Raw genomic sequence first — 224,761 nt, 5'->3', positions numbered from 1 at the left:
CGGCATGCGATGACAGGTAAAGCGACTTGCGGCGATGCACGGGATGGGTCCGCACCAGCCGCTGCAGCACCGGCTTGAACATCTCCTTCTCGTCATCCGTGTATTCGGTGAAGCCGAGCGATCCCCGCGAATACATCAGCGAGTGCTCGCAGACGAGATCCTCGATCTCCGCCTTGGTCTCATCGTCCAGCGCGTCATAGGCCGCGCGCATGTCGGCGAACTCGGTGTTGCCGCCCTTCGGATTCACCACTCGCGCCGACAGCAGCGAGAATTTTGCCGGGATCGGGCGGAACGAGCTGTCGGAATGCCACAGGCAATTGCCGAGATTGAACAGATGCGCGCGGCTGTCCTTGGCGAGCGGCTTGCCGTCCTTGCCGAGATTGGAGACGTCGTTGAGGCCGGACTGCAGCCGGTAATCCTTCTCCTTGGTCACCGTGCCGCCGCGCGCGTCCTCGCGCTGCCCGAAGTTCAGCGCAAACGCCATCTGCTGCTCGTCGCTGATGTCCTGGTCATGAAAGACGAGCACCGCGTATTTGTCCATGGCGGCCTCGACCTCGCGCGCTTCCTCCGGTGTGAGAGGCTTGCGCAGGTCGAGGCCCGAAACCTCGCCGACGAAATGTTTCTGAAGCTGACGGATGGCGATCGTCATGGCGTTCTCTCCCGGTGCCGCGAGCGGTTGGTCCCGCTCTGCTGGCCTAAAAGGCTACTCTCGCATCCGTGGTTGTCAACGCTGGGTGCGCATGGCTGCCTTTGAACATTCACAAGCGGTCCGTCATGCCCGGGCTTGTCCCGGGCATCCACGTTCTTCATGCCGCGCGGCAAGGCGTGAATGGCCGGGACAAGCCCGGGCATGACGTCGTGGATATTGTCGGTGTCCCCGGTGGACACCTCTTGCGCGATGCCATGCGTTCGCCGGGCCTACGCGTTCCTTGCCATCAACCCGCCGTCGACCGGAATCACCGCGCCGGTGAGGAACGAGGCCGCCGGCAGGCACAGGCTCAGCGTCATGTGCGCGACCTCTTCGGGATCACCGTAGCGGCCGAGGGCGGTGCGGCGCTTGGCGTAGATGGTCTTGTGCTCTTCCGAGATGCGGTCGGTGATGGCGGTGCGGATCGGGCCCGGGCAGATGCAGTTGACGGTGATGCCTTCGCGGCCGAGCTCCACCGCCAGCGAACGGGTGAGGCTCGCGACGCCGCCCTTCGCCGCCGAATAGGGGCTGTGCAGCGCGGTCGCGCCCAGCGCCTCGGTCGAGGCGATGTTGACGATGCGCGGGCTCTTCGACTTGCGCAGATGCGGCAGCGCGGCGCGGACGATGCGCGGATGCGCGGTCAGCATCACGGCGATGCCTTTGGCCCAGGCGTCTTCGTAAGCCTCGTCGTCGATTGCGACGCGCACGGAGATGCCCGCATTGTTGACGACGATATCGAGCCCGCCGAAATGCGCGGCGACATCGCCGACCACGCGCTTGATCTCGCCGCCGTCGGCGACATCGAGCTTCCAGGCCTTCGCCACGCCACCACTCGTCGCGATCTCCGTCGCGACCGCATGCGCGCCCTGCTCGTCATAGTCGGTGACGGCAACGTTGGCGCCCTCGCGTGCGAAGACGCGCGCGGTCGCGCGCCCCATGCCGCTCGCCGCCCCCGTCACGAGAACGGTCAGGCCCTTCACCGACCGGCTGAGCTCCCTGAACTCCGTCATGCTGTTTCCTCGCGGCGTCTTGCTTGTTGTTGTGATTGACAAGGCTGGCATCGATCCGCAGACAGGTCAAACAAGCAAAACAAAAGGGAGGTGCGCGATGGCGAACGAGCTGGATTTTTCGGGCAAGCAGGTGCTGGTCGTCGGCGGTTCCAGCGGCATCGGCAACGGCATCGCGCAAGCTTTTCGCGCGAGGGGCGCGGCAGTTGCGGTTTGCGGCACGCGTGCTCGCGCAGCGGAATATTCCGCGGAAGAAGGTTCAGATCTCGCAGGGCTCGCTTACGCGCAGCTCGATGTCGGCAACCCCGGTGCGATCGAGGCGTTCGATCCGTCCTTTGATCGACTCGACATCCTGGTGCTTGCGCAAGGCGCGGTGCTCTATCGCCGAGGCGAGTTCGAGATGGCCGGCTTCCGCAAGGTCGTGGAGGTCAATCTCATGAGCCTGATGGCCTGCGCGACGAGATTTCATTCCATGCTGCGGGACACGCGGGGATCGCTGATCATGGTGTCCTCCACCGCGGCCTATCATTCCACGATGGGCAATCCCGCCTACAACGCTTCGAAGACCGGCGCGGTCGGATTGACGCGGACGCTGGGCGAGGCCTGGGCCGAGGACGGCATCCGCGTTAACGGCATCGCGCCCGGCCTCGTCGACACCAAGATGACGAAGGTGACGACCGACAATCCCAAGCGGCTCGAAGGCGCGCTCGCGCGCATCCCGCTGCGACGGCTGGGCACGCCGGCCGACATGGCGGGCGCGGCCTTGTTCCTGGCCTCGCCGCTGTCGTCCTACATCATCGGCCAGACGCTGGTCGTCGATGGCGGGCTGATTTTGTAGCGATCCGGTAGCCCGGGTGAGCGCAGCGACATCCGGGGCTTTGCTCGCACCGTTCCCGGGTGTCGCTGTGCTCACCCGGGCTCCGAATTCCGTGCTCCCTCCGCGCTACACTTTCGTCGCGGCTTGGAACTGCGCTGCTCCTGATCGGTTACTTGGGCTGACCCCCGAGGAGGAGCATCATGGACACGGATCGGATTGTCGGATCGGCCAAGGAATATGCGGGACGCGCGGAAGGCGCGATCGGAGACATGGCAGGCGATGCCAAGACGCAGGCATCGGGCAAGGCGCGCGAAGCCGCAGGCACGGTGCAGAATCTCTACGGCCAGGCCAAGGATGCCGTGCGTGATGCCGCGGATACCGCCGCCGGCTATGCCAAGGACGCCTATGACAACAGCGGCGATACCTTCCGCGACGGCACGCAGGCGCTTTCCAAGAAGGTGAAGGACAACCCGCTCGGCTCGCTGCTGGTCGCCGGCGGCATCGGCTTCGCGCTCGCGCTGCTGATGTCACGCCCCGCCCGCCGCCCGCCGCCGCGCTGGCGCTATTACGGCTAGTCGATCAACACGCATTTTGTGCCCCGGACGCGCTGCAGCGCTAAAGCGCTGCTGCGCAGAGCCGGGGCCCATTCTTTTTCGGGGATGCCGAGTCCCGGCTCTGCGTCGCGTCACCAAGAGGTGCTGCGCCGCGTCCGGGACATGCGATCAACTACCTGATTTCCGCCGATCGCCCGACGTTACCCGGCGGGCGCGGAATCCCAGGGGTGGGATTCGGATTGCGCGGTCCCGGTGCCGGCGTCATTTGCCGCGGCGCAGGCTGCGGCGAGCCGAAGCCGAAGAAATCCCGGAATGACGGCGTGGCCTGCGCCGGCTGCTGCTGCACCACCGGCGGCTTCTTCGGTGCAAGCTTTGGCGGTGCGATCGCAGCGGCTGCGCCCGGCGTGCCCTGAGCGGCGCCGCCATCAGGCGTCGTCGCCGCCATCGGCGTATCGCCCTTGGCCTGTTCGCGGCCGACTTCGCGGCGCGGCCAGGCATAATCGTCGGCGCGGCCGGCGGGCGCCGCCAGCGGCTCACCCTTCACCATCGTTTTTGCGGCGAGCGCATCGACGGCGGCGGGACGCGAGCCCGGGCCGCCCAGCAATTGATCGGCCGAGATCGAGGCCGCGACCAGCGGCACGATCGGTCCGGCGAGCGGGCGCGGCGCGGGCTTGCCGGGCTCGGCACTGGTGTCGGGCGTCGCAGGCTCGCTCGGCAGCGCGATCGGGCCGGAGCGCCCGGCGAGCAGGCGCGTGATCTCGCGCTCGACATAATGGGCGAGCTTGCGCGCGCCGGGCTTTGTGAAGAAGACGCCATCGGAGCTGCGGAGCTGGCGGATCTGGCCTTCGAAGTCCGGGCCCTTCTGCAGGAAGCGGCCGGCCTCGTCGACAAAGCCGTCCCAGACATCGACATAGGTGATGCCGGCCTTGGCCGCGCCTTCGCGATAGAGCGAATCCAGGAACAGCATGTCCGCCGTTCCCTTCTGTCCGCGGATCGCGGGCAGGCCGACCCAGAGCACCGGTACGCCCTTGGCCTTCAGGACGCCTGCGAGCTCCTCGACCTTCTTGGTGTAGAGCTCGACCCAGCGCTCGTCGCGGAATTCGTAGAGGCCATTCGGATTGCGCGCCGTCTTTTCCGGCGCCGCCGCGGGCGTGTCGGCGTTGTCGGCATCATCCTGCGGCAGGTCGGCATCGGCAGGCTTGTCGTCCGGCTTGGCGGCGGCGTCGGGCTTGGCATCGCCGGGCTTAGCCGGCTGCTTGGCGCGCGCACCCTTGTCGTTCTTCTTATCTTTGTCTTTGTCCTTGTCCGACTTGTCGGCGACAGGCTCGCGGATCGCGATGCGATCGTTGAGGCCGAGCATGACCACGATCACGTCGGGCTTCTCGGTCTCGAGAATGCCTCTCGCGGCCGCGGTCCAATCCGATGGCTCGCCCTTCGGCTGATACTTGATCAGGCCGGACGTGGTCTTGTGCTTGCGGATGACGCCCATGTCGGGCTGCTCGGTGTAGGCGTCCTCGAGGCCATAGGCGAGCCAGTCGGCCATGGCATCGCCGATCACCAGCACGTTCTTGTCGGGAATGGTGTCGCGCTTGGCAGGCGATGGCGCGCGCGAAAAATCCTGGCGCGGCGCCTGCGGCTGTTGCTGCTGGAACGGCGCGAAGAAGTCGCCGCCGAACCAGCCGCCGCCTCCACCTCCGCCTTGGCGCGGCGCTGGGGCCTGGCGCTGCGGCGGACCGCCGAAGCCGGGGAAGTTGAAGAACTGCGCGGAAGCCGGACCCGCGATCGAGACCAATATCGCAAGCGCCGTCCCCAGCGCGATCAGTGGGCCGGTCTCGGTCAGCGCCTTGAACAGGGACTTCTTCGACATGCGATCTCGGGCACGCGCAACGGGGATCGGAAGTGGTTCGATATAATAACGGAATCAGGCGTCAAACGGGCATATTCCGTTGCAGATTTCCTGCAGATTCTTGGGTCCATAGACCGGGGAACAGCCGTCCCCGTCAAGGCAATCGGCCAAAATCCCTGTTCAGGGTTACTTTCGGCGCGATTTTACCGTCCGCGCAGCCGATCCAGCACGTCGGAGGAGGCAAAACCGTCGGCGGGGATCCCGATCGAGGCCTGGAAATTACGCAGGGCTTCCCTGGTCTGGCCGCCGAACTGGCCGTCCGGGGTGCCCTTGTAGAAGCCGCGCTGGGCCAGAAGCTGCTGCAGTTCCAGCCGCTCGGTGCGGGACAATTCGCGCTCCTGGCGCGGCCAGGGCTGCACGAAGGGCTGCCCGCCGCGCAGGCGGTCGGCGAAATGGCCGATTGCCAGCGCATAGGCCTCGGCCGGGTTGTACTTCATGATGACCCGGTAGTTCTGCAGCATCAGGAAGCCCGGTCCCTGCGCGCCCGCCGGTGCCAGCAGATAGGCTTTCTCGGCCGGATGCGGGAAGGGCTGTCCGATCGCACGCTTCAGTCCGAGCTTCTCCCACTGCGCAATCGTCATCGCCTTGGCGCGGTCGGCCAGCATGTAGTTGAAATCCTTGGGCACCACGACCTCGAAGCCCCAGGTCTGGCCAGCCTGCCAGCCGTCCTTCTTCAGGTTGTTGGCGGTGGAGGCGATCAGGTCGGTCGGATTGTCGACGACGTCGCGCCGGCCGTCGCCGTCGCCGTCCACGGCAAAGCGCTTGAACGCGGTCGGCATGAACTGGGTCGGGCCGAAGGCGCCGGCCCAGGAGCCGCGCATCTGCTCCGGTCGCAAATCGCCGCGGTTGAGGATCTCCAATGCGGAGAGGAATTCGTCCTTGAAATAAGCCTGGCGGCGGCCGATGCAGGCGAGCGTCGCGGTCGATTGCAGCACGCTGCGGTCGCCCATCTGCGTCGAATAATTGGACTCGATGCCCCAGATCGAGGCGATGATGTAGCGGTCGACGCCGGTCGCCTTCTCGGTGGCATCGAACTGCGCCTTGTATTTCGCGAGCACCTCACGCCCCTTGGCGAGACGGTTGTCGTTCACGAGGATGTCGAGATAGTCCCAGATCGATTTCGTGAACTCCGGCTGCGAGTCCATCAGGTCCATGATGCGCAGGTCGGGCGAGAGGCCGGCGGTGAAGCGTTGGAAATTGTCCTGGGTGATGCCGCGCCGTGCGGCATCGGGCCACATGCCGGCGACGCAATTGTTGAAATTGCCGGCGGCCTCGCGGATCGCGGAGGCCGTCATCAGCGGATGGCCGGAGGCACCGTCCTCGCCGCTCCAGGGTTGTGCGCCGCCGGGGCCGGGTGCCGGTTGCGATGGGGCAGGGTTTTGCCCTGAGAAGATGCCGCCGAACAGATTGGAAAGGCCGTTCTGCGCCTGGGCATGCGCGTGAACCGGCAGCAACAAGGCGACCGCAAGCATCGTTCCGCCGGTCACAAATCCAGCACGTTTTGCCAGCCCTGCCACTGATTGCATCATGTCCTATCCGCCCGGCCAAAATCCGCCATCAGGAGGCCCGGTACCGGTTGCCAATAGCTTAACAAAGGTGAAATTTTAGTGGCTGCATTTTTCTTAACCCCGGCACGCACGAGGCCCCACATCCGCCTTTGTTAGCGGCTGCAAACAAGCTAGCAAGATGCCATTGCTCACCTCACCTATCTCCTCAGGTATCCGATCGCTCCCATGAAAATTCGCAAAGCCGTATTTCCCGTCGCCGGCCTCGGCACTCGCGTCCTGCCCGCCACCAAGGCGATGCCGAAGGAGATGCTGACCATCGTCGACAAGCCGCTGATCCAGTACGTCTATGACGAGGCGCGGGAAGCCGGCATCGAGCATTTCATCTTCGTCACCGGCCGCAACAAAAACGTCATCGAAGATCATTTCGACAAGATGTTCGAGCTCGACGCCACGCTGGCTGCGCGCGGCAAGAAGGCCGAGCAGGAGATCCTGGCACAGAACCAGCCGGACGCCGGCGCCGTCAGCTTCACCCGCCAGCAGGCGCCGCTCGGCCTCGGCCACGCGGTCTGGTGCGCGCGCGACATCGTCGGCAACGAGCCGTTCGCGGTGGTGCTGCCGGACGAGCTCGTGCTCAACACGCCCGGCTGCCTCAAGCAGATGATCGAGACCGCGAGCAAGCTCGGCGAGAAATCCAATGTCATCGCGGTCGAGGCGGTGCCCGACCATCTCACCCATCAATACGGCATCTGCGGCGTCGGCAAACGCACCGGCAAGATGTTCGAGGTTGACGGCATGGTCGAGAAGCCGGCCAAGGGCACTGCGCCCTCCAACCTCTCGATCACCGGCCGCTACATCCTGCAGCCCGAGATCTTCAAGATCCTGGAGACCCAGGAGCGCGGCGCCGGCGGCGAGATCCAGCTCACCGACGCCATGATCGGCCTCGCCAAATCGCAGAAATTCTACGGCGTCGAGTTCGAGGGCGAGCGCCACGATTGCGGCTCCAAGCCCGGCTTCCTCCGCGCCAACATCGCCTACGGCCTGCGCCGCCCCGAGCTGCGCGAGGGCCTGATCGCGGAGATGAAGAAGTATCTGGGGCAGTAGGTCTCGGTGTCGTCCCGGCCTGGCGCGCAATTCCGCGCGGGGGGCCGGGACCCATACCGCGTGATCTATCGCTTCCGTTCGGTAGCAATACCGGACTGCGAGTCTTCGCCAAACTCTTCCCTGTGGTTATGGGTCCCGGCCTTCGCCGGGACGACACTGAAGATGTGGCGGCTTGCACGCGTCCGGCGACGACAGCCACCCCTCACGCCACCAGCGACAGCTGCGGCAGGTTCGCGACCATCGACTGGTTGCGGCCACCGGCCTTGGCCGCGTAGAGCGCCTTGTCGGCCGCGGCGACCAGCACGGCCCAGTCGAGGCCGGCGCTGGGGACGAGGCTGGCAACGCCGCAGGACACCGTCGACGTCGCCTGATCGTCGGACCAGCCCTGCACCTTGAGGCGGATCGTCTCGGCGATCTTGAAGGCCTCGGTGACCGTGGTGCCAGGCAGCAGCACCGCGAATTCCTCGCCGCCATAGCGCGCGGCGCAGTCGCCGGCGCGCCGCACCGAGTCGGAAATGCAGATGGCGATGCCGACCAGAACCTGGTCGCCGGCCTGGTGGCCGAACGTGTCGTTATAGGCCTTGAAGTGATCGGCATCGATCATCAGGAGTGCGACCGGCGTCTTCTGGCGCATCGCGCGCCGCCATTCGAGCTCGATGACGCTATCGAACTTGCGGCGGTTCTTCAGGCCGGTGAGCGCGTCGGTCGTCGCGAGCTCCTCGAGCTTGCGCTCGGCCTCGGCGCGCCGTCCGATCTCGCGCGCGAGCACCAGCGTCGATGCCAGCATGAACACGATGAGCGCCAGCACCACGGCGCCGATGCGATAGGCCTCCTTCCGCCACAGCTCGAACACCGCGGCGAGCGGCTTGCCCGCCACCACGAACAGCGGTCCGCCGTCGCCGCTGCGCGCGTAGAGCCGCGGCGTCGGATCGACCGGGCCCTGGCCGGAATAGGAGCTGCCGATGCGGAGATTGTCGGCCTTCCAGCTCTGGCGATCGTTCAGGTTCTTGCCGATCACGTCGAGGTCGAACGGCCGCCGCATCATGATGGTGCGGTCGCGCCGGAGCACGGTGATGGTGTCTTCTGGGTCGAGATTGAGCCGCTCGAACAATTCGTGGAAATAGCTGAAGCGGATCGAGCCGGTGACGACGCCCATGAAGCCGCCGTCGGTGTCGCTGATGCGCCGGCTCAGCACGATCGAATAGGCGCCGCGGAACAGCATCGGGCGGCTGATGAAAAGCCCGGCGCCGGGATTGTCGCGATGGACCGTGAAGTAATCCTCGTCGGCACGGTTCTCCGGCACGGGATCGAGCGTGGAGGCGTCGATGGTCAGTCGGCCCTCGGCGTCGAACACCTGGATGGCGCCGAAATGCTTGGCCGTCGTCGCATGGTCGAACAGGATCAGGTGGCGGACCGGCTTGGAAACCGTGGCGAGCTCCGGCAGCAGCATGTTGCTGGCGACCGCCTTCAGCGACAGGTCGTAGATCTCGATGTTGCGGCTGATGTCGGACTCGATGGTGGTGGCGAGGTTCTCCAGCGTCTGGCGGGCCAATGCCTCCTCGCCGCGACGCATGTCCAGCATGACGTTGACGCAAATGGCGGAAAAGCCGATCACCGTCACCACCGACGAGATGATCAGCAATTTCGCCGAAATCCGCCACGGCCGCCGGGCCATGACTTCGCGCCATCCAGACAACATCGTTTGCTCCCGACATTAGTGGATGCGCCCGAAAGCTTGAGTAGTGTTTAAGGCAGGACGGCGCTGCCGCAATGAGTTAAGAATCGGTGTATGTGACTAACGATTTTCGGCAGGCTGACGTGACGAGACCCGGGCTCCGGGCGAGAGGACGAGTGTGAACGACTACGACGCGCTGCGCGACTATCTGTTGCGGCAGAAGCAGATGGAACTGGTGCTGACCTTCGAGCAGATCGAGGAGATCATCGGGGCAGCGCTGCCGCGCGCGGCCAATCGTGCCTCGTGGTGGGACAGCCTGCGCAGCCCCGACATCCAGATGCCGCAGCGCGAGGCCTGCCTCGCCGCGGGCTTCGTGGCGACGCGCATGCCCGACGGTACGAGCGTTCGGTTCAGGAAGCAGAAATCCCAGCGCCGGTAGGCCTCGCATGATCCTGCGCTGGCTGAGGGGGATTCTTGCCGCGGCGCTGATCGGGATCGGTGTTCTGTTCGCGCTCGCCTTCGAGGCCCGCTACTGGCGCTGGCGCGACTGCTTCAACGAGCTCGGCCGCTGCTACGATCCGGTCTCGCAAGATGTGTATCTCGAACAGGCCGGACTGGTCTGGGGCAGCCTCGCGGCGATCGCGCTGCTGGCGGGGATTGGGCTGGCGATGGGTCTGCGGCGAAGGCCGGGGTAGGGCAGCCGGACGCGGTAAACCGCACGCGCGAGAAGTGGCGGTCGGCCTTCATTGGCGGTTATGGGGCCAGCGGTCGTCGGCGACATGGGCCCGTATCAGGCATCTGGTCGTCTGCCGGTCGCAGGCGCGCACGCATGTGTTCTGGCGCCCCCGAACGTCACCGGCCCCGCCGGTGTAGTCGGCACAGAAGCCGAGGCAATTTGCGCCGCGATCCTCGCATCGTGCGGCTGTCGCGACTTCGGCCGCTCCGGCCGATGCGGCAAGGAACAGTCCGGTGCCGATGAGGGTGATCGCGAAGAGCAGGTGCCGGGTCATCCGTAGCTCCCCTGAGAGACGCGCGTGGTTCGCCCGTTCCGGGAACGACAGCGGCGAGCCCAGTGATCTCGATCACCGCGCCGTTCCGGATCGATGCTGCGTGCCATCTTTCGCGGCGGTCGAGGAGGGACTGTTGATCTGGATCAAGCCTCGTAGGGTGGGCAAAGCGAAGCGTGCCCACCACCTCTGAATGGTGGGCACGGCGCAAGTGCGCCTTTGCCCACCCTACGGGGACTGCCTCTTCCCTTCTCCCGCAAGGGGAGAAGGAAGATGAGAGCGCTCAGCTCGCCGCTTCCAGCCGCACTTCCGTCAGCAGGCGCATCGCGGCGTCCGCGTCCATCGGCTCGCCGAAGGCAAAGCCCTGCGCGTATTCGCAGCCCATCTGGTAGAGCTCGACCGCGTCGGAATCGGTCTCGGCGCCCTCGGCCACCACGTCCATGCCGAGATCGTGCGCGAGCGCGATGATCGACTTCAGGATCACCGGCCGCGTGCCGCGGTTGGTGGTGCGGACGAAGGACTGGTCGATCTTGATGGTGTCGAACGGGAAGCGCTGCAGATAGGCCAGCGACGAGTGGCCGGTGCCGAAATCGTCGAGCGAGAGCCCGGTGCCGAGCTCGCGGATGCGCGTCAGCATCTGCGCGGCGTGCTCCGGATTCTCCATCACCAGCGATTCCGTCAGCTCCAGCTTCAACGTGCCGCGCGCCACCGAGGAGCGCGACAGCACGGTGCGGATGTCGTGGATCAAATCGTGGCGCAGCAGCTGCCGCGAGGAGACGTTGACGCTTGCGAAGATCGGCTCGCGCGAGCGCATCGCGCGCTGCCACACCGAAAGCTGCTTGGCGGTCTGGTCGAGCACGAACATGCCGAGGTCGACGATCAGCCCGGTCTCTTCGGCGATGCTGATGAATTCCGACGGCGCCATGCGGCCGAGCTTCGGATGATCCCAGCGCGCGAGAGCCTCGAAGCCCGCGACGGAGCGATCCTCCAGCCGCACGATCGGCTGGTACAGGATCGTGATCTCCTGCCGCTCGATGGCGCGGCGCAGTTCGCTCTCCAGCGTCAGGCGGTCGGTCTTTCGCGCACGCATCGCCGGCTTGTAGACGTCGATGCGGTCGCCGCCGATGCGCTTGGAATGATACATCGCAAGCTCGGCGTCCTTGATGATCTCGTCCGTGAGCTGAACCTGCGGATCGGACAGGGCAAGGCCGATCGATGCGGTGAGGAAGATCTCGCGGTCGTTGAACGCGATCGGCGCGCGGATGGTCTTGCGGATGGTCTCGGCGAAGGCGGTGATGCGGGCCGGGTCCTGCTCCGACAGCAGGATCAGGCCGAACTGGTCGCCGGCAAGCCGCGCCAGCGTGTCCTGCGGCTTCAGGATGCGGGTGAGGCGGCGGGCGAGCGTCAGCAGGATGGAGTCGCCGACCGCAATGCCGACGGAATCGTTGACCTGCTTGAAGCGGTCGAGATCGATCACCATCAGCGTCGGCCGCAGCGTCGGCATGGTCTTGGCGAAATGCGCGACGGCGCCGAGCCGGTCCATGAACAGCTTGCGGTTGGGCAGGCCGGTCAGGTTGTCGTGCACGGAATCGTGCAGCAGGCGTTCCTCGGCGTTGCGCAGCTCGGTGACGTCGGTCAGCGTGCCGACCACGCGCGAGACCTCGCCGTCCGAGCCGACCACCGGACGCGCCTTCAGCGCGAACCACATGAAATGGCCGTCGGGCGTACGCAGGCGGAAATCCTGCACGAGGCGGCCGCGGCGCTGGTCCAGCACGCTGTCGAGCGCGGCGCGGAAGCGGTCCTGGTCGAGCGGATGCAGTACTTCCAGCCACGAGGCCGCCGGGCCTTCCAGCGTCCCGCGCTTCAATCCGAGCAGGGCCTCGGTCTCGGGGCTGGTGAAAACCTTGTCCGCGGAGACGTCCCAGTCCCAGATCAGATCGCCGGAACCTGCCAGCGCCAGCGCGCGCCGCTCGATGTCGGAGACGACGCCGGTGGTGGCACCGCCGCCGGCAAAGGCATGCTGCATCACCGTGAAGCCGATCAGCATCACGATCAGCACGAGACCGCCGAGCAGGGCCGGGCCGACGATGTCGTTGGTAACGGAGCCGGCGACCGTCATGCCCGCCGCGACCACCCAGACCACCAGAAGGAACCAGGTGGGGATCAGCAGCACCGCGCGGTCGAAGCCGTGGGTGGAGAGATAGACGATCAGCGCGAAGCCGGCGAAGGCGATCAGCACCAGCGAGATGCGCGCGATGCCGGAGGCGACGGCGGGATCGAACAGCGCGAGGGCGACGAGAGATCCCAGGAACGCCAGCCAGCCCACCGTGATGTGCGAATAGCGCACATGCCATCGGCTGAGGTTCAGATACGCGAACAGGAACACCAGCAGCGTCGCCGCCAATATCGCCTCACCCGCCGCGCGCCAGATGCGCTCGGCGTTGTTCGACATGTCGAGCACCTTGCCCCAGAAGCCGAAATCGACGCCGATATAAACCAGCACCGCCCAGGCCAGCGCCGCGGCGGCCGGGAACATGATGCTGCCCTTCACCACGAACAGGATGGTCAGCACCAGCGCAAGCAGGCCGGAGATGCCGATCACGATGCCCTGGTACAGTGTGAACGAGTTGACCTTGTCCTTGTAGGCTTCCGGCTCCCACAGATAGAGCTGCGGCAGCTTGTCGGTGCGCAGCTCCGCGACGAAGGTGACGACGGCGCCGAGGTCGAGCGTGATGCGGAACACGTCGGCGGTTGCGCTTTCCTGGCGCTCGGGCCGGTCGCCGATCGACGGCGTGATGGTGGCGATGCGCGACAGGCCGAGGTCGGGCCACAGCAATCCCGAGGACACGATGCGGTAATGCGGCGCGACGATCAGGCGGTCGAGCTGGTCGTCGGTGTTGTTGGCGAGCGCGAACACCACCCAGTTCTGGCCGCCCTCGCGGGCGCGCACCTCGATGCGGCGAACGATGCCGTCGGTGCCGGGCGCGGTGGAGACTTGGATGCGGTCGGCATCGCTGCGCTGATGCTCGAGCACACCGGTGAGGTCGATCGCGGGCGCGTCACTGCGGACGCTGACGGCATCGAGCGCGCGCGCGGGGTACGCGGCGACGAGAATCATGAGGCCCAGCGCGATGGGCGCGAGGCACCTGATCAGACGCAAGGCCAGTTCTCCGCGTTCGACGCAAACTCTTCAGAAGAAGACGATTTCACACCGGACAGAATTGGTTCGGCGCGTCGCGATAGATGCCACGAAAGCGAGGAAAATCAAAGGGTTTCCGGCATCTCCGGTGGGCCGCTGGCCTAGACCTCCAACACAATTTTGCCAATATGTGCGCTCGTTTCCATGCGCCGGTGGGCGTCGGCGGCCTTTTCCAGCGGGAAAGAGCTGTCCATCAGTGGTTTGACGCGGCCGTCGCGCAAAAGCGGCATCACATTGGCCTCGATTGCGGCCACCATGGCCGCCTTGTCCGCATTACTACGGGGGCGCAGCGTCGAGCCGGTATGGGTCAGGCGCTTGACCATCACCTTGGCGATGTTGGCGGTAATCTTGGGGCCGTTGAGGGTCGCGATCTGGACAATGCGGCCGTCGACCGCGGCGGCGTCATAGTTGCGATCGACATAGTCGCCGGCGACCATGTCGAGGATCAGGTTCACGCCGGCCTTGTTGGTCTCTTCCTTGACCACGGCGACGAAGTCTTCGGTCTTGTAGTTGATGGCGCGGTCGGCACCGAGCTTGAGGCAGGCATCGACCTTGTCCTGCGATCCCACGGTGACGAACACCTTGGCGCCGAACGCCTTGGCGAGCTGGATCGCCATGGTGCCGATGCCGGAGGAGCCGCCATGGATCAGCAGCGTCTCGCCGGCCTTGAGGCCGCCGCGCTCGAACACGTTGTGCCAGACCGTCATCAGGGTTTCCGGCAGCGCACCGGCTTCCTTGATCGACAGTGACGGCGGTACGCTCATGGCCTGGCCGTCCTGGGCGATGCAGTACTGCGCATAGCCGCCACCGGCGACCAGCGACATCACCTTGGCGCCGACCTTGTGCCGCTTGGCGTTGCTGCCGACGGCGACCACCTCACCGGCGATCTCGAGGCCAGGCAGGTCGCTGGCGCCGGGCGGCGGCGGATAGGCGCCGGAGCGCTGCGCCACGTCGGGCCGGTTGACGCCGGCGGCCTCGACCTTGACCAGGATCTCGTCGGGACCCGGCTGCGGCACTGCCCGTTGTTCCGGCACCAGCACCTCCGGTCCGCCGGGCTTCGAGATGGCGACCACGGTCATTTGCGCGGGCAGCTTGTCCATGATGTGTCCTTGAGCGAATGGGATCGGCGGATGGCATATCGCCTTTTTCCGCCGAAGTGAAACGACATTAAGACCCGAACCGCGCCGCCAGATGGCCTGCTCGCTCCGGTGAGATCTTCTCGACCAGCGGACCGATCGGCGCGATCACCTTTCCGGCACCGCCATCGAGCAAGTCCGCAAGCGAGCCATTGGGCCAGTCCGGAACGGAGTCGTTGCGACCGAAGGCGCGCAGCACGCTTTCCGAGAGTCCGGGCACGATACTCCACGCCAGCACGGCGCAGATGCCGACGAGATTGAGGCCTGTCCGCGTCACGATCGCCGCGCGGTCCGGATCCGACTTGAGGGCCGTCCACGGCGCGGCGTGCTGCAAATAGGCGTTCGCCACATCCCAGATCGCGCGCGTTGCGGCCGCCGCGGCACGAAACTCGAGCGCCTCGTGATGCCGTCGCAGCGTCGCGATACGGTGCTCCAGCTCGCGTGCGAGCAGGTGCTCGGCTTCGCCAGGCGCGCCGCCCTCCGGAATCCGGCCGTCGAAGGCGCGATGGGCGAAGCTGACGATGCGATTGACGAGGTTGCCGAAGATGTCGGCGAGATCCTTGTTCACGTCGGCGACGAACTTCGTGACAACGAAATCGGTGTCCGCGCTTTCGGGCGCGTTGGCGATCAGCCACCAGCGCCAGAGATCGGCGGGCAATTCCTCCAGCGCACGGTCGGTGAAGACACCGCGGTTGCGGCTGGTCGAGAACTTGCCGCCCTCGTAATTGAGCCAGTGGAATCCCTTGATGATATCGACGGTCTTCCAAGGCTCGTGCGAGCCGATCAGCGTCGCCGGGAAGCTCACGGTGTGGAACGGGATGTTGTCCTTGCCGAGGAACTGGATGTAGCTGACGTCATCGGCCTGCCACCACCATGTTCGCCAGTCACGGCCCGGCGCGGCGGCGGCCCATTCCTGGGTTGCGGCGATGTAGCCGATCGGCGCGTCGAACCAGACATAGAATACCTTGTCCTCGAAGCCGTCGCGCGGAACGGGAACGCCCCAGGCGAGATCCCGCGTGATGCAGCGGTCGCGCAGATCGGCCGTGAGCCAGCTTTTCGCGGTCGAGACGACAAAGGCCGGCCAGCCGGAGCGGTCGTCGATCCAGGCGCTCAACGCGCCGACGAGCTGCGACTGGCGCAGGAACAGATGGCGGCTGTCCCGGATTTCCAGCGCGCGGTCGCCCGACAGCGCAGATCGCGGGTCGATCAACTCCGGCGGATCGAGCAGCGTGCCGCAATGGTCGCATTGATCGCCGCGCGCGGACGTGTCGCCGCAATGCGGGCAGGTGCCGAGCACGTAGCGGTCCGGCAGGAAGCGGCCGTCAATGGGCGACCAGACCTGTTGCAACGCGCGTTCCTCGATCAGTCCGGCATCGTCGAGCCTGCGATAGAAGTGCTGCGTCAGCGCGCGGTTCTGCGGCGAGCTGGTCCGCCCGAAATGGTCGAAGGAGAGGCCGAAGCGGCGGTAGATGTCCGCCTGGACGGCGTGCTGCGTGTCGCAGAAGTTCCGGATGTCCTGTCCGGCTTGCACAGCCCCGAGCTCGGCCGGCGTGCCGTGCTCGTCGGTGGCGCAGATGAAGAGCACGTCGTCGCCGATCTGCCGCCTGAAGCGGGCATGAACGTCGGCAGGCAACAGCGAGCCCACGAGATTGCCGAGATGCTTGACGCCGTTCACGTAGGGAAGGGCGCTGGTGATGAGAATTTTGGTCATGACTGCGGTCTTTCGCGTTTGGGTGATGCCGACCGGAAAAATCAAAAGCCCTCCCGCATGATCGGAAGGGCTTGGGGTCGGCTCATGCCTCACGCGCGTGGACGCGCACTTATCCCGTCCGGTCATCCTCCTTGCGGTCGGGCCGGGGCATTCGCGTCAGGTGTTGCGCGCTCGCGAAAGTCACTGCAAATTCTCCTTGCGTAGCAGCGATACCATTTTGGCTCGGACAGCGCCACATCGGCGTGGTGCGGGGCAGGACCGCCCGGGAGGATCCATGGCAACCGAAGACGACGACCGCCCGCGCAAGAAGATCAGCCATGAAATCGGACAGGATCTCTCACTCTTGTCGGTGGAGGAGCTGACCGAGCGCGTCGCCCTCCTGAAGACCGAGATCGCAAGACTGGAAGAAGCCGCCAGCAAGAAGCGCGCCTCGCGCGATGCGGCGAACAGTTTTTTCAAGTCGTAGGGCCTTCTCTCGTGTCCCGGGCGCGCTGCGGCGCGCAAGCGCTGCTGCGCAGAACCGGGACCCAAGCCCCACACAAGACTATCGCGCGTCGTCGCCTTCCACGTCGTCATGGCCGGGCTCGTCCCGGCCATCCACGAGCTTCGTCCCAATTGCCGCCAGCAAGAACGTGGATGCCCGGGCCAAGCCCGGGCATGACGGACAGTTCGTTCCGCACCGCACTCGGTCACTGGCCGACATGGCTAACGAACTCTCAAAATAATCGCTCGTTTACCGTCGATTAAGCTTTCGGGTTTATGACTGGAACCGTCCTCGTTTGGACACCGAGTGGCTCCTGTCCACTCTGTTTGACGCCTCCCTGTTATCAACTTTCAAAGCCGCCGGTCTCCGGCGGCTCTTTTTTTGGTCCAGGGCGTTTTCGAGCCGGGAAAACCCGCCGAAACGAGCGTCTCTCACAGGTTGAATTCCGAGGAATGACCCGCGGAAACCATATCCGCGCTTGTCGCTGGACTCGGCGCCTCGCCCGCGCAATGATTTGTTCATCATAATCCGGCGCCAAAGCCGGACGGGTAAACAGTTGCGTAAGGGGCGTTAACCATGGAACGTTTGCAGGCCGAAGGCGCTCTCGTTCAACTCAGTGAGCGGTTCACCAATTCTGCGGCGTTCGGCGCGCTGTTCCGCGAGGGCATGGACCTCGTCGAAGAGACCGCTGCCTATCTCGACGGTGCCGGCCGCGCCGAAGCCAAGGCGCTCGACCGTGCCGTCAGCCTCACCTACGCAACCGAGAGCATGCGTCTCACCACCCGCCTGATGCAGCTCGCATCGTGGCTGCTGCTGCATCGCGCGGTGAAGGAAGGCGAGATGACGCTGGTGCAGGCCAACCGCGAGAAGACCAAGGTCAAGCTGACCGCCGCCGATCCCGGTCCCTCCGACACCATCGAGAAGCTGCCCTCGCAGCTCCAGGAATTGATCCATCGCTCGATGAGCCTGCAGACCCGCGTCCGCCGCCTCGACACCTCGATCCACACCGGGCCGACCGAGCACGTCGCGATCGGCAACCCGCTGGTGCCGCACCTCAACGCGCTGAAGGCCGCGTTCGAGCGGTAAGCTCTAGCCCCCGTCATTGCGAGCGAAGCGAAGCAATCCAGAAGGCCTCCGCTGAGGCAGTCTGGATTGCTTCGTCGCAAGTGCTCCTCGCAATGACGGTGCCCCCAAAACAAAAACGCCCCCGGCTCTCCGGGGGCGTTTTTCGTCTCCAGCCTTGCGGGCCGGATCAATCCTTTTTGAGAAAGCCCGAAAACTTCTTCTGGAAGCGCGAGACGCGGCCGCCGCGGTCCAGCATCTGGGCGTTGCCGCCGGTCCAGGCCGGGTGCGACTTCGGGTCGATGTCGAGGTGCAGCTTGTCGCCTTCCTTGCCCCAGGTGGAGCGGGTCTGGTACTCGGTTCCGTCCGTCATGACGACCGTAATCGTATGATAATTCGGATGAATTTCGGCTTTCATGGCAATTCCTCGGCGCCCGGCGCCCGGCTTGAGTGACTATCGAATGACGGATTTGGCCGGGTCTATACCCCACGAAGCCCCCTAAAACAAGCCATTGCGGGCACTTGAGAACCGGGCCGTCCCCTAAGGGACATCCCGGATTTGCCACTCCTCCTGCACCGGCCTATGTGGGGGTAATTGTCTCCTTGGGTCCGATCATGAGCGCTGTGGAACGGCTTGACGACCAGTACCGCGACGGCCGCGACACCGCGCCTGCGGATGCCCCCTCGATCGAGGCCGAGCTGATCGAGCAGCCGGCCAAGGGCCGCGCCAAGCTGCGGCCGCTGGTGGCGCTCGCGCCCTATGTCAGCCGCTATCGCGGCCGGGCCGCGCTCGCCTTCGTCGCGCTCACGATCGCGGCGCTGACCACGCTGCTGGTGCCTGTGGCGGTGCGCCGGATGATCGATTTCGGCCTGACGCCCGAGGGCATCGAGCTGATCAACAGCTACTTCTCGGTGATGATCGCGGTCGTCGCCGTGCTCGCGCTGGCGAGCGCCGCGCGCTACTACCTCGTGATGACGATCGGCGAGCGCATCGTCGCTGATCTCAGGCGTGACGTCTTCGCGCATCTGTTGTCGCTCTCGCCCTCCTTCTTCGATTCCGCGCGCAGCGGCGAGCTGATCTCGCGCCTCACCGCCGACACCACCCAGATCAAGTCCGCCGTCGGCGCCTCGGTGTCGATCGCGCTGCGCAACCTGATGATGTTCTTCGGTGCCGCCGCGATGATGGTGATCACCAGCCCGAAGCTGTCGGGCTTCGTGCTGCTGGCGATACCCTTGATCGTGCTGCCGCTGGTCGCCTTCGGGCGCTGGGTGCGGCGGCTGTCGCGCAACGCGCAGGACACGCTTGCCGACGCCTCCGCCTATGCGGGCGAGCTGGTCGGCGCCATCCGCACCGTGCAGGCCTATACCAGCGAGAATTTCGCCGAGAAGCGTTTCGGCGGCGAGGTCGAGCAGGCCTATGAAGCCGCGCGCACCTCGACCCAGGCCCGCGCCGTGCTCACCGCGATCATCATCTTCATCGTGTTCGCGAGCGTGGTCGCGATCCTCTGGATCGGCTCGCACGACGTCCTGACCGGCGCCATCACGCCGGGCCGGCTCGGCCAGTTCGTGCTCTATGCCGCGTTCGCGGCCGCCGGCCTCGGCCAGCTCAGCGAGGTCTGGGGCGAGGTCTCGGCGGCCTCCGGCGCTGCCGAGCGCCTGTTCGAGATTTTGCATGTGAAGCCCGAGATCGCTGCGCCTGTGTCTCCGCGCGCGCTGCCGGTGCCGGCGCGCGGCGAGGTCGGTTTCGACCGCGTCAGTTTCTCCTATCCGGCGCGGCCCGACGTCAACGTGCTCGATGCCGTGTCGTTCACCGTGCGCCCCGGCGAGAAGGTCGCCATCGTCGGTCCCTCCGGCGCCGGCAAGAGCACGATCTTCCATCTGCTGCTGCGCTTCTACGATCCGCGCAGCGGCGCGATATCGCTCGACGGCGTGCCGGTGAAGTCCGCCGATCCGCGCGACTTCCGCTCCCGCATCGCGCTAGTGCCGCAGGAGTCCAACGTGTTCGCCGCGAGCGCCCGCGAGAACATCCGCTTTGGCCGGCCGGATGCGACCGATGCCGAGGTCGAGCGCGCCGCCGAGCTCGCGCATGCCGCCGAATTCATCCGCCGCCTGCCCGAAGGTTTCGACACCCCGCTCGGCGAGCGCGGCGTGACCCTGTCGGGCGGCCAGCGCCAGCGCATCGCGATCGCCCGCGCGATCCTGCGCGATGCGCCGCTGCTGCTGCTCGATGAAGCCACCTCCGCGCTCGACGCCGAAAGCGAGACGCTGGTGCAGACCGCGCTGGAAGAGCTGATGCGCCACCGCACCACGCTCGTGATCGCCCACCGCCTCGCCACCGTGCTGTCCTGCGACCGCATCCTGGTGATGGAGCACGGCAAGATCGTCGAGCAGGGCACGCATGCCGAGCTCGTCGCCGCGAACGGGCTTTATGCGCGGCTTGCGAGGCTGCAGTTCGAGGGGGCGTAGCGCTCTTCGAGGGGCGTGTGGTTCGGTGGTCGCCACCACAACAACGGTGTCATTCCCCGCGGAGGCGGGGAATCCAGTACGCCGCGGCTCCTCGGCTTAGACCTCACTGTCTCGGAGTACTGGATCACCCGCCCCAGTGCGCAACCGCGCACAAGGCGGGTGATGACAGCGAGAACGCGGCGAGCTCGTCCCACAATCTCGTCATTGCGAGCGCAGCGAAGCAATCCAGAATCGTGCTGCGGAAAGACTCTGGATTGCTTCGTCGCAAGAGCTCCTCGCAATGACGTGCGGGGAGAGCTTCCCGTCACACCCTAGCGTGCTCGCGGGGTCTATTTGCGCGGGTCTATTTGCACTTGGGCGACAGCGCCGGCACGTTCGGCCACGGCCAGTTCTTCCAGCTGCCATCGTCTCCGACACAGGCCGATGGTTCGGGGCCGTTCGATGGGACACCAGCCGTCTTGACCGGCCTAGCAAAACGCTGGTCGACATAGGTCGTAGACAGGTATCCGGCGACGATGACGCCGAGAAGGACGGAAGACCCCTTGGTCAGCTCGCTCAGCTTCATTGATCCTCTCCATCCGCGTGCCATCGCTGACACAACGAATAACGGGCGCTGCGGGATCCCTAAGTGACAGGCGTCACGCCCGCCAGATCATCTTCAGCACCGGCCGGCCCGAGGTCGGATTCACATCGTCGCCGGCATGGGCGAAGCCGTTGCGCTCGTAGAAGCGGATGGCGCGGGAATTGTCCTTGTTGACGAGCAGCGTGACGCCTGATGGCGACAGCCGCTTGGCCTCGTCCACCAGCAGCCTGGCCGCGTCCGAGCCCCAATGCGCGGGATCGACCACGAGCTGGTCGAGATAGCCCTCGCCGTCGATGGTGACGAAGCCGGTCAGCGCGCCGTCCTGCTCGGACACCACGATCTGGGCCTTCGGCACCAGATCCTTGCGCCAGCGCTCGCGCCACCAATCCAGCCGCGCGGCAAAGTCGATCTGCGGATAGGCCTGCTGCCAGGTGCGATGCCAGAGGTCGATGGAGGCGGCTTCGTCCTCGACGCGGTAGGGGCGGAGGTGGATCGCGCTCACTACCGCTCCGTCAGCTTCAGCTCGATGCGGCGGTTGCGCCTGAAGGCCTCTTCCGTGTTGCCGGTGTCGAGCGGCTGGAATTCGCCGAAGCCGGCGGCGACCAGGCGCTGGGCGGGCACGCCGAGCGAGATCAGATATTGCACCACCGAGATCGAGCGTGCCGCGGACAGGTCCCAGTTCGACTTGAAGTTCGCGCCGCTCACCGGCCGCACGTCGGTGTGGCCGTCGACGCGCAGCACCCAGGGAATGTCGCTCGGGATTTTCTTGTCGAGCTCGATCAGCGCGGTCGCCAGCGTGTCAAGCTCGGCGCGGCCCTCGGGCAGCAGCACCGCCTGGCCGGTATCGAAGAACACCTCGGACTGGAACACGAAGCGGTCGCCGACGATGCGGATGTCGGGGCGGTTGCCGAGGATGGCGCGCAGGCGGCCGAAGAATTCGGAGCGGTAGCGCGACAATTCCTGCACGCGCTGCGCCAGTGCCACGTTCAGGCGCGAGCCCAGATCGGCGATCCGGTTCTGCGATTCCTTGTCGCGCTTCTCGGATGCGTCCAGCGCCTCCTCCAGCGCCGCCAGTTGCCGGCGCAGCGCGCTGATCTGCTGGTTCAGCACTTCGATCTGCGCCAGTGCCCGCGCCGACACCGCCTTCTCCGAATCCAGCGCCTTGCCGAGCTCGGTGGTCTTGCCTTGCGCGTCGTTGCCGGCGGCCGCGAGGCCGTCATAGAGGCCCTTGATGCGGTCGCGCTCGGTCTCGGCCGAGGCAAGGCCCGCCTTCAATTGCGAGACCTGGTCGTCGAGTGAGAGCTTGCCGAGCTTCTCCAGCGACAACAGCTCGTTGAGCTGCGCGATCTTGGCGTTGAGCAGCTCCAGCGCCTTGTCCTTGCCGGTCACCTCCTGCGACAGGAAGAACTGCACCACCAGGAACACCGACAGCAGGAACACGATCGACAGCACCAGCGTCGACAGCGCGTCGACGAAGCCGGGCCAGTAGTTGAAGGCGCCTTCGCTGCGGCGGCCGCGCGCTAGAGCCATTTACATCTCCGTTCTCTCCGCGTCCCGGACGCGCTGCAGCGTGCTAACGCTGCTGCGCAGAGCCGGGACCCATTATCGCTCGGAAGGTACTAGGCCCCGGCTCAGCAACGCATCACTTCGTGCTGCGCTGCGTCCGGGGCACGAGACACCTTCGTCCAGTCTTCATCCCTTCTCGGGCTGGCGCGCGATCCGTTCCAGCAGGCGGCGGATCTCGCGGTTCTGCTCGCCCTGGCCGTCGGCCCATTCGCGGATCATCTGCTGCTCGGTGCGCATGTGCGAGACCAGCGCCTGGATCGCTTCGGCAAGGCTTGCCATCGCGGCCGTGGTGCCCCGGCCGGTGCTGCCTTCCTCGAGCACCGAGCGCAGGCGCTCGACAGCGGCCTGAAGCTCGCCGCTGGCCACCCCACCGCCGCCGCCGACGGCCGCGGCAACGGGCACGTCGCCGTGGCCATATTCGCGCACGGTGGTGGCGAGCCAGTCTTCGAGGTCGGTGTAGAAGCGGTTCTGCGCCTGGCTCGATTGCAGATCGAGGAAGCCGAGGATCAGCGATCCCGCGAGGCCGAACAGCGAGCTCGAGAACGAGATGCCCATGCCGCCGAGCGGGGCGGCGAGGCCTTCCTTCAGCGTGTCGAACAGCGCGCCGGAATCGCCCCCGACCTTGAGCCCGTCGATCACCTTGCCGACCGAGCCGACCGTCTCGATCAGGCCCCAGAAGGTGCCGAGCAGGCCGAGGAAGACCAGAAGACCGGTCATGTAGCGGGAGATGTCGCGGGCTTCATCGAGGCGCGTCGCGATCGAATCGAGCAGGTGCCGCATCGTGGTCTGGGTGATCGACATCCGCCCGGTGCGCTCGCCGCCCAGGATCATCGCCATCGGCGCCAGCAGCTTCGGGTGGCGGGCCGGGGCGAGGCCGGGATCGGCGATGCGGAAATTGTTGACCCAGGAGACCTCGGGGTAGAGCCGGATGACCTGGCGGAAGGCCAGCACGATGCCGATGAACAGCACTGCCCCGATCAGGGCGTTGAGGCCCGGATTGGCGAAAAAGGCCTGGATGATCTGCTTGTAGAGCACCACGCCCACCAGCGTGCACAGCACCAGGAAGACCAGCATCCGGACCAGGAAAACGCTGGGCGAGGACAGCTTGGTATAGTCGATGTCGATGGAGGAGCGGGGCGAGGCGCCAGACGGCATGGCCGGTATCATCCGTTACGAACGTGATTGCGGGGCGCACTATGGCACAGGCCCGGCCCAAAAAAAGCGCCGGATGCGCCGATTTCGTGGAGAGCGCCCGGAACCCGAAGCGGAAATTGCGCTTTGATAAGTCGTCATTTGCAAGTCTTCGGCATCCCGCAGGCCGTCGCCGCCCTGTGGCTGCCCCGGCCTGTCGCCGGCGCTTCCCCGTTCTTCTGCCCGTGTACTTCCCTCCACCGTCCACGAAACCTCACCAGGGAGTGGTCGCATGAGTGTCGTGTCCGCGATCATCGGGACTGCCGAACGTGTGCCCCTGCCGGACGTGGTGGTCCGGGCCGCAATCCAGCGCCTCTGCTCCCGCACCGCAACCGGCCTGGCGGCGCATGACGTGCCCGACGATGCCACCGTCGCCGGGCGGATGATGCTGCGGCCGATCGCAGGGGAGGCGGATGCCGGGCATGACGCGGTGCCCGCTTCCTTCTTTGCACAGGTGCTCGGTCCCAACCGCAAATACTCGTCCTGCTTCTACAAGACCGACGCAACCACCCTGCAGGAGGCGGAGGAGGAGGCGCTGCGCCAGACCGTCGAGCATGCGGGTCTTGCCGACCGCCAGACCATCCTCGATCTCGGCTGCGGCTGGGGTTCGCTGTCGCTGTGGATGGCGCGGCAGTTTCCGCATGCGACGGTGACCGCGGTGTCGATGTCGCAGACCCAGCGCGCTTACGTCGAGGAGGAGGCGCGGCTGCGCGGGCTGTCGAACCTGCGCGCGGTCGCCGCGGACATGAACGTGTTCGCGCCCGAGGCGCAGTTCGACCGCATCGTCTCGGTCGAGACGTTCGAGCACATGATGAACTGGCGCAAGCTGATGACGCGCCTGCAGTCGTGGCTTGCGCCCGAGGGGCGCTTCTTCATGCAGATCGGCACGCATCGCACCGGCTCTCATCTGTTCGACCGGACCGATCGCGAGGACGGGATCGCGCAGCACGTCTTCACTGGCGGGCTGATGCCGAGCCATCACCTCGTCAGGCAGTTCGACGACATCTTCGCGGTCGAGAAGGAATGGTGCTGGAGCGGAACGCATTATCAGCGCACCGCCAACGATTGGCTCGCCAATTTCGACGCGCGCCGCGAGGACATCGAGGCCGCCTTGCGCGAGGTCCATGGTGACGAGACCGCAATGTGGATGCGGCGCTGGCGCTGGCTGCTCCTGGTGACATCGGGCCTGTTCGGCTATGCCGACGGAACCGAATGGGGCGTCAGCCAGTACCGGATGAAGGCCGCCGAGTGATTGCGATATTCCGTCGCAGCACGCCGCGATGGAACCCGACTCACAATCCGGTGAGTCCCGAAAAGCCTCTAAAAGTCAGCACGATAGGTCGTGTGACATTGAGCCGCCCGCACCATGCGTTGCGTCGCAGCAGGTCCCCTCTATTTTGACGGCATCAGCCGCGCGCAAATCGCCCAGAACGGGCCGGCGCAGCGTGACCAGTTTCAACAACATCGGGGCACTTAACCAACATGTCAGGACTTCGTGCGCGATCGGCATGCGTTGCAATGATGCTCGCGGCCTTTGCGCCGCTGCTCGCCGCTTGCGAGGAATCGAACTCGGCCATCTCTGCCGCCCCGCCGGCCGACCCTGACGTCAGCGTCGTCGTCGTCAAGCCGCAGCCGCGCGCCGTGGTGCGCGAGCTGCCGGGCCGCATCGCGCCGACGCGCGTCTCCGACGTGCGGCCGCGCGTGTCGGGCATCGTGGTCGAGCGCCTGTTCCGCCAGGGCAGCGAGGTGAAGGCCGGCGATCCGCTCTATCGTATCGATCCGCGTCCGTTCGAGGTCGAGGTGATGGCCAACGAGGCCGCGCTCGCCAAGTCGGAGGCCGCGCTGATGCAGGCCAGGCAGCAGGCGCACCGCATCGCCACGCTGACCAGCCAGCGCGCCGCGCCCGAGGCCGAGAACGAGAAGGCCGTGGCTGGCGAGCGCCAGGCCCATGCCGAGGTCGAGGGCCGCAAGGCCGAGCTCGCGCGTGCCAAGCTCAACCTCGATTACGCCACCGTGCGCGCGCCGATCGACGGCACCGTCGGTGCGGCGATCGTCAGCGAGGGCGCACTTGTGGTCCAGAACGAGACCAATCTCGCCACCATCCAGCAGCTCGATCCGATCTATGCCGACTTCACCCAGTCGGTGACCGAGCTCAACCAGCTTCGCCGCGCCTTCGAGAGCGGCGACCTCGAGCGCATCGCGGCCGATGCCGCCAAGGTGCGCCTCGTGCTCGACGACAACACGCTCTATTCGCTCGACGGCAAGCTGCTGTTCTCCGACGCCAAGGTCGACGCCCATACCGGGCAGGTGACGCTGCGCGGCGAGTTCCGCAATCCCAAGCGCGAGCTGCTGCCGGGCATGTATGTGCGCGTCCGCATCGATCAGGGGCTCGATTCCGACGCGATCGCGGTGCCGCAGCAGGCGATCCAGCGCAATGGCGGCGGCGGCAGCGAGGTGTTCGTCGTCAAGGACGACAACCACATCGCCGTGCAGCCGGTGCGCACGGGCTCGGTGCAGGACGGACTCTGGTTCGTCACCGAAGGCCTGAAGGCCGGCGACAAGGTCGTGGTCGAAGGCTTCCAGAAGTTCGCGGCCGGCGACAGGGTCAAGCCGCAATCCTGGTCGGAAGCGGATGCGACCGCGGACAACCGGCACGCCCAGAAGCTGACGCGGTAACGCGCCATGGCCAGCTTTTTCATCGACAGGCCGATCTTCGCCTGGGTGGTCGCGCTGTTCATCTGTCTGATCGGCGCGATCTCCGTGCCGCTGTTGCCGATCGCGCAGTATCCGATCATCGCGCCGCCCTCGATCTCGATCTCGACCAGCTATCCCGGCGCCTCGCCGGAAAACCTCTACAACAGCGTCACGCGGCTGATCGAGGAGGAGCTCAACGGCGCCTCCGGCATCCTCAATTTCGAATCGACCAGCGACTCGCTCGGCCAGGTCGAGATCATCGCCAATTTCCAGCCGGGCACCGACACCAGCGCGGCCTCGGTCGAGGTGCAGAACCGCATCAAGCGCGTCGAGGCACGACTGCCGCGCGCGGTGATCCAGCAGGGCATTCTGATTGAGGAAGCCTCCAGCGCGGTGCTGCAGATCATTACGCTGAACTCGACCGACGGCAGCCTCGACGAGGTCGGCCTCGGCGATTTCATGATCCGCAACGTGCTCGGTGAAATCCGCCGCATTCCCGGCGTCGGCCGCGCCACGCTCTATTCCACCGAGCGCTCGCTTCGCGTCTGGGTCGATCCGGCGAAGCTGGTCGGCTATGGGCTCACCGCCGACGACGTCAACAAGGCGATCGCCGCACAGAACGCGCAGGTCGCCTCGGGCAGCATCGGTGCCGAGCCCTCGACCTCGAGCCAGCGCACCTCGGCGCTGGTGCTGGTCAAGGGCCAGCTCTCCTCGCCCGACGAGTTCGGCGCCATCATCCTGCGCGCCAATGCCGACGGTTCGACCGTGCGGCTGCGCGACGTCGCACGCGTCGAGGTCGGCGGCCTCAGCTACCAGTTCAACACCCGCCTCGACGGCAAGCCGACCGCCGGTCTCTCGGTGCTGATGTCGCCGACCGGCAACGCGCTGGCGACCGCGAGCGCGGTCGAGGAGAAGATGAAGGAGCTGTCGCGCTTCTTCCCGGCCAACATCGCCTACGAGATCCCCTACAACATCACGCCCGTGGTCGAGGCCTCGATCAAGAAGGTGCTGATGACGCTGGTCGAGGCCGTGGTGCTGGTGTTCGTGGTGATGTTCCTGTTCCTGCAGAACATCCGCTACACCATCATTCCCACCATCGTGGTGCCGGTGGCGCTGCTGGGCGCCTGTACCACGCTGCTGCTCGCCGGCTACTCCATCAACATGCTCTCGATGTTTGGCATGGTGCTCGCGGTCGGCATCCTCGTCGACGACGCCATCGTGGTGGTCGAGAACGTCGAGCGCATCATGAGCGAGGAGGGCCTGCCGCCCAAGGAGGCGACGCGCAAGGCGATGTCGCAGATCTCGAGCGCCATTATCGGCATCACGCTGGTGCTGATGGCGGTGTTCGTGCCAATGGCGTTCTTCCCCGGCTCGGTCGGCATCATCTACCGCCAGTTCTCGGTGACCATGGTGGCCGCGATCGGCTTCTCCGCCTTCCTCGCGCTGTCGCTGACGCCGGCGCTGTGCGCGACCTTGCTCAAGCCCGTCACAGCCGGTCACGGCCATGCCAAGCGCGGCGTGTTCGGCTGGTTCAACCGCATGCTGGAAGGCGGCAAGGAAGGTTATTCCCGCACCGTCGGCTTCTCGCTGAAGCGCACCGGCCGCCTGATGATGGTCTATGTCGCGCTGCTGGTGGGCCTGTCCTGGGCCTTCGTCAGCCTGCCCGGCGGCTTCCTGCCGATCGACGACCAGGGCTTCGTCACCACCGACGTGCAGACGCCGTCGGATTCGTCCTATGCCCGCACCGAGGCCGTGATCGAGAAGGTCGAGAAGTATCTCGCGCAGCGGCCCGGCGTCGACAACGTCACCTTCCTCACCGGTTTCAGCTTCTCCGGCCAGGGCATGAACACCGCGCAGGCCTTCATCACCTTGAAGGACTGGTCGGAGCGCGGACCGAAGGATTCAGCCGCGGCGATCGTCAACGACATCAACCGCGATCTGGGCTCGTCGATCCGCGACGCCAAGATCTCGGCGCTGCAGCCGCCGCCGATCGACAATCTCGGCAATTCCTCCGGCTTCTCGTTCCGCCTGCAGGACCGCGGCCAGAAGGGCTATCCGGCCCTGATGCGCGCCGCCGACCAGTTGATCGCGGAAGCCAATGCGAGCCCGGTGCTGCAGAAGGTCTATATCGAAGGCCTGCCTGAAGCCGGCGTGGTCAATCTCGTGATTGACCGCGAGAAGGCCGGCGCCTTCGGCGTCACCTTCGAGGACATCAACAACACGATCTCGACCAATCTCGGCTCGAACTACATCAACGACTTCCCGAACCGCGGCCGCATGCAGCGCGTCGTGGTGCAGGCGGATGCGCGCGACCGCATGCGGACCGAGGACATCCTCAACTACAACGTCAAGAACAGCCGCGGCCAGCTCGTGCCGTTCTCCTCCTTCGCCACGGTGGAATGGGCGCGTGGCCCGACGCAGATCGCCGGCTTCAACTATTATCCGGCGGTGCGCATCTCCGGCGAAGCAAGGACCGGCTTCACCTCGGGCGATGCCATCGCCGAGATGGAACGGCTCGCGGGCAAGCTGCCGCGCGGCTTCGGCTACGAATGGACCGGCCAGTCGCTGCAGGAAAAGCTGTCGGGCTCGCAGGCGCCGTTCCTGCTCGCGCTCTCGGTGTTCGTGGTGTTCCTGTGCCTTGCCGCGCTCTACGAGAGCTGGACCATCCCGCTCGCGGTGCTGCTCACCGTGCCGCTCGGCATCGTCGGCGCGGTTGCCGCGGCGATGCTGCGCGGCCTGCCCAACGACGTCTATTTCACCGTCGGCCTGATCACGATCATTGGCCTCGCGGCGAAAGACGCGATCCTGATCATCGAGTTCGCGAAGGATCTGCGGAAAGAGGGCAAGCCGCTGGTGGAAGCCACCATGGAAGCTTGCCGCCTGCGCTTCCGCCCGATCCTGATGACGGGCCTTGCCTTCATCTGCGGCGTGCTGCCGATGGCCATCGCCCACGGCGCCGGCGGCGCCAGCCAGCAGGCGCTCGGCAGCATCGTGATGGGCGGCATGATCGCGGTGGTGATCCTGGCGCTCTTGATGGTGCCGGTGTTCTTCGTTTCCGTGCAGCGCGTGCTGGCGGGAGATCGCGAGAAGGCGGAGAACAAGGTCGAGGCGTATGGGCCGCCGGCGCCGGCAAGGGCCGGCCACTGAACGGCGGATCGGTCCTGATTGATTCAGGACCGATGCCGTGCCACGCGACGTCGGACGGGCGTTCGCTTGCTTTATCGGAAGTGCCGATCCAGACTGCATCCCTGGATTGAAGCGATGTGCATTTCGCTCCGCACCGCGAATGCGCACGGCCTGCCGATTTGAGAGCATGTGATGCGTCTGACCGAAATTGCGATCTCGAACTATCGCTCTATTCGTCGGCTCACCATACCAATCCACCCTCTGTCCGTGTTTGTGGGCGAGAATGGTGTCGGCAAGTCCAATCTCTACAAATCCTTGTCGCTGTTGCGCGACGCGGCAACCGGACGGATCACGCGCACGATCGCCGACGAAGGCGGATTGAATTCGGTCTGCTGGTCCGGCATGCGCAAGCGCGGCGAAGATGGGCGACTGCGGTTGTCGGCCAGGTTCGACCGTATCAGATATTCCATCGAAATCGGATTTCCCGGCCCGCTCGAGGCGGCGTTTGCCGGCGAGCCGATGATCAAGTCCGAAAGCATCGAGGCGACCCAGGGCAGGCGAACGGTCCAGCTGATGGAGCGGAAGAACTCGCTCGTCAGCGTGCGCGGCGAGAGCGGCGCATGGAGCAGTCACAAGGATGCGGTGCTGCCGTCCGAGACGGCGCTCGCGGGCTTTTCCGATAGCAATGAATGTCCGGAAATCGATTTGGTCAGAAACGCAATGCTGGGTTGGCGTTTCTATCACGACTTCCGCACTGACCCGGTGTCATCGCTACGAAAGCCCTGTCTGGCGATAACGACGCCTTCACTCAGTGCCGACGGGACGGATTTGGCCGCGGCTCTGGCGACACTCTACACCATTCGGGAAGATGCCAACGACTTGCAGGACGCAATCGAGGATGCGTTTCCGGGCGCGGAGCTCCGCGCATGGGAACAAGGTGGTTTGTGTGAATTTGATCTGCAACTGACCGATATGCCGCGGCCGTTCAGGGCTCACGAATTATCCGACGGGACGCTGAAATACATTTGCCTGCTCGTGGTGTTCATGGGCTACCGGCTTCCGCCGTTCATCGCGCTGAACGAACCCGAGACCAGCTTGCATCCGTCGCTGCTGGCGCCACTGGCCCGGCTGATCGCCAAGGCATCGCGCCGCGCCGACATCTGGATCGTCACCCATTCGGAACTGTTGATGGAGGCGTTGCGAAGCGAGAGTTCGGTCCCGCTTCGCCGGGTCGTCAAGTCGAAAGGCGCCACGGCGATCGAGGGCCTGACCACCGGCGGGGAGTACCGCGACGAGGATGACGAAGACGACTCTTAGCCGCGGCCGATCAAGCCGCCGTATTGCTACGCCGGCTGCTTCAAGATCTTGATCAGCTCGCCGTGCACGAACTCGTTGCCGCACACCACGTGCCCGGTCAGCAATGGATCGTCATTGCCGAGAACGCCCGACACCGTGCCGCCCGCTTCGCGCACCATCAGCATGCCGGCGGCGATGTCCCAGGATTGCAGGTTGCGCTCCCAGTAGCCGTCGAGACGGCCGGCAGCGACGAAGGCGAGGTCGAGCGAGGCGGCGCCGAAGCGGCGCAGGCCCGCGACGCGGTCCTGGATCGCGATCATCTCGCGGCGGAATTCCTCGTGGTCGCCGCGGCCGATATGGGGCAGGCCGCAGGCCACCACGCATTCGTTGAGCTGGCGGCGGCCGGCAACGCGCAGGCGCTGGTCGTTGAGGAAGACGCCCTTGCCGCGCTCGGCAATGTAGAGCTCGTCATTGGCAGGGTTGTAGATCACGCCCGCGATCACCGTGCCCTCGCGGGCTAGGCCGATCGAGATCGCGAATTGCGGGATGCCGTGCAGGAAGTTGGTGGTGCCGTCCAGGGGGTCGACGATCCAGGTGTGGCTCTTGTCGGTGCCCTCGCGCATGCCGCCTTCCTCGCCGATGAAGCCGTAGCCGGGACGGGCCTTGGCGAGGTCCTGGTAGAGGATCTCCTCGGCGCGCTTGTCCGCGAGCGAGACGAAATTGGCCGGCCCCTTCAGCGAGACCTGGAGGTGCTCGATCTCGCCGAGATCGCGCTTGAGGCTGCGGCCGGCGCGGCGCGCGGCCTTGACCATGACGTTGATAGTTGCGGAATACAGCATGGGCTTCTGCGTCTTGATCGGGGGAATTGGCGCGAAATCGCGCCTGTTTGGGAGATTGGGTGCCCTGCGGGGGCCGCAAGGTCAAGTCATTTGGTCCCGAGCCATTTCCGGGCGGCGGCCTCGACCTTGGCCCGGTCCTCGGCCGGCAGATCGGACAATTGCTTGTCGAGGTCCGGATCGCCCTTGCCGGCGGTTTTGGCCACAAGGTGCCATTTGAAGCCCTCGATCTTGTCCGCGGGCACGCCCATGCCGTTGATCAGCACCCAGGCGAGGCGGTTCTGCGCGATCGCGCTGCCCTGGCGGGATGCCTTGCGGAGCAACGCGACAGCGGCCGGCTGGTTCTTCGGCGTGCCGGTGCCGTTGAACATGGCGATGGCATATTCGACCTCGGCATCGACATTGTCGGCGAGCGAGGCGGCCTGGAGCAGGCGCACCGCGCGTTCGGGGTCCTTCGGGACCCCGGTGCCTTCCTTGTAGAAGGTCGCGAGCGCGTATTGCGCCTCGGGCAGGCCGGCATCGGCAGCCTGGCGCAGCAGCTCGGCGGCGCGCTTGACGTCCTGCGGCAGGGTCTGGCCGTCGAGATAGAGCAGCGCGAGGTTATAGGCCGCCTTGGGCTCGCCGAGCTTTGCGGCGGACGCCATCAGCTTAACCGCCTCGCCCTTGTCCACGGGGCCGCCGCGGCCCGAGATGCGGAGCATGGCAAGCGCGAACATCGCCTCGCGGTCGCCGGCGTCGGCGGCACGCTTGTACCATTCGAGCGCCTTGGCGTAGTCGCGGCGGATGCCCATCGCGTTGGAGTAGAGCTCGCCCAGCATGGTCATCGCCTTGGGGTCGCCGGCTTGCGCGCGGGCGGTGGCGAGGTCGAACGCCGTCTTGTACTGGCCGCGCTGATAGGCGCCGAACACCAGGTCGACACCGGGCGTGTCGGCCGGCGGGGCAGGGATGACGGTTGCGGGCAGTTGAGGTTTTGGAGACGCGGCCGGCTTGGGCGAGGCCGAAGGTTTCGGCGCCGGCGCCGCCTCCTTCTTCTTGGCGGGCGGAGGCGCCTTGGGCTTCTGCTTCTCGGCCGGAGGGCTCGGCGTCGTGGCCGGCGGCGTGATCTGGAGCTGCGCCGCCGCGGGCCCAGTGAGCAGCAGCGTGGCCAGAATGGTGATGCGCGGAAGGTTCATGTCGGGTGCTAGCCGTGCCCCTGACCGGCAGGATCCTGGCCAGCAAGCGCCGTCGCAAAGCCCTTCTTGATCGCAGCATCGGCTTCGATCAGCGCAGCCTTGGGCCCGCGCGGATCGGCCCAGATGAACTCGCCGACCAGCACGAAATCGGCGCCGCTGGCGGCGAAGTCGTGGGCCTCTTCCAGCGAGGTCGCATAGCCGACGCAGGGCGGCTCGAACAGCTCGGCCCACCAGTCCAGCCGCTCGGCAATCGCCTGCGCCGACGGCCGCTGCCCCTTCGCATCGGGCTCGCCGAACAGCACATAGTCTGCGCCCATCTCGCCCGCATCCATGGAATGGTGCCGCGTCGTCAGCCCGCCGACGCCGGCGATGCGATCGGGCTTGAGCGATGGCAGCGCCTCTTTCAGCGCGGCGATGCCCGGCAGGTGCGCGCCGTCGGCGCCGCCGCGCGCGACCAGCTCGGCATGCCCTTCGACGAGCAGCGCGGCGCCCGCCTTCTGCACCGGCGGCGCGAAGGCCTTGATGCGCGACGTCATGGTGCGCTGGTCGGTCTCCTTCAGCCGCAGCAGCACGGCCGCGACATCGGCGGAGGCGAGCAGGCCCGGCAGCTCGGTGACGAGCGCAGCGGGATCATCGACGACGGGCGTCGCGAGGTAGAGGCGCGGCGCCGGGCGTGGCGGAAGCGGTTTGTTCGACAAGATCTAGGCTGCCTTCTGTTCCAGGCTGCTTTGCCATTCGCCCTTGGAGGCGAGGCCGTTCATGCGTGCGCGATGGCTGAAGGCGCGCTGTCCGGCCGCGACGTTCTCGGCCTTGCCGGACCAGGCCTTCTGTGGGGCTGCCTGCAGCGCGCGGCCGTAGGAGAAAGTCAGGCCCCAGGGTAGCGGCCCCAGCTTGTGCATGGCGTTGAGATGCGCGGTCGCTTCTTCATCCGACTGTCCGCCGGAGAGGAAGGCGATGCCGGGTACGGCCGCGGGCACGCAGGTCCTGAGCAGCCGGATCGTCTTCTCAGCGACTTCCTCGACCGAGGCCTGCTTCGCACACTTCTTGCCTGAGATCGCCATGTTCGGCTTCAGCACCATGCCTTCGAGCGCGACGCGCTGGACGCGCAATTCCTGGAACGTCTTGTTGAGCACGCGCTGGGTGACCTCATAGCAGCGGTCGATGTCGTGGTCGCCGTCCATCAGCACCTCCGGCTCGACGATCGGCACGATCTGCGCGGCCTGGCACAGCGCGGCATAGCGCGCCAGCGCATGGGCGTTGACGCTGATCGCGGTCATCGAGGGAATGCCGCCGGCGATATCGATCACCGCGCGCCATTTGGCGAAGCGCGCGCCGCGCTCGTAATATTTCTTCAGCCGCTCGGCGAGCTTGTCGAGGCCGACGGTGACCAACTCACCAGGGCACATCGGCAGGGCCTGCGTGCCCTCGTCGACCTTGATGCCGGGAATGGCGCCGCTCTGCTCGATCAGCTTCACCAGCGGCGTGCCGTCCTTGGCATCCTGCCAGATCGTCTCGTCATAGAGGATCACGCCGGAGATGTGCTGGCTCATGGCCTCCTTCGATCGGAACAGCATCTCGCGATAGTCGCGGCGGTTGGCTTCGGTCGATTCCACGCCGATCGCGTCGAAGCGCTTCTTGATGGTGCCGGAGGATTCGTCGGCGGCAAGGATGCCCTTGCCCGGCGCGACCATGGCGGTCGCGACCTTGTTGAGCTCAGTCAGATTCATCGAGAGGTCCTCCCAAAACGATTCTGCCCTTGCCTGTGAAAATAGACCGTTCTCGGGCAAATTCCGAGTTAACGTTGGTCGCAGGGTGTGGGGGGAGGTCAGTTGGGTAAAATGGCTGGCCGGGCTGGACGCCCCTTCACCTCGCCCCGCTTGCGGGGAGAGGTCGGATCACATCGCAGATGTGATCCGGGTGAGGGGGTACAGGTCTATCGATAGAGCGCAATTCGCGGAGAGAGCCCCTCACCCCGACCCTCTCCCCGCAAGCGGGGCGAGGGAGAGGATAGGGCGTATCCGGCCTTACGCCACCTTTGGATCGAGCTCGCCCTTGGCGTAGCGCTTGGCCATGTCGGCCGGGGTCAGGATCTTCTTGAACTTGGAGGCCTGACCTGCGGTGTTGAACTCCTGCAGGCGCTGCTTGCACAGCTTGGTCATCGCTTCCATCGCGGGCTTCAGGTACTTGCGCGGATCGAACTCTTCCGGATTGTCCTTCAGCACCTTCCGGATCTGGCCGGTCATGGCCATGCGGTTGTCGGTGTCGATGTTGATCTTGCGCACGCCGTTCTTGATGCCGCGCTGGATCTCGGCCACCGGCACGCCCCAGGTCGGCTTCATCTTGCCGCCATAGGCGTTGATGATGTCCTGCAGGTCCTGCGGCACCGAGGAGGAGCCGTGCATCACCAGATGCGTGTTCGGCAGCTTGCGGTGGATCTCCTCGATCACGTTCATGGCGAGGATGTCGCCGTCGGGCTTGCGGGTGAACTTGTAGGCGCCATGCGAGGTGCCCATCGCGATCGCGAGCGCGTCGACCTTGGTCTCCTGCACGAACTTCACGGCCTCGTCCGGATTGGTCAGGAGCTGGTCGTGGCTGAGCTTGCCCTCGGCGCCGTGGCCGTCTTCCTTGTCGCCCATGCCGGTCTCGAGCGAGCCGAGCACGCCGAGCTCGCCCTCGACCGAGATGCCGCCGAGATGGGCCATGTCGGTCACGGTCTTGGTGACACCGACATTGTAGTTCCAGTCGCCGGGGGTCTTGCCGTCGGCCTTGAGCGAGCCGTCCATCATGACGGAGGTGAAGCCGGCCTGGATCGCGGTCATGCAGGTGGCAGCTTCGTTGCCGTGGTCGAGATGCACGCAGACCGGGATGTGCGGATAGATTTCGGTCACCGCGTCCATCATGTGCTTGAGCATGACGTCGTTGGCGTAGGAGCGCGCACCGCGCGAGGCCTGGATGATGACGGGCGCGTCGACCTGGTTGGCCGCGTCCATGATCGCCAGCGCCTGCTCCATGTTGTTGATATTGAAGGCCGGTACGCCGTAATCGTTCTCAGCCGCATGGTCGAGCAATTGACGCAACGTTATCCGAGCCATGTGTCTTTCTCTCCGTTTGGGCCGATTAGGCCGTGTCTTTCTCGCCGACGATTACTTGGTGCGCAGCACTTCGACGCCGGGCAGGGGCTTGCCTTCCATCCATTCAAGGAACGCGCCACCGGCGGTCGAGACATAGCTGAAGTCACCGGCCACATGGGCCTGGTTGAGCGCCGCGACGGTGTCGCCGCCGCCCGCGATCGAGATCAGCTTCTTCGCCTTGGTGCGCTCGGCGGCGTGCTTGGCCGCCGAGACGGTGCCGCGGTCGAACGGCTGCATCTCGAAGGCGCCGAGCGGGCCGTTCCAGACCAGCGTCGCGGCATCGTCGATCGCGGCATGAACGCGCGCGATCGATTGCGGGCCGACGTCGAGGATCATGCCGTCAGCCGGGATCGCGTCGAGGCCGTAGGCATGCGAGGGCGCGTTGGCCGCGAAGTGATAGGCGACGGTGGCGTCCACGGGCAGGATGATCGCGCAATTGGCGGCTTCCGCCTTCTCCATGATGCGCAGCGCGGTCGGCGCCAGATCCTTCTCCGCCAGCGACTTGCCGACGCCGACGCCCTGGGCGTGCAGGAAGGTGTTGGCCATGCCGCCGCCGATCACGAGCGCGTCGACCTTGGTCACGAGGTTTTCGAGCAGGTCGATCTTGGTCGAGACCTTGGCGCCGCCGATGATGGCGATGACCGGCTTGGTTGGCGAGCCCAGCGCCTTCTCCAGCGCATCGAGCTCGGCCTGCATGGTGCGGCCGGCATAGGCGGGCAGCTTGTGGCCGAGGCCTTCGGTCGAGGCATGGGCGCGGTGCGCGGCCGAGAACGCGTCACTCACCCAGATGTCGCCGAGCTTTGCCAGCTCCGCGACGAAGGCGGGATCGTTCTTTTCCTCTTCCTTGTGGAAGCGGGTGTTTTCCAGGCACAGGATGTCGCCATCGCTGAGAGCGGCGACGGCCTTGGCCGCGGGCTCGCCGATGCAGTCGTCGGCGAACGCGACCGGCTTCTTCACGACCTTGGACAGCGCCTCGGCCACCGGCTTCAGCGAGTCCTTGGCGTCGCGCCCCTTCGGCCGGCCGAAATGCGCGAGCAGGATGACCTTGCCGCCCTTGTCCGAGATTTCGGTGATGGTCGGCGCGACGCGCTCGAGCCGCGTGGCGTCGGTGACGCGCCCGTTCTCCATGGGCACGTTCAGGTCGACGCGCAGCAGCACGCGCTTGCCCTTCACGTCGACGTCGTCGAGGGTGCGGAATTTGTTGGTCATCGGACGCTTCCTTGTCCCGGGCGCATTGCGGCGCAAGGCGCCGCTGTGCAGAACCGGGACCCACGTTGCAGCGAGTCCCGCGGTGAAATGGGTCCCGGATCTGCGACGCAGCGTTGCACGCTGCATCGCGTCCGGGACACGGGAGCGGAGTTAGATCATCTTCGCCAGGGCGACGGCGGTGTCCGCCATGCGGTTCGAGAAGCCCCACTCGTTGTCGTACCAGGACATCACGCGCACCAGCGTGCCGTTCTGCACCTTGGTCTGGTCCTCGTGGAAGGTCGAGGAGTGCGGGTCGTGGTTGAAGTCGATCGAGACGTTCGGCGCGCTGGTGTAGCCGAGGATGCCCTTGAGCTGCTGCTCGCTGGCACGCTTCATCGCCGCGTTGATTTCCTTGGCGTCGGTGGCGCGCTTGGCGACGATCTTGAGGTCGACGACCGAGACGTTCGGGGTCGGCACGCGGATCGCGACGCCGTCGAGCTTGCCCTTCAGCTCGGGCAGCACGAGACCGATGGCCTTGGCGGCGCCGGTCGAAGTCGGGATCATCGACATTGCGGCCGCGCGGCCGCGGTAGAGATCCTTGTGCAGCGTGTCCAGCGTCGGCTGGTCGCCGGTATAGGCGTGGATCGTGGTCATGAAGCCGGTCTCGATGCCGACGAGGTCGTTCAGCACCTTGGCGACCGGCGCGAGGCAGTTCGTCGTGCAGCTTCCGTTGGAGACGACGAGGTGATCCTTGGTCAGCGTGTCGTGGTTGACGCCGTAGACGATGGTGGCGTCGGCGCCGTCGGCGGGCGCGGAGACCAGCACGCGCTTGGCGCCGGCGGTCAGATGTGCGCTGGCCTTGTCCTTCGAGGTGAAGATGCCGGTGCACTCGAGCGCAATGTCGACGCCGAGATCCTTCCAGGGCAGCTTCGAAGGATCGCGCTCAGCGCTCACCTTGATCTTGCCGCCGCCGAGGTTGATCGAGTCGCCGTCGACGGTGACGGTGCCGGGGAAGCGGCCATGGACGGAGTCGAAGCGGAGCAGATGGGCGTTGGTCTCGACCGGGCCGAGATCGTTGATGCCGACGACCTCGATGTCCTTGCGGCCGGACTCTGCGATCGCCCGCAGCACGTTGCGACCGATGCGGCCAAAACCGTTAATTGCCACGCGGACTGCCATGTTTCGTCTCCTTCAATGACCGTTGTCATCCCGCACAACGCGCTTTGCGCGCCTGCGAGGGTTTTTTAGGGGCGGACGCCCGGTTCGGCCGGGCGGTGCTTGATCATATGAGACGTTACGTAGTCCTTTTTTTTGACAAGCTCAACTCTCAGCTAACGCGCTTCAGCACAGCGTTAACTGCAGCCTCGGCGGTGATGCCGAAATGCTTGTAGAGATCCTTGGCCGGCGCGCTGGCCCCGAACGAATGCATGCCCACGAATTCGCCATCTTGTCCGATCACGGCGTCCCAGCCCCAGCGCACCGCGGCCTCGATCGCGACCTTCACCGGCGCGTTGCCGATGATCGCGTCACGGCGTTCCTTTGGTTGCGCTAACAAGAGCTCGAGCGACGGCACCGAGACCACCCGTGTCGGAATGCCGCGCTCGGCGAGCTGCTTCTGGGCGGCAACGGCGATCTCGACTTCGGAACCCGACGCGAACAGCGTCGCCTTGGCTTCGCCCTGCGCTGCGACCAGCTCGTAGCCGCCGTGCTGGCAGGGACTGTCGTTCGGCGCGGTGGTGCGCAGCTGCGGCAGGTTCTGCCGCGTCAGCGCCAGCACGGTCGGGCCGTCCACGCGGTTGAGCGCGAGCTCCCAGCACTCGGCGACCTCCATCGCATCGCACGGACGGAACACGCGCATGTTCGGAATGGCGCGAAGCGCGGCGAGGTGCTCGACCGGCTGGTGGGTCGGGCCGTCTTCGCCGAGGCCGATCGAATCGTGCGTCATCACGTAGACCACGCCGGTGCCCATCAGCGCGGCGAGGCGCATCGCGGGCCGCGCGTAATCGGTGAACACCAGGAAGGTCGCGCCGTTCGGCGCGAAACCGCCGTGCAGGAAGATGCCGTTCATCGCAGCCGCCATGCCGTGCTCGCGGATGCCGTAATGGATGAAGCGGCCCTTCGGCGTCTTCGCGGAGAAGGCGGTCGCCGACTTCGCCTTGTTGTTGTTGGAGCCGGTGAGGTCGGCCGAGCCCGCGAGGAATTCCATCGGCATCGCGCCTGCGATCACTTCGATCACCGCTTCCGACGACTTGCGGGTCGCAGCCGTCATCGGCTTTTCAAGCAGCTCCTTCTTGTAGGCGCGCACCGCCTTGGCGAGCGAGGCCGGGCGCTCGTGGCGCAGGCGGCGCTCGAACTCGGCGCGCTTGCGGCTGCCGAGCTCGCCGAGCCGTGCTTCCCATTCCTGCCGCGCGGCGGCGCCGCGGCTGCCGGCCGCGCGCCACGCCTTCAGCACGTCGTCAGGCACCGAGAACGGCTCGAGCGAGATGCCGAGATTTTCCTTGGCGGCCTTCAGCTCCTCGGCGCCGAGCGCCTCGCCGTGCACCTTCGACGTGCCGGCCTTGTGGGGCGCACCGAAACCGATGGTGGTGCGGCAGGCGATCAGCGTCGGCTTGTTCGACTTCTTCGCGCGGGTGATGGCGGCGGCGATCGCGGCTTGGTCATGGCCGTCGATCTTCTCGGCGGCCCAGCCTGCGGACTTGAAGCGTTTCACCTGGTCGACGGAATCGGCGATCGAGGTCGGGCCGTCGATCGAGATGCCGTTGTCGTCGTACAGCACGATCAGCTTGTTGAGCTTCCAGTGCCCGGCCATCGCGATCGCTTCCTGCGACACGCCTTCCATCAGGTCGCCGTCGGAGGCGAGCACGTAGGTGTGGTGGTCGACGATCTTCTTGCCGAACTCGGCGGCCAGCATCTTCTCGGCGAGCGCCATGCCGACCGCGGTCGAGATGCCCTGGCCGAGCGGGCCGGTGGTGGTCTCGATGCCCTTGGTGTGGAAATTCTCGGGGTGACCCGGGGTCAGCGAGCCGAGCTGGCGGAAGTTCTTGAGCTGGTCCAGCGTCATCGCGGCGTTGCCGGTCAGGAACAGCAGCGAATAGAGCAGCATCGAGCCGTGGCCGGCCGAGAGCACGAAGCGGTCGCGGTCGGGCCAGTCGATGGCGGCGGCGTCGAATTTCAGGAACTGGGTGAACAGCACCGTGGCGATGTCGGCGGCGCCCATCGGCAGGCCGGGATGGCCCGATTTCGCCTTCTCGACGGCGTCCATCGAAAGGCCGCGGATGGCGTTGGCCATGCGGTTGTGGTCGACCTGCGTCATGTCTGAAATCCGTCTGAAATGAGGCGCTTGGCGTGCACGCCCGCGCGGGAAGGAGCCTTGCGGCCGCTGAAGGTCGGGGCTGGGATAGCACCTCAGTTCCGGGAGTCCAAGGCAATCAAACGCCGGTTTGGCCGTAAAAGTTGCCTCTGTGGAGAGCGGTTTTGAGCCGGGATTGCGCCGGGAGGAATTGAGGGCTCCGGACGAGGTCCTCCGATTGATCGGTGCATAGTTTCGAGGCGGCGTTGCGCTCCGCTAGCTTGCCACGTAAATTTCTGCTTCTAAGCGCTTGCCGAACCGAGTCTTTTGCCGGACGGCAAGCTCTGGGGTAACTGGCACCGGATAGGCCCATAGGTTCCGCCGCTGACTGCATGAACGATCGCGTGTCCAACAGCTCTGCCATGACGGAGTCCTCCGCCGTCGAGATCGAGATCGCGACCCGCAGGCTCATGGCGGCGCTCGACTCGCTCGAAAGCGCGGTGGAGCGGCGGCGCGATGCCGATCGCGACGAGAACGAGCTCGCGGCGCGAATCCAGGCGCTTGGCGCGGATCGTTCTCGGCTCGCCGACGAGCTCGACGGTGCGCTGGTGAAGGCGCGCAAGCTTGAGCGCACCAATCGCGAGATCTCCGATCGGCTGGATTCCGCGATCGTCACGATACGCTCGGTGCTCGATACCGGAGAGGACGGATGAGCCACATCAACGTCACCATCAATGGCCGACAGTACCGCATGGCCTGCGAGGAGGGCCAGGAGGTGCGGCTGCTCAAGCTCGCCGAGACCCTGGAGACACGCATCCAGTCGCTGCGCGGAAAATTCGGCGAGATCGGCGATGCACGGCTGACCGTGATGGCCGCGCTGACCGTCTGCGACGAGCTGGTCGACACCACCAACCGCGTCCGCACCCTCGAGCAGGAGCTGACCGAGCTGCGGGATTTCCGCAACGCCGCCGTCGAGCGCGCCCGCATGACCCAGACCGCAGTGGTGAACGCCCTGAACGCCGCCGCCGAACGCATCGAGAAGTCGACCCAGGTCCTGAACCGGACCGTCGGCAACGGCATTGCGATCGGCTGACGGTCGCCACCCTCCCCTGGAGGGTGGCACCGTGGCCGCTGCGCGAAAGCGACACGACAGCCGGGCTGGCGATTCGTCAGTATCGTTGTTACATTGGCCCGGCGAGGCTGCGACGTGCGTCAGGAGCCATATATCCCCGGGGCCTTATCGATCCTTTAGGGAACTGTCCCTGGCCGGGCCCGTGGGCCCGGACATATGGTGCCCACCTACTTTCGTAGGGAACTCCGGGATCGAGTGCTTCAACGGCGTACGCGGCTTCGCACTTTTGTCTGCTTGGTTTGTGCCTGTCGAAATGACTGCGGCCAATTCAACAGGTGTCATGCCCCGCCGAGTGCGCCATTGCGCACGGAGGGCCGGGGCATCCAGTACGCCGCGGCCCTTGTGTGAATCACGACCGCCTCTGGAATACTGGATCACCCGCCGCAGTGCGCGAGGGCGCACAGGGGGTGATGACGTGGGGACCAAAGCGCATGTCCAACTCCAAAGCCGAACTCCGTGCCAAGGCCCTCGCCAAGCGCGATGCGCTGAGCGAGAAGAAGCGCACGGCGGCCGCTGCAAAGCTCGCCAAGCGCGGGCTGCCGTTCGAGCTGCTGCCCGGCAGCATCGTCTCCGGCTATTCGCCGATCCGCAGCGAAATCGATCCGATGCCGCTTCTGAAGAAGCTCGCCGAGCAGGGCGCCAGGCTGGCGCTGCCTTGCGTCACCACGCGCGGCAAGGCGCTGATCTTCCGCCTCTTCCATCCGAACGACCGCCTGATGCTTGGCCCGCTCGGCATTCCCGAGCCGTCGCCGGCCGCGGCCGAGGTCATCCCCGACGTCATGCTGACGCCGCTCGCGGCCTTCGACCGCCTCGGCCATCGCATCGGCTATGGCGCGGGCCATTACGATTTCACCTTCGCGCATTTGCGGAAAGCCAAGCAGATCGTCGGCATCGGGCTTGCGTTTGCAGCGCAGGAGATCGAGGCGGTTCCGGCACTATCCCACGACGTGGCGCTGGATTATGTGCTAACGGAATCCGACGTGTTTGATTTCCGGAGTTCTGAAGTTGCGCATTCTCTTCGTGGGTGATGTCGTCGGCCGTAGCGGGCGCGAGGCCATCGCAGAATATCTCCCCGGCATGGTCAAGGATTGGTCGCTCGATTTCGTCGTGGTCAACGGCGAGAATTCGGCAGGCGGCTTCGGCATCACGGAAGCGATCTACCAGGAGTTCATCGAGGCCGGCGCCGACGCGGTGACGCTCGGCAACCACTCCTGGGACCAGCGCGAGGCGCTTGTCTTCATCGAGCGCGCCGACCGCCTGGTGCGTCCGGCCAACTATCCGCGCGGCACGCCCGGCCGCGGCGCCGCTTTGGTCGAGACCAAGAACGGCAAGCACGCCCTCGTCGTCAACGCACTCGGTCGCGTCTTCATGACCCCGTTCGACGATCCCTTCGCAGCGCTCGAGCGCGAGTTGGGGGCCTGTCCGCTCGGCGTTGCCGCGGACGCCATCGTCGTCGATTTCCATTGTGAAGCGAGCAGCGAGAAGCAGGGCATCGGCTTCTTCTGCGACGGCCGCGCCAGCCTCGTCGTCGGTACGCACACCCATGTGCCGACCGCCGACCATCAGATCCTCAGTGGCGGCACCGCCTACATGACCGACGCCGGCATGACCGGCGACTACGATTCCATCATCGGCATGCAGAAGGAAGAACCGCTGCGCCGCTTCACGTCGGGAATTCCCTCAGGCCGCTTCGAGCCGGCCGCAGGCGCAGCCACGCTCAGCGGCGTCGCGGTGGAGACGGACGACGCAACGGGCCTGGCGCTGCGGATTGCGCCGGTGCGTGTGGGTGGACGACTGGAGCCGGCGACGCCGAGGTTCTGGTTGAGCTGAGCGGCGTTGCGGCGCCCTCGGTCTCGTAGGGTGGGCAAAGGCGCACTTGCGCCGTGCCCACGATCTTTCTCGATCGTGAAAGGTGGTGGGCACGCTCCGCTTTGCCCACCCTACGAGACTGCCTGATTGCGCTGAGCGGCCGCGCCTCACCCTCAGTGTCGTCCCGGCGAAGGCCGGGACCCATACGCCGCAGCAGCAATTGTCGCGCGAGATGGCCATTACTCATCTTCGCAAAACTATTGCTGCGGCGTATGGGTCCCGGATCTGCGCTCCGCTTCGCTATGCTTGTCCGGGACGACGGCGGAGATTGACGCGCGCGCTCGCGCATCAATCTCGTCTTACACTCACTCCGCCGTCTGCTCCCGCAGCTCCGCGACGTCCTTCGCCGTCAGCTTCGAGCCCTTGGTCCCGAACCGCGCCGTGACGTAGTTCGCGACGGCCGCGATCTCATCGTCGGTATAGGCGTTGCCGAACGCGGGCATCGACAGCGCGCCGTCGGGCGTGTGGCGCTTGGTGCCGGAGATCACGATCTGCGCGACGTTGGTGGCGGCGGGGTCGTTGACGGCCCAGGTGCCGGTCAGTGTCGCCATCGGCGAGACCGGGCTCTCGCCGCTCCAGCCGTGGCAGCTGGCGCAGGCGCTGGCGAACACCTTTTTGCCGCGCGCGTCGGCGGTGAAGCCTTCCTTGTGCGAGGCGGGCGCGACCGGCGCCGTGGTGGCCGGCAGGTCGGGCGAGGGCTGCGGCGGCACACTGCGCAGGTACGCAACGATGCTGCTGATGTCCTCTGGCGCGAACTGGCTGAAACTGTGGTCGACCGCTTCGCCCATCGGGCCCGAGGCCGAGCCGTGGCCCGGCGCGTGGCCGAGCGACAGATACGAGATCAGATCCGCATCGCTCCAGTTGCCGAGACCTGTCGCCTTGTCGGACGAGATGTTGAAGGCGCGCCAGCCCGCGGTGATCGCGCCGGCGAACTTCCTGCGGTTATCCAGCGCGAAGCCGAGATTGCGTGGCGTATGGCACTCGCCGCAATGCGCCAGCGCCTCCGCGAGATACGCTCCCCTGTTCCATTCCGGGCTCTTCGAGGTGTCAGGCATATATCGCGTGTCCGGATTGAACACGGCCGACCAGGCAATCATGGCCCAGCGCTGGTTGAACGGGAACGACAGCGTGTTGTCGGGCGCCCTGGCGCGCACCGCCGGCAGGCTGAACAGATAGGCCTTCACCGCCAGCACGTCGTCGTCGGTCATGAACGTGTAGGACGTGTACGGCATCGCCGGATAGAGCCGCGCGCCGTCGCGGCGCTTGCCGTGCTGGACCGCGTTCAGGAAGTCCTGGTCGGTGTAGTTGCCGATGCCGGTGTCCTTATCCGCAGTGATGTTGGTCGAATAGAGCGTGCCGAACGGCAGCTTGAAGGCGAGCCCGCCGGAATAGTCCTTCTCGCCCGGCTTGGTGTGGCAGACCATGCAGTCGGCCGCCTTGGCGAGATATTCGCCGCGCTCGACCAGGCTCGCTTTCTCAAGCTTGGCAGGCACGCCGGTCGGCTTGCCGGCGCGGTAATCCGCCAGCGCGACCTTGGGGCCGCCGGCGAAATCGAGCGGGCCGGGCCCGCGGATGATGACGACGCCGAGCCCTGCTGCGAGGATGGCGATCGCAGCGACGCTTGTGAGGATACGCATCTTGCCGCTCATGCCTTCTTCCCCGCAGCCAGCAGTTTCCGATCGATCGGCAGGCGCCGCAGCGCCACGCCGGTTGCGGCGTAGATCGCATTGCGCAGTGCGGGCGGTCCGGCATTGACGCCGGCCTCGCCGATGCCGCCCGGTGCCTCGCCGCTCTTGACCACGGTGACCTCGATCTTCGGTGTCTCGTTGATGCGCATCATGCGGTAGTCGTGGAAGTTCGACTGCTGCACGCGGCCCTTGTCGATGGTGATCTCGCCATAGAGCGCAGCGGTAAGGCCGAAGATCAGGCCGCCCTCGATCTGCGCCTTCACCGTGTCGGGGTTGACCGCGATGCCGGTGTCCACCACCGAGGTGATGCGGCGCAGCGCGATCTCGCCGTAATCGTCGATCTCCGCCTCCACCACGGTCGCGATGAAGCTTGCGAAGGACGGCTGCACGCAGACGCCGCGGCCGACGCGCGCGGGCAGGGGCTGGCCCCAGCCCGATTTCTCCGCGACCTGGTTGAGCACCGCGAGCATGCGCGGGTTCTTCGTCAGCATCGACTTGCGGAACTCGATCGGGTCCTTGCCGGCCTTGCGCGCAAGCTCGTCCATCGCGCATTCGACCGCGAACACGTTGTTGTTCGGGCCGACGCCGCGCCAGAAGCCTGTCGGCACCGACAGCGGCTCGGCGCGGACATATTCGACGTGGAAGTTGGCGAAGTCGTAGGGCGCGTCGACCGCGGCATCGATCGCGTCGATGTCGATGCCCTTCTGGAACGCCGGCGGCAGCCAGCGCGCCAGCACGGCGGAGCCGGCGACCTTGTATTTCCAGCCCGCGACCTTGCCGTCCACCAGCGAGGCCGTGATCTGGTCGCGATAGACCGGGCGGTAGACGTCGTGCTGGATGTCCTCCTCGCGGGTCCAGATCACCTTGACGGGATAGTCGACCTGCTTAGCGATCTTCACCGCCGCGACCACCATGTCCGGCTCGAGCTTGCGGCCGAAGCCGCCGCCGAGCAAATGCTGGTTGACGATGACCTTGTCCACGGGAACGCCGGCCGCCTTCGCCGCCTCGGACTGCACGCGGGTCATGATCTGCGTGCCGGTCCAGATCTCGCAGGCATCCGGCCTGACATGGACGGTGGCGTTGATCGGCTCCATCGAGGCATGCGCGAGGAACGGCAGCTCGTAGGCGGCTTCGAACTTGTCGCCGCTCGCGAGCGCCTTCGCGATGTCGCCGTCGGATTTTGCGACCGCGCCGTCCTTCTGGCTGGTCTTGCGCAGATCGTCCCAGACGTCCTTGGTGGATATCTTGGCGTTCGGCCCCTCGTTCCACTCGATCTTGAGCGCTTCGAGACCTTTCTTGGCCGCCCACATGTGATCGCCGATCACCGCGACCGCGTCGTCGAGCACGACAACCTTGCGCACGCCGGCAACCTTCGTCGCCGCGCTGTCGTCGACCTTGCCGACCTTGCCGCCGAACACCGGGCAATTGGCGATCACGGCGATCTTCATGCCGGGCAGGATCGCGTCGATGCCGTAGAGCGCCTTGCCGTTGACCTTGTCAGGCGTATCGAGCCGCTTCAGCGGCTGGCCGATCAGGACGAAATCCCGGGGGTCCTTGATGGCGACGTCCTTCGGCGGCGTCTGGCCCTGTGCGGCAAGCGCCAGCTCGCCGTAAGTGAGCTTGCGGCCGCTGGCGGCATGCGCGACCACGCCCTTCGAGGCCGTGCAGCTTGCGGGCTCGACGCCCCATTGGCTGGCCGCGGCCTGCACCAGCATCGCGCGCGCGGTGGCGCCGGCCTTGCGCAGCGGCAGCCACCAGGCCCGGATCGAGTTGGAGTTGCCGGTGACCTGCAGGCCGAAGGTCGGATTGCCATAGAGCTTGTCGTTGGGCGGGGCGTGCTGGACCTCGACCTTGCTCCAGTCGGCATCCAGCTCCTCGGCGATCACGGCCGAGATCGAGGTGTAGGTGCCCTGGCCCATCTCGACCTGCGGCATCATCAGCACGGTACGGCCGGTCTCGTCGATGCGGATGAAGGCGTTGGGCGCGAACTTGCCCTCGGTCACGTCGCGTTGCACCGGCTCGTTACCGGCGGCGCGCAGCGGCAGATGGAAGGCAAGCAGGAAGCCGGTGGCGAGGCTGCCGGTCAGCAGCGTGCGGCGGGAGAAACTGTTGGGTGCGTTCATGGCGGATCTCACGACTGGCCGTTGGCGGCGTGCTTGATGGCCTCGCGGATGCGGACATAGGTGCCGCAGCGGCAGATGTTGCCGGCCATCGCGGCGTCGATGTCGGAATCGTCGGGGTTGGGCGTCGATGCCAGCAGCGCCGCGGCCGCCATGATCTGGCCGGACTGGCAATAGCCGCACTGGATCACCTCGGCCTCGAGCCAGGCCTTCTGCACCTTGGCGCCCGCGGGCGTGCTGCCGACATGCTCGATGGTGGTCACGGTGCGGTTCGCGACCGCACTCACCGGCAGCACGCAGGAGCGCACGGCCTTGCCGTCGACATGCACCGTGCAGGCGCCGCACTGCGCGATGCCGCAGCCGAACTTGGTCCCGGTCATGCCGAGGATGTCGCGCAGCACCCACAGCAGCGGCATCTCCGGTGGCGCGTCGAACGATTTCGTTTCGCCGTTGATGGTGAGTGTTGTTGCCATGTGCATCCCCTTGCTCGACGAGCGCTTACGGCGTCGGCGATTTGCGCGCGACCATAATCATATCGCCGCGAAGCGATGAAGCATCGAAAATTCCGGCAATGCATATTTGCGCGAACGAAGCCTCAGGCCATGACGTTCACGAATTTGTGCGGCGATTGCTGCAAGCATTTCGGGCTAATTGATATGATAACCGTCATGTTTTGACGGATTTTCGCCGCGTGCACCGCCGAACGCCGCAGATGACCGTGCGAATGCGCAAACGCGTGCGATGTCGAAATTCGTGCAATTGGGAAAGGCGGGGGCTGCGGACGCGGCAGTCCGACGGATCGATCGCATATCAAGACGCGTGGCTGACAGCTCGCCCGCTGCCATCCTTCGAGACGCCCGCCTGCGGCGGGCCCTCAGGATGAGGGCGGAGTGTGCGGGAGCGATTTCACCCGGCGCTGACGCCGCTGAGCCTCATCCTGAGGAGACCGCGCAGCGGTCGTCTCGAAGGACGAGGCGCTTGCTCAGGCGGCCGCCAAATGACCTCTCCGAGACTCGCACAGGCCGTTCCCCGACGTCATGGCCGGGACAAGCCCGGGCATGACGAGTTTGTGGTCTAAGAAAAAATTCGGAATAATAGCATTATGCCCCTGTTTTGCCCGGCAAGTCAAAGCCTGCCGCGGCCTGCCGGCATAAGCCATTGATTTCGGACACCCCGGCTACTGTGCATGGGGTTGTTTTCGAACTTTTTGTTTCGGGAGCTCTGAAGCGCCGCCGCGCCGGTCGTCAGCTCTGACGGAAACCCATCCGGAAGGCGCCCCAGTGCTTGCCGCGCACCGTGATCGGGGAGGACAGGTCCTTCATCAGCACGAACTGCCCGCCGCCCATGTCGCGCCGATAGGTCTGGAGCAGGAAAGGTTTTGTGTTGGCTGCGACCTTCTTCACCGCGCGGTCGGTGAACAGGCGGCGGTTGCGGCAGTTAGCGTTGTTCCAGACGGGGTCCTTGCCCTGCGGCAGGCGGTAGTTCGGATTGTGGGTCGGAAGGTAGCCGCCCTTGGCCCAGGCCACGCAGAACACGATGCGGGGATCGGACTTCTGGATCGGGTCCTGGATCGCAGGCAGCACGCGATCGGTGAACTCGACATAGCCGGTGTTGTACTGCTTCGGATCGGTGCCGGGGATTTCGCGATAGTTCTCGTCCATGAGCTGGTCGAGCGTGATCTCGCCGCGGTCGATCGCCGCCTCGAACTCCGCCGAGATCCGCTTGGCGGTCTCGACGACGACGCGGATCAGCGGCGCGTCGGATGTCTCGACGCCGCTGTCCGCGATCAGCGCGATCAGCGCTTCGGAGGTGTCGAGCAGTTTTGTCACGCGCTGGTCGGCGTTCTTGAGATCGCGCGAGGACAGGTCGACGCCCTTGGCGAGTTCGTTCAGCTCGCTGATCACGGTGTCGCAATGGCCGAGATTGGAGGTCGCCGCGCGCGTGACGCTGTCGATCTCGGCCTCGACCGAAGCAAAACCCTGCTGGACGCGCGAGATGATGCCGGAGATCTGCTGGGCGCCTTCGCCCGCGGTCTTGGCGCGCTGCGAGGCGTCGCTGCTCTCGCCGATCAGGCCCTCGATCTGGCCGTCGAGATCGCGCACGGTGTCGGAGATCTGGTGCGTGGCCTGGCGGGTGGCTTCCGCGAGGTTCTTCACTTCGCTCGCGACCACCGCGAAGCCGCGACCGGCATTGCCGGCGCGCGCGGCTTCGATGGTTGCGTTCAGCGCGAGCAGATTGGTCTGCTTGGCGATCGCCTCGATCGAGCCGGACACCTTTGCCACCTGCGCCAGCGCGGAGCCGACGGCGCTCAGGCGCGCTTCGATCCGCTCCACGGCCGCGACCAGCTCGGAGATGTGGTTGACGGCGGTATCGACCGCGCTGCGTGACTGCGCGATCTCGCCGACCGCTGCGGATGTCGTCGTCTGCACCGCCTGCGAGGCGTTGGCGATGTCGTGGTTGGCCGAGACCATCGTCTCCGCCGTCTCCTGAAGATGATGGAACCGTTCGGACTGATTGGCGACGCGGTTGGCGACCTCCTGGACGTTGCCGGCGATGTCGGCGAGCTCGACGCCGAGACCGCCGATGCGGTCGGCAAGCTGGTCGATCAGGCGTTCAGCCAGCGTCCGGTTGGAGCCAGTGTCCATAACTGCAAGTTGTGCCAGAGACATGTACGGGCTTTCTCCAGTCAGAGCCGTTGATCGGCTCTCGGCGGCATTCCCATTCCAGTTTCGACCTTAGAGGATGATTCGCGCCCGGCGTCTTGCCCAGGAGTGCACGAGAGCGGGCATTACAGCTTGTATGCGGTGCGAAATCCACCCCAGTGCCGGCCCTGCACGCGGATCGGGACGTCGATCTCGCGCATCATCACCGTGTTTCCGTTGCCCATGTCGCGCGCATAGCTCTGGACCAGGTACGATCGCAAGTTGTGCGCGGCCGCCAACCCCGCCGGATCGTTGAAGATGCGGCGGTTGCGGCTGTTGGCCATGTTCCAGGCGGCGTCGCCTGGCCGCTGCGGATGCGAATAGATCTTGTTGTGCACCGGCAGGAAGCCGTTGCGGTCGACCATGGCGCAGAACGCCATGCGCGGTTCCTTGGCGAGGAAGGCCTCCTGGAACGGCGGCAGCGCGCGATCGGCCCAGTCGAGATAGCGGGTGCGGTATTGCTGCGGATTGGTTCCCGCGATCTCCGCATAATCAGTGTCGAAGAGATCGTCGATTTTGACCTCGCCGCGCGCGACCGCCTTTTCGAAGATCGCAGTCAGCGCGTTGCCCGCCTCCATGGCGCGGGTAACGAACTCGGTGTTCTCCTCGTGGATCGACCACAGTCGGTCCTCGATCTTCTCGCAGAGCTCCGCATTGGGGCTGACGAATTGCGCGCGGGCGCCGGCCTTGGACTGCTCGATCACGCGCAGGCGGCAGCTGCCGACGCCTTCGAGCGAGCCTTCGATGATCGCCTGCGGCGCAAGCCGGCTTGCGTCCACGCCGCCGATCAGCACGCCGTCCATCGCAATCTCATAGACCGGCATCACGCCGCGTGCGGTTTCGAATTTGAGATGGCAGGGCAGCCGCTCGGTCTTGCGGCGGTCGTCGTGCTCGCTCTGGCGCAGCAGCACCGCGCAGCGCGACTTCAGCTTCTGGGCGAAGGTGGTGACGGCCTTGCCGGCGCTGGCGACGCTCTCGCCATGGGTTTCGGCCGCCTTGGTCGCCGCATCGATCTCGGCCGCGCTCTCGCCGACCGAGATGATGAAGTCCGAGGCGCTCGCGGCATTGCCCGAGACCTCGCTCGTGGTGGCGTTCTGCTCGGCCACCGCGCCGTTGACGGTGTCGAACACCGGACGGATCGCCTCGATCGCCTGCGAGATGCGATGCACGGCATCGGCAGAGCCGGCGGCATCGCGCTGCAGCGCGTCGATCTTTCGGGTGATTTCCTCGGTCGCGCCTTGCGTCTGCACCGCGAGCGCCTTGACCTCGGTGGCGACGACCGCAAAGCCCTTGCCGGCGGCGCCGGCGCGGGCGGCCTCGATGGTCGAGTTGAGCGCGAGCAGCGTGGTCTGCCGCGCGATTTGCGCGATCAGGTTGACGACGTTGCCGATGGCGGCGGAGGACTCGCGCAGGCGGTCGACATTGGCGCGCGCCTCCTGCGCGGCGGCGCTGGCCGCGTCGGCGAGCTTGCCGGCCTCGCGCACCTGCGCGCCGATACCTTGCGCGGACTGGGTGAACTTGTCGGCGGCATGGGCGAAAGTGGAGGCGGTCGACTGGGCGGCGTTGGTGCGGCCGGTCAGGGCGTCGGTGCGGTCGCGGATGGCGGCCAGCGTCGTGGCGGTCGCCTCGGCGCCGCCGGCGACCGAATTGGCTGCGCGCTCGAGCTGGCGAATCATCGCCCCGAGCTCGAGTTCCAGCAGTTCCAGGATCTCCCGGGCCGAATCGCCCTCGCCGGCCAGGGCGGGCTCGGAATGGCTCGCCGGCTGGGCAGCCTGAGGGGCGGCCGCGGGCGCAGCCGTGACCGGCAGAGGCTTCCGAAATAGTCCGAACGCCATCGGGTTTCTCTTGTCGGGGAATGGTCGGTCGCTATTTTCGCAGTCCGGAATGAAATCAGGGTTAACGATGCCTGACCTCTAGGTACGGGCCAGTACGGTGTTACCTTAAAGTCGTAGAGCCTCTTTCATTCATGGGGGTGGACGGCCTATAAGGCCGCGCTTCCCTAAGCTCACCTCAGGCGCACGATTCCTTTACGAGACCACGCATGGCTGGACATTCCCAATTCAAGAACATCATGCACCGCAAGGGGCGGCAGGATGCGCAGAAGTCGAAGCTGTTCGGCAAGCTGGCGCGGGAAATCACCGTCGCCGCCAAGCTCGGCACACCCGACCCCAACATGAACCCGCGCCTGCGCGCGGCCATCATCGCGGCGCGCCAGGAGAACATGCCGAAGGACAATATCGAGCGCGCCGTCAAGAAGGCGCTCGGCAATGAGGGCGAGAACTATGACGAGATCCGCTACGAGGGCTATGGCCCGGGCGGCGTCGCCGTCATCGTCGAGGCGCTGACCGACAACCGCAACCGCGCCGCGTCCGACATCCGCTCCTTCTTCACCAAGTCGGGCGGCAATCTCGGCGAAACCGGCTCGGTCTCCTTCATGTTCGATCGCACCGGCGTTATCGAATATGACCGCAGCGTTGCCGATGACGATTCGGTGCTCGATGCCGCGATCGAGGCCGGCGCCGACGACGTCGTCTCCGGCGAAGGCGGTCACGAGATCTACGCCTCGACCGAAGGCTATCGCGACGTCGCCAAGGCGCTCGAAGCCAAGTTCGGCGAGCCGCGTAAGGCCGCGCTGATCTGGAAGCCGCAGAACACGGTCGCCGTCGACGACGAGACCGGCGAGAAGCTGCTCAAGCTGATGGATCTGCTCAACGAGCACGACGACGTCCAGCACGTCTACGCCAATTTCGAGGTGTCGGACGCGCTGATGGCGAAGATGGGCGGCTGAACCGCTCTCGTGTCCCGGACGCGCTGCGGCGTGAAACGCTGCTGCGCGGAGCCGGGGCCCATCGTTCTCGACGCATCAGCGGCAAAATGGGCCCCGGTTCAGCGACGCACCGCGTCGCGCCCGGGGCACGAGACCTTCTTTCCCCTGTTACTTCCGTTCTGTTTCTGTTTCCCCCATCGCAGCCAGCCGCTATCACTGGCCCATGACTGCGCTCCCGATTCGTGGCCCCGTTCGCATCATCGGCATCGACCCCGGCCTGCGCCGCACCGGCTGGGGCGTGATCGAGGCCGAGGGCAATCGCCTGATCTACGTCGCCTGCGGCTCGGTGGAACCGCCTAACGACCTGCCGCTCGCTAGTCGGCTGCTGGCCATCCACGAAGGCCTTGCGGCCGTGCTGTCGAACCATCAGCCGGTCGAGGCCGCGGTCGAGCAGACCTTCGTCAACAAGGACGGCGTGGCGACCCTCAAGCTCGGCCAGGCGCGCGGCGTCGCCATGCTCGCGCCTGCGATGTTCGGTATCTCGGTCGCCGAATACGCGCCCAATCAGGTCAAGAAGACCGTTGTCGGCGCCGGCCATGCCGAGAAGGCCCAGATCGCGATGATGCTGAAGATTCTTCTGCCGAAAGCCGATCCGCCGTCAGCGGACGCCGCCGACGCGCTGGCGATCGCCATCACCCACGCCCATCACCGCCAGAGCACGGCGCTCAGGCTGAAGGTGGCGGGGCTATGATCGGCAAGCTCAAGGGCCTGATCGATTCCTACGGCGAGGATTTTGTCATCCTCGACGTCGGCGGTGTCGGTTATCAGGTGCATTGCTCGACGCGCACCTTGCAGCATCTGCCGTCACCTGGTGAAGCGGCCGTGCTGTCGATCGAGACCTATGTCCGCGAGGACGCGATAAAGCTGTTCGGCTTCCGCACCGACCAGGAGCGCGAATGGTTTCGCCTGTTGCAGACCGTGCAGGGCGTCGGCGCCAAGGTCGCGCTCGCCGTGCTCGGCACGCTGGCGCCGGCCGATCTCGCCAACGCGATCGCGTTGCGCGACAAGGCCGCGGTGTCGCGCACGCCCGGCGTCGGCCCCAAGGTCGCCGAGCGCATCGTCACCGAATTGAAGGACAAGGCGCCGGCCTTCGCCAATGTCGATCCCGCCGTGGTGCATCTCGCCGGCGCCGTCGATGACCAGCGTGCGCCGCGGCCCGTCGCGGATGCGATCTCCGCGCTGGTCAATCTCGGCTACGGCCAGCCGCAGGCGGCTGCGGCCATCGCATCGGCCTCGCGCAGCGCCGGTGAGGGCGCCGAGACCGCGCAGCTCATTCGCCTCGGCCTGAAGGAGCTGGCGAAGTGAGCGATCCCAAGGCCAACCGTATGGTGTCGCCGGAGCGCCGCAGCGACGATGTCGGCGACACCGCGCTGCGCCCGCAATCGCTATCCGATTTCGTCGGCCAGCAGCAGGCGCGCAAGAACCTGTCGATCTTCATCGAGGCGGCGCGCAAGCGCGGCGAGGCGCTGGATCACGTGCTGTTCGTCGGTCCCCCCGGCCTCGGCAAGACCACGCTGGCGCAGATCGTCGCGAAGGAGCTCGGCGTCGGCTTTCGTGCCACGTCGGGTCCTGTCATCGCCAAGGCCGGCGATCTCGCCGCGCTGCTGACCAATCTCGAAGAGCGCGACGTGCTCTTCATCGACGAGATTCATCGCCTCAGCCCGGCCGTGGAAGAGGTGCTCTATCCCGCGATGGAGGACTTCCAGCTCGACCTGATCATCGGCGAGGGGCCGGCGGCGCGCTCGGTCAAGATCGAGCTGTCGAAATTCACCCTCGTCGGCGCCACCACGCGCGCCGGCCTGCTCACCAATCCCCTGCGCGACCGCTTCGGCATTCCGGTGCGGCTGAACTTCTACACCATCGAGGAGCTCGAAAGCATCGTCAGCCGTGGCGCGCGCGTCCTCAATGTCGGCATGAGCACCGATGGCGCCAACGAGATCGCGCGCCGCGCCCGCGGCACGCCGCGCATCGCCGGGCGCCTGCTGCGGCGCGTGCGCGATTTTGCCTCGGCGGCAAATGCCGACACGATCGATCGCAAGATCGCTGACCATGCGCTCAGCGCGCTCGAGGTCGACGCCGCGGGACTGGATGCCATGGACCGCCGCTATCTCTCGACTATCGCGCTCAACTATGGCGGCGGCCCCGTCGGTGTCGAGACGATGGCCGCGGCGCTCTCCGAGCCGCGCGATGCGATCGAGGATATCATCGAGCCCTATCTGATCCAGTGCGGCTATCTCCAGCGCACCCCGCGCGGCCGCCTGCTGACCTCGCATGCCTTCCGCCATCTCGGCCTCGCCGAGCCTTCGCGCGATGTCGCATCGCAATTCGGCCTGTTCGGCACCGACGAAAGCGACGACTGATCGCCGCCGCGGATGAACCCGACGGTTTCCTTCCATCACTAATCCGAACGCGCGGCGGGATCGCCGCTCATCGATCGGAGTGGGAAGGAATGGCGCCAGCGGACAATACCGGATTGCTCGAGGCCGTCGCGGCGGCACCGCAACTCCGTACGCCTGACGAGACCGAGGCATTCCTGGATTCCCTGCCGCTTGGCGAGCTGGCATCAATGTGGTGCGCGCTTCAGCGTGTCAGCCGGCGCGACCAGGTCGGCAGCATCTGGGCCATCAAGCTCTATTTCGACCATCTGCCGCATCGCCTGCCGCAAGGCGCACTCGATCTCGTGCTGGAGGTGCTGAAGACGGAAGGCGACAAGCCGACAATGATGCAGCTCAACGACAAGTTCCTGCTCTCGCTGCTCTATGCGCACGGCGCGGAGGTGATCGCTCGGATCGAGCGCGAAGCCGCGCACAATGACCGGCTGCGCTGGCTGCTCGGCGGCGTGCATACGGCACCCGACGACCCCCTGACGGCGCGCATCGCGCTCATCGCCGACAGCGAGAGGTGGGAGGCCGATCACCTGGCGCAGCGCACGCCGCGCGAGCCACTCGATTGCGCCAGCATGTCCGTTGCCGCGCTGGCGCGCGCCTGGGTCGAGCAATATTCCAGGTCCGAGCGCGACCAGGACGACAATCTGTTCGCGATCATGGATTTCGAGCGCGACCTGCGCGAGGACGACCCCGACCGGATGATCGACCTGATCCTGGAGATCCTAAAGATCGAGTCCAATCCGGTGCTGCTGGCGCTGCTGGCCGCGGGACCCCTCGAGGACGTGATCAGTGCGGGCACGATCGACCGCATCGAGCGCGAGGCGCGCGGCAACCAACGGTTTCGTGATCTGCTCGGCGGCGTCTGGTACTATCGGGCGTCCGACGAGCTGAAAACGCGGCTGGACGCGCTGGTCGGTGCAGGCCGCTGGTAAGGTTTGTGCAGGGCTCTGCACGCAGATGCAGACGGCCTGCACGGGCGTACCCCAATTCCGCTCCAATCGGACCGCATCAAGAAGCTGCATGACCACCGGGCTTCCATGATCACACGGCGACTTTTCATCCGTTCCGTCGGCGGCCTGTCCGCCCTCGGCGTCTCGACCGCGGCCTACGGCGTCGGGATCGAGCCGGTGCTGCGGCTCCGCGTCACCCGCTATCATCCGACGCCGCGGCAATGGCCGGCGGATTTTCCGCTGAAGATTGCCGCGATCGCCGACGTCCATGCCTGCGATCCCTGGATGTCGCTGGAGCGGATCGAAGACATCGTCGATCGCACCAACGCGCTCAAGCCCGACCTCATCGTGCTGCTCGGCGACTATGTCGCCGGTCTTCACCAGGTCACGCGCTTCATTCCGTCGAGCGAATGGGCGAGGGTGCTGGCGGGGCTGAAGGCGCCGCTCGGTGTTCACGCCGTCATGGGCAATCACGACTACTGGGTCGACAAAGCCGTGCAGCAGGCGGGGCATGGACCGACGGTCGCGCACCGCGCGCTGGAGACGGCCGGCATTCCCGTCTACGAGAACGATGCCGTGCGCCTTACCAAGGATGGCCGCGCCTTCTGGCTCGCAGGTCTCGGCGATCAGCTCGCTTTCCTGCCGGCGCGCCGCTTCCGCAGCACGGGGCGCTTCGGAGCCGACGATCTCACCGCGACGCTCGCCAAGGTCACCGACGATGCGCCCGTGATCCTGCTTGCGCATGAACCCAACATCGCACCGCGCGTGCCCGCGCGCGTCGCGCTGCAATTGTCCGGCCACACCCATGGCGGCCAGGTTCGCCTGCTCGGCTGGTCGCCGGCCGTTTCGCGGCAGCATGGCCTCCGGCTCGCCTATGGTCACTTCCGGCTGAAATGCGACCTCATCGTCTCCGGCGGCCTCGGCTGCAGCCTCATGCCGATCCGCGTCGGCGTGCCGCCCGAGATCGTCGAGGTGACGCTGGGGCGGGCACCGGTTGTGTCCTAACACGCTTGCGCGGGCCGCGGTTTTTGCGCAAAACGGGCCGACAGCGACAAGCGAAGAGGCCCACGACGTGACTGCCCATCTGGACGGCGAGATCCGCGACGGCCGCCACCATATGCAGGTCCGCGTCTATTACGAGGACACGGATTTTTCCGGCATCGTCTATCACGCCAACTATCTGCGCTACATGGAACGCGGGCGCACCAATCATCTCCGGCTGATGGGCGCCGAGCAGCAGGCGCTGTTCGACCAGGCCGAGACGGAAGGGTCCGGCTTTGCCTTCGTCGTGCGCTCGATGCATCTGGATTTTCTGAAGCCGGCGCGGATGGACGACGTGCTCGACGTCGTGACCTGGCCGGTCGCGGTGAAGGGCGCGTCCATCATGCTGGCGCAGGAGGTGCGGCGCGGTGAGGACGTGCTGGTGAAGGCCGAGGTGCGCGTCGCCTTCATCAGCGGCGGCCGTGCCCAGCCGATCCCGAAATCAATTCGTACGCTGATGAAAGCCGATTTGATTTCCTGATCGCCCGATAAGTGATCGGCCGATGGGCCCTGGCCTATCGACTCCATCGCGTGCGGCGATAGATTTGCGGCCCTGATCAACCGATGAGGCCATCATGTCGCGCCCGCCGCTTCCGCCCTTCACCCGTGAGACCGCCGCGCAGAAGGCCCGCATGGCCGAGGACGCCTGGAATTCACGTGACCCCGTGAAAGTCTCGCTCGCCTATACCGAGGACAGCCGCTGGCGCAACCGCTCCGAAGTGTTCCAGGGCCGCGAAGCCATCGTCGCCTTCCTCACCCGCAAATGGGAGAAGGAGCACGATTACCGTCTGATCAAGGACCTCTGGGCCTTCGACGGCAACCACATCGCCGTGCGCTTCCAGTACGAATGGCACGACGGCAAAGGCCAATGGTATCGCTCCTACGGTAACGAGCAGTGGGAGTTCGACGAGCACGGCCTGATGCGGAGACGTGAGGCGTCGATCAACGACATCATGGTCGCGGAGAAGGACCGCAGGTTTCACTGGCCGGCGCCGGGACCGCGTCCGGCCGATGTGCCGGGGCTGGGAACGGATCCGTTCTAGAATTTACAACAAGCGGCGCTGCTTCACCCTCTCCCCTTGTGGGAGAGGGTGGCTCGCCGCAGAGCGGCGAGACGGGTGAGGGGTATCTCTCCGCGGGTTGCTCTTCGCGCATTTGAGTTCGCGGAGAGATACCCCTCATCCGGCGCTTCGCGCCACCTTCTCCCACAGGGGGAGAAGGGAAGAGGGCTCGCAGATGGTGCGTGCGAACTAAGTCGCCGTGCGCCTTGCCAGAAATCTCGTAATCGCCCCACCGAGCTTCGCGGTGTCCATCGGCTCCGCCAGCGACGCGCGCGCGGTTGCCACGACATCGTCCGGCGCCTTGCCGTCCCGCAGTTCGCAGCACACTTCCGCGAACCCTACGTCGAATTCCGGATGCGGCTGCACGGTCAGCGTCGCGCCGTTGGCGTAGAGCAGGCCGGCATGCGGAGTGAATTCCGACGAGAGGATCGTGAGCGCGTCGCTTGGCGGCTCGATCACCTGGTCCTGATGCGAGGCGGCGATCGCGACCGCTTCGCCGTCGACGACGCCGTTCTCCGGCAGCACCTGGTAGACGTGGCGGCCGATGCCCCAGCCCTTCTCGGATTTGCGCACGGTACCGCCGAGCGCCTGCGCGATCAGTTGATGACCGAAGCAGACGCCGACCATCGGGGTCTTGTTGGTGTAGGCCTTGCGGACAAAGTCCTCGAGCGGCGCGATCCAGTCGAGCCCGTCATAGACGCCGGCGGCCGCACCGGTGATCAGCACCGCCTCGAGCTTGCCGGGATCGGGAAGCGCGTCGCCGTTGGGAATGCTGACGACCTCGACCGTTGCGGTCGGATCCTCAGCGCGGACCATGCGCGCGAACATGTCCGGGAACGAGCCGTGCTGCTCGCGATACTTTTGCGGGACCTGCCCTGTCTCGATGATGGTGATGCGTGCCATGTGCCCCCCGGTCAAAAGGTTGCGAAGCCTAGCTGTTTTCTGCCCCATGTTGCTGGTGTGGCGCTGTGCGCTCCAGCTGCGCGCTTTCCTTGCGAACCTCGTTGAGGAACGCCTTGGCGAGGCGCGACAGCGGCTCGGCTTCCGACCAGAGCATGTAGGCCACTGCATGCGTCGTCGGCGTGAACGGCCGCACGATAAGGCCGTTGCCGCCGTTCTGTCGCGGTGAGAACGGATCGACCACCGCAGCGCCGACACCGGCAGCGGCAAGTACGCAGGCCGTGTTGCAGTAGCGGACCTCGACGGTGGGGCGGAACGGCGCGCCGGCCCGGGCAAAGCTGTCGCGCACGGCTTCGCCAAGCCGCGTGCCGCGCTCGAGCCCGATGAAGGGCAGGCCGGACAGATCCGCGGCCGAGATCACGGGCCTATCCGCAAGCGGGTGCTGCGGCGGCAGCACGCACACCATCTCGCCGGTGTGCACCACCTCGTGCGCGATGCCGGGATGATGCGTCAGGCCGAGGGCGAAGCCGAGTTCGGCGACGCGGCTGAGCACGCCCTCGATGATGCCCTCATAGCGCCGCACGTCGAAGAAGACGCGTGTCTCCGGGCGGCGGCGCAGGAAGCCTGAGAGTGCCGAGGGAATGATGCTGTAGGCGAGCGGCGGCGTCGCGACGATGGCGAGATGCCCCGAGCGGTTCTCGCGCAGATCGCGCACGCGGCTCTCGAGCTTGGCGTGCAGCGCGAAGATGGCCTCGCTCTCCTTGTAGAGCGCCATCGCTTCGGCAGTCGGAAACAGCCGGTTGTTGACGCGCTCGAACAGCGCAAAGCCCGCCTGCGCCTCCATCGTCTTCAGCGCGTTGCTGACCGCGGGCTGCGACAGTGCCAGCTCGTCCGCCGCCGCCACCGTGGTGCGGTGGCGGATGACGGCGCGGAGGATCTCGAGCTGACGCAGGTTCATATCACTGCCGTTTATACTCTGGGCCAAAACATCATAGCAGAACGAATTGATTTTGCAGCCCCGCTTGCGCGTAATGGCAGCGGATTTGCACGTCGCATCAAAGGGTTCATTCGCCCATTGAGGCAGCACTGCGCACAGATTGGAGGCAATCTTGGTTCGTGTCCTTCGCGCCGCCGCCGCCCAGATGGGGCCGACGCAAAAAGCCGATAGCCGCGAGCATACGCTGAAGCGGATGCTCGACATGCTGGAGGAGGCCGCTAGCCGCGGCGCCAGTCTCGTGGTATTTCCCGAGCTCGCCTTCACCACCTTCTTCCCGCGCTGGCTGCTGGAAGGCGAGGCGCTCGACCAGTATTTCGAGCGCGGCATGCCGAACCCCGCGGTGGCAAAGCTGTTCGACCGCGCGCGCGCGCTCCGCGTCGGCTTCTATGTCGGCTATGCCGAGCTGACGCCGGACGGCCGCCGCTACAATTGCGCCGTCCTGGTCGATCGCGACGGCGAAATCCTCGGCCGCTATCGCAAGGTGCATCTGCCGGGTTCGGTCGAGCCGCGCGAGGGCGCGCGCTACCAGCAGCTCGAGAAGCGCTATTTCGAATATGGCGACCTTGGCTTTCCCGCTTTCCGCGCAGGCTCCGCCTGGGCCCACGCAATCATGGGCATGATGATCTGCAATGACCGCCGCTGGCCGGAATCCTGGCGGGTGCTGGGCCTGCAGGGCGTCGAGCTTGTCTGCATCGGCTACAACTCTGCGGCCTACGATCCCAACGGCGGCACGACGGAAGACGGAGCCTTGCGCACCTTCCACTCGACGCTGGTGACTCAGGCCAATGCCTACATGAACGCGACCTGGGCGATCTCGGTGGCGAAGGCGGGCGAGGAGGACGGCTCCGGGCTGATCGGAGGCTCCTGCATCGTCGATCCCAACGGCCGCATCGTCGCACAAGCGCAGACGCTGGCCGATGAGGTGATCGTCGCCGACATCGATCTCGATATGTGCCGCCAGGGCAAGGACAAGATGTTCAACTTCGCCGCCCACCGGCGGCCCGAGCAATACAGGGTGATCACCGAACGCGCCGGCGTCGTCGAGCCGGCCGTCCTCGACGCAGATTGATTTCAAACAGCCGGTCGCGGCGTTGGCAATGGAGCTGACATGACACGCCTCTCGCATTTCCTTGGGTTGACAGCCTTGGCCGCCGTGACATCGGCGCAGGCAGCCGAGCTTCCGGCGGAGATCAAGCAGGCGGGCACGCTGAAGCTCACCGTCAATTCGACCTACGCGCCGATGGAATATCGCGATCCCGCGACCAATGAGCTGGTCGGGCTCGACATCGATCTCGCCAACGAGCTCGCCAAGCGGCTCGGCGGCCTCAAGATCGTCTGGAGCGAGACGCCATTCGCCGAGCTGATTCCCTCGCTCCAGACCAAACGCGCCGATTTCATCATTTCCGGCATCTCGGACCGCGCCTCCCGGCGCGAGACCGCCGATTTCGTCGATTACCTCGCCACCGGCCCGCAGTTCTTCGTGATGGCCGAGAACTCAGCCAAGGACGCCACCGATCTTTGCGGCAAGAAGGTCGGCACCACCCGCAGCACCAGCTTCCCGGTCGAGATCGAGAAGTGGAGCAAGCAGAATTGCGAGGCGGCCGGCAAGCCGGCGATCCAGTACGTGCCGGGCGAGAACTCGATCGACGTCCGCAACCAGCTCAAGCAGGGCCGCATCGACGCCGCCGTGCAGGGCAGCGAGACGCTGCCTTACGCGCAATCGCAGGAGCCGGGCAAATACCGCATCGTCGGCGAAGCCTTTGCGAAGGGTTATCAGGGCATCATGTTCCGCAAGGACGACGCGGCCCTGCGCGAGGTGGTGACCGACAAGCTCGCTGCCATGATCGCCGACGGCGCCTACAAGGCCGTCCTCGACAAATGGGGCTTGGGGGCCAATGCGGTCGAAAAGCCCATGCTGAACGCGGCGCCGCAATGAGGCCGGCCCCGGCACTCGCGGAGGGTTTCCCCGATCTGTCGGGGATGCGGATCGCGCGCGAGCCGCACTGGTTTCGCTGGATCAGCGCCGCCCTGATCGTCCTCGTGCTGGCGGCGATCGCCCGCGCCTTCGCGAACGGTCAGATCGAATGGTCCTATGTCAGCCGGTTCCTGACGGCCAAGGTCATTCTCGAAGGCATCGTCAACACCATGGTGATGGCGGTGCTGGCGATGACGCTCGGCATCGTGCTCGGCATCGTCGTTGCGATCATGCGGCTGTCGCCCAATCCGGTGCTGAAGACGGTCGCCGCCGGCTACACCTGGCTGTTCCGCGGCACGCCGCTGATCCTTCAGCTCTTGCTGTGGTTCAACCTCGCGCTGGTGTTTCCGACCATCGGCATTCCCGGCCTGTGGAGCGCGCGGGCCGTCGACGTCATGACGCCGTTCCTCGCCGCATTGCTCGGGCTCGGCATCAACCAGGGCGCCTATACATCGGAAGTGATGCGCGCCGGCATGTTGTCGGTCGATATCGGACAGTATGAAGCGGCGCAGGCGATCGGCATGGGGCGGCTGCGCGCGCTGCGGCGGATCGTGCTGCCGCAGGCGATGCGCGTTGTCATCCCGCCGCTCGGCAACGAGTTCATCGGCATGGTGAAGGCGACGTCGCTGGCGAGCGTCATCCAATACCCGGAACTGCTGCACAACGCCGAGAACATCTATTACGCCAACTCGCGCGTCATCGAGCTCCTGATCGTCGCCGGGCTCTGGTACCTGCTCGTCGTCTCGATCCTGACGCCGCTGCAGATGCTGCTCGAACGCCGCTTTGCCCGCGGCACATTGCGGCTGGCGCGATGACAAAGCCCCTCGTCGCGATCCGCTCCGTCAGCAAGAGCTTTGGCGAGTTCCAGGCTCTCAAAAGCGTCTCGCTCGACGTTTGGCCCGGCGAGGTGATGTGCCTGATCGGCGCCTCCGGCTCCGGCAAGACCACGCTGCTCCGCTGCATCAACCAGCTCGCGATGATCGACAGTGGCGGCATCTGGCTCGACGGCGAGCTGCTCGGCGTGCGCGAGCAGGGCGGCAAGCTCCATCGTCTCTCCGAGCGTGAGATCGGGCGGCAGCGGCTGAAGACCGGCATGGTGTTCCAGCGCTTCAACCTGTTTCCGCACAAGACCGCGCTGGAGAATATCACCGAAGGTCCGACCCAGGTGCAGGGGCGTAAAGCCGACGAGGTGCGCAGCGAAGCGCTCGATCTGCTCCGCCGCGTCGGGCTGGCGGCCAAGGCGGACTCCTATCCCGCGCAGCTCTCCGGCGGCCAGCAGCAGCGCGTCGCGATTGCGCGGGCGCTCGCCATGAAGCCGATGCTGATGCTGTTCGACGAGCCGACCAGTGCGCTCGATCCCGAGCTCGTCGGCGAGGTGCTTGCGGTCATGAAGGAGCTGGCGAAGAGCGGCATGACCATGATGGTGGTGACGCATGAGCTGGGCTTCGCGCGCGAGGTTGCCGACCGCGTCGTCTACATGGACCAGGGCGCGATCGTCGAGCAGGGCCGCGCCTCGGACGTGCTGGGCACGCCGCGCGAGGAACGGACCAAGGCATTTCTTTCGGCTGTGATCTGACATGGGGGCGTGGTGATGAAGAGATTTTTGCTTGCGGCGGCGTTGCTGGGCGCCATCGGCACATCGGCGGTAGCGATCGAGCTGCCGCCCGATATCGCCAAGCGCGGCAGCCTCAAGGTGGCGCTGGTGCCGAACTATCCGCCGATGGAGTTCCGCGATCCCGCCACCAATGCGCTGTCCGGCTTCGACATCGATCTCGGCGAGGCGATCGGCCGCAAGCTCGGCGTCAAGATCGAATGGACCGAGACCAGCTTTGCCGAGTTCATGCCGTCGATCTCGACCGGCCGGGTGGATGCCATCCTGTCCGGCTTCACCGACTATGCCAGCCGGCACGAGATCGCGACCTTCGTCGATTATTTGCGCAGCGGTCCGCAGTTCTTCGTGCAGCAGTCGCGCAAGGCTGAATTCAAGGACGCGGCGGCGCTGTGCGGCAAGAAGGTCGGCGCCAGCCGCCGCACCATGTTCCCGGCACAGATCGCGGCGTGGAGCGAGAAGAACTGCGGCAGCAGTCCGATCCAGTTCGTCGGCACCGACGGCTCGGCCGACGCGCGCACCCAGCTCCGGCAGGGCCGCATCGACGCCGCCGCGCAAGGCAACGAGACGCTGCCCTACATCATGGACCTCGAGCCCAACACCTATGCGGTCGTGGGCGAGCCCATCGCACAGCAATTCACCGGCATCGCGCTGCCGGTCAAGGAAAAGGCGCTGCAGCAGTCCATGCTCGAGGCGGTCGACGCGCTGATCGCGGACGGCACCTACAAGACCCTGCTTGCCAAGTGGAAACTGACTGACAACGCACTCGAAAAGGCGACCATCAATGCTGGACAGTAAGGCACTCCAGAGCATCCCGCTCACCCCAGCCAACACCGCGGATCCCGCGCCGGACTATCCCTGGCCGAAGCCGTACAATTCGGCGATGTTCCTGTCGTTCGACGTCGACGCAGAAAGCGCGTGGACCAGCAAGGACGCCGTGCACGCGCAGCGGCTCATCACCATGAGCTATGGCGGCTTTGAGGCGCGCGTCGGCACGCCGAAACTTCTGGAGCTGCTCGACCAGCTCGATCTCAAGGCGACGTTCTTCGTCACGGGATGGTCGGTGGACGCGCATCCGGCGATGGCCGAATCGATCCTGAAGGCGGGACACGAGATCGGCCATCACGGCTATCATCATCTCTTGCCCGATCCCGGCGATCCCTGGATCGAGGAAGAGCTGGAGCGCGGCTTCGAGGCGCTGAAGCGCCGGCTCGGCGTCAAGCCGACCGGCTATCGCGCGCCCTATGGCGAGTTCACCGAGGAGCTGCGCGTCGCGCTGGTGCGCCACGGCATCGTCTACACGTCCTCGTTCCGCGACGACGTCAGGCCCTATCGCCATCGGCTTGCCGACGGCAAGCCCGGCACGATCGAGCTGCCGGTCACCGCGAGCTATGACGACTGGATGCACGGCCTGTCCGCACGTTTCAGCCCGCGCTCGATCTTCCCCAAGGAGCACGTGCTCTCGATGTGGAAGGACGAGCTGGATGAGGTCCGCGACTGGGGCGCGATGGTGACGACGGTGCTGCATCCGCAATGCAGCGGCCGTCCGATGCGGCTGCGGCTGCTCCGCGAATTTCTAACCTACGCGAAGTCGTGTCCCGATGTCTGGATCACGACCGGCGAGAAGATCGCGGAAAACTTCCTGCGCCACGAAGCCGGCAACCGCTGAGCAGTGCCATGACCCGCCCCCGCATCCTCGTCATCAACCCCAACTCCTCGGCGTCGGTGACGGCGGCGATCGACGATGCGGTCGCGCCGCTGCGCATCGCCGGCGGGCCTGACATCGAGGTCGTCGGTCTCGCCGAGGGGCCGCCGGGCATCAGCTCGCAGCGCGATGCCGACAGCGTCGTCATGCCGCTGGTCAATCGTGTGTCGCGGGACGGTGCCGATGCCTTCGTGCTGGCTTGCTTCAGCGATCCCGGTCTGCATGCGGTGCGCGAAGCCGCCGGCGGACGTCCCGTGATGGGGATCGCCGAATGCGGCATCTTTCGCGCGATGATGTTGGGCGAACGCTTCGGCATCATCGCGCTGTCGCCGTCGAGCATTCGCCGCCAGCAGCGCATGACGAGGGTGATGGGCGTCGACAGCCGCTATGCCGGAAGCTGGTCAGTCGGCGCGAGCGCGGCGGAGACGGCCGGCGCCGATATCCGTGGCCGCCTGATCGACGCCGGCCGCGCGCTGGTCACGCAATGCCGGGCCGACGTGGTGGTGATGGGCTGCGCCGGCATGGCCTCGCACCGCGCAGCAATCGCGGATGCGATCGGTGTGCCCGTGGTCGAGCCTGCGCAGCAGGCGGTGGCGGCCGCGATCGGCGCGGTCTTATTGAACACGTAATCCTTCAGGAGCTCGTACTGATGCCTATCTCCCGCCGTTCGCTCCTCAAGGCCGCCGCCGCAGTACCGGCGCTGTCGCTGCCGGGCATCGTGCGTGCTGAATCCCAGTCCACGCTGCGCTTCATCCCCGTCATCGACCTCGCCTTCGTCGATCCCATCTATTCCACGGCCCAAGTGTCGCGAAACCATGGCTTCATGGTCTACGACACGCTCTACGGCATGAGCTCATCGCTTCAGGTCTCGCCGCAGATGCTCTCGGGTCACACGATCTCCCCTGACGGGCTGCAATGGGACCTCAGCTTGCGCGACGGCCTGTTCTGGCATGACGGCGAGCGCGTGCTGGCCCGCGACTGCGTCGCCAGCATTCGCCGCTGGGCGGCACGCGACGGCTTTGGCGGCGAGCTGATCGAGGCAACTGCTGAGCTGTCGGCCGCCGACGACCGCACCATTCGCTTCCGTCTCAAGCGTCCGTTCCCGCTGCTGCCGCAGGCGCTCGGCAAGGCCGCGATTAATGCCTGCTTCATGATGCCGGAGCGGCTCGCCAGCCAGGACCCGTTCAAGCCGCTGACCGAGGTGATCGGCAGCGGTCCGTTCCGCTATCTCGCCGACGAGCGCGTGCAGGGCGCCCGCAACGCCTACGCAAAATTCGAGCGCTACCAGCCGCGCACCGACGGCAAGCCGGATTGGACGGCCGGGCCGAAGATCGTGCATTACGACCGCGTGGTCTGGACCACCACGCCCGATGCCGGCACCGGCGTCGCCGCGCTCCAGACCGGCGAGCAGGACTGGCAGGAGACCACGCCGCACGATCTCTTGCCGGTGATCAAGGCGGCCGGCGACATCGAGACGCGCGTCCTCGACCCCAGAGGCTATGCCTGCATGCTGCGCCTCAATCATCTGCAGCCGCCGTTCGACAATCCCGCCATCCGCCGCGCGCTCCTGGGTGCGATCGATCAGTCCTCGTTCATGACGGCCGTCGCCGGTGTCGATCCGGCTTTCCAGGTCTCGCCGATCGGCTATTTCGCGCCGGGGACGCCGATGGCGAGCGACGTCGGCCTCGACGTGTTCCGCGGCCCGCGCAACTACGACAAGGTCAAGGCTGACCTGAAGGCCGCCGGCTACAACGGCGAGAAGATCGTGCTGCTCGTCCCCACCAACTCGCTGGCGCAGAAGCCGCTCGGCGAGATCGCGGTCGACAGCCTCCGCAAGGCCGGCATGAACGTCGAATATGCCGGGCTCGATTTCGCGGTGGTGCTGCAGCGCCAGCTCAAGAAGGACCCGATCGGGCAGGGGGGCTGGAGCGCGGCGGTCGGCAACTGGCAGGGCATCGACTGGCTCAACCCGGCCGGCAACACCAATATCCGCGGCGAGGGCAAGGTCGCCGGCTGGTACGCGAGCACGAAGATGGGCGAGTTGCGCAGCCAGTGGCTGGCGGCCTCCGAGCTTGCCGAGCAGCAGCGCATCTGCCGCGAGATCCAGGCGGTCGCGTTCGAGGAAATCCCGTATATTCCGATCGGCCTGTACAAGCAGCCGACCGCCTATCGCAAAGCCATCACCGGCATTCTCGACGGCACCGCCGTGTTCTGGAACGTACGCCCCGCATGAGCACCACAGCAATCTTCGGCAGCTATGTGCTGTCACGCAAAGACGGCGCGCAGGACGTACTGCGCGACCATTGGGTCCTGGTCGAAGGCAAGCGGATCGCGGCCGTCACGCGCGACAAGCCGCGCGCCGACGCGGTCTATGATCGTCCCGGCCGCTTCGTGCTGCCGGGCCTTCTGAACCTGCACAATCACTGCTTCTCGGAGGCGGTGGCGCGCAGCCACACCGAGGACGGCAACGGCCGCAAGAACAACCAGAGCATCGTCTACACGGTGCTGCTGCCGCTGACCAAGCGTGGCGCCGACATCCTGTCGGCGGAGGAGCGCATGGCCGTCGCGCGGCTCGGCATCCTCCAGCTCCTCAAGGGCGGTGCCACCACGGTGATGGAGCCGTTCCGCAATTCGATCCCCGAAATGTTCGACGCGGCGGAAGAGATGGGCATCCGCTTCTACGGCGCGCCCTATCTGTTCTCGACCTCCGATGCCAAGGCTGGTCCGGACGGCGTGGTGCGCTATTCCGGCGACGACGGCGCCGCCGACATGGCGACGTGGGATGCGCTCTATCAGCGCTGGAATAATCGCGGCGACGGCCGCATCAGCCTCGCCATGAGCCCGCATGCCACCGACACCTGCGGCCCTGATCTGCTCAAAGCCTGCGCCACGCGGGCGCGCGAGCTCGGCGTGCCCATCACGACGCACATGGCGCAGAGCCGCGCCGAGGTCGAGACCATCGGCAAGCGCTATGGCGGCCGCACGCCGGCAGAGTATCTGGATTGGCTCGGCCTGCTCGCGCCGGATCTCATGGCGGCGCATTGCATGTTCAGCAGTGATGACGATCTCAAGCTGATGGCCGCGCGCGGCATGACCGTGCTCAATTGCCCGCGCGTGTTCGCGCGCGCCGGCGTCACCGCGGCGTTCAGCCGGTTCGCCGAGCACGGCGTCCGCACCGTCGTCGGCACCGATGGCTACAACATGGATCTGCTCGGCGAGCTCAACGCGGCCTCGCTGATCTCCAAGGTTACTTCGGCGCGCCCCGACGTCGCGAACTCACCCGAATTGATCGAGGCGAACACGGCCATTGCGGCCGATGTCATCAAGCGTCCGGATCTCGGCCGTATCGAGCCGGGTGCGACCGCCGATCTCACCGTGGTCGATCTCACCCATCCGCATCTCCAGCCGCTGTTCGACCCGCGCCGCGCCCTGATCGCGCTCGCCAACCGCGCCAACATCGACCAGGTCGTGGTCGACGGACGCGTGCTGGTCGATGAGGGGCGCTATCTCGGTGCGGACGAAGCGGCGATCACCGCAGCCGGCAGCGCCGCGATCGGCAAGATCTGGGACCTGCCGGAGGCGCAGGCGGCGTTCAACGGCTGAGCGTCGGCTCCTCGTCGAATGCGGCGAGCGATTTGCGCATGGTCTCGACGAGATCCAGCGCCACCGGCGAAGGACTGCGCTGCGCCGGAAAGACGGCGGAGAATTCGAAGTCGATGCGCGGCAGGAATCGGCGCACGACGACGCCGCGGGTCGAGAATTCCTGCGCGGTGAAGGGATCGCAGATCGCGACGCCGAGCCCTGACGACACCATTCCGCACATGATCTCGGATAGCGCGGTCTCCACCCGCAGCACGCGGCGGACATCGTGGCGATGGAAGATCTGGTCAACGAGGTGCCGGCTCGACGACCCCGCCGACAGCGAGATGAACGTCTCGCCCTCGAAATCGCGTGGCTCCAGCACCTCCTTCTCAGTGAGGCGATGACCTGTCGGCAGCACCGCGACACGGGCGGGTGCGGGCAATTTCATGCTCGGCAGGCCGGAATGTGCGATCGGCACCTCGGCGAAGCCGACGTCGCACTGATTGTTCAACACCCAGTCGACCACGATCGGCGAGATCACGCCGAAGAAGGCCAGGTTGAGGTTCGGTCGCTCCTTCAGGAAGTGACCCGTGAGGCGCGGCAAATAGCCGTTCGACAGTGCAGGCAGCGCCGCAATTCGCAGCGAGCCGGTGCGGCGGCCGCGGATTTCCTCTGCTGCGGCGGTGATGCGTTCGAGGCCGACAAAGGAACGCTCCACTTCGGTATAGAGCGCCATCGCCGCCGCGGTCGGCACCAGGCCGGTGCCACGCCGCTCGAACAGCTCGGTCTTCAACAGCGCCTGGAAGTCACGCAGCAACCGGCTGACCGCCGGCTGCGTCACCGCCATGAGCTTGGCCGCTTCGGTGACGCTGCCGGTCAGCATCATCGCCCGGAAGGCCTCGACCTGCCGCGAATTGATCCGCGCCATACCCTTTTCATCCATAACATTTTGGCATGCAGAGGGTGCCATTATTCATTGGACGATGGAAGTATACGTTGCGATCTTTTTCATCAGGACTGGAGACAGCCCGCTTTTTCGGCAGATTGGAGGGGTTCAAACCTCCAGATCGCGCCAAAATCCGCCGAATGGGGGCCGGAGCCCTGATCGGACGCGGATTGGCGCGGAAGGGAATGCGGCAGGCGCTTCAGCCTGCGAGACTCGTCGGCACGTCACCTCATTCCGGTATTGGAGATCGGTCCACATGAAGACTTTTCGCCTTCTGACCGCGGTCAGCATTGCAGCGCTCATCGCCGTCCCCTCGGTCGCCTCGGCCCAGCAAAAGACGCTCTATGTCGCCGGCTACGGCGGCTCGTTCGAGAAGACGATCCGTGACGAGGTGATCCCGGCCTTCGAGAAGGAGAACGGCGTCAAGGTCGAGTACGTCGCCGGCAACTCCACCGACACGTTGGCGAAGCTTCAGGCGCAGAAGGGCAACCAGCAGATCGACGTCGCCATCGTCGACGACGGCCCGATGTATCAGGCGATCCAGCTTGGCTTCTGCGGCAAGCTCGAGGGACTGCCGGAGGCCGATCTCTACACTACCGCGCGCTTCAAGGACGATCGCGCCGTTGCGATCGGCATTGTCGCCACGGGCCTGATGTACAACACCAAGGTGTTCAAGGAGAAAGGCTGGGCGCCGCCGACCTCGTGGAACGACCTGAAGGACACGAAATACGCCAAGCAGCTCGTGATCCCGCCGATCAACAATACGTACGGCCTCGAAGCGCTGGTGATGCTGTCGAAGATGAACGGCGGCGGCGAGACCAACGTCGATTCCGGCTTCAAGATCTTCAAGGAACAGATCAATCCGAACGTGCTCGCCTATGAGCCGTCGCCGGGCAAGATGACCGAGCTGTTCCAGTCCGGCCAGGCGGTGATCGCGGTGTGGGGCACCGGCCGCGTGCAGAGCTTTGCCAATACCGGTTTCCCGGTCGACTTCGTCTATCCGAAGGAAGGCGCGGCGACGCTGCTGACGACGGCCTGTCCGATCACCAAGCCGAACGCTTCGCCGCTGGCCTCGAGCTTCGTGAAGATGCTGCTCGACCCGAAGATCCAGCTCGTCATGCTGAAGGACTATGGTTACGGCCCGGTGCTGAAATCGCTGGTGATCCCGCCGGAGCTCGGCAAGATGGCGCCGATCGGCGAGCGCGCGGCGAAGCTCTACAATCCGGACTGGACCGTCATCAACGAGAAGCGCGAGGAGTGGACCAAGCGCTGGAATCGCGAGGTCGAACGCTGATCGGTCGCAGCGGAGACAGCGTCATGGCCTATCTCGAGCTCGACCGGGTCGCAAAACAGTTCGGCGCGCAGACTGTGGTCGACGACTTCAGCCTGTCGGTGGGGAAGGGGGAGTTCATCTCCTTCCTTGGCCCGTCCGGCTGCGGCAAGACCACGACGCTGCAGATGATCGCGGGCTTCCTCGATCCCACCCGCGGCGCGATCCGCCTCGAGGGCAAGGACCTGACCGCGATTCATCCGGCCAAGCGCGGGCTTGGGATCGTGTTCCAGAGCTATGCGCTGTTTCCGCACATGACGGCGGCGGAGAACGTCGCCTTCGGCCTGGAAATGCGCAACGTGGCGCGCGGCGAACGTGCCGAGCGCGTCCGTGCCGCGCTCGCGATGGTGGGTCTCGCCGGCTACGAGGACCGCCATCCGCGCCGCATGTCCGGCGGCCAGCAGCAGCGCGTGGCGCTGGCGCGGGCGCTGGTGATCAAGCCGAGCGTGCTCCTGCTCGACGAGCCGCTGTCGAACCTCGACGCCAAGCTGCGCGAGGAGATGCAGATCGAGCTGCGCCAGATCCAGCGCACCATCGGCACCACCACGATCCTCGTCACCCACGACCAGAGCGAGGCGATGTCGCTGTCGGACCGCATCGTGGTGATGAGCCAGGGCAAGATCGAACAGATCGGCACGCCGCAGGAGACGTATGAACGGCCGGCCTCGGCCTTCGTCTCGCAATTCCTCGGCAAGACCAACGACTTTGCCGGCGCGATCGATCGGACCGCGACGCCGGCACGGCTGGTGGCCGGCTCCTGGAGTGCGCCGGCGCCGGCTGGCCTGAACGGCGCCGTGACCGTCAGCATTCGCCCTGAGCGCATTGGCTTCGGCGACGCCGGCCTCAGCGCAAAAATCGTCACCCGCATCTTCCAGGGCAATCACTGGCTGTTCCAGTGCGACAGCGAATGCGGCCCGGCGATCGTGATCCGCCAGAACGACGGACAGGCGCAGCCGGCCGAAGGTGATGCGGTTCGTCTCGCCTGGCGGCCCGAGGACATGAGCGTGCGCGCGAGGGCCGTCGCATGAGCATGGCCGCCGAGGAGCGCAGCGCGCGTGCGCCGTGGGCGCTGACGGCGCCCGCCTTGATGCTGTTCGTCGGCGTGCTGCTGATTCCGCTGGCGATGACGGTGATGCTGTCGTTCCACGATTGGGGCCAGTACAAGGGCATCGAGCCCGTCTTCATCCTCAAGAACTGGCACGAGATCGCGACCGATCCCTATTACGCCGAGATGTTCTGGCGGACGTTTCGGATCGCGATCCTGACCACGCTGCTCACCGCGTTGCTGGGCGCGCCCGAAGCCTACATCCTCAACCGCATGAGCGGCCGCTGGAAGAGTTTTTTCCTTCTGGTGATCCTCGGCCCGCTCTTGATCTCGGTCGTCGCGCGCACGCTCGGCTGGGCGCTGCTGTTCGGCGGCAACAACGGCCTCGTCAACAAGCTGCTGATGTCGCTCGGCGTGATGCGCTACCCCATCCCCTTCATGTTCACCGAAACCGGCATGGTCGTCGCGCTCGCGCACGTCATGATGCCGTTCATGGTGTTGTCGGTGTGGGCGGCGCTGCAGCGGCTCGATCCGCAGATCGAGAATGCCGCGATGTCGCTCGGCGCGGGGCCCGCAACCATCATCCGCCGCATCATCGTGCCGCAGATCATGCCGGGCGTGCTGTCGGGCGCGATCATCGTGTTCTCGCTCTCGGCCAGCGCCTTTGCGACGCCTGCGATCATCGGCGGCCGCCGGCTCAAGGTCGCGGCGACGCTCGCCTATGACGAGTTCCTCAACACGCTGAACTGGCCGCTGGGCGCCGCCGTCGCGACGCTGCTGCTGGTCGCCCTTGTCCTGATCGTCGTCGGCAGCAACGCGCTGATCGAGCGGCGCTACGCGGAGGTGTTCCGATGAGCCGGAACGGCCCGCTTGCGCTGATCTTCCACACCATCTTCGTCATCGTCATGGTGGCGCCGATCCTGGTGGTCTGTCTCGTCGCCTTCACGCCCGAGGGCTTCCTGTCGCTGCCGACCAACGGCTTCTCGCTGCGCTGGTTCAGGACCATCGCGAACTATCCCGAATTCATCCACGCCTTCTGGGTCAGTCTCGGCCTCGGCGCGCTGTCTTCGTTCGTTGCGCTCCTGTTCGCGGTGCCGGCCGCGCTCGCCATCGCGCGCTATCGCTTCCGCGGTCGCGATGCGCTGGCGGCGCTGTTCCTGTCGCCGCTGATGATCCCGCATGTCGTGCTCGGCATCGCTTTCCTGCGCTTCTTCACCTCGGCCGGGCTCGGTGGCAGCTTTGCCGCGCTGATCATCGCGCATGTCATCATCGTGTTTCCGTTCGCGCTGCGCCTGACGCTGGCGGCGGCAACCGGCATGGACCGCACCGTCGAGATGGCCGCGGTCTCGCTTGGCGCCGGCGGCTGGACGCTGTTCCGCCGCGTGACGCTGCCGCTGATCCTGCCCGGCGTCATCAGCGGCTGGGCGCTCGCCTTCATCCAGTCCTTCGACGATCTCACCATGACCGTCTTCCTTGCGGCCCCCGGCACCGAGACGTTGCCGGTACGCATGTTCCTTTATATCCAGGACAACATCGATCCGCTGGTGACGTCGGTCTCGGCCTGCGTGATCGCGATCACCATGACCGCCCTCATTCTGCTCGACCGCTTCTACGGGCTCGACCGCGTGCTCGCCGGCAAGGGCGACGCGGGGCGATAGGAGAACCTATGTCAGGAGATTATGACGTCGCCGTCGTCGGCGGCGGACTGCTCGGCTCCGCGATTGCCTGGGGCCTCGGCCGCCTCGGCAAGAAGGTCGCCGTGCTCGACGAAGGCGACATCACCAAGCGCGCTTCGCGCGCGAATTTCGCGCTGGTCTGGGTGCAGAGCAAGGGGCTCGGCATGCCCGCCTACACGGTGTGGACCGTGCAGGCCTCGCAGGCGTGGGGCCGGCTTGCCTCCGAGCTGAAGCAGCAGACCGGCCTCGACGTCGCCCTGCAGCAGAACGGCGGCTTTCACCTCACCCTCGGCGAGGGCGAATTCGGCCAGCGCACCGAGCTCGTCAAGCGCATGCACAATCAGGCCGGTGCGGCCGACTACAAGATGGAGATGCTGCGGCCGTCGGAAGTGAAGAAGGCGCTGCCGCTGATCGGGCCCGAAGTATCCGGCGGCAGCTATTGCCCGCTCGACGGCCACGTCAATTCACTGCGCACGTTCCGCGCCTTCCACACCGGCTTCAAGGCATTCGGCATCGACTATTTTCCGGAGCGTCCGGTCTCGGCGATCAGCAAGAGCGGCGGCGAATTCCGCCTGACCACGCCGAAGGGCGAGCTTCGTGCCGCCAAGATCGTGCTGGCCGCCGGCAATGCCAACCAGACGCTGGCGCCGATGGTCGGCCTCTACGCGCCGATGGGCCCGACCCGCGGCCAGGTCGTGGTGACCGAGCGCACCATGCCGTTCCTGCCGCATCCGCTGACCACGATCCGCCAGACCGACGAGGGCACGGTCATGATCGGCGACAGCAAGGAAGACGAGCTCGACGATCGCACCCTGAAGCCCTCGATCAGCGGCGTCATGGCCGATCGCGCGCAGCGCATGTTTCCGCATCTGGCGCGGCTCAACGTGGTCAGGAGCTGGTCCGGTATCCGCGTCATGCCGCAGGACGGCTTTCCAATCTACGACCAGTCGGAGACGCATCCCGGCGCCTTCGTCGCCTGCTGCCATTCCGGCGTGACGCTGGCCTCGAACCACGCGTTCGAAATCGCGCGCATGGTGGCGCAGGGCGCGCTCGAGCCCGAGCTGGTCGGCGCGTTCTCGGCCAGCCGTTTTGGCGCCGCCGGTGCTGCGAACAACAGCGGCTACTAGAGATTCAAGGAGCCAAGGGGCATCCCATGTTTAGACGATCCGAACAGGACAAACGTCCGCAGGTGCAGATCTTCGTCGACGGCGTTGCCGTCGCGGCGCGCCAGGGCGACACCGTTTCCGCCGCGCTGCTGGCGTCCGGCGTTGACGCGCGGCGCTCCACCGCAGTGAGCGGCGCGCCGCGTCTGCCCTATTGCATGATGGGCGTGTGCTTCGACTGTCTCGTCACCATTGACGGCGTCGGCAATCGCCAGGGCTGCCTCGTGCCGGTCGCCGAGGGCATGCAGGTCGAGATCCAGAAGGGCAAGCGGGAGATCGGAAGATGACTGTGGCTCCCAAACGCGAAGACTATGACGTCGTGGTGATCGGTGCCGGCCCGGCCGGCCTTGCTGCTGCCGCGACCTCAGCCGAAGCCGGTCTCTCCACGCTGCTGCTCGACGAGAACATCGGTCCCGGCGGCCAGGTCTTCCGCGCCATCTCTTCTACACCCGTGACCGATCGCAATCAGCTCGGCGCGGACTATTGGGTCGGCGCCGATCTCGTGCAGGCGCTGCGCGCGAGCAATGCCGAGGTCATTCACCGTGCGACGGTCTGGAGCCTCGACCGCAATCTCGACATCGCCGTGTCCATCGGCGGCGCCTCGGCCTTCGTCAAGGCGAAGCGTGTGATCCTCGCGACCGGCGCGCTGGAGCGACCGTTCCCGATTCCCGGCTGGACGCTGCCGGGCGTGATGACCGCGGGTGCGGCGCAGACCATGCTGAAGTCATCGGCGCTGGTGCCTGATGGCCGCACTGTCATCGCGGGGCAGGGGCCGCTACTCTGGCTGCTGGCCGCGCAGATACTCCGCCTCGGCGGCCGTATCGACCGCATCCTCGACACCACCGAACGCGGCAATTACTTCGCGGCGCTGCCGCATGCCTTCGCCTTCCTGACCTCGCCCTATTTTGCCAAGGGCCTGTCGATGATGCGCGAGGTGAAGGCGAAGGTGCAGGTCGTTTCGGGCGTTACCGAGCTTGCGGCCTCCGGTGATGGCCAGCTCGCCGGCGTCAGTTATGTCGCCGGCGGCAAGCGCGACACCATTCCTGCGGATCTCCTGTTGCTGCATCAGGGCGTCGTGCCCAACGTCAACCTCGCAATGTCCGCGGGCATCGAGCATCGCTGGGACGATCTGCAATTGTGCTGGTCGCCAGTGCTGGATGCGAGCTGTGGCTCATCGGTCGCGGGCATCGCAATCGCCGGCGATGGCGCGGGTATCGGCGGCGCCAACGCTGCCGTGGTCCGCGGTCGCATTGCCGCGCGCGCCGCGGTGGAAGCGCTGGCGCCCGCGGCTGCGGCGAAGCTCGCGCCGATGGCGACGCTCCGCTCCGATCTTGCCAAGGCCGAGCGCGGACGCCTGTTCCTCGACACGCTGTTCCGTCCCGCGCCGCAGTTCCGCATTCCCTCGGGCGACACGATCGTCTGCCGCTGCGAGGAGGTCACCGCAAAGGACGTGCTCGATTCCGTCGCGATCGGCGCCACCGGGCCGAACCAGCTCAAGGCCTATCGTCGCACCGGCATGGGTCCGTGCCAGGGCCGGCTCTGCGGCCTCACCGTCACCGAGCTGATGGCGCAGGCGCGCGGCAAGACTCCGCAGGAAATCGGTTACTACCGGCTGCGCGCGCCGGTGAAGCCGATCACGCTGGCCGAGCTCGCCGCCGTTCCCAAGAGCGAGGCCGACGTGAAGGCCGTGGTGCGCGGATGAGCCAAAACGTGGATGCGATCGTCGTCGGCGGCGGCATCCACGGATGCTCGACCACGCTGCATCTGTGTCTCGCCGGCCTGAAGCCGGTGCTGATCGAGAAGGACTATGCCGGCCGCCACGCCTCCGGCGTCAATGCCGGCGGCGTGCGCCAGCTCGCACGGCACATTCCGGAGATCCCGCTCTCGATCCGCTCGATGGGCATCTGGGAGAAGATCAACGATCTCCTCGACGACGATTGCAGCTTTGAGAGCTACGGCCAGGTCCTCGTCGCGGAAAACGAAGAGGAGCTTGCGGTCTGCCGCGCTCGCGTCGCCGAGCTCAATGCGCTCGGTTTCACCCATGAGGAGCTGATCGACGCTGCTGAGTTGCGACGGCTGGTGCCCGCGGTGGCCGAGACGTGCCCCGGCGGCGTGGTGTCACGGCGCGACGGCGCAGCCAATCCGGCGCAGACGACGACGGCGTTCCGCCGCAAGGCCCAGCAGCTCGGTGCGACCGTGCGCGAAGGCGTGGCGGCCACCAACATCCGCTACAGCGGCGGCCTCTGGCATGTCGATGTCGGGTCGGAGAGCTTTGCCGCGCCGGTGCTGGTTAATGCGGCCGGCGCGTGGGCCGGCAAAATCGCCTCTGATCTCGGCGAGCCGGTGCCGGTCGAGACCGTGGCGCCGATGCTGATGATCACCTCGCGCGTGCCGCACTTCATCGACCCCGTCGTGATCCTGCGCGGGCGAAAGCTGTCCTTCAAGCAGTTCAAGAACGGCACCGTGCTGATCGGCGGCGGCCATCTGGCGACGCCCTACCAGGACCGCAACGAGACGGTGCTGGACTGGAAGAGCCTTGCGACCAGCGCGCAGACCGTGTTCGAGCTGTTCCCGGTGATGCGCAGCGCGACCATCGTCCGTGCCTGGGCCGGCATTGAGGCGAAGATGAAGGACGACATCCCCGTGTTCGGCCCGAGCAGCCGTCACAAGGGGCTCTATCACCAGTTCGGCTTCTCGCTGCACGGCTTCCAGCTCGGTCCCGGCGCCGGCGCCGTCATGGCGGAGCTGATCGTCAATGGCGGCACCCAGACCCGCGTCAGCGATCTCGGCATCGACCGCTTCCATCCCTCCACGCTCTAAGAAGAGGACATCATGAGCATCACCCGCAGCATCCGCACGCCCATCATGCACCGCGCCGTCGAAGCCAACGGCTTCGTCTTCGTCGGCGGCACCATCGCCGACGACACCAGCGTTGCCATGGGCGACCAGACCCGCAACATCCTCGGCAAGATCGCGGGCTACCTGAAGGAAGCGGGCACCGACAAGAGCCGCGTCGTCAGCGCCTCGATCTTCGTCACGGATCTCTCGAAGAAGAAGGAGATGGACGCGGCCTGGACCGAGTTCTTCGGCGACAATCTGCCGACCCGCGCCACCGTCGGCGTCGCCGATCTCGGCGGCGGCGCGCTGATCGAGGTCGTTGTCACCGCGCTCAAGGGCTGATTACGCATGGGGACGCCGGCACCTCTCGTGCTGGCGTCCCTTCGCGCCGCCTTGATCTCGCCCTTTGAAGGGACTAGTTAGAGGCTCCCTCAATCAGGATATTCGAAAGCCATGGATTTCATCCCGACCGCAAAGCCCACCTGCCTTGCTCACGGGGAATTCCATGCCTGCTTCAATCATCCTGTCGAACCTGTCGCTGTCCACGCCTGACGGCCGGTCTCTCCTCTCCAACATCGATCTGACATTTCCGGCCGAGCGGACCGGTCTCGTCGGCCGCAACGGCGTCGGCAAGACGACGCTGCTTGCCTCGATCTCGGGGGAGCATGTTCCCCAGTCCGGGCGCGTTCTGGTCAACGGAACCATCGGCCTGCTGCGCCAGGACGTGCAGTCGCCCCCGGGCACGACCGTGGCCGATCTGTTCGGTGTGCGGCAGGCGCTGGAGCTGCTGCGTCGCGCCGAGCGAGGCGATGCCTCCGCCGACGACATCGCCACGATCGACTGGACGCTCGAAGCGCGGCTCGAGGCCGCGCTGGCGCGCCTCGGGTTCGGGCCGTCTGCCGAGACGGAGCTGTGCCGCCTGTCCGGCGGTCAGATCACGCGGGTTCGTCTCGCGGCGCTGGTCTTTTCCGAACCGGATTTCCTGCTGCTCGACGAGCCCACCAACAATCTCGACCGGGACGGACGCAAGGCCGTCACCGATCTGCTCGCCGCCTGGCGCGGCGGCGCGATCGTCGTCAGCCACGACCGCGGCCTGCTCGACACCATGGACGCGATCGTCGAGCTGACCTCGCTCGGCGCCACGCGCTACGGCGGCAATTGGACGAGCTACCGTGCGCAAAAGGCCGTCGAGCTCGCAGCCGTCAGGCACGATCTCGCGCATGCCGAGAAGCGCCTGTCCGAGATCGACGGCAAGGCGCAGGAGGCCGTGGAGAGGAAAGCGCAGAAGGACAGCGGCGGCCGGAAGAAGCGCGCGAAGGGCGACATGCCGCGCATCCTCGCCGGTGCCCGCAGGGATCGCAGCGAGGATTCCGGCGGCAAGACCGCGCAAATCGCCGAGCGGCGGCGCGCCGAAGCGCTCGACGCCGTCGACACCGCGCGCCGGCGCATCGAGATCTTGCAGCCGCTGTCGGTGAAGCTGCCGGCGACACATCTGCCGGCGGGCAGGGAGGTGCTCTGGCTCGATGGCGTCAGCGCCGGCTATCAGCCGGGGCAGCCGATCCTGCGCGATCTCTCGCTCGCGATCGTCGGCCCCGAGCGCGTCGCGCTGGTCGGGCCCAACGGCTCCGGCAAGACGACGCTGCTGAAGTTGATCGCCGGCGAGCTGCGACCGTTCTCGGGCGTCGTGCGGGTCAGGCCGGACTTCGCGCTGTTCGACCAGGCGGTCAGCCTGCTCGATCCTGAGGTCTCGATCCTGGAGAACTTCCGGCGTCTCAACCCGAAGGCCGGGGCGAATGAATGCCATGCGGCGCTGGCGCGCTTCATGTTTCGCGCCGATGCGGCCTTGCAAGAAGCCGGAAGCCTGAGCGGCGGCCAGATGTTTCGCGCAGGCCTTGCCTGCGTGCTGGGCGGTTCAGCGCCGCCGTCGCTGCTGATCCTGGACGAGCCGACCAATCATCTCGACATCGACTCCATCGAGGCCGTCGAAGCAGGCTTGCGGGCCTATGACGGCGCGCTGCTCGTCGTCAGCCACGACGAGGCGTTCCTGCAGGCGATCGGCGTCACGCGTCGGTTCGATCTTGCCGCCAAGGTGCAAGGCGAGCATGACGGGATCATCTGATCCCGCCTCGCGGTCTGGATATGAAAATGGGTCTTTAAAGTGGGTCTTCGCAGTGACTATCAAATACCCGACGCCCTGCCCCCAGCGCGTCGGGTGGAAAGAATAACTATCAATAAGTGATCCCAACGCAGCTGTTGTGACTCGAACCGCATCAACTTACCACTCCGGTAAACTACCGCGTGGAACCGGGCGCGCTGAACGTGCGGGCGGGAGATTGAAACGCCGTGCGCGGCCTACGACGCCGCGCTGCCGCCCGGCTCCAGCGCTTCGCCCATCTCCAGCGGATGCGCCATGGTCTCGTGCAGCGCCTCGCGATCGAGCTCGCCTTCGGAGATGCTGATGACGACGCATGCGACGCCATTGCCGATCAGATTGGTCAGCGCGCGGCATTCGCTCATGAACTTGTCGATGCCGACCAGGATCGCGATCGACTGGATCGGAATGTCGGGCACGATCGACAGCGTCGCGGCGAGCGTGATGAAGCCGGCGCCGGTCACGCCCGAAGCGCCCTTCGAGGTGATCATGGCAATGCCGAGGATGCCGAGCTCCTGCCAGATGGTCAGATGCGTGTTGGTCGCCTGCGCCAGGAACAGCGTCGCCAGCGTCATGTAGATGTTGGTGCCGTCGAGATTGAAGCTGTAGCCGGTCGGGATCACGAGGCCGACCACCGAGCGCGAGGCGCCGAGATGCTCCATCTTCTGGATCATCTGCGGCAGCACCGTCTCCGACGACGAGGTGCCGAGCACGATCAGGAGCTCGTCCTTGATGTAGGCGATGAAGCGCAGGATCGAGAACCCGGCGAGGCGGGCGATCGCACCGAGCACGATCAGCACGAACAGCATGCTGGTGAGATAGAACGTGCCGATCAGGGCGGCGAGGTTGAGCAGCGAGCCGAGGCCGTAGGCGCCGACGGTGAACGCCATCGCGCCGAAGGCGCCGATCGGCGCCACGCGCACGATGATGCGGATGATGCCGAAGAACATCTTCGCCGCCTTGTCGATCGCCTCCGCGATGGGCTCGCCGGCCTTGCCGAGGAAGGCGATGGCGAAGCCGGAGAGAATCGAGATCAGCAGCACCTGCAGCAGGTCGCCGCGCGCGATCGCGCCGACATAGCTGTCGGGGATGATCGCCATGAGATGGGCGACGATGCCCTCTTCCTTGGCCTTGGTGACATAGGTCGCCACCGACTTCGGATCGATCGTGGCCGGGTCGATGTTGAAGCCGTGCCCGGGCTGCAGGATCTCGCCGACCAGCAGGCCGACCGCGAGGGCCACAGTCGAGACCGTCTCGAAATAGATCAGCGACTTCAGTCCGACCCGGCCGACGCGCTTGAGGTCGCCCATCGAGGAGATGCCGTGCACCACAGTGCAGAAGATGACGGGCGCGATCATCATCTTGATCAGCGCGATGAAGCCGTCGCCGAGCGGCTTCAGGGCCTTGCCGAGGTCGGGATAGAAATAGCCGACGAGCACGCCGAGCGCGATTGCGATCAGAACCTGCACATAGAGGATCTTGTACCAGGGCTGATGCCGGCGGTGAGCGGCTGGCTGGATCGCAATCTGTGTCATATGATGAGCCCCGGAACGCATTGATTCCGCAAGATTTGAATCTTGCATGACTCGCATCATGTGATGGACGCCGCAGAAGCGACAATCACATTTTTGTCGGATCGCACGAACATCAATCGCTGGACCGCAACGGGGGGAACATGACGATCGCAACGGGCTCGGACGAGCAGGCACAAGGCTATTTCCCGCGCTGGAAACTCAAGACCTCGGGCGTGATCATGCCGGAGGAGCGGCTGCCATGGGGCCAGACCATCGTCTCCGGTCTGCAGCATTGCGTTGCGATGTCCGGCTCGACGATCATCGCGCCGCTGCTGATGGGGTTCGATCCCAACGTTGCGGTCCTGTTCTCGGGCATCGGCACGCTGATCTTCTTCGTCATCGTCGCCGGGCGCGTGCCGAGCTATCTCGGCTCCAGCTTCGCCTTCATCGCCGTCGTCATCGCTGCCACCGGCTATGCCGGGCAGGGGCCGAACCCGAACATCTCGGTTGCGCTCGGCGGCATCGTCGGCGCGGGCGTGCTCTATGGCGTGATCGCGCTGATCGTGATGTGGTTAGGCACGGGCTGGGTCGAGCGCCTGATGCCGCCGGCCGTCACCGGCGCCGTCGTCGCCGCCATCGGCCTCAATCTCGCGCCGGTCGCGGTCAAGGCGGTGAGCGCGAATGGGTTCGACACCGGGATCGGGCTTGCCACCGTGCTGATGATCGGCGTGGTGGCCGTTGCAGCGCCCGGCCTGTGGCGCCGCCTGCCGATCATCCTTGGCGCGATCGGCGGGTATCTTTTGTACATGCTGTTCGCGAACGGCCTTGGCTTCGGCAAGCCGATCGACTTCACCCAGCTTTCGGCCGCGCCGTGGCTCGGTTTGCCGAGCTTCACCACGCCGACCTTCCAGGCCGATGCGATCTTCCTGATCGCGCCGGTCGCGGTCATCCTCGTCGCCGAGAATCTCGGGCACATCAAGGCCGTCGGCGCCATGACGGGCCGGAGTCTGGATGCCTATCTCGGGCGCGCCTTGTTCGCCGACAGCCTCGCGACCATCGTTGCGGCCTGTGGCGGCGGCACCGGCGTCACCACCTATGCCGAGAATATCGGCGTCATGGCAGCGACGAAGGTCTACTCGACCCTGTTGTTTGCCTTCGCGGCCACGGTGTCGATCCTGCTCGGCTTCTCGCCGAAATTCGGCGCGCTGATTCTCTCGATCCCGGGTCCGGTCATCGGCGGCCTCTCGATCGTGCTGTTCGGCCTGATCGCCGCGATGGCGGGCCGGATCTGGGTCGAGAACAAGGTCGACTTCGCAAACCCGGCGAACCTCATCACCGTCGCCGTAGCGCTGACCGCGGGCGCCGGCGACCTCACGCTCAAGTTTGGCGCGTTCACGATCGGCGGGATCGGTACCGCGACCTTCGGCGCAATCATCCTCTATCAGATCCTGACCTTGCCGCTGGCGCGTCGCATCGAGTGAATCCCAGGGATGCATTGGAGGGATGGAACAAAACGCCGGTTCCCTCCATGATGACGCATCTGGAGAAAACACATGCCGCACACCGAACGCTCAACTTCCTTTCCCTCGCGCCTCGTTGGCCAGTACGCGCTGGTGACTGGCGCCTCGCAAGGCATCGGCCGGGCCGTCGCCATCCGGCTCGCGCAGGAAGGCGCGACCGTCGCCATCAACTATTTCGAACACGCCGGAAGAGCCGAGGAGACGCTGGCGCTGGCGCGGACGGCATCGAGCGACCGTGGCCACGGCAGGCTCGATCACATCATCGTCAAGGCCAACGTCGGCAACGAGCAGGACATCGCCGCGATGTTCGAGACGGTGCTGGCGCGCTTCAAGCGCCTCGACTGTCTCGTCAACAATGCCGGCTTCCAGCAGGAATCGCCGAGCGATGCGCTCGACGTCGAAACCTATCGCCGCATCATCGACGTCAACCTCAACGGCGCCGTGCTCTGCGCGCAGAAGGCGCTTGCGCACTTCGTCGCGCGCGGCGGAGGCGGCAGCATCATCAACTGCTCCAGCGTCCACCAGATCATTCCGAAACCCGGCTACCTCGCTTATTCCATCAGCAAGGGCGGCATGGCCAACCTGACGCGCACACTGGCGCTGGAGTTCGCCAGCCGCGGCATTCGCGTCAATGCGGTCGGCCCCGGCGCCATCGACACGCCGATCAACGAAGCCTGGACCGGCGACCCCGAAAAGCGCGGCGTCGTCACCAGCCACATTCCGCTCGGCCGTGTCGGCACGCCGGAGGAGATCGCGGCCGTGTTCGCTTTCCTCGCCTCCGACGATGCGAGCTACATCACCGGGCAGACCATCTATGCCTGCGGAGGCCTGACGCTGTTTCCGGAGTTTCGCGAGAACTGGGCGAGCTAGCTCGGTTCGCCGAAAGCGGGGTTCGTGCGGCATCTGGCAGAATCCGCCGGCGCAGACTACATCTGCGCCATGGCAAACCCTCCGGTGGCAAACTCCACGCTCCAGGACTTCGTCGGCCGGCACGAACGACTGTTCGTTCTGACCGGCGCCGGCTGCAGCACCAATTCGGGCATTCCCGACTACCGCGACAGCCATGGCAATTGGAAACGGACCCAGCCGGTCAATTTCCAGGCCTTCATGAATGAAGAGTCCACGCGCCAGCGCTATTGGGCCCGCAGCCTGATCGGCTGGCGGCGGTTCGGCCAGGCGAGGCCGAATGATGCGCATCATGCCCTGGCCCGCCTCGAGGCGGGCGGGCGCTGCGAGATGCTGCTGACCCAGAATGTCGACCGGCTGCATCAATCCGCCGGCCACCGGCAGGTGATCGATCTGCACGGCCGGCTCGATCTCGTCCGCTGCATGGGCTGCGGAGCGAAGACGCCGCGCAGCGAATTCCAGGACACGCTGGGGCGCATGAACGCGGAATGGCTGGCGCTCGACGCCGCGGATGCGCCCGACGGCGACGCCGATCTGGAGCATGCAAATTTTTCCTCGTTCAACGTGCCTGCTTGCGAAGCCTGCGGCGGCATTCTCAAGCCCGACGTCGTGTTCTTCGGCGAGAACGTGCCGCGCGACATCGTCGCGACCGCGCAGGACCATCTGTCGCAGGCCGACGCCATGCTGATCGTCGGCTCGTCGCTGATGGTCTATTCCGGCTTCCGCTTCGTGCAGGCCGCCGCGAACCGCAAAATCCCGATCGCTGCGGTCAATCTCGGGCGCACCCGGGCCGACGATCTCCTGACGCTCAAGGTCGAGGAGCGCTGCGAAGCGGCGCTTGCATTCCTGCTCTGATCGCGCGGGCGGCGAACACGCCTTGCCTATTGCATAGGTGCCAAGCAGAATGGCCGGGCGCGGCGTTGTCCTCGTCGTCCATGGCATGGAAATTGCTGCGTTTTCGCCCTGAGTTTTGACGATCAGCCGGAGAATTTGGAATGCTTGAGGGAGCCGAGGTGCGGCTTGCCGTCGATATCGGTGGCACGTTCACCGACATCGTGCTGGACGTGGGTGAGGTGCGCAAAACCCGCAAGGTGCTGACGACGCCACAGCGCCCCGAACAGGCGGTGCTGGACGGCATGCGTCTCATCCTCGCGGATGCGCGTGCCCATATCAGCGACATCGACGTCTTCATTCACGGCACGACGCTCGCGACCAACGCGATCATCGAGCGCCGCGGCGCAAAAACGGCGCTGATCGCGACCGATGGCTTCCGCGACGTGCTCGATATCGGCACCGAGAGCCGCTACGACCAGTATGATCTCGGCATCGACAAGCCGAAGCCGCTGGCGCCGCGTTCCCTACGCTTCACCGTGCCCGAGCGCATCGATGCCCACGGCGCCATTCGCCTCCCGCTGGACGAGACGGCCGTGCGTGCACTCGCGCCGAAATTGCGCGAGCTGAAGGTCGAGAGCGTCGCCATCGCCTTCCTGCACTCCTACGCCAATCCCGAGCACGAGCGCCGCGCTGCGGCGGTCATCGCCGAGGAGATGCCCGGCATCTCCGTGACGGTGTCTTCTGCCGTTTGCCCGGAAATCCGCGAATATGAGCGCACATCGACGGCGGTCGCCAATGCCTATGTGCAGCCGCTGATCGACGGTTATCTCGCCCGCATGGCCGACGCCCTGCAGGTCGAGCAGTTCCGCGGCGCGATCTATCTCGTGACCTCGGGCGGCGGCGTCACCTCGATCGAGACGGCGCGGCGCTTTCCCGTGCGTCTCGTCGAATCCGGTCCCGCCGGCGGGGCGATCTTCTCGGCGCAGATCGCCGCACGCCTCGGCGAGAGCAAGGTGCTCTCCTTCGACATGGGCGGCACCACCGCGAAGATCTGCCTGATTGAAAAGTACCAGCCCGAGACCTCGCGCGTGTTCGAGGTCGACCGCGCGGCGCGCTTCCTCAAGGGCTCCGGCCTGCCGGTGCGCATTCCCGTGATCGAGATGGTCGAGATCGGCGCCGGCGGCGGCTCGATCGCCCATGTCGATGCCATGAAGCGCGTCACCGTCGGCCCCGAGAGCGCCTCGTCGGAGCCGGGACCCGCCTGCTACGGCCGCGGTGGCCAGCGTCCGGCCGTGACGGATGCGGACGTTGCCCTCGGCATGATCGATCCCGATGCCTTTGCCGGCGGCACGATCAAGCTCGACCCGGAGCTGTCGAAGAAAGCCCTGCTGAGCAGTGTCGGCGAGCCGCTCGGCCTGTCGGCGGAGACGGCCGCCTATGCCGTGCACGAGGTGGTCTGCGAGAACATGGCGAGCGCAGCGCGCGTCCATGCGGTCGAACGCGGCGAGATCGTCGGCCAGCACACGCTGATCGCTTTCGGTGGTGCTGCGCCGCTGCATGCGGCCCGTGTCGCCGAGAAGATCGGCGTGTCCAAGGTGATCGTGCCGTCGAATGCCGGCGTCGGCTCGGCGGTCGGATTCCTCGCGGCTCCCATCGCCTACGAGCTGGTGCGCAGCCGCCATGTGCGGCTCGACGATTTCGACACCAAGGCCGTCTCCGACCTGCTGCAGGAGATGGTGACCGAAGCCCGCGCGCTGGTCGAGCCGGGTGCGGCCGGTGCACCGGTGCGGGAGCGCCGTGCGGCCTTCATGCGCTATGTCGGCCAGGGCCACGAGATCACCGTCGAGCTGCCGAACCGGCCGCTCACCTCGGCCGATCTCGCCGGCCTGCGCCAGAAGTTCGAGGCGGACTATTCGGCGATGTTCGAGCGCCCGATCCCGGGCGCTGCGATCGAGGTCTTGAGCTGGTCGGTGCTCGCGACCACCGAGGCGCGCAATCCGTCGACCGTCGCGGCCGTCACGCGCAAGCCTGCGGCCAAGGCCTCCGGCAGCCGAAAGTTCTTCGACGGAAGGGCAGGCGAGGTGATCGAGATCCCGCTCTATCGCCGCGAGGACATGGCGCCGGGCGCGACCATCGCGGGCCCCGCCGTGATCGCGGAAGACGAAACGTCTACCTTCGTCTCCACCAGTTTTGACGCGCATATCGATGGTGCCGGCAGCATCGTCATGGAACGAAAGGCGGCCTGATCATGAGCAAGGCAAATGGCGCGAGCCTGATCGACCTTCAGATCATGTGGCACCGGCTGATCGCCGTGGTCGAGGAGCAGGCGCAGGTGCTGCTCCGCACCGCCTTCAGCCCGATCGTGCGCGAATGCGGCGACCTCTCCGCCGGCGTGTTCGACCTCAGGGGGCGCATGCTGGCGCAGGCGGTGACCGGCACGCCCGGCCACGTCAACTCGATGGCGGAATCGGTCAAGCACTTCATCAACCATTTTCCGCTCGAGACGATGAAGGAAGGCGACGCCTACATCACCAACGATCCCTGGATGGGTACCGGCCACCTCAACGACTTCGTCGTCACCACGCCCTGCTTCAAGGACGGCAAGGTCGTCGCGCTGTTCTCCTGCACCAGCCACCTTATGGACATCGGCGGCATCGGCTTCGGGCCTGACGCCACCGACGTGTTCATGGAGGGGCTCTACATCCCCATGCTGAAGCTGATCGACCAAGGCGTCGTCAACGAAACGCTGATGGCGATGATCCGCACCAACACGCGGCTGCCGATCGACACCGAGGGCGACACCTATTCGCTCGCCGGCTGCAACGATGTCGGCTGCGAGCGGCTGGTCGAGATGATGACCGAGTTCGGCATCGACACGCTCGACGTGCTCGGCGACTATATCTGCGACCGCTCGCGCGAGGCGGTTCTCGCCGAGATCGCAAAGCTGCCGAAGGGCAGCTGGCGCAACACCATGGTGGTGGACGGCTATGATGCGCCGGTGACGCTGGCGGCGACGCTGACGATCTCGGATGACGGCATCCACGTCGATTTCGACGGCACCTCCGCCGCCTCGAAGTTCGGCATCAACGTGCCCTTGTCCTACACCACGGCCTATACCGTGTTCGGCCTCGGCTGCGTCGTCGCCTCGCAGATCCCGAACAATGCCGGCTCGCTCTCGCCGCTGACGGTGTCGGCGCCTGCTGGCGCGATCCTCAATGCGCCCAAGCCCGCGCCGGTGGCCTCGCGCCACATCATCGGTCAGATGTTGCCCGACGTGGTGTTCGGCTGCCTGCGCCAGATCATTCCCGAGCGCGTGCCGGCCGAGGGCACGTCCTGCCTGTGGAATCTCAACGTCCGCGGCCAGACCCGCTCGGGCGTCGGCGGCAATTACGGGTTCTCGATGGCGGTGACCTCCAACGGCGGTACCGGCGCGCGCTTCGGCAAGGACGGGCTGTCGGCGACTGCCTATCCAAGCGGCGTGCGCGGCACGCCGGTCGAGATCGCGGAGACGCAGACGCCGCTGATCTTCTGGCGCAAGGAGCTGCGTCCGGATTCCGGCGGAGCAGGGCGCACCCGCGGCGGCCTCGGCCAGATCATCGAGGTCGGCAGCGGCGTCGATGCGCCGTTCGACATCCTCGCCGCATTCGACCGCATCGATCATCCGCCGCGCGGGCGCGATGGCGGCAAGAACGGCGAGGCAGGCTATGTCGGTTTGAAATCCGGCAAGAAGTTGCGTGGAAAAGGCTTTCAGCAGGTGCCGCCGGATGACAGGCTAGTGGTGCATACGCCCGGCGGCGCCGGCATCGGCGCACCCACCGAGCGCGACCGCGCTGCGGTCAAGGACGACATCGACAGCGGGCTCGTGTCCGCCGACAATGCGGCTGCAGTCTATGGGTACGCGCGCTGATGCGTCAGCGCGTGCGGTAACAAACGGAGGGGCTCGATGATCACGCGACGGAATTTCACCGCGGGCGCAGCGACGCTGCTCGCCGCCGGACACATCTCCACCCGTGCGCGGGCGGCGACGACAAGCTGGGACATGTCGACGGTCTGGCCGGACGGCAATTTCCACACCCAGAATGCGATGGCGTTCGCGGAGGAAGTGAAGAAGCAGAGCAACGGCTCGGTCGCGATCACCGTGAAGGCGGGCGGCCAGCTCGGCTTCAAGGGCCCCGAGCATCTGCGCGCCGTGCGCGACGGCCTCGTGCCGCTCGCCGACGTCCTCAACATCCAGCAGGTCGGTGACGAGCCCTTCATGGGCGTCGAGAGCATCCCCTTCCTGTGCGGCTCGATGGACGAGCTCAAGGTGCTGCACAAATATGTGCGGCCCGAATACGAGAAGGTCGCCGCGCGCAACAACCAGAAGATCCTCTACATCGTGCCGTGGCCGACGCAGTACCTGCATCTCAAGGTCAAGGTCGCCGACGTCGAGGGCCTGAAGAACATCAAGATCCGCGTGCCCGACAAGAACGCGGTCGACATGCTGGCCGTGGTCGGCATGGCCCCGGTGATGATCCCGTGGGGCGAGACGATTCCTGCTCTGGCATCGGGCGCCGTCTCGGGCGTCTCCACCTCGTCGGTGTCGGGCGTCGACGGCAAGTTCTGGGAATTCCTCAAATACGTCTACCCGACCAATCATGTCTGGTCGTCACAGATGCTCACCGTAAATCTCGATTCCTGGAAGGCGCTCAGCGCCGATCAGCAGAAGCTCGTCGCGGATGTCGCGGCGAAGATGGAGCCGGGCTTCTGGGCGAACTCGCTCAAGGCCGACGCCGACAGCCTCGCCCGCCTGAAAGAGGGCGGCATGGAGGTGGTGCCGGTGTCGGACGCGATGATGAAGGACATCCGGGCCAAGACCGCGCCGCAGCTCGATGCCTTCGTCAAGCGCGTGCCGGCGGCCGAAAAGCCGGTGCGGTCCTATCTCGCCGAAATGAAGCGCGGCTGAGGGCGGAGCCGTGGTGAGCGTCTCGCCTGAAGCACCGCAAAGCCTCAATGCAGCGGCGCCCGCGCCGCTGCGCATCCTCCTCGACGGCATCGACCGTCTCGGCCGGCTCGACGGCTGGATCGGCGGCGGCTGCCTGCTGACGCTGACGCTGTTGATGCTGTGCGAGGTCGCAACCCGCTTCCTCTCGAACTTCCTGCCGTTCTTCCCGCCGAGCATCTCGATCGCGTGGGAATATTCCTCCTACCTCATGGCGGCCTCGTTCACCTTCGGCGCCGCCATGACCCTGCGCGTCGGCGGCCACATTCGCGTGGTGCTGCTGCTGAAGAATGCGCCGGCGCCGGTGCAGCGCGCGCTCGAGATCCTCTCGGCGGCGGCCGGCTTCGCCTTCATGGCGTTCCTGACCTCGGCCATGGCCAAGTTCGCCTTCAGCGCCTATGTGCGCGGCCAGGTCTCGACCTCGAGCGACACGCCGCTGTGGTTTCCGGAAGCCGTCGTCACCTTCGGCATGCTGCTGCTCACGCTGCAGTTCCTGGCGCGCGCAATCCAGGCGGTGCTCGGCCTGCCGCTGGAGGATCACCGCATGAAGGCCTCGCCCGTCGAATGACCGTCTTGCCCGCACCCGGATTCAGGATCGCATGACCATCGAAGTCCTCGCTCTGTTCGCGATCCTGTTTGCGCTGCTGGCCTGCGGCGTGTGGATCGGCCTCACGCTTGCGCTCACCGCGACGCTGTTGCTGGCGATGTTTCGCTCGATCCCGCTCGACAAGTTGCTGCCGCAATACGCCTGGAACATCCTGACGACGCAGGAGCTGCTGGCGCTGCCGCTGTTCATCCTGATGGGCGAGCTGCTGTTCCGCACCCGGCTGTCGCGCTCGCTGTTTCAGGGCCTCGCGCCCTGGGCCGGACTGCTGCCGGGCCGCCTGCTGCATGTGAACGTGATCGGCTGCACCATCTTCGCGGCGATCTCGGGCTCGTCGGCCGCAACCACGCAGGTGATCGGCCGCATGTCGCTCAACGAGCTGCTGCGCCGTGGCTATTCGCGCGACATCGCGATCGGCTCGCTCGCCGGCGCCGGCACGCTCGGCTTTCTGATCCCGCCGTCCAACATCATGATCATCTACGGCGTGCTCGGCGACGTCTCGATCCTGAAGCTGTTTACGGCGGGCGTGCTGCCCGGCCTGCTGCTCGCCGCCACCTTCATGGGCTGGGTGATGCTGCACACCACGCTCAAGCCATCGATGGTGCCGGAGACCGAAGCAAAGCTCTCGCTGGTGCCGTGGGGCGAACGCTTCGCCGCGCTCAAGGACCTCGCGCCGGCGCTGTTCCTGATCGCCTGCGTGCTCGGCTCGATGTATGGCGGTCTCGCGACGCCCTCGGAAGCCGCGGCCGTCGGCGTGCTCGGCGCCGGGCTGGTCGCCTGGGCGCAGGGCTCGATGTCGCAACAGGTGATGCGCGACGTGCTGATCGGCTCGGTCGTGACCTGCTCGATGATCGCGCTGATCGTGCTGGGCGCATCGATCCTCGGCAATGCCGCAGCGTTCCTCGGCATTCCTCAGGCGGTGGCCGCCTTCGTCAAGGGACTCGGCCTGTCGCCCTTCATGCTGATCGTCGTGCTGGTCATCTTCTATTTGATCCTCGGCTGCTTCCTCGACGGCTTCTCGATGATCGTGATGACGCTGCCGATCGTGCTGCCGATCGTGAAGGGTGCCGGCTTCGACGAGATCTGGTTCGGCATCTTCCTCGTGCTCGCGGTCGAGATGGCGCAGATCACCCCGCCGGTCGGCTTCAACCTGTTCGTGATCCAAGGCCTCACCGAGGACGGACTCGGCTACATCGCGCGCGTCACGATGCCGTATCTGGTGATCATGATCGGCTTCGTGCTGCTGCTGACGCTGTGGCCGGGCATCGTCACGATCCTGCCGCGTGTGCTGTACGGGTAAAGCGTTCCGGCGGTTTGATTCGACACCGTCATGCCCGGGACAAGCCCGGGCATGACGGTCTCCGCCTTACGCCGCCGCCTTCTTCCGCGCGAGCTCGGCCTTGTACAGCTCGAACTCCTCCGCAATGGCCTTTGCGACTGACGGCCGCTGGCGCAGGCGCTCGAAGTAGGCCTTCACGTTCGGCCATTTCGCGAGCTCGATCGGCGGCGTCGCCATGGTCCAGTTGATGACCGTGACGAGATAGGCGTCGGCCACGCTGAAATGGTCGAGCAGGAAGTCGCGGCCCTTCAGGTAGTTGTCGAGATAGTCGAGCCGCGACAGGTTCTTCTCCAGCACATAGGCTTTGGCTTCCTGCGGCGCCTTGCGGTCGAGCACGGGGATGAAGAGGCCCTTGTGCAGCTCGGTGCCGATGAAGCAGAGCCATTGATGCAGCCTTGTGCGCTCGATGCCCTCCGTGGCGCCGAGGCCGGATTGCGGAAAACGGTCCGCGACATATTGCAGGATCGCGGCGTTCTCGGTCAGCACCACGCCCTCGTCGGTACGCAGCGTCGGCACGAGGCCGATCGGGTTCACGGTGCGGAAGTCGGTGCCGTCGTTCAGCACCTTCTTGGTCGGCGGATCGACTTCGAGATAGGTCGCATCGGCGCCGGCTTCATACAAAGCGACGCGCGTCGCCATCGAGCAGGCGAGCGGCGAGAAATAGAGATCCATCTGTAGCCTCCTTGGGCAATTCCTTTTCGGGTGTCGCTCAACCTGGCCAGATTGATTTTTGTACCATCTTGCATAATATATCGATGGTCAAGGATTATTTTGCGAAATGGTACAAAAATCAAAACCGCCAGCTGCTGCCAATCCGCCCGAGCGCCGTAGCGAACCCAAACGCCGCGGCCGCCCACGCGCCTACGAACCCGATGTCGCGCTCGGCAAGGCGCTCGATCTGTTTCGCAAGCAAGGCTTCGCGGCGACTTCGCTCGATGATTTGAGCGAAGCGACAGGCATGAACCGGCCGAGCCTTTACGGCGCGTTCGGCGACAAGCGCGAGCTCTACATCAAGAGCTACCAGCGCTATCGCGAAGAGGCGGCCGCCTCCATGGTCGAGATCTTCCGCCAGGAGATGCCGCTTCGCCAGCGGCTCGAGCGCATCTACGCGGCCGCGCTGGACATCTACCTTTCCGGCGACACCGGTCCGCGCGGCTGCTTCACGGTCGTCACCGCCGCCTCCGAAGCCGTCGGCGATCCTGACATCCGCGCCATGGTGCTCGACGGCCTCACCGGGCTCGACAAGGCGTTCGCAAGCTGTTTCCGCCGCGCGAAAGAGAAAGGCGAGTTGCCGGAGAGCGCCGATCCGTTCGCGCTTGCGCAGATCGCCTCCGCCACCGTTCACACCATCGCCATTCGCTCGCGCGCCCGCGTCCCGCGCAAGGAGCTCGAAGCGATCGTGAAGGGCGCGATCGACGTGATGCTGGGGACGAAGGGGTAGGCCGTCGTCCCGGGGCGCGCCGGAACGACAGTGAATATGTGGCGCGAGCCCTCTCTGCATCGTCGTCCTGGCGAAAGCCAGGACCCATAGCCACTGAATGCAGTTTGGCGATGACTCGGAGTTGCCGCCGCCGCGCTAAAACCTTGGCCTGGGGTAATGGGTCCTGGCCAGGACGACGCCCCCAGGGGCCAGTCGTGGCCTACCTACGCCGCGCGGATATTCGCGAGGAAACGGTCAACCTCATCGCGCAGCCGCTGCGATTGTTTGGCCAGCTCGATCGCCGAGCCCAGCACCTCCTCGGCGGCGGTGCCCGTGGCTGCGATGCCGTCGGTGACGCCGGCGATGTTCTGCGAGACCTCACCGGTGCGGGCGGCGGCCTGCTGGACGTTTTGCGCGATTTCCTGCGTGGCGGTGCCCTGCTGGCCGACGGCGGCGGCAATCGCCGCCGAGATCTCGTCGACCTGCTGGATCGTCGCACAGATCGACTGGATGCCGTCCACCGCACCGCTGGTTTCGCCCTGAACGGCCGTCACCTGCGCGCCGATCTCTTCCGTCGCCTTTGCCGTCTGCGTCGCCAGCGCCTTCACTTCGGAGGCGACCACGGCGAAGCCGCGGCCGGCTTCGCCCGCGCGCGCCGCCTCGATCGTCGCATTGAGCGCGAGCAGGTTGGTCTGTCCCGCAATGCCGTTGATGAAGGAGACGACGTCGCCGATCTTCTGCGCGGCGTCGGCGAGGCTCTGCACGCGCGCATTCGACTGCCGGCCGTCGCTGGCAGCCTTGCCGACGACCTCGGTCGCATGCGCCAGCCGCCGGCTGATCTCGGTCATCGACGACGACAGCTCTTCCGCGGCGGCCGCGACGGTCTGCACGTTCTCCGACGCGAGCGCGGAGGCCGACGACACCGTACGGGTCTGCTCGCGCGACTGCGCGACGATGGCCGACATCGAGCGTGCGGTGTGCTCCATCTCGACGGCGGCCGCCGACACCGTCGTGACCACGTCGCGAATGCTGGCTTCGAAATTGTCAGCCAGCGCGGCGAAGGCGCGCCGCTTCTCCGCTTCCGACTGCGCCTTGGCCTCGAGCTGCTCGGCCTGGAGGTTTGCAAAATTCACCGCGTTGTCGCGGAACACCGCGACCGCCTTCACCATCGCGCCGACCTCGTCGTTCGCCCGGCTTTCGGGAACTGCGACGTCGAGACGTCCGTCCGCGAGATCGCGCATCACGTTCGTGATCGACAGGATCGGCCGCGAGATGCTGCGGGCGATGAGATAGCCGACGATGCCCGCCAGCACGAGCCCGAGCGCGGCAATGCCGATCGCGAGCATCCAGGCGCGGTCGGCCGAAGCCTCGTAATCGGCATTGTCCATCACGAGCTCGACGGCGCCGATCGGCTTGCCGGAAAAATCCCGGATCGGTCCGAGCAGCGCGGCAACCGGCGCCGTGTCCAGTTTCGCTTGCCGCACCGTGAAATCGCCGCCGGCGGCGCGGCCGTACTCGGCCGCATCGAAGAAGCTCCTGCCCTTCAGCGTGCCGCCGAACAGCTTGAAGTTCGTGCCGTCGGCGAGGTGGAAGGCCACGTCGACATGGCGGTTGGCCTTGAAGTCGTCGAGGAAGGACTGGCCGAAGGTCAGGCCGAACTCGACCGAACCGAGATGCTTGCCCCCTTGCGCGATCGGCACCACGCCGCGGATGCCGAGCCCGGCGACGCCGCCTTCGAGGCCGACCACGACCTTGCGATCCTGGTTGGCAAGGACGACGGTCTTGCGGAAGCCGGAGAGATCGTCGCCGAACTTGGCGGGCTGGTGCACGCGCAGGAACGAGGTCGCCGGTGGGACGTGGAACTGGAACTGCTCGACGCCGTACTCCGATTTGGTCGCGGCAAACACCGGTCCGAACAGGCCGACGAGCGCGTTGCGATCCTGCTTCGCCATCGCGTCCTGCGTCGCCGGCATCGCGGCCACCACCGTGCTCATCGCGGCGGCGCGGCGGGACTCCTCGGCGATCCGGGACAACAGCGCGTCGTAATGGCTGCGCAGCTCGCGCTGGTCGGCGCGGTCGATGATCCCGGCGATGATCCACATCGCGCCGAGCACCGCGATCAGCGCCGTCGCCGCCGCCGTCACCGCCAGCGCAACCGTGATCCGCATCCTGAGGCCGAGGCTCGTCCGCATGTCCGACTCGTTGTTTGAGCGTTCGTTAACAACGCCTATCAACTTCTCGCTAAGAGAGGGTGAACGGGACAGGGCGCGGGGTGGTTGTGGGGTTATTGCCTCAGCTGCCTGCTCCGACACAGGTATCGTCCCGGCCCCCGTGCGCAATTGCGCACTAGGCCGGGACGACACTAAGCACGAGGCGCTGGCGTTCGCGAAAACAGCGAGCCTCTAATACCCCCTGACCCGATCCACCACGTTCTCCAGCGCGCCGCCCGCCTCGAACCGCGCGATCTGCTCGGCAACATAGGCCGAGATGGCTTCGGCGTCGGTGTCGGCGGCGTTGTGCGGGGTCAGCACCACCTTGGGATGGGTCCAGAACCGGCTGTCGTTCGGCTGCGGCTCCTGCACGAAGACGTCGAGCGAGACGGCGCCGAGGGTGCCGTCGTCGAGACAGGCCAGGATGTCGGCCTCGTTCTGTAGGCCGCCGCGGCCGGCATTGATCAGCACGGGCGCGCCGAGCGGGCTGGTGCGGTTGAGCTTTGCAAAGACGTCGCGGTTGAGGATGCCGTGCGTGTCGGGCGTCAGCGGGAGCAGCGAGACCAGGATGTCAGTCTTGCGCAGAAACGCATCGATTCCGTCCGTGCCGTGGAAGCATTCGACGCCGTCGATCACGCGCGGGCTGCGGCTCCAGCCGGCGACGCGGAAGCCGAGCCGCCGCAGCACGTCGGCCGCATCCGCGCCGAGGGTGCCGAGCCCCATCATGCCCACTGTGACGGCGCTCGCCGGCCACTGATAGAGCGGCGCCCAGCGCTTTGCGCGCTGCGAGTCCCGCAAGTAAAGCTCCTGGCGGTGGTGCATCAGCACGTGCAGCACGACATATTCGGTCATGCGGTTGGTCAGGTCCGGCACGGCGACGCGCACCAGCGGCACGCCGGGCAGGCTCGTGTCGGCCATCAGCGCATCGACGCCGGCGCCCAGATTGAAGATCGCCCGCAGATTGGGGAAGGAGCCGAGATCGCCCGGCACCGGCTTCCACACCGCGGCATAGTGCACCTCGGCCGGATCGAGCGTGCCATCGGGCAGCAGCACCACCCGGCGGCCGCCGCAGACCGCATCGAACCGGACCTTCCAGCGTTCCGGCAGCCAGTTCTGCTGCGTGCTGTTGATCAGGACGGCGAGTGTGCCCTTGGTCATTCGAAGTGCCTCATGAGGTTCCGCTTTTGCAGGCCCTCCTTGACACGATCTGCCGGATTTTTCTTGCAAATTTTTTCCGCATCCCTGTCGGGGCGGGGCATATTGGACCGTCTTCAGAACAAGAGGTCGGGGAAGGTGGCTGCCCATGCTTTATGCGATACTTTGCTATCACGATGAGGACTTCGTCGGCTCCTGGAGCAAGGAGCAGGACGAGGCCGTGATGAAGAAGCTCGCCGTGGTGCAGGAGAAGCTCACCCAGCAGGGCCGGCTCGGGCCGGTGGCGCGGCTGCTGCCGACCACCGCGGCGGCGACGCTGCGCAAGGAGGATCCGCCGCTGGTGCTCGACGGTCCCTATGCCGAGACCAAGGAGCAGCTGCTCGGCTTCTACATCGTGGACTGCAAGAATCTCGACGAGGCGCTCGATGTCGCGCGCGACCTTGGCGCGGCCAATCCCGGGGGCGCCTATGAGGTGCGTCCCGTCGGCGTGTTCCGGCCCGGAGGAATTTCGGCGTGAGCGACACCGACACCGCCTGGATCGAGACTGCGCTGACCTCGGCGCGACCCCAGGCGGTGGGCGCGCTGCTGCGCTACTTCCGTAATCTCGATACCGCCGAGGAAGCCTTCCAGAACGCCTGCCTGCGGGCGCTGAAGACCTGGCCGCAGAACGGACCGCCGCGCGATCCCGCGGCCTGGCTGATCATGGTCGGCCGCAATGTCGCAATCGACGAGGTGCGCCGCGCCCGCAAGCAGCAGCCGCTGCCCGAGGACGACCAGGCCATCTCGGACCTCGACGATGCCGAGGGCGCGCTGGCCGAGCGGCTCGACGGCTCGCATTATCGCGACGACATCCTGCGGCTGATGTTCATCTGCTGTCATCCGCAACTGCCGGCGACGCAGCAGATCGCTCTCGCGCTGCGCATCGTCTCGGGTCTCACGGTGAAGCAGATCGCGCGCGCCTTCCTGGTCTCGGACGCCGCGATGGAGCAACGCATCACGCGCGCCAAGGCGAAGGTCGCCGAGGCCGGGACACCGTTCGAGGCGCCGGGCGCCATCGAGCGCTCGGAGCGGCTCGCCGGCGTCGCCGCGATGATCTACCTGATCTTCAACGAGGGCTATTCCGCAAGCGGCGACACCGCCGAAATCAGGAAGCCGCTGTGCGAGGAAGCGATCCGGCTGGCGCGGCTGTTGCTGCGGCTGTTCCAGAGCGAGCCGGAGATCATGGGACTGACGGCGTTGATCCTGCTGCAGCATGCGCGCAGCGCCGCGCGCTTTGCCGCGGACGGCTCGCTCATCCTGCTCGACGACCAGGACCGCTCGCTGTGGAACGGCCCCATGATCGCCGAGGGCCTCGCGCTGATCGACAAGGCGATGCGCCATCGCCGCACCGGGCCCTACCAGATCCAGGCCGCGATCGCCGCACTGCATGCCCGCGCTGCGACGCCGGAGGAGACCGACTGGACCCAGATCGACCTGCTCTATGGCGCGCTCGAAGTGGTGCAGCCCTCGCCGGTGGTGACGCTCAACCGCGCGGTCGCGGTCTCCAAGGTGCGCGGGCCGCAAGCCGCGCTCGACCTGATCGAGCCGCTGGCGCCGAAACTCGCCAACTATTTTCATTTCTACGGCGTGCGCGGCGCCTTCCTGATGCAGCTCGGCCGCAACGACGAGGCCCGTGTCGCCTTCGACCGCGCCATCGCGCTGGCCAACACCTCCGCGGAAGCCGCCCACATCCGCATGCATCTCGACCGGTTGATCCGGGACAGCCAGCCGAAGGCGGGTGGCGAAGGCGCGAAGCAGAGCGCGAAGGCGAAATAGGGCAGGGTGCTTCCACATCGTCATGCCCGGGCTTGTCCCGGGCATCCACGTTCTTTCATATCCGCGCCAAGAACGTGGATGGCCGGGACAAGCCCGGCCATGACGTGGGGTGGGCGGTCTGCCAAGAAATTCTCTTCAAGACTGTCGGCCCCGGCCATCCTCCTTCGTCTTAATCCCATCAAGGGAGCCATTCATGCTGAAAACCATTACTGTCATCGCCGTCGTGCTCGCGGTCGGAATTGCGGGCGTCCTGGTCTTTGCCCTGACCAAACCCGACACCTTCCGTGTCGAGCGCTCGCTCGCCGTGAAGGCGCCGGCGGCTGCGATCTATCCGCTCGTCTCCGATTTCCACTTCTGGACCGGCTGGTCGCCCTACGAGAACCGCGATCCCGCCATGAAGCGCAGCTACGGTGGAACTGCGGCCGGGAAGGGCGCGACCTATGCCTGGGACGGCGACAACAATGTCGGCGCCGGCCATATGGAGATCCTCGAGGCGAGCACGCCGTCAAAGCTCCGCATCAAGCTCGATTTCGAGCGCCCCTTCGAAGGCCACAACACCGCCGAGTTCACCTTTGTGCCGCAAGGCGAGACTACGCTGGTCACATGGGCGATGTACGGTCCGGCGCCGTTCCTGTCCAAGGTGATGCAGGTGTTCATCAACATGGACAGCATGATCGGCAAGGACTTCGAGGCGGGTCTCGCCAGCCTCAAGAAGCTCACCGAGAAATAGCGCCAACGGTTGCCCAGGAAGCGAAGAAGAGGAGAGAAACGATGCTCAATCCCTATCTGTTCTATCAGGACACCTGCGAAGCGGCGTTCACCTATTACGCCAAGGTCTTGGGCGGCAAGATCGACGCGATGATGCGTTCGTCGGACGCGCCGCCGGACATGCCCGCCGCGCCCGGCCGCGAGAAGATGATCATGCATGCACGGATGTCGCTGCCCGGCGGCACTGTGCTAATGGCCTCCGATGTGCCGCCCGAGCATTTCAGCAAGCCGCAGGGCTTTGCGGTTTCGATCACGGTCGCGGACCCCGCGGATGGCGAGCGCAAGTTCAACGCGCTGGCCGACGGCGGCACCGTCACGATGCCCTACAGCAAGACATTCTGGGCCAAGGGCTTCGGCATGTGCGTCGACAAGTTCGGCATTCCCTGGATGGTGAACTGTCCCGCCGAAGGAATGTGACAGCCGTCACCGCCCGACGTGCCCGGCGCGCCTCGCTCGATCGTTGCGAGCAGGAGGCGCGTTCGGGTGGGTCATGTCATGCACTGATCGAGCAGCAAGCCTCTCATCGGATTGAGCCGGTCGCCTCGTCGCCAGACGGCGGGGACTGGACACAGCGGGGGCAGATCACGAGCTTGGTGCCGAGCTTCCTGTCATTCTCCGCTTCGATCTCGTCGTGGACCGCCCACCACGCATCGGAATATGGACGCAGGGTGGCGAGCACGCGTTCTCGTTCCTGATTGGGATTGTCCTGCACCGGCGTCGGGTTCGCCGTGCGCCGCTTTGTGACGTGAGAGCGGTTCGGATTCTGGCCGAGACCGTCCCAGGCGATCGGCCGCCGCTCCTGCGCCGGCGCGGCCGCGCATCCCATGAGCGTTGCGCAAAAAGTAAGCAAGACGAGGGCGTGTCGAATCATGCCGGGCCTAATGGTGCGGTACGCGACACGCAAAATCCGCTTGGGACATCTTGCGCCGCGCCGGTTAAATGGAACTTAAGAGAAACGGCGGCCGGCATGGCCGAATATGGAATCAAAATCTCGCATGATTGTGTGAGAGCAGTGAGGCCGCTTCGTGAAAACGGTGCGGCCCGCATCGCACAACAACTGGCGCAATATTAGGCTGTGAACTCCGTGTCAGAATCGCTAATCATTCCTTCATAAATTCTACAAACTGGGGTGAGCGCGACTTGGAAGGGGAGCGACCGATGGCGGCGGCGCTACAGATCAACTTTGCACTTTGGGGTATGCTCATCTGCGCGAGCATGGAAATGGCGCAGATGATCCAGCGGTTCTACTAGAACCGCTCGAGCGCGTGACGGGCAATGACGCCGGCGCGCCTGCCTGTCAGCTCACGAGCAATGCGATGAGCGTGAAGCTGACGCTTGCGATGACAAGCATCGAAACGACGTAGTTGCGCGGTCGTGCCGTCCGGGAGGACGGCTGTCTCCTCGGCCGCTGCGGCTCGCCAGCGCGCCGGCCGGCTTGCGGCGGCGTGCGGGTGACGTCTGCGCTCGGGCCGGCATATTTCACATAGAGCTCGAGCAGCCGCAGCTCGGAGGCGAGGTCGATCAGGCCTTCGCGGTCGCGTCGCGACAGCAATTCGAACTCGGCGGTTTCCTCGGAGCTCAGCCGACCGAGGACGATCCGTCCCTGCTCGGACAGGCGGTAGCGGAAATCGATGGGCTGCATGGTCTGCGAGCCGTCTGAAAATGAGCAATCTTGAAAACGCGGAACCATTCCTAAACTGTGACCACTGCTGAGATTGTGACGCCGCCGCGGCCTCAGTCTGGCCAAGCGCATCATAATCCGCAGGAAAAAGCTGGAAACCGCGTAAATTGTGCAGCGCTTGCAAAGCGCTTGAGCGGATTTGGCGCCTGCAGCGAGGGAATTTCGCCGAACTGCCTAATCGCCGGACAATGGCGGACCAATCGTGGTCAGATGCGGCGCGCCGGCATCACCGGCAGCGCGGATAGATCGCGGCGAGATCGCGGCCCTTCAGCAGCAACAGGCGCGAGGTGAGACCGCCGCGGCGGCTGATCCAGTCGCGCACCGGTCCGGGATAGGCGGCCAGCACCGCATCCGATGCCTCCGGCTCGGCGTAGACGCGCCCGCGCCGGTCGATCGAACGCGCGGCATGGAAGCCGAGCACGGCGCGCCGGGTGACGCAGATGCGCTCGCCGGGCACGATGCTGAGCACGAGCGTGCAGGCGGACAGGCACGGACCGTCGATCACCACGCGCTCGCCGCTCTCGCGCACCTTCTCGAACAGATCGAGGAACGGCCCGACCTGGCCGCCCGGCGACTGGATGATGCGGATTTCCGCCGCGGCGGGGGCGGCGGCGAGCAGGGCGGATGCGAGCGCCAGGGCCGTGAGGATGATGACGCGTCGCATGAACTCTCCATCAACTCGGTTTCGTAGGGTGGGTTAGCCGACGGTTGCGCGTAGCGCAGTCCGTCGGCGTAACCCACCATCTTTCGCGCCGCGTGAAAGAGGTGGGTTGCGCCCCGCGGTCACGCTTCACGTAGCCGCAGCGCTAACCCACCCTACAAGGTCCTACCCGTTCCGCCTTTGCCCGCGCAGCGTCGGAAGGCCGATGCCGGCCGCATCGAAGCCGCCATCGACGGCCAAAATTTGGCCGGTGATGTAGCTCGCGTTGCCTGAGCACAGGAAATAGATGGCGTCCGCGAGTTCCTCTTCCAGGCCGTAGCGATTGAGCGGGATGGCGTCGTGATAATCGGCGCGGATCTCCTTGGAATGCACCTGCTTGGCCATCGCGGTGTCGACCGGCCCCGGTGCGACCGCGTTGACGCGGATGTTGAGCGAGGCGAGCTCGACCGCGAGCTGTTTCGTCAGATGGGCGAGCCCGGCCTTGCTGGTGCCGTAGGCCGAGCGCAGCGTCGAGGCGCGCACGGCCGAGATCGAGGTGATGTTGACGATGGCGCCGCCATCGCTGTCGCGCATCAGGGGCACCGCGGCCTTGGTGCAGAGGAACGGACCGGTGAGGTTGACCTCGAGCACGCGGCGCCAGTCGGCGTCCGACGTCTCCATCAGCGGCGCGAACACGGCGATCCCGGCGTTGTTGACCAGCGCGTCGAGCCGGCCGAACCGCCGCTCGACCGCCGTCATCGCGGCGCCGACCGCGGCTGCGTCGGAGACGTCGCAGGTCAGCGCCAGCGTCGCCTCGTCCCGGCCGATCTCCGCGACCGCGCGGCCGAGCAGCTCGCCCTCGATGTCGAGCAGTGCCACGCGCCAGCCCTCGCCGAGGAACTTCTTCGCGGTCGCAAGCCCAATGCCGCGCGCGGCTCCGGTGACGAGGGCGATTTTTTGCGGGGCTTGCGGCATGGGAAATGTGTCCTCGGATAGCATAGGGCGCGGGAGTGCGGGCTCCTTTTACTGCGCTTTTGTGCCGGCGAGGAAGAGCTTGTGCAGATCGAGCTGTCGCTTGCTTGCCCGGAGGCAAGTCGGGATGCGAGTTGGCGAACGACGGCGTGGCCCCTTGCTCCGTCATTGCGAGCGTAGCGAAGCAATCCAGAGCCTTTCCGCTGAGGGATTCTGGATTGCTTCGCTGCGCTCGCAATGACGCTGTGGAGACAGCGAGCGCTCAGGATGACGATCTCGATAGAGCGAGCCCCTATGCCAGCTCCGCCGAGGCACGCTGCATGTTGGCCGACATGTCCGCGGTCACGATGCTCTGCTCCTCGACCGCGGCGGCGGTGGAGGCAATGAACTCGTTGACGCCGGCGATCGCGGCCTTGATCGCGGTCAGCGAGCTCGCGACGTCGCCGGAGATGGTGTTCAGCGCGTCGATTTCGGACGTGATCGTGTCGGTCGCCTGCTTGGCCTGGCTCGCGAGGTTCTTCACCTCGGAGGCGACCACCGCAAAGCCGCGTCCCGCTTCGCCGGCGCGGGCCGATTCGATCGTGGCGTTGAGGGCGAGCAGATTGATCTGGCTGGTGATGCCCGAGATCATCTCGACGATGCCGCTCATCGCCTGGGCGGCGGCGGTCAGCTTCTGGGCCTGGTGGTCGGCGGACTCGACCCTCGTGGTCGCGACCTTGGACGTCTCGCGCGACTTCGTCATGGTCTCGGAGATTTCGCGGATCGATGCGCTCATCTGCTCGCTACCGGCGGCGACCGCCTCGATCATGCCGCGGGCGTTGTCGGCCTTCTTGCGGCCGATCGCCTGGGCGGTGATGTCGGTGGCGTATTTCACCACCTTGTAGGGCTTGCCGTTGAGGTCGAAGATCGGGTTGTAGGACGCCTGGATCCAGATTTCGCGGCCGCCCTTGGCGATGCGCTTGTATTCGGCGGCCTGGTATTGGCCGCGATTGAGCATTTCCCAGAACTGGCGGTAGGCGGCCGAGTTCTTCTCGTTCGGCTCGACGAACATGGAGTGGTGCTGGCCCTTGATCTCGGCCAGCGAATAGCCCATCGCCTTCAGGAAGTTCTCGTTGGCGGTGCGGATCGTGCCGTCCATGTTGAACTCGATCACCGCCTGCGACTTCTGGATCGCGGCGAGCTGGCCGTCATTGTCGGCCGCCTTCATCTTCTGCGCGGTGACGTCGGTGGCGAACTTCACCACCTTGAACGGCCTGCCCATCTCGTCGAGGATCGGGTTGTAGGTCGCCAGGATCCAGATTTCCTTGCCGCCCTTGCCGAGCCGCTTGTATTCGGCCGCCTCGAACTGGCCGCGGTTCAGCCGCGCCCAGAAATCGGCATAGGCCGAGCCTGCGCGATCCTCCGGCGTCACGAACATGGAGTGGTGCTTGCCCTGGATCTCGTCGAGCGAGTAGCCCATCGCATTGAGGAAGTTCTCGTTGGCGGTGACGATGGTGCCGTCCATGTTGAACTCGATCACCGCCTGCGCACGGCCGATCGCGGCGAGCTTGCCCGCATCCTCCATGGTCCGCATCTTGTAGGCGGTGATGTCGGTGGCGAACTTGATGAAGCTGACCACCTTGCCGTTCTCATCCAACAGCGGTGCGTAGGAGGCATGGACCCAGACCTCCTTGCCGTTCTTGCCGTAGCGCTTGTATTGCGTGGTCTGGAACTCGCCGCGGTTCAAGCTGGCCCAGAAGTCGCGGTAGCGGGCGCTCTCGCGCTCGGCCGGGCTGACGAAGATGCTGTGGTGCTTGCCCTTGATCTCGGCGAGCGTGTAGCCGCTCATCTTGAGCAGGTTCTCGTTGGCATCGAGGATGGTGCCGTCGAGACCGAACTCGATCACGGCCTGCGAACGATCGAGCGCCTCGACCTCTGCGACCGCATGCTTGACCTTCTTGCTCTGAAAATTGAACACGTGAGCCCCGCAATATCCCGGTGACAATCGAGAGCATGTCCGTAGTGCTCCCCCGAGACGAAAAGTTGCACGCTCTTCTTGAGCATCTGTAAACCTTGGCAAAAACCGCGATGGGTTCCGCGATCTCGCTTCCGTAGATCATCTATTTCAACTTGCGAGGGTTCTCGCTTCATATGCACGGCGTGGTTCATAAGTGGGCCGTATTTGTACGGAAAAGATTCTGCATTTTTTTCGCGGCGTGCTGCCGCAGACCATGTCTGGTCGTTGTCGGCGTGCCCCATCGCCAATCGTCTTTCATCGAAATGCTCACCACGGAGACGATCGATGCCTGACGACAATGAGCGCATGATTCGGGACCTGTTTGCCGCCTATCTCGCCAATGACCGGCAACGAGTGAGCGATGCGCTCGCGGACGATTTCCGTTTCACCAGCCCGTTCGACGACGAGCTCGACAAGGCGACCTATTTCGAACGCTGCTGGAAGGACACCGGCTGGATCGCGCGTCACGAGATCGAGCGCATCTTCGTGCGTGGCGACGAGGCCTTCGTCACCTATCGCTGCCTGGCAACAGACGGCAGGAGCTTCCGCAACACCGAGTTCTTCACTTTTGCCGGGGGCAAGGTGCGCCGGATCGAGGTCTATTTCGGCGCAGCCCGTCAGGACGGCCGCTTCCTGCCCCAGGGGCGCTAGCGGCGCGCGAAACTGCCGATAATTTTCGCCGCCCTTGTCGGTTCCGTGAGGTCCCGCTCGTCTTGCATGTGAGGGCGGCGCTCTGCCCCGCTCTCGCCGACAGTGGAAGCGAGGACCCCCCATGCGATTCATGATGCTGATGATCCCGCTCGGCTACGAGAACGCCCCGCCGGACGTCCAACTCGATCCCGAGCGCGTCGCCGCGATGATGCGATACAACGAGGCGCTGAAGGATGCCGGCGTGCTGATCACGCTGGACGGCCTGCACCCGCTCTCGATGGGCGCGCGCGTCTCGTTCGCGACCGGCGAGGCGGTCGTCACCGATGGTCCCTTCGCGGAAGCCAAGGAAGTTCTGGGCGGCTACTGGATGATCGAGGTCGACTCGCGCGCCGAGGCGATCGCGTGGGCCAAGAAGTGCCCGGCCTCGGCCAATGAAGTCATCGAGATCCGCCAGGTGCAGGAGATGGCCGACTTTCCGCCCGAGGTGCAGGCCGCCGCCGCCGGCTTCGACGATCTGAAGAAATAGTCCACCGCCCGCGATGACATCGCACCCGTCGTCAATCGATCAACCAAGGAGAGAACCGATGAGCACCGAACACAAATTCCTCGCCGTCTATCTCGGCAGCATGAGCGGCGAAAGGATGAAGGCCTGGCAGGCGCTTCCCGAGGCCGAACGAAAGGCCAGGGAGCGCGAGGGCATGGCCGCCTGGCACGGCTGGGTCGAGAAGCACAAGGCTGTCATCGTCGAACTGGGCGGCCCGCTCGGCAAGACCCGCCGGATCGACGGACGGGGCATCACCGAGATCAGCAACGCGCTGACCGGCTTCACCGTGGTGCGCGCCGCCTCGCAGGAAGAGGCTGCAAAACTGTTCGAGAACCATCCGCACTTTGCGATCTTCCCGGGCGAGGCGATCGAGGTCATGCCCGTGCTGGCCATTCCGCAGCTGTAGCCTGCGGGCCGTGATTCCGGGTTCGGCTCCTTGAGCCGCCCCGGATGACTGCGGAGAATACGGGGTTAATCACGCCTCATCGCCGCTAGTGACCTTCACGCCCGGCTCATGTAAAAGCCGTTCACATGAGCTGGCGCAAGGAGCAGCGCCGCGCCGAGCGCGGCTATCACCACGGTAATCTGAAGGAGGCCCTGTTGCAGGCCGCCCTCGGGCTGATCGCCGAGAAGGGCGCGGCAGGCTTCACCTTCGCCGATGCCGCGCGCATGGCCGGCGTCAGCGCGGCGGCGCCCTATCGGCATTTCCGCGACCGCGACGAGCTGTTGTCCTCGATCGCCCAGCGCGGCTTCGAGCAGTTCGAATCCCGCCTTACCGCGGCCTGGGACGACGGCCGGCCCGACACGGTCACGGCGTTCGAGCGCGTCGGCAAGGCCTATCTCGCCTTCGCCCGGGAGGAGCCGGCGTTCTACAACGCGATGTTCGAATCGGGCCTGCCGGTCGATGCCAATCCCGCGCTTCAGGCCGCGAGCGAGCGCGCCTTCAACATCATTCGCGCCGCGGCCGAGCGGCTTGCCGCGCTGGCCCCGCCCGGCACGCCGCGCCCGCCGGCGATGATGATGGCACTACACATCTGGTCGATGGCGCATGGCGTGGCCTCGCTGTTCTCGCGCGGCGATGCGGCGCGGCGGAAGCTGCCGATGTCGCCGGACGAGCTGCTCGAGGCCGAGGTGCTGATCTATCTGCGCGGGCTCGGCTTCCCGACCGACCGCCGTCCGCCCGCGAAAGGCGCCGAGCCGCCGCCGGTGCCGCCGGAGGCGTCCTCCGGTTCTGGCGTGCCGCCGGGCGGCCCCTGGGGCAAGCCGAAATAAAGTTGCGCAAATAATCACGCGGGCGTGTCGGGCGGCCAGCTTGACAAAATCGCGGGATGGGCTACCTATGTAAATGTTATTTACATTCACAACGGCGCTGATGCCGTGATGGAGATGGGAAATGGCCTACACCGCTGACGTCAATCGCTGGCGCGGCCCCTCGGACCACCAGCAGCAGTACGAGCGGCCCCGCATGCTCGACACGCCCTGGCATCCCGGCTGGATCGCCGTGACCATTCTCGGCTTCATCATCTGGTGGCCGATCGGACTTGCCCTTCTCTTTTTCACACTCGGGAGCAGAAGAATGTCGTGCTGGAGCAACCAGGATCGCTGGCAGAACAAGATGGAGCGGATGCAGTACAAGATGGACCGCATGCGCGACCGCATGGAGCGCCGTGGCTTCGGCTTTGGCTTCGGCCCGCCGTCCTCCGGCAACCGCGCCTTCGACGAATATCGCAGCGAGACGCTGCGCCGGCTCGAGGAAGAGCAGGTCGAGTTCAAGAACTTCCTCGACCGCCTGCGTCACGCCAAGGACAAGGAAGAGTTCGACCAGTTCATGGCGCAGCACAAGACGCGTCCGACCCCGCCGCCGACCGACCAGCCCCAGGGCTGATCTAGCAAGGCTGCCAGATCTCAAAGCCTTCAGGCGCATGCCCCCAAAGTCCTGATGGCCCCGAGCCGCCCGTCTGCGCAACCCGCAGGCGGGCGGTTTGGCTTTTGGCGGCGGTCGTCATGTCCGGGTTCGTCCCCGGGCATCCACGTCCTTCGACATCGTCGGCACAACGTGGATGGCCGGGACAAGCCCGGCCATGACGGTGCCCCATAGAACCGGCTCACGGTGCGCCGACACTAAGAGCCCATGGACCTCCGCACCCGCCTCCTGCTCGGCCTCACCGCCTTCGCGGTGCTCGGCTATATCGGCATCGTCTACGGCGGCTGCGCGCGCGATCCCGATTGCCATTTTCGCCTCTGTGCCGGCGGGCGCGCGCTTTGTGGCGTTGATCACGCACATGTGCAGAATCGATAGAACCCCGTCCGTGCCCGGCCCGACCAAGCCCTGACAGCGCCAACGGGCAAGGCCATGACGAACGAAGGCAAGGAGGTCATCCAGGAGACTGCGCTGCTTGAGCGCGCGTCGACGCTATTCGATCGGTTCGGAGATTATGTTCCGCTGACGATTGCGTTCCTCAATCATTGGCCGACCGAGATCAAATTCTATCCCGAATTCGTGGTCGGCAACGCCTGGAAGGTCTTTCTCAGCTTCGGCCTCTATCAGCTCGCCGCGTTCGCGCTCCGGCGCGCGGTCAAGTTCGCCAAGTCGGACCTCGTCCCATGATCCTGCTCCGCGATTTCGCGCTTTACGTCCTGCCGGTCCTCGTCGCAGGCGGCGGCTGGCTGTATGCGCTCAATCTGCGCAAGCGGACGCGGTCAGGGCGCGCACCCGAGCGGCGTTGCGTCCCTCCGGCATCACTGGCGCCCTGATCCGGACCGCCTATATTCGCCTGCACAAGTGCGGAGGCGACGATGGCGGAAGCTGCGATCATGGCGAGCGACGGCCTGTGGCGGAAGCTTCGCAGCGAGGCGCAGCGCGCCGCGGCCGCCGACCCCGTGTTCGGCAAGGCGCTCGCCGGTGCCATTCTCGCGCATGATGATTTTGCCGCGGCGCTGGCCGATCTGATCGGCCAGCGGCTTGGCCGCGGCGCCGCCGAGCGGGCGCGCTTTGCGTCATTTGCCCGCGATGCCTTTCGCGGCCAGCCGGATCTGATCGAGACCGCCAGCCGCGACCTGCAGTCCATCGCACTGCGCGATCCCGCCATCGCCGAGCTGTTGCCGCCGTGGCTGCATTACAAGGGCTACGTGGCGCTGCAGGCCTTCCGCGTCTCGCACTGGCTCTGGCATGGCGGCCAGGTCGATGCGGCGCTGCTGTTCCAGAACGAGGCCTCGAACGTCCTGCAGGTCAGCATTCATCCGGCCGCCAGCGTAGGGGCGGGTGTCTATCTCGACCACGCCACCGGCATCGTGATCGGCGCCCATGTGGTGATCGGCGACGACGTCACCATCCTGCAGAACGTCAGCATCGGCCGTCGCAGCGAGCTGCCGACACGCTCGCCGCGCATCGGCCGCGGCGTCTATATCGGCGGCGGCGCGACCATCCTCGGCGACATCGCCATCGGCGATTACGCAAAGATCGGCGCCGACACGCTGCTGACGTCGGACGTCCCCGCCGGCTGCACCGCGGTCGGCAACCCCGCGCGACTGACCAACTGCCCCGAGCCCGCATCGGTGGCCTGATCCCCTCATTCCCCGGAGACTTAAATGAAGACGGCAATCGTGATCGGCGTCGGCCCGGACCGCGGGCTCGGAGCCCGGCTCTGCAAGCGCCTTGCGGCCGACGGACTCAAGGTGATCGTGGCGGGCCGGACGCTGTCCGCGCTGCAGGCGGTTGCCGACGACATCACCAAGGCCGGCGGCAACGCCGTGCCCATCGTCGCGGATGCGACCAGCGAGCGCGATGTCGTCACCCTGTTCGATGCCGCCGGTGACGACCTCGACCTCGCCATCTACAACGCCGGCAACAACACGCCCGGCAAGATCATCGAGATGGACGCCGGCTATTTCGAGAATGCCTGGCGCGTCGTGTGCTTCGGCGGCTTCCTGTTCGGCCGCGAGGCGGTGCGCCGCATGGTGCCGAAGAAGACGGGCACGCTGCTCTTCACCGGCGCCAGCGCCTCGCTGCGCGGCCGCTCCGGCTACGGTGCCTTCAACTCATCCAAGGCCGGCCTGCGCACGCTGGCGCAGGCCATGGCCAAGGAGTATGCGCCCGACGGCATCCATGTCGGCCATGTCGTGGTCGACGGGGCCATCGCCGGCGACAAGATCTTCTCGCGCTTCCCGGATGCCGCCGGGCGCGAGGACAGCCTGATCGACATCGAAGGCATCGTCGATGCCTTCGCCTTCCTCTACCGCCAGCCCGAACGCGCCTGGTCGTTCGAGCTCGACGTGCGGACCTCGAAGGAGAAGTGGTGAGGCCTTGTCCCTTGCCTCACCGATCAGGCGGCAGCCTTGTTCTTGATGGCTCCGACGATCGCAGTGAGGATCGCCCCGCCGGCGCCGCCGGCGACGACTTGTGACACGATACCGCCAACGCTCAAGTTTCCAGATTGGGCTGCGGCCATGATGGACGGAAGCAGCAACGTAATGACCTGGCCGAGCACTCCGCCGCCGACCAGGCCTGAAATGATGTTTCCGGCCATTCCGAGATCAAATGTCGGCGAAGACTTGCCCGCACCAATTCCACCAAGCGCGCCTGAGACGAGGTTGATCAGAATCTGTTCCATGCGAATCTCCCGAACAGGTCGTCGGGCAACTCGCCGGCAACTATTTTGAGTTGTCTGACCAGCGGCCCGTTACCGCATCATCCGGCGGCTTACGGGCGAAGGCAATAGAGTGTGTTGCCGATCGGCCGGTGAAACAAACCCTCGCGCGTGGCACAGGCTGCATAGGGATTTATTCAGCTTGGCGGGACCCTGTCATTGTGCGCCGCCCTCAGCAGCGAAGGCATCGTCGATGCCTTCGCTCTCCTTTGCCAACCACCCCACGCGTTCTTTCAATACCCCGCCGCCAGCCCGCTGTTGCGGCGCGGATCGTTCGCGCCGTAGTAACGATTGTTGCCGACCTGCTTGCCACCAAGCGACGGCGCGCCGACAATGATCACAGCGAGATGGTTGGCCGGCTGCGGCGGCCCGAACTTGTGGCCCATGCCCTCCAGAATCTTCTGCGTGTCCGGCGACAGGGCATAGTTCTCGACATTGGTCAGGTCCGGCAGCCATTGCTGGTGGATGCGCGGCATGTCGACGGCTTCCTGCGCGTTCATGCCGTAGTCGATGGCGTTGATCATGGTCTGCAGCACGGCCGTGATGATGCGGCTGCCGCCGGGCGTGCCCACCACCATCACCGGCTTGCCGTCCTTGCTGACGATGGTCGGGCTCATCGAGGACAGCGGCCGCTTGCCGGGCGCGATGGAATTGGCCTCGCCCTGCACCAGGCCATACAGGTTGGGAACGCCGACCTTGGCGGTGAAGTCGTCCATTTCGTCATTGAGCAGCACGCCGGTCTTCGCGGCCGTGACCTTGGCACCGAACCAGTCGTTCAGCGTGTAGGTGACGGACACCGCGTTGCCGTCCTTGTCGGCGATGGAATAGTGCGTGGTGTTGCTGCCCTCGTGCGGCGGGACGCCCGGCTTGATGTCCTTGGAGATGCCGGCCTTGTTCGGGTCGATCACGGCGCGGATCTTGGCCGCGTAAGCCTTGTCGAGCAGGCGGTCGAGCGGATTCTTCACGAAGTCGGGATCGCCGAGATAGCTGTTGCGGTCCACGTAGGCGTGCCGCATCGCTTCGATCTGCACGTGCGTGGCAGCCGCGGAGTGATAGCCGAGCTCCTTCAGCGGATAGCCTTCCAGGATATTCAGGATCTCGCAGATGACGACGCCGCCCGAACTCGGCGGCGGCGCGGACACCACGTGATAGCCGCGATAGTCGCATTCGACGGGCGCGAGCTCGCGCGTCTTGTAGCCGTCGAGGTCGTCCTGCGTCAGCAGGCCCTTGCCGGCCTGGCTCGACGCCACGATCGCGCTGCCGACCCAGCCTTTATAGAAACCGTCGGTGCCCTTGCTGCTGATCTCGCGCAGGGTCTTCGCCAATTCGGATTGCGTCAGCTTGTCGCCGACGCCGAATGGCTGGCCGTCCCTGAGGAAGATCGCGGCCGATGCGGGATCGTCCTTGAAATCGTCGGTTGCCGTGCGCAGCAGGTCGATGTCGCCCTGGTCGAGCACAAATCCCTGTTCGGCGAGCTGGATCGCGGGAGCGAGCAGATCGGCGCGCTTCATGGTGCCGTATTTCTCGCGCGCATATTCCATGCCCGAGACCGATCCTGGCACGCCCACGGCCAGGTGTCCCTTGGTCGAGATGCCCTTGATGACGTTACCGTCCTTGTCGAGATACATATTGGCCGTCGCGCCCTTGGGCGCGGTCTCGCGGAAATCGAGGAAGGTCTTGCGGCCGTCGGCGAGCTGGATCGTCATGAAGCCGCCACCGCCGAGATTGCCCGCCGCGGGATAGACGACGGCAAGGGCATAGCCGACGGCAACGGCCGCATCGACGGCATTGCCGCCGCGCTTGAGCACCTCGACGCCCACCTCTGTCGCCAGATGCTGCGCCGACACCACCATGCCGTTTTCCGCTGCGACCGGCGCAACCGAGGCCGCGCGCGCGGTGCTGGATGCGACGAGACAGATCGATACGACCGCGGCGGTCATCCACCGCAATTGTGTCTGTGGTTTCGGCATGGGGAGTTCCCTTGGGCTGGCCGGTGATGCCGGCACGTTGTTGTCCGCGAACGGACCCTATCAGCTCGCGGGCGCTGATGGAGGAGGCGGAGTGTGACGCATGATGCCCATCAAGGCGCACCCTGCGCTCCCTCCCCGCAAGGGTGAGGGAACCGACCGTATTCGGGGCGGGTAGCCTGCTTCCCCGGTGACGCCAGGCGGCATCCTGTGCCGCCCCCGCCAGCCCCATCCCCCTGCGCCGCCTACCTTTCCCGCAGCCAAATTCGCCGCCGGTAACCCCGCATTAACCATCGGCGGGCTCTGGTAAGGGTGGACAGGCGTGCCCGGAGCCCGAAGTCAAAGGCCGGGGGCCAAGGCCCTTAGTTTTGACATCTTGGCAGGGAATGCAGGCGGCCGGCTTTGGACGAGCCCTGCACCCCAGAAAGACAAGGCTTTGAGCGGGCTTGCCGGCTGCGCGGTTAGCGCGGCGGTTGGGGAACCGGCGGTCATTTGCTGGCCGGGACATGAGGTTTAGAGATCGCCTTGAGAGGATACTGCTTATGAATCCGGCCGACGTGGCTCAGTCAGCCCTTCCGGTTGCCGCTTCCGCGGACGTGTCGCTGATCGCGCTGTTCTGGCAGGCTCACTGGATCGTGAAAGCGGTGATGCTGGGACTTCTGTCCTGCTCCGTCTGGGTCTGGGCAATCGCCATCGACAAGATCTTCCTGTTCGCCCGCACCCGCCGCTCGATGGACCGTTTCGAGCAGGCCTTCTGGTCGGGCGAGTCGATCGAGGAGCTCTATCGCACGCTCTCGGCCAAGCCCACGCATTCCATGGCGGCCTGTTTCGTGGCGGCGATGCGCGAGTGGAAACGCTCGTTCGAGAGCCACGCCCGCTCGGTCGCGGGCCTGCAGATGCGCATCGACAAGGTCATGAACGTCTCGATCGCGCGCGAGGTCGAGCGGCTGGAACGCCGCCTTCTGGTGCTCGCCACCGTCGGCTCCGCCGGCCCCTTCGTCGGCCTGTTCGGCACCGTCTGGGGCATCATGTCGAGCTTCCAGTCGATCGCGGCGTCGAAAAATACCTCCTTGGCGGTGGTCGCCCCGGGCATCGCGGAAGCGCTGTTTGCGACCGCGGTCGGCCTTATCGCTGCCATTCCTGCCACTATTTTCTACAATAAGTTCACTTCCGAGGTGAACCGGCAGGCCCAGCGGCTCGAGGGCTTCGCTGATGAATTTTCAGCCATTTTGTCCCGCCAGATCGACGAGCGGGGCTGACGGACGGCATGTATAGTGTGAAGGGCAATTTGGGCACGCGATCATGGCGATGAACGTTGCGAGTTCGTCCGGAGGCGGCGGGCGCCGTGGCCGGCGCAAGCCCGTCGTGGCCGAGATCAACGTCACGCCGATGGTCGACGTGATGCTGGTGCTGCTCATCATCTTCATGGTGTCGGCGCCGATGCTGACGGTCGGCGTGCCGCTCGACCTGCCGCAGACCCAGGCCAAGAGCTTAGAGAATAACGACCAGAAGCCGCTGCAGATGTCGGTCGACATCAAGGGCAAGGTCTTCATCAACGACGCCGAGGTCGCGATCAACGATCTGGTGCCGAAGCTGAAGGCGATCACGGATGCCCGCGGCGGGCTCGAGGAGCGCATCTATCTGCGCGCCGACAAGAAGGCGGATTACGGCACGGTGGCCAAGGTGATGGGCCTGTTGTCCGGCGCCGGATTCAAGAAGCTGGCGCTCGTCACGGAAGCGGATCAGGGGTCTTAAAGCCAGTGAAGGTGAAGGTCGACAAGACACTCGTTGCGTCGATTGCCCTCCACATCCTCGTGCTGGGATGGGGCCTCGTCACCTTTAGCAGCAAGGCCTACATCGCGCCGGAGGAGTCGCTACCGGTCGACATCATCTCCACCGATCAGCTCGCCAAGATGATGGCGGGGCAGAAGACCGGCAAGAAGGAAGAGCCGAAGCCCAAGGTCGAGAAGATCGCGGAAGCCAAGCCCGAGGAAGATGCGGTCGGCAAGGTCACCGAGAAGAAAGAGCTGATCAAGACCAATTCGCAGCCGGAGCCGCCGCCGAAACCCGTCGAGAAGCCGGTCGAGAAGAAGCCCGAGCCGCCGAAGCCCGTCGCCGAGGCCAAGCCGAAGGAAGAGCCGAAGCCGCAGGAAAAGAAGCCTGATCCGGCCAAGGAAGATCCGATCGCCGAGTTGCAGAAGAAGCTGGACACCAAGAAGCCGCCGCCGAAGCCCGTGGAGCAGAAGGTCGCAGCCGTGCAGCCGCAGCAGCAGCCGAAGCCGAAGGAGCGGAGCTTCGATCCAGCGCAGATCCAGCGCGACCTCGACAAGCGTGCCGCGACCCGGCACGAGCAGACCGGCTCGGCGCTGAATGCATCAGCCTCGCTGGGATCGGCGACCGGGACTGCCGCCAACAACGTCGCGACCTGGCGGGGTGCTTTCGGGAGCGCGGTCAAGCGCTGCTTCTCGGTCCCCTATGATGGACAGGACGCCGATCAGTATGAAGCCGACATCGACATCTCCATGAAGATCGATGGCTCGCTCGCATCCGAGCCCGTCGTCGTGGCGGTGAGGGGACCGTCGCGGTCGATCGCCCAGGCGGTCGCGGAAAGCGCCAAGCGCGCCATCGTGCAGTGCCAGGTCTATTCCTTCATGCCGAAGCAGCAATACGAGAGCTGGAAGCTCATCCCGATGACTTTCGGCCTGAAAGACATGTTGTGACATCCGAACAAAAGAATTTTGCAATGAATGATACCCGTTCGATGAACCGCCGCCGCTTCATGACCCTGACTGGATCGACGCTTGCCGTGCTCGGCGGCGGACGCGCCTTCGCTCAAGGTCAGGACGGCCGCATCCGCATCGATCCCACGGGATTCCAGCCGATCCCGATCGCGATCAGCGGCTTCGTGCCGGGCTCGCCGTCAGACGGCGACGTCAGCAACGGCGTCACGCAGGTCATCACCAACAATCTGAAGCGCTCGGGCCTGTTCGCGCCGATCGACCAGGCCGCCTTCATCGAGCGCATCAGCAACATCGACGTCGCCCCGCAATTCCAGAACTGGAAGACCCTCAACGCGCAGGCGCTTGTCACCGGCCGCATGACGCGGCAGCCGGACGGCCGGCTCAAGGCCGAATTTCGCCTGTGGGACGTGGTCTCGGGCCAGCAGCTCACGGGCCAGCAATATTTCACCTCGCCGGAATATTGGCGCCGTATCGCCCACATCATCTCCGACCAGATCTACGAACGCATGACCGGCGAGAAGGGCTATTTCGACAGCCGCGTCGTGTTCGTCGACGAGACCGGTCCGAAGGAGCGCCGCGTCAAGCGGCTCGCGATGATGGACCAGGACGGCGCCAACGTGCGCTATCTGACCCGCGGCTCCGACCTCGTGCTTACGCCGCGCTTCTCGCCGAACTCGCAAGAGATCACCTACATGGAGTTCGGCCAGGGCGATCCGAAGGTCTATCTCTTCAACATCGAGACCGGCCAGCGCGAGATCGTCGGCAACTTCCCGGGCATGACCTTTGCTCCGCGCTTCTCGCCGGACGGCCAGCGCGTCATCATGAGCCTGCAGCAGGGCGGCAATTCCAACCTGTTCGTGATGGATCTGCGCTCGCGCTCGACGACGCGCCTCACCGACACGCCGGCGATCGACACCTCGCCGTCCTATTCGCCTGACGGCACCCGCATCTGCTTCGAATCCGATCGCGGCGGCAGGTCGCAGATCTATGTGATGGGCGCGGGCGGAGGAGCGGCGCAGCGCATCTCGTTCTCCAAGGACGATACCAACGCGAGCTATTCGACGCCGGTTTGGTCGCCGAAGGGCGACTACATCGCCTTCACCCGGCAGGGCGGCGGGCAGTTCTCGATCGGCGTCATGAAGCCTGATGGCAGCGGCGAGCGGCTGCTCACCTCCGGCTTCCACAACGAGGGCCCGACCTTCTCGCCGAACGGCCGCGTGCTGATGTTCTTCCGCGATCCCGGCGGCAACGGCGGACCGTCGCTCTACTCGGTCGACATCTCCGGCCGCAACGAGCTGAAAGTGCCGACGCCGGGCTTCGCCTCCGACCCGGCATGGTCGCCGCTATTGTCCTCGACGGCGGGTCAATAGACCGCGTGTTCAGACGCGCGATGTTATCGAAAAAACGCGCTGATTTTTTCGCGTTCGGTCGGGAAAGCAAGCTTTCCTTCACCTTGTGCTCGGCAACGCTTGCCTAGTTGCTTGATATTTCGCCGGAAATCGGTTCGCTATTGCCGAAAAACAACCCGACTTTAACGATGTTCCCTCAGAAAGACTTCATCTCGGCTGGGTAAAAGTACGCGCTAAACAGGACGCGTAAGTAGCCAATGCAGCTGGCCGACCAGAAGCAGAGCGATCGAGACGAGCTGGAGCCGATACTCTACGCCGCTCTCATCAACTCTATGGTTCAGAATTTCTGGGCGATCTTCCTCGGCTCGGCCTCCGCAGCCGTGGCCGCGGTCATGACTGCGTTGAAGACCGGCGACGTCTGGCTGTGGCCGCTCGCGTTCCTGCTGATCGCCATCGGCACCGCCCGCGCGTTCCAGATGCGCGGATACGAGAACCGCGCGCACCCGCTGTCGTTCGAAGAGGCCAAGCACCTGGAGCCGCGCTACTGGATTGGCGCGCTCAGCTATGCGGCCGTGCTCGGTATCTGGGCGTTCGTCGTCATCTACAACAACGAGGATCCAGTGGCCGACATGCTCGCTGTCGCCATCGGCATCGGCTACACCGCCGGCGGCGCCGCACGCAATTACGGCCAGCCCCGGGTGATCCAGTGGCACGTCGCGCTCGCCTGCGGTCCGATGTCGCTCGCGCTGCTGCTACACGGCGGCCCTTATCACGTCGGGCTCGCGATCCTGCTCATGTTCTTCTTCATCGGCCTGAAGAACATCAACCTCAGCCTGCACGCGATCTTCGTCAAGGCGCTGACCTCGAGCTTCCGCGAATCCGCGCTGGCCAGCCAGTTCGACACCGCGCTCAACAATATGCCGCACGGCCTGTGCATGTTCCGCGCCGACGGCCGCCTTGCGGTGATGAACCACCGCTTCGGCGAGCTGATGGGCCTGCCCGAGGACCTGGTCAAGCGCGGCGCCACTGCGGCCGACATCGTCTCGGCCTGCATCGCCGCCGGCACCATCTCGGCGGAGAGCGGCAACCAGATCCTGGCGGAGATCGCACATGCCCGGATCTGCGAGATCGTCACCGCCGATCCGGATTCCGCGCGCAGCCGCACGCTGGCCTGGACGTTCCAGCCGATGACCGGCGGCGGCACCGTGCTGCTGCTCGAAGACATCACCGAGCGTACCAACGCCGAAGCCCGCATCAGCCATCTCGCTCGCTATGACGAGCTCACCGCGCTGCCCAACCGGGTGTCCTTCCGCGACGAGATCGAGCGGTTGCTGGCCAACGCGCACCATGCCGAACGACTCTCGGCGCTGCTGTTCGTCGACCTCGACCAGTTCAAGCAGGTCAACGACACGCTCGGCCATCCCTGCGGCGACCAGCTCCTGTGCGCGGTCGCCAACCGCCTGCGCGAGATGCTGCGGCCGGAGGATTTCGTCGCCCGCTTCGGCGGCGACGAGTTCGTCGTGTTCCAGCAGAACATCTCCTCGGCCGAGGATGCCGCGAGCCTCGCCCGCCGCATCGTCGAGCGGCTCAGCGAGCGCTACCGCATCGACAATCATTTGGTCGAGATCGGCGCCAGCGTCGGCATCGCGCTGACCTCGCCGGACGCCAAGGTCAGCGCCGACACCCTGCTCAAGAACGCCGACATGGCGCTGTACCGCGCCAAGGCCGACGGCCGCGGCACCTTCTGCTTCTTCCGCGACGAGATGGCGGCGACCGTCGAGGCGCGCCGCATCCTCGAGCTCGACCTGCGCAAGGCGCTCGCCAACGAGGAGTTCGAGCTGTTCTACCAGCCGCTGGTCAACCTCAAGTCCGGCAAGATCACTACCTGCGAGGCGCTGCTGCGCTGGAATCATCCGGTGCGCGGCACGGTCTCCCCGATCGACATCATCCCGGTCGCCGAGGACATGGGCCTGATCGTCGATCTCGGCCGCTGGATCCTGCGCCGGGCCTGCATGGAATGCATGAAGTGGCCGGAGGGCGTCAGCGTCGCCGTCAACTTCTCGCCGCAGCAATTCCACCAGCGCGACGTGCTGAGCGAAATCCGTTATGCGCTGGAGGTCTCGGGGCTTCCGGCGCATCGGCTCGAGATCGAGATCACCGAATCCTCGCTCCTGCGCAACACCCAGCTCACCCACGATATCCTGTCGCAGCTGCATGCGCTCGGCGTGCGCATCTCGCTCGACGATTTCGGTACCGGCTATTCGAGCCTCAGCTACCTGCACAATTTCCCGATGCAGAAGGTCAAGATCGACCGCTCCTTCCTGGAAGGCATCGACACCGACCGTCCGCTGACGCTGCTGCGCGGCGTGGCCCGCCTGTCGGCCGACCTCGGCATGGCGGTCGTGGTCGAGGGCATCGAGACCAACGAACAGCTCGAACTGATCAGCGCCGACGGCACCGTCTCCGAGGCGCAGGGCTATCTTTTCAGCCGCCCGGTGCCCGCCGTGCGCATGCGCCAGCTCCTCAACGCCTCGCATGGACGGCGCGGCGAGAGCCTGCTCCAGGTCGTCGCCTCGCGCTCTTTCGCCTAATCCCACTATCGGGAATATGCTGTCGTTTCAGACTGTTGCTACCTACCGTAGTGCTACGGGGGGTTAACCCTAACCATTCGATTGCTTTGCTTCATTGTTAAGAAGCTGTTAAGAAATCATCACGCGCGTGGAAGTTGTCCCGCGCGTTTGTGTGAGCGGTGGTGGGTAAGGGAGTTGGAATGCAGTCCTCAGCCAGAGCGATCATTTCGGCTGTTGGACGGGGTGCCGAGCTCCTGACCGACGTCGACTATCACCTCGCCGAAACCGCCGCGGAGAAGGAGGAGATCTACAATCTCCGCTACCGCGCCTACCTGCGCGAAGGCGCGGTCAAGGAATCCGCGGAAGCACGCGTCACCGACCAATATGACGAATTGCCGAACGCGTGGACCTTCGGCGTCTATCTCCAGGGCAAGCTCTGCAGCTCGGTGCGCATCAGCGTGCTGACCGCGGACTGGCGCCAGTCCACCTCGGCCGACGTCTTCCCGGACATCCTGCTGCCGCGGCTTGATCGCGGCGAGGTCATGATCGACCCGACGCGGTTCGTCGCCGATCCCGACCAGGTCAAGCGCGTTCCGGAATTGCCCTATCTGACGACCCGGCTCGCCTACATGGCCTGCGAGCACTTCAACGCCGATCTCGGCCTTGCGATCGTGCGCCCGGAGCATCAGGCCTTCTACCGCCGGGTGTTCCTGCACGAGACCATCGCCGAGCCGCGCCTGGTTCCGGGTCTGACGAAACCGTTCGGGTTGATGGCGGCGGATTTCCCGACCTTCCGCAAGAAGGTGTTCGAGCGCTATCCGATCATGCGCTCCACCGCCTTCGAGCGGCGGATGCTGTTCGGGCGCGGCGTCCAGCGTCAGGTCCCGGCGCGGCCCGTGCTGGTGCCGGAGGCCGTTCACGACGCCGTCCACGCCTAGGATCTGCGTCGGCCCGGTGACGGCGGCTTGACCCCCAGGCCGCGGCTCGCGCTGCGCATCACATTCCGCTCAAGGCCCAAAATTCCAGCAAAACCAGCGATTTTGCCTGCCGGTGTGGCTTGCCTTCACCCTCGCGCCACATTTACAAACCATTAACCATGACGGTTGCTTTTCGCGGGTTGGGGGCATTTGACCGGCTGAGGCAAGGTTCCGTCAAGGTTGACGGAACGTTCGCTTAACCAACCCCCTGTAGACCGGACAGCAGTGGACTAACGTGAGCGTGGAGGCTCCGGAATGAAACATCCTATGCGTATCCTCCAGGGATTGAAGCTGGCCGCGGTGCTTGCCGTCGCACTGTCGATGGGCGCCTGCGCCAACAAGAATGCCGCGACGGATGCGATGGCCAATGCGGCGACGCCCGGCAGCCAGCAGGACTTCGTCGTCAACGTCGGCGACCGCGTGTTCTTCGAGAGCGACCAGACCGATCTGACCCCGCAGGCGATCGTGACGCTGGAGAAGCAGGCGCAGTGGCTGCAGAGCTATCCGCGCTACTCCTTCACCATCGAAGGACATGCCGACGAGCGCGGCACCCGCGAATACAACATCGCGCTCGGCGCCCGTCGCGCCCAGTCGGTGCGTTCGTTCCTCGCCTCGCGCGGCATCGATCCGAACCGCATGCGCACGATCTCCTACGGCAAGGAGCGGCCGGTCGCCGTCTGTAACGACATCTCCTGCTGGTCGCAGAACCGCCGCGCCGTCACCGTGCTGAACGCGAGCTCCTGACGCTTTCAGGCGCCGTTCATCTTCAGGAATAGATCATGCCGGCGCCCTCACGGGCGCCGGTTTCGTTTCAGCGATCTGTGACAGAAACCCCTTTGTCGCAGTCACATTTTTGGCGTACTCCACTTCGATGTGTGGCGCGTCGAAAGTTCCGTCGCAGGCCATTTGCTGTCGTCGTCAGGGCAAGATGTCATCCAGATTGAAGGTTTTCACCAGCTCCGTGGCGACCGCCGCGCTGCTCTCCTTGTGCTCGCCCGTCTTCGCCCAGACCGATGACGATCCCGAGATGCGGATCGAGCGGCTTGAGAACCAGCTGCGCCAGCTCACCGGGCAGAACGAGGAGCTGCAATACCGCAACCGCCAGCTCGAGGAGCGCCTGCGCGCGCTCGAGGGCGGCGCGCAAGCCGCGCCCGGGCAGGTGCCGGTGCAGCCCAGCGTCACCGCGGTGCCGCCCGCGCAGGTCGCCCCAGCCTATCGCCAGCAGCCGCCGCAACAGCAGCAGGCCATGCAGCCGAATTACGAGCAGCCGCAGGGCGCGCCTCCCGCGCCGATCGCGCAGGAGCAGCCGGGCCCCGGTGCTCCGGGCTCGCGCCGCCGCGGCGATGCGTTCGACCCGAACCAGAATCCCAATGCCCCCGGCGCACCGCGCGCGCTCGGCGGCGGTCAGCAGCCGATGCCGGCAGGCCAGCAGGCCGGTGCGCCCGGCGGGCGCAACGCCGGCGAGCCGCTCGATCTCGCCAACACCAGCCCGCGCTACCAGCAGGGCGTGCCGCCCGCGGCCCAGCCCGGCTATCCGCCGGCCCAGCAGCAGGGCTATCCCGCGCAATCCGGCGGCGCCGGCCTCACGACGCTGCCGCCCTCGGCGACGCCGCGCGACGAGTTCGACCTCGGCATCGGCTACATGCAGCGCAAGGACTATGCGCTCGCCGAGCAGACCATGAAGAACTTCGCGCAGAAATATCCGAGCGACCCGCTGCTCGGCGACGCGCAATACTGGCTGGGCGAAAGCTATTTCCAGCGCCAGCAATATCGCGATTCCGCGGAAGCCTTCCTCGCGGTCACCACCAAATACGACAAATCGGCCAAGGCGCCCGATGCGCTGCTGCGGCTCGGCCAGTCGCTCGCCGCGCTGAAGGAGAAGGAGGCGGCCTGCGCCGCCTTCGGCGAGATCGGCCGCAAATATCCGCGTGCCTCCGCCGGCGTGAAAGCCGCGGTCGACCGCGAGCAGAAGCGGGTGAAGTGCTGATCCTCCGCGATTGAGCTGACAACGCGGATGGCGCTGCGCTAAACAGTCTGGCGATTGCTGGGCAAGCGTCATGTCAGACGACGACAATTCACCGATCTCGGCGCGCACGGCGAAGCAGCTCTTCGCCGCGTTGAAAGGCGCACCGGCGCTCGTGCTCGCCGTCTCCGGCGGGCCGGACTCGGTTGCGCTGATGTGGCTCGCCGCGCGCTGGCGGCGCAGTCTTGCACGAGGCCCTCTTCTCACCGTCGTCACCGTCGATCATGGCCTGCGTCCGGAAGCGGCGCGCGAGGCGCGCGAGGTCAAGCGGCTCGCGGCCGAACTCGGCCTGCCGCACCGGACCCTGCGCTGGCGCGGCGTCAAGCCGAAGACCGGACTGCCTGCCGCTGCACGCGAAGCCCGCTACCGCCTGCTCGCGGAAGCCGCGCGAAAAGCCGGCGCGAGCCATGTGCTGACGGCCCATACCCGCGACGACCAGGCCGAGACGCTGCTGATGCGCATGCTCCGCGGCAGCGGGCTGGCCGGGCTTTCGGCGATGGCGGAGCTGACCGAGCGCGATGGCGTCGTGCTGATGCGTCCGCTGCTCGACGTGCCGAAGTCGCAGCTCGTCGCGACGTTGAGGCGGGCGAAGATCGGCTTCGCCGAGGATCCCACCAATCGCGACACCGCCTTCACCCGGCCGCGGCTGCGCGCGCTGCTGCCGCAACTCGCGGCCGAGGGCGGCGATGCCAGGAGCCTGGCGCGGCTCGCGGGCCGGCTGGCGCGTGCCAATGCGGCGGTCGAGGTGCTGACCGACGGTGCCGAGCGCTTCCTCCGTTTGAGGGATCGCGACGATGCGCCGCATGGGCCGGCTGCGCGCAGTTTCGAGGCGCGCGCCTTCGCGGGCTTGCCGGAGGAGGTCCGCCTGCGGATCCTGCTGCGGGCCATCGATGCCCTCGGCCATGAGGGGCCGGCGGAACTCGGCAAGGTCGAAACCCTGCTGTCCGCGCTCGATCAGGCATTGGCTGCGGGCCCCCGCGCAGCCGCAAATGGCCGTGCGATCTTGAAGCAGACCCTTGCGGGAGCCTTGATCAGCCTTGCCGGGGGGCGTATCTCCATTACGCCTGCCCCGGCCCGGCGATCCCGAAGGGACTTCAAGGGCGGATGAGGGCGGATCATGACACCGGCCGCTTCCGGCCGAGGTTGTCAGGACACCTTAACCAGGCAGGAAAAACCCCGCTTCGGGCGCCATTATTTCAGCGGGAATCGCCCTAAGATGGGATAAATAGTCCCATCTCGTTCCCTTGGCATCGAGCGGGGCGGCACCTAAATTGTATGCGTCTAACGATGAGGATTCCTTGGGGATTTCCTCGAATAGCCCCAAGTAACTGGGTCGAGTAACTCCTGAAGGATCAGGGCCGCGATCCGCGCGACCACGAAGGAAGATCGATGAACGCCAATCTGCGCAACTTCGCCCTCTGGGTCATCATTGTCTTGTTGCTATTGGCGTTGTTCACGCTCTTCCAGAATCCGGGTCAGCGCGCCTCCTCGCAGGACATCGCCTTCTCCCAGCTCCTGAGCGAAGTTGACCGCGGCAATGTGCGCGACGTCGTGATCCAGGGGCCGGACATCCACGGCACCTTCACCAACGGCTCGAGCTTCCAGACCTATGCGCCGAACGACCCGACGCTGGTGAAGCGCCTCTATGACAGCAAGGTCCAGATCACCGCGAAGCCGCCCGGCGACAACGTGCCGTGGTTCGTCTCGCTGCTGGTCTCCTGGCTGCCCTTCATCGCGCTGATCGGCGTGTGGATCTTCCTGTCGCGGCAGATGCAGGGCGGCGCCGGCAAGGCGATGGGCTTCGGCAAGTCGCGCGCCAAGATGCTGACCGAAGCGCATGGCCGCGTCACCTTCGAGGACGTCGCCGGCGTGGACGAAGCCAAGCAGGACCTGCAGGAGATCGTCGAATTCCTGCGCGACCCCGGCAAGTTCCAGCGCCTCGGCGGCCGTATTCCGCGCGGCGTGCTGCTGGTCGGCCCTCCCGGCACCGGTAAGACCCTGATCGCGCGTGCGGTCGCGGGCGAAGCCAACGTGCCGTTCTTCACCATTTCGGGTTCGGACTTCGTCGAGATGTTCGTCGGCGTCGGCGCCAGCCGCGTCCGCGACATGTTCGAGCAGGCCAAGAAGAATGCGCCCTGCATCATCTTCATCGACGAAATCGACGCGGTCGGTCGTCACCGCGGCGCCGGTCTCGGCGGCGGCAATGACGAGCGCGAGCAGACGCTGAACCAGTTGCTGGTCGAGATGGACGGCTTCGAGGCGAACGAGGGCGTGATCCTGATCGCCGCGACCAACCGTCCCGACGTGCTCGATCCCGCGCTGCTGCGTCCGGGCCGCTTCGACCGTCAGGTCGTGGTGCCCAATCCCGACGTCGTCGGCCGCGAGCAGATCCTCAAGGTTCACGTCCGCAAGGTGCCGCTGGCGCCGGATATCAACCTCAAGACCATCGCGCGCGGCACCCCGGGCTTCTCTGGCGCCGACCTGATGAACCTCGTCAACGAAGCCGCCCTGACCGCCGCCCGCCGCAACAAGCGGATGGTGACCCAGGCCGAGTTCGAGGAAGCCAAGGACAAGGTGATGATGGGCGCCGAGCGCAAGTCGCTCGTCATGACCGAGGAAGAGAAGCTGCTGACGGCCTATCACGAGGGCGGCCACGCCATCGTCGGCCTCAACGTGCCCGCGACCGATCCGATCCACAAGGCGACCATCATCCCGCGCGGCCGTGCGCTCGGCATGGTCATGCAGCTGCCGGAGCGCGACAAGCTGTCGATGTCCCTGGAGCAGATGACCTCGCGCCTCGCCATCATGATGGGCGGCCGCGTCGCCGAAGAGCTGATCTTCGGTCGCGAGAAGGTCACCTCCGGCGCCGCCTCCGACATCGAGCAGGCCACGCGCCTTGCCCGCATGATGGTGACGCGCTGGGGCCTGTCGGAAGAGCTCGGCACCGTCTCCTATGGCGAGAACCAGGACGAGGTGTTCCTCGGCATGTCGGTCTCGCGCACGCAGAACGCCTCCGAAGCGACCGTGCAGAAGATCGACTCCGAGATCCGCCGCCTGGTCGAGGAAGGCTACAAGGAAGCGACCCGCATCCTCACCGAGAAGCATGGCGACCTCGAAGCGCTGGCCAAGGGCCTGCTCGAGTTCGAAACGCTCTCCGGCGACGAGATCGTCGACCTGCTCAAGGGCAAGAAGCCGAACCGCGAGTCCGTGCTCGAGCCGACCACCCCGCGCGCCTCCGCCGTGCCCCCGGCCGGCAAGTCGCCGCGCCCGCGGCCCGATGCCGATCCCGGCCTGGAGCCCCAGCCGCAGGCGTAACGCAAGCAGCAGGACGAATTGAAAAACGCGGCGGCAACGCCGCGTTTTTTTGTTGGGTGGTGCTGATGCATTGCCGATGCGCGAGAAGCTCTCGTGCCCCGGACGCAGCGCAGCGTCTCTTCGACGGTGCTCCGCAGAGCCGGGGCCCATGCTGCAGCGGAGTGTGTGGCCTCCTGGGTCCCGGCTCTGCGCAGCAGCGTTGCACGCTGCAGCGCGTCCGGGACACGAGAGGGCGGCGCGCTGAAACGGCATACTCCGTCATTGCGAGCGCAGCGAAGCAATCCAGGCCGTCACCGCGGAGGGACTCTGGATTGCTTCGCTGCGCTCGCAATGACGATGGGGGTGTAGTGCTCTCGCAACAACGGCAGTCCCGTAGGGTGGGCAAAGGCGCGTAGCGCCGTGCCCACGATCTCTTGGATGTCGCGATAGAGATGGTGGGCACGCTTGCGCTTTGCCCACCCTACGAGATCTCACTTCGCTGCAGCTGACGGCGCGTCTCCCCGCCGCCCCAAAAACCGCAGCACATCATCATTGAATTGCCCGGGATCCTGCAGGAACGAGAAGTGACTGACCTCCGGCTGGATCAGCAAACCCGCGCCCGGAATGTTCGCGGCCATGAACTCGGTGTTCTCGCGCTTGATCGCCTCGTCATGGTCGCCGTCCACGATCCAGGTCGGCACCTTGATCGCCGCAAGGTCTGAAGCCGTCCATTTCGGCTGGCTCTCCCACATCTTGGTGATCTCGTCGACGAAGCTCTTGTATGCCGTCGGCGTCGGGGAGAGGCGTTTGTATTCCTCTCCGGCCCGCGCGATGTAGGCGTTGAAGACCTCGCTCGATGCGATGTCGGCAACGCCCGAGGGATCCGAGTTCGCCGCGAAGGCGAACAGCCTGCTCACCCGCTCCGGGTGCTTCATCGCGATGTCGAGGCCGATGATCGCGCCGTCGCTCCAGCCCACGATCGCCGTCTTCTTGATCCCTAAATGGTCGAGCAGCCCGATCACGTCCGAGGCCATCAGATCGTAGCCATACGGTTCCTGGTTGCGGGTGCTGCGCCCGTGTCCGCGGCTCTCCATGACAATGACCTGATAATGCCGCTGCAGCGCGCGGACCTGGTGGCCCCAGTAATTGGCGTTGGCGAGGCCGCCATGCAGCAACAGCACGGGCTCGCCGCGGCCGAACATTGCGTACCAGACCTTGATGCCGTTGACGGGCGCGAGGCCGCTCTGCGCGGCCTTGGGCAAGGTCGGCGTCGGCGGCAGGTTCAGCCATCGCGGCGCCGCATGGGCTGCGTTGACCGATACCATGACGAGAAGCGCGGCGAAGAGATTGCGAAACATCATGTACGTCTTCCTGTTCGGTCGCCGGATACTAGCGCATTGCGACGCCATTGCGTCACCTCTGGAGACAGTGTCGCACCGAGACGTGAGGACGACAGAGCCTGTCGCGCGGCGACGACGCGATCATGCGCGCGTGTTCCGTAAACACACGGCTCTTTCTGCATTTGAACGGTGAGCTCGCGCCAGGCCGCAAGTCGCGCTTGTCCCGCGCGCCATGTCGATCCACTTCCCTCGCTCCGGCCGCACGATGCACCGGCCATGATGGAGTTCGACCATGACTGGATTCAAGACTTTCGCCGCCGCGATTGTGTTGTCGGCCCTGACCGCAGGCTCCGCTTTCGCTCAATCCGGCTTTGCCAGCAGTCATCCGGGTACGTATGAAGCGGAAAACCCCGATCGCAATTTGAATGGCACGCTGACGCCGGCCGGCCGGCTCGGCCTCGAACTGCCGGACGGTGCCGCGGGCGTGCAAGGCGTGGGCAACGTTGTGGCCCGTGCGGACGGCGCGATGTCGCGGTCCTGCGCCGCGCGCTATCGTTCCTTTGATCCGGCAACCGGCACCTATCTGGGCTTCGACGGCAACCGCCATCCCTGCAGGTAAAGCTCACCGGTGCAAGCCGGTCGTCTGAGCGGACAGGTTGGGCAAGGGCGCCCTCGCGCCGAGCCCGCCATCCCTCGGAAGTCGCGACAGGCCGTGGTGGGCACGCTTTCGCAGGCCCACCCGGCTCGATAGTGATTGGAGTCCGTGTCGATGTCATGGCATGCTCTTCCCAAATAAAGGTGCGGCTTGACCGCGCCGGACAAAAGGGGAGGGGAAGCCGATGCGCTTTGCGAGGGCATTGGACGCGCTTTGCGCCATATCGTTCCTGTCGATCACCGTCCCCTCTCACGCCGCCGAGTTGCGCGGCGTCACCGCCACCGAAATCAGGATCGGCCAGACCATGCCCTATAGCGGCCCGGTGTCGGCTTTCGGCGCGCTCGGCAAGGGCGAGGTCGGCTATTTCAAGATGCTGAACGAGAAGGGCGGCATCAACGGCCGCAAGGTCAATCTGATCTCGCTCGACGACAGCTATGCGCCGCCGAAATCGGTCGAGCAGACGCGCAGGCTGGTCGAGAGCGACGAGGTCGCGCTGATCTTCTCCTCGATCGGCACCGCCCACAACACGGCGATCGCGAAATATCTGCAATCGAAGAACGTGCCGCAGCTCTTCATCGGCTCCGGCGCCTCGAAGTTTGCCGACATCACGCAGTATCCGCAGGCGACCATGGGCGTGCAGGCGCCGTTCCGCTACGAGGCTAGGCTCTATGCGCGCTACGCGCTGGCGAAGAACCCGAACGCGAAGTTCGCCGTCATCTCGCAGAACGACGATTACGGCCGCGACTACCTCGCCGGCCTCAAGGACGTGCTCGGCGAGAAATACGATTCGGTGGTCACCAATGCCACCTACGAGATCCAGGACCCGACCATCGATTCCCAGATCGTGAAGTTGAAGGCGTCGGGTGCCGACGTGTTCGTGATCGCGGCGACGCCGAAATTCGCAGCGCAGGCGATCCGCAAATCATTCGAGATCGGCTGGCGCCCGATGACGTTCCTCTCCAACGTCGCGGTTTGGATCTCGACCGTGATGGAGCCCGCGGGCCTGGAGGCCGGCACCGGCATTCTCTCCACGGCTTACGTCAAGGATCCCGACGATCCCGCCTGGAAGGACGATGCGGGCGTGAAGGGCTGGCGCGAGTTCATGACCAAATACGTGCCCGAAGCCGACCAGCACGACACCAACTACGTCAACGCCTACAACAGCGCGATGGCGCTCGAGGCGGTGCTGAAGGCCTGCGGCGACGACCTGTCGACCGAGAACATCCTGAAGCAGGCGTTTGCGATCCGCGATCTCGAACTGCCGATGCTGCTGCCCGGCATCAGGGTCAATACTGGCACGACCGACCATGTCCCGGTCGACCAGATGCAGTTCATGCGCTTCAATGGCAAGAGCTGGGAGCGCTTTGGCGAGTTGCAGACGGGCAATTGAGGATCGGGCGGGATTGGCGGCTTAACAAAAGTTGGCTTCGGGCCCGTGAGCCGGCAATATCGATTCCGGCCAGCGTTCGCCTGACGCTATGTCCTTATTTCGGCGCGGACGCCGCGCTATCCGCATCGTCCCGCACATGGACCACGGCGATCTTGTCCGTGTAGATCCGCTTCCAGCCCTTGAGATGATCGAGGATCTGCGGGCCGGGGGAGTCGGCCACCAGCAGCGTCGCGTCGATCTTGTGCTCGTCGAGCAGGGCGGGGAGCAGCGCGGGCTTCTGGCCTTCGGTCGCCTTAAAGAAGTCCATCACGAACTTCTCGCCATAGAGTTCGGCGCGGCCGTCGACGAAGACCGGGATGTCACGCGCGATCAGGTAGCCGCCGAACTTGTAGGCGTTGAAGATGCGCTTTGCCCCGCGCTTCTCGAGCAGATCGGTCGCCGCGACCGGCGTCTGGTCCATCGTGAAGGTGAAGCGGTGATGCGACATGTAGATCGAGCTCGAGGTCCAGCCTGCCGCCACGATCATCAACGCGCCAATTGCAGTCACGTAGCGGGCGGGCCAGCGCTCGCCGGTTTGCGTGTCGGCTTGCTGCAGGGGCGATTTTTCGCCGAGCGGCTTGGCCAGCACCAGCGGCACCAGGAAGGCGAAAGCCTCGATGCTCCTGACATGGCTGAGCGCCATCCAGGTCAGCAGCAGGATCAGCAGGATGCGCGGCGGCGACAGCGTCAGGCCGCGATAGAGCCCGAGCGCGATCAGGCCGAGCAGCGCGCCTTCGAACGCGGTGAAGGAGGCGAAGTTCGCCGGCGACCATTCGGAGATGACGGTCAAGAGCTCGCCGAGATTGAGGATGTTGGTCGCACCCAGCAGCGTGCGCCAGCCATAGGGCGTGAGGCAGCTTGCGGCCAGCGCGGCGACGCCGAACAGGAACCAGCGCAGCAGCAGGCGAACCTGCTTGCCGGACTCGAGGCCCCAGAGCGCGACGAACGACATCGGTCCGATCAGCGCGAGGCCGAGCACGAAGCCGCCATGCAGGCTCGCCCACAGCGACATCAGCGGCAGCCAGTACCATGACGGCGTGCCCCTGCGATCGGCCGCCGCCATCAACATGCCCACCCATGCGATCATGACAGGCAGCGCCAGCATGTGCGGCCGCGCCAGGATGTGATGCAGCGACAGCACGATCGCCAGCATCGCGAACAGCACCGAGCGCGGCATTTCCAGATGTGCGTCGAGCAGGCGGACGAGGATCGCCGCCGACAGCGCGACCCCGAGCGCGGTGAGGATGACCGGGCCGGCCCAGCCCCATTGCGTATAGGAGAGCGCGAACGCGACCTGCGACAGCCACGAGGTCGAAAGCCAGGGAGCTCCCGGCCGCGTGAAGGAATAGAAGTCGGTGTAGGGAAGGGCCTGGTGATCGATCACCCATTGCCCGATCTTGATCTGCCAGAACGAGTCGGAGTCCTGAAGCAGCGTGTCGCCGACGAAGAGGAAGAAGAGATAGGCGCCTGCACCGACGCAGAGCGGCACCAGCGTGCGCGCGCGGCCCTGCACCGCGATGCTGTTGGCAAAGGAAAGGGACATGCCGCCTCGTCGTCCTCGGTGTTCTCATCGGGTGGGCCCGAGCGGGCGGCATTTGACCACGGCCGACATAACTTCGGGTAAACCGGCTGCACGAGCGGCTTGATGTCCGGACAATTTAACTGATTGTTTTCAATTCCAGTTTACCATCGGCGAATACACGCAAACCGCTCTTTGTTTACGCAGTCGAATTAACTGCGGCGCAATTCTTTGTCTCTACGTTCGGTTCCATGGTCGGGCGGCGCTGGGAAGCCGAAGAGACCAGACCACTTGTAGCCTTGTGTACTTTTTTGGGAGCACTCTATGAAGAACCTCGTTGCGCGTTTCGTGAAGGATGAATCCGGCGCCACCGCTATCGAATACGGCCTGATCGCTGCCGGCATCGCGCTGGCGATCATCACCGTCGTCAACAACCTCGGCAGCACGCTGAACACCAAGTTCGGCTCGATCTCGTCCAGCCTCAAGTAAGCTCGGACGACCTTGGAATTCTAAGAGCCTCGTCTTCGACGGGGCTCTTTTCTTTTGGGCGGTACGTTTACGAAAGGACGGCCGCAGCAATCGTCCCGTAGGGTGGGCAAAGCGCAGCGTGCCCACCAATCGCGGATGATAGGGCATGTCGTACCCACAACGTCATTGCGAGCGCAGCGAAGCAATCCAGACTGTATCCGCGGAGGGATTCTGGATTGCTTCGCTGCGCTCGCAATGACGAGGAAACGTCAGCGTCCGCACTAGTTCTATCGTGATTGCAGAGTGTGGGGGCACGGCGCTATGCGCCTTTGCCCACTCTACGGCAGCGCGCTTGCTCTGACGAGCGCGGCGCTATTCCACAAGGCTGGGCTGCCAGACCGGCGGCAGTGCGGGTGCAGCGGTGGCAGGCGCGGTGCGGCCGAGGCGTTCGACATAGAACTTCGTCGCCCAGATCGAGGCCGCGGCGAGCGCGATGCCGCCGGCGACGTCGATGAGATAGTGCGCGCCGATCGCCGGCGTCGCCGCGATCATCAGCACGTTCAATGCGGCCGCGATGCCGCCGATGCCGCGCACCGGCCACAGCGCCCACATGTAGAGCACGGCGGAGGCGGCGTGAAAGCTCGGAAACGAGACGATGCCGGAAAGGAAGAACAGCCGGAGCTCACGCAGGCTGCCGTCGCGCAGCGCGAGGATGTCGCGCAGCTGCCCGGCATAGACCGCGGTGTTGATCTCGGGGAAATGCGCCGCCGGCAATTGCAGCCCGTAATAGGTGCCGATCGCAGGCACCAATGCGGAGACCGCGATGGTGACGGCGAGCGCGAGGCTCATCGCGAGCATGAAGACCTGCAGCCGCACGTAGCGCGCCGTCAACGTCAGCACGACGGGAACGCCGAGCAGTGGCCATTTGATCAGTCCGTAGCTGCGCGCCAGGAGGTCTGCGAGCCAGGGATGGTCGTTGATGTAGCGCGCGATCGGTTCGGGATCGAGGCCGAGCGCGCGGTCAATCGCCAGCAGCGCCTCGTCCTGGAGCGGCCAGTTCAGCTTGCCCGCGACATAGCTCAGCGGTCCGACGATGGCGCAGGTGAGGATGACCTGTCCGATCGTGCCGAGCGAGAACACCAGCTTCGGATCGGCTTGGTCGCCCTTTGCGAGCTGGTGGCGATAGGCCGTTGCGACGAGGAGCGCAGCGATCGCAAGCGTGATGCCGTAGGCGACAGGCTCGAGGCTGAGACCGGTTGCGGGAAGCCCGAACGCCAGAAGGCTGCCCATGGCCACGATGGGAAGCCAGTTCAGCTGGAAGAGCCGCCAGGCGGTTTGGGCGTCTGAATCGCGCATGCTGCACCGAGGTGGGATCGCGGTCGGGGCCACAGTCGCGGACCTGCTTTAAGATCGCGGTAACAATTGTGGTTAGCGGTCTATCAACCGGCTCCGGCACTTCGCGCATTTGTCGCCTGCGGCTTTGCCGTGACGCTTTACGCAAATCCATCTTGTCATCCCCCCTGAATAGTTGTTCAGTCCTTGCGGGGCGATTTGCAGCTTTAAAGTGACGAAGCGTTCGGCCGCAGGGCGTGCGGCCGGCGTGGGTGGGACAGGAAGCGCGCCATGGTTTATCGGCGGACGCATCAAGTGGTTAAGCGCCTTGCGGCCAGGCGCAGTGCGATATTGGCGGCGGCGCGGGAAGCTGCGGCGGAAGGCGGGATGGCGGCGGTGCAGATCGCTCCGGTTGCGGTCCGGGCCAATGTCGCGGCCGGCACGGTCTACCGCTACTTCCCCTCCAAGGCCGAGCTGATCTCCGAATTGATCGCCGAGGTTTCACGGGACGAACTCGCGGCGATCAGGCGGGCGGCCGATGCCGCGCCGGGGCCGTCCTCGGCGCTGGCGGCGGCGGTAACCACCGTGGCGGTCCATACCCTGTCGCAGCGCAGGCTGGCCTGGGGCATCCTGGCCGAGCCTGTCGACGTCGATGTCAGCGCCTCCAGGCTTGCCAGCCGCCGCGAGATCGCCGGCGAGATCGCCAGCCGGATCGACGCCGCCGTGCGTGCCGGCCATCTGCCGGCGCAGGACACCGCGCTCGCGGCCACCGCGCTGCTCGGCGCGCTGCACGAGGCCCTCGTCGGCCCGCTTGCGCCCGACAATCTCGAAGATCCCGTCAAGATGCGCGATGCGGTGCAGACCGTGACGCTGCTGGCGCTGCGTGCGGTAGGCGTCATGGACGCCCGCGCCCGCGGCCTCGTCGTGCAGCAGACGCTGCTCCCCACCACCAAGGCGCTGGTTGGAGCCTGAACAAGCGGGACGCGACCGGAGCGGGGATCTGATCCCGCTCAGGTCATTGTCCGGGCGCGCCTATTTGCAGAACCCGCGCAAAGCAGCCGGATAGTCCCGGCTACTGTGCATGGGGTTGTTTTCGACGTTTTGGTTTGGCCGCTCTTCGCGGGCCTACATGTTGGCGTCGCCCTCGGGGCCGACCGAGGCGATGCGCACCATGTTGGTGGTGCCGGGAATGCCGAGCGGCACGCCGGCGACGATGATCACGCGCTGGCCGGCGCGGACGAATCCGTCGCGGAATGCGATCTGGCCGGCGCGGCTGACCATGTCGTCCTGGTCGCGCGCATCTTCCGCCACCACGCAATGCACGCCCCAGACCACCGCGAGCCGGCGGCCGGCCTGAATGTTCGGCGTGATCGCCACGACCGGCGGCTTCGGCCGCTCTCGCGCCACGCGCACCGCGGTCGAGCCCGAGCTGGTCCAGCAGATCAGGGCGGGCAAATCGAGCGTCTCGGCGATCTGCCGCGCGGCGTCCGCGATGGCGTCGCCTGCGGTTGCTTCCGGCGCCGGGCGCTGGGCCGTGATCACCGACCGGTAAGTCGGGTCGCGCTCGACCTCCTCGCCGATGCGGTTCATGGTCGAGACCGCCTCGACCGGGAATTTGCCGGCCGCCGATTCCGCCGACAGCATGATGGCGTCGGCGCCTTCATAGACGGCGGTGGCGACGTCGGAGACTTCGGCGCGGGTCGGCACCGGCGACTGGATCATCGATTCCAGCATCTGGGTCGCGATCACCACCGGCTTGCCGGCGCGGCGCGCCATGCGCGTCATCTGCTTCTGCAGGCTCGGCACGCGCTCCAGCGGCAGCTCGACGCCGAGGTCGCCGCGCGCCACCATCAGCGCGTCGGAAGCCTCGATGATGTCGGCGAGGCGGTCGATCGCCTGCGGCTTCTCGATCTTGGCCATCACGGAGGCGCGGCCGCGGATCATCTTCTTGGCCTCGAGCACGTCGTCGGCGCGCTGCACGAAGGACAGCGCGATCCAGTCGACGCCGGTGACCAGCGCGGCCTCGAGGTCGGCGCGGTCTTTCGGCGTCATCGCCGAGACCGGAAGGTCGGTGTCGGGCAGGCTGACGCCCTTGCGGTCGCTCATCTTGCCGCCGACCACGACACGCGTCACCGCGTGCTCCTTGGAGGTCTCCTCCGCGATCAGGCGGACCTTGCCGTCGTCGAGCAGCAGCGCGTGGCCGGGCCTCAGCGCCGCCAGGATCTCCGGATGCGGGAGATGGACGCGCGTGGCATCGCCCGGCGCCTTGTCGGAATCGAGGGTGAAGATCTGGCCGTTCTGGAGTTGCACAGAACCTTCGGCGAAGGCACCGAGCCGGAGCTTGGGGCCCTGGAGGTCGACCAGGATGCCGATCGGCCGGCCGTAGCTCGATTCGACATTGCGGATCGTCGCCACCAGCTCCCGCATCTTGTCATGCGGGGTGTGGCTCATGTTGATGCGGAACACATCGGCGCCGGCCTCGAACAGGCGGCGGATCATCGCGAGGTCTGAGGAGGCGGGTCCGAGGGTCGCGAGAATCTTGATACGGCGAAGACGCCTCATGGCTTATTTCCAGGCGGGGGTGGCAGGCCGGGCGAGCCCGGGGGGGTAGCACCGGGCGGGCCATTGGGCAAACCCGGAACGCCGCCCGGGCCAACCGGTCCGGGCAGGCCAGGCACGCGCTGCTGCGCCGGCTGTTCGTTGGCGTCGGTGAGCTGCACCGTCCAGGCCCGCTGCTCGCCGGTATCGACCTCGAAATAGCCGGTCCGGTCATAGCCGCGCGCCAGGCAATCCTCGGTGCCGCGGATGGTGAATTCCTTGTCGCGCGAGCACATGAAGGCCTGGCCCGACCATTCGCCGCCGCGGTCATAGTCGATGGCGTAGATGTAGTAGTAGCGGGCGACCAGCGTGCCCCGCAGCAGCGTCTCGCAGGAGCGCGACGAGATGTTCCACCAGCCCTCGGTGGTCCAGCCCTCGGCGTCCTTGTAGCCCAGCGCGATGCCGACCCGACTCGAGGTGTTGTTGCAGAGCCGGAAATCGGCGGAGGCCGGGCTGCTCCAGAGGCACAGCAGGGCGACCGCCAGCACCGGGACCAACCGGGCGAGCAGGCGAAGGGGGAGGCGGGGAGATTCGGCAATCATTGTCGCGGAACGTATACCAGATCATTGACGATTTGGCGTAGGGCCCGGGGGAACTGCCCGAGGCCGGGGGTTGGGTCCGTTTGCGCCGCGATATGGCAAAATCTGTGACAGGACCCCACCTGATCCCGTAAGGGTGACCGCCACCGCGGCCGGAGCTTTGAGGAATTCAGTCATGGCAATCGACGACAAAACCAGAACGGAGCTCGAGGCAGCCGCTTTCCGGCGCCTGGTCGACCATCTGAAGACGCGGACGGACGTCCAGAACATCGATCTGATGAATCTGGCCGGCTTCTGCCGCAACTGCCTGTCCAACTGGCTCAAGGACGCCGCGGACGCCCAGGGCGTCGCCCTGAGCAAGGACGAGAGCCGGGAGGCCGTCTACGGCATGCCCTACGAGACCTGGAAGGCGAAGTACCAGGGCACGGCCACGCCCGAGCAGATCGAGGCGATGAAGAAGGCCCATCCCCACGGGCATTGAACGGCCGCGGCACGCATCGCCTGAGTCGCACCACACAACAGCTTTCTTCGCCTCGCCGCAGGAAGGTGTGGGCGCGCTGTGGACGAGCGCGATGCTTGCTTGAACGCCGGGGGTCCGAACCCTAAGGGTCTACCAGCACGCGCGGTGGATGCCGGCGTCACCTCGTTTTGCCAGTTCCATTGGGAGTACCAAGATGGCCACCTCCGCCGCCGTCCGCGACGACGAGCCCGCGACGAAATTTGCCAAGGACCAGCTCAAATCCATCATCGAGCGCATCGAGCGGCTGGAGGAAGAGAAGAAGGCGATCTCCGACGACATCCGCGACGTCTATGCCGAGAGCAAGGGCAACGGCTACGACGTCAAGGCGCTGCGCACCATCGTGCGCCTGCGCAAGCAGGATCCCAACGAGCGCGCCGAGGCCGAGACCATCCTCGAGACCTACATGCAGGCGCTGGGGATGCTCTGAGGCTTTCGCCTCAAGCACCGTTGCCGCAGCCCGGATGGAGCGCTAGCGAAATCCGGGTCTCATGCCCAGCATGAAGCATCCCGGACTGCGCGGGGTCCGTGCGGTCCGCAAGGACTGATCTTCATCTCAACCGCCGCGGCCGCGTCTTGAGTCGCGCCGGGCCTGCGCCCGCTTGTTGGCTTGCGAGACGCGTCCGATTTTTTCCGGTGGAATCTTGTAAGCCCGGCGACGGTTCGGGATGGACCGCATGCCGTCATGTGACGTCGGCGACGTCTGCGGCCGCGCAAACTGGCGGGCCCGACGGAGCGCCAACGCCCGTCGCGCGGCTTCGCCGAGTTCCCGTCGTGCTTCAAACTTCCGGATGCGTCTCAGCTCGTTCTTGATGCGCTTGATGGCGCCAGCGAAGACCGACTGCCGGCGGCTTGCGTGCTCGGCCGTTCCGGAAAAGCTCTTGCCGCGCGGATCGGCCGTGCCCTTGGTCTCGCGGCGTCGATGCCGCGACAACGTACGCTCCTTGTCGCGCAGATCCCGAAGGCGGTCGCGAAGGCGTTCGAGCCCATCGCGCTCCATCTCGCCAACCACCGGATGGTGCGTGCTCATGATGACCTCGCGCTCGTCATGGTTCAGAAGGCTGAGCTCGGACTTGCATGGAACGGACATTGTGCGCCTCCACTTCGCGATGAGCGAGATTTCCGCGAGGCCTGCGGCAGGCCCGCGGCGTCCCTTCCGGGTTTTCGCGCATGAACACTGCGCCCCTGGCGCGTGCGGGGATACCGGGTGATTACCCGTCGGGCGCGGGGGAAATCCCTTCCGGGACGCCTTGATCACAGGCTGATGTCGCCCCGGATTGCGCTGCGCTCCTTGCGGGCTACAAATGACGCGTGTTTCGTCTGTGAACGGAGACGCCAGTGACTGCGCCGAGGTTGCCGCGCGAGGTGAACCGCGCCTTCGACGCTCTTCCGGCGCCGATCGGCAAGCGGCTGCTTCAGGTGCGAGAGCTCATATTCGCCACCGCTGCGGCGCATGACGGTGTCGGCAATCTCACCGAGACACTAAAATGGGGCGAGCCCGCTTATCTCACGGACGAGACCGGCAGCGGCTCCACGATCCGGCTCGGCCGCCTCAAGGACTCCGACCAGGCCGCCATTCTCTTCAACTGCAAGACGACGCTGGTCGACACCTTTCGCGAGCGCTTTCCCGATCGGTTCGAGTACCGGCAGACGCGGGCGTTGCTGTTGCCGGTGGCGGGCAAGCTGCCGGAGCGGGAGCTGGCGGTCTGCCTGTCGCTGGCGCTGACCTATCATCTGGATCGGCGGGGGAAGAAGGCGCGGTAGCAGACTTGCGGGCTACGCGATCGAATCCCTGGAAATATGAGGAGGGCTATAGCCCTTAGCGCAGCGCGGCAGTGCGCATGACGAAGGATGTCGTCTCTAGCTTCGCCGTCGCGCTACCCGAGAAACTGTCGCAGGACAGGCCCTTCGTCGGATCGTCCGTGAAGCTCATCGCGATTACGGCCTGCGGCTTGACGAAATAGCCGCGCAGCGCCGCCGTATCGAGCTCGCCCATCAGCGTGACCGACATCGCGCGGCTGGCGCTCGGCGACAGCATCACGATCTTGAGCCAGATGCTCTCGCCCTTGGCCGCGGACAGCCGGGTCGCGGTCGCGACCATGCCGTCGATGCTCTTGCCGACCACGCTGTTGATCTCGGTAGCCTGCGCGACGTTACGGGAGCCGGAGCGGGCAGAGCGCGGGATCGGCGCGGAGGCGGCGACGACATTGGCGCGGTCGACCGGGGAGGCGGCCGGCGCGTAGGCGAGCGCCTGAAGCGTTGCGTTGGACACGCTCGCGGTTGCCTGCGGATCGGTGGCGGAGGCAAGCGCCTGGCGGGCCTTGAGTGCCGCGACCTGCGCGGGCGTGGCCTGCTGCGGCGTAGCGGGGGTATCCCAGAAGCCGCGGGCATTGATGATGTCGGCCGGCGTCTCCGGCTTGCCGTCCGCAGATTTGGCGTCGGCGGGCTTCTCAGCCACGGGCGCGGGCTTCGGCTTGGGCGGCGCAACGAGCTGAACATCGGCCGAGGCGAGCTGGAGGGTGGCTGCGACCTGCGGCTTGGCGCGCGGCGTCGGCACCGGATCTGCCGGCTTGGCTGCGGCGGCAACGACGGTCGGCGCGACCGGCTTCGCGCTCGGGGCAGGCGCGCCCTCGTCATCCTCGTCGCTGCTGGCGGCCGGCGCCGGCTTGCCCTTGAACAGGGCGGCGAAGAAGTTCGGCTTGCTGGCGGAATCGTCGCCATTGCCGCGGCGCTCGATCTCGGCCTTGGCGAGCTCATAGCCCTTCAGCGGCGTGCCGTCGGTCGGCAGATGCACCGTCTTGCCGTCCGGGAAGACGCGGGCGAGCTGGTCATGCGTCATGCGCGGCCAGTGCCGGATGCTGCCGGTATCCAGGTGAACGAAGGGCGAGCCGGAGGTCGGATAGAAGCCGACGCCGCCGCGCTGCAGGCGCAGGCCGGCGAAGCGGATCTGCTCCAGCTGCACGCCCGGAATGTAGAAGTCCATCGCATGCCCCAGCATGTGCTGGCTGAAGCGCGCCACGCCCGAGGAGCGGCGGCGGAGCATGGCGTTGGTGGCGGGGGAGCGGTACGAGGAGATGATCTGGATCGGCTGCTTGCCGTCGACGTCGCGATAGACTTCCCAGAGGATGTCGAAGAGGCGACGGTCCATGACCGTCTCGTCCTGGCTGCGCCAGTCGCGGAGGAAGTGGTTGAGCTGCTTCAGCGCGGCTTCGTCGTAGCGGCCATCGCGCTTGAAGGTGACGGTGAGGTCTTCGCCGGAATGGGTGTGGTGGAAGGAGAGGGTCTTGGTCTCGTTCAGTGCGGCGGCGTTATGGACCGAGCCCGCGGCAGCAAGCAACAGCGCGCCAGCGAGGCCGATCCGGGATCCGGCCTTCACGCCCGCATGGGACAACGACAGCACAGCAAGTTGGCGTGCGAGACCAGTCAGCACGTATGAGCCCACCCAGTCGACGAGCGTTCAAAATGGACTCTCCCGCCAACCCCGTAGCAGCGCGAAAGAGGATGAACGCTTTCTTAAAGCGAGAAGGTTAATTCGAGGTTGACCTTCCCGCCCCCAAACCAAGTCAGAATACAAACCTAAACGGTTGACTGTGGCAAAAAAACGCCCGCTGCCCAAGAGCAGGTGGGAGAATGGTTAACGCTAAACGGCCCCGTCTTTGGGACAGGGCCGCTGATTTCATTGCAGAATTTCAGGAAATGAGGTGCCGGATGGGCCTCAGCGGGTAAACACCCGCTGCTGCGGCCGGCGGCCGACCGGAGCCGGCGGCGGGGTCGGAGCTCCACCGCCGAACAGCCGCTCGAAGAAGTTCGGACCCGACGAGCCGAAGCCGCCGCCATTGTTGGCCACCGCCACGCCCGAGGGCAGGGTGGTCGCCGGGCGCGAATAGCTCGGCTGGGAGTGGGCGACGACGTTCTCGAGATCCTTGCCGCGGCCGTTCTTCAGGATGTTGAGCATGGTCGCGTCGCGGCCGTAGACGTCCTTGCGGATCTGCAGCTTGCCGGCGTCGTCCACGAAGGCGGTCTGGTAGGTGATGTTGACCGGGATCGGGGTGGGGAATTTCAGGTCGATCTCGCTCTTGCCGTACATGCTGCGCACGCGCTCTGGCGTGTACTTGTCGTTCGGCATCGCGATGTTGAGCAGCACGCTCGCGTACTGATCCGGATACTGCACGCGCATGCAGCCATGGCTGAAGGCGCGGTCGTCCCTGGCGAACAGGTTCTTGTCCGGCGTGTCGTGCTGATAGACCAGGAACTTGTTCGGGAAGTTGAAGCGGATGCGGCCGAGCGCGTTGGCTTCACCGGGCGGCTGCGAGATGTGCACCGATCCGTCGCGGTTCTGCTCGAGCTTGAGTCCCATGCGCTGGAGCACAGTCGGGTCCTGCTGCAGCGCCGGCAGATATTCGTTGTAGACGATCGACGGCGGCACGTTCCAGGTCGGGTTGACCGTGATGTACTTCATCGTCTCGGTGAGCAGCGGGGTCGCGTGCTGGCCCGGCTTGCCGGTGACGACGCGAGTGGTCCAGACCTGCTGGCCGCGCTGCATCACCTTCAGCGTATAGTCGGGAATATTGAGGATGACATAGGCATCGCCCAGCGCAGGGACGCCGAGGTCGCGCGGCAGCCAGCGCCAGCGCTCCATGTTCACCAGCACGGTGTCGATCTGCTTGTCGCGCTTGGGCGTGTTGAGCGCCTTGACCGTCTTGTCGTCGAGGATGCCGGTCGGCTTCATCTCGGCGCTGTTCTGGAATTTGCGGACGGCTTCGGCAACCGTGGCATCGTAACGGGTGTCGCTGGCGTTCTCGGCGAGGCCGAGCTTGGCGCGGAGTTGCAGCACGCGCGGATCGTCCACGACGATCTCCGCCTGCTTCTTTCCGGCGGGCGTGTATTTCAGCGCCGGGCCGTCGGCGATCTCGATCACCGGGCCGGTGCCCTGGCCGCGGAGCTCGGCGAGCTTCGCCTTCAGCTCCTTGTAGAGCTTGTGCGGCGGGTTGTAGCTGTCGAGAGCGGCGGAGGCGTCCGTCGCGGTCGTGACCTTGGTCAGCACCTCGCTCGGGTCGACCGGATGTTCGGGATAGAGGATGTCGCCGGAGACCTGCGACCAGTGCATGCGGCCGCTCTGCGCCTGGCGCGCATAGTCGAACATGCTGGCGGTGAGCTTCAGCTCGGCATCGGCGAGCGCATCGGGCGTCGTGGCGGCGGCGAAATCCGGCACCGGATAATCGGCCGGATTGAGGCCGTCGGAGGCGGCGTCCTTGAGCCGGGCGATCACGCCCTTGGCCGCAGCGGTCAGGCTGCCGGCCTGCGTCCACACCGGCGCGAAATCGCGCGCGCCGTAAAACTTCTCGATCGCGGCACGCTCGTTCTTGCGGTCGAAATGACGCGAGGTCTTGGCGCCGATGATGTCCTTGAGCTTGTCGGCGACCGGCTGGTCGGCGGCGGGAACGTTGCTGGCGGCCTTGACCGGCTCGGCAGCTGGGGCTGCGGCGGGTGCCGCGGGAGCGGCCGGCGTGGCGGCCGCGGTGTCGGCCTTGGCGGGTTCCGACTTGGCCGGCTCGGTCTTTGCCGGTTCCGTCTTTGCGGTCTCGTTCTTCGGAGCTTCTGGTGCGGGCGTCGTGGCGACGTCGGACGGCTTGGTCTCAACCTTGTCGGGCGCCGGGGCTGCTTCGGCCTTCACGGGCGCGGATTCCTTGGCGGGGTCCTGCACCGTGGCGGTGGTGTCGGTCTTGATGTCGGACGCGGTCGGGGGCGGGACGTTGGCAGGCTCGGGGCGCGGAATCGCGGCTTCGATCGCGAGCTCGGCGGCGCTGCTGCGCGCCTGATCCTGCGCCAGGGCCGAGCCGGCCGACACCGTGAGGAAGGTCGCCGCGACCGTCATCAAGACGCGGTCAAAGCCTGCACGGTGGTTCAAACAGTCACGCATTGTGTCGCACCCCTCGGGTGAACCGTTCCTCGTGGAACGGCTTCGTTATCGTCTATGGAGTTTTCGGCTAAACAGCGCCGGCCCCTCGAAAGTTGCACGCCTGCACGCAACGATTCATACGCAGACGATATACAGGCCCCGATTTCGCAGCCAGCGCTACCCGGGACAACTCACGACAAACTGACTTCAAGGGAGCCTCTTGGCAACGGATTGTGCGCTTGCAACAGGCGCTTTTCCCTCTGTCTGTCACTTCCAAGTCACGGTTCAGCTCGCCGCCGAATTTTGCCGTAATTCAACGGCTTGCGACCGCATCGCGGCGACGCGCGAACCTCCGTTCGCATGAGGCTCAGTGCGTCTCCTCGCCGCTTTTCCCGCCATGGCCGGGAACCCCGGCTTCGTCCAGTTTGCGGTAGAGCGTGGACCGGCCGATCTTGAGGCGGCGGGCGACTTCCGACATCTGTCCGCGATAGTGCGAGATCGCGAAACGGATGATCTCGTTCTCCATCTCCTCGAGCGGCCGAACGTCGCCGGTCGGCGTCAGCATCGAGAGGCTTCCTGCCAGCGGCAGCGGCGCGATCGGTATTTCATTACCCGACACCAGGGAGGGCGCCGCGATCGGCTCCAACATCAGCGGCGCCGTCGGAATCTCCGTCATGGCATGCTGCTGCGAGGTCAGCAGAGGGAAGTCGGCAAGGCCGAGCTGGTCGCCCTCGCTCATGACCACGGCGCGATAGACCGCGTTCTCGAGCTGGCGGATGTTGCCCGGCCAGTCGAGCTGGGCGAGATGCGCCACGGCCTCGCCGCTGATGCCGGTGATGGCGCGGTTCTCCTCGGCGGCAAAGCGCGCCAGGAAGTGCCGCAGCAGATGCGGAATGTCTTCGCGGCGGGCGCGCAGCGAGGGGATCGTCAGCGGCAGCACGTGCAGGCGGTAGAACAGGTCTTCGCGGAAATGGCCCTGCTTCACCCGCTCGAGCAGCTTGCGGTTGGTCGCCGAGACGATGCGGACGTCGACCTTGACCGGCTTGCGGCCACCGACGGCCTCGACCGCGCCTTCCTGCAGCGCGCGGAGCAGCTTGACCTGGGCGGTCAGCGGCAGCTCGCTGACCTCGTCCAGGAACAGCGTGCCGCCATGGGCCTCGACGAACTTGCCGGTGTGACGCTCGGTCGCGCCGGTGAAGGCGCCCTTCTCGTGGCCGAACAGGATCGACTCCACGAGGTTGTCGGGGATCGCACCGCAATTGACCGCGACGAAGGGCTTCGCCTTGCGTTCGCCGCTGCCGTGGATGGCGCGTGCGAACATCTCCTTGCCGACGCCGGACTCGCCTTCGATCAGCACCGGGATCGAGGAGTTCGCCGCCTTCTGCGCGGCGCGCATCACCGGCTCCATCGCGTCGGCGCGGGTGATGATGTCGGAGAAGGTCAGCCGGCCTTCGCGGCTGTGACGGATGCGTTGCAGTTCGCCCTTGAGCGCGGAGGTGTTGAGCGCGTTGCGCAGGCAAACCTGGAGCCGCTCCATGCCGACGGGCTTGACCACGAAATCGGCCGCGCCGGCGCGCATAGCCGAGATCACATTGTCGATGCCGCCATGGGCGGTCTGCACGATGACCGGCACGGAGAGGCCCGCTTCGCGGATCTTCGCCAGCACGCCCATCCCGTCGAGGCCGGGCATCACCAGATCGAGGATGACGCCATCGATGGCCGGTGCATCAGGGGCGGTGAGGGTGGCGATCGCGGCGTCGCCGGATTCGACGACAATCGTTTCATAGCCGCATTTCTGCACCATGTTCTCGACCAGCCGGCGGGCTACAGCGTCGTCGTCGGCGATCAAAATACAGGCAGCCATGGTGTTCCCCGCACGCTACTACTATCTGTCTCGAATCGGGTCACTCTGGCCGAAGCCGATTAACGCACTCTTAAACCTTGGTGCCCCAGCCCGTCGTCGCGATTGTTGAACACAGGTTTCCCACACAATGAATTCGCGCTCCAAGCCCGCTCTCAAAAAGCCCGCTCTCCGCAAGCCAGCCGCCAAGACATCCGCCGTCAAGAAATCTGCCACCAAGGCAAAGCCCTCCGCAAAGCCTGCGAGCAAGACCGGCAAGCTCCCGGAGTGGAACCTTGCCGATCTCTATTCCGGGATCGATGCGCCGGAAGTGGCGCGCGATCTTGAGAAGATGGATGCCGATTGCGTCGCGTTCGAGACCGACTACAAGGGCAAGCTCACGACAGGAACAGCAAACGAAAATGGCGGAAAATGGCTCGCGGAAGCCGTGCGACGCTATGAGGCGATCGACGATCTCGCCGGCCGCCTCGGCTCCTATGCCGGTCTCGTTCATGCCGGCGACAGCGTTGATCCCAAGATTTCAAAGTTTTACGGCGACGTATCGGAGCGGCTGACGGCGGCGTCCACGCATCTGCTGTTCTTCGCGCTCGAGCTCAACCGTGTCGATGACGATATTTTGACCCGCGCGATGCAGGCGCCTGAGCTGGCGCATTACCGTCCCTGGATCGAGGATCTGCGCAAGGAGAAGCCGTATCAGCTCGACGACAAGCTCGAGCAGCTCTTCCTGGAGAAAGCGCAGACCGGCTATTCCGCCTTCAACCGGCTGTTCGACCAGACCATCTCCGGCCTGCGCTTCAAGGTCGGCGCGAAAGAGCTCGCGATCGAGCCGACCCTCAATTTGTTGCAGGACCGTGACGGCGCCAAGCGCAAGACGGCGGCGGAAGCACTGGCCAAGACGTTCAAGGCCAATGAACGCACGTTCGCACTGATCACCAACACGCTTGCCAAGGACAAGGACATCTCCGACCGCTGGCGCGGTTTTCAGGACGTCGCGGATTCCCGCCATCTGAACAACCGCGTCGAGCGCGAGGTGGTGGATGCGCTAGTCGCCTCCGTCCGCGCCGCCTACCCAAAACTGTCGCATCGTTACTACGCGCTGAAGGCGAAGTGGTTCGGCAAGAAGCGGCTCGCCTATTGGGACCGCAATGCGCCGCTGCCCTTCGCCGCGACCGACGTGATCGGCTGGCCCGATGCACGCAATATGGTGCTGACGGCCTATCGTGGCTTCTCGCCAAAGATGGCCGACATCGCCGAGCGCTTCTTCACCGACCGCTGGATCGACGCGCCGGTGCGTCCGGGCAAGGCGCCGGGCGCCTTCTCGCATCCGACCACCCCGTCGGCGCACCCTTACGTGCTCATGAACTACCAGGGCAAGCCGCGCGACGTGATGACGCTCGCCCACGAGCTCGGCCACGGCGTGCACCAGGTGCTGGCGGCGAAGAACGGCGCGCTGATGGCGCCGACGCCGCTGACGCTGGCGGAGACCGCGAGCGTGTTCGGCGAGATGCTGACCTTCCGCCGGCTGCTGGCCGAGACCAAGAGCGCAAAGCAGCGCCAGGCGCTGCTCGCCGGCAAGGTCGAGGACATGATCAACACCGTGGTACGGCAGATCGCGTTCTATTCGTTCGAGCGTGCGGTCCACACCGAGCGCAAGAACGGCGAGCTCACCGCGACGCGGCTCGGCGAAATCTGGCTGTCGGTGCAGGGCGAGAGCCTGGGTCCGGCGATCGAGATCAAGGCGGGCTACGAGAACTACTGGATGTACATCCCGCACTTCATCCATTCGCCGTTCTACGTCTACGCTTATGCGTTCGGCGACTGCCTCGTGAACTCGCTCTATGCCGTCTACGAGAACGCGGCCGAAGGCTTTGCCGAGCGCTATCTCGACATGCTCGCGGCCGGCGGCACCAAGCACTACTCGGAGCTGCTGCGGCCGTTCGGGCTCGATGCCAAGGATCCCAAGTTCTGGGATGGCGGCCTCTCGGTCATCGCCGGGATGATCGACGAGCTGGAGGCGATGGGCTGAGCCGGTTTCCTTCCTGACCGGGTTCCCATTTTGACGCACCTTGAAGATGCCGCGAGCAGCCTCGCGGCATCTTTGCGTTGGGCATCCGCATGGGCCGGCGCTGCTCACGTCGTAGCCCGGGAATTTGCTACGTCAGATTGAACGTTCGAGCGGTCCGGCAGACTAACTCAAGAGATATTGCGAACGTCATTTTCAACTATTGATTGCCGATTGATCGATTTTTGCCTGGGGAGGCACCCATGCTCGATCAAGGACCTGCCGCGCCGGTTCCGGAATCGAAGAACGCTGCCGCCGTCGATCAGGAAATTCCCTGGTGCGAGAAGCACCATCAGATCGTCCGCGACGAAATCGCCGCGATCAACACGCGCCGTGAGCCGGACCGGCGCATCGATGTCGATCGCCTCGAGAGCTGCCAGTTGCTCGACGTCACCGGGCTCGCCCTGTCCGGCGGCGGCATCCGCTCGTCGGCCCTCTGCCTTGGCGTGCTCCAGGCCTTGAACCACCACAATCTGATCGGGCGGATCGACTATCTGTCCACGGTGTCGGGCGGCGGCTATATCGGCACCTCCCTCAGCGCCACCATGACGGCGGCGCGTCGATTTGTGTTCGGCGAAAGACCGCTCGGCGGAGCCGTCACGGCCGCCGAGATCAGCGACACGCCATCGGTCGGGCATCTGCGCAATTATTCCAACTACCTGGTCCCGGCCGGGGCCCGGGATCTCCTGACGGGAATCGCCATCGTGGTGCGCGGACTGGTCGCCAATGTCGGCCTGACGTTGCCCGTCCTGCTGTTGCTGGCGGCCGTCACCGTGTGGTCGACGCCGCTGCGAAGCTGCCTGACGGATGCGAATGTCTTCGGCGTCAGCCTCAGCGACAAAAAATTGTGTGAGCTGCACAATTTCGGCAGCGTGGACCGCTATGGCTTCAGCACGTTCGGCGCGGCGATAGCCCTGTTCATGTTCGTTTGCAGCGGGCTCACTTATCTGGCGTCGCGCTCGGTCCGCGGCAGCGGACCCAGCGTCGTGCTCGCCTATATCGGCGGGATCGCGCTGTTGGTGGGCGTTGCCTGCGATTTCGCGCGGCTTCTCAAGGTGCATCATTTCGCGCTGACGCTCGCGATCGCCATCATCGGGGCCGTGCTGTTTTTCGCATGGGCGCTCAAGCAGTCGCTCGCAAGTCCCGGGAAGCGGCAGGAATTCCGCTCGCATTGGCCGAGCGTGGGCGCGACCTTCCTGGTGCTGCTGGCGGTGATCGCCTTCTTCGAGTTTCAGCCCTTCATGCTGGAGCAGATGTTCGATGTCGCCGAGAGCACCGCGATCGGCGGGCCTGCTGCCGGGGTTGCGATCGTCTGGATCAAGTCGCTGGCGGCCGCGGCTGCGCCAATCGGCATTTTCGTCACCGCATTCAGGCAGCAATTCGCGGAACTGCTGAAAGGAAACAGCGCCTCTTCGCAGTGGGGCTCGCTGGTCCTCAAGATCGTCGCCAAGGTCGCGCTATGGATCGCGGGTCTCGCGCTGCCGCTCATCATCTGGGTGGCATACCTCTATCTGTCCTATTGGGGCATCTCCAACGACCTGTTCGAGCAGTGCTCGGTGAATCTGGGCCCGGCCGCGCAAAGGGAATGCCTGACGAACGCCAAGTCGAACGCACCCTCCGGCAGCCTGGCCGGCAGGATCCAGTTCGATGCCGGCAAGGGCACCTTGTCGGCCGAGATCACGCCGAAGGCCGCGCCGCCGGTTGTGGACGAGACGCGGAAGCTGACGCCGGTCTGGCACACGCCCGAATGGCTTGAATTCCTGGCCGAGAAGGTCGGAGACGCGGTTCGGTCTCGATTGCCCGACCTGTTCCGGGGCGATGCGTCGGAACTCGCCTATGCGTACAGTCTGCCAAAGGTGATCATCTACTTGTTTGCCGGCATCGTGCTGTTCGCCGTCTCGTTCTGCCTGACGCCGAATGCGAACTCGTTGCACCGGCTCTATCGCGATCGCCTGAGCAAGGCCTTCCTGTTCGATCCCACCCGTTCGGCGGACGGGGGTGTCGGGCGTGCCGAAGCCAGCCTCGATCAGGGGCGCGATTTCAAGGCGCTCGACCGCATGAAGCTGACCGACCTCTACGCGATTCCGGCCGAGGTGGCGCGAATTCCGGGGCTCGCGGCCGCGCCGAAGCTGCACGCGCCCTATCAGCTGATCAATACGGCGCTGAATATCCAGGGCTCGGACTTCGCCAATCGGCGTGGCCGCAACGCGGACTTCTTCCTGTTCTCCGCGCTGAACGTCGGCAGCGAGGCGACGGGCTATGCGCCCACGGGGCTCGTCGAGGACGACGAGCAGAGCCTCGACCTCGCGACGGCCATGGCGATTTCCGGAGCCGCGGCCTCATCGAACATGGGCTCGAGCTCGATCAAGGCCCTCACGCCGACGCTTGCGCTCCTCAACGTGCGGCTTGGCTACTGGCTGAAGAACCCGCGCTATGTCGACGAGCGGGTGCGGCCGCAGCGCCGCTCGACGCCGCTCTACTTCTGGTCCGAGATTTCAGGGCGCCTGTATGAGAACAGCGACAGCGTTTACCTCACCGACGGCGGCCATATCGAGAATCTCGGCGTCTACGAGCTGCTGCGCCGCCGCTGCAAGGTGATCATCGCGGTCGACGCGGAAGCCGACGCCCCGATGAATTTCGGCTCGCTGATGACGTTGCAGCGTTACGCCCGCATCGATCTCGGCGTGCGGATCGATCTGCCATGGACGCCGATTCGGGAGTGCACCCGCGCGCTGATGGCGCGCAATGCGATCAAGGCGGGCGATCCCGCGGCGCTCGACGAGCACGACGCGGCCGCCCATGACCACGTCCACGTCTCCATCGGCACCATCGACTATGGCGGCAATGACCTCGGTTATCTCGTCTATGTCAAATCGTCGCTCAACGGCGACGAGAACGACTACATCCGCGACTATGCGCGCCGGAACGACCGCTTCCCGCACGAGACGACGGGGGACCAGTTCTTCTCGGAGGAGCAGTTCGAGGTCTACCGCGCGCTGGGATTCCACATGGCACACGGTTTCCTGTCCGGGGACACGCCGGTGACGGTCGGTCCCGGCACCGATCCGCGTGTGGCCCGGTTCACCGAGGCGGGCGAGCCCGCCATCGACGCGGTGCGCGAGGCGCTCGGCCTTCCGGTATTCCAGCGCCGCACCGCGAGCCTCGCTGCCACGATGATCGATCAGGGCTGAGCCGCGCGAGCGCCGAATTCCCGGCAATCGGAATTCCAAATGACCCGATTTGCGGGAAAACCGCGCAACCGTGCCGTTGCCCTGTCCGAAGGATTAAGGTATCCCAGCCCAAGAATTCGACTTTCGACTGGGGACAATCCATGGCTGACCATAGCGAAGTGGCGTACACCACTGCCGACGGCAACGACTACGTTGCCCACGAGCAGACCTATGAGGGCTTCATCAAGCTGGTGAAATACGGCACGGCGTCGGTCGCGCTCATCGTCATCCTGATGGCGATCTTCCTCACCTGATCCGAACGACTGCTGCACCGACAGGGTCGTCGGTGCCCATAAAATTTGCATACAAGCCGGTTCCAAAACCGGTATCCAACGTTGCGGGAGTGACGCTAAATTCGCGTGCGCGTTTTTGCCCGCGTCGCCGGAGGGCCTATGAAGATCGCCGTTGCCAAGGAAATCGATCCGTCGGAGCCGCGTGTTGCCGCTTCGCCTGATACGGTGAAGAAGTTCAAGGCGCTGGGCGCCGAGATCGCCGTCGAGCCGGGCGCCGGCATCAAGTCGGGCCTGCCGGATTCCGAATTCACGGCGGCCGGCGCCACCGTCAGCGCCGATGCGCTTGCCGACGCCGACATCATCATCAAGGTGAAGCGCCCCGAGGCCTCCGAGCTTTCGCGCTACAAGCGCGGCGCGCTCGTCATTGCGATCATGGATCCCTATGGCAACGAGGCCGCGCTGAAGACGATCGCCGATGCCGGCGTCGCCGCCTTCGCCATGGAATTGATGCCGCGCATCACCCGCGCGCAGGTGATGGACGTGCTGTCCTCGCAGGCCAACCTCGCCGGTTATCGCGCCGTGATCGAAGGTGCCGAGGCTTTCGGCCGCGCCTTCCCGATGATGATGACCGCCGCCGGCACCGTGCCCGCCGCGAAAGTGTTCGTGATGGGCGTCGGCGTCGCCGGCCTCCAGGCGATCGCGACCGCGCGCCGCCTCGGTGCGGTGGTGACCGCGACCGACGTCCGGCCGGCGACCAAGGAGCAGGTCGAATCGCTCGGCGCGAAGTTCCTCGCGGTCGAGGACGAGGAGTTCAAGAACGCGCAGACGGCCGGCGGTTACGCCAAGGAAATGTCCAAGGAATACCAGGCCAAGCAGGCCGCGCTCACCGCCGAGCACATCAAGAAGCAGGACATCGTCATCACCACCGCGCTGATCCCGGGCCGGCCGGCGCCGAAGCTCGTCAGCGCCGAGATGGTCAAGTCGATGAAGCCGGGTTCGGTGCTGGTCGATCTCGCCGTCGAGCGCGGCGGCAATGTCGAAGGCGCCAAGGCCGGCGAGGTCGTCGACCTCGATGGCATCAAGATCGTCGGCTACACCAATGTTGCCGGCCGAGTCGCGGCCTCGGCCTCCAGCCTCTACGCACGCAATCTGTTCTCCTTCATCGAGACCATGGTCGACAAGAAGGAGAAGAAGCTCGCCGTGAACTGGGACGACGAGCTGGTCAAGGCCACTGCGCTCACGAAAGACGGCGCCGTGGTGCACCCGAACTTCCAGCCGAAGGCGTAAGGAGAGATCGTCATGGAGCATGCTGCACAGGTCGTCGACCCCTTCATCTTCCGGCTGTCGATCTTCGTCCTCGCCGTCTTCGTCGGCTATTTCGTGGTGTGGTCGGTGACGCCGGCCCTGCACACGCCGCTGATGAGCGTCACCAACGCAATCTCCTCGGTGATCGTGGTCGGCGCGCTGCTGGCCGGCGGCGTCGCGAACGTCTCGAGCGGTTCGGGCTGGGCCCGCGCGTTCGGCTTCGTCGCGCTGATCTTCGCCTGCATCAACATCTTCGGCGGCTTCCTTGTCACCCAGCGCATGCTGGCGATGTACAAGAAGAAGTCGAAGTAAGCGGCCACCTCGGGCTGATGGGATCAATGGGGACCTGAGATGAGCGCCAATCTCTCTGCATTCTTGTATCTCGTGGCGGGGGTGCTGTTCATCCTGTCGCTGCGCGGGCTGTCGAGCCCGGCGTCGTCGCGCCAGGGCAATCTGTTCGGCATGATCGGCATGGCGATCGCGGTCGCCACCACGCTTGCCAACCATCCGCCGGCCGACGGTCTCGCCTGGGTGCTCGTCATCGTCGGCATCGCGATCGGTGCCGTGATCGGTGCGGTGATCGCCCGCCGCGTGCCGATGACCTCGATGCCGGAACTGGTCGCCGCCTTCCACTCGCTGGTCGGCATGGCCGCCGTGCTGGTCGCCGCCGGTGCGTTCTACGCGCCCGAGGCCTTCGACATCGGCACCCCCGGCAACATCCATCCGCAGAGCCTGGTTGAGATGTCGCTTGGTGTCGCCATCGGCGCGCTGACCTTCACCGGCTCGGTGATCGCGTTCCTGAAGCTGTCCGCGCGCATGAGCGGCGCGCCGATCATCCTGCCCGGCCGTCACATCATCAACATCGCGATTGCGGTGGCGCTGGTGTTCTTCATCGTTCGCCTGGTCCTGACCGGCGGTGCGATCGACTTCTGGCTGATCGTCATCCTCGCACTGGCGCTCGGCGTGCTCATGATCATCCCGATCGGCGGCGCCGACATGCCGGTCGTGATCTCGATGCTGAACTCCTACTCGGGCTGGGCCGCGGCCGGCATCGGTTTCACGCTGGGCAATTCCGCGCTGATCATCACCGGCGCGCTGGTCGGCTCGAGCGGCGCGATCCTGTCTTACATCATGTGCCACGCGATGAACCGGTCCTTCATCTCGGTCATCCTCGGCGGCTTCGGCGGCGAGACCGCCGCTGCCGGCGGCGGCGCAGGCGGCGAGCAGAAGCCGGCCAAGCTCGGCTCGGCTGACGATGCGGCCTTCATCATGAAGAACGCCTCCAAGGTCATCATCGTGCCCGGCTACGGCATGGCGGTGGCGCAGGCCCAGCACGCGCTGCGCGAAATGGCCGACATCCTGAAGAAGGAAGGCGTCGAGGTGAAATACGCCATTCACCCGGTCGCGGGCCGCATGCCCGGCCACATGAACGTGCTGCTGGCCGAAGCCAACGTGCCCTATGACGAGGTGTTCGAGCTCGAGGACATCAACTCCGAATTCGCGCAGGCCGACATCGCCTTCGTGATCGGCGCCAACGACGTCACCAACCCGGCGGCCGAAGAAGACAAGACCTCGCCGATCTACGGCATGCCCGTGCTCCAGGTCTGGAAGGCCGGCACCGTGATGTTCATCAAGCGCTCGCTCGCGTCGGGTTACGCCGGCATCGACAATCCGCTGTTCTATCGCGACAACACCATGATGCTGCTCGGCGACGCCAAGAAGGTGACCGAGAACATCGTCAAGGCGATGTAACGCGGAAGGGACCGTGGCCATCAACAGGGATTGGCACCGGTCCCATCGCATGCCACCGAAGGCGACGCGCGAGCAGCGCATCGCCTGGCACGCCGCCCACAAGGCGGCCTGCGGCTGCCGCGACGTTCCAGAGAGCATCCGGCCCGACGTCATGAAATTGCTGCGGAGTCGTCGCAAGCCGTGAGGCGGAGACCGGCCGCCCGTCATGACAATCTTCAAGTGGATCGCCATCCTGCTCGTGACCGTCTACTGCGCCGGTCTCGTCGTGCTGTATGTCCGCCAGCGCGAGATGCTGTTTCCGATCCCGCCCGTGGGCCGCACCGCACCCGGTGCCGCAGGCTTTGGCGAGGCGGAAGAGCATGTCCTGGCCACCTCCGACGGCGAGAAGGTCATCGTCTGGCACGTGCCGGCCAAGCCCGGCCGCCCCGTGATCCTGTTCTTCCCCGGCAATGGCGATTTCCTCGCCGGCCGCATCGATCGCTTCAAGGCCATGACGGCGGACGGCACCGGCCTCGTCGCCCTGTCCTATCGCGGCTACGCCGGCTCGAGCGGGGCGCCGAGCGAGGAGGGGCTGCTGCGCGATGCCGCTGCCGCCTACGCCTTCACCACCGCGCGCTATGCCGCGGACCAAATCGTCGCCTGGGGCTTCTCGCTGGGGACCGGCGTTGCGGTCGCCATCGCGTCCGAGCACCCGGTTGGCAAACTGATCCTGGAGGCGCCGTACTCCTCGACCGTGGACGTCGCTGCCGCGGCATTCCGCTTCGTTCCCGTGCGCCTCTTGATGCGTGACCAGTTTCGCTCCGACGAACGCATTGCGCGCGTCACGGTGCCGCTGCTCGTGATGCACGGCACCGACGACCTTGCCATTCCGATCGCGTTCGGAGAGCGTCTGTTCGGGCTCGCGCATGAACCGAAGCAGTTCGTTCGCTTCGCGGGCGGCGGACACGACAATCTCGATGCTTTCGGCGCGATCGAGACAGCGAGGCGTTTCATTGCTTCCTAGACGGCTTGCTCTTTCCAGCGTGTTCATCGCCGCAATCCTATTGCTGTTGCCGCAGCCGGCGTGGGCGGCGGCCGGGCTCGACGGCGCGGCGATGCGCTGGCCCTACGCGCTGCCCTTTACCGGCCTGCTGCTGTCGATCGCGCTCGGGCCGCTGCTGTTCGCGAAAGTCTGGCACCACCACTACGGCAAGATCGCAGCGGCCTGGTCGCTGCTCGCGCTCGGTGCGCTCGTGGTCTTTGCCGGAGGCATGGCGACGCTGGCCGTGCTGGTCCACGCCATGCTCGCCGAATATCTCGGCTTCATCGTGCTGCTTTTCTCGCTCTATGTCGTCGCCGGCGGCATCCTCGTCACGGGCGACATCAAGGGGACGCCGGCCGCGAACACGGGCATCCTCGCGCTCGGCACGCTGATGGCGAGCGTCGTCGGCACCACGGGGGCCGCGATGATCCTGGTCCGTCCCCTGATCCGGGCGAACCGGCCGCGGCGCCAAAATGCCCATGTCGTCATCTTCTTCATCATCCTGGTCGCCAATGTCGGGGGCGCGCTGACCCCGCTCGGCGATCCCCCGCTGTTCGTCGGCTTCCTGCACGGCGTCGACTTCTTCTGGACCACGCGGACCATCTGGCTGCAGACGATGATCGTGGCAGGGCTGCTGCTCGCCATCTTCGTCGCCATCGACGTCTGGCATTTCAGGAGCGAGCCGCCGGTCCGCGACGCGGCTCCCGCGGAGCCGGTGCGGATCCGCGGCCTCGTCAACCTCGCGCTGATCGCGGCGATCGTCGCCAGCCTGCTGGTCTCGGCGATGTGGGAGCCCGGCATCTCGTTCGACGTGCTCGGAACGAAGCTGGAGCTGCAAGACGTCTCCCGCAACGCGGCGCTGCTCGCGATCGCGGCGCTGTCGGTGTGGCTGACGCCGGAGGAGCACAGGCAGGCCAACGGCTTCACCTGGGAGCCGATCCGCGAGGTCGCAAAGCTGTTTGCCGGCATCTTCGTCGCGATCATCCCGGTCATTGCCATGCTCGATGCCGGCCATCACGGCGCCTTCGCCTGGCTGCTCTCGGCAGTCACGGCGCCGGACGGCACGCCGCGCGAGGCCGCCTATTTCTGGTTCACCGGCTTGATGTCGGCATTCCTCGACAATGCGCCGACCTATCTCCTGTTCTTCGAGCTGGCCGGCGGAGACCCGCAGGTGCTGATGCATGGCCTGTCGGGCACGCTCGCCTCCATCTCCATGGGCGCGGTCTATATGGGCGCGCTCACCTATATCGGCAATGCGCCGAACTTCATGGTGAGCAGCATTGCCAGCCAGAACGGCATCGCGATGCCGAGCTTCTTCGGCTATCTGCTGCGCGCCGGCGCCGTGCTGATCCCGATGTTCCTGCTGCTGACGGTCCTGCCGGTCGCCCCGATCCTGCACTGGCATTGAATCTGACGGCCGATTTGCTACTGCTCGGCATCACAACTGGAGCCGGTGGATGAGCGCGCATAATTCGATGCCCCGGTCGGCCTGGATCTTCCCGGCGCTGGCCGTGCTGTTGTTCGCGGCCGTCAGCGTGACGGACTACGTCTTCACGCTGTCGCTGGCCGGGCTGGGGTTCGCCGCCGTGCTTCTGGTGATCCTGTTCGGCACGGTGTTCGCCGCCGTTCATCATGCCGAAGTGATCGCCGAACGGGTCGGAGAACCCTATGGCACGCTGGTGCTGACGCTCTCGGTGACCATCATCGAGGTGGCGCTGATCACCACGATCATGCTGGGCGAGAAGCCGGCGCCGGAACTGGCGCGCGACACGGTGTTCGCTGTGGTCATGATCGTCTGCAACGGCCTCGTCGGGCTCTGCATCTTCATCGGCGGCCTGCGCTATCGCGAGCAGGGCTTTCAGCTCTCCGGCGCCAACGTCTATCTCAGCGTCCTGTTCGCGCTCGCGACCATCACGCTGATCATGCCGAACTACACGACCACCACGCCGGGACCGGTCTATTCGGCCATCCAGCTCGGCTTCGTCGACGTGGTCACGCTGGCGCTCTATGCGGTGTTTCTCTACACCCAGACGGTCCTGCACAAGGACTACTTCGTTCATGAACGGGGGGACGGCGAGGGCGGGGAGGTGCATCTGTCGATCGGGGCGCTCGCGCTCACCGTGGCGATGCTCCTGATCTCGCTGCTGGCGGTCGTGCTGCTGGCCAAGAAGTTCTCGCTGGTGGTCGATGCCGTGGGCGCCAGGATCGGCGCGCCGCCGGCCTTCGCCGGTCTTCTGGTCGCGCTGCTGATCCTGATGCCGGAGGGCGTCGCGGCCATCGCGGCGGCGCGGAAGAACGACCTCCAGAAGAGCATCAACCTCGCGCTCGGCTCGTCCCTGGCGACCATCGGCCTGACCATTCCCGCCGTCGGCGTCGCCACCTATGCGCTCGACAAGGAGCTCGAACTCGGCCTCAGCGACCAGGGCAGCGTGCTTCTGCTCCTGACCTTCTTCCTGAGCATGCTGACCTTCGGCACAGGCAGGACCAATGTCCTGTTCGGACTGGTCCATATGGTGGTATTTGCCGTCTACGTGTTCATGGTTTTCGTGCCCTGAGCACTTGCGCTGCCGCGGCCCATCGGGTCCGGATCATGTCCCAGGAGAGTTCCGATGCTTGCCGCCAAGTCCGAAGTCCAGATCGACAACGAACAGGTCCGGGTGACCGAATGGCGACTTCCCCCGGGCAGCGCGACCGGGCATCACACCCACGGGATGGACTATGTGATCGTTCCCGTCGTGGCCGGCGAGATGACCATCGTGGCCCCCGGCGGCGAGCGGTCCAAGGCGCAGCTTGCGGCCGGAAAATCCTACTTCCGCAAGACCGGCGTCCAGCACGACGTGCTTAACGAAACCTCAACCGAGATCGTGTTCCTTGAGATCGAGCTGAAGCCGTAAGGCCGGTTGCCGTTTGCCATCGATCCGTCGTAGTTGATCCCTTACAATGCCCCAAAGTTCCCGCATCAGGTCGCGCGGGGAGTGGCCGAGAAATGCTGAAATACCTCGCTAAAATCTCGATGGATATTTTCCCCTCGGTGCTCGCGACGATCATCGGGGCCTACATCGTTAACCACTACATCAACGCCAGGCCCGCGCCCGACGCCCCCGCGGCCGTGACGGCGCCTGCCCAGGCCGGCGGCGACGGCAAGCCGGCGGACACCGCCAATCTCCCCGCGCCGGGCGTCAAGGCCAAGGGCGTCTCCGAGAAGAACGTGACCGAGAAGGCGGCGGTCGAGAAGCCTGCCGACAAGTCCGAGACCAAGGCGGCGGACACCAAGTCTGCTGACACGGCTCCCGCGGAGACCGCCTCCCATGGCCGCCCGACGGCCCGCGAGAAGGCGGCTGCCAAGTCGACCCCGGCTGCCACCGCGCCGGTGGCCGAGGCGAATTCGGCGCCGGCCGCGAGCTCCCCGGCCGTGGCCCCGGACGCCAACGACCTGGCGCGTGCCGCCATCGAGCGTCTGCGCAAGTCGCCTGAGGGCAAGGCCGCCGAGAAGGCTGCCGAAGCCAAGGCCGCGGAAGCCAAGGCCGCCGAGACCAAGCCGGTCGAGCGGACCCCCGAGCCTGCGGTGCGCGAAGCCGCCCGCACCCCCGAGGCCCCGCGTGTCATCTCGACCGATTCATCCGCGGTCCGCCCGCTGCCGCCGCCGATCACGGTGTCCACGCCCTCGACCGAGGCGTATGGCAATGGCGGTTCGTCGCCGAACTACACCGCGTCGGTCGGCAACGACGACCCGAATCGAATCACCCCCCCGGCCGACATTCCCGTGCCGGTGATCGCACCACCGCTTGACCTGCGGGCCGACGCCGGCGCGGCCATGCCGCGACCGAAGAAGACCAACGTCGCCGACGAGATGTTGTCGGGCATGAAGTCGATGTTCCACTCGGTCCTGCCGAAGGGCGCCACCCCCGACTAAGAGCTTTCGCTGCTGTCAGCCGCCGACGCGGGCGAGGCCGCTGCGGGCGGTATCGTCGCGCGGACGAAGCGCAACCGCCTTGTTGTAGGACGCCGCCGCCTTGGCCTTGTCGCCGAGCCGCTCATAGGCCTGCCCGCGCGCGGTCCAGATCTGGGCATTGTGCGGGTCGGCCTCGGACGCCTCGTCGAGATCGGCCGTCGCCTCCTTGATCTTGCCGAGGGCGAGGTAGCTGGTGGCACGGCCAAGCAGCGGCTCGGCCTTTTGCGGATTGAGCCCGCTCGCCGCACTGAAATCGGCGATTGCGACGTCGTGCTGGTTGTTGCCTTGGTAGATCAGCGCGCGGCCATAGAGCGCCTGCGCGTTATAGGGATCGAGCCCGACGGCGCGATTGAACTCGTCGAGCGCCGCTGCGGTCTCGCCTGATTTGGCGAGGGACTGGGCCTTTGTTGTGTGGGCCTGGGCTTCGGTGACGCTGCCGGGGCTGACCGCGCTCTCGGCGGTCGCGGCGGCCTTCGGCGCCTCCTGCGGCTTGTCCTTCTCCGGCATCAGCGATCCCAGATCGAAGGAGCAGCCGCACAGCGCAATCCCCGTCAGGGCCAGTGCGAGCGGCTGCCGCCAGAACCGGCGTCGTCGCGCCAAGCCGCGCTCGGGGAAAGGGGAGGCCATCTACGGTTCGCTCGCGCGTTGGTGCCGCACCGGTCGTGCCCGTCCCAGAAAGGCACCGCTCATAACAATAACGCGGGCCAAGGGCCCGCGTCATCGAAAACTGAGGTCTTAGTTATTCACCAAATCAGCGCGGAGGGCGCGGACCTGCACCCGGGCCGCCACGGCCACCGCGGTCGCCACCGGGGCCGGCGCCGAACACCGGCTTCGGCTTCATCGGCAGCAGGCCTTCACGCTGCAGCTTCTTGCGGGCCAGCTTGCGCGCGCGGCGCACGGCTTCGGCCTTTTCGCGGGCCTTCTTCTCGGAGGGCTTTTCGTAGTGACCGCGGAGCTTCATCTCGCGGAAAATGCCTTCGCGCTGCATCTTCTTCTTCAGCGCCTTAAGGGCTTGGTCGACATTGTTATCGCGAACGAGAACCTGCACGCGGCATCCTCTTCAGTGGATCGGATTTGAATTCTGGTAAGTCAAAGGGGATGGCGAAACGCGCAAGCCCTTAACCTGAGGGCGCGGATGTATCAGACAAAACCCTTGATGTCCACCTGCCAAGCGGGTTTTCGGGCCAAGTTCAGCCATTAAATGCGGCGAAAATGCCCCCGGGCGGCCTCGATTTGGGTGATTTGGCGCCCTTGGCGGGGCCGCGACCGGAGCTTTGTTCCGGATTCTTTGAAATGAGGGGACGACAATGGATATGAAAAAATACGCTGCCGAGGCTATCGGCACCTTCTGGCTCACATTCGCAGGTTGTGGCAGCGCCGTGATCGCGGCCGGCTTCCCGCAGGTCGGAATCGGTCTGGTCGGTGTGTCCCTGGCGTTCGGCCTCAGCGTGGTCACGATGGCCTACGCGATCGGCCACATCTCGGGCTGCCATCTCAATCCGGCCGTTACGCTTGGCCTTGCCGCCGGCGGGCGGTTTCCGGCCGGGCAGATCCTGCCTTACGTGATCGCGCAGGTGGTCGGCGCCATCGTCGGTGCCGGGATCCTTTACGTCATCGCCAGCGGAGCGCCTGGCTTCGACGTCACCAAGGGCTTTGCGTCCAACGGCTACGATGCCCATTCGCCCGGCCAGTACAGCATGATCGTGTGCTTCCTCACCGAGGTGGTGATGACCATGATGTTCCTGTTCATCATCATGGGCGCGACCCACGGCCGCGCGCCCGCCGGCTTCGCGCCGCTCGCGATCGGGCTTGCGCTGGTGATGATCCATCTCGTCAGCATTCCCGTCACCAACACGTCGGTGAACCCGGCGCGCAGCACCGGTCCGGCGCTGTTCGTCGGCGGCTGGGCGCTGTCGCAGCTCTGGCTGTTCTGGGTCGCACCGCTGATCGGCGGCGCGCTGGGCGGGGTGATCTATCGCTGGCTCAGCGAGGAGCCCAGCGGCATCGTCGCGGGCGCGAAGACGGCCTGATTCAAGTGCGGGATCGCAGCCTTTGCTGCGGTCCCTTCACTTACCCTCGATCGGCCGCCTCACTTCGGTGACGTGGCCCATCTTGCGGCCGGGGCGCGGTGCGCCCTTGCCGTAGATGTGCACGGTCGCGCCGGGCACGCTCAGCCATTTGCCGTAGTCGTTGATCTCGTCGCCGATCAGGTTGGTCATGGTGACGATCTCGCCATGGCGCACCGGCTTGCCGAGCGGCCAGCCGGCGATGGCGCGGATGTGCTGCTCGAACTGCGAGACGGAGGCGCCGTCCAGCGTCCAGTGCCCGGAATTGTGCACGCGCGGTGCGATCTCGTTCACCAGCACCTTCGGTCCGGTGCCATTGGCGAGCACGAACATCTCCACCGCCAGCACGCCGACATAGTCGAGCGCGTCGGCGATCTTGCCGGCGATGCTGCGTGCTTCCTCGGCCAGCGCATCGGGAATGGGCGCGGGCGCGCGGGATATTTTCAGGATGTGATCGCGGTGCTCGTTCTCGGTGACGTCGAAGCACTCGACCTGGCCCGTGGCCGAGCGCGCGGCGATCACGGAGATCTCGCGCTCGTAGGGAATGAAGGCTTCCAGGATCGCCGATTTGGTGGCGAGACTGGTCCACACCTTGGCGATGTCGTCGCCCTCGCGAATGATGGCCTGGCCCTTGCCGTCGTAGCCGAAGCGGCGGGTCTTCAGCACCGCGGGAAGACCGATCCTCAGGATCGCCTCGCGCAGCGACGCCACCGAGGTGACGTCGGCGTAAGCGGCGGTGCCGATGCCGAGCCGCGTCACGAAATCCTTCTCGGCGAGCCGGTCCTGGGTGGTCTCGAGGATCTTGCGCTTGGGCAGCACCGGGCGGCGCGCATCCAGCACCATCGCGGCGGCGGCCGGCACGTTCTCGAATTCGTAGGTGATCACGTCGACGTCGCCCGCGAACATCTCGAGCGCCTCGACGTCGGCATATTCGGCGCAGGTGGCGTTCAGCACGACGTCGAAGGCCGGCGAGTCCGGATCCGGCGAGAACACCTGGCAGCGCAGGCCGAGCCGTGCCGCGGCCATCGCGAGCATCCGCCCCAATTGTCCGCCGCCGAGGATTCCGATGGTGTCGCCGGGCTTCAGCGTCACCTGCTTTGCGTCAGTCACGCCTTGTCCTCCGGACGCTCGGCAACCGCCTCGGTCTGCGCCTTACGCCAGGCGGTGAGGCGGTCGGACAAAGCCGGGTCGGACAATGCCAGCACTGCGGCGGCAAGCAGCGCCGCGTTGATTGCGCCGGCCTTGCCGATGGCGAGGGTGCCGACCGGGATGCCCGCGGGCATCTGAACGATCGAATGAAGCGAATCGACGCCCTTGAGCGTCTTCGACTCCACGGGGACGCCGAGCACCGGGAGTTCCGTCAGCGCGGCGGCCATGCCGGGCAGATGCGCAGCGCCGCCGGCGCCGGCGATAATGACCTTGTAGCCGGCCGCCTTGGCGCCCTTGGCGAAGGCAAACAGCCGGTCGGGGGTGCGGTGGGCCGAAACGATGCGGGTGTCGGCGGGAACGCCGAGCGCCGCAAGCGTGTCGGCGGCATGCCGCATCGTGTCCCAGTCCGACTGGCTTCCCATGATAATGGCGATCGGCGCGGTCATGGCGTTAATTGTGCTCGGGAAAACAGAAACATAGGCCAGATTAACGGTTCCGGCCGGCGGCTCGCAAGGCGGTGGCAAGGAGAAGGGAATGCACTATCCTGTCTTGGTGAATCCCCGCAAGCCTTCATTGAGCAGGATGCCCATGAGGAAACCAAAAAGGGCGCGCGCTGCGAAGGCCAAAAAGGGCCGGAAGACCAGTGCCGGCCGACCCGGAGCCGCCGCGAAGGCCCCGGCCAAGCCGGCGCGGCGCCGCGCTCCGGCCGCCGCTGCCGCCGACGCCAACGCGACCATCCGCGGCCTCAAGAGCAAGCTCAAGGAGGCCCTGCTGCGGGTCTCGGAACTCGAGGCGGCCGCCGACACCGACTTCCTGCTCGATATACCGAACCGGCGCGGCTTCGAGCGCGAGCTCGCACGCGCCATTGCCTACATGAAGCGGTATCGCGCCAGCGGCGCGCTGATCGTGCTCGATGTCGACCGGTTGAAGCCGGTCAACGATTGCTTCGGCCACGCCGCCGGCGACGAAGTGCTCAAGGCGATCGTCGCGACGCTGACGCGGCAGGTTCGCGCCTCCGACGTGGTCGGCCGGCTCGGCGGCGACGAGTTCGCGCTGCTGCTTTGGAATCTCAACGAGACCGATGCCAAGGCGAAGGCTGCTTCCTTCGAGCAGGCGATCGACGAATTGTCCTTCGTCTTCCGCGGCCAGCAGGTCGCCGCGGGCGCCTCTGCCGGCGTCGCGTTGCTCGGTCCGCATTCCGATGCGGGCCGCGCCCTGGAAGAGGCCGATGCCGCCATGTATGTGCGCAAGGCGCGGCGCCGGCACGAGCCGCGCATCAGGCTCGTGAGCAGCGAGCGTTAGAGCATAGTCCGGATCCGAAGGGCCGCGTCAGCGCGAAGTGCGTAGCGGTTTTCCTCGCGACGAACGCGCAACGTGTTTGCGCGGAGATCGTGCTCAAACGGGAAATCAAAGGGTCGCGAGATCTTCGGGCACGTTGCCGAATTTGCGCAGCAGCGTGGCGTCCCCGAATTCGCCGGTCATGGGATCGCCGCTGCGGCTGAAGGCGACCGCGCCGATATGGCCAGCGCCGCGCGCCAGAGCTTCGGCGCGCCGGAGCGCTGCCGTCGAGGACTGACACTCCTCCGCGGCGCCCGCGACAGGCGATCCGTCGTCATCGATCAGGAAGGGCATTGCAACGTAATAGGTCACGTCCGACATGGCGTTGCTCCAATGATCAAAACTACGCGGCGCTGCTGTTGCTCCGCGCCTTGCTGCGTGACGTCTCGGGGATGCAGCCGGCGGAAATCGCCGCCTGCAATTCTTCCAGCTCCGCCTCGAGATATTCGTTGGCCATGATCAGCGCCTTGATGGTGCTGCGCAGGTTGCCGTCGCACATCGCGATCGCCTGATAGCAGGCCTGTTCGTAATGGCTGTTGTCGAGAAGGGCGGGGACTGACATCGGCGGTGTCCTTGGGCTGCTTGGGCGTTTCCTGGGGCGCTGGGGTTGCAAAATGTTCCTATTTTGTTCTCAGCGAGTCAAGCGGATTCATCCGCGGTGAGCGGGCCGCGAACGCGCCTCTGTGGATCAGGCGATGATGTCGGGCGTGATCTGGTCTTCGATGAACGCGATACGGTCGCGTAACAACAGCTTGCGCTTCTTCAGCCGCTGCAACCGCAATAGGTCGGGGGCAGGCGATTGATGCAGTGCATCGATCGCCGCATCGAGATCTCGGTGTTCCTGCTGCAACCGGGTGAGCTCGGCTTCGAGCTCACGCTCGTCTTCATTGGTCATGTCTGCGGTGGCCGAAAACCGAAAAGCGTGAAATTAAGGCTGTGGATGCCCTGTGGAAATTATCGTCCTTGCGCGACGTGATCGCAAGCGATCTGCGACCCCGGCACGCCGATCTCCCGCAACATATTTCTGCGGACCGATGCGGCACTGCGCGAGCGCATTGATATCATGGATTTTTCAGGCGCGGTTCCATTACTCACGCTTCATTACATATGAATTTTCAAAAATGACGATGCGACGACGGATACCCATCGACAGAACGAATCGGTGATGTAGACTTCGTCGTCCGGATCGAATCCTAAAGCTCTACCCTACCGAGGAGGTTTCGAATGACAATTCAGGCACATCTGGTTGAATTGGAACGGAAGCACAAACTTCTCGAAAACGAATTGCACGAAGCTCTCGTGCACCTTTCAACAGACGACCTGCAAATTGTTGAGTTGAAGCGCCGGAAGTTGATGGTCAAGGACCAGATCGAGCGTCTGAAGCACGGCGATACGCTCCACTAGCGACCCCCGTAACAGCGTTAGAGTTGATCGTATCCTTTCAGGCGGGGATGAGAGCCTTTGTGCTCATCCCTGCTGCAAGGTGCGAGACCGTGCAAAGACATTTGCGCGGAAGCCCGAGCCATTTCCGTTTCGATGGAATCGAAACGGAAATGGCTCTCGTTTTTTTGGGGCGTATTTCCTTCGCGCGAACCGTGCCCCGCTTCGCGCGAGAGCGCGCTAGATGTCCGCGAGTTCGGCGACGTGATCCGCGATCGCCAGCGACGAGGTCAGCCCCGGCGATTCAATGCCGAACAGGTTGACCAGACCCGCGACGCCGTGGTCGCGCGGGCCTTGCATCAGGAAATCCTGCGTGGCCACAGCCGGCGGCACGATCTTCGGCCGGATACCCGAATAGCTCGGCATCAACGCGCCGTCCGGCAGCGTCGGCCAGTATTTGCGGATCGCCGGATAGAAGCGCTCGGCGCGTGACGGATCGACCTCGTAGTTGATCGTCTCGATCCATTCGACGTCGGGCCCGAAACGCGCCTGTCCCGCCATGTCCAGCGTCAGATGCACCCCGAGGCCGCCGGGCTCGGGCACCGGATAGATCAGGTGCGAGAACGGCGCCCTGGCGTTGCAGCTGAAGTAGTTGCCCTTGGCGAGATAGGCCGGCGGAATCCGGTCGAGCGGCATGCCCTCGATATTGCGCGCCACTGTCGTCGCCGACAGTCCCGCAGCGTTGACGAGCAGGTCGCATTGCAAGGTCATCGGCGCCTCGCCGCCGGCCTCGACCTCGATCACGCCGGCGACGGCCTTGGCGCGGATCAGCGGGGTGTGAAACGCGAAGGCCGCGCCTGCATCCTCGGCCTCGCCGCGCAGCGAGAGCATGTAGGCGTGGCTGTCGATGATGCCGGTCGATGGCGATAGCAGCGCGGCGTCGCAGGCGAGCGCCGGCTCCAGCGCGCGTGCGGCCTCGCCCGTGAGCAGCTGCATGTCGAGCACGCCATTGGCTTCGGCATGCGCCTTGATCGATTGCAGCTTCTCGGTTTCCTTGGCACTGGTCGCGACGATCAGCTTGCCGCAATTCTTGTGGGGGATGCCGCGCTCGGCGGCGTAGCGGTAGAGCGCGTGCTTGCCGCCGACGCACATGCGCGCCATCCAGCTCCCGGCGCGGTAGTAGATGCCGGCATGGATCACCTCGCTGTTGCGCGAGGAGGTGATGGTGCCGATGGCCTCGGCTTCCTCAAGCACGACGACCTCGCGCCCGGCCTGGGCGAGCTTCCGTGCCACCGCGAGCCCGACCACGCCGGCTCCGATGACGATGCAATCGACCTTATCCATGGTTGTGCAGGGTGTCCGCTGGGAGCGCCGGTGGCATGGGACCTGGGAAGACGGGCGCGGGGCCGTTTTCCATTAAGGAAGAATTTATCATGTCAGGGCAATTGCCGTATTTGGCGTCACATTTTTCTGTTGCGCGTACAGGCGTTTACCCGATCCAAACCCGTGAGGCCAGACAATCCGACGTTGAAATCGCGGGTGGCTGATGGCTGAGAAGAACTGGCACGAGGGCAGCACGCTTCCGATTGCTGTGCAGGCCGTCTTGTGCCTGGCCGGCATGGTCGCGCCTGCGCGCGCCTTTGCGCTCTCGGACAGCCTCACCCCGCCGGACTATATCGGCCAGCTCGGTCCCAACCTGATCTGGGAAGCCCTGATCGCAGGCGTCGTCGTCTGCGCGTTCCTGGCTTCCGTCGCGTTGTGGGTCCATTCGGCGCTACGCCGGACCCGGCGCTCGCAGCTGCGGCGCAATGCCTTCGTCTCCTCCGCCATGAACAGCCTGAACCAGGGCGTGGTGATGACCGATGCGCAGCGGCGCATCATCTTCTGCAACAACCGCTATCTCGAGATTTACGGCCTGACCCGTTCGGACCTGTGGGCCGGCATGACCGGCTACGACATCCTCGAGCTCAGGCGCAAGCGGGGCGTCCTGGGCGGCGTCTCCGATGACGAGTTCTACGAGAAGGCGGCGAGCACCAACGGCCTGATCACCGAGCTGCCCGACGGGCGGGCGATCCTGGTGAAGTATTTCATCCTGCCGAACGGCGGCTCGGTCGCGACCCATCTGGACGTCAGCGAGCAGCGCAAGCTGTCGCGGCAGCTCGCCTCGACCAAGCAATTCCTGGAATCGGTGCTGGACCATGTGCCGGCCTGCGTGGCCGCCAAGAACATCGACGACGGCTGCTACATCTTCGCCAACAGCGCCTATGAGCGGTTCTGGGGCCTGTCGCGGGATTACGCCGTCGGCAGGAATGCGCGGGAGCTGTTCGCGGCGAGCTCGGCGACGAGCATCGAGGCCGCCGACCGGGCGGCGCTCGAGGCGGCGGATGGCCGGTTCCGCAACGAGTTCGAGGTCGACCGCGGCGGTGAGCGGCGCATGGTCGCCTCGATCCGGATCGTGGTCCGCAACGAGAGCAACAAGCCCGAATTCCTGCTGCTCGTGTTCGAGGACATCACCGACCGCCGCTCGCTGTCGCAGGAACTGGAGAGCACCAAGAAGTTCCTCGAGCTCGTGGTCGACAACATCCCGGTGGCGCTGATCGTCGAGCAGGTCAAGGATGGCCGCTATCTGCTCGCCAACCGCAGCGCCGAGACGATCCTCAACCGCCGGCGCGAGGAGGCCACGGGCCTGACCGCGTCCGACATCTTCAATCCCAAGGAAGCCAAGCTGATCATCGCGCGCGACGAGGCCGCGATCAAGAAGCGCGGGATGATCACCGAGGAGCACCCGATCTCCACCAAGGACGGCCTGCGGCTGTTCCTGACCCGCCGCGCCACCGTGCTGAACGATGCCGGCGAGCCGCAATATCTGATCAAGACCCATGAAGACGTCACCGACCGCCGGCAGACCGAGTCGCGCATGGCGCACATGGCCTATCACGACGGCCTCACCGATCTGCCGAACCGCGCCGCCTTCCTGCAGGCGCTGACCCAGATGATCGAGGCCTGCGAAGGCACCGGCGAGGAATTTGCCGTGCTCTGCGTCGACCTCGACGGCCTCAAGGAGGTCAACGACGTCTTCGGCCATGCGCTCGGCGACAAGCTCCTGATCGAGGTGGCCCAGCGGCTCCAGGACTCCGCACGCGGCGGCGTGGTGGCGCGCCTGTCCGGCGACGAGTTCGGCCTGATCATCGACGGCAAGCAGCCGGAGTCGGGCCTCGCCCTGGCGCAACAGATCGGCGACGCCGTCGCACAGGAATTCCAGATCGATGGCCGGCCGGTCCGCGCCGGCGTCACCACGGGCATGTCGATCTTCCCGCACAACGGCGCTGATGGCGCCTCGCTGCTCGCCAATGCCGGTGCGGCGTTGTTCCGCGCCAAGCAGAAGTCGCGCGGCACGATCAGCCTCTACCAGCCCGAGATGGACCAGCAGATCCGCGACCGCCGCGTGCTGCACCAGGACCTCTCGATGGCGATCAAGAACGGCGAGCTCTCGCTCGCGTTCCAGCCCCAGGGCGTCGCCCGCCACAGCGTCGCCGAGAGCGACATCATCGGCTTCGAGGCGCTGGCGCGCTGGCAACATCCGGTGCGCGGCCAGGTCTCGCCGGCCGAGTTCATCCCGATCGCGGAAGAGAGCGGCCTGATCGTCGAGATGGGCGAGTGGATTTTGCGCGAGGCCTGCCGCGAGGCGGCGTCGTGGCCGAAGCCGCTCCAGGTCGCGGTCAATCTGTCGCCCGCGCAGTTCATGCACGGCGACGTGGTCGGCCTCGTCCATTCGATCCTGATCGAGACCGGCCTTGCGCCCGGCCGGCTCGAGCTCGAAATCACCGAGGGCGTGCTGATCGAGGATTTTGATCGCGGTCTTGCATTGCTGCGCCGGCTGAAGGCACTCGGGGTTCGTATCTCGATGGACGATTTCGGCAGCGGCTATTCCTCGCTGAGCTATCTCCAGGCGTTCCCGTTCGACAAGATCAAGATCGACCGCGCCTTCATCATCAATCTCGGCCGCAACCCGCAATCGGCGGCGATCGTGCGCGCCGTGATCGATCTCGGCCACGGCCTCGAAATGTCGATCATTGCCGAGGGCGTCGAGACCGTCGAGCAGCTCGCCTTCCTCGCCAAGGAGGGCTGCGACGGCGTGCAGGGCTATCTGCTCGGCAAACCGCTGCCGATCGGCAAATATGCCGACCTCGTCGGCCGTGCCGAACGCATGGAGCTGGCGCTCAAGACCGGCTAGCGCGCTTTCGAGCGAAGTGGCCGCCTGTTCGCGTCAAGAAAACACGCAAAACAAAACTCTGGGGCTCCGTTCCGATTTCATCGGAACGGAAATGGCTCTAGTGATGAGAGCGCGCTTCGTTCTCATTCGACGGCTTCATGGCGGATTACGATCTTGCGATCATCGGCGGCGGCCTGAACGGTGTCAGCCTCGCGCGCGATGCGGCCGGCCGCGGCCTGCGCGTCATCCTGTTCGAGCAGGGCGATCTCGCCGGCGCGGCGTCATCGGCGACACCGCGGCTGATCCATGGTGACCTGTCCGTGCTGGAGCGGCGCGGCTTCTGGCGGGTGCGCCGGGCGCTGGCCGAGCGGCGGATCTGGCTCGCCATCGCGCCACATCTGGTCCGGCCGCTGCCTTTCGTCATCCCCGCGCATTCCGACGAGCGTCCGCCATGGCTCTTGCGAGCCGGTCTCTATGTCTATGACGGCCTCACGAACCGGGGCGGCCTGCCGCCATCGGCGACCCTCGACATCACCCATCATCCGGTCGGCAACGCGCTGAAGCGACCGTTCGGCACCGCGTTCGAATATTGGGATTGCGTCGTCGACGATTCCCGCCTGGTGGCGCTCACGGCGCTGGATGCCGCCGAACGCGGCGCAGCGATTCGGACCGGGGCGCGCTGCGCGCGTGCCGATCGGGACGATGTCTGGCGGCTTGCGGTGGTCGATCGCGGCTATCGCCGTACGGTCACGGCGCGGGCACTGGCCAACGCCACGGGCGGCTGGACCCCGATCGTCGCGGACACCGTGCTGCGCCAGCCGCAGCCTGCGATGGCGGCGACGCAGATGAGTCAGATCGTCGTGCCCAGGCTGTTCGACTCCGAAAATGTCTACGTGTTTCAGAACAATGACGGGCGGCTGATCTTCGCCCGGCCGCTCGAGCGCGACTTCACGCTGATCGGGACGATCACGCATGCCTTCACCGGGGACCCCGCGATCGTCGCGATGTCGGGGGCCGACGTCAGCTATCTCTGCGAGGCCGCCAGCCGTTATTTCCGCGAGCGCGTCGCTCCGACCGACGTGGTCCGTACGGTCTCGGGCGTCAATCTGACGCCGGCGTCCGTGCGGGGACGTGACGGCACGACGCTGTTCCACGCCCGCCGGCGCAAGGCTCCGCTGATCACGATGTTCGGCGGCGATGTCACCACCTCGCGCCTGCGTGCGGAGCGGGCGGTGACGAAGCTAACGCCGTTCTATCCGATGTCGCCGCCCTGGACTGCCGGCGCGCCGCTGCCAGGCGGGGATTTTGCGTGGGACCGCTTCGATCACGAGGTCGACCTCGCGCGCGACCGCTGGCGCTTCCTGTCCGAGCCGGAGGCGCACCGGCTGGTCGCGGCCTACGGCTCGCGGCTCAAGGCAGTGCTCGGCGAGGCGAAGACGCGTGACGAGCTCGGCCCCACGTTCGGCCCCGAGTTGACCGGTGCCGAGGTGCGCTATCTCATGACGCACGAATGGGCACGTTTCCCCGAGGACATCCTGTGGCGCCGCTCCAAGCTCGGCCTGACCATGCCGGCTGCGGACCGTGACGCGCTGGCCGCGTTCATGGCGAATGTGAGCTAGCGAGCGGCGTAGCCCGGATTACGCTTCGCTCCATCCGGGCTAAGGCCGCAATCTATAGCCGAAGCGGTTGAGCTGGGGACGATGGGCCGCTAGCGTGCGGCGGAATCGGGGTTGGCAGAGACCATGACGGACGAGTTGCCCAGAAAAGACGCCGCGGCGGATAGTGGCGCGGGAGATGCATTTCCCGCGGCGGGGCATCCGTTGCTGCGCATCGAGGGCGTCGCCAAAAGCTTCGGAACGTTCCGGGCCGTGGACGGCGTATCGCTCGACATCAAGGCCGGCGAATTCTTCGCGCTGCTGGGGCCGAGCGGTTGCGGCAAGACCACGCTGCTCCGCATGCTCGCGGGCTTCGAGGCGCCGGATGAGGGGCGCATCCTGCTCGGGGGCAAGGACATCGCGCAGGCGCTGCCGCATGAGCGTCCGATCAACATGATGTTCCAGAACTACGCGCTGTTCCCGCATCTGTCCGTACGCGACAACATCGCCTTCGGCCTGAAACGCGCTGGTATGGCGCGCGCCGAGATCGCCACGCGCGTTGCGGAGATGATCGCGCTGGTCAAGCTCGACGGCCTGGAGAAGCGCAAGCCGGACCAGCTCTCCGGCGGCCAGCGCCAGCGTGTCGCGCTCGCGCGCGCGCTGGCGCGCCGGCCGCAATTGCTGCTGCTCGACGAGCCGCTCGCCGCGCTGGACAAGAAGCTGCGGGAGAGCACGCAAGGCGAGCTGATGGAGCTGCAGCGCCGGCTCGGCATGACCTTCATCATCGTCACCCACGACCAGGAGGAGGCGATGACGATGGCGAGCCGGATCGGCGTGATGAAGTCAGGCAAGCTCGCCCAGGTCGCACCGCCGCGCGAGCTCTACGAGGCGCCGCGCTCGCGCTGGATCGCGGAGTTCGTCGGCGACATCAACCTGTTCGACGGCGAGTCCAAATTGCGCGACGGTCATCGCCTCGTCATCGGCACGCGTGATGCAGGCGCGCTGGTGGTGGCCGAGCCGCGCGAGCCGGTCGGCGCGGGACGATTTGCCGTCGCGATCCGCCCCGAGAAGGTCAAGCTGTCGCGCCGCGGTCCCGTCAGCGAGGCCGGGCGTGAGACGGCGATCAACCGGCTCGACGGCGTCATCGCCGACATCTGCTATCTCGGCGGCACCACCACCTACAAGGTGAAGCTCGACACCGGCGGGGTGCTGCAGGCGTCCGTCGCCAACAGCGCGCGCATCGACGTCGATGCCTACAGCCTGAACCAGCATGTCGTCGCCTGGTTCACCCCAGACGATTGCGTGGTGCTGCAATCATGAGCTCCCGCCGCATCTTCGCGCGCCCGGCGCGCTTTGCCGCGATCGCGCCCTATGTCTGGATGGTGCTGTTCTTCCTGGTGCCGTTCGCCTTCGTGCTCAAGATCAGCCTGTCGCAGACCGCGATCGCGCAGCCGCCTTACGAGCCGGTGTTCGACCTGTCGGCCGGGTGGGATGCGCTCAAGGCGGCGTTCGCTGCGCTGTCGGCCGATAATTTCAGGCTGATCGGCTCCGACGACATCTACGTGTTCGCCTATGTGCGCAGCCTCACCGTTGCCATCACCGCGACAGCCCTGCTGCTCCTGATCGGCTATCCCATCGCCTATGGCATGGCGCGGCTGCCGAAGCGCTGGCAGGCGGTGGCGATGGTGCTGGTGATCGTGCCGTTCTGGACATCGTTCCTGATCCGCATCTATGCCTGGATCAACATCCTGCAGCATGACGGCCTGCTCAACCAGATCCTGCTGGCCTTGCATCTGGTCAGCCAGCCCGTGGTGTGGCTCTCCACCGACACCGCGATGTATATCGGCATCGTCTATTCCTACCTGCCGTTCATGATCCTGCCGCTCTACGCCACGCTCGCCAAGATGGAGCCGGCGCTGGAGGAGGCGGCGGGCGATCTCGGCGCGCCGCCCTGGCAGGTGTTCTGGCTCGTCACCTTTCCGCTGTCGCTGCCTGGCGTCGGCGCCGGCGTGCTGCTGTGCTTCATCCCCATCGTCGGCGAGTTCGTGATTCCGGACCTGCTCGCCGGCTCCAATGCACTGATGATCGGCCAGACCCTGTGGCTCGAATTCTTCACCAACAAGGACTGGCCGGTCGCATCCGCCGCGGCCATCGTGCTGCTGGTCGTGCTGCTCGTGCCGCTTATGCTCTACGAGCGGCTGCAGAAGCGCCAGCTCGAACAGGGAAGGTAGGGCGATGCGCAAGGCTTCCCGCCTGACCCGCTTCAACGTCGCTTCGCTGGCGCTGGGGCTGGCGTTCCTTTATCTGCCGATCCTGATCCTCGTGCTCTATTCCTTCAACGCCTCGCGCCTGGTGACGGTGTGGGGCGGCTGGTCGCTGCGCTGGTATCGCGAATTATTCAACGACCGCGCCATGATCGAGGCGGCCTGGATGAGCCTGCGGGTCGCGGTCGCCTCCGCGACCATCGCGACGCTGCTCGGCACGCTCGCGGCCGTGGCGCTGTCGCGCGGCGAGCGGTTCCGCGGCCGCACGCTGTTCTCCGGCATGCTCTACGCGCCGCTGGTGATGCCGGAGGTGATCACCGGCCTGTCGCTGCTGCTGCTGTTCGTGGCACTGAATGCCGAGCGCGGCTTCTGGACGGTGACGATGGCCCACACCACGCTGACCATGTGCTTCGTCGCCGTCGTCGTGCAGTCCCGCCTCGGCTCGCTCGACCGTTCCCTGGAGGAGGCGGCGATGGATCTCGGCTGCAATCCGGTCCGCGCTTTCGTGGCGGTGACCCTGCCGCTGATCGCGCCCGCGATCGTCGCCGGCTGGATGCTGGCCTTTACGCTCTCGCTCGACGATCTCGTGATCGCGAGTTTTACCACCGGTCCCGGCTCGGCGACCTTGCCGATCCGGATCTATTCGGAGGTGCGACTCGGCGTGAAGCCGGAGATCAACGCGATCTGCACGCTGGTGATCGCCCTGATCGCGGTCGTCATCGTCATCGCCTCGCTCGCCTCGAAGCTGTCGAGCTCGCAGGGCGAGAGCGCGGCGCCGCTGTAGCTGCGCTCTCCTGCGGTGCTTGGGCACCGGCCATCTTGGTTAACAGTTCATATAGCTTATCTGGCTATCGTCGCCTCGCTTGGGGAAGAGGGGCGATGAAGCGGCTTTATATTGGTGTGGCCAGCACTGTTCTGGCGTTGCTCTGTTTCGCGGTTCGGCCGTCGGCCGCTGCGACGCAGATGGTGTCGCTGGTCTACAACGGTTCGCCGCAGTCGCCGCAACAGATCGGCTCTGACGAATTTCGCCGCAAGCTCGGCGAGCTGGCAAAGGGCCGCATTATCCTCGATGCCCGCGCCGGCAACGCGTTGGGCAGCGAGACGGCGATCCTCGCCGCCATGCGCAGTGGCGTGGTCGACATGGCCACGCTGTCGGGCTCGGTGGTCAGCTCCGCCGTGCCGGAGTTCGGCGTGTTCGACGTGCCGTTCCTGTTCCGCGATGCGGCGCAGGCCAAGGCGGTCGCCGAGGGGCCGGTCGGCGCTCTCTTCGCCAAGCATTTCGCCGACAAGGGATTGGTGCTGCTCGCGATCGGCAAGCAGGGCTTTCGCAACGTCACCAATTCGAAGCGGCCGATTCAATCCCCCGCGGATCTCCGCGGCCTGAAGATCCGCGTGCTGCCGAACGAAGTCTATCAGATGACCTTCAAGGCGCTGGGCGCCGAGGTCGTGCCGATGGAGTTCACGCTGGTTTATTCCGCATTGAAGGACGGCCGCATCGACGGGCAGGAGAATCCGGTCGCGACGATTGCCGCCAGCCACCTCGAGGAGGTGCAGAAATACGCCAGTCTGACCGGGCATTTCTTCGCGCCGATCGCCTTCGTCGCCAATCGTGATGCGTTCCAGGCTCTCCCGCCCGCGGACCAGGCCGCGATCGTCGCCGCCGCCAAGGCCGGCGCCGAGGCGACCTGGCAGAGCGGCGTCGCAGAAGAGACGAAGAAGATCGAGGCGCTTCGCAAGGGCGGTATGGAAGTCATCGAGAAGGTCGATCGCCAGCCCTTCATCGATGCCGTGAAGCCGCTGGAGCCCGAATTCGAGAAGCGCTTCGGCAAGGATCTGCTCGCCCGGATCCGGGCGACGCCGTAATCGCGGGAAACATCATGAACCTGTCATTGATCCTGTCGCGCATCGGCATCCGCCCGCGCATCTTCGGCGGCTTCGCGCTGGTCCTGGGTTTCCTCTGCGTGCTGGCGCTGCTCGCCGTCATGCGGCTGTCCGAGATCGGCGGCACGGTCGGCGAACTCGTCACCAGCGCCGACGGCGATGCCGGCATGGCGCGGGTACACGCCGCGCTGCTTTCGTCCAACGTCACCGTCGAAAAGTTCATCCGCACGCGCAATCTCGGCGACCGCGACAGCGCCATCAAGGCGATCGACGGTTTTGGCCAGACCTTTGACCAGGTCGATCAGCAATTCGGCCGCCTGCCGGCGATCGCCGCCGGCCGAAGTGCGCTGGTCGACGCGCTCGGGACCTATCGGAAATCCTTCACGGCGGTCGCCGCCGCTGTCGATCGTTTGCGCAATGCGAGCACCAAGAGTGAGGGCCTCGGTGCCACCGCTGGCCTCGCTGTCGGCGCGATCAATGTAGCGCTTGCAAACCAGCCCGAGCGCCTGCTCCAGCCGCTGCGTCTGGCCGGCACGGTGGATGCGATGCGCGTCTCGACGCTGCGCTACACGATCACCCAGGCCCAGGTCGACGCCGACGATGCCGGGTTGACGATCGGTTATGTGCTGGCAGCGGTGGCCGACAGCGAGGCGGAGATCGCCGCTGTCGAGGCACCGCGACTGAAGAACCTGATCGCGGCCTTGAAGAAGGTGCTTGCCGATCAAACGGCGACGCTGACCGAGCTGTCCGCCGCGATGGGCGAGCTGCGCAAGGCGCAGGCCGATCTCACCAAATCCAGCAGCGCGATCGACGCCAAGGCGACGGAGATCAGCAAGGCCCTCGGCGCGACGCGCACCGAGCAGAGCCGGCTGACGGCCGGCTCGGTCGATCAAACCCGCAATCTCGTGTTTACGGTGGCCGCGGCCGCGCTCGTCCTGGGCGCGTTGCTGGCCTGGCTGATCGGACGCAGCGTGTCGCGCCCGATCGGTCAGATGACCTTGCGCATGCAGAGCCTGGCTGCGGGCCAGCTCGACGAGGCGATCCCGGGCGGCGAGCGCGGCGACGAAATAGGTCACATGGCCGGCGCGGTCGAGGTGTTCCGCCAGAACGCGCAAACCGTTCGGCGCATGGAGCAGGATGCTGCCGCGCAGCGGGCTACAGCCGAGACGGAACGTGCCTCGATGATGGCTCAGCTCGCCGACCGCTTCGATCGCGGCATGGAGGGCGTCATCGGGGGCGTCTCGAGCCGTGCCGAAGAGATGGGGCAGAGCGCCGGAAGCCTTGCCCGTGTTGCCGAGCGCGGCCGCTCGCTTGCCGAGCAGGTCGCCGCGACGTCGGCCCAGGCGTCCTCGAACGTGCAGACCGTCGCGGCCGCGACGCATGAGCTCGCCGCCTCGATCAAGGAGATTTCGAGCCAGGTCGCGCGCTCCGTGTCGGTGTCGGATCAGGCCAAGGAGGAGGCTTCGCGGACCGAGGCGCTGATGCGGGCGCTGTCGGATTCGGCGGAGCGGATCGGCACGGTGGTTCAGCTGATCCAGGCGATCGCAAGCCAGACCAACCTGCTGGCGCTCAATGCCACGATCGAGTCGGCGCGGGCCGGCGATGCCGGCAAGGGCTTTGCGGTGGTCGCCAACGAAGTGAAGAGCCTTGCGACCCAGACCGGGCGCGCCACCGAGGAGATCGCCGGCCTCGTCGCCGAGATCCAGGGCTCGACCGGACAGTCGGTCGCTGCGATCGGCCAGATCGGCCGGACCATCGCCGAGATGACGGAGATCGCGACGACGATCGCCTCGGCCGTCGAGGAGCAGGGCGCGGCAACCAGCGAGATCGCGCGCAATGTCGAGCAGGCCGCCAACGGCACCGCGGCGGTGACCGATCAGGTCGGCGCCGTCCGCACCGTGGCCGGCGAGACCGATGCCGGCGCCGAAGCTGCGCTCACGGCGGCTTCAGCATTGCAGGATCAGGCGCGCGCGCTCAAGACGGCCGTCGCGGAGTTTCTGCAGACTGTGCGCAAGGCGGCCTGAGGATCTTCGCGCGCGGCGGTCCTTCGACTGGCGCATCGTGGCGATACGGCAGGCCGCGCCATCTCGGGCGCGACCTGCGGGCCGGCTTCAGGACTTCACCGCACCTGCCGTGAGCCCGCCCACCATGTAGCGGCGGAAGGCGTAATAGACCGCGGCCGGCGGCAGCGCGTAGATGAAGCCGGTGGTCATGAGCAGTTCCCACGGCGAGTCGTCGGCGGCGAGGAAGTTGCCGAGCGCGACGGGGAGGGTGATCTCGCGGTCGTTGGAGAGCAGCAGGAACGCGTAGAGATATTCGTTCCAGGCGAGCAGCACCGCATAGGTGCCGATCGCGACCAGCGAGGGCATCATCAGCGGCAGGTAGACCAGGCGGAAGATCTGCAGCGTGGTAGCGCCGTCCATGACGGCGGCCTCGTCCAGCTCGACCGGCAGCTTGTCCGACGCCTGCTTGAGCACCCAGATCGCGTACGGCGATGCGATCGTCACCATGGCCAGGATCAGCGACCAGTGATTGTTGAGCAGGCCGTAATTGCCCATGGTGCGATACATCGGGACCGCGAGGAACGCGGCCGGGATGAAATAGGTGAAGAGCGCGAGGTTCAGCACAATGCGCCCGCCCGGCACCTTCAGCCGCGAGATCGAGAACGCCGCGGCCGTGGCGATGAACAGCGTCAGCACGCCGACGGCGGCTGCGATCAGCGTCGAGTTCCAGAACTGCACGTAGAAATCGCGCAGGAAGTAGTGCTGCTGCTTGAACACGATTTCGAAGTTGTGGAGCGTCGGATGGTCCGGCCACAGCTTGCCCGAGAACGCATCCTCCTTCGGAGAGATCGCGAACAGGAACATGTGGTAGATCGGAATCATCGTCCACAGGAAGACGGGAATGCCGATCAGGAGCAGTCGCGCTTCCGTCGCGACGTCACGGAGAGAGGGAAGCTTCATCGCGACAACCGTTTCATCATGAAGTAAACGAGCGGCAGGACGAACGGCATCGCGCAGACGATGGAGGCCATCGCGAGCGAGAGCTGGTCGAGCCGGAGATAGCGGATACCGAGCGTCGCCAGCACGTGCGTGAGGTCGGCCGGGCCACCGCCGGTGAGCAGGTAGACGCTGTTGAAATCGCCCAGCGTCCAGATCATCGAGAGCAGCGTGCAGGTGACGTAGAGCGTCTGCATCGACGGCCAGGTGATGAAGCGGAATTTCTGCCACCAGCTCGCACCGTCGACCTCGGCGGCCTCGAACAAATCGTGCGAGATCGCAAGGCGTCCGGTGATCAGGATCAGCGTCCAGAACGGCAGCGACTTCCAGATGTGCACGCCGATCGCCATGCTGAGCGCCACGGTGGGGTCGTTCAGCCAGTTCGGGCCGTCATCGCCGGTGAGGGCGAAGATGTAGTGATTGATCATGCCCCATTCGGGGTTGAGCATGAAGCGCACCGACAGGATGGTCGGGATCGACGGCACCGCCCAGGGCAGGATGAAGATCACCGAGAGCCATTTGATCCAGGTGCGCTGCATGGCGAAGAAGCCGGACAGGAACAGCGCGATCAGCATCTTGATGTTGATGCCGATGACCAGGAAGATCAGCGTGTTGACTGCGGCGCGCGCGAAGATCGGATCGTTGTACAGCGCGACGTAGTTCGCCGGAGCGCGCGCCAGCCACAGCCCGTAGCAGACGGGATAGACGACGAAGGCCAGGAAAACGAGCAGATAGGGCGCGAGCAGGATGATGCCCCAGACCTGCGCCGGGGTCAGCCGCGACGACAGGGGCGGGCCGGGAAGTGCCTGATCGCCAGAGAGCGTGATCGCCATTCTTTAGGACTCTTCAAAGAGAAGCCGGCCGCGAAACGCGGCCGGTGTTGTTCTTACACCTCTCCCCGCGATGCGGGGAGAGGGGAGTATGAGTTAACCCGCGACCTGCTTGATGCGGGCGATCAGCTCGTCGACGGCCTTGTCGACCGGGACCTTCTCGCTGACCACGCGATTCATCGCCTTGGCCCACACGTTCTCGTTGTTCAGGATCGTGAACTTCCAGTTCTTGGTGAAGTCGAAGGCCGCGGTGCCGCCCTTGAACTGCGCATAGACGGCCTTGCGGTGCTTGTCAGCCTGCCAGAACGGGCTTTCCTGGCTTTCCTTCGTCACCGGGAACCAGCGGCCGAGCGCGCCCTCGATGTAGGGGCGGACGTTCTCTTCCTGGAGCAGGAAGCTGATGAACTGCTTGGCCTCAGCCTTGTTCTTGGCCGCGGTGAAGACCAGCCCGGTCTTGACGTCGGAGCGGTAGCGGATGGTCGAGCCATCCGGCGCCTTCGGGAAGGACGCCGTGACGATGTCCTGCTCGTAGGCCTTCTTGCCGGCGTCGCGCTGCTCCTGGGTCAGGGCCTGGTTCTGGGAATCCTCGAACCACTTCGCCGCGATCGAGATCGTGAAGTTGTGGGTCATCACGATCGTCTTGTTGTGGAAGGCGACGTTGTTGTCCGGATCCTTCCAGGTGGTCGAAGACGGCGGGGTGCAGCCCTTGATATAGGTGTCGGTGTAGTCCTTGAGCGCGCTGATCAGGTTCTCGCGCACCTTGGGATCGTCGACCGTGAGCTTGCCGTCATCGTCGACCAGCTTGACGTGGTAGGCGTCCATGAAGGTGTAGAACGACTGGAAGGCGTCGGTGGATTCAACGCCCATCGGCTGGCCGACGGCGTAGATGCGCTGGCCGGTCGCCTTGCGGATTCCCGGCTGCACCTTGTCGCACCAGAACGTCCAGTAGCCCGCCCAGTCGGTCGGGATGTCGGCGAGCTTGAAGCCGGCCTTCTCCAGCATGTCGTTCCAGATCTGGACGTGCATGCTCTGCTGCTTCAGCGGGAAGCCGTAATAGGCCTTCTTCTTGGCGACGTCGTTGTAGAGGATCGAGGCGTCCAGCGTGTTCTGCACGAACCGGCCCTTGATCGGCTCCATGACGTCGCTGAGGTCCTCGAGCTTGCCCTCGTAGGCCCACTTGCCCTGCGCCTGCACGTCGTAGGAATCGGAATAGGCCACATCGGGCACGGTGCCGGCGTCGAGCGCGGCGACCGTCTTCGGAATCATGTCCTGAATCGCGTACTGCGACAATTCGACCTTGATGCCGGTCTTGGCTTCGAATTTCTTGATCGTCTCGATCAGCGCGTCGTCTTCGGAGCGGTAGAAGCCCTTGCCCCACCAGACCGTAATCGTCTTCTGCTGCGCAAAGGCAGGTGCGGTGGCGGCAAACAGCCCAGCCGCAGCGACCGCCAATGACACTGCGCCAATAACCTTGGATTTCACGTTTTTCTCCCTCAAACGGCCGGTGTTTTTAACCGGTCGGCTAAAACACTAGCGCATGGTGGTAGCGCAATCAACGCATCTTGTCAGACCCAGGTCGTGGGCCTCGCGCCGGAGGAGATGCTTAATTTGCGCATCGATCCAATCGCCGCATCAATTCGGCCGGATCAATTCGCGCCGGTCGGCCGTTGCCGGCCGATCGGCGCGCGATGATGCGGCACTAGTTCGACTTGGCGTTGTCCTTGGGGTTCTCTTTCGCGTTCTCCGCGGTCGGCGATTCCGCCGGTGCGGGACGCTTGCCTGCGCCGGTGATGCGCTCGATCGCGGAGCGCACGGCGTCGCTCCCCTTGCGGTCCTTGAGCATGTCGAGCAGCGGGGCGGAGGCGGGCGAGCGGCGGATCAGGCTTTCCGGATCGGGGAAGATCAGCGGATCGTCCCAGGGCCCCTGCACCACGAAGGGCAGTTCGAAGCCCGACGTGCTGTTGAGGCTCGCCACGCCCTTCATGTCGTATTCGCGCGTCGGCACCGAGGCGGTGCCGGTGAGCGTGATCTTCGCCGCCGGCCCTTCGACGCGGATGTCCTCGGCGGTGGCGATGCCGTCGGAGAATTTCACCGCGATGGTGAGGTTGTCGTAGGGGGTCGAGCCGCTGCGGAAATTGCCGCCGCCCGACAGCGGCCGCCGCTCCAGCCGCTTCAATAGCTGCTCGGCGTTGAAGCCCGAGATCGCGCCGTCATGCCCGGTGATCGTGGCGCTGCCGTCGAGCGACTGCACGAGGCCGAACGGGCTCGAGCCGGAGGCCAGGAGCGAGACGTTGATGTTGCCGCGCCCGGACAGCTTGTTGAGGCCGAACAGTTCGGTGGCGCAGGCCTGCAGGTCGACGTCGGTGAACTGGAATTGCGCCTTGATGTCGGCGACGCTGTCGGAGCGCGCGATGCCGAACGAGCCCTTGGCGATGCCGCCATAGACCTGGGCTTCGCCGACCGAGAGCGCCAGCGCGCCGTTGCGCAGGTTGGCGCCGATCGCGGTCCGGCCGAGCTTGGTCGGGCCCACCGTCAGCCGCGCCGCCGACAGGCGCATGTCGAGGTCGGTGGTCGACAATCCGTTGAGGTCGAACAGCTGCCTGTTCCAGTCGCGCGCGCCGCTCGCGAGCAGGCGGAAGGTCGAGATATAAGGCGTGAAGTCGAGCGCGTCGGCGGCGAGCGTCGCCTGCAGCGTCTGCCGGCCGTTATTGGCGTAGGTCATGACGCCCTCGGCGGCGTTGCCGTCGAGCTCGACATTGACGTTGGTGAGCGCGATCGAGGCGCCGACCACGTTGGCGCGCGCCTTCAGCGCGAAGCGGCCGAAGCCGCCGCTGCCGGGCTGCGGCTGCCCGGTCCAGCGCAGCGCGTTGCGCAAGGACGGGCTGTCGATCGTGAGCGTGCCCTCCATCATCGGGCTGGTGCGGTTGGCGACGCTGCCGTCGAAGGCGAGCTTGAGCGGCGCGCTGGCGATGCGCGCCTTCAGGCCGGAGCGATCGCCGGAGAGGGCGGCGACGAAATCGGAAAAGCTGATCGAGCCGTCGACGCGCTCGCCGCGCCAGTCGAACTGTCCGGTCGCGGCAAAAGAGCGCGAGATCGAGGGCCAGGCGAGCGACAGGTCGATGTCCTCGAACTTCTCTGTGGCGTGCGTGATGGCGTCCTCGTAGTTGAGCACGCCGTCCTGGATCCTGATCTCGGAGAACGAGACCTGGTTGTCGGCCCCGGGCTTCATGGTGCGGGCGATGGTCTGGATGAAGGGCGTCCAGTTGCTCTCGCCGTCCGGCTTCAGGCTGACATGGATGCGGGGCCGCAGCAGCGTCAGATCGGCGATCTCGAACCGCTGCAGCAGCAGCGGCAGCAGGCGCAGATTGGCCGTGAGCACGTCGACATGGAGCGCGGGATCGGTGGTGCCGCCGCCCTTGAGGCCGACGTCATGGAACGAGATGTAGCTCGCCGGCAGGACCGAAATGTCGATGCTGCCTGCGACATTGAGCTCGAGGCCGGTGACGTCGCGGATCTGCGCTTCGACCGCCTTGCGCAGCGCGTCGCGGTTGATGAGCCATGAGGTCGCGATCAGGGCGATCAGCACGACGCCGAGCAGCGCCGCGATCGGCGTCCCGAGGCGCTTCATTCCTTGGGCCATGGTCAATGGCATGTCCTGATCGGGTTGGTGTGCCAGAAGGTCGGGCCGGGCAAGCTGCGCGCCCCACGCCCAAGCCTTTGTTCGGTTACAAGTCTTTGTTAGGCTACAAGTCTTGTCAGCTTACAAGTCCTGCCGTGTTAAGTGCCGCAACTTGATGGGTTTTCTTGTCGCTTTCAAGGCCGCAGGCGGGTCTGCCCACCGCGTGGGCAGCTTCTACCACCGCCCCGCGGAACGGAGAACCCCGTATCATTGACGGCTTCGGACGATTTCGCCTAATAATCGCCGCCAATAAGGCGCGACGCCTCCAAGCCGAAGGTTTCCTGTATGAACAAGGTCTATCCCGACGCCAAGTCGGCGCTCGACGGCATTCTGAAAGACAACATGATGATCATGTCGGGGGGCTTCGGCCTCTGCGGCATTGCCGAGGAGCTGTCGGACGCGATCCGCGAATCCGGCGTCAAGGGGCTGACGGTCGTCTCCAACAATGCCGGCGTCGACGGCATCGGGCTCAGCCGCCTGCTGGAAACCCGGCAGATCAAGAAGATGATCTCGTCCTATGTCGGCGAGAACAAGCTGTTCGCCCAGCAATTCCTGGCCGGCGAGCTGGAACTCGAGTTCAACCCGCAGGGCACGCTGGCCGAGCGCATCCGCGCCGGCGGCGCCGGCATCCCGGCCTTCTACACCAAGACCGGCGTCGGCACGCTGATCGCCGAGGGCAAGGAAGTGAAGGAATTCGACGGCGAGAAGTATCTGATGGAGCGCGGCCTGTTCGCGGACCTCGCCATCGTGCACGCCTGGAAGGGCGATACCGCCGGCAACCTCATCTACCGCAAGACCGCGCGCAACTTTAACCCGATGATGGCGACCGCCGCCAAGATCACGGTGGCCGAGGTCGAGCACCTGGTTCCGGCCGGTGAACTCAATCCCGACCACATCCACACGCCCGGCATCTTCGTGAAGCGCATCGTCGAGGTCGGTACGGCCAAGAAGCGCATCGAATTCCGCAACACCCGCCCGCGCACCGCCGCTTAAGCGTATCAGGAGACTCACATGGCCTGGACCCGTGAACAGATGGCTGCGCGCGCCGCGAAGGAACTGCGCGACGGCTACTACGTCAATCTCGGCATCGGCATCCCGACGCTGGTCTCGAACTTCATCCCCGAGGGCGTCGACGTCAGCCTGCAGAGCGAGAACGGCATGCTCGGCATGGGCCCGTTCCCCTATGAGGACGAGGTAGACGCCGACCTGATCAACGCCGGCAAGCAGACCGTCAGCGAGCTGCCCTCGACCTCGTATTTCTCGAGTGCGGATTCCTTCGGCATGATCCGCGGCGGCCACATGGACCTGTCGATCCTCGGCGCCATGCAGGTGGCCCAGAACGGCGATCTCGCCAACTGGATGATCCCGGGCAAGATGGTCAAGGGCATGGGCGGCGCGATGGATCTCGTCGCCGGCGTCAAGCGCGTCGTCGTGGTGATGGAGCATTCGGCCAAGGACGGCTCGAAGCTCCTGAAGAAGTGCAACCTGCCGCTGACCGGCGAGCGCGTGGTCGACATGGTCGTCACCGATCTTGCCGTCTTCACCATCGACAAGCACGGCGACGGCGGCATGGCCCTGATCGAGCTCGCCGACGGCGTCACGCTCGACGAGGTCAAGTCCAAGACCGAAGCCGAATTCCGCGTCGCGCTGAAGAACACGTAAGGTCGTCGCACAGGGGGCGCGCATGACGATACGGTCTGCGCGTCCCGAAGACGCCGGTTTCATCGCAAGCATTATTCTGTCATCGATGCGCGGCTACCGGTCGCGCGGCTGGTTCGATGTCGCGCTCGGCTGGCCTGAAGCCGAGTGCCTCGATTTCATCGCGCGCGTCGCGACGGCGCACGCAGTGTCGATGTGGCATGTCTCGCAATTCCTGGTCGCCGAGATAGACGGGAAGCCGGTCGCGGCGCTTTGTGCCGTGCCTGCGGCGAACACCGGACCGTCGGCCTGGCGCGCGATCGAGGAAGTCGGTTTGGCGGCCGGGCTCGCCGCGTCGGAGCTCGAAGCCATCCGCCGACGCGGTGCCTATTCGCGTGCTTGCTGGGTGCAGGGCGGCGAAGGCGACTGGATGATCGAGCATGTCGCCACCGATCCCGCCTACCGCGGTCGCGGTCTCATGCAGGCGTTGATTGCCCACGCGCTGGACAAGGGACGGGCAGCCGGATTTGCGCGCGCCACGATCTCGTTCCTGATCGGCAACGAGCCCGCCGAGCGCGCCTATGCCAAGGCCGGCTTCGTCTTCGCGGAGGAGAAGCGCGATCCCGCCTTCGAGGCGATCATCGGCGCACCCGGCTTTCGCATGTTCGCGCGGGAGATTTGATCGCTGCGGCTCACCGCCGTCAGTGCGAGGAGCCCTTGCGACGAAGCAATCCAGGCTGCCTCCGCGGAAAGATTCTGGATTGCTTCGCTACGCTCGCAATGACGGAAGCTGTAGTCGTAGCCCGCATGAGCGAAGCGATATGCGGGACCCGGGTGTCGCTTCGCTCACCCGGGCTACGTCCTCACGACCGCGCCCACACCTTGCCCCACCTTGCCGACACGCTCGCCACCCATGACGGTTCCTCGCGCACCAGGCGGAAGCCGAGATTGGCGGGCGGCACGCCTTGCGCGCAGCCGCCGGCGCGGGCGTCGCGGATGAAATCGGTGACATAGGCGCGGTGCGCGCCTTCGGCGACGCGCACGCCGCAATTCACGGTCGGCCGGCCGGCATTGCCTGTTACGTCGGTGCGCGAGCGCACGAAGCAGGTCGAGGTCCATTCCCAGACATTGCCGGCGAGATCTTCGATGCCGTGCTCGTTTGCGCCGAATTTGCCGAACGGATGGGCGGCAGTGTCGAAGGGGTCGCGTTCGGATTCACGCTCATAGCGGCTGATCCAGCGCGTCGAAGGATTGTCCGCGTCGACCGGCACGCCGTCGTCCTTGAACCTGGAGCCCGCGGCGAACGCCCATTCCGCGTCGCTGGGCAGACGGTAATGTTGCCCGGTCTTGCGCGACAGCCAGGTCGCATAGGCCTCGGCATCGTGCCAGTTCACCTGTACCGCGGGACGATCGATCGCGATCGCCACGCCGCGATCGAGCGCGCGGCAGCCGCCATCCTGCACGCAAAGCTGATAGTCCGCTGACGAAACCTGATTGCGCATGACATGCAGCGGCCTGGTGAATCGCATCGCGCGCAGCGGCGCCTCCGCCTGCTGTCCACCGCGCGTGAAGTCGCCGGCTTCGCGATAGGAAAAGTCGGCCGGTGCGATCCTGATCATGACCGGCTCCGTCGCCGTGCCACGCACGGCGATGTCCGAGACCAGGGGCGCCACCGCGATCGGGCCCGCGAGCCCGGCGGCGCAGGCCAGCAGAAGTTTCAGCTTGAATGCGATCAGCATGGTCATCCCCCGAAAGGAAGAAGGGGCCGGTGATCACCGGCCCCTTGTCGCGTCTAGTTGGTCGCGGCCGGTATTTCAGCAGGCGCCTTCACCTGCATCATCAGATCGTCGTTCCACTTGCCTTCGACCTTGAAGTGCGCGGTGGCGCCGAGATCGGCGGCCTCGATCAGATTGTGCGTGACATAGGCGTAGATGCCGGGCTGCTGGAATTTGTACAGCGCAGCTCCCGCCGAGCCACCGCGGATGAACCAGGTCTCGAGCCCGACCTCGGGCGCGTTGCCGAACTTGCCTGTCTCCCAGACATAGTCGCCATGGCCGCCGATCAGGTGCGGACGGCTGTCGCGATTGGCCTGCGAGTGCACGATCAGCACGTTCTCGCCGACATTGGCGGTCAGCGCGTTCTTGCCGGTCAGCGCGCCGACCTTGCCGTTGAACACGACATGGGACGGAATGAGCTTCTTCATCACCTCTTCGGTCTCGGTGAAGGCTTCGCCCGGCGAGTCGTAGGACTTGAAATTACCCTTCTCGTCGCGCGGCACGTACATGTCCTGCTCGCCGACATAGTAGACCTTGTCGTATTTCAGCGCGTGGCCCTTGCCGTCGTTCAGCCCGTCGCGCGGCAGCACCATCACGGCGCCGTTCATGCCGGAGACGACGTGCCAGGGGATCATCGGGCCACCCGGTGCGCAGTGATAGACGAACACGCCGGTCTTGGTCGCCTTCCAGCGCAGCACGACCTGCTCGCCGGGATTGATCAGGGTGAGCGCGCCGCCACCGAGCGCACCGGTTGCGGAATGGAAGTCGATGTTGTGCGGCATGCTGTTGGTCGCGGGATTGACCAGCGTCGTCTCGACGTAGTCGCCCTCATGCACGACCATCAGCGGGCCGGGCATCGAGCCGTTGAAGGTCATGGCCTGGAAGGTGGTGCCCTTCTCGTCGATCACGACCTTCTTCTCCTCGATCGTGAGCTTGAACTCGATGATCTTGGGCCCCTGCTTGGTCGCCTGCTCGTGCGCGTGCACGAAGGGCGGAGCGACCAGCTCGACCTTTTGGCGCGGCAGTTTGAGATCGTCGGCAGCCAAGGCGGGTGTCGCCAGCATCAGGGCGGTCGCGGCGGCGCTGATCAATGCGGCTCTGCGGGTGAACATCGGAAGCATCCTTCATCTGAAAGGGTTTTGATGACGGATGCAGTGTGCGCCTGTTGCGGCAAGTGTGTTTGCGCTGCGACAAGCTTTTGCCGGATTTGCCTCCGGTGAATTCCTTAAGAGGTGTGACGAAGGTCGCACCGGCGGTGCGATGAATCCGATGCCGCGCGCATCAAGCGCGCAAGCGGTAAATCGTTCGCAAGTTCAGTTGCATTCGGCCGCGAACATATTCGCGCGATCAGAGCAGGCGTATCGCGATCCAGACCGTGCCCCAGACCGCAAGCGACAGCGCGGCAAAGACGGCGGCCATGATGGCCAGTACGCGCACGAGATAATTTGCACCGGTTGCGGGCGCGGCAGGGGCAGGCCGGAAATCGTCGAAGCGCGGGATGTGGCCGCGGATGCCGGCGAGCCAGAGAACGAGATCGAGCGCGAACGACGCCATGGCCTATCTCCAGGAGAGCAATGATTAAACGCATGATCGGCCAAATCGGGCGCCCGGACTTTGAGCAAGCGCAAGGTCGCTCGCCCGGAAACGGGTAATCCAGTGCCATCCGGGATTTGCCGTGCCACGCAGCGGCTCGATTTACGAATGGGTAAGACATGAGATTCGATCTCGCAGCGAGCTACGGCGAAGAGAGACTGCCGCGCTACACCAGCTATCCGACCGCGCCGCACTTCTCGCCGGCCATCGACGCCGATACCTACGCGAAGTGGTTGTCGGAGCTTCCCGCGGCCGCAAGCGCCTCGCTCTATCTGCACGTGCCGTTCTGCCGCGAGATGTGCTGGTATTGCGGCTGCCATACCCAGATCGCGCGGCGCGACGGGCTGATCGCGGCCTATCAGCGGACGCTGCGCAGCGAGATCGCTGAGGTCGCCGAGACCATCGGCCGCCGCATCAAGGTCGAGCATATCCATTTCGGCGGGGGCACGCCGACCATCATGGCGCCGGAGGCGTTCGCCGAGTTGATGGCGCAGATGCGCCAGTCGTTCTTCGTGCTGCCCTCGGCCGAGATCGCAGTCGAGATCGACCCGAGGACGCTGACATCAGAGATGGTCGAGGCGATGCGGCTCTCCGGCGTCAACCGCGCCAGCCTCGGCGTGCAGAGCTTCGATCCTGTCGTGCAGCGCGCGATCAACCGCGTCCAGAGTTATGAGCAGACGGCGGCCGTCGTCGACATGCTCCGCGGCGCCGGCATCGCGGGCGTCAATTTCGACCTGATCTACGGGCTGCCGCACCAGACCGTCGCCTCCTGCCTCGATACCGTGCGGCGTGCGCTCGAGCTCGGGCCGGACCGATTCTCGGTGTTCGGCTATGCGCACGTGCCTGCTTTCAAGAAGCATCAGCGGATGATCAACGAGGCGGTCCTGCCGGATGGCCTTGCGCGTCACGACCAGGCCTGCGCGATCGCCAATGCGCTGAAGGAGGCCGGCTACGTGCAGATCGGGCTCGACCATTTTGCGCGTCCCGACGACGCCATGGCCGTGGCCTTCAACGAGCGCACGCTGCGGCGCAATTTCCAGGGCTATACCACCGACAAGGGCGAAGTCCTGCTCGGTTTCGGCGCGAGCGCGATCGGGCACCTGCCGCAAGGCTATGTCCAGAACCAGGTGCAGGTTGGGGCCTATGCGCAGAGCATCGCGAGCGGCCGGCTCGCCACCGCCAAGGGTTACGGGCTCACCGACGACGACCGGCTGCGTGCCGACATCATCGAGCGCATCATGTGCGAGTTCAGCGCCGATCTCGGCGACATCTGCGCGCGCCATGGCGCCGAACCCGAAGCGATGCTCAAATCGGCATCGCGCCTGAAGCCGCTGATCTCGGACGGGATCGTGCGGCTGGACGGTGACCGGCTCGCGGTAGCGAACGACTCGCGATTCCTGGTCCGCAGCGTCGCCGCCGCGTTCGACGCGCATCTGGATCCCGGCAAGCAGCTGCACAGCCGGGCGGTGTAGTTCATCACCAAGAGGTCGTCATGCCCGGGCTTGTCCCGGGCATCCTCGTTCTTTGCGCCGCGTTGCAAGGCGTGGATGGCCGGGACAAGCCCGGCCATGACGCCCGCGAAGCAACCGCCAGCTTGCGCTCCAACAAAGAAACCCGGCTCCGCTCCGCTATCGTCGCGTCTTGAACGGAGTTGTCCATGCCCTTTCGATCCGACGATCTGGTCGATGACATCATGCGTACGGCGCCGCACACGATCCGCGTGTTCCTCGCTTTCAGGATGGCCTGTGTCGGTTGTCCGATCGCGACCTTCCACACCGTGGAAGACGCCTGCCGCGAGCACGGCATCGACCAGGATAAATTCCTCACTGCGCTGTGCGAATGCGTGCCGGCGTGAGAGGGGCTGGAGTTCGCGCTGGGCGCGCGGATTCCCGGGTGAGGGCGGACTTCCGCCGTAAGCGGAGGCGTCCTCACCCCTAATTTTCCGAGCGCGAGGCGATGCTTCTTCACCTCTCCCCGTAAGAACGGGGAGAGGGAGAAGCTACGCCGGCCCGCTGTCAGCCGTCCGCTCGGCCAGCACCACGATCCTATGGGGATCGCGCAGGATGATGCGCTGGCGGCCGCTCTCGACGAGGCCCTGGCTCTCCCAGCCGCTCAGGATGCGGCTCACCGTATGCAGCGTGGTGCCCGTCATCTGCGCGATGTCCTGGCGGCTGATCGGGAAGTCGATCTCGATGCCGTGGTCGCTTTTCTTGCCGGATTGTTTTGCGAGCCGCAGCAGCACATGCGCCACGCGCTGCTCGACCTGCTGGGTCGACATTTCCAGGATGCGGGTGTGGCTCTCCTGAAGCCGCGCGCCGACGGTCTGGAGCGTGTTGGCGGCGAGCGACGGAAATCGCTCGATCAGCCGCGGCCAGGCCGAATTCGGCCAGATCAGCACCACGCTGTCGTCCACGGCCATCGCCGTCGCGGGGTAACGCGCGGCGCCGATCGCCATCGCGAGCCCGAACGTCTCGCCCGGGGCGACATAGCGCACCACGATCTGCTCGCCGGTCGGGGTGGTCTTGGCCGCGCGGACATGGCCGTGCAGCAGCAGGAAGAAGGATTGCGCATCCGCGCCCTGCTCGAAGATGGCGGTGTTCTTCGGGTAGCGCGCCGAGCGCGCCTCGCGCAGGATCTCCTCGAGGTCCTCCGGCTTGACCCCGGTGAACAGCGGCAAATGCGCAACCAGCGATGTGTCGACCTTGGCCATTCCGCCTCCTTGGCATCAGGGAGTGTGATGGCACCTGCAATCGACTTGCAGTTTGCGATAGCGCAAAACCGGGCGCCCGGGACGGCAGTATTTTTCCAAGTGACTATTCAAGTAACGGTCTGGAATTGACAGGAGTTGCCCCATGGCTGGCGCCCGATCCCGTAATTTTGAGGGCTGGCCGCTGTTTGCGAACAGTTTTCGGCCCTTTTTCCTGCTTGCCGCCATTCAGGCGGGGCTCTCGATCCTGGCCTGGCTGCCGATGTTCTACGGTGAGCTGTCCGTCAGCTCCGCCTTCGCGCCGCGCGACTGGCACGTCCACGAGATGCTCTATGGCTTCCTGCCGGCCGTCATTACCGGGTTTCTGTTCACGGCGATTCCGAACTGGACCGGGCGGCTGCCGATCCAGGGCACGTCGCTGGGCGCGCTGCTGGTGGTCTGGCTCGCCGGACGCGCTGCTGTGACGCTGTCGGCCGACATCGGCTGGGCGTTCGCGCTGGTCGTCGATGCCGCCTTCCTGTCGCTGGTCGTCGCCGCTGCGACGCGCGAGATCATCGCGGGCGGCAATTGGCGCAATTTGCCGGTGGTCGTGCTTGTGCTCATGCTGCTCGCCGGCAATGTCGGCTTCCATCTCGAAGCCCATTACGCGGGCGCGGCCGATGTCAGCATCCGCCTCGGCATCGGCGTGGTGATGCTGCTGATCGCGCTGATCGGCGGCCGCATCATTCCGAGCTTCACCCGCAACTGGCTGGTCAAGTTCAACCCCGGCCGCCTGCCGGTGCCGTTCGGCCGTTTCGACGGCGCGGTGATCGGAGCGAGCGCGCTGGCGCTGATCGCGTGGATCGCGGCGCCGCTGAACATGATCACCGGTGTCGTGATGGCGGTCGTCGGCGTGCTGCATCTGGTCCGGTTGGCGCGCTGGGCCGGCGATCGCACCACGCGCGAGCGGCTGCTGCTGATCCTCCATCTCGGCTATGTCTTCGTGCCGCTCGGCTTCATCCTGAACGCGCTGGCTGCCTTCGGCGAATTGCCGCCGAGCGCGGGCATTCATGCCTGGATGGCGGGCGCGGCCGGAACGATGACGCTTGCGGTGATGACCCGCGCCAGCCTCGGCCATACCGGCCAGGCACTGACGGCGGCACCGGCGACGCAAGGCATCTATGCCGCGATCATCATCGCGGCGCTGGCGCGGGTCGCGGCCGTGGTGCTGCCGGCGCATGGCGACCTGCTGCTGCACATCGCGGCCTGCGGCTGGATCGTCGCATTCCTCGGCTTTGCCATTGCGTTCGGTCCGCTGCTCGCCGGCAGCCCCCGCCGCGCCCTCGCCATCATGGGCGTGCCGGCCCCGGCACGCTGAAATATTCCACTGGGGCGTATGCCAGCGGCCGCCTGCAGATTTGCAAGGTCGTCCGCGAGGTCGGTCCGTTCGAGCACGCCTGAATTGCGTATGAGCTCAAGCCGCTGTGGCCGACGGCAGACCGGCCGGCGGCAGCGGTCGCACGCCCTTGCGCCATGCCGTGATGGTGCAGCCGAAGCGGCCGCGGAACCAGCGCGCCATCGCGCTTTGCGCGGAGAAGCCGAGCTGCGTGGCGATATCGGCCAGCGGCCGGCCGGGATCGTCGATCAGCTGGACCACGAGATCGGCGCGCTGCGCGTCGAGGATGGCCGAGAAGCTGGTGCCCGATGCGGCGAGGTGGCGGTGGATGGTGCGGCGGGTGCAGGCGAGATGCTCGGCGACGCGCTCCACTGTGCAGTCGCCACTGGCGAGCAGGATCCGCACCACCTCGTCGACCTTCCCCTCCCAGCTTGTCGGCCGAGTCTCGATCGCCTCGATCCGCTTGCGCAGGTAATTCGCGATGAGGGGATGTGCGCTCGGAATCCGTCGCTCCATGTCGTGCGCCGACAGCAGGATCGCATCCTCATCGGCATTGAACGTGACGCGGCAGCTGAAGAAGTCGCGATAGCGCTTGCGGTCGTGCGGCGGCGGATAATGCAGATGCACTTCCAGCGGCCGCCAGTCGCTGCCGAACAGCGACTGGATGATGCGGTGGATGCTGCCGATCGCCATGTCGATCGATTGGCGCGGCGCGCTCGGCTGCCGGCCGCGCAGGTGCAGGGCGAGGGTCACGGTCTTCCCGTCCCTGACGACGTCGAGCTTCATGCCGTCGTGATGAACGTGGATGAAGCGCGAGAACGCCTCGATGGCCTCGCCGACGGTCGCCTGTTCGCGCACGATCAGGCCGACCGCGCCGAAATTGGTCAGCCCGCCACGCTCGGCGAGTCGCAAGCCGAAATCTTCGGCGCCGGAGGCCTCTGCCGACAATTCGAGCAGGCGGCGCAGGCTGGTCACGGCAATGGGCGTATCCGGCTTGTCGAGCACGGCCAGCGGCAGCCTGACCTTGCGCATCATCTGTCTGGGGTCGAGCCCCACCGACCGGGCCACCTCCGGGTAATAGCTCAAGCCTGCGCTGCGAATGAGGTCCGTCATGCGAACCGTTCCTGCCAGCCATTCCCGCAGATGTCCCGAAATGTAAAGTTTCTGTCCCGATCCGTCAAATCCTGGAACCGGGCGGAACATACATAATCAAAAGCGAAGCACCGGCGTGAATGCGGTGCTGATTGACGGCGGGGCGCGACGGAGCCCCCGGCCGTCTCGTTTCATTTGACCAAGACATTGCTGGATCGGGATTATGCCGGGGAACACGCTTTCCAAGGGCGAGGTATTCGTCATCGACACTGACGCAGCCTCCCGCGAACAACTCTCCAATGCGCTCCAACAGAGCGCCTATGACGTGATCTGCTTCGCCGATGGCGCATCGCTGTTGTCGGAAGCCAGGACGCGGATGCCGGCCTGCGTGCTGCTGGAGATGCCGCCGGATCGCTCCGCCCTCGATGTGCTGAAGCGGCTGCGCGAGGAGAATTGCATGGCGCCGGTGCTGGTGACGTCGGCCAACGGCAGCATCGCCATGGCGGTCGACGCGATCAAGAGCGGCGCGGCCGACTTCATCGAGAAGCCATTCCGCACCCACGACATCGTCGGCCGGATCGATGCCGCCATCGACGAGTTCGCGCAGCCCGGCGCGAGCCGGCAGCGCTGGCTGCCCGGCTGTGAGCCCCTGACGGGCCGCGAAGGCGACGTGCTCGAGCATCTCGCCGCCGGCCTCACCAACAAGGAGATCGCCCGTCGCATGCATCTGAGCGCGCGGACGGTCGAGGGCTATCGCGCGAGCGTCTTGAAGAAGGCCGGCGCCAAGAACGTCACCGATCTGCTCCGCCGCATCTTCGGCCAGGGCGCGCCCACTCAGGCTTGACGATCTCCGCCGCGGACGCCGATGCGTTCCGCGGCCTTGCTGCCGCCGCAGCGGCGCCCCACGGAAACCCCAATCGAACCAGTTCCTTCCCTGCCGCGTCCAACCATGTTGGCGAGGCATTTCGATCGCACGCGTCCGGCTGGCGGCGCGGCGATACCGGCAGGAGGGATCTTATGCGCATCACCGCAAGATATTTGGCAACGACGAGCCTGGTCCTTGTGACCATGGCGATGGCATCGCCGTCATGGGCCGCCGATGTGGACGCCAATTCGACGATCGATACCGTCACCGTCTATCCCGATGGCGCCACCGTGACCCGGATCATCGCGATCGATTTGCCCTCCGGCGACTCGACGCTTGTCGCCAAGGACTTTCCGCTCGGTCTCGATAGCTCGTCCATCCGGGTGGAGGGTGAGGGCGGCGCCAAACTCACCATCGGCACCATCGATGCGCGGCCGCCGCGCGCGGCGCCGGTCAATCTGCCGGAGCTGGACAAGCGCATCGAGGCCCTGAACGACCAGCGCGCCGATCTGCAGGGCACGGTCGACTCGGCCAATGCCCGGCGCAAGTTCGCGGAGCATTTTGCGGAAGCGGCCCCCGTCGGCATCGGCGAGAAGGGCGAGGCGCGGCCGATCGCCGAATGGCGCACGGCCTTCACCGCAGTCGGCGACGAAATCGCCAGCGCCGACACCGCCATCCGCGAGGCCACGCGCAAGATCCGCGAGATCGACCGGCAGATCGCCCAGCTCGACGTCGAACGCAAGGCCAAGCCGCCGAGCAAGCTCGAGGTTCGCATGGACATCGCAGCGCCGGCCGCAACCAAAGCGACGCTCCGGGTCACCTATAATGTGCGCAACGCGCGCTGGCTGCCGCTCTACGACGCCCGGCTCGACACCGGTGCCAAGGACCGCAAGCCGCAGCTCGAACTGGTCCGCCGCGCCGAGATCACGCAATCGACCGGCGAGGACTGGTCAAACGTGACGCTCGGAGTCTCCACGGTCCGCATCAACCGCGGCGGCAACGCGCCGGAGCTGAACACGCTGGTGGCGCAATATCCGCAACCGCCCAAGCCGATGGCACTCGGCGCGGCCTCGGACCTGGCAAGGCCCGCGCCCGTAGCGCGCCAAATGCAGATTCCATCCTTCGCGGCCAAGATTGCGGAGTCACCCGAGCCGCGCGAGCGCGCCGACGAGCTGCAGGCGGTTGCCGAGATCGGCGACTTCCAGGCCACCTTCAAGATTCCCGGCCGCGTCAGCCTCGGCGCCGCCGAGGGTGCCAAGAGCCTGCGCATCGCTTCCACGAGCGTGACCGCCGATCTCGCGGTGCGCGCGGCGCCGGTGCTGGATCCCACCGCCTTCCTCGAAGCCAGCTTCAAGCAGACGGATGAGGCGACGCTGCTGCCGGGCAAGGTCGCGATCTACCGCGACGGCGTCTTCGTCGGCCGCGGCAAGATTTCCGCCTCCGCCAAGGACGACATCGTGCGGCTCGGCTTCGGCGCCGACGACAAGGTCAAAATCGAGCGCGCCGTGATCAAGCGCAACGAGGGCTCGGCCGGCCTCCTCGTGACGACGTCGAAGACCGACGAGCGCACGTTCAAGACCACCGTCCGCAACGGTCATGATTTCCCGATCAAGGTCGCGATCGAGGATCAGCTGCCGGTGAGCGAGAGCGAGGACATCGTCGTCGAGATGCTGCCCGCGACCACGCCGCCGACCGCAAGCAACATCCGCGACAAGCGCGGCGTGCTGGAATGGTCATTCGACGCCAAGCCCGGCGAGGCCCGCGACATCAACTTCGCCTGGCGCATCCGCTGGCCGAAGGACAAGGGCATGGTGATCGTGCCGGCGGGGTAGGCCTCGCGGCTGGCGGCTTCCCTACCTCGCCCCGCTTGCGGGGAGAGGTCGGATTGCATCGAAGATGCAATCCGGGTGAGGGGGACTCTCCGCGAGTCCATCTCTCACCATCCCCGCGGAGACTCCCCCTCACCCCAACCCTCTCCCCGCAAGCGGGGCGAGGGAATGCACCTTCACCGGGGTAACATCGCCGCCCGCATCGACTGCGGCAGCACGTACGGCACGCCGTCGGCCTGATGCACGACGGCGTCGATCTCGAAAATGTCGCGGATGGTCTCGCGCGTGACGACCTCGGCGCGCGGGCCGTCGGCGGCGAGCCTGCCGCCGTTCAGCACGACGAGCCGGTCGGCGAAGCGGATCGCGAGGTTGAGGTCGTGCAGGATCGCGATCACGGCCGTGCCGCTGCTCGCACGGCGGCGGGCGGCTTCGACGAGGTCGATCTGGTGGCGCAGATCGAGGCTCGAGGTCGGCTCGTCCAGCAGCAGCAGGCCCGGTCCATGCTCGGCCTCGCCGCAGGCGAGCTGCACCAGCACGCGGGCGAAATGGGCGCGCTGTTGCTCGCCGCCCGACAGCGTCGGCAATTGCCGTTCGCGGAAATGCGACAGCCCGACCTCGTCCAGCGCGGCCTCGACCAGCCTGCCTGCCTCGCGCGCACTGCGCTCGCCCGCGCCCATCAGCACGATCTCCTCGACCGTGAAGGGGAAGGTGACATTGATGTGCTGGGACAGCATCGCGCGGCGCGCGGCGAGCTCCCGCGGCGTGTAGCTGCCGATGCCGCGCTGCTTCAGCCGTACCTTGCCCTCGCTCGGTCGGAGATCGCCGGACAACAGCCGCAGCAGCGTCGACTTGCCGGCGCCGTTCGGGCCGATGATGGCCACCATTTCGCCGGCCGCGACGGTCACGCTGACGCCGTCGAGCAACGTCGCGCGGCCGGCGCGCTTGATCAGGCCACTCGCTTCGATCACGGCGCTCATAGCGCGGCGAGCCCGCGTTGCCGTAGCAGGATGCCGAGGAAGACCGGTGCACCGACGGCGGCGGTCAAGATGCCGATCGGCATCTCCGCGGGCGCCACGATGGTGCGCGCCAGCGTATCGGCGCCGACCATCAGGATCGCGCCGAGCAGCATGGACGCCGGCAGTAGCAGCCGGTGCGCCGGTCCAATGACGAGGCGGAGGAGATGCGGCACCACGATGCCGACGAAGCCGATCACGCCGCTGATCGAGACCGCAACGCCGGTCATGGCGGAGACCATGACGATCGAGATTTTCTTGAGACGCTCGACGTCGACGCCGCCGTGAAAGGCGTCGGCTTCGCCGAGCACCAGCAGATCGAGGCCGCGCGCGATGAAGGCGCAGGCCGCGAGCCCGATGAGGAGGACCGGCGCGAGCACGGCCGCCTTGGTCCAGGTCGCGCCGCTCATCGAGCCGAGCATCCAGAACGTGATGTCGCGCAACTGGCGGTCGTCGGCGATGAACACCAGCAGCCCGATGCCGGCATTGGTGATGGCGGTGATGGCGACGCCGGCGAGCAGGAAGATCGCGATCGAGGTCCGCCCCGCGCGGCTGGAGATGCCGTAGAGGATGGCGGTCGTCGCCAGCGAGCCCGCGAAGGCGGCGAGCGGCAACAGCTCGGTCTGGAGGAAACGCAGCGTCTCGCCGAAGCGCGAATCCGTGAACACGATCGCGCCGGCGGCCGCGAGCGCGCCGCCGCTGGAGACCCCGACGAGGGCGGGATCGGCGAGCGGGTTGCGGAACAGGCCCTGCATGATCGCGCCGGCCGCCGCCAGCAGCCCGCCGACCATCGCAGTCGCGGCAATGCGGGGAATACGGATCGACCACAGCACGAGCTGGTCGCGCGCCGTCATGGGGTCGGCAGCAGCGTGACCGGCAAAGCCGAGCGCCGCCGGAAGCCGGGAAAGGGGAATGCCGGCTGCGCCGACCGTCAATGCAACGACGGCGGTGCCGACCAGTATTGCGAGCAGGGCGGGAATCGCGACCGGCACGAACCGGCGTCCCGCGCCGGCTCGTCGCAGGCTCCGCGGCTCCGTCCCGGCCGCCACGCTCATTGTCGGCAGTTCGCCGCCGACAGCGCCGATGTGAAGGCGCCGCCATCGGCCAAGGTCGGATAGAGCTTGACGGAGAGATCGCGCGCGGCCGCGGCCGTGCGCGGCCCGAAGCCGAGCAGATAGAGCCCGTCCATCGTGATGAAGCTCTTGTTGGCCGCGACCGGCGTCAGCGCGAAGCCGGGATGGGTGTAGACCGCATCGGCCTGCAGCGAGTCCTTGCCGCGCTCGATCGACAGCACGACTTCGGGCTTCGCGGCCACGATCGCCTCGTCGCCGATGACCTTGTAGCCGTCATAGTCGTCGACCGCGTTGGTGGCGCCGGCGAGCTGGATGATCTCGTCGGCGGCGGTCTTGTGGCCCGCGACCATCGCGCGCCCGTTCTGCAGCGACATCACGAACATCACGCGCACCGGCTTCGTCACTTTGGCACGCAGGCCGCGAAGCTGGGCGAGATCGGCGCCGACCGCGTTGCTGAGGCACGCGGCGCGTGCGTCGACGCCCATGGCGTGACCGACCAGCTTGATCTTCTCGAGCAGGCCCTCCTCGGAGAAGGTCTCGGGCACCAGCACCAGCGGCACCTTCGCCGTCTCCAGCAGGTCCATGGTCTCGCGCGGACCCGAGCCCTGGATCGCCAGGATCAGCGTGGGGTTGAGGCCGAGCACGCCTTCGGCGGAGATCTGGCGCATGTAGCCGACATTGGGCTTGTCGTGCAGCGCCGCCGCCGGATAGAGGCTGGTCGTGTCGACGCCGACCAGCCGGCTTTCCAGCCCGAGCGCATAGAGGATCTCGGTGATCGCGCCGCCGATCGAAACCGTGCGCGCGAAGTCGGCAACGGTGACGTCGCGATTGCGCGCGTCGTGGACGGTGACGCCGGCCGCATGCGCGCTCGATGCAAGCGCGATGACGCTGGACAGCACGAGGTTTGCGAGGGTGCGACAAAATGTCATTACAGGTTACTTCGTCAGGATCAGCTTGTTCTGCGAGGTGAGGCGGAGGCGATAGCTGTCCTCGCCATGTGCGATGATGATCTCGCGCTCATGCGCAAACAGCTCGCGGCTGTCGATCCGGCTCCCCCGCATGGTGAGAGTTCTCGTTGCTGCAGAAGGACTTTGTGTCGGTCCTGCCGCATCGCCGCCATTGTCTCCCGGTGTCGCTGGCATTGTGAGTGTGATGCGCTTTCGTAAATTCAGATGCTGGCTGCTTGTACAGGCGGCATCAGGCGCATTCCAACGGCGGCGATTTACAATTGATATAAACTGCAACCCGGCGTCATTGACCGTCAGAGTGTTGCCACGTAACCAAATAAGGCAGCGGGCCGGGGAGCCCGCACCACAAATAGCCAGCCAGTCGCTCGCCTCGTGCGGCGCACGCCAGCCAAACTAAGACAATGATGATTGGGTTGGGGTTATGGCTGACGGGGCTAGGTATTCGCGCGCCCTGATTTTGGGCGCGTCGGTGGTTTCAATCGCGGCAGTGATGCCGGCAAGCGGCTTTGCGCAGACCGCTTCGTCACAGAGCGAAAGCGCCTCACCAAAGCAGGCCAAGCGCAAGCCGGCCAAGCCGCAAGCCGCGCAGCAGGCGACGCCTGACGCGTTGAACGCCCGCGCGCAGGCCGGCGGCACGGCGCCGGTTCAGGTGCTCGACACCATCACCGTCGCCGCGACCAAGACCAAGGAGCGCGCGATCGACGCGCTTGCGCCCGTCAGCTCGATTACGCTCGACCAGATCCAGGGCCTTCAGCCGAACCGGCTGTCGGGAATCTTCTATGCCGTGCCCGGCGTGTCGTTCCAGGAGCGCGGCGACGATCCCTCGACCGTCATCAACATCCGCGGCCTGCAGGAGTTCGGGCGCGTTGCGGTGGTCGTCGATGGTGCGCGCCAGAATTACCAACGCACCGGTCATAACGCCAACGGCTCCTTCTTCCTCGATCCTGAATTGATCGGCGGTGTCGACGTCGTGCGAGGCCCGACCGCGAACATCTACGGCTCCGGCGCGATCGGCGGCCTGGTCTCGTTCCGCACCAAGGACATCGACGATGTGGTGCGTCCCGGCGAGCGCTGGGGCGTCGACCTCTCGGGCTCCTACGGCTCCAACAACAATCGCGGTCTCGGCTCGGTATTCGGCGGCGTGCGCGCCACGCCCGACGTCGATATCTTCGGCGGCGCGGTCTACCGCACGCAAGGCAATTACAAGGACGGCAACGGCACCGAGATCGGCAACACCGGCAACCAGGTTGAGGCCGGGCTGCTGAAGCTCACGGTGCGTCCCGCCCTTGGCCACGAGGTCAAGTTCGGCGCCGTCTTCCAGGACTATCAATACGATATCGGCCAGTTCAACAGGGGGCCGGTCGCGACCGCAGCCCAGCGCGCGCTCTATCAGGGTTCGTCGGTCTACGCGTCCGACGCCAAGAACTACACCGGGACGATCACCTGGAATTATTCGCTGCCGAGCGACAATCTGTTCGACTCGCACGTGTCGGTCTACGGCAACCGCGTCGATAACGACCAGACCAAGACGTACCACTATTCGACCTCGGGTGCAGCCCTCTGCGGCACCGGCAATTTCGGCAACAACATTTCCGGCTGCGTCGGCGACAAGCGCGGCTATGTCCTCAACACCTTCGGCATCGACGCCAACAACACCACGCGCTTCAATGTCGGCGACTGGCGCAACGCGCTCACCGTCGGCTTCGATGCGTTCCAGGACGACGTGATCACGACCGACAGCCGCGGCAATTCCAACATCACCACGCCGAGCGGCATCCGCACGGTGTCGGGCGGCTTCCTGCAGTTGAAGCAGAACTACAGCACCTGGTTCGAGGCGGTGAGCGCGATCCGCTACGATCGCTACGATCTGGAATCGGGCAAGACCAACGGCAGCGGAGACCGTTTCTCGCCGAAGATCACCCTCGGCGTCACGCCCGTTCCCGGCTTCCAGCCCTATGTGAGCTATGCTGAAGGCTATCGTGCCCCGTCGATCACCGAAACCGTGATCTCCGGCGCGCACGCGACCGGTGGCGGCCCGGCGCTCTTCCCCTGCCCGGACGGCACCGTCGGCCTGTTCTGTTTCCTGCCCAACCCGAACCTTCGTCCCGAGATCGGCAAGAACAAGGAAGTCGGCTTCAACCTGAAGTACGACAACATCTTCAGCGCCAACGATTCATTCCGCGGCAAGATCAACCTGTTCCGTAACGACGTCAGTGATTACATCGACCTCGTTTCATTCGGCTTCGTGACGTTCCCCGGCGTCGGCTCGTTCGCGCAGTATTACCAGTACCAGAACATCGCGCAGGCCCGCATCCAGGGCTTTGAAGCGGAGACGATGTACGACGCCGGCAACTGGTTCGTCGGTGTCGCCGGCCACTACATCCAGGGCAAGAACGCCGTGACCAATGTCGGTCTCGCGACCATCACCCCGCGCAAGGTCGTCACCACCGGCGGTGTCCGGCTGCTCGACCGCTCGCTGGTCCTGTCGGCGCAGTGGGCCTCGTACGGTCCGAACAACGACGTGCCCGCCGGCTATCTGCCCGCGACCGGGTACGAGCTGGTCAATCTGTACATGACCTACAACGCGACCAGGGACATCGTGTTCACGGCTTCGATCGACAACCTCCTGAACCAGTACTACCGGCCCTACGCCATTCCGGGCAGCTCCACCGACGGCACCTCGCAGAACGACGTGCTGTGGTCGAGCCCGGGACCGGGCCGGGTCTACAAGGCCGGCATGAAGATCCACTTTGGAGGCGCGTGAGCCAAAGGCACCGCAACACCATCAACTTCCGCCGGGCCGCGCTGATGCTCCAGCGCGGCTTCGGCGCGTTTTCGATTTGAGAGCAAGGAGAGACCTCACATGTTCATCGCCATGAATCGTTTCCAGGTGAAGCTCGGCTCGGAAGCCGCGTTCGAGACCGTCTGGCGCACCCGCGAATCCTATCTCGGCAGCATGGCCGGCTTCGTCGAATTCCACCTGCTCAAGGGACCGGCGCTCGAGGATCACACACTGTATTCCTCGCACACGGTGTGGGTCGACAAAGCCGCCTTCGAGGCCTGGACGAAATCGGACGAATTCCGCCGCGCCCATGCGCGCGCCGACAACAAGACCGGGGAGAGCCTCTATCTCGGCCACCCCAAGTTCGAGGGGTTCGAGGTCATCATGACCGAGCGCAAGACGAACGCGGCCGCCTAGGCCGCGGCTGATCACGAAAGGGATACGGACATGCTGAACACCGATCTCGCCGATCTCAAGGCGTACATGGCCGACAATCCCGGCGCGGTGATCGAGGACGTCGCGCGCGAGCGCAAGGTGACCGCGCGTGCGGTGATCGAGGCGTTGCCGTCGTCCATGGTACGCATCGGCGGTGGCGAGCATTTCGCCGCTGCCATGCAGGACATCGCGGTGTGGGGCGAGGTCACGCTGATCGTCCACACCGATGATGCGATCTTCGAGTTTACCGGGGCGGTGCCGGCGGGCGAGATCGGCCGCGGCTATTTCAACCTGATGCAACCGAAGGGATTGCACGGCCATCTCAGGCACGAGCGCTGTGCGGCGGTCGCCTTCGTCGAGCGTCCGTTCATGGGCAAGACGTCGGCCTTCGTCGCCTTCGTCAGCGCCGATGGCTGCATCATGTTCAAGGTTTTCGTCGGCCGCGACGAGACCCGGGCGCTGCGCGCGGACCAGTTGCTGCGGTTTCGCCAGCTCGCGGACCGGATCGCGGCGTAGCTTCTCTTCTGTCGGGAGATCAGGATGCAAAGCAAAGTCGGGCTTCGGCACGTGATCCTGGCAACTGCCCTGACGCTCGCGCCGGCGCCGGCCTTCGCGATCGACGAGGCGCTGTTGCCGCGCAATCTGTCGCCCTGGGGCATGTTCCTGGGCGCCGACATCGTCGTGAAGGCGGTGATGATCGGGCTCGCCATCGCCTCGCTGGTGACGTGGACGGTGTGGCTGGCCAAGACCATCGAGCTGCGCCGCAAGGGCACGCTCGCCGTCAAGCGCACCCGCGCGCTCGAAGGCAGGATGAAGCTGGCGGAGGCGGCGGAGCGAATCGGGGATGCGCACGATGCGGTCGCCCAGCTCATCCAGTCCTGTGCGAAGGAGGCGGAGCTCTCCGGCGGCGTCGTCGATGACGGCCTTCAGGAGCGCGTGGCGCTGCGACTGGAGCGGGTCGAGGCGGCGATGTCCCGGCAGATCGCGCGCGGCACCGGCGTACTCGCGACCATCGGCGCCACCGCGCCGTTCGTCGGCCTGTTCGGCACGGTCTGGGGCATCATGAATTCCTTCATCGGCATCTCCGAGAGCCACACCACGAGCCTCGCCGTGGTCGCGCCGGGGATCGCGGAGGCGCTGCTCGCAACCGCCCTCGGCCTCGTCGCCGCGATTCCGGCGGTGGTCATCTACAACCATCTCGTCCGCGGCATCGCCAATTACCGCGCATTGCTGGGCGATGCCTCGGCCCAGCTGATGCTGCTGGTCAGCCGCCAGCGCGACCACAGGGAATTCCGCCTGGCACGGGCGGCGGAGTAGGCCATGGGCGCGAAGCTCGGTGCACGCATGGGATCGCCGCTCAGGCGCGGCGACCCCGGTGATCTCGACGTCACCCACGAGATCAACGTCACGCCGTTCATCGACGTGATGCTGGTGCTGCTGATCATCTTCATGGTGGCAGCCCCGCTCGCCACCGTCGACATCGGCGTCGAATTGCCCGCGACCGCGGCCGAGCCGGCGCCAAGGCCGGACAAGCCGGTCTTCGTGACGGTGAAGCCGGATCTCACCGTTGCCGTCGGCGAGGACACGATCGCGCGCGACGGTCTTGCCGCCGCGCTCGCAGCAGCGACCCACGGGCGCAAGGACGAGCGCATTTACCTGCGCGCCGACAAGGCGGTGAGCTACGGCGATCTGATGGAGGTGATGAACACCTTGCGCAATGCCGGCTATCTCAAGGTCGCCCTCGTCGGCCTCGACGGACGCAGCTGATGGCCGCCGCGAACGCCTTCGCCCTGCACGAGCCGCTCGGCGAGGGCGAGGCCGCGCGCTGGGGCTTCTCGGCGGGCGTGATCGTGGCGCTGCATGTTGCCGCCGCGGTGCTGGCCATGAGCTGGATCAAGTCGCAGCCGGAGCAGGGCGTCAGCCTGCCGGCGATCATGGTCGACATGTCGCCCGTGACGTCGGCACCGCAATCGACGCCGCTCGACCTCGCGCCGGGGCCGGTGATGGAGCAGGCGGACGCCTCTCCGCCGGATCAGTCCGCACCGCAGGCCATCGAGGAGACCATCGCGCCGACGCCGCCGCAGGAAAGGCCTGACGTGGTGGCGCCGCCCGAACAGAAACTGAAGCCGGCCGAGGCGGAGCCCGCCAAGGCGGTCGCCGAGACCAGGCCCGAGCCGGTCAAGCCGAAACTGGTGCGTCCCGATGCCAGGAAGCCCAGTCACACGACGCCTGCGCCGCGCACCACCGCCTCGCCGCGTGCGGAGCGGCAGGCGCCCGCCGCATCGGCGGTGAATACCGGCGCGTCGGCGGCAGCGATCGCTTCCTATAACCAGATGGTGGCCGCGCATTTGCAGCGCTTCAAGCAATTCCCGCCGGCCTCGAAGGCGGCCGGCGAGCACGGCGTGTCACGCCTGAGCTTTACGCTGAACCGCAGCGGCCAGGTGCTCGGTAGCCGTCTTTCCGGTTCGGCCGGCTATGCGGCGCTCGACGCCGAGACCATGGCGATGGTCCGCCGTGCGCAGCCATTCCCGGCATTCCCGCCCGAGATTACGCACGCCACGATGAGCTTCTCCGTGCCGATCTCGTTTGCGATCCGGTAGCTCTCTCCGCAGTCATGCCCCGGCTTGACCGGGGCATCCAGTACGCCGAGGCATCACGCTTCAATCGCTGACGCCGCGGCGTACTGGATCGCCCGGTCGAGCCGGGCGATGACCGTGTCGAGAGAGCAGTCTTACTTCGCCTTCAGGAAGTCGGCGACTTCGAGCAGCATGAACTCGTCGTCGTCGGCCTTATTGGGATCGCGGCTGGACGAGAACGGCAGGTTGTTGTCGTTGCCGACGATGATGTGGGTGTCGTCGACGCGATCGACGTTCTCGATGGTGAAGAACGGGAAAGTGTAGACGCCGTCATTGAGCGGCTTGCGCGCCTTCTTGTCGGGATCCCTAATCTTCATCAGGTCGATATAGCCGATCTTGCGCACGGGCTTGCCGACATTGGCGTCGGATAGCTCGATCTTGTAGATGCGCTTGAACTTGGCGAGATCCGGGAAGCAGTTTTCGCCACGGGTCCCTTGCGGGCAGGCCTTGTCGGCGGTGCCTTCGCCGTTGTCGCGCTCGATGATGAGGCCGGCGGTCGGGTCGATCATGTTGAAATCGCCGATGGCATTGCCGTTCTGCTCGAACACATACTGCCAGTAGCGGCCGGTGAACTTCTCCGCGGCGACGTCGAATTCGAGGATGCGGGAGGCTTCCTTGCCGTCGACCTTCTCCCAATCCTTCTTGTCGGCATCCCACAGCGGGCCCTCGAGCAGGCCGTAGATGAACTTGCCGTCCTTCGAGGAGGCGAAGCCCTCATAGCCCTTGGAACGGCGCAGGTTGACGTTGGTGTAGGTCGCGCCCGGCGCGCCGGGCGTCGCGACGGCCCAGTTGTCCGGCGAGCGCACCGGCTTGCCGTCGGCAACCGTCTCGAACACGCCGAGGATCTTGCCGGTCTTGTCCGCCTTCAGGATGTAGGGGCCGAACTCGTCGCCGATCCAGAAATTCTCGCCGATGATCTGGAAGCCCTCGGTGTCGAAATCGGAGCCGGTGAGGTAGCGCTTCTGGGTATCCTCATGCACGATGCGGAAGGGCACCTTCTTGTCGGGGTCGTGCAGGAAGATGGTCTCCTGGCGCTCGATCTTGCCGTTCGCCCAGTCCATCTTGTAGCGGTTGAGGTACAGCATCGAATCCGGCGAGTTGGCGCGCGCGCCCATGCCGTTGTCGGTGATCACCCAGTAGCTGCCGTCGGGCATATGCTTGATGCCGGAATGGCCCTGCAGCGGCTGGCCCTTGAACGGCAGCGACACGCCGGTCGGACGCTCATAGGACTTGCCCATCACGGTGCCGAGCGCGTCGACGCGCTTGCCGGTGGTGTATTTGCCGGAGGTCTTGAGATCGGCGGGCGCGTCGGCCGGCGCGTCGATGAAAGTGGCGGCCGGCATCACCACGTGGCCGGCGAGCTTGGCCGGGAATTCGCCCTCGCTCTGCGCGAGCGCGGCGCTCCCTGTGAGAATGATCGTTGCGACGGTGCTGAGAAAAGTCGCGCGCATGTGCGTCTCCTGTTAGCGGACGACGCCTTATGCGGATTGCGTGTTGCAGTTTTGTGAAAGCGGGCGAAAGGCCGCAGGGCGGCTATTCGCATACCGCTTCACACGCCTTCATAGACGAGCCTGGTGAAGAATCCGGGATCGACGAGAAACTGCCCATATCTCGCGTCGAATGCGGCCGTGGGCTTGGCGGCAACAATCTCGTCGCGCGACTTTCCCTGCTTTTTGAGGTTGCCGACATTGTCCCTGATCGCGACCAGCATGTCGCGGAATGCCTGCAGCTCCGCCTTGTTGCTGACGGGCTTGCCGTGACCGGGAATGATGATGGTGTCGTTGTTGGCCACCGCCAGATTCGCGTCGGAGGCCGCGATCATGCCGTTGATGCTGCCGCCGGTCGAATAGTCGATGAACGGATAGATGTCGTTCCAGTAGGTGTCGCCGACATGCAGGACATTGGCCTCGGTAAACATCACCGAAATGTCGCCGTCGGTATGTGCCGGCCCGTAGTACTTCATCGCGATCGATGCGCCGTTGACCTTGAGCTGATGCTCCCTGGCGAACACCTGGGCCGGGACGGCGCTCGGGGGCAGCGCGAGAAAATTGTAGTCCCAGTCCTCGACCCGCTGAACGACGGAGAGGTGCTTGCGGGTATTTTCGTGGGCAATGATCTTGGCGCCGGCCGCCTGCAGCCATTCATTGCCGTCGGCGTGGTCGAAGTGCCAGTGCGTATTGATGAGGTGCGCGATCGGCTCCTTGCCGAGCTCGGCCAGCGCGTTGGTAAGCCGCGGGCGCGAGACGCCGATGCCGGCGTCGACCAGGAGCTTGCCGTCAGGCCCCGTGAGGACGGCGATGTTGCCGCCGGATCCTTCCAGCACGCTGATATTGTTACGCAGCTTGGTGGTCGTGATCGGGGACGTTGCCGCACTGTCCTTGATCACGCTGACAAGGCCGCGCGCCTCTGCGTAGGCCTGTCGCGGCGTAAGCCAACCCGCTGTGGCGGCAAAGGCGCCGCCGACGCAGCACAAACAAAAGCCCCGTCGGGACAATGAGGGGAGTTCTGGCGATCCCATGAAATGCTCGCTTTCCTCAATGCTTATTGGCGGCGCCAATGATCGAACCGGCCGCAGGCACGGCTGGTAGCACCAAGGAAGGCAAGCGATCTACCACGATAGCACGATAAACCGTGATCGCGCGGACTCTGCTACTCCTTTACCGCGCCGGTCAGCGAGGACACGTAATAGTCCACGAACAGCGAGTAGAAGATCGCGACCGGCAGCGATCCCAGCAGCGAGCCCGCCATCAGCGCGCCCCACTGGTAGACGTCGCCGGTGACGAGCTCGGTCAGGATGGCGACCGGCACGGTCTTGTTGGCGCCGCTCTGGATGAAGGCGAGCGCGTAGATGAACTCGTTCCAGGACAGCGTGAAGGAGAAGATGCCGGCCGAGATCAGGCCGGGCACGGCCAGCGGCAGCGTGATCCGGCGCAGGATCTGCAGGCGCGTGGCGCCGTCCACCAGCGCGCATTCCTCGAGCTCGTAGGGGATCGACTTGAAATAGCCGATCAGCAGCCAGGTGCAGAACGGCACCAGGAAGGTCGGGTAGACCAGGATCAGGGCAATCGGCGAATCGAACAGGCCGAACTGCACCACGACGGTCGCGAGCGGAATGAACAGGATCGAGGGCGGCACGAGATAGGCGAGATAGATGCCGAGGCCGACATAGGGGCTGCCGCGGAAGCGCAGCCGTTCGATAGCATAGGCCGCCAGCGTGCTCGCGATCAGCGACAGCGTGGTCGAGCCGATCGCGACCATCATCGTCGTCTTCAGCCATTGCGGATAGGACGTGTTGAACAGCAGGTGCTTGATGTGGGCGAGCGTCGGCGAGGAGATCCAGAACGGGTTGTGCTCCTTGTAATTCATCAGCTCCGCGTTCGGCTTGAACGAGGTGATCGCCATCCAGTAGAACGGGAACAGCAGGATCAGCACGAAGCAGCCGAGCGGCAGATAGATCATCATCAGCCGCCGCAGCCCGGAATCCCAGGCCATGGTGTCGGGCGGCGCTTTCGTGTCGGCGACGGTCGAGGTTTGCGCGACGGTATCAGTCATTGGCTTCCCCCTGCTGCCATTTGCGGCGCGCCAGGCCGAAATAGGAGAACAGCGTCGCGAACACCAGGAACGGGATCATCGACACCGCGATCGCTGCGCCTTCGCCGAGCTCGCCGCCGGCGATGCCGCGCTGGAACGCCAGCGTCGCCAGCAAATGCGTCGAGTTGACGGGACCGCCGCGGGTGATCGCGTAGACGAGCTGGAAGTCGGTGAAGGTGAAGATGATCGAGAACGTCATGACGATGGCCAGGATCGGCATCATCATCGGGAAAGTGATGTAGCGGAAGCGCTGCCAGGCGCTGGCGCCGTCGAGCATCGCGGCCTCGTAGAGCGACGGCGAGATGGTCTGCAGGCCCGCCAGCAGCGAGATCGCGACGAAGGGGATGCCGCGCCAGATGTTGGCCGCGATCAGCGAGAACCGCGCCGGCCAGGGCGAGCCGAGGAAATCGATGTTGGTCGACCTCCAGTGCAGCACGTCGACCAGGAGGTAGGAGATGATCGAGAACTGCGGATCGTAGATCCACCAGAACGCCAGCGCCGAGAGCACTGTCGGCACGATCCAGGGCAGCAGCACGATGGCGCGAAGCAGGCTCTTGAACGGGAAATGGTTGTTGAGCAGCAGCGCCAGCCAGAAGCCGAGCGCGAACTTCCCGAAGGTCGCGACGCCCGTGTAGAACACGCTGTAGAACACCGCGTTCCACCACAAGGGATCGGTCAAGAGATACTGGAAGTTCTCGAAACCGACGAAGATGCCGCGCCGCCCGATCGTGGTGTCGGTGAAGGCGAGCCAGACGCCGAGGCCGAGCGGATAGGTGAGGAAGACGGCAAGCAGCCCGAGCGCCGGCGCAAGGCACATCGCGATCAGGAACGGCTTGTAGTCGAACAGCCGCACGATCCAGTTCGGCTGCCGCTGCGCCAGTGCGGCGGTGGGGAGGGTGGTCACGGACATCAGGGTCGGCGTCCTGTTCTATGCTGTCGCTACACTCGTCATTGCGAGCGAAGCGAAGCAATCCAGTCTGTCTCCGGGGTGATAGTCTGGATTGCTTCGTTGCGATGACGATGGCTCGATTGTCGCCCCTTACCGGCCCTGCCGCCGGAAGTAGCGCTTGCAGCGCTGCTCGGCTTCGGCGGCCGCGGCTTCCGGCGTGGCAGCGCCGGTGGCGACGGAGGCGCACATCTGGACCAGCACGTAATCGGCGCTGACCGCGCCGGTCGCCGTCGAGATCGGGCCCTTGTAGCCGTCGTAATAGGTGCTGTTCATGGTGTCCTTGAACAGCTTCACCTTGGGGTCCTGCGACCACACGGCGGCGTCGGCATAGGCCGCCAGCGGCTGCGACCAGTAGCCGGAGTTGGCATTGAGCCACGGCTCGTACTGGTCCTTCTCCAGCATGTATTGCAGGAAGGCCTTGGCGGCGTTGGGGTACGGGCTGTGCTTGAACACCATCGCGTTCAGCGTCAGGCCGGCCATCGGGGAGACCTTGGCGAGGCCCTTCGGCAGCAGCTGATGCTCGCTGTCCTCGGCGATTGCCTTGGTCGCTGGATCGTTCTTCAGCGAGAAATACAGCGAAACGCCGTTCGCGGTCAGGAAGATCTCCTGCGAGGAATAGGCGCGGTTGTTACTGACGTCGTTCCACGACGGCGTCCCCGCGATGAAGGTCGGATACACCTCCTTGACCCAGTTCAGCGCAGCGATCGTCTCCTTGCTGTTGATGATGACGTTGCCTTCCTCGTCGAGCAGGGCGGCGTTGTGCGACCACAGCGCCCAGTTGGCGAAGCCGTTGCCGTCGCCCTTGGCGTTGCCGAGCGCGAAGCCGGCCGGCTTGCCCGCCTTGTGCAGCTTGCGGCACAGGTCGAGAATTCCGGCATGGTCTTCCGGCACCTTGTCGAAGCCGACCGATTGCAGCGCCGATTTGCGGTAGATCAGGGGACCGGCGGTGGCGCCGAACGGCAGCCCGATCCAGGACTCGCTCTTGTTCTTCTTGCCGTAGCGCTGGGCGAGCGGCAGCCAGCCGCCATAGCGCTTGCCGATATAGTCGGCGACGTCGGTGAGCTCGATCAGCTTGTCGATGTAGATATGAGGCGCGTCGGAGAAGCCGATGATGATGTCGGGACCGGCGCCGGAATTCGAGGTGACCGCGGTCTGCTGGTTGATGTCTTCCCAGCCGACGAAGTCGACCTTGACCTCGACCCCGGTCTCCTTGGTGAACTTCGCCGCATTGGCGCGGAAGACGTCCTCGTCGGCCTGCACGAAGCGGACCGGGCGCAGCATGCGCAAGCTGGCGCCCTTCTCGATCTCGAGCTTGGGCGGTGCAACATCGGCAGCTTTGATAGCAGATGTTTGCGCTGCAGCACCGGTGGCCGCGAGCGTTGCAGCAGACAGGCCCAGCGCCAAGGCATCACGACGTGTGATGTCGTTCCTCATCAGTACCTCCCTATGTGTTCCCTTCCCGGCGTTGATCGCCGGTGAAGGGTCGTTCCGTTCTTTTGCCGGTTCCGGCGCTTGCTGCGCCGGCCGCCTAGCTGTTCGGTCCGCGATCCATGCTGACGGGCTGCCAGCGGCGGAGCGCGGTGTTCTGCAGCACCGACGGATTGACGCAGCTTACCGGCCACATCCCCTGAAGCACCAGTGACAATTCGTAGCCCACGCGGCGCTTGCGCGCCTCGTCGAACCGTGCCGATGCCGAGGCGACATGGGCGGTCAGGGTCACGTTCTCCATGCGGAGCAGGGGATTGTTGTGCGAAGGCGGCTCCTTCTCCAGCACGTCGAGGGCGGCGTGCGCGATCCAGCCCTCCTGCAGCGCCTTGATCAGGCTCTCCTCGTCCACCGTGGCGCCGCGGCCGGTGTTGATGAAGACCGAGCCCTTCTTCATCTGCCGGAAGTGCTTCTCGGTCAGCATGTGATGCACCTCGGGCCGGGCCGGGGCGTGCATCGACACGAAGTCGGATTGCGACAGCACCTCGTTCAGCGTCGCCGGGATGACGCCATGGTCGTACATCAGCGTCTCCTGGATGAAGGGATCGTAGGCCATCATGCGCAGGCCGAACGGCGCTGCGCGCTTCGCAACCGCGCGCGCGACGCGCCCGAACGAGACGAAGCCGAGCGTCTGGCCCATCAGGCGGGGGATCTTGAGCAGCGCCGGCCGGCCTTCGGCCCAGCGGCCGTCGCGCACCATGCGGTCCTGCTCGACCAGGCGGCGGAAGCCGGCGAGCAGCAGCATCATGGCGTGGTCGGCGACTTCCTCGATGAAGGTGTCGGGGATGTTGGTGACGGGAATGCCGCGGGCGGTGGCGGCCTTCACGTCGACGCTGTCGACGCCGACGGAGCCGAGCGTGATGACCTTGCAGTTCTCGAGGCTGTCGATGATGGTCTTGGAGATCGGGATGCCCTTGGCGTAGATGGCGTCGGCATCCCTGGCGGCGGCGATGAATTCGGCCTCGTTGGCGGGGGCCTCGACGATCTCGGCATCGATCGGATCGAGCGCCTCGCGCTCGTAGGAATAATCGCTGCCTGCGACCGTGAAGCTCGCGCCCTTCGGCGTCACCACCCTGTATTTCGGCATGTCCTGCTCCCGATTTGGTTTCTTGTTGTGACCCGCCTCTCGGGCGGGCCTTTGCGTCTTTTACGCGAAATCGATGCCTGCGCGTACAATTCCCGGTTGTCCGCCGCGATGATTATTGCCGGTTTCGGCGGCATCGTCCGGGCTTCTACGGAGGCACGTAAGTAACTTGCTAAGGTGTCTCACACTAAAAGTTGATTCAATTTCGATCGATTCACTCGCGTGCCCGTATCCCTTTTTTTCCGGAGCCATCCCGTGTTGAGCAACCTGAAGATCGCGCCCAAGCTTGGCATCCTTGTCGGCGTCACCCTGTTCGGCCTCTGCATCTCCGGAGTTCTCGCCGGCTATCTGATGAAGCGCGAGATGGTGAATGCGCGCATCGACCAGACCAAGTCGATTGTCGATCTCGGCCGCAACTACGCGGCCGCGCTGAAGAAGCGCGTCGATGCCGGCGAGCTGACGAAGGACGCGGCGATGGCCGAGCTTCGCCGCTACGGCAACGCGATGACCTACGACAACGGCTCGGGCTATCTGTTCGGCACGTCCTATGACGGCATCACGCAGCTCGCGCCCGATCCGAAGCAGATCGGCACCAACCGCATGGACGTCGTGACCAACGGCCGCAAGCTGTCCATCGAGCTGATGGAAGGCGTCAAGGCCAACGGCTCGATCCTGCTCTATTATGATTACGTGAAGCCCGGCCAGGAGACGCCGATCAGCAAGATCGGCTACGCCGTCGCGGTCCCCGGTTTCGACATGTATCTCGGCACCGGCGCCTATCTCAGCGACATCGACGCCAAGATGGGGCCGGTCTACTGGCTGCTCGGCCTTGCCATGCTCGGCATCGTCATCGTCGCCGGCAGCGTCGCCTGGATGATCGGCCGCAGCATCAGCCGTCCGCTGGCGCTGCTCGGCGCCCGCATGAAGGATCTCGCCGACGGCAAGCTCGATGGTGACATCCCCGGCGTCGGCCGCGGCGACGAGATCGGTGCGATGGCTTCGACCGTCCAGATCTTCAAGGACAATGCGGTCCGCATCCGCGAGATCGAGAAGAGCGAGGCCGACGCCAAGGATCGCGCCGCGACGGAACGTCGCACTGCGATGGAAGCGATCGCCAACGACTTCGAGCGCAGCGTCAACGGCATCGTCCGCTCGGTCTCCTCGGCCGCGGCCGGCATGCAGACCACGGCGCAGTCGATGACCGCGACCGCGAGCGATGCCTCCTCGCGTGCGGCGACCGTCGGTGCCGCCTCGCAGAAGGCCTCCGGCAATGTCGGCACCGTCGCCGCCGCCGCCGAAGAGTTGTCGAGTTCGGTTGCGGAAATCTCCCGCCAGGTCACGCGCTCGACCGAAGTCGCGAGCCGGGCGGTCAGCGACGCCGAACGCACCAACGCCACGGTGCAGGAGCTCTCCACCGGCGCCGAGAAGATCGGCGAGGTGGTCAAGCTCATTCACTCGATCGCGGCGCAGACCAATCTGCTCGCGCTCAACGCCACCATCGAGGCGGCGCGGGCCGGCGAGTCCGGCCGCGGCTTCGCCGTCGTCGCCTCCGAGGTCAAGGCGCTGGCCAACCAGACCGCCAAGGCGACCGAGGAAATCTCCGCCCAGGTCGCGGCGATGCAGACCTCGACCAGCGATGCGGTCGCCGCGATCGGCGGCATCACCCAGACCATCGCCGAGATGAGCGAGATCACGGCCGGCATTTCCGCCTCGATCGAGCAGCAGGGCGAAGCGACGCGCGAGATCGCTCGCAACATCCAGTCGGTCGCGGCCGGATCGAGCGAGATCAACGCCAATATCGGCAGCGTCACCTCGGCCGCGGAAGCGACCGGCAGTGCGGCCGGCGAAGTGCTGACCAACGCCCGCGAGCTGGACAGCCAGTCCGGCGCGCTGCGCAACGCGGTGGACGGCTTCCTCGCCAAGGTGCGCGCGGCGTAAAGCCGAGACGCACGGTCACCGCTATCGACTACGACGTCATGCCCGGGCTTGTCCCGGGCATCCACGTTCTTGGCAGCTGCAATCGCAGATATTCGTGGATGGCCGGGACAAGCCCGGCCATGACGGAGAAGCGCGGCCCAGATCTCGTGCCCCGGACGCAGCGCAGCGTCACTGCGTGCCGCAGCGCGTCCGGGACATGCGTCCTACTGCTTCTCGATCTTCGCGTTGGTGATCAGCTTCTCCCACAACACGAGCTGCTCGTTCACGAACTTGCCGAGATCCTCCGGCGTGCCGGAAAACGCGTCCATGCCGAGCGTCGCCAGCTGGGCCTTGATCTCGGGCTTCTCGACGATCTTGCGGATCTCGGCGTTGAGCCGCGTCACGATCTCCTTCGGCATGCCGGCGGGGCCGAAATAGCCCTGCCACGACGAGATGTCGAAATCGGGCACGCCGGCCTCCTGCATCGAGGGCAGGTTCGGCACCAGCGGCGAGCGGTCCTTGGTGGTGACGGCGAGCGAGCGCAGCGCGTTGCCCTGGACGTGCGGCAGCCCGGTCAGGATGTCCACGAACATCATCGAGACGCGGCCGCCCATGACGTCGTTGAGCGCCGGCGGCGAGCTCTTGTAGGGCACGTGCAGGAGATCGAGCCCGGCATTGTGCGCGAAGGTCGCGCCCGACACGATCGCCGAGGACGAGCCCGAGGCGTAGCTCAGCTTGCCCGGATTGGCCTTGCCGTAGGCGACGAGCTCGCCGACGGTCTTGGCGGGGACTTCAGGATTGACGACCAGCATGAAGGGCAGGTCGCCGGTGCGCGCGATCGGGGTGAAATCCTTGACCGGATCGTAAGTGAGATTCTTGAGCAGATAGGGATTGGCCGAATGCGTGGTGTTGGTCGTCACCAGCAGCGTGTAGCCGTCCGGGGCCGCCTTCGCGACGTAGGTCGCGGCGAGCATGCCGTTGGCGCCAGCCTTGTTCTCGATCACGATGGCGACGCCGAGCGCCTGCGACAGATGCTGCGAGATCAGCCGCGTCGTGGTGTCGGTGCCGCTGCCGGCCGCGAACGGCAGCACCAGCGTGATGTTGCGGCTGGGGTAGGTGTCGGCCTGGGCGGCGGTCGCGGCGGCGAGGCAGAGCGCGGCCGCGCCGATGGTGCGCAGGTTCGAAATCAACGCTGAAAGCATGTCTGGTCGTTCCCTCTTTTTCGTTGGCGGGGAACCTAGCTTGTCCAGACCGAAACAGGAAGGCGGCAGGCGCGCGCATGCGTCCGCACGGCGGAATTACTTCACCGCCGAGCCCTGCCGCGAGGCGATCACGACGCCGGCGAGCACCAGCGCGTAGCCGATCAGGTGGAACGGCTGCAGCTTCTCGCCGAGCAGGACGATCGCCATCGCCGAGCCGAACACCGGCACCAGATGGAAGAACGGCGCCGCCCGGTTCGGGCCGATCAGCGCCACGCCGCGATTGAAGAACAGATAGGCCAGCGTCGAGGGGAAGATCAGGATGTAGCCCAGCGTCGCCAGCGTCAGCGCATCGAAATGCATGACGTTGCCGTTCATGGCTTCCCAGATCGCGGTGGGCAGCAGCATCAGCGCGCCACAGCAGGTGGTGAAGGAGAGAAAAGAGAGCTGATGCACTTTCGGCCGGCGCGGGATGAAGGCGGAGTAGATCCCGAACGCCACCAGCGAGGAGGCGAACATGAGATCGCCCCTGTTGAAGCTGATGCCGGCGAGCGCGGCGAGATCGCCGCGCAGGATGATGATGAGCACGCCGAGCAGCGAGATCGCGATGCCGGCGAGCTGTCCCCCCGTCAGCCGCACGCCGAACAGCACCAGCGACCACAGCGCCACGAACAGGGGACCCGCCGACTGGATCAGCAGCGCGTTCAGCGCTTCCGTGTATTGCAGTGCCCAGTACGAGATCGCGTTGTTGAAGGCGAAGCCCACCAGCGACAGGAACAGCATCAGGGGCAGGCTCCGGCGCAGCGCCGGCCAGTCGTGCTTCAGGTGCGGCCAGGAGAACGGCAGCAGGATCAGGAACACGCCGAACCAGCGGATCGTGGTCACCGTCAGCGGCGGCACATGCGCGCCGACATGGCGCGCGAGCACGATGTTGCCGGCCCAGAACAGCGAGCTCAGGCTGAGCAGCAGATAAGGCTGATTGTTGAGCCAACTGGCCGGATTATTGGCTTTTGGCGCGGGCGAAGCGGTCGTCATTGGCGTCGGATACGAACTTGCGCCGGATTGCCGTCGCGGCACAAGTCACGCGGTCGCAATGCTACAATGCGCGATGAACCAAGATGGCGGCTTCGGCGGCTAATATGTTGGACGCAGCAGGCCTTGCACGACGGCCCGGGCAATGAACCGCCCCGATGGGAGGATTGACGTGAAATTCATCGCCTTGGCTTTTGCAGGTATCTTGGTCTTTTCGGCGCCGGCCCATGCCAGCGACGCGGACACCTTCAAGGCGATGGTGGCCCTGGCCAACACGGGCCATGCAGAGGCGCAGTACCATGTCGGCATGATGCACAATAACGGCATCGGCACCGAGCAGGATCCGAAGCAGGCATTCGCGTGGTTTCAAAAGGCCACGGCATCCAACGACCCTCTCGGCGCCTACAAGCTCGGTTGCTATTACGACGGGCAAGGAGCGGGCGTCGTCGCGTCCGACTCCGGCGAAGCCCTGAAATACAAGCTCGTCGCCGCCAGGGCCGGCTATGCGCTGGCCCAGCACGATGTCGCCAACCTCTATGACCGGCAGGGAAATCCGGAGGAGGCGCTGAAATGGTGGAAGATGGCCGGGGATCAGGGATATCCCAGGGCCCTCTATAGCCTGTCCATGTCGTATTCCGCAGGCAAAGGCACGCCGCGCGATCTGTCGATGTCGTATGCGTATTTCAAGCTGTCGAAACTGGCACCGGCGAAGAACGTGAACGAGATGGCGTCCATGTTGTCCAGGCCGGAGCTCGAGAAGGCGGAGAGGCTCGTTGCCGGATGGAGCGCGCAACCAACCGCGCTGACGCTCAAGGCCAAGAGCGGTCTCGGTGCCGCGGAAGAGCTGTTGAAGACCGCCAGGAAGTAGCGAACTAGGCCGTCTGCTTCCTCGACGCCACGAACACGCCCGACAGCACCAGCGCGAATCCGATGAAATGGAACGCCTGCGGGTGCTCGCCCAGGAACACCATCGCCATGATCGAGCCGAACACCGGCACTACGTGGAAGAACGGCGCGGCGCGGTTGGCGCCGATCAGGCGCACGCCGCGATTGAAGCAGAGATAGGCGAGCGTCGAGGGGAACACCGCGACATAGAACAGCGTGAGCAAATTGGGCCCGTCGAGCTTCATGACGGGACGCGCCGATAATTCCCAGATCTCCAGCGGAATGAGGCAGGCGGCGCCGGCACCGAAGGTGAAGGCGAGGAACGACAGGCCATGCATCGGCGGTCGCTTCAGGGACAGCACCGAATACAGCGCGAAGATGATCAGCGCGACGATGAAGATGAGGTCGCCCTTGTTGAACTCGATGTTCGACAGCGTGGTGAAATCGCCATGCAGCAGGATCGTCAGCACGCCGCACATCGACAGCAGCACGCCGAACGCCTGTGCCGCCGTGAGGCGGACGCCGAGGATGGCCAGCGACCACAGCGCCACGACCAGCGGCGCGGCCGACTGCAGCAGCAGCGTGTTGAGGGCCTGCGTGTGCTCCAGCGCCCAGTATTGCAGCGTGTTGAAGGCGCCGATGCCGGTGATCGAGAGCGTGATCATCAGGCCGAGCCGTCCGCGGATCGCGGGCCAGTCCCGCACCAGATGCTTCCAGGCGAACGGCAGCACCAGCAGGAAGGCGAAGGTCCAGCGCAGGAACGACAGCGTCACCGGCGGGATGTGGCCGGCGGCAAGCCGCCCGACGATGGCATTGCCGGCCCAGCACAGCGCGGTGATGCTGAGCAGCAGGTAAGGCTGGTTGGCGACCCAGTTGTGACCGGATGTTTCGGCGCTCGTGGTCTGGCCGGTGGCGGACATTGTGCTTGTTATGGCCCCGCATCATGCGCCGGGGCGACCCGCCCGGCGATGCCCGGGCCGGCTGACAGCCCGGCCACGCCCAAAGACACGGAAATCGCGGTTGCATCAACGGGGGGCGGATGCATCGCGACCATGCAGCGGGGAGGCGGCTTCTCAGGCTTTGGTCGAAGGCCCGGCACCAAGCCCAAAGGTTGCAGGATTTTAAGGGGATATCAAAGGCTTGGGTAGGCCTTTGGACCTCGAAAAAGCCCCGTTCTTGCTTGCCTAGAAGGGCTGCTTCCTTTATCCGGTTGGCTGCCTTGCGTGCGAGCGGTCCTGAGCCGCGGATTGGGCTGGGCACCAGGCATGATCCCGGAAAAGTGGACACCGGTTTTCCGCGAGGATCGTGCCTCCTAGAGACAGATTGAACAGGGATTACCCGCGAATGGCCAACGTTGTCGTCGTCGGCGCCCAGTGGGGCGACGAAGGGAAGGGCAAGATCGTCGACTGGTTGTCGGAGCAAGCGGACATCGTCGTCCGCTTCCAGGGCGGCCATAACGCCGGCCATACGCTGGTGATCAACGGCAAGACCTACAAGCTCGCGCTGCTGCCATCCGGCGTGCTGCGCGAGGGCAAGCTGTCGGTGATCGGCAACGGCGTGGTGTTCGATCCCGCCGCCTTCCTCGACGAGGTCACCAAGCTGCGCTCGCAGGGCGTTGCGGTTTCGCCGGACAATCTGCGCGTCGCCGAGAACGTCACGCTGATCCTGCCGCTGCACCGCGAGCTCGATGCGCTGCGCGAGTCCTCCAACGCGGCCACCGCGATCGGCACCACACGCCGCGGCATCGGCCCGGCCTATGAGGACAAGGTCGGCCGCCGCGCCATCCGTCTGATGGACCTCGCCGACCTCGACACCCTCCCGCACAAGATCGACCGGCTGCTGGCGCACCACAACGCGCTGCGCCGCGGACTCAATCTGCCCGAGTTCGACGGCAAGGAGATCCTGAAGGAGCTGAGCGCGCTGGCGCCGCAGCTGCTGCCTTATGCCGAGACGGTGTGGCGGCTGCTCGACATCAAGCGCCGCGAAGGCAAGCGCATGCTGTTCGAGGGTGCGCAGGGCGCGCTGCTCGACGTCGATCACGGCACCTACCCCTACGTCACCTCGTCCAACACGGTGGCGGCGCAGGCCGCGACCGGCGCCGGCCTCGGACCGGGCGCGGTCGGCTACGTGCTCGGCCTGTGCAAGGCCTACACGACCCGCGTCGGCCAGGGCCCGTTCCCGACCGAGCAGGACAACGAGACCGGCCGCAAGATCGGCGAGCGTGGCCGCGAGTTCGGCACCAACACCGGCCGTCCCCGCCGCTGCGGCTGGTTCGACGCCGTGCTGGTCCGCCAGGCGGTCCGCACCTGCGGCATCAACGGCCTCGCGCTGACCAAGCTCGACATCCTCGACGGCTTCGATTCGATCGAGGTCTGCACCGGCTACAAGCTCGACGGCAAGGAGATCGACCATTTCCCGGCCGGCGAGGGCGCCCAGGCCCGGGTCGAGCCGATCTACGAGACCATCGAGGGCTGGAAGGAGCCGACCGCCAGTGCCCGGTCCTGGGCCGACCTGCCCGCCCAGGCCATCAAATATGTCCGCCGGATCGAGGAATTGGTGGGGTGCCCGGTGGCGCTGCTTTCCACCAGCCCCGAACGCGAAGATACTATCCTCGTGCAAAATCCGTTTGAGGCTTAACGATATCTTACCGGGACGCGCGTATAGTTGAGTAGAAATGGCTGATTACTATCCGCTGATCGCCCGCGCTATTGCCGCCCTGGACCCCAATGCTCCCGGCGAAAGCCGTCGCGCGCTCTATGAGCGGGCGCGCACGGCCCTGATCGCGCAGCTGCGCAGCGTGCAGCCGCCGCTCTCCGAATCCGAGATCACCCGCGAGCGGCTGTCGCTGGAAGAGGCCGTCCGCAAGGTCGAATCGGAAGCCGCCCAGCGCGCCCGCGACGCCTCGCGCCCCGGTGGGGGTGGCGGCGGCCGCAGCGGCGGCAGCGGCAGTGGCGATGCCTTCCGCAGGGCCAGTACCCGAGCCGCCGAAGGCAATCAGCCCGCTTCCCAGCCCGGTGCGCCACGCACCCGGCCGGCCCCGACACCGCCGCGGGCCGACCGTCCATCCTTCAACGTCGATGACCAGGGCGATGCCCAGCGTCCGCCGCGCGCACCGCGTTTCGACGCGCCGCGCCAGCCCGGACCGCCCGCGCCGCCGTCGATGCCGGAGCCGCCCGCGCCTCCGCCGGCCGGTCGCGATCGCGCAGGCGGGCGCCGGCCGCCGGACATCGGACCTCCGCCGGCGCTGCCGCCGGCCCCGGGCGTGCGCGGCTTCCGCGACATCACGGCCGATGCCAACGATCTCGGCGGCGCCGCCGCGCAGGCCAATCGCGCCGCGCGCCGCACCTACGCCAACGTGCCTTCGCCCTCGCCGGAATTCGACCGTCTCGAGCCGAGCCTGGAAAACCGCGTCGGCGAGGGCGAGGCGCCCTATTCCTATGACGAGTCGATCGAGGAGGCCGAGCGCTACGCGCCGCAGCCGCCGTCGCCTCGTCCCCGCATCTCGGCCGACCGCGACGCCAAGAAGCCCAGGCGCTCCGGCTCCGCGTTCCCGTTCAAGAGCGCGATCGCCATCGGCATCGTGCTGATCCTGGTCGGCGCCGGCATCCTCTGGGGCAAGCCCCTGGTGCAGACCGTCACCAATCTGTTCAAGTCCTCGCCGACCCAGGTGGTGGAGGCGCCGAAGGATCCGTCGCAGCCGCAGAGCAAGCCGAAGATTCCGGATCGCGTCGGCCAGCCTTCGGCCAGCGACCAGCCGGTCGCGCCGGTGGCGCAGAAGGTCGTGCTCTATGACGAGGATCCGTCCGATCCGAAGGGCAAGCAGTATGTCGGCTCTGTGGTGTGGCGGCTCGAGCCGATCAAGGCCACGGGCAACCAGAAGCCCGACGTCGCCGTGCGCGCCGACATCGAGATCCCCGACCGCAAGTTCAAGATGACGATGTCGTTTCGCCGCAATACCGACTCGTCGCTGCCGGCGAGCCACACCGCGGAACTGACCTTCATCCTGCCGCCGGATTTCCCGGGCGGCAGCGTCTCCAACGTGCCGGGCATCCTGATGAAGTCGAACGAGCAGGCGCGCGGCACCCCGCTCGCAGGCCTCGCGGTGAAGGTCACCGACGGCTTCTTCCTGGTCGGCCTCTCCAACGTCGATGCCGATCGTACCCGCAACGTCCAGCTCCTGAAGGAGCGCTCGTGGTTCGACGTGCCGCTGGTCTACGCCAACCAGCGCCGCGCCATTATCGCCATTGAGAAGGGGGCCCCCGGCGAGCGCGCCTTCAACGACGCTTTCGCGCAGTGGGGCGACTAGGGCTACTCCGAGAAACTTCGGCCTGCATGGTTCGAGACGCCCGCCTTGGCGGGCTCCTCACCATGAGGATCTGACATCTCGCCGCGAAACGAGACCTCATCCTGAGGGCCTGCCTTTGGGCGGGCGTCTCGAAGGATGGCCGCAGGCACCGCTCGCTTACTGCGCCGCCGCTTCCCGCTTGCGCGATGCCGCCGCGGCGGCGTGCTCGCGGTCCATCACGGCGCGGCAGCCGGGGCTGACCTGCGACTTGTTGCGGACCATGCAGGCGGTGATGCGCGGGATGTCGGGAATCTCACTGGAGCACAGCCGCATCGCGTCGGCGGAGCACATCTGCTGCGCTTCGGACGAGAAGGCGAGGCCGGGCGATGTCTGGAGGGCGAGGCAGGCGGAGAAGGCGAAGAGCGAAGCGATGGTCTGATGGCGTGTCATGAAGGATGGGTCCCCGAGTTCCCTGGGCTTGAGCCGCTTGGTTTTGGGGCGCCGCACGCGGCTTGATCTGCCGCATGTCACAGCCTTCACGCCGGGATCTCGATCCCGCATGTGGTCGCTCGATTACGATGTCGAATCGAAAGTGCTGCGCCGCCCGAGCGAAGTATGCGCCATTGTCACGGAGCTGCAATGGTCATCGCAAAGGAATTCGCAATTGTTGCGCGCACGTCACGCAGCAAACGAGATGCACGCGATCAGATCAGACGATCGGAGGATACGCTTTCCTGTTTCGCCTCGCTCGCGCCGAGCGAAGCGGCATGTTCTTCCACCGCGGTGACGCCCTTTGCGGTGAGCTCGAACAGGTCGCCGTCCTTCATCACGTAGCCGTCGGCGATCAGCTCACCGACCTTGCCCTGCCGGTCGTCGGCGAAGGCGATGGACTGGCTGATGTCCCTGAGGATCGAGAGTTGTTCGTCGCGCAACATGGCTTCACTCTCCGTTCACAGGGCGTCGCCGATCCTCACATGCCGTGGCTGGCGAACACCTTGCTGCATGATTTCGACAGCTTGGCTCGGTTGGCCTGCAGGCAGCTCTGCACTGCGCCGTCATTGCCGAGTTCCTTGCGGCAGAGGCGCGATGCATCGCGCGAGCAGGCGTTCTGCTCCTGCTGTGTGCCCATGTGCCCCTGGGCGAAAGCGGGCACGCCCGCCAGGCCGCTCAGGGTGATCAGCGTGATCGTCGCCAGGAGAAGTTTGCGGGACATCGGCGGCTCCAATCCAACAGGGATGATTCAGGTCCTGTCTGAACTCGTCGCCTTACCACTTGTTCCCCTTCGAGGAGGCTGGCGCGCCGCTGTTCAAGGTTCCCGCGGCGCTGCTATAATAGGGCCGATGTGTGAGGGTATTTGATGAAACGCTATCTGGTGTTTGCGCTGGTCGGCCCGTTCGTCGGCGGGTTCCTGCTGCTGCTGACGACGACCTACCAGTCCGGCTATTGGGCCCAGACCAGTCTCGGCGAGGTCGGCAAGCTGTTCGTCGTGTTCTTCAAGACCCTGCAATACAGCTATCTGTTCGGCTTCCTGCCCTCGCTGATGATCGGCGCGGTCGACGATATCCTGATCCATGTCCGCCGGATCGGACCCGGATTGCGGATGCTCCTCGTCGGCCTGTTCGCCTTCGTGCTGGCCTCGCTGACCTACAGCTCGCGCGGGCCGGATTCGGGCGTGGTGCAGTTCATCCTGTACGGCATGGTCGGCTTCGTGCCGTCGGTGATTTCCTCGTGGATCGTACATAGATATGTCGAGGAGCCGCAATCCGCGGCCGCCCCGACCTGAACGTGCGGCCTTCAGGCGCGGTGCAGCAACCTCCGCCGCGCTGGCGCGTTTTCCTCAGGCTATGACCATGTCCGACGACGATATCCTTGTGCCCCCCAAATCCCGTTCCGGGAGCCGTTCGCGCACCGCCGAGGCGCGCGGGCCGATCATCGACCAGGAAGGACACGAGATCCGCCCGGAGACGCTCGACCAGGGCTTTCGCGAATTTCGCTTCGAATTCGGCAAGGACAATCCGTTCGCCGGTAACCCGTTCGGCAATCTGACGCGCGAGCAGCGCATCGCGCGGCTCGAGGCGATCGCCAAGCTGCTCGACGTCGCCTTCATCCTGCCCGGCACCAACATCCGCTACGGGATCGACGGCCTGATCGGGCTGATCCCCGTCATCGGCGACATCATCACCACAGCCATTTCGCTGTGGCTGGTGCGCGAGGCACGCGCATTGGGGGCGCCCTGGTACATCACCGCGCGCATGCTCGGCAATGTCGCGGTCGACGGCGTGGTCGGTATCGTGCCGTTCGTCGGCGATGCCTTCGACGTCATGTTCCGCGCCAACATGCGCAACGTCCGCCTGCTCCGCCGCTGGCTCGACAAGCAGCCGCGGATGTAGCTGCGCGCTCTTTTCCGGTCGTCATGCCCGGGCTTGTCCAGGGCATCCACGTTCTTCGTGCCGCTGCTCAAGGCGTGGATGGCCGGGACAAGCCCGGCCATGACGCCGTGGAAGCATGCAAGGACCAGAAACGCAAAAAGCGCGACGGCCGTTCGGCCATCGCGCTTTCCGCGCACATCGGGCTTTGCGAAAACTTACGCCGCGTCGGCGTCGGTCTCGGCGGCAGGCGCCGGCCGGGGACGGCGGGGCAGCGGGAAGGCTTCGCTCTCGTAGAGCGAGCGGATGCCGTTCTGGTCGAAGCGCGCTTCCTCGACCTGGAGATAGGCGCCGTTCAGCGAATCCGTCGGCAACTGCTCCATCGCGAACTGCACGGCTTCAGCCGCAGTGCCGAACCGGCGATAGGTGAAGCCCGCACGCTTCTTCTTGCGGATGGCAGCGGGGAAGAGCTCGGCGGAAGTGTTGAAGTTGAACGGACGCAGTGGACGCATGGTCAAAGACCTCGTGATCTCTCTGGGGCTTTAAGCGCGTGGGGTTTGGGAAGGCAGGGGCCACGATCGGGTCGGCCCGCCGCACATCATTTTCGCCCTCTAATATAGGCCGATTTGACAGAAATGCGACCCCTGCGATGGGAGATGATGAATCCGCGCATGGCAGCCCCGCAAGGGCTATAAACCAAGTTAATTCAATGGCTTATATGGTTTACACTTTGCCAAGAAGCAGCAGCACGACCAGCACCACCAGCACGACCCCTCCGATGCCCATGCCGGAATGGCCGAGGCCATAGCCGTAACCGCCGAACCGGCCCGACAGGCCGCCGACGAGATAGATGATCACCAGGATGATCAGGATGGTCCCAAGCGTCATGGCATCCTCCCTGGCGGCCGCCGAAATGCGGTGATCGGCCGCACCGCCAGGGAAGAAAAGCACATCGGGCGATCGGGTTCCATGAAGGAACCCGATCTCCCGCAGGGTTTATTTAGGCTCGAGCTTCAGCGCCGCCGAGTTGATGCAGTAGCGCAGGCCGGTCGGCCCGGGGCCGTCGGGGAAAACGTGGCCGAGATGGCCGCTGCATTTGGAGCAGAGCACCTCGGTGCGGATCATGCCGTGGCTCGCGTCGTGCTCCTCGTCGATATGGCTCTCGACCGCGGGAGCAGTGAAACTCGGCCAGCCGCAGCCGGAATCGAACTTGGCGTCGGACTCGAACAGCACGTTGCCGCAGCCGGCGCAGACATAGGTGCCGGCACGGTGGTCGTGCTCATATTCGCCCGTGAAGGGACGCTCGGTCGCCTTCTCGCGCAGCACCGCGTACTGCATTGGCGAGAGCTCCTTGCGCCACTGCTCTTCGCTCTTGATGACCTTGTCGTCTGTGGTTTTCGTCTTGGTGTCGGGCATGGGTCTCCCGCTTCTTCGAATGAATGTCGTGATCAGTTGGTGGCCTTGCTGGCATTCACCAGCGTCGGCTTCTCAATGTAGTTATCCGCGAACAGCTTTTTCAGGTTCTCGACCTTCGGCAGGTCGTTATAGGCGATGTAGGGCTGGTTCGGGTGCAGCGTCAGATAATCCTGGTGGTAGGCCTCCGCCGGATAGAACGCCTCCAGCGCGCCGACCTTGGTCACGATCGGCTTGCCGAACACCTTGGCGCCGTTGAGCTGGGCGATATAGGCATCCGCGACCTTCTTCTGCTCGTCGGAGGTGGTGAAGATCGCCGAGCGATATTGCGTGCCGACGTCGGGGCCCTGGCGGTTGAGCTGGGTCGGGTCGTGCACCACGGAGAAGTAGATCTGCAGGATCTTGCCGTAGGAGATCTTCTTCGGGTCGTACTTGATCTCGACCGACTCCGCGTGGCCGGTCCGGCCGCCCGAGACGGTCTGGTAGTCGGCGGTCGCCTTGGTGCCGCCGGCATAGCCGGAGACCGCGTTGACGACGCCGGCGGTGTGCTGGAAGACGCCCTGCACACCCCAGAAACAGCCGCCGGCGACCACCGCGGTCTGGATGCCGCTGGCGGGCGCTGCGTCCACGGCTGGAGCGGGAAGCATCACCGCGTCCTCGGCGGCCTGCGACGGCATGGCAAAGGCCAGGGTCGCGGCGGCGGTGGCGGCGAGCAGGGTCAGGAGGGCAGGACGACGCATGGCGGAGCCTCTTTTCGGAAGGTTGCGACAGTCTAGGTCGGTTGGCACCGGGCGAACAGCCTGCCCGGCCGCATTTTCGGTCATCTGAGATACGGCCACTGATGCCCGTTGTTACGCCGTGACGGACACGAGTCTGTGAAAGCGGCGGCCCTGCGACATGCGGCTTGGCGGGATGCGGAACTCCGCGCTAGATGAACCAGTGAGATCGACGATCGACCCAAAGAAGTGGTGGCTGGAGCTGACCTGACAACATGCTGCGCGTCGTTTCCCTGACCCTCGTCACCCTGATCGCGGCCGTCGCGATCGCCTCGGCAGATCAAGTCAGCGACGATCTCGCCGTCTGCCGCGACCGCCAGACGGACATGCAGGCCCGTGCACCGGCCTGCGACAATCTGCTCAACGCCGATCGCGTGAGCGGCAAGGACAAGGCCATCGCGCTGTCGGTCCGCGGCAACACCTTGATCAACAAGCGCGACTACGTCCGCGCCATCGAGACCCTGTCCATGTCGGTCGACCTCGATCCGGACTACGTCATCGCGCTCAACCTGCGCGGCCTCGCCTACGAGCGCTCGGGCAAGGAAGACCTCGCGATGGCCGACTACAACCTTGCGCTGCAGAAGCGGCCGACCTACGGCGTGCCCTACAACAATCGCGGCGTCATCCATGCCCGCAGGGGCGCGCTGCAGAGCGCGCTCGACGATTTCAACCTGTCGATCAAGTACACGCCGAAATTCCTGCTCGCCTGGACCAATCGCGCCCGCGTGCGCACGGCGATGAAGGATTACAACGGCGCGATCGCCGACTTTGCGGAAGCCGAGAAGATCGATCCGGCCGCACCGCAGATCGCCGGCAACCGCTGCGTCACCTTCGGCATGATGGGCAAGTACGAGCAGGCCTTTGCCGACTGCAACGGTCTGATCCAGAAGCAGCCTCGCAACGTCTTCGCGATCAACAATCGCGCCGACGTGAGCATGATGAAAGGCGACTACGACGCCGCGCTGAAGGACTACAACACGGCGATCGAGATCAATCCGAACAATATCCGCGCCCATTCCGGCCGCGGCCAGATCTACGAGCGCAAGAAGGATCTCGCCCAGGCGCGTGCCGACTACCGCGCCGCCGCCTACTCGCTGACCAAGTTCGACGACCCCGACGTGGCGCGTGCCCGCGCCATCGCGCAGGAGCGTCTCGCCGCGCTGACGCCGCAGGCGCCGGCCGCGATGAGCGGGCGCCGCGTCGCGCTGGTGATCGGCAACGGCGCCTACAAGAACGTCCACGCTCTGCCCAATCCGCCACGCGACTCGAAATTGATCGCGAGCGTGCTGAAGGACGTCGGCTTCCAGACCGTGATCTCCGTCAGCGATCTCACCCGCGACAAGTTCTTCGACGCGCTGAAGGCCTTCGCGGAGGAAGCCGAGAAGGCCGACTGGGCCGTGGTCTATTACGCCGGCCACGGCTTCGAGATCGGCGGCGTGAACTACCTCGTCCCCGTCGATGCCAAGCTCGCCGCCGACAAGGACGCCGAGAGCCAGGCGGTCGCCCTGGAGCAGGTCATCGCCGCGGTCGGCGCCGCGCGAAAGATGCGGCTCGTGGTGCTGGATGCCTGCCGCGACAACCCGTTCGCGCCGACCATGCAGCACACGCTGTCGCTGAAGCTCGTCGACAAGGGTTTTTCCAACATCGAGCCCGGCGCCGGCTTCATGGTGGTCTACGCCGCCAAGCA

The 224,761-nt window shown here is 65.7% G+C and carries 212 protein-coding genes and 1 other RNA gene (2 of these 213 cut by a window edge); 126 read left to right on the top strand and 87 right to left on the bottom strand.

Annotated elements, in window-relative coordinates; translation table 11 throughout:
• On the bottom strand, window positions 1-649 hold the 5' portion of the coding sequence (locus A7X65_RS36340; protein WP_063694199.1) for a TauD/TfdA dioxygenase family protein. Its footprint begins 239 nt before the window's first position; the window shows 649 of its 888 coding nt (coding positions 1-649); it begins with the start codon at window positions 647-649; the stop codon falls past the left edge of the window.
• 269 nt (window positions 650-918) lie between these two features.
• Entirely contained in the window at window positions 919-1,698 is a 780-nt protein-coding gene (locus A7X65_RS36335; protein ID WP_063694198.1) for an SDR family NAD(P)-dependent oxidoreductase, read from the bottom strand.
• Window positions 1,699-1,795: 97 nt separating this feature from the next.
• Between A7X65_RS36335 and A7X65_RS36330 the strand changes: the two genes are divergently transcribed.
• Window positions 1,796-2,533, top strand: coding sequence for an SDR family NAD(P)-dependent oxidoreductase (locus tag A7X65_RS36330; RefSeq protein WP_063694197.1), 738 nt, complete (start codon window positions 1,796-1,798; stop codon window positions 2,531-2,533).
• A 179-nt stretch (window positions 2,534-2,712) separates the two neighbouring features.
• Window positions 2,713-3,087 carry a CsbD family protein gene (locus A7X65_RS36325; protein ID WP_063694196.1) on the top strand — a complete coding sequence of 125 codons (375 nt, stop codon included), beginning with the start codon at window positions 2,713-2,715 and terminating at the stop codon, window positions 3,085-3,087.
• Window positions 3,088-3,238: 151 nt separating this feature from the next.
• On the opposite strand, the gene A7X65_RS36320 is transcribed toward A7X65_RS36325, so the two are convergent.
• A complete protein-coding gene (locus tag A7X65_RS36320; protein ID WP_063694195.1) occupies window positions 3,239-4,933 on the bottom strand; it encodes an SGNH/GDSL hydrolase family protein in 1,695 nt (564 codons plus the stop codon).
• A 182-nt stretch (window positions 4,934-5,115) separates the two neighbouring features.
• Entirely contained in the window at window positions 5,116-6,498 is a 1,383-nt protein-coding gene (locus A7X65_RS36315; RefSeq protein ID WP_430643864.1) for a lytic murein transglycosylase, read from the bottom strand.
• 207 nt (window positions 6,499-6,705) lie between these two features.
• Here A7X65_RS36315 and galU point away from each other — a divergent pair, with 207 nt between their 5' ends.
• A complete protein-coding gene (gene galU / locus A7X65_RS36310) occupies window positions 6,706-7,581 on the top strand; it encodes a UTP--glucose-1-phosphate uridylyltransferase GalU (protein WP_063694193.1) in 876 nt (291 codons plus the stop codon).
• Between the two features lie 202 nt (window positions 7,582-7,783).
• Here galU and A7X65_RS36305 read toward each other — a convergent pair whose 3' ends face one another.
• Window positions 7,784-9,280: a sensor domain-containing diguanylate cyclase gene (locus A7X65_RS36305; protein ID WP_063694192.1), complete on the bottom strand. Its 1,497-nt coding sequence runs from the start codon at window positions 9,278-9,280 to the stop codon at window positions 7,784-7,786.
• Between the two features lie 154 nt (window positions 9,281-9,434).
• On the opposite strand from A7X65_RS36305, the gene A7X65_RS36300 reads away from it, so the two are divergent.
• On the top strand, window positions 9,435-9,695 hold the full coding sequence (locus A7X65_RS36300; RefSeq protein ID WP_063694191.1) for a DUF7662 domain-containing protein: 261 nt from the start codon (window positions 9,435-9,437) through the stop codon (window positions 9,693-9,695).
• A gap of 7 nt (window positions 9,696-9,702) precedes the next feature.
• The gene (locus tag A7X65_RS36295) at window positions 9,703-9,951 is read left to right on the top strand and encodes a hypothetical protein (protein WP_063694190.1); all 249 of its coding nucleotides are present in this window, start codon (window positions 9,703-9,705) and stop codon (window positions 9,949-9,951) included.
• Between the two features lie 48 nt (window positions 9,952-9,999).
• Here A7X65_RS36295 and A7X65_RS36290 read toward each other — a convergent pair whose 3' ends face one another.
• The 4 genes from A7X65_RS36290 to metG form a co-directional block, all read right to left on the bottom strand.
• The gene (locus tag A7X65_RS36290; protein WP_063694189.1) at window positions 10,000-10,266 is read right to left on the bottom strand and encodes a hypothetical protein; all 267 of its coding nucleotides are present in this window, start codon (window positions 10,264-10,266) and stop codon (window positions 10,000-10,002) included.
• A 280-nt stretch (window positions 10,267-10,546) separates the two neighbouring features.
• Window positions 10,547-13,423 (bottom strand): EAL domain-containing protein, encoded by a 2,877-nt coding sequence (locus tag A7X65_RS36285; RefSeq protein ID WP_063694188.1) that lies wholly within the window; start codon window positions 13,421-13,423, stop codon window positions 10,547-10,549.
• 140 nt (window positions 13,424-13,563) lie between these two features.
• Complete coding sequence (locus A7X65_RS36280; RefSeq protein WP_063694187.1) at window positions 13,564-14,562, bottom strand: NAD(P)H-quinone oxidoreductase; 999 nt, start codon at window positions 14,560-14,562, stop codon at window positions 13,564-13,566.
• A gap of 67 nt (window positions 14,563-14,629) precedes the next feature.
• The gene (gene metG, locus A7X65_RS36275) at window positions 14,630-16,309 is read right to left on the bottom strand and encodes a methionine--tRNA ligase (protein ID WP_063694305.1); all 1,680 of its coding nucleotides are present in this window, start codon (window positions 16,307-16,309) and stop codon (window positions 14,630-14,632) included.
• 274 nt (window positions 16,310-16,583) lie between these two features.
• On the opposite strand from metG, the gene A7X65_RS36270 reads away from it, so the two are divergent.
• Window positions 16,584-16,775, top strand: coding sequence for a DUF1192 domain-containing protein (locus tag A7X65_RS36270; protein WP_063694186.1), 192 nt, complete (start codon window positions 16,584-16,586; stop codon window positions 16,773-16,775).
• 594 nt (window positions 16,776-17,369) lie between these two features.
• Entirely contained in the window at window positions 17,370-17,879 is a 510-nt protein-coding gene (rcdA, locus tag A7X65_RS36265) for a protease adaptor protein RcdA (protein WP_063694185.1), read from the top strand.
• A 166-nt stretch (window positions 17,880-18,045) separates the two neighbouring features.
• On the opposite strand, the gene rpmE is transcribed toward rcdA, so the two are convergent.
• Window positions 18,046-18,273, bottom strand: a complete 228-nt coding sequence (rpmE, locus tag A7X65_RS36260; protein WP_063694184.1) for a 50S ribosomal protein L31 — start codon at window positions 18,271-18,273, stop codon at window positions 18,046-18,048.
• Window positions 18,274-18,470: 197 nt separating this feature from the next.
• On the opposite strand from rpmE, the gene A7X65_RS36255 reads away from it, so the two are divergent.
• Window positions 18,471-20,321: an ABC transporter ATP-binding protein/permease gene (locus tag A7X65_RS36255; RefSeq protein ID WP_063694304.1), complete on the top strand. Its 1,851-nt coding sequence runs from the start codon at window positions 18,471-18,473 to the stop codon at window positions 20,319-20,321.
• 343 nt (window positions 20,322-20,664) lie between these two features.
• On the opposite strand, the gene A7X65_RS36250 is transcribed toward A7X65_RS36255, so the two are convergent.
• The 4 genes from A7X65_RS36250 to A7X65_RS36235 form a co-directional block, all read right to left on the bottom strand.
• Complete coding sequence (locus tag A7X65_RS36250) at window positions 20,665-20,886, bottom strand: hypothetical protein (protein ID WP_063694183.1); 222 nt, start codon at window positions 20,884-20,886, stop codon at window positions 20,665-20,667.
• 73 nt (window positions 20,887-20,959) lie between these two features.
• The gene (locus A7X65_RS36245; RefSeq protein WP_063694182.1) at window positions 20,960-21,406 is read right to left on the bottom strand and encodes a GNAT family N-acetyltransferase; all 447 of its coding nucleotides are present in this window, start codon (window positions 21,404-21,406) and stop codon (window positions 20,960-20,962) included.
• Window positions 21,406-22,434 carry a peptidoglycan -binding protein gene (locus tag A7X65_RS36240; protein ID WP_063694181.1) on the bottom strand — a complete coding sequence of 343 codons (1,029 nt, stop codon included), beginning with the start codon at window positions 22,432-22,434 and terminating at the stop codon, window positions 21,406-21,408. Before A7X65_RS36240 ends, A7X65_RS36245 begins: the two co-directional genes overlap by 1 nt.
• Before the next feature lie 162 nt (window positions 22,435-22,596).
• Window positions 22,597-23,625: a hypothetical protein gene (locus tag A7X65_RS36235; RefSeq protein WP_063694180.1), complete on the bottom strand. Its 1,029-nt coding sequence runs from the start codon at window positions 23,623-23,625 to the stop codon at window positions 22,597-22,599.
• Window positions 23,626-23,893: 268 nt separating this feature from the next.
• On the opposite strand from A7X65_RS36235, the gene A7X65_RS36230 reads away from it, so the two are divergent.
• From A7X65_RS36230 to A7X65_RS36215, 4 genes are all read left to right on the top strand, one after another.
• Window positions 23,894-24,913, top strand: coding sequence for an SAM-dependent methyltransferase (locus A7X65_RS36230; protein ID WP_063694179.1), 1,020 nt, complete (start codon window positions 23,894-23,896; stop codon window positions 24,911-24,913).
• A 230-nt stretch (window positions 24,914-25,143) separates the two neighbouring features.
• Complete coding sequence (locus tag A7X65_RS36225; protein WP_145668366.1) at window positions 25,144-26,337, top strand: efflux RND transporter periplasmic adaptor subunit; 1,194 nt, start codon at window positions 25,144-25,146, stop codon at window positions 26,335-26,337.
• A 6-nt stretch (window positions 26,338-26,343) separates the two neighbouring features.
• The gene (locus A7X65_RS36220; RefSeq protein WP_063694177.1) at window positions 26,344-29,502 is read left to right on the top strand and encodes a multidrug efflux RND transporter permease subunit; all 3,159 of its coding nucleotides are present in this window, start codon (window positions 26,344-26,346) and stop codon (window positions 29,500-29,502) included.
• A gap of 171 nt (window positions 29,503-29,673) precedes the next feature.
• Window positions 29,674-30,798, top strand: coding sequence for an AAA family ATPase (locus A7X65_RS36215; protein ID WP_063694176.1), 1,125 nt, complete (start codon window positions 29,674-29,676; stop codon window positions 30,796-30,798).
• Between the two features lie 26 nt (window positions 30,799-30,824).
• Here A7X65_RS36215 and A7X65_RS36210 read toward each other — a convergent pair whose 3' ends face one another.
• The 8 genes from A7X65_RS36210 to tkt all read right to left on the bottom strand — a co-directional run bounded on the left by A7X65_RS36210 (window position 30,825) and on the right by tkt (window position 40,417).
• A complete protein-coding gene (locus tag A7X65_RS36210; RefSeq protein ID WP_063694175.1) occupies window positions 30,825-31,616 on the bottom strand; it encodes an inositol monophosphatase family protein in 792 nt (263 codons plus the stop codon).
• A gap of 86 nt (window positions 31,617-31,702) precedes the next feature.
• Complete coding sequence (locus A7X65_RS36205; protein WP_063694174.1) at window positions 31,703-32,785, bottom strand: tetratricopeptide repeat protein; 1,083 nt, start codon at window positions 32,783-32,785, stop codon at window positions 31,703-31,705.
• Between the two features lie 8 nt (window positions 32,786-32,793).
• Window positions 32,794-33,483, bottom strand: coding sequence for a thiamine phosphate synthase (locus A7X65_RS36200; protein ID WP_063694173.1), 690 nt, complete (start codon window positions 33,481-33,483; stop codon window positions 32,794-32,796).
• Window positions 33,484-33,486: 3 nt separating this feature from the next.
• On the bottom strand, window positions 33,487-34,512 hold the full coding sequence (locus A7X65_RS36195) for a class I fructose-bisphosphate aldolase (RefSeq protein WP_063694172.1): 1,026 nt from the start codon (window positions 34,510-34,512) through the stop codon (window positions 33,487-33,489).
• A gap of 297 nt (window positions 34,513-34,809) precedes the next feature.
• Window positions 34,810-35,877, bottom strand: a complete 1,068-nt coding sequence (gene fba, locus A7X65_RS36190; RefSeq protein WP_063694171.1) for a class II fructose-bisphosphate aldolase — start codon at window positions 35,875-35,877, stop codon at window positions 34,810-34,812.
• Between the two features lie 51 nt (window positions 35,878-35,928).
• Window positions 35,929-37,125, bottom strand: coding sequence for a phosphoglycerate kinase (locus A7X65_RS36185; protein ID WP_063694170.1), 1,197 nt, complete (start codon window positions 37,123-37,125; stop codon window positions 35,929-35,931).
• A 150-nt stretch (window positions 37,126-37,275) separates the two neighbouring features.
• Window positions 37,276-38,283, bottom strand: a complete 1,008-nt coding sequence (gene gap, locus A7X65_RS36180) for a type I glyceraldehyde-3-phosphate dehydrogenase (protein WP_063694169.1) — start codon at window positions 38,281-38,283, stop codon at window positions 37,276-37,278.
• Between the two features lie 148 nt (window positions 38,284-38,431).
• On the bottom strand, window positions 38,432-40,417 hold the full coding sequence (gene tkt, locus A7X65_RS36175) for a transketolase (RefSeq protein ID WP_063694168.1): 1,986 nt from the start codon (window positions 40,415-40,417) through the stop codon (window positions 38,432-38,434).
• A 368-nt stretch (window positions 40,418-40,785) separates the two neighbouring features.
• Between tkt and A7X65_RS36170 the strand changes: the two genes are divergently transcribed.
• The 5 genes from A7X65_RS36170 (at window position 40,786) to A7X65_RS36150 (ending at window position 43,355) form a co-directional block, all read left to right on the top strand.
• A complete protein-coding gene (locus tag A7X65_RS36170; protein ID WP_063694167.1) occupies window positions 40,786-41,106 on the top strand; it encodes a DUF4164 domain-containing protein in 321 nt (106 codons plus the stop codon).
• Entirely contained in the window at window positions 41,103-41,486 is a 384-nt protein-coding gene (locus A7X65_RS36165; RefSeq protein WP_018646696.1) for a cell division protein ZapA, read from the top strand. Before A7X65_RS36170 ends, A7X65_RS36165 begins: the two co-directional genes overlap by 4 nt.
• A 101-nt stretch (window positions 41,487-41,587) precedes the next feature.
• Window positions 41,588-41,748, top strand: a non-coding RNA gene (ssrS, locus tag A7X65_RS36160) — 6S RNA.
• Between the two features lie 208 nt (window positions 41,749-41,956).
• Entirely contained in the window at window positions 41,957-42,553 is a 597-nt protein-coding gene (locus tag A7X65_RS36155; protein WP_063694166.1) for a 5-formyltetrahydrofolate cyclo-ligase, read from the top strand.
• The gene (locus A7X65_RS36150) at window positions 42,531-43,355 is read left to right on the top strand and encodes a TIGR00282 family metallophosphoesterase (protein ID WP_063694165.1); all 825 of its coding nucleotides are present in this window, start codon (window positions 42,531-42,533) and stop codon (window positions 43,353-43,355) included. Before A7X65_RS36155 ends, A7X65_RS36150 begins: the two co-directional genes overlap by 23 nt.
• A 344-nt stretch (window positions 43,356-43,699) precedes the next feature.
• Here the strand turns inward: A7X65_RS36150 and A7X65_RS36145 are convergent, their stop codons facing one another.
• The 5 genes from A7X65_RS36145 to A7X65_RS36125 all read right to left on the bottom strand — a co-directional run bounded on the left by A7X65_RS36145 (window position 43,700) and on the right by A7X65_RS36125 (window position 51,739).
• Window positions 43,700-45,043, bottom strand: a complete 1,344-nt coding sequence (locus tag A7X65_RS36145; protein WP_063694164.1) for a c-type cytochrome — start codon at window positions 45,041-45,043, stop codon at window positions 43,700-43,702.
• On the bottom strand, window positions 45,040-47,205 hold the full coding sequence (locus tag A7X65_RS36140; RefSeq protein WP_063694163.1) for a xanthine dehydrogenase family protein molybdopterin-binding subunit: 2,166 nt from the start codon (window positions 47,203-47,205) through the stop codon (window positions 45,040-45,042). Before A7X65_RS36140 ends, A7X65_RS36145 begins: the two co-directional genes overlap by 4 nt.
• A gap of 8 nt (window positions 47,206-47,213) precedes the next feature.
• Window positions 47,214-47,675 carry a (2Fe-2S)-binding protein gene (locus A7X65_RS36135; RefSeq protein WP_208608644.1) on the bottom strand — a complete coding sequence of 154 codons (462 nt, stop codon included), beginning with the start codon at window positions 47,673-47,675 and terminating at the stop codon, window positions 47,214-47,216.
• Between the two features lie 771 nt (window positions 47,676-48,446).
• Window positions 48,447-49,871, bottom strand: a complete 1,425-nt coding sequence (locus A7X65_RS36130) for a methyl-accepting chemotaxis protein (RefSeq protein ID WP_063694161.1) — start codon at window positions 49,869-49,871, stop codon at window positions 48,447-48,449.
• Between the two features lie 119 nt (window positions 49,872-49,990).
• The gene (locus A7X65_RS36125; RefSeq protein WP_063694160.1) at window positions 49,991-51,739 is read right to left on the bottom strand and encodes a methyl-accepting chemotaxis protein; all 1,749 of its coding nucleotides are present in this window, start codon (window positions 51,737-51,739) and stop codon (window positions 49,991-49,993) included.
• Window positions 51,740-51,945: 206 nt separating this feature from the next.
• Between A7X65_RS36125 and A7X65_RS36120 the strand changes: the two genes are divergently transcribed.
• The 8 genes from A7X65_RS36120 (at window position 51,946) to A7X65_RS36085 (ending at window position 58,152) form a co-directional block, all read left to right on the top strand.
• The gene (locus tag A7X65_RS36120; protein WP_063694159.1) at window positions 51,946-52,692 is read left to right on the top strand and encodes a YebC/PmpR family DNA-binding transcriptional regulator; all 747 of its coding nucleotides are present in this window, start codon (window positions 51,946-51,948) and stop codon (window positions 52,690-52,692) included.
• Between the two features lie 202 nt (window positions 52,693-52,894).
• A complete protein-coding gene (gene ruvC, locus A7X65_RS36115; protein WP_063694158.1) occupies window positions 52,895-53,422 on the top strand; it encodes a crossover junction endodeoxyribonuclease RuvC in 528 nt (175 codons plus the stop codon).
• Window positions 53,419-54,036 carry a Holliday junction branch migration protein RuvA gene (gene ruvA / locus A7X65_RS36110; RefSeq protein WP_063694157.1) on the top strand — a complete coding sequence of 206 codons (618 nt, stop codon included), beginning with the start codon at window positions 53,419-53,421 and terminating at the stop codon, window positions 54,034-54,036. The genes ruvC and ruvA overlap by 4 nt, the downstream gene beginning before the upstream one ends.
• Window positions 54,033-55,091 (top strand): Holliday junction branch migration DNA helicase RuvB, encoded by a 1,059-nt coding sequence (ruvB, locus tag A7X65_RS36105; RefSeq protein ID WP_063694156.1) that lies wholly within the window; start codon window positions 54,033-54,035, stop codon window positions 55,089-55,091. The genes ruvA and ruvB overlap by 4 nt, the downstream gene beginning before the upstream one ends.
• A gap of 89 nt (window positions 55,092-55,180) precedes the next feature.
• Entirely contained in the window at window positions 55,181-56,050 is an 870-nt protein-coding gene (locus tag A7X65_RS36100; RefSeq protein WP_063694155.1) for a DUF6869 domain-containing protein, read from the top strand.
• Between the two features lie 105 nt (window positions 56,051-56,155).
• Window positions 56,156-57,073, top strand: a complete 918-nt coding sequence (locus tag A7X65_RS36095; RefSeq protein WP_063694154.1) for a metallophosphoesterase — start codon at window positions 56,156-56,158, stop codon at window positions 57,071-57,073.
• A 67-nt stretch (window positions 57,074-57,140) separates the two neighbouring features.
• A complete protein-coding gene (ybgC, locus tag A7X65_RS36090) occupies window positions 57,141-57,590 on the top strand; it encodes a tol-pal system-associated acyl-CoA thioesterase (protein ID WP_167358332.1) in 450 nt (149 codons plus the stop codon).
• 94 nt (window positions 57,591-57,684) lie between these two features.
• Complete coding sequence (locus tag A7X65_RS36085) at window positions 57,685-58,152, top strand: nuclear transport factor 2 family protein (protein WP_063694153.1); 468 nt, start codon at window positions 57,685-57,687, stop codon at window positions 58,150-58,152.
• A 207-nt stretch (window positions 58,153-58,359) separates the two neighbouring features.
• Here A7X65_RS36085 and A7X65_RS36080 read toward each other — a convergent pair whose 3' ends face one another.
• A complete protein-coding gene (locus A7X65_RS36080; RefSeq protein ID WP_063694152.1) occupies window positions 58,360-59,073 on the bottom strand; it encodes a type 1 glutamine amidotransferase in 714 nt (237 codons plus the stop codon).
• Between the two features lie 28 nt (window positions 59,074-59,101).
• The gene (locus tag A7X65_RS36075) at window positions 59,102-60,028 is read right to left on the bottom strand and encodes a LysR family transcriptional regulator (RefSeq protein WP_063694151.1); all 927 of its coding nucleotides are present in this window, start codon (window positions 60,026-60,028) and stop codon (window positions 59,102-59,104) included.
• A gap of 151 nt (window positions 60,029-60,179) precedes the next feature.
• On the opposite strand from A7X65_RS36075, the gene A7X65_RS36070 reads away from it, so the two are divergent.
• Genes A7X65_RS36070 through A7X65_RS36030 form a run of 9 tightly spaced genes read left to right on the top strand, consistent with a single transcriptional unit; the run spans window position 60,180 to window position 68,959 of the window.
• Window positions 60,180-61,136: an N-carbamoyl-D-amino-acid hydrolase gene (locus A7X65_RS36070; protein WP_082885185.1), complete on the top strand. Its 957-nt coding sequence runs from the start codon at window positions 60,180-60,182 to the stop codon at window positions 61,134-61,136.
• Between the two features lie 39 nt (window positions 61,137-61,175).
• Window positions 61,176-62,003 carry an ABC transporter substrate-binding protein gene (locus A7X65_RS36065; protein WP_063694149.1) on the top strand — a complete coding sequence of 276 codons (828 nt, stop codon included), beginning with the start codon at window positions 61,176-61,178 and terminating at the stop codon, window positions 62,001-62,003.
• Window positions 62,000-62,857, top strand: coding sequence for an amino acid ABC transporter permease (locus A7X65_RS36060; RefSeq protein ID WP_063694148.1), 858 nt, complete (start codon window positions 62,000-62,002; stop codon window positions 62,855-62,857). Before A7X65_RS36065 ends, A7X65_RS36060 begins: the two co-directional genes overlap by 4 nt.
• The gene (locus A7X65_RS36055; RefSeq protein ID WP_063694147.1) at window positions 62,854-63,618 is read left to right on the top strand and encodes an amino acid ABC transporter ATP-binding protein; all 765 of its coding nucleotides are present in this window, start codon (window positions 62,854-62,856) and stop codon (window positions 63,616-63,618) included. The genes A7X65_RS36060 and A7X65_RS36055 overlap by 4 nt, the downstream gene beginning before the upstream one ends.
• A 15-nt stretch (window positions 63,619-63,633) precedes the next feature.
• A complete protein-coding gene (locus tag A7X65_RS36050; protein ID WP_063694146.1) occupies window positions 63,634-64,449 on the top strand; it encodes an ABC transporter substrate-binding protein in 816 nt (271 codons plus the stop codon).
• On the top strand, window positions 64,436-65,320 hold the full coding sequence (locus A7X65_RS36045) for a polysaccharide deacetylase family protein (RefSeq protein WP_063694145.1): 885 nt from the start codon (window positions 64,436-64,438) through the stop codon (window positions 65,318-65,320). Before A7X65_RS36050 ends, A7X65_RS36045 begins: the two co-directional genes overlap by 14 nt.
• An 8-nt stretch (window positions 65,321-65,328) precedes the next feature.
• Window positions 65,329-65,985: an aspartate/glutamate racemase family protein gene (locus A7X65_RS36040; protein WP_063694144.1), complete on the top strand. Its 657-nt coding sequence runs from the start codon at window positions 65,329-65,331 to the stop codon at window positions 65,983-65,985.
• Between the two features lie 20 nt (window positions 65,986-66,005).
• A complete protein-coding gene (locus A7X65_RS36035; RefSeq protein WP_063694143.1) occupies window positions 66,006-67,589 on the top strand; it encodes an ABC transporter substrate-binding protein in 1,584 nt (527 codons plus the stop codon).
• On the top strand, window positions 67,586-68,959 hold the full coding sequence (locus A7X65_RS36030) for an amidohydrolase family protein (RefSeq protein ID WP_063694142.1): 1,374 nt from the start codon (window positions 67,586-67,588) through the stop codon (window positions 68,957-68,959). Before A7X65_RS36035 ends, A7X65_RS36030 begins: the two co-directional genes overlap by 4 nt.
• Here the strand turns inward: A7X65_RS36030 and A7X65_RS36025 are convergent.
• Window positions 68,949-69,866 carry a LysR substrate-binding domain-containing protein gene (locus A7X65_RS36025; RefSeq protein WP_063694141.1) on the bottom strand — a complete coding sequence of 306 codons (918 nt, stop codon included), beginning with the start codon at window positions 69,864-69,866 and terminating at the stop codon, window positions 68,949-68,951. The two genes, A7X65_RS36030 and A7X65_RS36025, sit on opposite strands and share 11 nt — an antisense overlap.
• 274 nt (window positions 69,867-70,140) lie before the next feature.
• Here A7X65_RS36025 and A7X65_RS36020 point away from each other — a divergent pair, with 274 nt between their 5' ends.
• The 10 genes from A7X65_RS36020 to A7X65_RS35975 all read left to right on the top strand — a co-directional run bounded on the left by A7X65_RS36020 (window position 70,141) and on the right by A7X65_RS35975 (window position 80,055).
• A complete protein-coding gene (locus A7X65_RS36020) occupies window positions 70,141-71,178 on the top strand; it encodes an ABC transporter substrate-binding protein (RefSeq protein WP_063694140.1) in 1,038 nt (345 codons plus the stop codon).
• Window positions 71,179-71,201: 23 nt separating this feature from the next.
• Window positions 71,202-72,242 carry an ABC transporter ATP-binding protein gene (locus tag A7X65_RS36015; protein WP_063694139.1) on the top strand — a complete coding sequence of 347 codons (1,041 nt, stop codon included), beginning with the start codon at window positions 71,202-71,204 and terminating at the stop codon, window positions 72,240-72,242.
• Complete coding sequence (locus tag A7X65_RS36010; protein ID WP_063694138.1) at window positions 72,239-73,114, top strand: ABC transporter permease; 876 nt, start codon at window positions 72,239-72,241, stop codon at window positions 73,112-73,114. Before A7X65_RS36015 ends, A7X65_RS36010 begins: the two co-directional genes overlap by 4 nt.
• On the top strand, window positions 73,111-73,917 hold the full coding sequence (locus A7X65_RS36005; RefSeq protein WP_063694137.1) for an ABC transporter permease: 807 nt from the start codon (window positions 73,111-73,113) through the stop codon (window positions 73,915-73,917). The genes A7X65_RS36010 and A7X65_RS36005 overlap by 4 nt, the downstream gene beginning before the upstream one ends.
• 8 nt (window positions 73,918-73,925) lie before the next feature.
• Window positions 73,926-75,062 carry an NAD(P)/FAD-dependent oxidoreductase gene (locus A7X65_RS36000; protein ID WP_063694136.1) on the top strand — a complete coding sequence of 379 codons (1,137 nt, stop codon included), beginning with the start codon at window positions 73,926-73,928 and terminating at the stop codon, window positions 75,060-75,062.
• Window positions 75,063-75,088: 26 nt separating this feature from the next.
• Window positions 75,089-75,385, top strand: coding sequence for a (2Fe-2S)-binding protein (locus A7X65_RS35995; protein ID WP_063694135.1), 297 nt, complete (start codon window positions 75,089-75,091; stop codon window positions 75,383-75,385).
• Window positions 75,382-76,800 carry an FAD/NAD(P)-dependent oxidoreductase gene (locus A7X65_RS35990; RefSeq protein WP_063694134.1) on the top strand — a complete coding sequence of 473 codons (1,419 nt, stop codon included), beginning with the start codon at window positions 75,382-75,384 and terminating at the stop codon, window positions 76,798-76,800. The genes A7X65_RS35995 and A7X65_RS35990 overlap by 4 nt, the downstream gene beginning before the upstream one ends.
• A complete protein-coding gene (locus tag A7X65_RS35985) occupies window positions 76,797-77,918 on the top strand; it encodes an NAD(P)/FAD-dependent oxidoreductase (protein ID WP_063694133.1) in 1,122 nt (373 codons plus the stop codon). Before A7X65_RS35990 ends, A7X65_RS35985 begins: the two co-directional genes overlap by 4 nt.
• A gap of 12 nt (window positions 77,919-77,930) precedes the next feature.
• Window positions 77,931-78,278: a RidA family protein gene (locus A7X65_RS35980; protein WP_063694132.1), complete on the top strand. Its 348-nt coding sequence runs from the start codon at window positions 77,931-77,933 to the stop codon at window positions 78,276-78,278.
• 163 nt (window positions 78,279-78,441) lie between these two features.
• On the top strand, window positions 78,442-80,055 hold the full coding sequence (locus A7X65_RS35975) for an ABC-F family ATP-binding cassette domain-containing protein (protein ID WP_063694131.1): 1,614 nt from the start codon (window positions 78,442-78,444) through the stop codon (window positions 80,053-80,055).
• 233 nt (window positions 80,056-80,288) lie between these two features.
• On the opposite strand, the gene A7X65_RS35970 is transcribed toward A7X65_RS35975, so the two are convergent.
• The gene (locus tag A7X65_RS35970; protein WP_063694130.1) at window positions 80,289-81,623 is read right to left on the bottom strand and encodes a dicarboxylate/amino acid:cation symporter; all 1,335 of its coding nucleotides are present in this window, start codon (window positions 81,621-81,623) and stop codon (window positions 80,289-80,291) included.
• A 140-nt stretch (window positions 81,624-81,763) separates the two neighbouring features.
• Here A7X65_RS35970 and A7X65_RS35965 point away from each other — a divergent pair, with 140 nt between their 5' ends.
• The 8 genes from A7X65_RS35965 to A7X65_RS35930 all read left to right on the top strand — a co-directional run bounded on the left by A7X65_RS35965 (window position 81,764) and on the right by A7X65_RS35930 (window position 91,747).
• Window positions 81,764-83,083 (top strand): solute carrier family 23 protein, encoded by a 1,320-nt coding sequence (locus A7X65_RS35965; protein ID WP_063694129.1) that lies wholly within the window; start codon window positions 81,764-81,766, stop codon window positions 83,081-83,083.
• Window positions 83,084-83,155: 72 nt separating this feature from the next.
• Window positions 83,156-83,992 carry an SDR family oxidoreductase gene (locus A7X65_RS35960; protein ID WP_063694128.1) on the top strand — a complete coding sequence of 279 codons (837 nt, stop codon included), beginning with the start codon at window positions 83,156-83,158 and terminating at the stop codon, window positions 83,990-83,992.
• Window positions 83,993-84,061: 69 nt separating this feature from the next.
• Window positions 84,062-84,883, top strand: coding sequence for an NAD-dependent protein deacetylase (locus A7X65_RS35955; RefSeq protein WP_063694127.1), 822 nt, complete (start codon window positions 84,062-84,064; stop codon window positions 84,881-84,883).
• 140 nt (window positions 84,884-85,023) lie between these two features.
• Entirely contained in the window at window positions 85,024-87,108 is a 2,085-nt protein-coding gene (locus A7X65_RS35950) for a hydantoinase/oxoprolinase family protein (protein ID WP_063694126.1), read from the top strand.
• Between the two features lie 2 nt (window positions 87,109-87,110).
• Window positions 87,111-88,769 (top strand): hydantoinase B/oxoprolinase family protein, encoded by a 1,659-nt coding sequence (locus tag A7X65_RS35945; protein ID WP_063694125.1) that lies wholly within the window; start codon window positions 87,111-87,113, stop codon window positions 88,767-88,769.
• Window positions 88,770-88,805: 36 nt separating this feature from the next.
• Window positions 88,806-89,807, top strand: a complete 1,002-nt coding sequence (locus tag A7X65_RS35940; RefSeq protein ID WP_063694124.1) for a TRAP transporter substrate-binding protein — start codon at window positions 88,806-88,808, stop codon at window positions 89,805-89,807.
• A gap of 10 nt (window positions 89,808-89,817) precedes the next feature.
• On the top strand, window positions 89,818-90,411 hold the full coding sequence (locus A7X65_RS35935; RefSeq protein WP_063694123.1) for a TRAP transporter small permease subunit: 594 nt from the start codon (window positions 89,818-89,820) through the stop codon (window positions 90,409-90,411).
• Window positions 90,412-90,442: 31 nt separating this feature from the next.
• The gene (locus tag A7X65_RS35930) at window positions 90,443-91,747 is read left to right on the top strand and encodes a TRAP transporter large permease (protein ID WP_063694122.1); all 1,305 of its coding nucleotides are present in this window, start codon (window positions 90,443-90,445) and stop codon (window positions 91,745-91,747) included.
• Between the two features lie 66 nt (window positions 91,748-91,813).
• Here the strand turns inward: A7X65_RS35930 and A7X65_RS35925 are convergent, their stop codons facing one another.
• Window positions 91,814-92,458, bottom strand: coding sequence for a glutathione binding-like protein (locus A7X65_RS35925; protein WP_063694121.1), 645 nt, complete (start codon window positions 92,456-92,458; stop codon window positions 91,814-91,816).
• A gap of 106 nt (window positions 92,459-92,564) precedes the next feature.
• Between A7X65_RS35925 and A7X65_RS35920 the strand changes: the two genes are divergently transcribed.
• A complete protein-coding gene (locus tag A7X65_RS35920; protein ID WP_063694120.1) occupies window positions 92,565-93,227 on the top strand; it encodes a TetR/AcrR family transcriptional regulator in 663 nt (220 codons plus the stop codon).
• 203 nt (window positions 93,228-93,430) lie between these two features.
• On the opposite strand, the gene A7X65_RS35915 is transcribed toward A7X65_RS35920, so the two are convergent.
• Both A7X65_RS35915 and A7X65_RS35910 read right to left on the bottom strand, forming a co-directional pair.
• Complete coding sequence (locus A7X65_RS35915; protein WP_063694119.1) at window positions 93,431-95,398, bottom strand: methyl-accepting chemotaxis protein; 1,968 nt, start codon at window positions 95,396-95,398, stop codon at window positions 93,431-93,433.
• 210 nt (window positions 95,399-95,608) lie between these two features.
• Window positions 95,609-96,574 (bottom strand): 2-hydroxyacid dehydrogenase, encoded by a 966-nt coding sequence (locus tag A7X65_RS35910; RefSeq protein WP_063694118.1) that lies wholly within the window; start codon window positions 96,572-96,574, stop codon window positions 95,609-95,611.
• A gap of 145 nt (window positions 96,575-96,719) precedes the next feature.
• Here A7X65_RS35910 and A7X65_RS35905 point away from each other — a divergent pair, with 145 nt between their 5' ends.
• The 4 genes from A7X65_RS35905 (at window position 96,720) to A7X65_RS35890 (ending at window position 99,571) form a co-directional block, all read left to right on the top strand.
• Window positions 96,720-97,088, top strand: coding sequence for a YciI family protein (locus tag A7X65_RS35905; RefSeq protein ID WP_063694117.1), 369 nt, complete (start codon window positions 96,720-96,722; stop codon window positions 97,086-97,088).
• Complete coding sequence (locus A7X65_RS35900) at window positions 97,085-98,386, top strand: RNA polymerase sigma factor (RefSeq protein WP_063694116.1); 1,302 nt, start codon at window positions 97,085-97,087, stop codon at window positions 98,384-98,386. The genes A7X65_RS35905 and A7X65_RS35900 overlap by 4 nt, the downstream gene beginning before the upstream one ends.
• 193 nt (window positions 98,387-98,579) lie before the next feature.
• Window positions 98,580-99,116, top strand: coding sequence for an SRPBCC family protein (locus A7X65_RS35895; protein WP_063694115.1), 537 nt, complete (start codon window positions 98,580-98,582; stop codon window positions 99,114-99,116).
• 41 nt (window positions 99,117-99,157) lie between these two features.
• Window positions 99,158-99,571, top strand: a complete 414-nt coding sequence (locus tag A7X65_RS35890; RefSeq protein ID WP_063694114.1) for a VOC family protein — start codon at window positions 99,158-99,160, stop codon at window positions 99,569-99,571.
• Window positions 99,572-99,674: 103 nt separating this feature from the next.
• Here the strand turns inward: A7X65_RS35890 and A7X65_RS35885 are convergent, their stop codons facing one another.
• The 5 genes from A7X65_RS35885 to A7X65_RS35865 form a co-directional block, all read right to left on the bottom strand.
• Window positions 99,675-100,025 (bottom strand): hypothetical protein, encoded by a 351-nt coding sequence (locus tag A7X65_RS35885; RefSeq protein ID WP_063694113.1) that lies wholly within the window; start codon window positions 100,023-100,025, stop codon window positions 99,675-99,677.
• A 426-nt stretch (window positions 100,026-100,451) separates the two neighbouring features.
• Window positions 100,452-100,796 carry a hypothetical protein gene (locus A7X65_RS35880; protein ID WP_063694112.1) on the bottom strand — a complete coding sequence of 115 codons (345 nt, stop codon included), beginning with the start codon at window positions 100,794-100,796 and terminating at the stop codon, window positions 100,452-100,454.
• 265 nt (window positions 100,797-101,061) lie between these two features.
• Window positions 101,062-101,499 carry a hypothetical protein gene (locus tag A7X65_RS35875; RefSeq protein ID WP_063694111.1) on the bottom strand — a complete coding sequence of 146 codons (438 nt, stop codon included), beginning with the start codon at window positions 101,497-101,499 and terminating at the stop codon, window positions 101,062-101,064.
• Window positions 101,500-101,661: 162 nt separating this feature from the next.
• Window positions 101,662-102,450 (bottom strand): SDR family NAD(P)-dependent oxidoreductase, encoded by a 789-nt coding sequence (locus tag A7X65_RS35870; RefSeq protein WP_063694110.1) that lies wholly within the window; start codon window positions 102,448-102,450, stop codon window positions 101,662-101,664.
• A gap of 289 nt (window positions 102,451-102,739) precedes the next feature.
• Entirely contained in the window at window positions 102,740-104,404 is a 1,665-nt protein-coding gene (locus A7X65_RS35865) for a methyl-accepting chemotaxis protein (RefSeq protein WP_063694109.1), read from the bottom strand.
• 324 nt (window positions 104,405-104,728) lie between these two features.
• Between A7X65_RS35865 and A7X65_RS35860 the strand changes: the two genes are divergently transcribed.
• The 9 genes from A7X65_RS35860 to A7X65_RS35820 all read left to right on the top strand — a co-directional run bounded on the left by A7X65_RS35860 (window position 104,729) and on the right by A7X65_RS35820 (window position 109,937).
• Complete coding sequence (locus A7X65_RS35860; RefSeq protein WP_063694108.1) at window positions 104,729-105,094, top strand: nuclear transport factor 2 family protein; 366 nt, start codon at window positions 104,729-104,731, stop codon at window positions 105,092-105,094.
• A 121-nt stretch (window positions 105,095-105,215) separates the two neighbouring features.
• On the top strand, window positions 105,216-105,620 hold the full coding sequence (locus A7X65_RS35855; protein WP_063694107.1) for a YciI family protein: 405 nt from the start codon (window positions 105,216-105,218) through the stop codon (window positions 105,618-105,620).
• Window positions 105,621-105,678: 58 nt separating this feature from the next.
• Entirely contained in the window at window positions 105,679-106,044 is a 366-nt protein-coding gene (locus tag A7X65_RS35850; RefSeq protein WP_063694106.1) for a YciI family protein, read from the top strand.
• Window positions 106,045-106,169: 125 nt separating this feature from the next.
• Window positions 106,170-106,910, top strand: coding sequence for a TetR/AcrR family transcriptional regulator (locus A7X65_RS35845; RefSeq protein WP_063694105.1), 741 nt, complete (start codon window positions 106,170-106,172; stop codon window positions 106,908-106,910).
• 121 nt (window positions 106,911-107,031) lie between these two features.
• Window positions 107,032-107,523 (top strand): DUF2852 domain-containing protein, encoded by a 492-nt coding sequence (locus A7X65_RS35840; protein WP_063694104.1) that lies wholly within the window; start codon window positions 107,032-107,034, stop codon window positions 107,521-107,523.
• Window positions 107,524-107,769: 246 nt separating this feature from the next.
• Window positions 107,770-107,937: a hypothetical protein gene (locus A7X65_RS42285; protein WP_156528389.1), complete on the top strand. Its 168-nt coding sequence runs from the start codon at window positions 107,770-107,772 to the stop codon at window positions 107,935-107,937.
• Window positions 107,938-107,991: 54 nt separating this feature from the next.
• Entirely contained in the window at window positions 107,992-108,246 is a 255-nt protein-coding gene (locus A7X65_RS35830; protein ID WP_063694102.1) for a hypothetical protein, read from the top strand.
• A gap of 188 nt (window positions 108,247-108,434) precedes the next feature.
• Window positions 108,435-109,202, top strand: a complete 768-nt coding sequence (locus tag A7X65_RS35825; protein ID WP_063694101.1) for a serine acetyltransferase domain-containing protein — start codon at window positions 108,435-108,437, stop codon at window positions 109,200-109,202.
• A gap of 24 nt (window positions 109,203-109,226) precedes the next feature.
• Window positions 109,227-109,937, top strand: a complete 711-nt coding sequence (locus A7X65_RS35820) for an SDR family NAD(P)-dependent oxidoreductase (RefSeq protein WP_063694100.1) — start codon at window positions 109,227-109,229, stop codon at window positions 109,935-109,937.
• 23 nt (window positions 109,938-109,960) lie between these two features.
• Here the strand turns inward: A7X65_RS35820 and A7X65_RS35815 are convergent, their stop codons facing one another.
• Both A7X65_RS35815 and ggt read right to left on the bottom strand, forming a co-directional pair.
• Entirely contained in the window at window positions 109,961-110,248 is a 288-nt protein-coding gene (locus A7X65_RS35815) for a hypothetical protein (RefSeq protein ID WP_063694099.1), read from the bottom strand.
• A gap of 269 nt (window positions 110,249-110,517) precedes the next feature.
• Complete coding sequence (gene ggt / locus A7X65_RS35810; RefSeq protein WP_063694098.1) at window positions 110,518-112,254, bottom strand: gamma-glutamyltransferase; 1,737 nt, start codon at window positions 112,252-112,254, stop codon at window positions 110,518-110,520.
• A 539-nt stretch (window positions 112,255-112,793) separates the two neighbouring features.
• Here ggt and tolQ point away from each other — a divergent pair.
• From tolQ to ftsH, 10 genes are all read left to right on the top strand, one after another.
• Window positions 112,794-113,510: a protein TolQ gene (gene tolQ, locus A7X65_RS35805; RefSeq protein ID WP_018641591.1), complete on the top strand. Its 717-nt coding sequence runs from the start codon at window positions 112,794-112,796 to the stop codon at window positions 113,508-113,510.
• 43 nt (window positions 113,511-113,553) lie between these two features.
• Window positions 113,554-114,006, top strand: coding sequence for a protein TolR (gene tolR / locus A7X65_RS35800; protein ID WP_063694097.1), 453 nt, complete (start codon window positions 113,554-113,556; stop codon window positions 114,004-114,006).
• Window positions 114,007-114,011: 5 nt separating this feature from the next.
• Window positions 114,012-114,971: a hypothetical protein gene (locus A7X65_RS35795; RefSeq protein ID WP_063694096.1), complete on the top strand. Its 960-nt coding sequence runs from the start codon at window positions 114,012-114,014 to the stop codon at window positions 114,969-114,971.
• A 41-nt stretch (window positions 114,972-115,012) separates the two neighbouring features.
• Window positions 115,013-116,362, top strand: a complete 1,350-nt coding sequence (gene tolB / locus A7X65_RS35790; RefSeq protein ID WP_063694095.1) for a Tol-Pal system beta propeller repeat protein TolB — start codon at window positions 115,013-115,015, stop codon at window positions 116,360-116,362.
• Window positions 116,363-116,598: 236 nt separating this feature from the next.
• On the top strand, window positions 116,599-118,932 hold the full coding sequence (locus tag A7X65_RS35785) for a putative bifunctional diguanylate cyclase/phosphodiesterase (RefSeq protein WP_063694094.1): 2,334 nt from the start codon (window positions 116,599-116,601) through the stop codon (window positions 118,930-118,932).
• A gap of 179 nt (window positions 118,933-119,111) precedes the next feature.
• Window positions 119,112-119,849, top strand: coding sequence for an N-acyl amino acid synthase FeeM domain-containing protein (locus A7X65_RS35780; protein ID WP_063694093.1), 738 nt, complete (start codon window positions 119,112-119,114; stop codon window positions 119,847-119,849).
• Window positions 119,850-120,143: 294 nt separating this feature from the next.
• Window positions 120,144-120,632, top strand: coding sequence for a peptidoglycan-associated lipoprotein Pal (gene pal, locus A7X65_RS35775; protein WP_024337630.1), 489 nt, complete (start codon window positions 120,144-120,146; stop codon window positions 120,630-120,632).
• Between the two features lie 184 nt (window positions 120,633-120,816).
• The gene (gene ybgF / locus A7X65_RS35770; protein ID WP_063694092.1) at window positions 120,817-121,875 is read left to right on the top strand and encodes a tol-pal system protein YbgF; all 1,059 of its coding nucleotides are present in this window, start codon (window positions 120,817-120,819) and stop codon (window positions 121,873-121,875) included.
• A gap of 70 nt (window positions 121,876-121,945) precedes the next feature.
• Complete coding sequence (gene tilS / locus A7X65_RS35765) at window positions 121,946-123,019, top strand: tRNA lysidine(34) synthetase TilS (protein ID WP_063694091.1); 1,074 nt, start codon at window positions 121,946-121,948, stop codon at window positions 123,017-123,019.
• Between the two features lie 281 nt (window positions 123,020-123,300).
• A complete protein-coding gene (ftsH, locus tag A7X65_RS35760) occupies window positions 123,301-125,226 on the top strand; it encodes an ATP-dependent zinc metalloprotease FtsH (protein WP_063694090.1) in 1,926 nt (641 codons plus the stop codon).
• A gap of 470 nt (window positions 125,227-125,696) precedes the next feature.
• Here the strand turns inward: ftsH and A7X65_RS35755 are convergent, their stop codons facing one another.
• Window positions 125,697-126,566: an alpha/beta fold hydrolase gene (locus A7X65_RS35755; RefSeq protein WP_156528387.1), complete on the bottom strand. Its 870-nt coding sequence runs from the start codon at window positions 126,564-126,566 to the stop codon at window positions 125,697-125,699.
• A 271-nt stretch (window positions 126,567-126,837) separates the two neighbouring features.
• On the opposite strand from A7X65_RS35755, the gene A7X65_RS35750 reads away from it, so the two are divergent.
• Both A7X65_RS35750 and A7X65_RS35745 read left to right on the top strand, forming a co-directional pair.
• The gene (locus A7X65_RS35750; protein WP_063694089.1) at window positions 126,838-127,164 is read left to right on the top strand and encodes a BA14K family protein; all 327 of its coding nucleotides are present in this window, start codon (window positions 126,838-126,840) and stop codon (window positions 127,162-127,164) included.
• Window positions 127,165-127,384: 220 nt separating this feature from the next.
• Window positions 127,385-128,590, top strand: coding sequence for an ABC transporter substrate-binding protein (locus tag A7X65_RS35745; protein ID WP_063694088.1), 1,206 nt, complete (start codon window positions 127,385-127,387; stop codon window positions 128,588-128,590).
• Window positions 128,591-128,684: 94 nt separating this feature from the next.
• On the opposite strand, the gene A7X65_RS35740 is transcribed toward A7X65_RS35745, so the two are convergent.
• Window positions 128,685-130,172, bottom strand: coding sequence for a hypothetical protein (locus tag A7X65_RS35740; RefSeq protein ID WP_063694087.1), 1,488 nt, complete (start codon window positions 130,170-130,172; stop codon window positions 128,685-128,687).
• A 300-nt stretch (window positions 130,173-130,472) separates the two neighbouring features.
• Here A7X65_RS35740 and A7X65_RS35735 point away from each other — a divergent pair, with 300 nt between their 5' ends.
• A complete protein-coding gene (locus A7X65_RS35735) occupies window positions 130,473-130,637 on the top strand; it encodes a Flp family type IVb pilin (RefSeq protein ID WP_018641576.1) in 165 nt (54 codons plus the stop codon).
• A 351-nt stretch (window positions 130,638-130,988) separates the two neighbouring features.
• On the opposite strand, the gene A7X65_RS35730 is transcribed toward A7X65_RS35735, so the two are convergent.
• On the bottom strand, window positions 130,989-131,972 hold the full coding sequence (locus A7X65_RS35730; RefSeq protein WP_063694086.1) for a phosphatase PAP2 family protein: 984 nt from the start codon (window positions 131,970-131,972) through the stop codon (window positions 130,989-130,991).
• A 267-nt stretch (window positions 131,973-132,239) separates the two neighbouring features.
• On the opposite strand from A7X65_RS35730, the gene A7X65_RS35725 reads away from it, so the two are divergent.
• The gene (locus tag A7X65_RS35725) at window positions 132,240-132,920 is read left to right on the top strand and encodes a TetR/AcrR family transcriptional regulator (protein WP_063694085.1); all 681 of its coding nucleotides are present in this window, start codon (window positions 132,240-132,242) and stop codon (window positions 132,918-132,920) included.
• A 153-nt stretch (window positions 132,921-133,073) separates the two neighbouring features.
• Here A7X65_RS35725 and pyk read toward each other — a convergent pair whose 3' ends face one another.
• Complete coding sequence (gene pyk, locus A7X65_RS35720) at window positions 133,074-134,510, bottom strand: pyruvate kinase (protein ID WP_063694084.1); 1,437 nt, start codon at window positions 134,508-134,510, stop codon at window positions 133,074-133,076.
• The gene (locus A7X65_RS35715) at window positions 134,507-135,088 is read right to left on the bottom strand and encodes a DUF1036 domain-containing protein (protein WP_063694083.1); all 582 of its coding nucleotides are present in this window, start codon (window positions 135,086-135,088) and stop codon (window positions 134,507-134,509) included. The genes pyk and A7X65_RS35715 overlap by 4 nt, the downstream gene beginning before the upstream one ends.
• 172 nt (window positions 135,089-135,260) lie before the next feature.
• On the opposite strand from A7X65_RS35715, the gene A7X65_RS35710 reads away from it, so the two are divergent.
• Both A7X65_RS35710 and A7X65_RS35705 read left to right on the top strand, forming a co-directional pair.
• Window positions 135,261-135,566, top strand: a complete 306-nt coding sequence (locus A7X65_RS35710; RefSeq protein WP_063694082.1) for a DUF1244 domain-containing protein — start codon at window positions 135,261-135,263, stop codon at window positions 135,564-135,566.
• A 193-nt stretch (window positions 135,567-135,759) separates the two neighbouring features.
• Window positions 135,760-136,032, top strand: a complete 273-nt coding sequence (locus A7X65_RS35705) for a DUF2312 domain-containing protein (RefSeq protein ID WP_018641571.1) — start codon at window positions 135,760-135,762, stop codon at window positions 136,030-136,032.
• A gap of 126 nt (window positions 136,033-136,158) precedes the next feature.
• Here A7X65_RS35705 and A7X65_RS35700 read toward each other — a convergent pair whose 3' ends face one another.
• Window positions 136,159-136,692: a hypothetical protein gene (locus A7X65_RS35700; RefSeq protein WP_063694081.1), complete on the bottom strand. Its 534-nt coding sequence runs from the start codon at window positions 136,690-136,692 to the stop codon at window positions 136,159-136,161.
• A gap of 248 nt (window positions 136,693-136,940) precedes the next feature.
• On the opposite strand from A7X65_RS35700, the gene A7X65_RS35695 reads away from it, so the two are divergent.
• Entirely contained in the window at window positions 136,941-137,366 is a 426-nt protein-coding gene (locus tag A7X65_RS35695; RefSeq protein WP_063694080.1) for a DUF1801 domain-containing protein, read from the top strand.
• A 55-nt stretch (window positions 137,367-137,421) separates the two neighbouring features.
• Here A7X65_RS35695 and mepK read toward each other — a convergent pair whose 3' ends face one another.
• The 3 genes from mepK to A7X65_RS35680 form a co-directional block, all read right to left on the bottom strand.
• The gene (gene mepK / locus A7X65_RS35690) at window positions 137,422-139,044 is read right to left on the bottom strand and encodes a peptidoglycan L,D-endopeptidase MepK (RefSeq protein WP_063694079.1); all 1,623 of its coding nucleotides are present in this window, start codon (window positions 139,042-139,044) and stop codon (window positions 137,422-137,424) included.
• A gap of 273 nt (window positions 139,045-139,317) precedes the next feature.
• A complete protein-coding gene (locus tag A7X65_RS35685; protein ID WP_063694078.1) occupies window positions 139,318-141,522 on the bottom strand; it encodes a L,D-transpeptidase family protein in 2,205 nt (734 codons plus the stop codon).
• 346 nt (window positions 141,523-141,868) lie between these two features.
• Window positions 141,869-143,365: a sigma-54-dependent transcriptional regulator gene (locus A7X65_RS35680; RefSeq protein ID WP_063694077.1), complete on the bottom strand. Its 1,497-nt coding sequence runs from the start codon at window positions 143,363-143,365 to the stop codon at window positions 141,869-141,871.
• Window positions 143,366-143,492: 127 nt separating this feature from the next.
• On the opposite strand from A7X65_RS35680, the gene A7X65_RS35675 reads away from it, so the two are divergent.
• The 12 genes from A7X65_RS35675 (at window position 143,493) to A7X65_RS35625 (ending at window position 156,878) form a co-directional block, all read left to right on the top strand.
• Window positions 143,493-145,388: a M3 family oligoendopeptidase gene (locus A7X65_RS35675; RefSeq protein ID WP_063694076.1), complete on the top strand. Its 1,896-nt coding sequence runs from the start codon at window positions 143,493-143,495 to the stop codon at window positions 145,386-145,388.
• Window positions 145,389-145,627: 239 nt separating this feature from the next.
• Window positions 145,628-148,615, top strand: coding sequence for a patatin-like phospholipase domain-containing protein (locus A7X65_RS35670; protein WP_063694075.1), 2,988 nt, complete (start codon window positions 145,628-145,630; stop codon window positions 148,613-148,615).
• 140 nt (window positions 148,616-148,755) lie between these two features.
• Entirely contained in the window at window positions 148,756-148,908 is a 153-nt protein-coding gene (locus A7X65_RS35665; RefSeq protein WP_008136857.1) for an aa3-type cytochrome c oxidase subunit IV, read from the top strand.
• Between the two features lie 138 nt (window positions 148,909-149,046).
• On the top strand, window positions 149,047-150,174 hold the full coding sequence (locus A7X65_RS35660; protein WP_063694074.1) for a Re/Si-specific NAD(P)(+) transhydrogenase subunit alpha: 1,128 nt from the start codon (window positions 149,047-149,049) through the stop codon (window positions 150,172-150,174).
• 12 nt (window positions 150,175-150,186) lie between these two features.
• On the top strand, window positions 150,187-150,504 hold the full coding sequence (locus tag A7X65_RS35655) for a proton-translocating transhydrogenase family protein (RefSeq protein ID WP_014492434.1): 318 nt from the start codon (window positions 150,187-150,189) through the stop codon (window positions 150,502-150,504).
• Window positions 150,505-150,543: 39 nt separating this feature from the next.
• Window positions 150,544-151,944 (top strand): NAD(P)(+) transhydrogenase (Re/Si-specific) subunit beta, encoded by a 1,401-nt coding sequence (locus A7X65_RS35650; protein WP_063694073.1) that lies wholly within the window; start codon window positions 150,544-150,546, stop codon window positions 151,942-151,944.
• Between the two features lie 13 nt (window positions 151,945-151,957).
• Window positions 151,958-152,128, top strand: coding sequence for a hypothetical protein (locus A7X65_RS42945; protein ID WP_167358331.1), 171 nt, complete (start codon window positions 151,958-151,960; stop codon window positions 152,126-152,128).
• A 21-nt stretch (window positions 152,129-152,149) separates the two neighbouring features.
• The gene (locus A7X65_RS35645; RefSeq protein ID WP_063694072.1) at window positions 152,150-152,947 is read left to right on the top strand and encodes an alpha/beta hydrolase; all 798 of its coding nucleotides are present in this window, start codon (window positions 152,150-152,152) and stop codon (window positions 152,945-152,947) included.
• Entirely contained in the window at window positions 152,901-154,373 is a 1,473-nt protein-coding gene (locus tag A7X65_RS35640; protein WP_063694071.1) for a sodium:proton antiporter, read from the top strand. Before A7X65_RS35645 ends, A7X65_RS35640 begins: the two co-directional genes overlap by 47 nt.
• Window positions 154,374-154,422: 49 nt before the next feature.
• Window positions 154,423-155,520 (top strand): calcium:cation antiporter, encoded by a 1,098-nt coding sequence (locus tag A7X65_RS35635; RefSeq protein WP_063694070.1) that lies wholly within the window; start codon window positions 154,423-154,425, stop codon window positions 155,518-155,520.
• A gap of 54 nt (window positions 155,521-155,574) precedes the next feature.
• Window positions 155,575-155,859: a cupin domain-containing protein gene (locus A7X65_RS35630; RefSeq protein ID WP_063694069.1), complete on the top strand. Its 285-nt coding sequence runs from the start codon at window positions 155,575-155,577 to the stop codon at window positions 155,857-155,859.
• A gap of 92 nt (window positions 155,860-155,951) precedes the next feature.
• Complete coding sequence (locus tag A7X65_RS35625; RefSeq protein ID WP_063694068.1) at window positions 155,952-156,878, top strand: hypothetical protein; 927 nt, start codon at window positions 155,952-155,954, stop codon at window positions 156,876-156,878.
• Between the two features lie 15 nt (window positions 156,879-156,893).
• Here A7X65_RS35625 and A7X65_RS35620 read toward each other — a convergent pair whose 3' ends face one another.
• A complete protein-coding gene (locus A7X65_RS35620) occupies window positions 156,894-157,544 on the bottom strand; it encodes a tetratricopeptide repeat protein (RefSeq protein ID WP_063694067.1) in 651 nt (216 codons plus the stop codon).
• Between the two features lie 124 nt (window positions 157,545-157,668).
• Entirely contained in the window at window positions 157,669-157,965 is a 297-nt protein-coding gene (rpsU, locus tag A7X65_RS35615) for a 30S ribosomal protein S21 (RefSeq protein ID WP_063694066.1), read from the bottom strand.
• 259 nt (window positions 157,966-158,224) lie between these two features.
• Between rpsU and aqpZ the strand changes: the two genes are divergently transcribed.
• Complete coding sequence (aqpZ, locus tag A7X65_RS35610; RefSeq protein ID WP_063694065.1) at window positions 158,225-158,947, top strand: aquaporin Z; 723 nt, start codon at window positions 158,225-158,227, stop codon at window positions 158,945-158,947.
• 36 nt (window positions 158,948-158,983) lie between these two features.
• On the opposite strand, the gene A7X65_RS35605 is transcribed toward aqpZ, so the two are convergent.
• Window positions 158,984-160,093: a 5-(carboxyamino)imidazole ribonucleotide synthase gene (locus A7X65_RS35605; protein ID WP_063694064.1), complete on the bottom strand. Its 1,110-nt coding sequence runs from the start codon at window positions 160,091-160,093 to the stop codon at window positions 158,984-158,986.
• The gene (purE, locus tag A7X65_RS35600; RefSeq protein ID WP_063694063.1) at window positions 160,090-160,578 is read right to left on the bottom strand and encodes a 5-(carboxyamino)imidazole ribonucleotide mutase; all 489 of its coding nucleotides are present in this window, start codon (window positions 160,576-160,578) and stop codon (window positions 160,090-160,092) included. Before purE ends, A7X65_RS35605 begins: the two co-directional genes overlap by 4 nt.
• A 142-nt stretch (window positions 160,579-160,720) precedes the next feature.
• On the opposite strand from purE, the gene A7X65_RS35595 reads away from it, so the two are divergent.
• Window positions 160,721-161,434 carry a GGDEF domain-containing protein gene (locus tag A7X65_RS35595; RefSeq protein WP_082885184.1) on the top strand — a complete coding sequence of 238 codons (714 nt, stop codon included), beginning with the start codon at window positions 160,721-160,723 and terminating at the stop codon, window positions 161,432-161,434.
• 105 nt (window positions 161,435-161,539) lie between these two features.
• Here the strand turns inward: A7X65_RS35595 and A7X65_RS35590 are convergent, their stop codons facing one another.
• The 3 genes from A7X65_RS35590 to A7X65_RS35580 all read right to left on the bottom strand — a co-directional run bounded on the left by A7X65_RS35590 (window position 161,540) and on the right by A7X65_RS35580 (window position 162,365).
• Window positions 161,540-161,791 (bottom strand): hypothetical protein, encoded by a 252-nt coding sequence (locus A7X65_RS35590; RefSeq protein ID WP_063694061.1) that lies wholly within the window; start codon window positions 161,789-161,791, stop codon window positions 161,540-161,542.
• A gap of 22 nt (window positions 161,792-161,813) precedes the next feature.
• On the bottom strand, window positions 161,814-162,032 hold the full coding sequence (locus A7X65_RS35585) for a hypothetical protein (RefSeq protein ID WP_063694060.1): 219 nt from the start codon (window positions 162,030-162,032) through the stop codon (window positions 161,814-161,816).
• A gap of 126 nt (window positions 162,033-162,158) precedes the next feature.
• Window positions 162,159-162,365 (bottom strand): YdcH family protein, encoded by a 207-nt coding sequence (locus tag A7X65_RS35580; protein WP_008546179.1) that lies wholly within the window; start codon window positions 162,363-162,365, stop codon window positions 162,159-162,161.
• A gap of 329 nt (window positions 162,366-162,694) precedes the next feature.
• On the opposite strand from A7X65_RS35580, the gene A7X65_RS35575 reads away from it, so the two are divergent.
• The gene (locus A7X65_RS35575; RefSeq protein ID WP_061880823.1) at window positions 162,695-162,874 is read left to right on the top strand and encodes a YdcH family protein; all 180 of its coding nucleotides are present in this window, start codon (window positions 162,695-162,697) and stop codon (window positions 162,872-162,874) included.
• A 216-nt stretch (window positions 162,875-163,090) separates the two neighbouring features.
• Here the strand turns inward: A7X65_RS35575 and A7X65_RS35570 are convergent, their stop codons facing one another.
• Complete coding sequence (locus A7X65_RS35570) at window positions 163,091-164,194, bottom strand: NAD(P)/FAD-dependent oxidoreductase (RefSeq protein ID WP_063694059.1); 1,104 nt, start codon at window positions 164,192-164,194, stop codon at window positions 163,091-163,093.
• A gap of 202 nt (window positions 164,195-164,396) precedes the next feature.
• Between A7X65_RS35570 and A7X65_RS35565 the strand changes: the two genes are divergently transcribed.
• The 7 genes from A7X65_RS35565 (at window position 164,397) to A7X65_RS35535 (ending at window position 174,827) form a co-directional block, all read left to right on the top strand.
• Window positions 164,397-167,084: a sensor domain-containing protein gene (locus tag A7X65_RS35565; protein WP_063694058.1), complete on the top strand. Its 2,688-nt coding sequence runs from the start codon at window positions 164,397-164,399 to the stop codon at window positions 167,082-167,084.
• A 137-nt stretch (window positions 167,085-167,221) separates the two neighbouring features.
• Window positions 167,222-168,682 carry a glycerol-3-phosphate dehydrogenase gene (locus A7X65_RS35560; RefSeq protein ID WP_063694057.1) on the top strand — a complete coding sequence of 487 codons (1,461 nt, stop codon included), beginning with the start codon at window positions 167,222-167,224 and terminating at the stop codon, window positions 168,680-168,682.
• A 123-nt stretch (window positions 168,683-168,805) separates the two neighbouring features.
• Complete coding sequence (locus tag A7X65_RS35555) at window positions 168,806-169,978, top strand: ABC transporter ATP-binding protein (RefSeq protein ID WP_063694056.1); 1,173 nt, start codon at window positions 168,806-168,808, stop codon at window positions 169,976-169,978.
• Window positions 169,975-170,889 carry an ABC transporter permease gene (locus tag A7X65_RS35550; protein ID WP_063694055.1) on the top strand — a complete coding sequence of 305 codons (915 nt, stop codon included), beginning with the start codon at window positions 169,975-169,977 and terminating at the stop codon, window positions 170,887-170,889. The genes A7X65_RS35555 and A7X65_RS35550 overlap by 4 nt, the downstream gene beginning before the upstream one ends.
• Window positions 170,890-170,893: 4 nt before the next feature.
• Entirely contained in the window at window positions 170,894-171,706 is an 813-nt protein-coding gene (locus tag A7X65_RS35545) for an ABC transporter permease (RefSeq protein WP_063694054.1), read from the top strand.
• Window positions 171,707-171,801: 95 nt separating this feature from the next.
• Window positions 171,802-172,785: a TRAP transporter substrate-binding protein gene (locus A7X65_RS35540; RefSeq protein ID WP_245324041.1), complete on the top strand. Its 984-nt coding sequence runs from the start codon at window positions 171,802-171,804 to the stop codon at window positions 172,783-172,785.
• A gap of 14 nt (window positions 172,786-172,799) precedes the next feature.
• On the top strand, window positions 172,800-174,827 hold the full coding sequence (locus tag A7X65_RS35535; protein ID WP_063694053.1) for a methyl-accepting chemotaxis protein: 2,028 nt from the start codon (window positions 172,800-172,802) through the stop codon (window positions 174,825-174,827).
• Window positions 174,828-174,914: 87 nt separating this feature from the next.
• Here A7X65_RS35535 and A7X65_RS35530 read toward each other — a convergent pair whose 3' ends face one another.
• The 4 genes from A7X65_RS35530 to A7X65_RS35515 form a co-directional block, all read right to left on the bottom strand.
• Window positions 174,915-175,766: a carbohydrate ABC transporter permease gene (locus tag A7X65_RS35530; RefSeq protein WP_063694052.1), complete on the bottom strand. Its 852-nt coding sequence runs from the start codon at window positions 175,764-175,766 to the stop codon at window positions 174,915-174,917.
• The gene (locus A7X65_RS35525) at window positions 175,763-176,635 is read right to left on the bottom strand and encodes a carbohydrate ABC transporter permease (protein WP_063694051.1); all 873 of its coding nucleotides are present in this window, start codon (window positions 176,633-176,635) and stop codon (window positions 175,763-175,765) included. The genes A7X65_RS35530 and A7X65_RS35525 overlap by 4 nt, the downstream gene beginning before the upstream one ends.
• 93 nt (window positions 176,636-176,728) lie before the next feature.
• The gene (locus tag A7X65_RS35520; protein ID WP_063694050.1) at window positions 176,729-178,114 is read right to left on the bottom strand and encodes an ABC transporter substrate-binding protein; all 1,386 of its coding nucleotides are present in this window, start codon (window positions 178,112-178,114) and stop codon (window positions 176,729-176,731) included.
• A 217-nt stretch (window positions 178,115-178,331) separates the two neighbouring features.
• A complete protein-coding gene (locus A7X65_RS35515; protein ID WP_063694049.1) occupies window positions 178,332-180,272 on the bottom strand; it encodes an AsmA family protein in 1,941 nt (646 codons plus the stop codon).
• 324 nt (window positions 180,273-180,596) lie between these two features.
• Here A7X65_RS35515 and A7X65_RS35510 point away from each other — a divergent pair, with 324 nt between their 5' ends.
• The 3 genes from A7X65_RS35510 to A7X65_RS35500 are packed head-to-tail and all read left to right on the top strand — an operon-like array spanning window position 180,597 to window position 182,631.
• Window positions 180,597-181,304, top strand: a complete 708-nt coding sequence (locus tag A7X65_RS35510; RefSeq protein WP_011089830.1) for a CoA transferase subunit A — start codon at window positions 180,597-180,599, stop codon at window positions 181,302-181,304.
• An 18-nt stretch (window positions 181,305-181,322) separates the two neighbouring features.
• On the top strand, window positions 181,323-181,973 hold the full coding sequence (locus A7X65_RS35505) for a 3-oxoacid CoA-transferase subunit B (protein WP_063694048.1): 651 nt from the start codon (window positions 181,323-181,325) through the stop codon (window positions 181,971-181,973).
• Window positions 181,974-181,995: 22 nt separating this feature from the next.
• Window positions 181,996-182,631 carry a GNAT family N-acetyltransferase gene (locus A7X65_RS35500; protein ID WP_063694047.1) on the top strand — a complete coding sequence of 212 codons (636 nt, stop codon included), beginning with the start codon at window positions 181,996-181,998 and terminating at the stop codon, window positions 182,629-182,631.
• 181 nt (window positions 182,632-182,812) lie between these two features.
• Here A7X65_RS35500 and A7X65_RS35495 read toward each other — a convergent pair whose 3' ends face one another.
• The 3 genes from A7X65_RS35495 to A7X65_RS35485 form a co-directional block, all read right to left on the bottom strand.
• Complete coding sequence (locus tag A7X65_RS35495; RefSeq protein WP_063694300.1) at window positions 182,813-183,688, bottom strand: SUMF1/EgtB/PvdO family nonheme iron enzyme; 876 nt, start codon at window positions 183,686-183,688, stop codon at window positions 182,813-182,815.
• 53 nt (window positions 183,689-183,741) lie between these two features.
• Window positions 183,742-184,836: a copper-containing nitrite reductase gene (nirK, locus tag A7X65_RS35490; RefSeq protein WP_063694299.1), complete on the bottom strand. Its 1,095-nt coding sequence runs from the start codon at window positions 184,834-184,836 to the stop codon at window positions 183,742-183,744.
• Between the two features lie 235 nt (window positions 184,837-185,071).
• Window positions 185,072-185,278 (bottom strand): hypothetical protein, encoded by a 207-nt coding sequence (locus A7X65_RS35485; protein ID WP_063694046.1) that lies wholly within the window; start codon window positions 185,276-185,278, stop codon window positions 185,072-185,074.
• Between the two features lie 158 nt (window positions 185,279-185,436).
• Between A7X65_RS35485 and hemN the strand changes: the two genes are divergently transcribed.
• Window positions 185,437-186,789, top strand: coding sequence for an oxygen-independent coproporphyrinogen III oxidase (hemN, locus tag A7X65_RS35480; RefSeq protein WP_063694045.1), 1,353 nt, complete (start codon window positions 185,437-185,439; stop codon window positions 186,787-186,789).
• 185 nt (window positions 186,790-186,974) lie between these two features.
• Window positions 186,975-187,172, top strand: a complete 198-nt coding sequence (locus tag A7X65_RS35475; RefSeq protein WP_063694044.1) for a DUF1858 domain-containing protein — start codon at window positions 186,975-186,977, stop codon at window positions 187,170-187,172.
• A gap of 144 nt (window positions 187,173-187,316) precedes the next feature.
• On the opposite strand, the gene A7X65_RS35470 is transcribed toward A7X65_RS35475, so the two are convergent.
• Window positions 187,317-188,027 (bottom strand): Crp/Fnr family transcriptional regulator, encoded by a 711-nt coding sequence (locus A7X65_RS35470; RefSeq protein WP_063694043.1) that lies wholly within the window; start codon window positions 188,025-188,027, stop codon window positions 187,317-187,319.
• Between the two features lie 142 nt (window positions 188,028-188,169).
• Between A7X65_RS35470 and A7X65_RS35465 the strand changes: the two genes are divergently transcribed.
• Window positions 188,170-189,381: an NnrS family protein gene (locus tag A7X65_RS35465; RefSeq protein ID WP_063694042.1), complete on the top strand. Its 1,212-nt coding sequence runs from the start codon at window positions 188,170-188,172 to the stop codon at window positions 189,379-189,381.
• A gap of 96 nt (window positions 189,382-189,477) precedes the next feature.
• Here the strand turns inward: A7X65_RS35465 and A7X65_RS35460 are convergent, their stop codons facing one another.
• The gene (locus A7X65_RS35460) at window positions 189,478-190,512 is read right to left on the bottom strand and encodes an AraC family transcriptional regulator (RefSeq protein ID WP_063694041.1); all 1,035 of its coding nucleotides are present in this window, start codon (window positions 190,510-190,512) and stop codon (window positions 189,478-189,480) included.
• 202 nt (window positions 190,513-190,714) lie between these two features.
• On the opposite strand from A7X65_RS35460, the gene A7X65_RS35455 reads away from it, so the two are divergent.
• A complete protein-coding gene (locus tag A7X65_RS35455; protein ID WP_063694040.1) occupies window positions 190,715-191,335 on the top strand; it encodes a response regulator transcription factor in 621 nt (206 codons plus the stop codon).
• 173 nt (window positions 191,336-191,508) lie between these two features.
• Window positions 191,509-193,188, top strand: a complete 1,680-nt coding sequence (locus tag A7X65_RS35450; RefSeq protein WP_063694039.1) for a mucoidy inhibitor MuiA family protein — start codon at window positions 191,509-191,511, stop codon at window positions 193,186-193,188.
• Window positions 193,189-193,361: 173 nt separating this feature from the next.
• Here A7X65_RS35450 and A7X65_RS35445 read toward each other — a convergent pair whose 3' ends face one another.
• The 4 genes from A7X65_RS35445 to A7X65_RS43440 are packed head-to-tail and all read right to left on the bottom strand — an operon-like array spanning window position 193,362 to window position 196,413.
• On the bottom strand, window positions 193,362-194,162 hold the full coding sequence (locus A7X65_RS35445; protein ID WP_063694038.1) for a heme ABC transporter ATP-binding protein: 801 nt from the start codon (window positions 194,160-194,162) through the stop codon (window positions 193,362-193,364).
• Complete coding sequence (locus A7X65_RS35440; protein WP_063694037.1) at window positions 194,159-195,253, bottom strand: FecCD family ABC transporter permease; 1,095 nt, start codon at window positions 195,251-195,253, stop codon at window positions 194,159-194,161. Before A7X65_RS35440 ends, A7X65_RS35445 begins: the two co-directional genes overlap by 4 nt.
• On the bottom strand, window positions 195,250-196,200 hold the full coding sequence (locus A7X65_RS35435) for a heme/hemin ABC transporter substrate-binding protein (RefSeq protein WP_063694036.1): 951 nt from the start codon (window positions 196,198-196,200) through the stop codon (window positions 195,250-195,252). The genes A7X65_RS35440 and A7X65_RS35435 overlap by 4 nt, the downstream gene beginning before the upstream one ends.
• A gap of 6 nt (window positions 196,201-196,206) precedes the next feature.
• The gene (locus tag A7X65_RS43440; protein WP_063694035.1) at window positions 196,207-196,413 is read right to left on the bottom strand and encodes a hemin uptake protein HemP; all 207 of its coding nucleotides are present in this window, start codon (window positions 196,411-196,413) and stop codon (window positions 196,207-196,209) included.
• Window positions 196,414-196,660: 247 nt separating this feature from the next.
• Between A7X65_RS43440 and A7X65_RS35425 the strand changes: the two genes are divergently transcribed.
• The 6 genes from A7X65_RS35425 (at window position 196,661) to A7X65_RS35400 (ending at window position 202,056) form a co-directional block, all read left to right on the top strand.
• Window positions 196,661-199,003: a TonB-dependent hemoglobin/transferrin/lactoferrin family receptor gene (locus tag A7X65_RS35425; RefSeq protein ID WP_063694034.1), complete on the top strand. Its 2,343-nt coding sequence runs from the start codon at window positions 196,661-196,663 to the stop codon at window positions 199,001-199,003.
• A gap of 99 nt (window positions 199,004-199,102) precedes the next feature.
• The gene (gene hmuQ / locus A7X65_RS35420) at window positions 199,103-199,438 is read left to right on the top strand and encodes a heme-degrading protein HmuQ (RefSeq protein WP_063694033.1); all 336 of its coding nucleotides are present in this window, start codon (window positions 199,103-199,105) and stop codon (window positions 199,436-199,438) included.
• Between the two features lie 30 nt (window positions 199,439-199,468).
• Window positions 199,469-199,972 (top strand): heme utilization cystosolic carrier protein HutX, encoded by a 504-nt coding sequence (gene hutX, locus A7X65_RS35415; RefSeq protein WP_063694032.1) that lies wholly within the window; start codon window positions 199,469-199,471, stop codon window positions 199,970-199,972.
• Window positions 199,973-199,996: 24 nt separating this feature from the next.
• On the top strand, window positions 199,997-200,773 hold the full coding sequence (gene exbB, locus A7X65_RS35410; protein WP_063694031.1) for a tonB-system energizer ExbB: 777 nt from the start codon (window positions 199,997-199,999) through the stop codon (window positions 200,771-200,773).
• Between the two features lie 3 nt (window positions 200,774-200,776).
• Window positions 200,777-201,223, top strand: coding sequence for a TonB system transport protein ExbD (gene exbD, locus A7X65_RS35405; RefSeq protein ID WP_063694030.1), 447 nt, complete (start codon window positions 200,777-200,779; stop codon window positions 201,221-201,223).
• Entirely contained in the window at window positions 201,223-202,056 is an 834-nt protein-coding gene (locus tag A7X65_RS35400; protein WP_063694029.1) for an energy transducer TonB family protein, read from the top strand. The genes exbD and A7X65_RS35400 overlap by 1 nt, the downstream gene beginning before the upstream one ends.
• 131 nt (window positions 202,057-202,187) lie before the next feature.
• Here the strand turns inward: A7X65_RS35400 and A7X65_RS35395 are convergent, their stop codons facing one another.
• The 6 genes from A7X65_RS35395 to A7X65_RS35370 all read right to left on the bottom strand — a co-directional run bounded on the left by A7X65_RS35395 (window position 202,188) and on the right by A7X65_RS35370 (window position 209,204).
• Window positions 202,188-203,543, bottom strand: a complete 1,356-nt coding sequence (locus A7X65_RS35395) for an esterase-like activity of phytase family protein (RefSeq protein WP_063694028.1) — start codon at window positions 203,541-203,543, stop codon at window positions 202,188-202,190.
• 98 nt (window positions 203,544-203,641) lie between these two features.
• Complete coding sequence (locus A7X65_RS35390; RefSeq protein ID WP_063694027.1) at window positions 203,642-204,610, bottom strand: MBL fold metallo-hydrolase; 969 nt, start codon at window positions 204,608-204,610, stop codon at window positions 203,642-203,644.
• 131 nt (window positions 204,611-204,741) lie between these two features.
• A complete protein-coding gene (locus A7X65_RS35385) occupies window positions 204,742-205,644 on the bottom strand; it encodes a carbohydrate ABC transporter permease (RefSeq protein ID WP_063694026.1) in 903 nt (300 codons plus the stop codon).
• On the bottom strand, window positions 205,637-206,593 hold the full coding sequence (locus A7X65_RS35380) for a carbohydrate ABC transporter permease (protein WP_063694025.1): 957 nt from the start codon (window positions 206,591-206,593) through the stop codon (window positions 205,637-205,639). The genes A7X65_RS35385 and A7X65_RS35380 overlap by 8 nt, the downstream gene beginning before the upstream one ends.
• Before the next feature lie 129 nt (window positions 206,594-206,722).
• Window positions 206,723-208,066: an ABC transporter substrate-binding protein gene (locus A7X65_RS35375; RefSeq protein WP_063694024.1), complete on the bottom strand. Its 1,344-nt coding sequence runs from the start codon at window positions 208,064-208,066 to the stop codon at window positions 206,723-206,725.
• A 94-nt stretch (window positions 208,067-208,160) separates the two neighbouring features.
• Complete coding sequence (locus tag A7X65_RS35370) at window positions 208,161-209,204, bottom strand: C-terminal binding protein (protein WP_063694023.1); 1,044 nt, start codon at window positions 209,202-209,204, stop codon at window positions 208,161-208,163.
• Between the two features lie 252 nt (window positions 209,205-209,456).
• On the opposite strand from A7X65_RS35370, the gene A7X65_RS35365 reads away from it, so the two are divergent.
• Entirely contained in the window at window positions 209,457-211,139 is a 1,683-nt protein-coding gene (locus A7X65_RS35365) for a methyl-accepting chemotaxis protein (protein WP_063694022.1), read from the top strand.
• Between the two features lie 203 nt (window positions 211,140-211,342).
• On the opposite strand, the gene A7X65_RS35360 is transcribed toward A7X65_RS35365, so the two are convergent.
• Together A7X65_RS35360 and A7X65_RS35355 are read right to left on the bottom strand one after the other, a co-directional pair.
• The gene (locus A7X65_RS35360; RefSeq protein WP_063694021.1) at window positions 211,343-212,320 is read right to left on the bottom strand and encodes a Bug family tripartite tricarboxylate transporter substrate binding protein; all 978 of its coding nucleotides are present in this window, start codon (window positions 212,318-212,320) and stop codon (window positions 211,343-211,345) included.
• Window positions 212,321-212,416: 96 nt separating this feature from the next.
• On the bottom strand, window positions 212,417-213,352 hold the full coding sequence (locus tag A7X65_RS35355) for a DMT family transporter (protein ID WP_063694020.1): 936 nt from the start codon (window positions 213,350-213,352) through the stop codon (window positions 212,417-212,419).
• A 169-nt stretch (window positions 213,353-213,521) separates the two neighbouring features.
• Here A7X65_RS35355 and A7X65_RS35350 point away from each other — a divergent pair, with 169 nt between their 5' ends.
• Window positions 213,522-214,217, top strand: a complete 696-nt coding sequence (locus A7X65_RS35350; protein WP_063694019.1) for a tetratricopeptide repeat protein — start codon at window positions 213,522-213,524, stop codon at window positions 214,215-214,217.
• Between the two features lie 4 nt (window positions 214,218-214,221).
• On the opposite strand, the gene A7X65_RS35345 is transcribed toward A7X65_RS35350, so the two are convergent.
• Window positions 214,222-215,154, bottom strand: coding sequence for a DMT family transporter (locus tag A7X65_RS35345; protein ID WP_063694018.1), 933 nt, complete (start codon window positions 215,152-215,154; stop codon window positions 214,222-214,224).
• Between the two features lie 424 nt (window positions 215,155-215,578).
• On the opposite strand from A7X65_RS35345, the gene A7X65_RS35340 reads away from it, so the two are divergent.
• A complete protein-coding gene (locus tag A7X65_RS35340) occupies window positions 215,579-216,871 on the top strand; it encodes an adenylosuccinate synthase (RefSeq protein ID WP_063694017.1) in 1,293 nt (430 codons plus the stop codon).
• Window positions 216,872-216,908: 37 nt separating this feature from the next.
• On the top strand, window positions 216,909-218,540 hold the full coding sequence (locus A7X65_RS35335) for a hypothetical protein (RefSeq protein WP_063694016.1): 1,632 nt from the start codon (window positions 216,909-216,911) through the stop codon (window positions 218,538-218,540).
• A gap of 156 nt (window positions 218,541-218,696) precedes the next feature.
• Here the strand turns inward: A7X65_RS35335 and A7X65_RS35330 are convergent, their stop codons facing one another.
• The 3 genes from A7X65_RS35330 to A7X65_RS35320 form a co-directional block, all read right to left on the bottom strand.
• Complete coding sequence (locus tag A7X65_RS35330; RefSeq protein WP_347336398.1) at window positions 218,697-218,969, bottom strand: hypothetical protein; 273 nt, start codon at window positions 218,967-218,969, stop codon at window positions 218,697-218,699.
• A 254-nt stretch (window positions 218,970-219,223) separates the two neighbouring features.
• Complete coding sequence (locus tag A7X65_RS35325; protein WP_063694015.1) at window positions 219,224-219,454, bottom strand: hypothetical protein; 231 nt, start codon at window positions 219,452-219,454, stop codon at window positions 219,224-219,226.
• A 35-nt stretch (window positions 219,455-219,489) separates the two neighbouring features.
• On the bottom strand, window positions 219,490-219,732 hold the full coding sequence (locus A7X65_RS35320; RefSeq protein ID WP_063694297.1) for a hypothetical protein: 243 nt from the start codon (window positions 219,730-219,732) through the stop codon (window positions 219,490-219,492).
• A 144-nt stretch (window positions 219,733-219,876) separates the two neighbouring features.
• Here A7X65_RS35320 and A7X65_RS35315 point away from each other — a divergent pair, with 144 nt between their 5' ends.
• Together A7X65_RS35315 and A7X65_RS35310 are read left to right on the top strand one after the other, a co-directional pair.
• Window positions 219,877-220,302: a DUF5413 family protein gene (locus A7X65_RS35315; RefSeq protein ID WP_063694014.1), complete on the top strand. Its 426-nt coding sequence runs from the start codon at window positions 219,877-219,879 to the stop codon at window positions 220,300-220,302.
• Between the two features lie 61 nt (window positions 220,303-220,363).
• Window positions 220,364-220,909: a DUF4112 domain-containing protein gene (locus A7X65_RS35310; RefSeq protein WP_063694013.1), complete on the top strand. Its 546-nt coding sequence runs from the start codon at window positions 220,364-220,366 to the stop codon at window positions 220,907-220,909.
• Between the two features lie 194 nt (window positions 220,910-221,103).
• On the opposite strand, the gene A7X65_RS35305 is transcribed toward A7X65_RS35310, so the two are convergent.
• The 4 genes from A7X65_RS35305 to msrA form a co-directional block, all read right to left on the bottom strand.
• Window positions 221,104-221,397, bottom strand: coding sequence for a hypothetical protein (locus tag A7X65_RS35305; RefSeq protein ID WP_014492502.1), 294 nt, complete (start codon window positions 221,395-221,397; stop codon window positions 221,104-221,106).
• Between the two features lie 211 nt (window positions 221,398-221,608).
• Entirely contained in the window at window positions 221,609-221,773 is a 165-nt protein-coding gene (locus A7X65_RS35300; protein ID WP_063694296.1) for a DUF3309 family protein, read from the bottom strand.
• 108 nt (window positions 221,774-221,881) lie between these two features.
• On the bottom strand, window positions 221,882-222,301 hold the full coding sequence (msrB, locus tag A7X65_RS35295) for a peptide-methionine (R)-S-oxide reductase MsrB (protein ID WP_063694012.1): 420 nt from the start codon (window positions 222,299-222,301) through the stop codon (window positions 221,882-221,884).
• 32 nt (window positions 222,302-222,333) lie between these two features.
• Window positions 222,334-223,038 (bottom strand): peptide-methionine (S)-S-oxide reductase MsrA, encoded by a 705-nt coding sequence (gene msrA / locus A7X65_RS35290; protein WP_063694011.1) that lies wholly within the window; start codon window positions 223,036-223,038, stop codon window positions 222,334-222,336.
• Window positions 223,039-223,289: 251 nt separating this feature from the next.
• Here msrA and A7X65_RS35285 point away from each other — a divergent pair, with 251 nt between their 5' ends.
• Window positions 223,290-224,761: the 5' portion of a caspase family protein gene (locus A7X65_RS35285; protein WP_063694010.1), read on the top strand. 211 nt of this gene lie beyond the right edge of the window; 1,472 of the gene's 1,683 nt are visible here — the first part of the coding sequence; the start codon lies at window positions 223,290-223,292; the stop codon falls past the right edge of the window.

Origin of the sequence: Bradyrhizobium stylosanthis, assembly GCF_001641335.1 — a bacterium.
Classification (GTDB): Bacteria; Pseudomonadota; Alphaproteobacteria; order Rhizobiales; family Xanthobacteraceae; genus Bradyrhizobium; species Bradyrhizobium stylosanthis.
This window is presented reverse-complemented; position numbering and strand designations above follow the sequence as displayed.

Excerpts from the sequence above, each read along its gene's own strand:
- A7X65_RS35945 (WP_063694125.1), top strand. The coding sequence starts at position 87,111 with ATGAGCAAGGCAAATGGCGCGAGCCTGATCGACCTTCAGATCATGTGG.
- A7X65_RS35830 (WP_063694102.1), top strand. The coding sequence starts at position 107,992 with ATGACGAACGAAGGCAAGGAGGTCATCCAGGAGACTGCGCTGCTTGAG.
- A7X65_RS35660 (WP_063694074.1), top strand. The coding sequence starts at position 149,047 with ATGAAGATCGCCGTTGCCAAGGAAATCGATCCGTCGGAGCCGCGTGTT.
- A7X65_RS35305 (WP_014492502.1), bottom strand. The coding sequence starts at position 221,397 with ATGCGTCCACTGCGTCCGTTCAACTTCAACACTTCCGCCGAGCTCTTC.
- A7X65_RS35375 (WP_063694024.1), bottom strand. The coding sequence starts at position 208,066 with ATGAGGAACGACATCACACGTCGTGATGCCTTGGCGCTGGGCCTGTCT.
- galU (WP_063694193.1), top strand. The coding sequence starts at position 6,706 with ATGAAAATTCGCAAAGCCGTATTTCCCGTCGCCGGCCTCGGCACTCGC.
- A7X65_RS35725 (WP_063694085.1), top strand. The coding sequence starts at position 132,240 with ATGGTTTATCGGCGGACGCATCAAGTGGTTAAGCGCCTTGCGGCCAGG.
- A7X65_RS36035 (WP_063694143.1), top strand. The coding sequence starts at position 66,006 with ATGCCTATCTCCCGCCGTTCGCTCCTCAAGGCCGCCGCCGCAGTACCG.
- A7X65_RS36015 (WP_063694139.1), top strand. The coding sequence starts at position 71,202 with ATGGCCTATCTCGAGCTCGACCGGGTCGCAAAACAGTTCGGCGCGCAG.
- A7X65_RS35750 (WP_063694089.1), top strand. The coding sequence starts at position 126,838 with ATGACTGGATTCAAGACTTTCGCCGCCGCGATTGTGTTGTCGGCCCTG.
- A7X65_RS36005 (WP_063694137.1), top strand. The coding sequence starts at position 73,111 with ATGAGCCGGAACGGCCCGCTTGCGCTGATCTTCCACACCATCTTCGTC.
- aqpZ (WP_063694065.1), top strand. The coding sequence starts at position 158,225 with ATGGATATGAAAAAATACGCTGCCGAGGCTATCGGCACCTTCTGGCTC.
- A7X65_RS36305 (WP_063694192.1), bottom strand. The coding sequence starts at position 9,280 with ATGTTGTCTGGATGGCGCGAAGTCATGGCCCGGCGGCCGTGGCGGATT.
- A7X65_RS36130 (WP_063694161.1), bottom strand. The coding sequence starts at position 49,871 with ATGTCTCTGGCACAACTTGCAGTTATGGACACTGGCTCCAACCGGACG.
- A7X65_RS36205 (WP_063694174.1), bottom strand. The coding sequence starts at position 32,785 with ATGAACCTTCCGCGCATCACCATTCTGGCCACGCTGCTGCTCACTGGG.
- A7X65_RS35540 (WP_245324041.1), top strand. The coding sequence starts at position 171,802 with ATGAAGCGGCTTTATATTGGTGTGGCCAGCACTGTTCTGGCGTTGCTC.
- A7X65_RS35825 (WP_063694101.1), top strand. The coding sequence starts at position 108,435 with ATGGCGGAAGCTGCGATCATGGCGAGCGACGGCCTGTGGCGGAAGCTT.
- exbD (WP_063694030.1), top strand. The coding sequence starts at position 200,777 with ATGGGCGCGAAGCTCGGTGCACGCATGGGATCGCCGCTCAGGCGCGGC.
- ruvC (WP_063694158.1), top strand. The coding sequence starts at position 52,895 with ATGACTGCGCTCCCGATTCGTGGCCCCGTTCGCATCATCGGCATCGAC.
- A7X65_RS35435 (WP_063694036.1), bottom strand. The coding sequence starts at position 196,200 with ATGACATTTTGTCGCACCCTCGCAAACCTCGTGCTGTCCAGCGTCATC.
- A7X65_RS35700 (WP_063694081.1), bottom strand. The coding sequence starts at position 136,692 with ATGTCCGTTCCATGCAAGTCCGAGCTCAGCCTTCTGAACCATGACGAG.
- A7X65_RS36060 (WP_063694148.1), top strand. The coding sequence starts at position 62,000 with ATGAGGCCGGCCCCGGCACTCGCGGAGGGTTTCCCCGATCTGTCGGGG.
- A7X65_RS35815 (WP_063694099.1), bottom strand. The coding sequence starts at position 110,248 with ATGGAACAGATTCTGATCAACCTCGTCTCAGGCGCGCTTGGTGGAATT.
- A7X65_RS36145 (WP_063694164.1), bottom strand. The coding sequence starts at position 45,043 with ATGAGCGGCAAGATGCGTATCCTCACAAGCGTCGCTGCGATCGCCATC.
- A7X65_RS36240 (WP_063694181.1), bottom strand. The coding sequence starts at position 22,434 with ATGGCTCTAGCGCGCGGCCGCCGCAGCGAAGGCGCCTTCAACTACTGG.
- A7X65_RS36135 (WP_208608644.1), bottom strand. The coding sequence starts at position 47,675 with ATGGCAACAACACTCACCATCAACGGCGAAACGAAATCGTTCGACGCG.
- A7X65_RS35585 (WP_063694060.1), bottom strand. The coding sequence starts at position 162,032 with ATGTCAGTCCCCGCCCTTCTCGACAACAGCCATTACGAACAGGCCTGC.
- A7X65_RS35965 (WP_063694129.1), top strand. The coding sequence starts at position 81,764 with ATGACGATCGCAACGGGCTCGGACGAGCAGGCACAAGGCTATTTCCCG.
- A7X65_RS35665 (WP_008136857.1), top strand. The coding sequence starts at position 148,756 with ATGGCTGACCATAGCGAAGTGGCGTACACCACTGCCGACGGCAACGAC.
- A7X65_RS35840 (WP_063694104.1), top strand. The coding sequence starts at position 107,032 with ATGGCCTACACCGCTGACGTCAATCGCTGGCGCGGCCCCTCGGACCAC.
- A7X65_RS35675 (WP_063694076.1), top strand. The coding sequence starts at position 143,493 with ATGAATTCGCGCTCCAAGCCCGCTCTCAAAAAGCCCGCTCTCCGCAAG.
- A7X65_RS35995 (WP_063694135.1), top strand. The coding sequence starts at position 75,089 with ATGTTTAGACGATCCGAACAGGACAAACGTCCGCAGGTGCAGATCTTC.
- tkt (WP_063694168.1), bottom strand. The coding sequence starts at position 40,417 with ATGACGCAGGTCGACCACAACCGCATGGCCAACGCCATCCGCGGCCTT.
- A7X65_RS35630 (WP_063694069.1), top strand. The coding sequence starts at position 155,575 with ATGCTTGCCGCCAAGTCCGAAGTCCAGATCGACAACGAACAGGTCCGG.
- pal (WP_024337630.1), top strand. The coding sequence starts at position 120,144 with ATGAAACATCCTATGCGTATCCTCCAGGGATTGAAGCTGGCCGCGGTG.
- A7X65_RS36100 (WP_063694155.1), top strand. The coding sequence starts at position 55,181 with ATGGCGCCAGCGGACAATACCGGATTGCTCGAGGCCGTCGCGGCGGCA.
- A7X65_RS36045 (WP_063694145.1), top strand. The coding sequence starts at position 64,436 with ATGCTGGACAGTAAGGCACTCCAGAGCATCCCGCTCACCCCAGCCAAC.
- A7X65_RS35595 (WP_082885184.1), top strand. The coding sequence starts at position 160,721 with ATGAGGAAACCAAAAAGGGCGCGCGCTGCGAAGGCCAAAAAGGGCCGG.
- A7X65_RS36210 (WP_063694175.1), bottom strand. The coding sequence starts at position 31,616 with ATGCTGTATTCCGCAACTATCAACGTCATGGTCAAGGCCGCGCGCCGC.
- A7X65_RS35330 (WP_347336398.1), bottom strand. The coding sequence starts at position 218,969 with ATGACACGCCATCAGACCATCGCTTCGCTCTTCGCCTTCTCCGCCTGC.
- A7X65_RS35530 (WP_063694052.1), bottom strand. The coding sequence starts at position 175,766 with ATGAAGCTTCCCTCTCTCCGTGACGTCGCGACGGAAGCGCGACTGCTC.
- A7X65_RS35525 (WP_063694051.1), bottom strand. The coding sequence starts at position 176,635 with ATGGCGATCACGCTCTCTGGCGATCAGGCACTTCCCGGCCCGCCCCTG.
- hutX (WP_063694032.1), top strand. The coding sequence starts at position 199,469 with ATGCTGAACACCGATCTCGCCGATCTCAAGGCGTACATGGCCGACAAT.
- A7X65_RS43440 (WP_063694035.1), bottom strand. The coding sequence starts at position 196,413 with ATGCCAGCGACACCGGGAGACAATGGCGGCGATGCGGCAGGACCGACA.
- A7X65_RS36075 (WP_063694151.1), bottom strand. The coding sequence starts at position 60,028 with ATGAACCTGCGTCAGCTCGAGATCCTCCGCGCCGTCATCCGCCACCGC.
- A7X65_RS35565 (WP_063694058.1), top strand. The coding sequence starts at position 164,397 with ATGGCTGAGAAGAACTGGCACGAGGGCAGCACGCTTCCGATTGCTGTG.
- A7X65_RS35845 (WP_063694105.1), top strand. The coding sequence starts at position 106,170 with ATGAGCTGGCGCAAGGAGCAGCGCCGCGCCGAGCGCGGCTATCACCAC.
- A7X65_RS35545 (WP_063694054.1), top strand. The coding sequence starts at position 170,894 with ATGCGCAAGGCTTCCCGCCTGACCCGCTTCAACGTCGCTTCGCTGGCG.
- A7X65_RS35650 (WP_063694073.1), top strand. The coding sequence starts at position 150,544 with ATGAGCGCCAATCTCTCTGCATTCTTGTATCTCGTGGCGGGGGTGCTG.
- A7X65_RS35745 (WP_063694088.1), top strand. The coding sequence starts at position 127,385 with ATGCGCTTTGCGAGGGCATTGGACGCGCTTTGCGCCATATCGTTCCTG.
- A7X65_RS35880 (WP_063694112.1), bottom strand. The coding sequence starts at position 100,796 with ATGCAGCCCATCGATTTCCGCTACCGCCTGTCCGAGCAGGGACGGATC.
- A7X65_RS35500 (WP_063694047.1), top strand. The coding sequence starts at position 181,996 with ATGACGATACGGTCTGCGCGTCCCGAAGACGCCGGTTTCATCGCAAGC.
- pyk (WP_063694084.1), bottom strand. The coding sequence starts at position 134,510 with ATGAGGCGTCTTCGCCGTATCAAGATTCTCGCGACCCTCGGACCCGCC.
- A7X65_RS35340 (WP_063694017.1), top strand. The coding sequence starts at position 215,579 with ATGGCCAACGTTGTCGTCGTCGGCGCCCAGTGGGGCGACGAAGGGAAG.
- gap (WP_063694169.1), bottom strand. The coding sequence starts at position 38,283 with ATGGCAGTCCGCGTGGCAATTAACGGTTTTGGCCGCATCGGTCGCAAC.
- A7X65_RS36280 (WP_063694187.1), bottom strand. The coding sequence starts at position 14,562 with ATGGACAAGCTGCCCGCGCAAATGACCGTGGTCGCCATCTCGAAGCCC.
- A7X65_RS35570 (WP_063694059.1), bottom strand. The coding sequence starts at position 164,194 with ATGGATAAGGTCGATTGCATCGTCATCGGAGCCGGCGTGGTCGGGCTC.
- tolR (WP_063694097.1), top strand. The coding sequence starts at position 113,554 with ATGGCGATGAACGTTGCGAGTTCGTCCGGAGGCGGCGGGCGCCGTGGC.
- A7X65_RS36270 (WP_063694186.1), top strand. The coding sequence starts at position 16,584 with ATGGCAACCGAAGACGACGACCGCCCGCGCAAGAAGATCAGCCATGAA.
- A7X65_RS35485 (WP_063694046.1), bottom strand. The coding sequence starts at position 185,278 with ATGGCGTCGTTCGCGCTCGATCTCGTTCTCTGGCTCGCCGGCATCCGC.
- A7X65_RS35460 (WP_063694041.1), bottom strand. The coding sequence starts at position 190,512 with ATGACGGACCTCATTCGCAGCGCAGGCTTGAGCTATTACCCGGAGGTG.
- A7X65_RS36050 (WP_063694146.1), top strand. The coding sequence starts at position 63,634 with ATGAAGAGATTTTTGCTTGCGGCGGCGTTGCTGGGCGCCATCGGCACA.
- A7X65_RS36335 (WP_063694198.1), bottom strand. The coding sequence starts at position 1,698 with ATGACGGAGTTCAGGGAGCTCAGCCGGTCGGTGAAGGGCCTGACCGTT.
- A7X65_RS35465 (WP_063694042.1), top strand. The coding sequence starts at position 188,170 with ATGGCTGGCGCCCGATCCCGTAATTTTGAGGGCTGGCCGCTGTTTGCG.
- A7X65_RS36255 (WP_063694304.1), top strand. The coding sequence starts at position 18,471 with ATGAGCGCTGTGGAACGGCTTGACGACCAGTACCGCGACGGCCGCGAC.
- A7X65_RS35325 (WP_063694015.1), bottom strand. The coding sequence starts at position 219,454 with ATGTTGCGCGACGAACAACTCTCGATCCTCAGGGACATCAGCCAGTCC.
- A7X65_RS36140 (WP_063694163.1), bottom strand. The coding sequence starts at position 47,205 with ATGAACGCACCCAACAGTTTCTCCCGCCGCACGCTGCTGACCGGCAGC.
- A7X65_RS35870 (WP_063694110.1), bottom strand. The coding sequence starts at position 102,450 with ATGCCGCAAGCCCCGCAAAAAATCGCCCTCGTCACCGGAGCCGCGCGC.
- A7X65_RS35950 (WP_063694126.1), top strand. The coding sequence starts at position 85,024 with ATGCTTGAGGGAGCCGAGGTGCGGCTTGCCGTCGATATCGGTGGCACG.
- A7X65_RS35970 (WP_063694130.1), bottom strand. The coding sequence starts at position 81,623 with ATGACACAGATTGCGATCCAGCCAGCCGCTCACCGCCGGCATCAGCCC.
- A7X65_RS35730 (WP_063694086.1), bottom strand. The coding sequence starts at position 131,972 with ATGCGCGATTCAGACGCCCAAACCGCCTGGCGGCTCTTCCAGCTGAAC.
- A7X65_RS35450 (WP_063694039.1), top strand. The coding sequence starts at position 191,509 with ATGCGCATCACCGCAAGATATTTGGCAACGACGAGCCTGGTCCTTGTG.
- A7X65_RS35960 (WP_063694128.1), top strand. The coding sequence starts at position 83,156 with ATGCCGCACACCGAACGCTCAACTTCCTTTCCCTCGCGCCTCGTTGGC.
- A7X65_RS35785 (WP_063694094.1), top strand. The coding sequence starts at position 116,599 with ATGCAGCTGGCCGACCAGAAGCAGAGCGATCGAGACGAGCTGGAGCCG.
- A7X65_RS36095 (WP_063694154.1), top strand. The coding sequence starts at position 56,156 with ATGATCACACGGCGACTTTTCATCCGTTCCGTCGGCGGCCTGTCCGCC.
- A7X65_RS36230 (WP_063694179.1), top strand. The coding sequence starts at position 23,894 with ATGAGTGTCGTGTCCGCGATCATCGGGACTGCCGAACGTGTGCCCCTG.
- A7X65_RS35620 (WP_063694067.1), bottom strand. The coding sequence starts at position 157,544 with ATGGCCTCCCCTTTCCCCGAGCGCGGCTTGGCGCGACGACGCCGGTTC.
- A7X65_RS35780 (WP_063694093.1), top strand. The coding sequence starts at position 119,112 with ATGCAGTCCTCAGCCAGAGCGATCATTTCGGCTGTTGGACGGGGTGCC.
- hemN (WP_063694045.1), top strand. The coding sequence starts at position 185,437 with ATGAGATTCGATCTCGCAGCGAGCTACGGCGAAGAGAGACTGCCGCGC.
- A7X65_RS35740 (WP_063694087.1), bottom strand. The coding sequence starts at position 130,172 with ATGTCCCTTTCCTTTGCCAACAGCATCGCGGTGCAGGGCCGCGCGCGC.
- A7X65_RS35560 (WP_063694057.1), top strand. The coding sequence starts at position 167,222 with ATGGCGGATTACGATCTTGCGATCATCGGCGGCGGCCTGAACGGTGTC.
- rcdA (WP_063694185.1), top strand. The coding sequence starts at position 17,370 with ATGGAACGTTTGCAGGCCGAAGGCGCTCTCGTTCAACTCAGTGAGCGG.
- A7X65_RS35535 (WP_063694053.1), top strand. The coding sequence starts at position 172,800 with ATGAACCTGTCATTGATCCTGTCGCGCATCGGCATCCGCCCGCGCATC.
- A7X65_RS35640 (WP_063694071.1), top strand. The coding sequence starts at position 152,901 with ATGCTTTCGGCGCGATCGAGACAGCGAGGCGTTTCATTGCTTCCTAGA.
- A7X65_RS36020 (WP_063694140.1), top strand. The coding sequence starts at position 70,141 with ATGAAGACTTTTCGCCTTCTGACCGCGGTCAGCATTGCAGCGCTCATC.
- A7X65_RS35300 (WP_063694296.1), bottom strand. The coding sequence starts at position 221,773 with ATGACGCTTGGGACCATCCTGATCATCCTGGTGATCATCTATCTCGTC.
- rpmE (WP_063694184.1), bottom strand. The coding sequence starts at position 18,273 with ATGAAAGCCGAAATTCATCCGAATTATCATACGATTACGGTCGTCATG.
- A7X65_RS35905 (WP_063694117.1), top strand. The coding sequence starts at position 96,720 with ATGCTTTATGCGATACTTTGCTATCACGATGAGGACTTCGTCGGCTCC.
- A7X65_RS35555 (WP_063694056.1), top strand. The coding sequence starts at position 168,806 with ATGACGGACGAGTTGCCCAGAAAAGACGCCGCGGCGGATAGTGGCGCG.
- A7X65_RS35655 (WP_014492434.1), top strand. The coding sequence starts at position 150,187 with ATGGAGCATGCTGCACAGGTCGTCGACCCCTTCATCTTCCGGCTGTCG.
- A7X65_RS35395 (WP_063694028.1), bottom strand. The coding sequence starts at position 203,543 with ATGCGCGCGACTTTTCTCAGCACCGTCGCAACGATCATTCTCACAGGG.
- A7X65_RS35515 (WP_063694049.1), bottom strand. The coding sequence starts at position 180,272 with ATGGCCCAAGGAATGAAGCGCCTCGGGACGCCGATCGCGGCGCTGCTC.
- nirK (WP_063694299.1), bottom strand. The coding sequence starts at position 184,836 with ATGTTCACCCGCAGAGCCGCATTGATCAGCGCCGCCGCGACCGCCCTG.
- A7X65_RS35360 (WP_063694021.1), bottom strand. The coding sequence starts at position 212,320 with ATGCTTTCAGCGTTGATTTCGAACCTGCGCACCATCGGCGCGGCCGCG.
- A7X65_RS36325 (WP_063694196.1), top strand. The coding sequence starts at position 2,713 with ATGGACACGGATCGGATTGTCGGATCGGCCAAGGAATATGCGGGACGC.
- A7X65_RS35885 (WP_063694113.1), bottom strand. The coding sequence starts at position 100,025 with ATGATTCGACACGCCCTCGTCTTGCTTACTTTTTGCGCAACGCTCATG.
- A7X65_RS35355 (WP_063694020.1), bottom strand. The coding sequence starts at position 213,352 with ATGACGACCGCTTCGCCCGCGCCAAAAGCCAATAATCCGGCCAGTTGG.
- msrA (WP_063694011.1), bottom strand. The coding sequence starts at position 223,038 with ATGCGTCGTCCTGCCCTCCTGACCCTGCTCGCCGCCACCGCCGCCGCG.
- A7X65_RS35955 (WP_063694127.1), top strand. The coding sequence starts at position 84,062 with ATGGCAAACCCTCCGGTGGCAAACTCCACGCTCCAGGACTTCGTCGGC.
- ftsH (WP_063694090.1), top strand. The coding sequence starts at position 123,301 with ATGAACGCCAATCTGCGCAACTTCGCCCTCTGGGTCATCATTGTCTTG.
- A7X65_RS35315 (WP_063694014.1), top strand. The coding sequence starts at position 219,877 with ATGAAACGCTATCTGGTGTTTGCGCTGGTCGGCCCGTTCGTCGGCGGG.
- hmuQ (WP_063694033.1), top strand. The coding sequence starts at position 199,103 with ATGTTCATCGCCATGAATCGTTTCCAGGTGAAGCTCGGCTCGGAAGCC.
- ggt (WP_063694098.1), bottom strand. The coding sequence starts at position 112,254 with ATGCCGAAACCACAGACACAATTGCGGTGGATGACCGCCGCGGTCGTA.
- A7X65_RS36165 (WP_018646696.1), top strand. The coding sequence starts at position 41,103 with ATGAGCCACATCAACGTCACCATCAATGGCCGACAGTACCGCATGGCC.
- A7X65_RS35860 (WP_063694108.1), top strand. The coding sequence starts at position 104,729 with ATGCCTGACGACAATGAGCGCATGATTCGGGACCTGTTTGCCGCCTAT.
- exbB (WP_063694031.1), top strand. The coding sequence starts at position 199,997 with ATGCAAAGCAAAGTCGGGCTTCGGCACGTGATCCTGGCAACTGCCCTG.
- A7X65_RS36025 (WP_063694141.1), bottom strand. The coding sequence starts at position 69,866 with ATGGCGCGGATCAATTCGCGGCAGGTCGAGGCCTTCCGGGCGATGATG.
- A7X65_RS35875 (WP_063694111.1), bottom strand. The coding sequence starts at position 101,499 with ATGCGACGCGTCATCATCCTCACGGCCCTGGCGCTCGCATCCGCCCTG.
- A7X65_RS35975 (WP_063694131.1), top strand. The coding sequence starts at position 78,442 with ATGCCTGCTTCAATCATCCTGTCGAACCTGTCGCTGTCCACGCCTGAC.
- A7X65_RS35390 (WP_063694027.1), bottom strand. The coding sequence starts at position 204,610 with ATGGGATCGCCAGAACTCCCCTCATTGTCCCGACGGGGCTTTTGTTTG.
- A7X65_RS36225 (WP_145668366.1), top strand. The coding sequence starts at position 25,144 with ATGTCAGGACTTCGTGCGCGATCGGCATGCGTTGCAATGATGCTCGCG.
- A7X65_RS36195 (WP_063694172.1), bottom strand. The coding sequence starts at position 34,512 with ATGAATCTGACTGAGCTCAACAAGGTCGCGACCGCCATGGTCGCGCCG.
- A7X65_RS35335 (WP_063694016.1), top strand. The coding sequence starts at position 216,909 with ATGGCTGATTACTATCCGCTGATCGCCCGCGCTATTGCCGCCCTGGAC.
- A7X65_RS35440 (WP_063694037.1), bottom strand. The coding sequence starts at position 195,253 with ATGAGCGTGGCGGCCGGGACGGAGCCGCGGAGCCTGCGACGAGCCGGC.
- A7X65_RS35425 (WP_063694034.1), top strand. The coding sequence starts at position 196,661 with ATGGCTGACGGGGCTAGGTATTCGCGCGCCCTGATTTTGGGCGCGTCG.
- A7X65_RS35755 (WP_156528387.1), bottom strand. The coding sequence starts at position 126,566 with ATGATGTTTCGCAATCTCTTCGCCGCGCTTCTCGTCATGGTATCGGTC.
- A7X65_RS35590 (WP_063694061.1), bottom strand. The coding sequence starts at position 161,791 with ATGTCGGACGTGACCTATTACGTTGCAATGCCCTTCCTGATCGATGAC.
- A7X65_RS35715 (WP_063694083.1), bottom strand. The coding sequence starts at position 135,088 with ATGATTGCCGAATCTCCCCGCCTCCCCCTTCGCCTGCTCGCCCGGTTG.
- A7X65_RS35895 (WP_063694115.1), top strand. The coding sequence starts at position 98,580 with ATGCTGAAAACCATTACTGTCATCGCCGTCGTGCTCGCGGTCGGAATT.
- A7X65_RS36170 (WP_063694167.1), top strand. The coding sequence starts at position 40,786 with ATGAACGATCGCGTGTCCAACAGCTCTGCCATGACGGAGTCCTCCGCC.
- tilS (WP_063694091.1), top strand. The coding sequence starts at position 121,946 with ATGTCAGACGACGACAATTCACCGATCTCGGCGCGCACGGCGAAGCAG.
- A7X65_RS36125 (WP_063694160.1), bottom strand. The coding sequence starts at position 51,739 with ATGGCGTTCGGACTATTTCGGAAGCCTCTGCCGGTCACGGCTGCGCCC.
- A7X65_RS35320 (WP_063694297.1), bottom strand. The coding sequence starts at position 219,732 with ATGTCCCGCAAACTTCTCCTGGCGACGATCACGCTGATCACCCTGAGC.
- A7X65_RS36235 (WP_063694180.1), bottom strand. The coding sequence starts at position 23,625 with ATGCCGTCTGGCGCCTCGCCCCGCTCCTCCATCGACATCGACTATACC.
- A7X65_RS35910 (WP_063694118.1), bottom strand. The coding sequence starts at position 96,574 with ATGACCAAGGGCACACTCGCCGTCCTGATCAACAGCACGCAGCAGAAC.
- A7X65_RS35735 (WP_018641576.1), top strand. The coding sequence starts at position 130,473 with ATGAAGAACCTCGTTGCGCGTTTCGTGAAGGATGAATCCGGCGCCACC.
- A7X65_RS36290 (WP_063694189.1), bottom strand. The coding sequence starts at position 10,266 with ATGACCCGGCACCTGCTCTTCGCGATCACCCTCATCGGCACCGGACTG.
- A7X65_RS36215 (WP_063694176.1), top strand. The coding sequence starts at position 29,674 with ATGCGTCTGACCGAAATTGCGATCTCGAACTATCGCTCTATTCGTCGG.
- A7X65_RS35920 (WP_063694120.1), top strand. The coding sequence starts at position 92,565 with ATGGTACAAAAATCAAAACCGCCAGCTGCTGCCAATCCGCCCGAGCGC.
- A7X65_RS36295 (WP_063694190.1), top strand. The coding sequence starts at position 9,703 with ATGATCCTGCGCTGGCTGAGGGGGATTCTTGCCGCGGCGCTGATCGGG.
- A7X65_RS35635 (WP_063694070.1), top strand. The coding sequence starts at position 154,423 with ATGAGCGCGCATAATTCGATGCCCCGGTCGGCCTGGATCTTCCCGGCG.
- A7X65_RS36220 (WP_063694177.1), top strand. The coding sequence starts at position 26,344 with ATGGCCAGCTTTTTCATCGACAGGCCGATCTTCGCCTGGGTGGTCGCG.
- A7X65_RS35625 (WP_063694068.1), top strand. The coding sequence starts at position 155,952 with ATGCTGAAATACCTCGCTAAAATCTCGATGGATATTTTCCCCTCGGTG.
- tolB (WP_063694095.1), top strand. The coding sequence starts at position 115,013 with ATGAACCGCCGCCGCTTCATGACCCTGACTGGATCGACGCTTGCCGTG.
- A7X65_RS35915 (WP_063694119.1), bottom strand. The coding sequence starts at position 95,398 with ATGCGGACGAGCCTCGGCCTCAGGATGCGGATCACGGTTGCGCTGGCG.
- A7X65_RS36330 (WP_063694197.1), top strand. The coding sequence starts at position 1,796 with ATGGCGAACGAGCTGGATTTTTCGGGCAAGCAGGTGCTGGTCGTCGGC.
- A7X65_RS35550 (WP_063694055.1), top strand. The coding sequence starts at position 169,975 with ATGAGCTCCCGCCGCATCTTCGCGCGCCCGGCGCGCTTTGCCGCGATC.
- A7X65_RS35510 (WP_011089830.1), top strand. The coding sequence starts at position 180,597 with ATGAACAAGGTCTATCCCGACGCCAAGTCGGCGCTCGACGGCATTCTG.
- A7X65_RS36065 (WP_063694149.1), top strand. The coding sequence starts at position 61,176 with ATGACACGCCTCTCGCATTTCCTTGGGTTGACAGCCTTGGCCGCCGTG.
- A7X65_RS36120 (WP_063694159.1), top strand. The coding sequence starts at position 51,946 with ATGGCTGGACATTCCCAATTCAAGAACATCATGCACCGCAAGGGGCGG.
- tolQ (WP_018641591.1), top strand. The coding sequence starts at position 112,794 with ATGAATCCGGCCGACGTGGCTCAGTCAGCCCTTCCGGTTGCCGCTTCC.
- A7X65_RS35645 (WP_063694072.1), top strand. The coding sequence starts at position 152,150 with ATGACAATCTTCAAGTGGATCGCCATCCTGCTCGTGACCGTCTACTGC.
- A7X65_RS36030 (WP_063694142.1), top strand. The coding sequence starts at position 67,586 with ATGAGCACCACAGCAATCTTCGGCAGCTATGTGCTGTCACGCAAAGAC.
- A7X65_RS35310 (WP_063694013.1), top strand. The coding sequence starts at position 220,364 with ATGACCATGTCCGACGACGATATCCTTGTGCCCCCCAAATCCCGTTCC.
- A7X65_RS35710 (WP_063694082.1), top strand. The coding sequence starts at position 135,261 with ATGGCAATCGACGACAAAACCAGAACGGAGCTCGAGGCAGCCGCTTTC.
- A7X65_RS35820 (WP_063694100.1), top strand. The coding sequence starts at position 109,227 with ATGAAGACGGCAATCGTGATCGGCGTCGGCCCGGACCGCGGGCTCGGA.
- A7X65_RS35475 (WP_063694044.1), top strand. The coding sequence starts at position 186,975 with ATGCCCTTTCGATCCGACGATCTGGTCGATGACATCATGCGTACGGCG.
- A7X65_RS36155 (WP_063694166.1), top strand. The coding sequence starts at position 41,957 with ATGTCCAACTCCAAAGCCGAACTCCGTGCCAAGGCCCTCGCCAAGCGC.
- A7X65_RS35385 (WP_063694026.1), bottom strand. The coding sequence starts at position 205,644 with ATGACTGATACCGTCGCGCAAACCTCGACCGTCGCCGACACGAAAGCG.
- A7X65_RS35705 (WP_018641571.1), top strand. The coding sequence starts at position 135,760 with ATGGCCACCTCCGCCGCCGTCCGCGACGACGAGCCCGCGACGAAATTT.
- A7X65_RS35400 (WP_063694029.1), top strand. The coding sequence starts at position 201,223 with ATGGCCGCCGCGAACGCCTTCGCCCTGCACGAGCCGCTCGGCGAGGGC.
- A7X65_RS35980 (WP_063694132.1), top strand. The coding sequence starts at position 77,931 with ATGAGCATCACCCGCAGCATCCGCACGCCCATCATGCACCGCGCCGTC.
- A7X65_RS35670 (WP_063694075.1), top strand. The coding sequence starts at position 145,628 with ATGCTCGATCAAGGACCTGCCGCGCCGGTTCCGGAATCGAAGAACGCT.
- purE (WP_063694063.1), bottom strand. The coding sequence starts at position 160,578 with ATGACCGCGCCGATCGCCATTATCATGGGAAGCCAGTCGGACTGGGAC.
- A7X65_RS35855 (WP_063694107.1), top strand. The coding sequence starts at position 105,216 with ATGCGATTCATGATGCTGATGATCCCGCTCGGCTACGAGAACGCCCCG.
- A7X65_RS36320 (WP_063694195.1), bottom strand. The coding sequence starts at position 4,933 with ATGTCGAAGAAGTCCCTGTTCAAGGCGCTGACCGAGACCGGCCCACTG.
- A7X65_RS35930 (WP_063694122.1), top strand. The coding sequence starts at position 90,443 with ATGACCATCGAAGTCCTCGCTCTGTTCGCGATCCTGTTTGCGCTGCTG.
- A7X65_RS35940 (WP_063694124.1), top strand. The coding sequence starts at position 88,806 with ATGATCACGCGACGGAATTTCACCGCGGGCGCAGCGACGCTGCTCGCC.
- A7X65_RS35680 (WP_063694077.1), bottom strand. The coding sequence starts at position 143,365 with ATGGCTGCCTGTATTTTGATCGCCGACGACGACGCTGTAGCCCGCCGG.
- ruvA (WP_063694157.1), top strand. The coding sequence starts at position 53,419 with ATGATCGGCAAGCTCAAGGGCCTGATCGATTCCTACGGCGAGGATTTT.
- A7X65_RS35345 (WP_063694018.1), bottom strand. The coding sequence starts at position 215,154 with ATGTCCGCCACCGGCCAGACCACGAGCGCCGAAACATCCGGTCACAAC.
- A7X65_RS36080 (WP_063694152.1), bottom strand. The coding sequence starts at position 59,073 with ATGGCACGCATCACCATCATCGAGACAGGGCAGGTCCCGCAAAAGTAT.
- A7X65_RS35925 (WP_063694121.1), bottom strand. The coding sequence starts at position 92,458 with ATGGATCTCTATTTCTCGCCGCTCGCCTGCTCGATGGCGACGCGCGTC.
- A7X65_RS36040 (WP_063694144.1), top strand. The coding sequence starts at position 65,329 with ATGACCCGCCCCCGCATCCTCGTCATCAACCCCAACTCCTCGGCGTCG.
- A7X65_RS35575 (WP_061880823.1), top strand. The coding sequence starts at position 162,695 with ATGACAATTCAGGCACATCTGGTTGAATTGGAACGGAAGCACAAACTT.
- A7X65_RS36000 (WP_063694136.1), top strand. The coding sequence starts at position 73,926 with ATGTCAGGAGATTATGACGTCGCCGTCGTCGGCGGCGGACTGCTCGGC.
- A7X65_RS35380 (WP_063694025.1), bottom strand. The coding sequence starts at position 206,593 with ATGTCCGTGACCACCCTCCCCACCGCCGCACTGGCGCAGCGGCAGCCG.
- A7X65_RS35890 (WP_063694114.1), top strand. The coding sequence starts at position 99,158 with ATGCTCAATCCCTATCTGTTCTATCAGGACACCTGCGAAGCGGCGTTC.
- A7X65_RS36185 (WP_063694170.1), bottom strand. The coding sequence starts at position 37,125 with ATGACCAACAAATTCCGCACCCTCGACGACGTCGACGTGAAGGGCAAG.
- A7X65_RS36055 (WP_063694147.1), top strand. The coding sequence starts at position 62,854 with ATGACAAAGCCCCTCGTCGCGATCCGCTCCGTCAGCAAGAGCTTTGGC.
- A7X65_RS35985 (WP_063694133.1), top strand. The coding sequence starts at position 76,797 with ATGAGCCAAAACGTGGATGCGATCGTCGTCGGCGGCGGCATCCACGGA.
- A7X65_RS36250 (WP_063694183.1), bottom strand. The coding sequence starts at position 20,886 with ATGAAGCTGAGCGAGCTGACCAAGGGGTCTTCCGTCCTTCTCGGCGTC.
- A7X65_RS36010 (WP_063694138.1), top strand. The coding sequence starts at position 72,239 with ATGAGCATGGCCGCCGAGGAGCGCAGCGCGCGTGCGCCGTGGGCGCTG.
- A7X65_RS35505 (WP_063694048.1), top strand. The coding sequence starts at position 181,323 with ATGGCCTGGACCCGTGAACAGATGGCTGCGCGCGCCGCGAAGGAACTG.
- fba (WP_063694171.1), bottom strand. The coding sequence starts at position 35,877 with ATGGCTCGGATAACGTTGCGTCAATTGCTCGACCATGCGGCTGAGAAC.
- A7X65_RS35850 (WP_063694106.1), top strand. The coding sequence starts at position 105,679 with ATGAGCACCGAACACAAATTCCTCGCCGTCTATCTCGGCAGCATGAGC.
- A7X65_RS35470 (WP_063694043.1), bottom strand. The coding sequence starts at position 188,027 with ATGGCCAAGGTCGACACATCGCTGGTTGCGCATTTGCCGCTGTTCACC.
- A7X65_RS35580 (WP_008546179.1), bottom strand. The coding sequence starts at position 162,365 with ATGACCAATGAAGACGAGCGTGAGCTCGAAGCCGAGCTCACCCGGTTG.
- msrB (WP_063694012.1), bottom strand. The coding sequence starts at position 222,301 with ATGCCCGACACCAAGACGAAAACCACAGACGACAAGGTCATCAAGAGC.
- A7X65_RS35990 (WP_063694134.1), top strand. The coding sequence starts at position 75,382 with ATGACTGTGGCTCCCAAACGCGAAGACTATGACGTCGTGGTGATCGGT.
- metG (WP_063694305.1), bottom strand. The coding sequence starts at position 16,309 with ATGACCAAAATTCTCATCACCAGCGCCCTTCCCTACGTGAACGGCGTC.
- A7X65_RS35455 (WP_063694040.1), top strand. The coding sequence starts at position 190,715 with ATGCCGGGGAACACGCTTTCCAAGGGCGAGGTATTCGTCATCGACACT.
- A7X65_RS36315 (WP_430643864.1), bottom strand. The coding sequence starts at position 6,498 with ATGCAATCAGTGGCAGGGCTGGCAAAACGTGCTGGATTTGTGACCGGC.
- ybgF (WP_063694092.1), top strand. The coding sequence starts at position 120,817 with ATGTCATCCAGATTGAAGGTTTTCACCAGCTCCGTGGCGACCGCCGCG.
- A7X65_RS42285 (WP_156528389.1), top strand. The coding sequence starts at position 107,770 with ATGGACCTCCGCACCCGCCTCCTGCTCGGCCTCACCGCCTTCGCGGTG.
- A7X65_RS35445 (WP_063694038.1), bottom strand. The coding sequence starts at position 194,162 with ATGAGCGCCGTGATCGAAGCGAGTGGCCTGATCAAGCGCGCCGGCCGC.
- A7X65_RS35370 (WP_063694023.1), bottom strand. The coding sequence starts at position 209,204 with ATGCCGAAATACAGGGTGGTGACGCCGAAGGGCGCGAGCTTCACGGTC.
- A7X65_RS35495 (WP_063694300.1), bottom strand. The coding sequence starts at position 183,688 with ATGCTGATCGCATTCAAGCTGAAACTTCTGCTGGCCTGCGCCGCCGGG.
- A7X65_RS36085 (WP_063694153.1), top strand. The coding sequence starts at position 57,685 with ATGTCGCGCCCGCCGCTTCCGCCCTTCACCCGTGAGACCGCCGCGCAG.
- A7X65_RS35685 (WP_063694078.1), bottom strand. The coding sequence starts at position 141,522 with ATGCGTGACTGTTTGAACCACCGTGCAGGCTTTGACCGCGTCTTGATG.